The following is a 227762-nucleotide window of genomic DNA, read 5'->3' as shown; positions in this document are numbered from 1 at the left end:
CAGGCCGAGAGCTCCAGCGTCACCATTTATGGCTCGATTGACCAGTACCTGAACTACATGACCAGCAGTTCGGGCGCGAAGGTCAAGGCCTTGGAAGACGGCGCCTTGCTGCGCAGCCGCCTGGGCTTTCGTGGCACGGAGGATTTGGGGGGCGGCCTGGCCGCCAAATTTCAGTTGGAGATGGGTTTGAGCGCCGACACCGGCACGCAGGCCGACACCACCCGCTCTTTTGACCGCCAGGCCTGGGTGGGTTTGGCCGACAGCTGGGGCGAGGTGCGCCTGGGCCGCCAGAACGGGCCAATCTTTGCCCGCGGCGGCTATATCGACCACAACGCCCGCACCCTGGGCTCTATGGTCAATGTGTTCGGCACGCCTTCGCGCTATGACAACGACCTCTCCTACATCTCGCCGCGTGTGGGCGACTTCCAGTTTGAGGGCCATGTGTCATTGCCAGAGGTAAGCGGCAGCAGCAGCTCGATCGTGTACCAAGCCGCCATCGACTACATCCACGGGGACTACCGCGCCGGCTATATGACGCTGCACGGTCGCCCGCTCGCGGGTGCGCCGGTCAACAAAGACGTGGTTTATGACAACCTCTATTTCAACTGGCTCTACGGCAAGGGCACCGTCTACCTGGCCTATGTGCGCAGCAATAACAACACCTCCAACGCCACCAGCAACAACGGCACCACCATTCTCGGCAACGTGGGTGGCCTCAATGCCGGTACCAATGCGGACCTGAACAACTTCTACGTGATCAAGCAGGTTTCGGCGGACTACCGGCTGAGTGACCAGTTGCGTGTCGGCGCGCTGTGGGGGCAGATTGAAGACCAGTCGGGCCGTGGGCGGGGCGCCAATGGTGGCTCCATTGCGGCGTATTACGACTTTTCCAAACGCACCACCGTGCATGCCATGGTGGAGACGATTCGCAACGACACGAATGGCGGCTGGCGCCCAGCAGGCTCAGCGGGTTTAAAGACCACCTTCACCAGCCCCGTGGACATCAACGGCCGGACCATCGACGGCTTCCACCTGGGCATCGTCCATCGTTTCTGAAGCCCTTCTCGCCAACCCCTGACGGACCCCTGCCATGACCCATTCCACTGAACGCGAAGCCTTTGGCGCACTGTCCAACCCGCTGGCCTTGCAAGGCATTGAGTTCATCGAATATGCCACCACCAAGCCGCAGACCTTGGGTCAGAGCCTGGAGAAACTAGGCTTTCGGCCCGTCGCCCGCCATCGCTCGCGTGAGGTGATGCTGTACCGGCAGGGTGATATGAACATCATCATCAACGCGCACCGCGAGCCCGACGACCCGCCGCTGGCGGCCAAGGCCGTCATCACTGCGGTGGCCTTTCGGGTGCGCGATGCCGCTAGTGCGTACCGCAGAGTGTTGGAGTTAGGTGCCTGGGCCGTGCCGAGCCGTGTGGAGGTCATGGAGCTGAACATTCCGGCCATTCACGGCGTTGGCGCAAGCCGCATCTATTTTGTCGATCGGCATGAGGTCTTCTCCATCTATGACGTGGACTTTGTGCCGATCCCCGGTGTCGATCCGCGCCCGCCGGCGCTGTGTGGCCTGCATCTATTCGGTCTGGTGCAGTACATCGGCCTGGACCGCATGGCGGACTGGGTGAGTTTTTACGGCGAACTGCTGGGCTTCTCCGAGCTGTCGGCCGAGCTGTCGTTTGGCGTGCTGTCCCGCGGCTGCATTCTTGCCAGCCCTTGCGGCACGATCTATTGGCAACTGATCGAACCGGAGCCGGACACCGCCGAGCTCGACGGCGCCGAGTACCTGCAGCGGATCGCCTTTGGCTCGGCCGATGTGCTCGCGGCCGTTGCGGCCTTGAAGTCGCGCGGGGTGGATTTTGTGGAGTCTGCCTCCGGCGTGCGCAGCGGCGCGCGCGGCGCCCTGACCTGCCCCAGCGATCAAGGCCCCAGCTTTGAGCTGGTGCGTGACCCCCGTTGACCCCGGAGATACGCATGCGCCCATTCAATAAAGTGCCGCAGTTTTCGTCCCATATCGGTGATTTCGGCATGGACACCATCACCTTGGCAGGCCCGCTGGAAGCCAAGCTGGCCGCAGTCAAACAGGCCGGGTTCAGCCAGATCATGCTGGCCGCACGCGATATCGTGGGCCACCCCCAAGGCGTGGATACCGCCGTGAACTTGGTGCGGGCCAGCGGGCTGCGCGTCACTGGCTTTCAGGTGCTGCGTGACTTTGAAGGCCTGGGAGGCCATCTGCACGACTACAAGGTGGACATCGCGAAGCAGATGATTACCCTGGCCAGCGCCTTGGGCGCCAAGGTCTTGCTGGCTTGCAGCAGCACCTCCCAGCACGCCAGCGGCGACGGCAACGCCATCGTGCGAGACCTGCGCAAACTGGCCATGCTGGCCTTGCCGCATGGCATCAAGGTGGCGTATGAGGGCTTGTCTTGGGGACGCCATATCAACGAGGTGCACGCCGCCTGGGAATTGGTCGAGCGGGCAGACTTTCCCAACCTCGGCCTGGGCGTTGATTCGTATCACATCTTCGCCACCAACACCGCACTCGATCGGCTGGACTTTATCGACCCGGACAAGATTTTTCTGGTGCAACTCGCCGACTTCATGTGGCAAGAAACCCGCACCCCTGAAGAGCGCCGCGACACGGCCCGACATTTCCGGGTCTTTCCCGGCGAAGGCGTGCACAGCGAGGCGCTCAGCACGCTGGTGAGAAAGCTCGATTCGCTGGGTTACCGCGGCGACTACAGCTTTGAGGTTTTCAATGACGACTACCAGCAGTTGCCGCTGCCCTTTGTGGCGCAACGCGCCCAGGCCAGCGCGCTCTGGCTGGCCGAAACGGTGCTGCACCGCACGGTGCCCTTGCCCGGCGCCATGCGCTTGCGCGCCATGAACTGAAATCCAGGCCCACAAGCCCATGAACTTTGATAGAACAACCACAGGAGACATTCCATGAGCATTACCCACACCCCGAAAATCGGGGCCAGTCGCCAAGCCAAGAAAGCCACCGCCAGTGGCTGGATCGGCTCGGTGCTGGAGTACTACGACTTTTTCATCTACGCGACCGCCGCATCGCTGGTTTTTCCTCAGCTGTTCTTTCCGTCCACCGACCCCAAGATCGCCATCGTCGCCTCACTGGCCACCTACGGCGTAGGCTATGTAGCGCGCCCCATAGGCGCGATGGTGCTGGGTCATTGGGGTGACACCCATGGCCGCAAGCAGGTGCTGATTCTTTGCATGTTCCTGATGGGCTTGTCGACCATGGCGGTCGGCATGTTGCCCACCTATGGCCAGGTCGGCGTGCTCGCCCCCATCTTGCTGGTGGTGCTGCGCTTGATCCAGGGCTTTGCGGTGGCGGGTGAAATCTCCGGTGCCAGCTCCATGATTCTGGAACATGCGCCCTTTGGCCGACGCGGCTTCTTCGCCAGCTTCACCCTGCAAGGTGTGCAGGCCGGGCAGATTCTGGCCGCTGCGGTGTTCTTGCCCTTGGCCGCCTGGCTGCCCAAAGAAGACTTCAACACCTGGGGTTGGCGCATTCCCTTTTTGCTCAGCTTTGTCGTGATCATTGCGGGCTATTACATCCGGCGCGAAGTGGATGAGACGCCCGCCTTCACCGAGGCCGACAACAAAGGCCAAGTGCCCAAAGCGCCGATGGTTCAGGCCATTAGCGAAAGCTGGCCCGATATGCTGCGCGTGATCTGCATGGCCTTGATGAATGTGATCCCCGTGGTCACCACCATCTTTGGCGCGGCGTTTGCGGTGCAGCCCGGCTATGGCATCGGCTTCGACAAGGCGGTTTATTTGTGGATCCCCGTACTGGGCAATTGCCTGGCCGTGCTGGTGATTCCTTTTGTCGGCAATCTCTCTGACAAGATTGGCCGCCGCCCCTTGATCATTGCGGGCGCCCTGGGTTCGGGCCTGCTGTCGTTTGCCTATTTGTACGCCATCAGCATCAAGAACGTGCCGCTGGCGATTGTGATGTCTCTGCTGATGTGGGGCCTGGTCTATCAGGGCTACAACGCCACCTTCCCGAGCTTCTATCCCGAGTTGTTTCCCACCCGCACCCGGGTCTCGGCGATGGCAATTTCGCAGAATCTCGGCACCATGATCACCGCCATGCTGCCGGCACTGTTTGCCAGCGTTGCCCCTCCCGGCGCCAACAACATCCCCGTGTTGATCGGCTCCATGACCCTGGCCATTACAGCGGTGGCGGCCTTGGCGGCCTGGAGTGCGCGAGAGACCTTCCGGGTGCGCATGAGCGAATTGGGCAAGCCCATGGCCGTACCTGTGTCTGAGCAAGAGTACCGGCGCCTGCGCACGCAGTCGGTGGTGTCCGCCAACGGCTCCAAGATGTTCACCTGAATTCACTTGGGGTGGGAAAAGGAGAAAGGACAATTTTGTGATCAACGGCAAGACTCAACTTATCACGCACCTGGGCTATCCCACCGAGGGATTCAAGGCGCCGATGATTTACAACCCCTGGTTCGAGCAGGAAGGCATCGACGCTGTCGTGGTGCCCATGGGCGTGAAGCCCGAGGACTATGCCGCCACCGTGCAGGTGCTGCGCCGCCTAAGCAATTGGCGTGGCGCCCTGGTGACCATGCCCCACAAGGTCAGCACCCTGAGTCTGGTGGACGAACTCACCCCCACGGCCCAGGTGGCCGGCGCGTGCAACGCCATCCTGCTGCGCCCTGATGGCAGCCTGTTGGGCGACCAGTTCGACGGCGCGGGCTTTGTGCGAGGCCTGCAGCGCAAGGGCTTTGCGCTGATCGGGCGGCGCGTGCTGGTGTCAGGCAATGGCGGCGTGGGCTCGGCGATTGCGGCGTCCTTGGCGGCGGCCGGTGTGGCGGAGTTGGCCTTGTTCGATCATCATCAGCCCTCTTCCGAAGCCTTGGCCCAACGCCTGAACTCGCACTACCCCCAACTGCGCACCCGCACCGGCTCCAACGACCCCGCAGGCTTTGATTTGATCGTCAACGCCACGCCGCTGGGCATGAAAGAGGGTGACCCCCTGCCCTTCGACATGGACCGGGTTTCGCCCGCCACCTTGGTGGGCGAGGTGGTGATGCGCCAAGCCATCACACCCATGCTGGCCCTGGCTCAGGCCAAAGGCTGCCCGATCCAGCAGGGCACCGACATGTTGTTCGAGATGATTCCCGCCTATCTTGAATTCTTCGGCTTCGGCACAGCCACACCGGAACAACTGCGCAACGTTTCGCAGATCCGCTACGCGGACGAGACAGCGCCATGAAGGTTTCGGCCAAGACCGTTTTGATGCTGCACGGCATCAACCACAATATGTTCGGCCAACGCGACCCGGCCCAATACGGCACCGTCACGCTGGCCGAGATTGACGCCCGTCTGCAAGCACTGGGCCGAGAGTTGGGTGCCGAGATCCAAAGCTTTCAAACCAATGCCGAAGGGGCCATGGTCGAGCGCATCCACCAAGGTTTTGTCGACCAGGTGGACGCAGTGTTGATCAACGCGGGCGCCTGGACGCACTACAGCTACGGCATCCGGGACGCCTTGGCAATGCTGACCTGCCCGGTGGTGGAACTGCACCTGTCCAACATCCATGCGCGCGAAGCCTTTCGCCACCACTCCGTTTTTGCCGACATCGTCAAAGGCCAAATTTGCGGCTTTGGCGCGGACAGCTATCTGCTCGCGCTGCGCGCGGCGCTGTCGGCGCCATAAGACAAGTTGGCAATATAAAAGCGGGCTGCTTTTCATGCAGCCCGCTTTTCATTTTTCAAGCGCCCTCAGTGCGCGCCACCCGCATCCACCGGCGCAGCCCCGGCGATGCGCGGCGGTCGTCGGGTCAGCCAGATGGCACCGATCAAGCCAATGAAAATCACGGCAGAGGCCAAAAAGATGTCGTCCGCACCCCGTGTGAAGGCTTGCTGGTCGATCAAGCGATTGATCTGAGCCCAGGCCTGCTGCGAGCTCAAGCCCAAGCTGGTCAAGTTCGAGATCGTTTCACCGGCCACCGGGTTGCCCAGGCTCAGTTGCTCCACCATGTGTTGATGGTGCAGGGCAGCGCGGTTCTCCCACAGCGTGGTTGCAATGGACGTGCCCATGGCGCCCGCTGTGATCCGCACAAAATTCGACAAACCTGCCGCCGCGGGCAACCGCTCAGGCGGAATGCCGCTGAGCGTGATCGTCGTCAAGGGGATGAAGAAAAACGCCAGCGCCGCGCCCTGCAGCAGGGTCGGAATCATGATGGTGCCGAAGTCTGTTTGCGTGGTGAAGTTGGCACGCATGCCCAGCACCAGCGTGAACATCACAAAGGCAAAGCTGGCCATCTTGCGAGGGTCGAAACGGGCCACGTTTTTGCCCGCCACCGGCGACAGCAAAATCGCCAGCAGGCCGACCGGTGCCAAGGCCATGCCGGCGTCTGTCGCGGTGTATCCCATGTACTGCTGCAGCCACAAGGGCAGCAACACCACATTGCCGAAGAACAGGCCATACGCGACCGACAAGGTGGCAGCACCGAACAAAAAGTTGCGGCCCGCAAACAAACGCAGGTCAACCACCGGATGTTCGTCGGTCAACTCCCAGGCGACAAACAGCGCGAAGCCCACCAGCGCAGTCACTGACAAAATCACAATTTCAGGGCTGGCGAACCAGTCCAGCTCTTTGCCCTTGTCCAGCATGATTTGCAGCGCACCGACCCAGATCACCAGCAGGGCCAGGCCCACACCATCGATGGGAAGCTTGCGAACCACGGTTTCTCGCTCGCGGTAAATGCTCCAGGTCAAAAACGCCGCAAACAAGCCCACCGGCACGTTGATATAAAAAATCCACGGCCACGAGACGTTGTCGGTGATCCAGCCGCCCAGCAGCGGCCCGACCACCGGCGCCACCAGCGTGGTCATGCCCCATAGCGCCAGCGCGGTACCCGCCTTGGCACGCGGATAGCTGGCCAACAGCAGCGTTTGCGAGAGCGGAATCATCGGCCCGGCCACCAAGCCTTGCAGCACTCGGCAGGCCACCAGCATCTCCAGCGAATGGGCGAATCCGCACAGCCACGACGCCAACACAAACAACAGCACACTGGTGGTGAACAGGCGCACCGCGCCAAAGCGCTGTGTCAGCCAGCCAGTCAACGGCACCGAGATGGCGTTGGCCACCCCGAAGCTCGTGATCACCCAGGTGCCTTGCACGGGGCTCACGCCCAAATCGCCTGAAATGGCCGGCAAGGACACATTGGCAATGGATGAATCCAGCACATTCATGAAGGTGGCGAGCGACAAGGCCACGGTGCCCAACACCAGGGCCGAGCCCTTCAGCGGCGGAGGAAACTCCGCAGTTGCAGGCGCGCTCATGGCTCAGCCCTGCGCCTTCTTGAGGGCGGCTTTGGCCATGGGCTTGGCCTGCCCCAGGTTCGCCTTGATGATGCGGGCCACGTCTGCGTCGGCAGCGGCATCCACCTTGTCGTAGATGGTGGTCTTGCTGGCGCCAGCGCTTTGCGCCGTGGCGCCGGTCAGGCTGGCGCCGCTTTGGTCTTGCACATCGATGCTCACGTTCATCGACAGGCCGACACGCAGGGGATGCGCCGCCAGTTGTGCCGGGTCCAACGCGATCCGCACGGGCACGCGCTGAACCACCTTGATCCAGTTGCCGGTGGCGTTTTGCGCGGGCAGCAGCGCGAAGGCCGCACCCGTGCCGGCGGACAAGCCCACCACTTTGCCCTGGAATTCAACTTTGCTGCCATAAACGTCGGCAACCAGCTTGGCCGGTTGGCCGATGCGCAGGCGGGCGACTTGCCCCTCCTTGAAGTTGGCATCCACCCAGGCTTGCTGCAAGCCCACCACCGCCATCAACGGCGAGCCGGCGGCCACGCGCTGGCCGAGCTGAACCGAGCGGCGTGCCACCCAGCCGTCCACGGGTGCCAGCAACTCGGTGCGCTGTTGGGCCAGATAGGCCTCGCGCAGCTTGCCCGCTGCACGTTGCACGTTGGGGTGGTCGGCCACTGGGAGGCCATCGGTCAGCACTTGGTTCGACGACAGCTGCTCCTGCGCCGCTTGCAGGGCCGATTGCGCAGCGGCCACGGCAGCCTTGCCGGTTGCCACTTGGGCGTTGGCGTGGTCCAGCTCTTCTTTGCCGATGGCGCCGGTGCTCAACAAGGGCTGGCGGCGTTGAACGTCAGCCTGCAGGCGCTGCAGCTCACTTTGCGCACGGGTCAGATCGGCCTCCCGGCTGCGAATCTGCGACTCCAGCGTGGCATTGTTTGCATACAGGGTGCGCACTTCTCTAACGGTTTGGGCCAGCTGACTCTCGGCTTGGTCCAGCGCTACGCGGGTGTCAGCCGGATCCAGGCTGACCAAGGACTGCCCGGCCTTGACGAAGTCGGTGTCGTCGACATTGACCGCGCGCACGGTACCGCCAACGAGGGGGGTAATTTGCACGACGTTGGCGTTGACGTAGGCGTTGTCGGTTTGCTCGACGCGGCTACCCACCATCCAATGGTAGACCCCGTAAGCACCCAGGCCCAGGATGACGGCGATGCTGATCGCGGTCAGTGCAGTCTTGCGGTTTGACTTGGCGGCGGCGTTGTTGATTTCAGATGCGCTCATGACGATGTGATGTTGAATTTGTGAGATGGGTGGGTCAGCGTGCGTGCACGGTCATTCGTGCCAATCGCCCCCGAGGGCGCGCACCAGGCTGACCTGGGACTCCAGCAACTGGCCTTGCAAGTCCAGCGCCATGCGTTGTTGCTGCAGAACTGCACCATGTGCGTTGAGCACCGCCAATTTGTTGCCCAAGCCAGCGTTGAAACGCTGTGTCTGCAACTCGGTGCTGGCCTGTGCGTTTTGCAGCAGATTGGCTTGCTCACGCTGTTGCTCCTGCAGCGATTGCACGGTGCGCAGTTGGTCGCTGGCGTCGCGCACCGCGTCCAGCACCGCGCCGTTGTAGGCGGCCACGGCGGCGTCCACTTCCGCGGCGGAGCCTTGCAACTGCGCACTCAGTCGGCCCGTGTCAAACAAAGGCAAGCGAATCGATGGGCCCAAGCCGTACTGCAAGCTGCCGGCCTGCAGCAATTTGTCCAGCCCGATGGCGCTGTAGCCTGCAAACGCGCTGAGGCTGACGTTGGGATAAAACTGGCTGCGGGCCAGCGCCACTTGATGGCCGGCGGCCTCCACACGCCAGCGCGCAGCGATCACGTCGGGGCGCCGCCCCAGCAGATCTAAGCCTGGACCTTGCGCCGCCATGGGCAAGGTTTGCGGCAGCTTGGGGGCCAGCTCGCGCAAGGCGCTGGCGTCTTGCACGCTCAGGCTTGCCAGCATTTGACGCAGGGCACCGGCTTGTTCATCCAGCACGAGGGCTTGACGCCGCAATTCAGGCAGGGGCGACTCGGCCGTGCGCTTGTCTTGCGCGTTATCCAGACCGGCTACAACGCGTTGGCGCACCAGGCTGAGCGCTTCTTCACGCTCGTTGATCTGCTGGGTCAACAGCGTTTTCTGAGCCAGCACGCGGCCCAGAGCCAGATAGCTACGCGCCACCTGAGCTGACAGCATCAACGCTGCCGCCGCTTGATCGGCCTCACCGGCCTTGGCCTGGCCCAAGGCCATATTCAGTTCCGCCGCATGACGGCCAAAAAAGTCCCAGTCGTAATGGACTTCACCCTGAACGGTGGACATGGTGCGCAGGCTGCCGCCATAAGGCGGCGGATACAGGCTGTGCTCAGGAAAGCGCTGATACGTGGCATCAAACCCGGCGCCGACGGTGACCCGGTCGGCCGCCTTGGCGCTTTCAATTTGCGCCTCGGCCCGATCAATGCGCGCCCGGGCGGCAGCCAAGCTGGGGGATTGCGCCAAGGTGCGCTGGATAATCGTATCCAACTGCGGGTCGCGCAGCGCCACCCACCACGCCGACGCGCGGGTCAGCTCCGAAGGCGCTGGGCTGGTTTGAGCGGGCAGGCCCAGTTGGCTGGCGTCAATCGCCTGGGCCGCAGGTTTGAGCTGCGGAATGGGCGCGCACGCCGCCAAGGCCAGCGCAGCACTCAGGGCCGCAGCGAGCGGAAGCAAGGTCCGACCTTGGGGGATGTTTGAGGTATTGGGATACAGCTTCGTCATGGCTTGAATAGGCTATTCGCCTTGGGGGGTTGCGGCAGGGCCTGCTCCACGCAGCGCCTCGCCGTTGTCAATCATTCGTTGCAAGAGGTTCAACAACAGGCGCCACTCCTGCTCGGAAAATCCTTTGAGGTGAGCGTTGTACACATCGGCCAGCACAGCAGGCAGTTCGGCGGTGATGCGCCGGCCTTCTTCGCTGAGAGACACGGTGACCACCCGGCGGTCGTCGTTGCAGCGCTCGCGTTTGACCAGGTTTTTGGCTTCCAGTCGATCGAGCAAACGGGTCAATGCCCCGGCGTCGGTGCCCAATTCACGGCCTAGTGCCACAGTGGACCTTGGCCCACACAGTCGCAAATTGATCAAGGGGGCCCACTGCGCGTGGGTGAGGCCCACGTGGTGCAGTTGCAAATCGGCTTGCTGAACGATGGACTGTTTGAGCTTGCGCAGCAGCCAACCCACACTTTCGTCACGGGTGTAGTTTTCAGCGTTATAGAACGATTGCTTGGCGTGCGGCATGGCGGATAAAGCTCAGGCAAATGAAAGGCATAAATTTAATTGCCTAGGCAATCATTGTCAATGCAATTAAAAGACCTTTCACCACGCCTTGGTATTCCCGCCACATGCTCCACATAGACTGGCACCACACCCGCAGCTCTGCCCCACACCACATGCCCCAATCATCGCAATCGATATTGCCCCAAGCCCCCCAAGCTGCCGATCCGGCAGACCTAGCAGCCGCCAAGGCTAACGCTGACGCCCAGCGGCGTGCCTTGAGTGGCTTGCTGCCCTTTTTGCACCCCTACCGCTGGCGCATTGCCGCCGCACTGGTCTTTTTGGTGATGGCGGCCTTGGCCACTCTGGCCTTTCCCCTGGCCCTTCGCGGCTTGGTGGATCAAGGCATGGTGAGTGCCCAACCCGGCGACCGCCTGATGGCGATGCGCGAGCACTTTCTCGCCTTGTTTGGCGTGGGCGCGGCCCTGGGTGTTTTTTCAGCCCTGCGCTTCTACACGGTGACCTGGCTGGGCGAGCGGGTCACGGCCGACCTGCGCAATGCGGTATACCGCCACGTGATTCGCCAAAGCCCTGAGTTTTTTGAAACCACACAAACCGGCGAAGTACTCAGCCGCATCACCACCGACACCACGGTGGTGCAAACCGTTGTGGGTTCGAGCTTTTCGATGGGCTTGCGCAGCACGGTGATGGGCATTGGCGCCATGGTCATGCTTGTGGCCACCAATCCGGTGGTGATGATGCAGGTGCTGGGCATTTTGCTGTTGGTGGTGATGCCGGCCATTTATTTTGGTCGCCGGGTGCGCAAGCTCAGCCGTGCCAGCCAAGACCGCGTGGCAGACACCAGCGCCATCGCCGCCGAGGTGCTCAACGCCGTGCCGGTGGTGCAAAGCTACACCCAGGAGAACGGGGAAGCGAATCGCTTTTCGCAAGCCAGCGAGCGCGCCTTCGAAACGGCCCGCAAACGCACCCGCATGCGCGCCGGCTTGGTGGCGTTCATCATCACCGCCACCTTCGCCGCCCTGCTTTGGGGTTTGTATGAAGGCACGCAGGCGGTGATGGCGGGGCGCATCTCGGCCGGCCATCTCGGGCAGACCGTGGTGTACGCGATTTTGATGATCAGCAGCGTGGCGGTACTGGCCGAGGTGTACGGCGAAGTGCTGCGCGCCGCAGGTGCCATGGAGCGGCTGATGGAGTTGCTCGCCAGCCGCTCACCCGTGCGTGAGCCCGCACAACCGCGTGCGCTGCCACTGGTGCAAGGCGGCACGGCCCTGAGCTTGCAAAATTTGCAGTTCAACTACCCGTCGCGCCCGCAAACAGCGACTTTGCAGGCCTTCAATCTCGACATTGCACCGGGAGAAACCGTCGCCTTGGTGGGCCCCAGCGGTGCGGGCAAAAGCACCGTGTTCCAACTGCTGCTGCGCTTCTATGACGCTCAGCAAGGGAGCATCCGCTTGAATGGCGTGGACACCCGTGAGCTCAACCTGCATGACTTGCGGGGCAGCATCGGCTTGGTGCCGCAAGACAGCGTGGTGTTTTCCAGCAGCGCCATGGAAAACATCCGTTATGGGCGGCCCGATGCCAGCGACGACGAAGTCATCGCCGCCGCCAAAGCCGCGTTTGCCGATGACTTCATCCGCAAGCTACCCGAGGGCTACCAAACCTTTTTGGGCGAACGCGGCGTGAGATTGTCTGGCGGGCAACGGCAGCGAATCAGCATCGCCCGTGCGATGTTGAAAAACCCGCCGCTCCTGCTGTTGGACGAAGCCACCAGCGCCCTGGACGCTGAAAGCGAACGCGTGGTGCAAGCCGCGCTGGAAGCCGCGATGCAAGACCGCACCACCCTGGTGATTGCCCACCGTCTGGCCACCGTGCAACGCGCCGACCGCATCATCGTGATGGAGCATGGGCAAATCGTCGAGCAAGGCACGCACACCGAGCTCACGGCCAAAGGCGGCCTCTACGCCCGCCTGGCCGCACTACAGTTCGACCTGAAACAGCCTTGAAACAAACTTGATGCGGGAAACAAAACAGCCCCGGAGGCAATCCGGGGCTGTCGGGGGTTCAAGTCAGCAATTCAGCCAGCACGTCGGCCGGCATTTCAAGCATCAATGTTGCGCTGCCGAGCCCGCCTGCGCAGCCGAGGCCGCAGCTGCTGCATCAGCCGCCTGCCCTTCAGGCGTTTGCACGATGACGCCCGGTGAAATCGAAATGTCGTTGGCAATCGCCACACCCGTCACGTAATTGCGGGTTTCACCAAAACAGCTGGTGGGCAAGCCCACCTTTTGTTCGTAGTGCAGGGTGACACGGCGCCCCATCACGGCGTTCAGCTCGGCCGCGACTTTGTCGTCCAACACGGTGAACACGAACTTCTCCACTGAAGATGTGCCGGGCAAAGACACCAAGGCGACCTCACCTTCCCAGGTTTTGCAGATCCAGCCTTTGTAGGAAAGCTTTTGAATCCAGCCGGCGCGCTCGCCCGAGGAGTAGCTCCAACGCGTGAAAAACCAGAAATACGCCGTGATCAGCAGGGCCAATACCAGCAGGCTGAGAAGGATTCGCTTGAGGGTCATGTTGATTCTTGATATCGAAAGCGTCAGAAAACCCGGGCATTGGACCTGAATTTTCCGGCTTTCAGCAAAATATTTCGGGCCCGGCACCGATTTTCTTCAATGCGGGCACTGAACACTTACTGACTGGCGCCGCCCGGTGCGGCCACCGGGAATTTGGCAAAAGCGGCGGCCACAGCGGCATCAATGCTTAGCCGGACTTGTTCGATGTCCTTCTCCGTCACGCTGTCCTTGACCACCGCCTCCCACACCATTTGCTTGTGTGCGGCGTCGATCACGTCGATATTGAGCGTGCCCTCTTTGTAGGTCGTGACCGTAGTTTCATCGCGGTACATCGGCCAGGGGCTGTACAAGCCCGCACGATAGCCGTAGTAACCCATGCCCATGGTGGGCGCTGGCATCGTGGAGACGCGCATTTTTTCGTTCAAGGCCGCATTGAAGTTGACCAGCAAGTCGGGCGACGTTGCGTCATAACGCAGGCCACGTGCTTCCATTTCATGCTGGGTGGCGGCCTTCAGGTACTGCGACACCATGCTTTGGTAGCCGCCACGGTCGGTGCCCAGGGGCGACGCAAAACCGAAGGTCTTGTAGGCCGTGAAGTTGGCCCCTTCGGCGACGCCCGTGCGCACCTCAGGGCCGCTGGCGCAACCGCCCAGCAACAAGGCGACCGCAAAGGTAGCGGCACCCATCACCCGGCGCAAGTTCAGATTTTGTTTCATGAGAACGCTCTCTTTCTGATGTGGTGGCCCGATGAGCGACCGCCCAGGGCTCGCCAGCTGTTTTGACCGAGGTTAGACGGGCCCGTTGATTTACTTGGATTTGGCGCGGCGCACCACGCTGACGGCGGCCGCTTCAACGAACACAGCACGCACCTCTTGCCCGACCTTGATCTTGGCCAGATCGACATTGTCGGGCGCTGTCACTTCCAGTGTGCGTTTGACGCCGCGCAGGGTCACCACCCGAGCCTTGCGATCAACGCCCTCCACCACGGCCAACAACTCGATCTTGCGGCCAGCGCTGGTGCTGGGCAAACCGCCTGCTGAACCGCTGCCTTGGGTGTCGGTCACCACGCGCTCACGAATGCCCGTGGTTTGCGCCGTGGGCTCCAAGGCGACGGCCACCGCCGCTGCATAACGGATCAACAACTCGTCACCAACATGCACTTGATCGAAATTCTCGACCGAGGCGGGCACATCAACATGCACCAACTTGCCCTTGCTGTTGCGCAGCACCACCGTGCGCTGAGCGATGTCGAGCTCAACCACCTTGGCGCGCAGGTCCACCTCGCCGCCCTTGATGCGCACATTGCCCTTGGAGGCCGACACCGCAGTGACCGTGGGCTCCTGTGCCGAGGCCAGGCCGGTGATCGCGACCAAGCTGGCCAGCAAGGCCAAGGCAAGGCTACCGCGCTTGACTGTGTTGAATTGATTTGTGTTCATCGCATACTCCCGTTCTGTTGTTCAATGAAATGAGTCGAATTGAATTGAATTGAAAGCGCTGGGCATCGTCAACGCAGAAAAACCGCGACAAAGCGCCCCAGCACCTGGTCCCCTGCAAGCAAGGTCAGCTGCTGCCCCTGCACGCGGAAGCGGGTGGTAGCGCCCAAGAGGGCCAGCACCTTGTTTTCGATTGCCATGGCCGCGGGCGTGCAAGCCATGCGCGTACCTGCCAGGCCGGCAAACACCAGGCTATCGTCCTTCAAGGTGTACTGCCCCATCAACCGGTTGCAGCCAGAGAAACCACTGACCCGATGGTCTTGTGTGTGCAGGGTGATCTGGATGTCACGCATTGCATGCAGGCCCGTGGGCTGGGACTCACCATCCATCGCGATCAATTTCCAGTAGGTATTGACGAGGCTGACATCGCTCCCGCTGGGGGTGCTTTGCTCGACAGCGGGCATCTTCATGACGGCTTTGACGCCACAGCGTTGCCCTGCCTGTACTTCGATGAAACGATCAACGCGAAGGTGCTCACGGGCGGCGCCGTCAGGGTCGGCCGCGCCTGCGACCTTCGACAGGCTGCCTTCAAATCGCACCATCAGCGCGGCACCGGGTGCCGATCGCTGCTGCACATAACTTTTCTCCAACGCGGCATAGTCGCCCGTCATCAGCAAAGGCCAGCGTAAACCCGTCTGACAGTCGGTGAACACGGCGGCATCGGCCTGATAGACCACCTCACCGCGCCAGATCAAAGGCTCAACAATGGCGTCCACCTGCGCAGTGGACTTGAGCACGTAGTTCAGCTTTGACGCAATGGCTTGCCCATGAATGTCCAATTGCCGCAATTCGATTTCAGGACCCGACCCGGCGCGGCTTGCGCGATCAATTGCCAGAAATTGCTGCCCCGCTTCATGGTGCAACACAAGGGTTCGCCCGTTGCGCCCGTTGCTTTCGGTCGACCAACGTCCCTGCTGCGAAAACGGTGCCGAAGGCTTGCCCAGATAGACACTGCGCATCCGGTACAGGCCGTCTGGCCGAAGCGTCAGGGTTTGAGAAATGCCCGGGCAATCTGCACAAGGATACACGCCGGTGAAGCTCGCCGGCAATTGCACGCCAGGGAGGCTGAGGCTCGCCACAACGTCGGCGGTAACCGCGGCGGGTTTTGAACGGTGTGTCGTTTTTTTGTAGGGCGGATACACCTCATGCAACTGCATACGGGGTTGATTGTCATGCTCCCGAGTCAACACCCCGTAGTGGTCCATGGTGGTGTAGAGAAGTTTCCCGTCCAGATCAATGGTGGCACGAACAGCGTAGCGATGCTGGGCGTTGACAGCAGCTTTTGGGATTTTGAAGTTGAAGGGCAATGGCACCTGCGCCCCGTTCAAGGGTCGGTCAATCTGAGCCAGCACCTTGGCCGGCGCGTCGGCCAGGGACACATCCAAGACGCTCACATGCAGCACGGCAGCGGGCGGCAGCGCAATACGCTCGCGGTAGCTTGCCGTCCCTTCAATCACAAACATATCGGCCACCTCACTTGTCACAGTTGCAGCTTGCGGCTTGTCTTCAGGTGCCGCTTGAACGCTGGACAACAGAACTGAAAACCCGCAAGCGGCCAGCAAGGCCAAGCTGCGCCGCCGCATCCGAACGCCGCTGTTTTTCAACGGCAGGAGCAAGAAAGACAAGGCAGCAAGGGGGTGACTTGAACGGTTTTGGCGAGTCGGGCAAATTTGGCGATTCAGCATCGAACCAGCACTCCAGGGTCAAGCAAAGTGGAATCAGCCAGGGTTATAGCCGAACTGGGTGGCCTCCCGGATGCAAACCCAGAGCCCGGCGAACTAACCCCCTAGTTTCACGGTGCTCATCGCATTCAGGTGCCACAGCGGCTGCCTGGCCTTGAATGCGCAGACCCGTCAGTTGTCCAGATCCGGCCCGATCAACTTCCAAGGCGCGCCGGCCTTGACTTCGCAGAATCGATAAACGCCTTGGTCCATGCGCTTGCCCCATTCGTTACGAATCAGCACTTTGCGGCAATGCCGACCCTTGTCCTCGTAGCGTTCCAGCGCAGTCACCGCACCCGATGCGCGAGTCTTGTCATTTTTCCAGGTGAATGGGGGTGCGTCGTCCTTGGCGTCCGACAACAAAGCACTGTTGATGGTGTTCAACATGAGCGTTTGATCCTCGGCATTGAAGCGAGTGATCACCGTATTTTTCAAAATGCGGACTTCACCCGCTGCCTGGGCTGTGAGTACTGAACCACACAGGCTGGCGCACAACAAGGCGTGGCGGACAATGGACGGGCGAAGGGTTACGGCTTTGATGATGGCACCTGTGATCGGCAGTGGTTCTGAATGGCGAAGCATAGGCTTGAAGAATAGCCTCAAAGCCCCACGCCCGGCTTCACAGGACGCAGAAACTGTGGCGCAGGCCCTAGAATTCCGGTCTCTGCAGCCTGCAATTTATCCATGAAACAGTACCTCCAGCTTGTGCAGGACATCCTCGACAACGGGGACTGGCAAGACAACCGAACTGGTGTCCGCACGCTCAGCATGCCGGGCGCGATGATGCGCTTCGATCTGCAGCAGGGCTTTCCGGCCGTGACCACTAAAAAGCTGGCCTTCAAATCGGCCGTGGGTGAATTGGTGGGTTTTCTGCGGGCGACGCGCAGTGCCGCAGATTTTAGAAATCTTGGCTGCAAGGTCTGGGACCAGAACGCCAATGACAACCCGCAGTGGTTGGCCAGCCCCTACCGCGAAGGCCCCGATGACCTGGGCCCCGTTTATGGTGTGCAATGGCGCGAATGGCCCGCGTACAAGATGATTCCGGTCACGCATGAGGTCCAAATCAAAGACGCTGAGAGTCGGGGTTATCGCCTGATCACCGTGTTTGAAGAAGCCGGGCAGCGGCAAGCCCTGCTGTACAAAGCAGTGGACCAGTTGCGTTACTGCCTGGACACCATCATGAAGAACCCGGGCGACCGGCGCATCCTGTTCCATGGCTGGAATTGGGCGCAGCTCGAAGAAATGGCGCTGCCGCCCTGCCATTTGCTCTACCAATTTTTGGTCAACGCGAGCAAAAAGGAAATTTCGCTGTGCCTATACATCCGCAGCAATGACGTGGGCTTGGGAACGCCCTTCAATTTGGTGGGCGGCGCGGCGCTGACCCATTTGGTGGGGCGTTTGACTGGCTACACCCCCAAGTGGTTCACCTACTTCATCGGTGACGCCCACATTTACGAAAACCACCAAGACATGCTCAACGAGCAACTCCGCCGCACGCCCTTGGCGGTGCCGCAGCTGCGTTTGTCGGATCGCGTTCCGGATTTCGCCAAAACCGGCATCTACCAGCCGGAATGGCTGGAGCGAGTCGAACCCAGCGACTTCGTGCTGGAAGGCTACGAGCACCATCCCCCGCTGACCGCACCCATGGCGGTTTGACGGCCATGGCGCGGGGCGGGGCGGGACTCACCTGCGCCTCAAGCTGGCGTACGTCGGGGCGAGAGCCAGCCGCGCAGCCAGTCGATACAGCGGTGTATCCATGAGCGGCGCACGCCGGCATCGGCTTGCGCCGCGAGCTCGGGCGTCGGCTCGGCATCAGTGGCGACTGCACGTGGCGCGATGGCCTGCTCAAAACGCTCAAAAAATTCGCCAATAATTTTCTGCGCTGCAGCGTCCACCACGCGCGAGCCGATCTGCGCCAACTTGCCGCCAATCTGCACGTCTGCGGTGTAGGCCAGCAGGCAACGGCCTTCATCCAGTGCGTTCAGCGCCACCTGGGCGCGCCCTTTACCGAAGCCTGCAACACCGCCCTGCCCTTCAAACTGCACGGTATAGCTGGCAGGTGGGCAGATGTCTTGCATCTGCAGCTGAGCCTTGAAGCGCGCCCGCACCGGGCCCACAGCAGCCATGACCTGCAGTTGCAATTGGTCTGCAGCGCTGCGACTGAGCGATTCACAACCTGGGATGCAGGCCTGCAAAACCGCATCGTCATTCAAGGCCGCCCAAGCAGCGGCCTGGGAGCAAGGGAGTTCACGTTGGTTTTCAATTTTCATGGCGTGACTCAGCTTTGGGCCGCATCGTTCAACGGCGCGACAGGCACCGCTGCGTGTGGATGCTTCTGGGCGATCACGCCGTGCCAACTGCGCCAGTCACGGCCTGGATGTTGCTCGCCGCAATGCGTGCACACGCGCTCCGCATCCGGGCTGTTGTAGAAGCTCTGGTACAGCGGCGGCAGGTCGCCCACGATGCTTTGCAGCTGCACTTCGTGGCGTTGAATCAACCCGCCGCAGTGCGCGCAATACCACTGAAACACGTCTTTGGCCCCTTCGGCACGCTGGCGCTCAATCACCGTGCACAGGCTGCCCGGCTCGGGGCGCTGCGGCGAATGCTGAACGTGAGCGGGCAAGAGAAAGATGTCGCCCTCGCGCAGGTCCACCCGCTCGAACTGCCCGCGGTCCCACAAAATCAGGTGCGCATTGCCCTTGAGTTGATGGAAGAACTCTTCATGCGGGTCGTCATGAAAGTCCGTGCGTTGGTTCGGCCCGCCGACGACGGTGCAAATGAAGTCGGCGTTTTGCCAGATCTGTTGGTTGCCCACCGGCGGCTTGAGTTCCGCGGCGTGATCGGCAATCCAGTTGGAAAAATTCAGGGGGCGTCCGTATTTCAGCATGATGGGGTCTTTCTCAGTGAGGGGAATTGTTGCCTGCCAACAGGCCCGCGTCTGCAATGGCAGAGCGCGCTGCTGCAAGTACTTTGAAAATTGAGGGTCACAACAAAATTGTGAAATTGCCGTGCAGCGCTGTGGTTATCATTCGCCCGCCTATGCCCACCACACCTCACGACACCTCGCTCACACTTGCACTGACCAGCCGCCCAAGCGCCCGGCCGGCCAACGTGTCTTTGAAGCAATTGCGAGGTTTTGCCGCCGTGGCACGTGAAGGCAGCTTTACGCGGGCTGCTGCGGCCTTGTTTTTGAGCCAGTCGGCGCTTTCGGCCTTGATTCGGGGCCTGGAGAGCGAGTTGGGCCTGCGCCTGTTCGACCGCACCACCCGCCGGCTGGAGATGACCGATGCGGCGCGCGAACTGATGCCGGCGGTGCAGCGCCTGCTGGCTGATCTGGACCGCGTGGCTGGTGATCTGCGGGATGTTGCGCAACGCCGGCGTGGCCGCGTGCGGTTGGGTACTACGCCCTTGCTTGCCGCAAGCCTGATGCCCCAGTTGTTGCGCAGCTTTCAGCAGCACTACCCCGACATCGAGCTGAGTCTGCTCGATGCCAGTGCCGACGTACTGCTGGGCAAATTGCGCCTGGGCGAGTTGGATCTGGCGCTGGCCACCTTTGATGCGCGCGAACCCGATATCGAATCCGAAGCCCTGACCCGTGACGCCATGGTCGCGGTCTGCAGCCAAGACCATTTCTTGGCGGGTCGAGCCCACATCAGTTGGGCTGAGCTGCTCGATCAGCCCTTGTTGTTGCTGCGTGAAGGCAGCGGTCTGCGCGCCTTGGTGGAGCGTTGCTTTGCGCCGCTGGGCGGCTGCCCCAAACCGGCCCAGGAGGTGACCCACATTGCCACCGCCATGGCCATGGCAGCTGCGGACATGGGCGTGGCCATTCTGCCCGCCTATGCCTTGCATGTGTCGGTGCTGCACGCGGCCACCCAGGGCGGGCTGGTGGGCGTGCCTTTGCGCCAACCGGCGGTATCGCGGGAGGTGTCGCTGGCGCATCTGCAGCAACGCTCGCTCTCCCCCGCCGCACAAGCCATGGCGGAGCATTTGCGCCAGCACCTGGCGCAGGCCACGCAGCCCCAGCAAGGCGCGGGCGCGACGGCGAACAACACGGGGGATGCACGGCAGGCAGTTCATCGCAAAAAGGCCCAAAGCAAACACCGCGCCGCTTGACTTACACGCTGACCGTTGCGCGGCGCGACAGAATGCTGCGCAAGACGCTGTAGGGCGTGACCATCGAGGTCTTGGGATTGTCAGGAGACGCGGTGTTGTTGAGTTGCAGGCGCATTTCACCGGCATCCCCCACGGCTTCCACCTCATGCACATTGCCTTGAATACAAGGGTCGGCAATCAGTTCCACCCGGGTGTCGTCCATGCCCAGGGTGCACAGCGCCAACGTGGCGGCAACGTTGGCATTTTTGGGATAGTCGCGCGCGGCCTCGCGAGCACTGCCACAAAAGAACACCGTAGGCACGGTGATCGCAGCCAGATCCAACAGACCTTCTGCCGGGGTGCCCCGCCAGGCCAGCGGCGGCTTGCGGGAACGCAGGCAAACGCGGCTTAGACCAGCCAGACGGGCGGCCTGCAGATAATCCAGCCCAGCCAGGGCACCCGAGGGCAACATCAATTGGCGCCCGGCGCTTGTTGCAGCTTCGGTCAACTCAGCATGCAGCGCAGCGTCTGAGAGCACGCCCACCGACACCAGCAGCAGATCAACGCCGCTGCGCAGCACCGCAGCGCCATATGCTTTCACGGCACCGTGGCCTGCGGCCTCCACCACCAGGTCAGGCTTCAGGGCCAACAACGGCGCCAAGGCGGTGACCACGGGAATATTCAAACTCGCCCCCTCGTCGGCATGCTGGCACAGCGCGCCGACGAGGGTTACCCCATCCGCCTCGCGAGCCAGCAGTTCTTGGGCAATCACACGCCCGATGGCGCCAAGGCCGATCAAGGCCACGCGCAGGGGGGCAGGCGCCGCAGCGCCATGCTGGTTCAGGTTTAAAGTCATGGGGGTCATCAAAAGATCTCAATCGCTTTGGAAACGGCTCGCCGTGCCACCACGGCGGCCAGATGGGCGCGGTAGTGGGCATCGCCGTGCACGTCGCTGGACATCAGGTCCGCATCGACCGACAAGCCTTTCAAGGCGTCGGGGCTGAAGTCACGGCTCAAGGCCTGTTCGAACGCCGGTAGCCGCACGGCACCTTGTGCGGTGCCGGTCAAAGCCACGCGCACCGTGGTGCCCGTCAAGTCGGGTTGATCGAATTGGGAGATGGCGACACCCACCAACGCAAACCGCGAGGCAGCCTGCTCATGCTTCAGATAAGCAAAGCGGCGGGGCCGCCGCAAGCGAAGGCCGCACAAAACCTCATCGGGCTCCAACGCCGTGCTGAACAAGCCGCAGAAGTAATCATCCACCTCAACGGTGCGTCGGTCGGTCACGAGGCTCGCACCCACCGCCAACATGGCGGCGGGCCAACATGCCGAGGGGTCCGCATTGGCCAGCGAGCCCCCAATGGTGCCCATGCTGCGCACCTGTTCGTCCGCAATGTGGCCGGCCAGATCGGCCAAGCCAGGCGCCCAGGCCTGAAGCGCCGCATTGCGGGCCAAGGACGCGTGGGTCTGCATGGCGCCCAGCGTCAAGTGATCGCGGGTAACGCGGCAGCCCCCTTGAAGCTCCGGCACACCGGCCAGATCGACGATGCGCTCCGGCGCCATCAAGCCGAGCTTCATGGCACCCAGCAGGCTTTGCCCACCGGCCAGCAGCTTGCTGTCCGCCCCATCGCGCAACAAAGCCAGCACATCGGCCAAACTGCTCGGGCGGCAGTATTCGAAGTCACGCATAGGATGCAACTCCCCGTTCGGCGGCCAACCACTCACAAATGGCGGCGACGATGCCTTCATACCCGGTGCAGCGGCACAGATTGCCGGCCAAGGCCTTGCGCACCGCACTGTCTTCTGCGGGCACGCCCTCTGCCAGCATGGCCTTTGCGCGCATCAGCATGCCGGGCGTGCAGTAGCCGCACTGCAAGGCATGATGGCGAGAAAACGCACGCTGAAGCGCATGCAACTGCCCCGCTTCATTCAAGCTTGCCAGGCTTTCCACCGTTTCAACGGTGCTGCCCTGCGCTTGCGCGGCCAACACATTGCAAGCCTTGACGGCCCGGCCTTCCATCACGACGGTGCACGCGCCGCACTGCGCGGTGTCGCAGCCGATGTGTGTGCCGGTAAGGCCCAGATCGTCACGCAGCACTTCGACGAGCAGTGCCGCATTGCGCGGCCGGCGCTCGCAAGGACGGCCATTCAGGGTCAGCTTGAGGTTGAAATGAGTCACGCCAAGGTTCTCGGTGGGGTCACGGGGAGGTAAGCGGTGGATGGGTGCAAGCTCAGGCTAGCTTCAAGCCGCTCTTGGCGAATTGCTCGCGAATGAGCGCTTTTTCCACCTCGCTCAGCTGCAGCAGCGGGCGCCGCACGGCCCCCCCTGCTTGCCCCAGCAATTCCAGCCAATACTTGCTATGGGCCTGTGGCTTGCCCTTGGGCTTGCTGGCCTTGAAGGCTTGGCGGGCAGGCTCCAGGCTGTCGCGGACCACACGGGCCTCGGCAAAACGGCCTTCGAAAGCAAGGCGCGTGTACTCGTTGATGCGCTGATCCACGGCGGTCTGCAGAAGCAGCGGCGGGGTTGAGCACAGGTACAGGCGCCAGCCAAGCTCTTCAATGTTGTCCAGCCACTCTTCTTCAGACGCCGTGCTGACCTGAATCTTGTCGCCGACCAAACGGCTCAACTCGACGTACATCTCACGCGGCACGCTGTACTTGATGGCCACGATATTGGGCAGCTCCGCAATACGCGCACACAACTCAGGGCTCATGAGGTAGCCGCAATCGGGGTGGTTCCACATGGCGATGCCGATGTCGAGTTGCTCACTGATATAGCGGTAGTACTCGTAAATCGTCTCGTCAGTGTCTGCGCCGAAATGCAGCACGGGGCTGTGCACCACGATCCAGTCGGCACCGCAGTCTTGCGCGTGGCGGCCCAGTTCCAGCACGGTGTCAAGGTTGGTGTCCGAGCACGACATCACCGTGCGCGAGCCATGTTGCCGCGCCACTTCGGCAGCCAGGGTGAAGCTGCGCTTGCGCTCCGCCATCGACATCGAGAAAAACTCGCCCTGCTTGCCGGCAACGAACAAACCGCCCAGTTTGAGGGCACCCGTCCAATGCGCCACATTGGCGCGAAATGCGGCTTCGTCCATCGATCCGTCGGGCTTGAAGGGGGTCAGCATCGCCGCCCAGACGCCGGTGAAATGGGCCTTGGCATATGCCTTGGCGTCTTGCTTGGTGTAGTCCATCAGGAAGTGCTCCAGGTTCAAATTCGAAAAACAAAATCGCTTGTCAAACGGTGGCAAATTCAGGCCGGCGCTTGCATGGCGTGCCACAGCTGCGGCGCAGTCAACGGGAACGCCAGCGAGGCGGCAGATTCACGCGGCGGTTGGCCTGGCGGTGTCAGTTGAGCCAGCGCGTCATGCGCGGCGTTCAGCAGGGCTGCAGGCAGACCGATGCAGCCTGCCTCGCCCACCCCTTTGGCCCCCAGGGCGTTGGCGGCGCTGCGGGTGGCCAGGCTCTCCAGCGTCAGTTGGGGCATGTCCTCCGCCCGAGGCAGGGCGTAGTCCATCAGCGAGCCGGTGATGAGTTGTCCGTTGTCGTCGTAGACGATGCGTTCCATCAAAGCCTGCCCCAACCCCTGCGCCAGTCCGCCCACCAGTTGGCCGTGCACCAGATCAGGGTGCACCAGCACGCCGGCGTCGTCCACCCACACCAGTTCAGTGATACGGGGCTGGCCTGTGTCGCGGTCTATCAGCATCTCGACCATCAAGCAACCTGAAGCCCAAGCCTCATGGCTCACGTGATGGAACAGCTCGACGCTGCAGGGCAAGGCAGCCCCACCCGCCAATTGCGCATGAAGTTGCTCAGCCGCGGCAAGAATGGCGGAGCCCCCGATGGCCGTGCTGCGGCTCGCCAGCGCGCCCACGCCCGGTGGGCAATGCGCTGTGTCGCCGTGCACCACCGTGACATCGACTGGCAGGCAACCCAGGGCTTGCGCAGCGATCAAGGCATAGGCGGTTTCACGGCCCTGCCCTTGCGCGCTGGAGCCGGTGGCCAGCAGAAAGCGGCCGTCTGGCAAGGCAGTCAGGCGAGCGCTCTCGCCGCCCTGCCCGCAAGGTTCCACGTACAGGGCCATGCCCAGGCCGCGCAAGGGCGCGGGAGAAGCATGGGGCTCAGTCTGTTGCTGGCGCTCTTGCGCCTGCTGCTGGCGGCGCTCTCGATAGTTAAACAAGACGGCGGCCCGTTCCAGCAAGGCGGGTAAGTCGCAGCGGTCCAGCCACTCGCCACTGGGCAAGGCGCGGGGCAGGTCCTGGGCCCGCCAGGCATTGAGAAGGCGCAGGTCCAAGGGGTCCAACCCTTGCGCCCGGGCGGCGGCGTCCACCAGACGCTCCATCAAGATGCAGGCCTCCGGACGACCGGCACCCCGGTAGATGCCCACCGCAGCCGCATGGCTCAGATGCGCCTGGGCATGCACTTGCAAGGCCTCCACCGCGTAGGGACCGGGCAAGATGCGCGAGGCATTGCGGATCGGCGCGGCAGCGCTGAAAGGCAGCCAATGCCCCAGTGCAAACTGCAGGTGTGCGTCCAAGCCTGTGAAGCGGCCTTGCGTGTCCAACCACAGGCGGCCCTGCAGCCTTGACGCCCGGCCATGCGTGCCCGCCAAAAGATCTTCACCACGGGTGGCCAACCAACGCACGGGGCGGCCATTCAGTTCAGCGCGACAGGCGGCCGCGGCCAGCATCAGATCCTCCGCAAACACCGAGGCCTTGGCGCCAAAGGCCCCCCCCACATCAGTCGCGATGACGCGCACCTGCGCCGGTTGCAACGCGAGCGCGGCGGCCAAATCTTCCCGGGCTCGGCTGGGCGTCTGCGTCGACAGACAAGCCTGCAGGGTTTGCGTCTCGCCATGCCATTGCATCAAAGCCGCACGCGGCTCCAGCGGTGAAGCGGCCACCCGAGGCAGCTCCACGCTGGCTTGCGCGCTAGGGGCGCCGGCCGGCACCTGGCCCACCTGCACCCGCGCGTCAATGGCAAGATTGCTGGGCATCGAAGCGTACAACGCAGTTGCGGTCGCATCAAAATCAGTAGCGTGGGGCAGGTCTTGATAGTCCACCCACACTAAATCTGCTGCCGTCTGCGCCTGCTGCAAGGTTTCAGCCACCACCAGCACCACCGGTGCGCCGACGGCCAGCACGCGGTCTTGCGGCAGCAAGTCAGCGCTTGGCGATTGCATGCCCGGCAGCAAGGGATTGACAGGGGGTTGACGCAGCCCGGCAAAGTCAACGGGGGTCAAGACTGTCAATACACCCGGGCTGCAACGCGCGTCGTCGGCCTGGATCTCGGTGATGCGGGCATGTGCGTGGGGGCTGCGCACAAAGACGGCATGCACCGTGCCCGGCGCAACCCGATTGGCCACAAAGCCCCCCTCGCCGCGCAGCAGCCGTGCGTCTTCGGTACGCAACAAACCTTCGTCCATCCAGGCCACGGAGTGGGCCTCGTTCACAAAGGCGGGAAACGGCGCGCTGCTCGTCGGTTTGTCGGTGAAGGAATCTTGTGCCATGGCCGCCATTGAACCGTCAACCAGCCATTTGCACAAACGCAAAATTTTCGCTGATTAAGTCAAAAACTAGCACAATCAGGAGAGCTGTATTCAATCGCCAAGCCGCACCTCAAAGTGGCATCTTGTTGTTCTTATAAATACATGTTAAGTTTCATGTATACACAAATACTTGATGAAAGCTTGCATGCGAACCCATTCTCTCAATCCGACCTTGCCCGCCGCGTTGACCCTGTGCGCCCTGGCCATGGGCTTGGCTACGAGTTCTGGCCAAGCGCTGGCTCAAATCTCACCCGACTCGAGCACCGCATCCATCTACGGATTTTTGAAAGCAAACGTCGAACAGGTCTCCACCGGCGCCACCGCCACTGTGCCGGGACAAAGCTTGAATCGCCTGTCCAACGACTTGTCGCTGCTGGGGTTTCGGGTCACAGAAGACTTGGGCGATGGCTTCACGGCCTGGGGCCAGATCGAAACCAACGTCAAAGTCGACACTGGCGATGCACCCTGGGGCGGCCGCAACACTGCGGTAGGCCTGCGCGGCCGCTGGGGCGAAATTTTGATGGGCCAATGGGAAACGCCGCTGCGCTTCGTCTCGGTGTACGCCATTGACCCTTTCACAGCCAGCCTGTTTGCCTCCAACAGCATCATGGGCAATGGCTTCGTGACAGCCGCAAACGGTGTATCGCCGAACTCATTCGACCGTCGCGCACCCAATCTGCTGCAGTACAGCAGCCCTGACCTCCAAGGTTGGCAAGGCCGCCTTGCCTACGCAGTGAGCGAAGAGAAAACCGCCACCACCGCACCCGACCTGCTCTCGAGCCTGATTACCTACAGCGCCGGACCTCTCTACCTCGCCTGGGGGCATGAAATTCACCGCGACTACTTCGTCGCAGGCAGCCATGACAGCGCCGACCGATTGGGCGCGGCCTACAGTTGGGGAAGCACTCGCCTGCGCGCCAGCTGGGAGCGACTGCACTATGAACCCAAACCGGGCACCCACCTGGACCGCAACGCTTGGCAAGTGGCTGCCACCCATGACATGGGCCCATGGCAGTGGCGCGTGAGCCATGTTCACGCAGACGCTTCAACAGGCAATTTTGCCGGCTCCATTGGCAGTATCGGCGCGCCTGGAAGCGACTCGGGCGCGAGCCAATGGGCCCTGGGCGGCGGCTACAACCTCTCACGCCGCACCGAAATTTGGGCCGGCTGGACGTTCCTCAAGAACGGCAGTACAGCCGCCTACAAACTGTCAGCCAACCCCTTCCCCGGGCAGGCGACAGGTCAGGATGCCAAGGGCTGGGGCCTGGGCATGACTCACAAATTCTGACCGAGCGAAATTCAGCCCCAATCAACGCGACAAAATCACTGCTGTCCACGCTGGAATTGGTCAGCAGTGATTGCTCGTTATGACTCTAAAGTCGATGCGGCTGATTCAGGCAACCCAAAGACACGATCAAAGGCCCAAGTGAAGACCACGGCGTAAACAAAAAAGAATGCCAAAACACCCAAGTCTGCAATAAACGCATTGAGCAGCGACGTATTCAGCCACCACGCCATGATGGGGACGAGCACCACGACGAGTCCGCCCTCAAAGCCGGCACCATGCGCCAAGCGCCGCAAGAGCGACCGCCCCTTGATGGGTTGCTTTGCTTCCCAGCGCTCAAACCAAGCATTGAAAATGTAATTCCAGGCCAAAGCCACCGTGGACATGAGAAAAGCAAGTCCCATCGTGGAGACCACGGATTCATCAAAAATGGTTGCCAAGGCAGGCCCCACCACGACAACGGCAAAAACTTCGTAAAGGACGGCCTGGACTACACGCCGGGTTGTTGGTTTCATATCAATCCGAATGTAAAGAACAGCGGCTCAGGCCCAGGCAAGCTCTGCGAAAATCAGCATGGCCGGTGATTAGGGCGGTTTGGGTGGCTGCCCGCAAAAATGGAGACCACCCAGTTGGCAAGCATGACGTGTACTGCCGGCCTTGCCATCACCTGCCCTTCACCGCCCGGCTTACCTTCACCGGCGCCAGCACTTTGGCAGAATTGTTGGCCTTGCTGATCTTGTCAACCTTGCCAATTTGAGTCGCCGCAGCGGGTGTGGTGCGCTTGCGCGGCACCGTTTTTTTTGCGGTGCTTTTTTCGCTTGCCGTCACGGTGGACCGAGATGCCTGCGCGGCGGATTGCGGCGTGCTGTCCGCAGAGCCCGCTTCGCCACCATTTTGCTGCTGACGCAATAAATCAAGCACATTGATGCTCAGGCGCGCTGTGTGATTGCGCATGGCCTCATAGGCCGCTTCCGCGTCGCCAGACTGGATTGCGGCGAGGATGGCTTGGTGCTCGTCATGCGACACCGCAAGCCGGCGCTCCACCTTGGTTTGCGCGGCGCGGAACGGGGCCAGGCGTTCGCGCAGTTTGCTCAACATCTCCGTCAAGGTGTGGTTCTGCGCGCCCGCACTGATCAGTTGATGGAACTGGTGATTCAGGCCCAGATAGCCCACCTCATCCCCCCGGGCGACGCACTCTTCGCTCTGCGCTTGCACCATGGCGAGTTGTTTCTTCTGGACCGCGCTCATGCGTTCCGCACTGATGCGGCAGCACAAGGCGTCCAACTCGACCATCGCTTCCAGCATGTCAGACAGATCTTGCAAGCCAATGCTGCGCACGATGCCACCTTTGCGCGGCTCCAAGGCGATAAGCCCTCGGGCATGCAACTCCCGCAGAGCCTCCCGAATGGGTGTGCGGGAGACTTGAAAGCGCTCGGCGAGCACCAACTCCTCCAGCTTCTGGCCCGGAGGCAGACGCCCGCTGACGATGTCTTCGGTGAGGCTGCGGCAGATGCCGGCTGAAGCATTTCCCATGGCAAGGCCCTTGTCTGCGATTGCTGATGAACAGATGGTGCAGATTCTATCCGCCTGACGTCCAATTGCATGGCGCAAACCACTATTTGAATACATAATCATTTTGATGTATACATGCAGTTGCGAAATCTGCCCTATCGCATGACCCACTCACGGTCTCGGCGTGAAACCCGCAGTTCAAACTGCTGCCCTCATATCACACCCTCGATCAATCTGCTTTCAACACACTTCTTTCAGGAGAACTTCATGGCTGGCAAACTGAGACACATCGCAATTTCCGTCCCCGACCCCTGGGCAGTGGCGCCCTTTTACGAAAAGGCCTTCGGCATGAAGAAGGTCGGAGAAACCGATTCCTCACTGGCGCGGGGGGTCTACCTTAGCGACGGCGTCATGTGCGTGGCGCTACTGAACTACAAGACAGACCAAGCCGCTGGCGAGCGCGGGCGTGACTATGTAGGGCTGCACCACATCGGATTCTGGGTCGACGAAATCGGGCAAGCTCGACAAGACTGCGAGGCCGCCGGCGGCAATTACTACATGGGTGAAGTTCCCATCAAGGGCAACATCTTCTACGAGGTCAAGTACAAAGATCCGAATGGCGTCATCATTGACCTCACCGACAGGGGATGGGGAGGCGCCGCCAAAAACGTGGTGGGTGCCGACGAGGCCCCTGCACTGCGCCATCCCGACTTGAAGGCAGACCGCCAGGGACTTTGAACCAACATAGCTGGCATACCGCCGATCAAGTGCCTGCACCAGGCACTTGATTTGGCGGGATCCCCCCTGCGATGCAGGCCGCCATATTGGATTCAAAGGCGCGCAACTGCGCCTCTTGCGCCTCGGGGGAGCGGCCGGAGATATGGGGTGTCAACAGTACTTGCTCCATGCCCAACAAGGCCTGCGGCACGTCGGGCTCATCCTCCAGCACGTCAAGCGCAGCACCGGCAATTTCGCCAGCTTTCAGTGCCGCGATCAAATCTTCGGTGTTCACCACCGACCCACGGGCGACGTTGATAAGAAAGCCCTCGGGCCCAAGGGCCCGCAAGACTTGGCGGTTGACGAGGTGTCGCGTGGCGGGGCCACCTGGGCATGCCAACATCAGAAAATCGACCGACTGAGCCAACTGCAGCAAAGAAGGCACATAACGGTATGGCATATCAACCCGCGCCTGTCGGCTGTGGTAGCTGATGTACATGTCAAATCCCTGCGCACGGCGGGCAATTTGCTGACCGATGTTGCCCATGCCAACCAACCCGATGCTGCGCCCATTCACACTGGGCCGCGCGGCCCTGTGATGCAACCACGCACCGGCCTTGACGGCACGGTCCAACGGCGCAATGCCGCGCGCCGCACCGAGCATTAAAGCTAACGCATGGTCAGCCACGGTGGCGTTGTTGACTCCGGGGGCATGGCTCACTTCAATGCCTAGAGCGCACGCAGCTTTCACGTCTATGCCTTCGTATCCAGCGCCAAAAGCATGAATCAAGCGCAACCTCGGCCATCTTTCCATTTGCGCCGCGCTTGCCCCGGTGCTGCCGTTACTGAGTAGGACACTGACTGAGGCCCTTTGGCCCGGCGTTACCGTCAGCAGCACTGGATCAGCGTAACCCTTTGGCGCGTAAATCACGTCGCAACGTTGCTGCAAGGCTTGCAGAACTACTGGCTGCAGTGGAATGACGATCAACAAGCCGATTCTTGTGGACATGGACTACTCCGGGTTGCGGGTCAGATGGGCCGCCCTGTTTGCAATGCCTCCGGCATTTTCCCTGGGACATACCCTGAACCCCTTGTTATGTATACATGGCGGTGATATTGTATTCAAAACACCGAATGAATCCACAGATTCCACCCGACTCAACGCAAAGGAATTCCCTTGAACTGGTACGCCATCGCTTCTTACGATCAGGGCCAAGGCCCACAAGCCGCCCTTGTGTTGGGCGACGCGTTGTATGACGCCGCCGCCGTGGCCAAAGCCTGTGACATGAGTGAGCATCCCTTGCAATCCGGCACCCAAGCTGCAGTCGAGCAGTGGTCGTGCAGCGCACCCAAAATTGCCGCTATGGCGCACGCCCTGCAAATGCTGGTAGCGCGTGGCGCCATCAAGCCTTTGAGCTTGGGGAGCTACAAATTGTGCGCACCCTACCGGCCGCGGCGCATTTTTGGCGCGGCGTCAAACTACTATGAACACGCCAAAGAAATGGGCACCAAGCTGGCGGCCCGCAGCGAGAGTGCGCCCTATGTCTTCATGAAGGCCGACACCAGTGTGATTGCATCCGAGGAAGATGTGGTCAAACCCGACAACACAGTCAAGCTCGATTGGGAGATTGAGCTCGGCGTGGTCATCGGACGCGAATGCCGCAACGTCAGCATCGAGCACGCTTTGGACGTGGTCGCAGGTTATACGGTGTTCAACGACATCAGTGCCCGTGACCTGAATCGCCGCAGCGACTACCCCTTTACCCACGACTGGTTTCGCGGAAAGAGTTTCGACACCTTCGGGCCCATGGGTCCGTGGCTTGTGCCACGCGACTGCATTGAGAACCCACAGGCACTCCGGATGCGCCTCTCAGTGAACGAACAGATGATGCAAGACGACAGCACCTCGGGCATGGTGTTCAACATTGCCGAGCAAATTGCCTACCTCTCGTCCATGCTGACCTTGCGCCCCGGTGACTTGATCGCCACCGGCACGCCCACTGGCGTGGGCATGGCACGAGGCGTCTTCTTGCAGCCCGGGGATGTGATGATTGCCAGCATCGACGGCATCGGTAGCATTCGCAACCGGGTGGTTGCAGCGTCAACTGCTGCAGCAAGCGCAGAGCTGGCCATTGGCTGACGCCGCTGTCACCCCAGTCAGCGCTTCAGTCTCCACTGACACCAACCGGGCACTTGCCATGAACTTCCAAACTGGACAGCCCCGACCGTCCAGCCGCAGCCGCGCAGTCGCCTTTGTGGCCCTGACCATACTCATGAGTATGAGCGTTATGCCCGCACAGGCTCTGGACAAAGTCCGTTTCAACCTCGCATGGTTGCCACAGGGCAGCACCGGCGGGGTGATGGTGGCCGTGGCCAAAGGTTTCTACGCCGAGGCGGGCCTTGAAGTGCTGACCCAACGAGGCTACGGCGGGCAGCGCACAGTCAATGAAATCGATCAGGGCCTTTTTGAGTTTGGCTATGGCGACCCGATCAGCGTGATGCTCAACCGCGCCAACGGCGGCAAGACGGTGATGGTAGGTGCCGTCAACACCGTGTGGCCTGCCGCGCTGTGCTACCTGGAATCGCCCAAGCGCAAGATCAGCAAAATGGCCGACCTGAAGGGGTTGAGCCTGGGGGGCGGAGCAGCCTCGCCCCTGCAGAACATCGTGCCCGCCTGGTTGCTGGCCAACAGCCTGCCCGCCACTCACGTCAAATTGCTCCGCCTGGACCCCTCCGTCATCAACCCCAGCTTTCTGGATGGGCGCATTGACCTGGCCGAGTGCTGGGAAGGCGCAAACAAGCCCTTGTTGGACGCGCTGGCCGCACGCGAAGGAAAAACCGTGGGCATGCTGCGATACCGGGATTTCAACTTGAACATTTATGGCAATGGCATCGTTACCAATGAAAAGCTGATCGCCAGCAACCCGGAGTTGGTCAAGCGTTTTGTTGCCGCGACGTTTCGAGGTTATGACTACATGCGCAAGAACCCCGACGAAGCCGCCGACCTAATCGCCGCCAGCGCCAAACTGTCCACCAAAAGCATCTTGCTGCAACAGATCAAAGAGACCGCATTGCTCATGGTCGACGAAGGCGCCGACAACAAAAAGCTAGGCTACATCCGCGCCGACCGCATGCACGGCACCATCGAATTCGCGAAGAAGGCCTTTCAAGTCACCGCGGCGGTGCGCGGGGCCGAGGTCTATACCAACCGATTCATTGTGGACTGACATTTTCGTCAGCCATCGACATCACGAGCACCACCCATGGAAACTAGCCTGACCCCCATTCGCCCACGCAAACTCGGGCACCTTGTATTGATGGTGAGAGACATCCAGAAGTCGGTGAAGTTCTACACCGAAGTGATGGGCATGCAAGTCTCCGACTGGATCAGCGACCAGATGGTGTTTCTCCGCGCCGGCGCTGACCACCACGACCTGGCCCTGTCGCAACTACCCGCTCCTGCGCCGGGCTCGAATACCGAAGCCGACTTCAACGACCTGCCGCGCTACAGCCGTCCGGGGCTTGAGCATTTTTCCTACCTGGTTGACAACATGGCAGAGATGGAGCGCGCCGTCAAAGTGCTGCAATCCCATCAGGTGGAAATTGTGCGCGGCATCGGCAAACACGGCCCGGGAGAAAACCTGTTTTTGGTGTTCAAAGACCCGGACGGCAACAACGTTGAGTTGTATTGCGAGATGACCCAGATCCCCGAGGGCAGCGCGCATCGCGCCCAGGTGTGGGAACGCAATATCGACTCCTTCGACCAATATCGGTTTGCCCGCTTTGTGGTGCCGCCGCCGCAGGCCGTGGTTGACGCCAAGAGTGGCAAGAAGTCCTGATCCTGACGCTGACAAGGTGATCACGCATGAAACGATGGCTAGAAACACTGATTTTTTGGGGCCTGTTGGCCGCATTTTGGGAGTTTGGCGTCAGCGGCTTGGGTGTGCGCCGTTACTTGCTTCCGCCTTTGAGCGCGGTGCTGGCTGCGGGCTGGGAGGCGCGGGCGATGCTGGTGTCTGAAACCTGGGTGACCTTGCTCGAAGTGCTGGCGGGCTTTGGTCTGGCGGTCGTGGTGGGCGTGCTTTTCGGCGTCCTGATTCAACTCAGCCCTTTGGCGCGCCGCACGCTTTACCCCCTGATCACAGCCCTGCAAAGCATGCCAAAAATCGCGCTAGCGCCGCTGATGATTGTGTGGTTTGGCTACGGGTTCGCCTCCAAGCTGGCGGCAACTTTTCTGTTCGCATTTTTTCCGGTGGTGGTGGCCACACTCGGCGGCATGCAAAACGTCGCCGTCAATCTGGATGAGCATTTCAGCGCACTGGGTGCGAGCGCATGGGACCGCTTTTGGCGCCTGCAGGTGCCGGCTGCACTGCCCGCTTTTGTCGACGGCATCAAGATTGCCATGCCGCTCGCCGTGATCGGCGCCATCGTAGGTGAGTTCATTGGCGCCGAGGAGGGTCTGGGGCATCTGATGACGTTGGCCACCGCCAATGCGCAAACCGACTTGATGTTCGCCGCCATTCTGGTGATCACCGCACTGGCCATGCTGCTGTATTGGGGCGTGGAACGTCTGGCGCGCGCGGTCTGGTGGCGTGGTATTTCTTTCTGATGTGTTTGATCTTGGATTGTTAGCCCTCATGTACAAACCACACAAGGACAGCATGCCCATGCCGGCTTCGTCACCCGCAGCCTCGTTGCGAGCTTGCGCCTCTGCCCCCGAATCTGAACCGGCAACGGCGCCCGCCATCGCTGTGCGCCAGGTCCTGAAGACCTTTGCTGGTAAACACGAGGTCAAGGCACTGGAGGCGGTGGACCTCACCGTTGCGCCGCATGAATTTGTGTCCATCCTGGGCCCAAGTGGCTGTGGCAAGAGCACGCTGTTGCGCATCGTCGCGGGGCTAACACCTTATCAGGGCGGTGAAGTTCAGGTCAATCAACGCCCCGTCAAAGGCCCAAGCCCGGAAATCGGTGTCGTGTTCCAGAGCAGCAATATGCTGCCCTGGTTGACGGTGGCTGACAATATGGCCCTGGGTGCCAAGCTGCGAGGGCTGGACATGCAGGTCTTACACCCCAAGCTCGAGCAACTGACCGAGACATTGGGGTTGAAAGGCTTCGAGAAGCACCATCCGCATCAACTCTCCGGCGGCATGCGTCAACGTGCCGCGATTGGCCAGATCCTCGCCCTGGACCCGCAAATCCTGCTAATGGATGAACCCTTTGGCGCGCTGGATGCGCTCACTCGAGACCGCCTGAATGTCGAGTTGCTGCGCATCTGGCAAACCTTGCGGCAGACGGTTTTGTTGGTGACGCACAGTATTGCCGAGGCCGTTTTTCTGTCGGACCGGGTGATCGTGATGTCCGGCCGGCCTGGTCGGGTGGTGCAGGAGATTCAAATCGACCTGCCGCGGCCCCGTCAACCCGAGGAGATCAAGTCTGATCCGCGTTACGGTGAATACATCGCTGAGTTGTCTGCGTTGATGGGCGTGTTCAATGACCGGCATTGAAGCCCCCGACGTCGGCAGCCTCGCCACGCCCAGCGCAGCGATCCAACAACTCCTTGCTGACATCGGCCCGCGCTGGGCGGCCGACATCAACCATCACCGGGATCAAATGGTGCGGGCCTATACCCCCCTGCTGGCCGCTCATTCCTTGCCAGGGCTGCGGGTGACGCGGGATCTGCCCTACGGGACGCACACGCGGCAACGCCTGGACCTCTATCAAGGCCAAGATCAAGGGCAAGGTCCGGAAACCGGCAGCGCGGCGGCGCAGCGACCCATCATGATGTTTGTGCACGGCGGTGCTTTTGTGCGCGGCCAAAAAGACAGCAACGATCAGGTCTACGGCAATGTGGCTCGCCTGTTCGCCCGCCACGGGTGGCTGGGCGTGAATGTGGAATATCGCTTGGCACCCGAGGCTCCCTTTCCAGCGGGTGCGTTGGATGTGGGTCTGGCGGTGGACTGGGTGCGTGCCCATGCCGCTGAATTTTCGGGTGACGCTAGCCGTATCGTATTGATGGGTCACTCCGCCGGCGGCGCACACGTCGCAAGTTACCTGTGCGATCCCCGGTGCCGCCCGAACCGTCCAAAAATCGCCGGCGCGATCTTGGTCAGTGCTCGACTGCGGGCGGACGTTCGACCCGACAACCCCAATGCTCAAGGGGTTATCGCCTATTTTGGGGCGGACGAAATGCGCTACGCCGCGGACTCTGCTGTCAGTCATGCCCAGCATCTGAATGTACCGACCTTGCTTGCGGTGGCTGAGTACGAAAACCCCTGGTTGGACGTCTACGCCGCAGAGTTTTGCCACCAAGCAGGCCTTGCACAGGGTCGTATTCCGCGCCTGATCTGCGTACCGCGGCACAACCACACCTCTATCGTCGCCCACCTTGACAGCGCCTGTGGCGACGACACCTTTGGCGAGGCCTTGCTCGACTTCGCCCGGCACCTACCGCCCTGCCCTTCATAGGCCGGGCACGCTGGCGGTAATCACAGCCCTGTATCAAGCCCGCCAGCGTCTCTGAACCTTTAACCTCAATCATCCCTGGAGTTGATATGCACAGTCACGCCTCGACATCGGCGTTGACAGGCGCGTTTGCGCCTGTCGTCACACCATTTACCGCCAACGGCAGCCCCGACGTGGCGCGATTCATTGCCCATTGCCGCTGGTTGATCTCCGAAGGCGCCGGGCTTGCGCCGTTCGGTACCAATAGCGAGGCCAACTCCCTGTCTGGCCGCGAACGCATGGGCCTGCTGGAGCAGTTGATCGAGGCCGAACTGCCCCCAGCGCGACTGTTGCCGGGCACCGGTGCCAGCTCAGTGACCGAGACCGCTGAGTTGAGCCGTCATGCCGTTCAACTGGGATGCGCGGGCGTGCTGATGTTGCCGCCATTTTTCTACAAAGGCATCACAGACGACGGCTTGTATGCCTACTACGCTGACGTGATCCATCGCATCGGTGACGCCCGCCTCAAGCTGTACCTTTACCACATCCCTGCACTCAGCGGCGTGCCGATTACGCATGCGGTGATTGAACGATTGCTGAAGGATTTTCCAGGCGTCGTTGTGGGCATCAAAGATAGCTCCGGTGACTGGGATAACTTGCAAACCATGCTGACTCGGTTTCCGGACCTTGCCATTTTCCCGGCATCAGAAAGTTTCATCTCCCGCACCCGGCCGTTGGGCGCGCGCGGCTGCATCTCTGCCACCGTGAACATCAACCCCGGCGCCATCAGCCGACTCGTCAATGAGTGGAATCAAAACACCGGTCCCGCGCTGCAAGCCGAGGTGGACCAAGTTCGCCAAGTGATGCAGGCCCTGCCCATGATTGCTGCGCTCAAGGATGTGCTGGCGACCCAGCTGAACGACCCTGAGTGGCTGCGCGTACGCCCGCCGCTCGTACCCTTGACCACCCAGCAACGCTGCGGCATGCACCAGTCCCTGGCCGACATCGGCTTCAAACTCCAATGAGCGATGACCGCATCAAACCCTTAGGCGCCTACCCCAATTTGCGCCGCTGCGGAAACTGGCTGTTTGTGTCCGGCATGAGCGCGCGGCAAGCCGACGGCGGTTGCGCCGGCGTGTCACAAAGCGACGACGGTGAACTCCTGATCGACGTCGCCCTGCAAACCCGGGTGGTGATCGAAAAAATTCGCCAAGCCCTGACGACCGAAGGCGCAACCCTGAGCCACTGCGTCAGCCTGACGTGTTACCTGACCGACATGCGCGATTTTGCCGAATACAACAAGGCCTACGCCGAGCACTTCGACGCGGTGACCGGCCCCGCACGCACCACCGTCGCCGTACACCAACTGCCCCACCCGCACATGCGGGTAGAGATCACGGCGACAGCGGTGTTGCCCTGAGCACGTCCAGCAATTCGGCCAACAGCGTCTCGCTGGTGCACAACTCAAACGCACCCAACACGGCCGCATGCAGAAGTTGGCGCGGTGGGCCCGCCGAGAATACACCTGACACGAGTAAATTCGTGATATCACGCAGGCAGCGATGCAAGCGTCAAGCGGCCGAGGTCACCTCAACGCATCCAACTCGACCGCGCGCCGGCCGGTTCACCCACCTACCCCGGAATCGGCATTCCCTCCAGCCCTTTGACTTCTTGCAAGGAGAAACTGGTGCGCACCATCTTCACGCCAGGGAGGCGGCGGAGTTTTTGTTGCATCAGAGTGGAGTAGGCGTCCAGGTCTTGTGCGACCACGATCAACACGAAGTCTTCGGGGCCGGAGACGCCGTGGCACAGCACGACTTCGGGGATGTCGCGAACTGCGCGCTCGAAATCAAGTGACAGGGTCTCGTCTTGGCTGTCGATGCTGATGGTGACAAATGCCATCACGCCGTAACCCAGGGCTCGGCGGTCCAGACGGGCGTGATAACCCGCAATCAAACCGGCGTCTTCCAAGCGTTTGACGCGTCGCCAGCACGGCGATTGCGACATGCCGGTCATGGCCGCGAGTTCACCCGTGGTCAGCCGAGCGTTGTCTTGTAGTGCTTTTAGCAACTGTCCGTCGGTCGCGTCGATTTCAATTTGCATAAAAAATTCGCAATCAAGAGTGTTTCGGAATCAATTAACCCCAAAACAAGGAAGGTAGGGTTAGCAGGGTCATTAAATCTTAACGGCAAACATAGACTGACCCCGTTGTATACATAAACGACTGCATCAATACCTTGCAGCAAACCCATGAACATAGTCTCGCAGTCCCTTTCGTCCTCCGCAGCTCCGATCTCACGCGCACATTGTCTTGCGATGGATGCGGCCGACACGCTGGCATCGCGCCGCGACCTCTTCGCGCTACCGCAAGATGTGATCTATCTGGACGGCAACTCACTTGGCGCAATGCCAAAGGCAGTGCCGTCACGCATGACGCAGGCCATTGAACAAGAATGGGCGGTTGGCCTGATCCGCAGCTGGAATGACGCGGACTGGTACCCCGCACCACAACGTGTAGGTGGGCGCATCGCTTCACTGATTGGCGCAAAGCCCAATGAAGTGATCGTGGCGGACTCCACCTCCGTCAATCTGTTCAAGCTGCTGGTGTCCGCACTGCGCATGCGGGCCGGCCGCAACGTCATTTTGGGTGAGAACGGCAACTTCCCTACCGACGCCTACGTGGCTTCGGGCGTGGCTGAATTGACTGGTGCGCAACATCGCGCAGTTGCGCCGGCTGACGTGATGGCGGCGTTGACCGAAGACGTGGCCGTACTGACCCTCACCCACGTGAACTACAAGAGCGGGCAGGCCTATGACATGGCCGCGGTGACCCGCCGCGCGCACGAAGTGGGCGCTTTGGTAATTTGGGATCTTGCGCACACCGCCGGCGCCATGCCTTGTGATTTGAATGGTTGCGAAGCCGATTTCGCCGTGGGCTGCGGCTACAAATACCTTAACGGTGGCCCGGGCGCGCCATCGTTTGTCTTTGTGGCGGAGCGTCATCATGAATCCGTTCGCCAGCCCATCACCGGTTGGCACGGCCACGCCAAGCCTTTTGAATTCACGCAGACCTATGTGCCCGCGCCCGGCATTGATCGCATGCTGGTGGGCACGGCACCGCAGATGGGCCTGTTTGCGCTGGAAGCCGCATTGACGGCGTTCGACGGCGTGGACATGCAGGCTCTGCGGGCCAAGAGCCTAGCGCTGACCGAGCTTTTCATCCGCCTAGTGGATCAGGAGTTGAGCGAGCACGGCTTCGGCCTGGCTACGCCGCGTGAAGCGGGTCTGCGGGGCAGCCAAGTCTCTCTGACCCATGCCGAAGGCTACGCCATCGTGCAAGCCTTGATCGCTCGCGGTGTGATCGGCGACTTTCGCGCGCCAGACATCTTGCGCTTCGGCTTCGCAGCGCTCTACCTCAGCCATGCCGACGTGTGGGACGCCATCGCCACATTGAAGGACGTGATGGTCAGCGGCATCTGGCGCAGTGCCGAATTCATGGCGCGCAAAGCCGTGACCTGACCGGCTGGCCCACGGCTCGCCCTCAAAAGTTCGTTTCTCTTTCCGTTTGATATTCACCGCTCCCCCCGGTCCCAACCACCCCGCACTACCAGGAGTTTTCCGTGAGAGATAACCAGTCCTACCGCACCCCCCTCGCTTTGGCGGCAACCCTGCTGATGGCCGGCGCTCCGGCCATGGCGCAAGTCACCATCTCAGGTTATGTGGATGCCGCGCTTGAGCACATCAGTTCAGGCGGCAAAACGTTGAACCGGCTCAGCTCCGGTGGCCTGACCACTTCGCGCCTGGAGTTCACGGCCAAAGAAGACCTGGGCAACGGCCTGTCAGCCAAGATCCGCCACGAGATGATCTTGAACGCCGACACCGGCGTGATGGGCACCAACTCGCGTGAAACCTATGTGCAACTGGCCCACAAGGACTGGGGCGACATCAACCTGGGCCGCCTGAATTTGTCGTCCTACAACCTGTATGGCTATGCCGACCCGACGTATGGCTCTTCGTACAGCCCGGTGAACAACATGATGGTGTTTTATGCACCGTGGCGTGAGTCAAATGCGGTGTCATTCAACTCGGCAAACTTCAGCGGATTCCAGTTCCGGGCCACTGTAACTGCCGGCCAGGAAGATTCACTCAACACGAAAAACGGCCGCGTGGTCAGCGTGGGTGCTTCGTACATGAATGGCCCGCTGTACCTGAGCTTGGCCACAGACACGCAGGACAAGACCAATATCTTCGACAAGACCAAGACGAAGAATGAAAGCTCGCACGACACCTATCTGTCTGCCGTCTACCGCATTGGGGACGTGGAGCTGACCGGCATCCTGCACGACTACCGCGGCTACTACGCCTACGCGCCCTACGTGGCGTTTGACACCCACGGCACCAGTGTTCAGCTGGGTACGCGCATCAAACTGAACCAGAGTTGGCGCTTGTTTGCCAGCGTGGTGCGCCGTGACGACGCGACAGGCGCGCTGGCCGACTCGACCGGCGTGGCCCTCGGCACCACCTACAACTTCTCGCCCCGCACCACGGTGTACGCCACCTACGGCACGGTGCGCAACGGTGCCACCGGCAGTGCTGGCGCGCAGTACCCCATCGACTGGGGCCTGTCACCCAAGGCAGGCGAAAACCCCGAAGGCTATATGTTTGGCTTGCGCCACGCCTTCTGAGCCCACGCACTTCTTTCATTGAACACGGAGATCCCATGACACTGCGATCCACTTTGAGCCTGGCGGGCCTTTTGGCTGCCGCCTTGATCGGCGGCTCAGTTCAAGCCCAAGCCGCCAAAAGCGGCGCCAACCTGAATGCGCCTGACGCCCCTGCAGGCAAGCCCGTCAACACCCATCTGCTGCCCGGCGAGCCCGCGCATCCGAATCCTGCCAGCTACGGCTACGACGCCAAGACCGGCGCCTTCAAGATGCCCGAGATCACGCCAGATGCCTATGGCGCGCATCCGGTCGAAGGCAGCCTGCCCTATCTTGACCAAAACACTTACGCCAAGAACTTCAAGCAAGAGGCGTTCTACCCCTATGTGGCCGGTGCCGGGCACAGTTGGCAAGCCAGTTTCGACTGGAAGGGGCGGCGCTACTTGTACGACTACGAGACCTGGCATTACAACGTGTTCGACATCACCGACCCACGGGATGCCAAGCTGGTCGGCAAGAAGCAATTCGACGTCAAGGGCGGTGAGCATCAGTTCGGCCCGTTCAACGTCAAGTTCAACAAAAAGCTCGGCAAGATGATTGCGGTGCAGTGCTACGAAACACCGCGTTATGGCGTGGTCTGGAACAAGTACACCAACCCCGAGCAGGTCAAGGCGTTGCGTGATCGCAAGATGCTGCGCGGCTTCCGCATGTTTGAAGTGACCGGCCCCTTGTGGACCGACTGGAAACTGCTGAGCGAAACCTCACTGGACCCCTACCATTCGGCCAAAAACGAAGTACAGCAAGGCTCAGGCTGCCAGGATGTACCCGTGTATGACGGCGACAAGTATTTGTTTGTGGCGGGCGCCCCAGATGACACCTTTGCCAACACCGAGTACAAAACCTACCTGTTCGCGGGTGGCCAATTGGCCTTTGATGTGTCCGACCCGAGCGCTCCCAAACGCCTGTCCACGTGGTGGGCGCCGGGCTCTCGCCTGGGTGAAGAGGAGGAATACCGCAAGAACCCACGCGCCGGCAACAAAACCTCGTGGATGGGCGCGCGCATGCCGCTGTTCATTCCGAAGCCGGTCGAGCAAGGCGGCAAGTACGGCTACGCGGCCATGGGTGGATTCGGCTTTTACGTGATCGACATCAGCGACCCGGCCAATATGAAGCAGGTCGCCCACATCGACATGCCGATGAGCGTGACCGGCACGGAGGGTGACAACATCGACGTCAGCAAGGTCGAAACCACCGGCATGATCTATTACAGCGGCTACCCGATGAGCGAGGACTGCTATGAGCCCTTCAAAGACATCTACGCTATCGATGTTCGCGACCCGCTGAACCCGAAGATCGCCACCACCCTGCCCCGGCCCAAGCCCGATGCCAAGGCGCCGTTCACCGATTTCTGCCAGCGTCGCGGCAGCTTCGGCCCCAAGCGCAGCGGCTACGCGCAGATCCAGCCCGGTACGCCCAGCCAACGCTATATGCCCTACAGCTACTACAACGCCGGCATGCAGATGTTTGACCTGAAAGATCCTGCCAAACCGGTGATCGCTGGCTACTTCACGCCCAAGATGATTGGTGAAGTGCCGGTGGTGGACGGCCAGACCAAGAGCATCCGCGCCCTGCCCAACCCGGTGCACAGCATCTTCGTGGAATGGGACCGCAATCTGGTGTGGGTGTTCTCCAACCACGGCATTTACATGCTGTCGTCCGAGCTTCTGGGCAAGCCTGTGATGGGCATGCCGCAATGAATGTGCCGCGGATGCTAACTCCATAACTGAACTGACTGCTTTCCAACCCGCCGCAGCGTGAAAGCTGCGGCCCTCTCAAAAAGGACTGACTCTGATGAACTTCAAGAAAAACTTCTCCTTTTCACTGCTGGGCGCCGGCGCCCTGCTGGCCGCTGGCGCCGCCTCTGCGCAAGAGGTCGTGGTGAAGATTGGCCACGTGGGCCCCACCAGCGGCGCCATCGCTCACTTGGGCAAGGACAATGAATTGGGCGCCCGCATGGCCGTGGACGAACTGAACGCCAAGGGCGTGCTCATCGGCGGCAAAAAGGTTCGACTGGAATTGCTGTCTGAAGACGACGCGGGCGATCCCAAGCAAGGCACCGCAGCGGCCCAAAAGCTGGTCGACGCCAAGGTCAACGGCGTGGTTGGTCACCTGAACTCGGGCACCACCATTCCCGCATCAAAGATCTATGCCGATGCCGGTGTTCCGCAGATTTCACCCTCTGCCACCAACCCCAAGTACACCCGCAATGGCTACAAAACCGCCTTCCGCGTGGTGGCTGACGACGTGCATCTGGGCGGCACGCTGGGCCGCTACGCTGCCAAAGACCTGCACGGCAAATCGATCGCTGTCATTGACGACCGCACGGCCTACGGCCAGGGCGTGGCGGATGAGTTCGAAAAAGGCGTGAAGTCGGCCGGCGGCAAGATTGCCGGGCGAGAATTCACCAACGACAAAGCCACCGATTTCAGCGCCATCCTGACCACCTTGAAGGCCAAGAAGCCCGATGTGATCTTTTTCGGCGGCATGGACGCCGTAGCAGGCCCCATCCTTCGCCAGATGAAACAGCTGGGCATGACCGCCAAGCTGATCGGCGGCGACGGCATCTGCACCGCTGAATTGCCCAAGCTGGCTGCCGGCACCATGGCCGACAACCAGGTCTACTGCGCGGAAGCGGGCGGCGTTGACGCCAGCCAGAAACAGGCGATGGAAGATTTCCGCGCCCGTTTCAAAGCCACCACCAAGCTGGAAGTTCAAGTCTACGCCCCCTACTCCTATGACGCCGTCGGCGTGATGGTCGCAGCCATGGTCAAGGCCGGCTCGGCCGACCCGGCCAAATACCTGCCCGTGCTGGCCAAGACAGAAGGCTACAAGGGCGTGACCGGCAATATCAGCTTCGACGCCAAGGGTGACATCAAAAACGGCGCGCTGACCCTCTACACCTACAAGAGCGGCAATCGCGAGGCCCTGTCGGTGGTGCGTTAAAGCACAAAAGTACTACGGCGCGAAGGCGTTCAACCATTCAAGTATTGAAGAATTGAGCGGGCCTGCGCTCCAAACGGGTTCACGGGCCCGAACTGGGTGTCCATGGGGAGAGCGTGTCCACCCGGATCGGTGCCCGTGAACCTTTGCGAGCTGACTCCGGCCCCTTTTTAGGCATCCGCCCTGGTTGAGAAACCTGGGCGGTTTTTTTTGCCCAACGCTCGGGTCGCTATCATTGCCAGAGCGCAAAACCCCTCAAGCTCACTGACCATGCCTACTGCTGACACAACGCCCCCGGCCAAGCGGCCGCAAATCAGCCTGGTGGCAGGCATTGCCCGTGGCGCTGCGCTGGGGCGCGACAACCAACTGCTGTGGCATCTGCCCGAAGACATGGCCCGCTTCAAGGCCTTGACCCTGGGCGCGCCGGTCGTCATGGGCCGCAAGACCTGGGACTCCCTGCCGCCCAAGTTCAGGCCCCTGCCCGGGCGCCGCAATCTCGTACTCAGCCGCACGCCGGGCCTGCAACTCAGTGGTGCCGAAGTGTTTGTCGATCTCGCCACGGCGCTAGCCGCTTGCAAAGATGAGGCGCGGGTCTCGGTGATCGGCGGTGCGCAAATCTATGCCGAAGCCCTGCCCGTGGCGGATCGCCTGGAGCTGACCGAAATCGACGCGGACTTCGATGCCGATTGCTTTTTTCCGCCCTGGGACCGCGAGCAGTTTGTCGAATCTGCCCGTGAAGTTCACCAAAGCACGCAGGGCTGGCGATTCGACTTTGTTACCTATCAGCGACGCTGAGTCAGCTTGCTCAACGTCATTCAAAATTTCAACGCCCCAGCTCCGCGCCGGGCGAACGCAACATTCATTCAACTCAAAGAGGAAATTCACCATGTCCGAAGACGGCTTCCACGTGCACGGCCCCCATGACCATGAGCTGGAACACGCCGGGCAACATGACCCCAAAGGCTTGGCGGGCCAGTTGGCCGTGATCACGGCCATTTTGGCCACTGTGGGCGCGATGTTCTCCTACATGGGCGGTGCGACCCAGGCCAACGCCGGCCTGTTCAAGAACGACGCGGCCATCAAAAAGACGGAAGCGGCCAACCAGTGGGCGCTGTACCAGTCCAAGAGCAACAAGCAAAACTTGGCCGAATTGGCCGCTGCCTTGGTAACCAGTGATGCACAGAAGGCCAAATACACCGCCGAAGTAGAGCGTTACAAGGTCGAAAAGGGCGAGATCAAGCACGAAGCCGAAAAGCTCGAAGAAGCCTCCAAAGCCTTCGATGAAAAGAGCGAAGCGCAGATGCATGAGCACCACCGCTGGGCGCAAGCCACCACTGCGCTACAGGTGTCCATCGCCCTGGCCGCCATCGCCTTGCTGACCAAAAAACGCTGGATGGAGAGTGCCACCTTGGTGATGGGCGGTCTGGGCATCGCACTCGGCGCCATGGCCTGGTTTCACTTTTAACGCGCCGCGCTACCCCAGCAAAAGCCGGTGCTGGGTCAGCGCCTCCCGAACAATCGGCAGCAGCGTCGGCGCCTGGGTGGCTTCAAGATGGGCCAGCAATTCCCGGCGCATGGTTGGGGTCCAGAACTTGCGCAGATGTTCGGCAATGCCTTGCGTCGCCTCCGCCGCATCCGGCATGGCCTGGAAAAACTGGCCGATGCGATTGGCCATGTCGATGAGATTGTCGATATGCATGTGGATGGGGTAATGCGGTGATGCCGTTATGCGGTGACGGGCGTTTGGAGCATGCTCACACGCCATCGGCGTGCAGTCCCAAGCGTTCAGGATGGGAGTAGGCCACGAGGTCGTCGCCCCGTACAAAGCCCGCCAGCGCAAGCCCGCAACTCAGGGCGCATTGCACGGCCAGAGCGGTGGGTGCTGACACGGCGGCCAGCACGCCAACGCCCGCCATGGCGGCCTTTTGCACCATCTCGAAACTTGCTCGGCTGGTGATGCAGACAAAACCCTCGCGGCTTGAAATTCCTTGGCGGGACATGGCGCCGATCAGCTTGTCCAGCGCGTTATGGCGGCCAATGTCTTCACGCACCAGCAGCACCTCGCCCTCTGGCGAACACCAAGCTGCCGCGTGGGTGGCACCGGTCAGTTGCTGGATGATTTGATGGGCTCTCAGCCCCTGTTGTGCCTTTGTCAGCGCGCCGGGCTGCAAGCGGGTCGGCGGCACGCTGGCCAGCGCCTGCCGCACCTGGGCCAGGCTGTCGGCACCGCACAAGCCGCAGCCGGTTCGCCCGGCTAGGCTGCGGCGGCGTTCTTTCAAGCGCCATTCACAGGCGGCCGCAACTTCGAGCTGCAGTTCGATGCCGTCGGCAAGCGGGGCCACCTCCACCCCGTACAACTCAGCAGGCTCTTTGAGCAGGCCTTCGCTCAAGCCAAAGCCCAGCGCAAAATCTTGCAGATCTGCCGGGCTGGCCAGCATGACGGCATGGGTGATGCCATTGAAAACCAGCGCAATCGGCACCTCCTCTGCCAGACAGTCGGGTTGAGCCTGGACCTCCCCCTTGCGCCAAGTGGTGACCTGCGTCGCCCGCACGCCGGGCGGCCATTGGGGCACGTCCATGATGCTCATGAAGGGTGCGTCGCGGGGGCTTGACGCGGGATCGGGTCAGCTTCAGCGGGCGGCGTGTGAGCCTGCGCAGCAAAGGCCAATTGCTGGTGGTTGAACTGCGCGTACTGCTGCTGCCACGCCGACTTCTCGGACACCTTGCTCACCTGCACCGCAGTCACCTTGTACTCCGGGCAATTGGTGGCCCAGTCGGAGGAGTCGGTGGTGATCACGTTCGCACCCGACTCCGGAAAGTGGAAGGTGGTGTACACGACGCCCGGCTGCATGCGCTCGCTGATCTCGGCACGCAACACGGTTTGCCCCGCCCGGCTGGCAATGCCGACCCAATCGCCTTGCTGAATGCCGCGTTCTTCAGCGTCATGGGGGTGAATGTCCAGCTTGTCTTCGTGATGCCACTGGTTGTTGGCGGTGCGGCGAGTTTGGGCGCCCACGTTGTACTGACTGAGAATACGCCCGGTGGTCAGCAGCAGCGGGAATTTGCGGGTCACCTTCTCAGAGGTGGGCACATATTGTGTGTTGAAGAAACGGCCTTTGCCGCGCACAAACCGGTCGATGTGCATCAGCGCAGTGCCGGCTTCCAGCGTGCTCTCGTTGCAAGGCCATTGCACGCTACCCAGGCGCTCAATCTTGTCGTAGCTGACACCGCTGAAACTTGGCGTCAGCGCCGCAATCTCCCGCATGATCTGCTCGGGGTGCGTGTAGCTCATGGGGTAGCCCAGGGCGATAGCAAGCCGCTGCGTCGCCTCCCAGTCACCCAGGCCGGACAGGGGCGGCATCAGCTGGCGCACGCGTGAAATCCGCCGCTCCGCATTGGTGAAGGTACCGTCTTTCTCCATGAAGGAGCTGCCCGGCAACAAAACATGCGCGTACTTGGCGGTCTCATTGATGAAGATGTCTTGCACCACCACGCATTCCATCGCCTCCAAGGCGGCGGCCACGTGCTGCGTGTTCGGGTCCGACTGCACGATGTCTTCCCCCACGCAATACAGGCCCTTGAATGTGCCCGCCAAAGCAGCCTCGAACATGTTCGGGATGCGCAAGCCCGGCTCGGCCTGAAGCGGCACGCCCCAAGCCGCCTCGAAGCTGCCACGCACCGCCGCGTCTGAGACATGCCGATAGCCCGGCAATTCATGCGGGAAGCTGCCCATATCGCAACTACCCTGCACATTATTCTGGCCCCGCAGCGGGCTCACGCCCACGCCTTCACGGCTGAACATGCCACAGGCCATGGCGAGGTTGCAGATGCCGATCACCGTGGTCGAACCCTGGGCGTGCTCAGTAACACCCAGGCCGTAGTAGATGGCTGAATTGGGGCCGCTGGCGTACAGGCGAGCGGCCGCGCGCACATCTGCGGCGGGCACACCCGTGGCCGCCTCAAAGGCTTCGGGTGAATTCTCCGGTCGGGCGACAAATTCACGCCAGTCATGAAAGCTCTTGGTGTCGCAACGCTCAGCCACATAGGCTTCATTCACCCGCCCCTCAGTGACAACCACATGTGCGAGCGCGGTGATCATTGCAACATTGCTGCCGGGTCGCAAAGCCAGGTGATGCTGGGCACGCACATGCGGGCCGTCGACCAGATCGATGCAGCGCGGGTCGATCACGATCAAGCGGGCGCCCTGCCTCAGTCGCATTTTTAGGCGCGAGGCGAATACCGGGTGGGCGTCGGTCGGGTTGGCGCCCATGACCAGGATCACATCGGCCTCTTCCACCGACTTGAAGGTTTGTGTACCGGCGGATGTGCCCAGCGTGACCCCCATGCCATAGCCGGTGGGTGAATGGCACACCCGCGCACAGGTGTCGACATTGTTGTTGCCAAAACCAGCGCGAACCAGCTTTTGAACCAGGTACACCTCTTCATTGGTACAGCGGCTAGAGGTGATGCCGCCCACCGCATCGGTGCCGTGTTGGGCTTGAATGCGCTTGAATTCGCCAGCAGCAAAGGCAATGGCTTCGTCCCAACTCACCTCGCGCCAAGGGTCGCTGATCTTGGCGCGCACCATGGGGCGGGTGACGCGGTCTTTATGGGTGGCGTAGCTCCAGGCGAAACGGCCCTTGATGCAGGAATGCCCCTCGTTGGCCTTGCCGTCTTTCCACGGCGTCATCCGAACGACGGTATTGCCCTTCATCTCCGCCTTGAAGCCACAACCCACGCCGCAGTAGGCACAGGTGGTGATGAGGCTGTGTTCGGGTTGGCCCAGTTCGATCACCGTTTTTTCTTGCAGCGAGGCGGTCGGGCAGGCCTGCACGCAGGCGCCGCAAGACACGCAGTCGCTGTCCATGAAGGGTTGGTCTTGCCCGGCGCTCACCCGGCTGTCAAACCCGCGCCCGCTGATCGTTAGCGCGAAGGTACCTTGCACCTCTTCACACGCTCGCACGCAACGATTGCAGACGATACATTTGGATGCGTCAAAGCTGAAGTAAGGGTTAGAGGCATCAACTTTGGCATCGCAATGGTGGGCGCCAGCCACTCCGTCAACCGTTTGGCCGCCCACGCCATAACGTACGTTGCGCAGGCCCACAACGCCGGCCTGTGTTTGCAACTCGCAGTCGCCGTTGGCGCTGCAGGTGAGGCAGTCCAGTGGGTGGTCGCTGATGTAGAGCTCCATCACGCCTTTGCGCAGTTTTTGCAACTGCGGCGTCTGGGTGTGCACCACCATGCCGGCTGCGGCGGGTGTCGTGCATGAGGCCGGAAAGCCGCGGCGGCCTTCGATTTCAACCAAGCACAGGCGGCAGGAGCCAAAGGGCTCCAGGCTGTCGGTGGCGCAGAGCTTGGGAATCTGAATGCCCGCGTCCACAGCGGCGCGCATCAGCGAGGTGCCTTGTGGAACGCTGACAGCGTAGCCGTCGATGCTCAGCGTCACGTGTTCGTCGCTGGCTCGGGCCGGTGTTCCAAAATCAATCTCGGGTGGGGCAAGGTTTCGCATGGAAACTCCTTCAGATGTCCGGGCCGGTGGCTGGCGTGTCGGGCGCAGCGGTGCTGAGGCCAAAGTCAGCCGGGAAATGATTCAGTGCCGACAGCACCGGGTGCGGTGTCATGCTGCCCATGGCGCACAGGCTGCCCTGCGTCATGGTCTCGCACAGGTCGCGCAACAACTCGATCTGCTGTCCACGCTGCCCCCCCTGCGCGACACGGTCTAACACCTCAACCCCACGGGTCGAGCCAATGCGGCAAGGCGTGCACTTGCCGCAACTCTCAAGGGCGCAGAAGGCCATGGCATAGCGCGCCATCTTGGCCATATCGGTCTGATCGTCATGCACCACGATGCCGCCATGGCCCAGCACGGCGCCGACCGAGGCATAAGCTTCGTAATCCAGCGGCAGATCCCATTGCGACTCAGGCAGATACGCGCCCAAAGGCCCGCCCACCTGGGCTGCCTTGATGGGGCGGCCGCTGCGGCTGCCGCCGCCGAAGTCGAACATCAACTCGCGCAAGCTCACACCAAAGGCCACCTCGATCAACCCACCCTGTTTGATATTGCCGGCCAGCTGAAACGGCAGCGTCCCGCGCGAGTGCCCAACGCCGCATTCACGGTAAAAGGCCGCGCCTCGCGCCAAAATCAGCGGGACACTGGCCAGGCTGATCACGTTGTTGATGACGGTCGGCTGGCCGAACAAGCCCTGCAGCGCCGGCACCGGGGGCTTGGCCCGCACCACGCCGCGCTTGCCTTCGATGCTTTCGAGCATCGCAGTCTCTTCGCCGCACACATAGGCGCCCGCAGCCTTGCGCACTTCCAGGTGAAAAGCACGCCCAGAGCCTGCCGCGTCATCCCCCAACCAACCCGCAGCACCGGCGCGGCGAATGGCTTCATTCATGGTAGCCACCGCGTGGGGGTATTCAGCGCGGATGTACACATAACCTCGAGTCGCACCGACCGCAAGCCCGGCGATCGCCATGCCCTCGATCAGCATATAGGGGTCGCCCTCCATCGTCATGCGATCAGAGAAAGTACCCGAGTCGCCTTCATCCGCATTGCACACCACATACTTTTGCGCGGCCGCAGGCCCTGTCATGGCGGCCGCGGTCGCCGCCATGACAGTTTTCCATTTGATGCCCGTGGGAAAGGCCGCGCCGCCCCGACCGCGCAGGCCCGAGTCCATGACCTCCTGAACGATGGCCGCGCCTGCCATGCTGGCCGCACGGCGCAGCCCGGCCCAGCCCTCATGAGCCTCATAGTCGGCCAGGGACAACGGGTCGGTCACGCCCATGCGGGCAAAGGTGAGCCGATGCTGTCGCGCCAGAAAGGGAATCTGGGCCGTCAAACCGTGGCACAGCACATGAGGCGCGCCCTGCAGCAACCCAGCGTCGAGCAAGCTGGGCACATCGGCAGAGGTGACCGGGCCGTAGGCCACGCGGCCGGCGGCGGTTTCCACTTCCACCAGAGGCTCGATCCAGAACAGGCCCCGGGAGCCGTTGCGCACCACCTGCACCGGCCACCCCCGTTGCCGGCAGCCGTCGATCAAGGCTGCAGCCACTGCATCGGCCCCAACGGCCAAGGCGGCAGAGTCACATGGGACATAGAGTTTGACCGCAGCAGTGGCGCTCATGGTGTCAACTCCAGTGAGGCCAGCACCTGCGCAAGCCGCACCCCATCCACGCGGCCCAGCAACTGCCCGTCGATTTGCATGGCGGGCGAAGAGGCGCACAAGCCCAGGCAATACACCGGCTCCAGCGTGACAGCGCCATCAGCCCGCGTCTCATGCAGCTTGCACGCCAGAAGTTGCTCTGCCTCGGCCAGCAGCGCATCGCCCCCGCAAGCCTGACATGCCTCGGCGCGGCAAATCTGCACCACATGACGCCCCGGCGGCATGCTGCGAAAGAAATGGTAGTACGACAGCACCCCATGCACCTCAGCACGAGAAAGATTCAGGGCTTTGGCGATCGCCGGCACGGCTTCGGCAGGCACATAACCCAGTGCATCCTGGACGGCGTGCAGCAGGGGCAGCAAAGCGCCGGCCTGATCCTGGTGCTGCGCTATGAGTTGCGGAAGTTGGTCCTGCAGGTTCATCGAGGGGCCTTTTGTCTCGTAATAATGTGCGTATGGCGCTCTGTTAACACTGTAGATGACAACGGTCAGGGTCGCTGCGCAGCTTGAACACTAGATAGGCGACACAATGACCGCCAAGCCCGGCGGACGCCCATTTCACGGCCTCAGCACAACCGACGATATAAAAGGAAATTCAATCTTATGCGGCTCGCCACTTGGAACGTGAACTCTCTCGCTGTCCGCCTCCCTCAAGTGCTGGACTGGTTGGCGAGCAACCCGGTCGATGCCCTGGTACTGCAGGAAACCAAACTGACGGACGATAAGTTTCCGACGCTTGAAATCGGCGCCGCCGGCTATCAGGTGCAATGGTTTGGTCAGAAGACCTACAACGGCGTCGCCTTGCTGAGCCGTGAGCCTGCCGTGGGGGTGGTAAAAAACATCCCCGGCTTGGCCGACGAGCAAGCCCGTGTGATTGCTGGCACGGTGGCTGGCGTGCGCTGCATCGGTGCCTATTTCCCAAACGGGCAGGCGCCAGACAGTGACAAATTCGTCTACAAAATGGGCTGGCTGGACGCACTGCGGGCCTGGGTGGCCGATGAGCTAAAAACCCACGACAAGCTCGTGCTGATGGGTGATTTCAATATCGCGCCGGAGGACCGCGACGTTTACGACCCGGTGGCTTGGGCCGGGCAGATTCATTGCACGCCGCAGGAACGTGCGCATTTTCAGGGCCTGCTGGATCTGGGCCTGGTGGACGCCTTTCGCCTGTTCGAGCAGGCGCCAAAAAGCTGGAGTTGGTGGGACTACCGCAATCTGGCCTTCCGCAAGAACCAGGGCCTGCGCATCGATCACATCTTGGTGAACGCGGCGTTGAAGAGCAGCGTCAAAACCTGCGTCATTGACAAGCTGCCACGCAAGAATGAGCGCCCCAGCGACCACGCGCCGGTGATCGTGGAGCTCGGTTGAATAGCGCCTTACTTGCTTGCAGCCGAAGCCGCTGAGGCCCCGCCGCTGGCCTGCGCCACATAACGCGCCAAGGCCTGCATCTCCTGCTCAGTCAGCCCCAGGAATGAGGGCATAGCCCCCACGCCGCCGCTGCGCAAGGCCCGTTTGACACGCTCAGCATCGGGCTTGATTTCATCCAGGATCGGGCCAATGGCGCCTTCGGCGTCAGCGTCCTTCAAGGTATGGCACAAGGCGCAGGCCGCGGGCTTGGCCGTCTCGGTGAAGAGTCGTTTCCCTAAGGCCAATTCGGCCTGTGCGCCAGCCAGAGCGGGTGCTGAAGTTTGCGCCTGCGCAAGCGTGGGGGCGATTCCCAGGCCGCACAGGCCCGCAAGCAAGTAGGCCACCGCTGCGCCGCGAGCCCAATGCAAGACCCTCACGACAAAGTGACCGTCACAGCGTGATCGGCCCAGCTGTTGTTGTTGTAGCCATGCACATTCTCCAGACGCTGCTCAGGCTGCACATGGCCAGCCGTATCTGTAGCGCGTGACACCAGCTGGTGGGTGCCGGGCGGCAAAATCACCGCCAGCGCAAATTGGCGCCACGCGTACTTACCCAATTCGGGGCCGATGAAGCGTGCGTCGCGCCAGTGTTTGCCGCCGTCAACCGACACCTCCACCCGCTTGATGGCGTGCGCCCCCGCAAAGGCAAGACCTTGAATTTGCACCGGACCCGCCGTGCCAGGCCGCTCGGGCAGAGGGCTATTGATCCATGACTTGACCGACATTTCCTGCACCGAGGGCTGGGTCGGGTCAGACGGGGTGCCGGGCGGCGAAATGCGGTAGCCGTGCGACATGATCTTGGCATCCGACTCTTGGGCGGTGAAGGCTAGGCGCTTGATGTACTTGATCTGATTGACACCTTGATAGCCCGGCACAATCAGGCGCAAGGGGCCGCCATGCGCCAGCGGAATCGGCTGGCCGTTCAGCTCCCAAGCCAGCAGCGCCTCGCCCATGGCCTGGGCCGACACCGAGCGCTCGACCATCACGCTCTTGGGGTCGATGCCTGCTGGCAAAACCTCGCCGCCCGTGCTGGTCATGAAAGGCATGCCGGGCAACGCCCCGCCAAGCAGTTCAACCACCTGGCGCACCGGCACGCCGGTCCAGACCACGCAGCCCGCAGCACCCACCGTCCAGGGCGTTCCGCTGGGTTTACTAGGAAAAAAGCCGCGCCCGTTGCCGGAGCACTGCAGCACCATGGGCAGCGATTCAAGGCCCACGGTCTTGAGTTCGCGCAGGCTCAGGCTGCGTGGGTTTTTAACGCCCTCGATGCTGATTGCCCAGGCCTCTCGATCATCCAAAATACTGGCTGCGGGTGCAGGCAGGTTGTTGCGCACGTACAAGTGCTCTGCGGGGGTGATCAGGCCCATGCCCTGCGATGCGCGTTTGGTCTCGATGGTCGTGCTGCTGTGCAAGATCATCGCGTTGGTATCTTTCCAGCTCACATAGGGCGGAAAGGGCTTGGGCACGGGCGGCAAGTTAGCGGCCGGCGCCGAGGCCATCTGGGCCTGCGCCGACCGCGTGAACGAGGCCAGGCCTGCTGCGGCAAGTGCCGAGGCACTGCCGGCCAACAACTGGCGCCGAGCCCGTTGCGTGGGAAGATTTTGTTCGCTCATGGGAGTCCTCAGACAGTCCGAAAATGAGCGAAATGGTACAGGGCAATGCATGACACATCCCCCTTGGCGAACCCTGATTCACTTGGCGAAAGTGTGAGTGGGTGTACGTGCTCCGCCCGGCCCGCAAACACTACAACTGCGACACAACGCGCAAAGTCACCCCAAGCGCGTACGCCGTGTCAATCACCCGAAGCGGCTTCTGCGGGCGATTCCAGCTTGGCTGCCGCTTCGCGCAGCTTGTCTTTCTTGCTCTTGCGGTGGCCCTTCACGCCGCCCACGCTGGCTGCAGCTGAAGCGACGGCCGAGGCTTCAAAGCCCTCGATCTGCTCACGCGGCACGCGTTGCCCCTGGCGTTTTTCGATCAGGCGGAAATGGGCCTCGCCATTGCTGAGCATCCCACTGATAAAGCTCACGGCCAAACCCGCTTCGCCCGCACGGCCAGTGCGGCCGATGCGGTGGGTGTAGTCGGTCGCCGAGCGAGGCAAGTCGTAGTTCAGCACCACCGGCAATTCCGGAATGTCCAGGCCGCGTGCAGCCACATCGGTGGCCACCAGCACCTGAATTTCGCCCGATTTCAACGCATTCAACACCCGCTGGCGCCCGCCCTGGCTCAACTCGCCATGCAGGGCTGCGGCCTTGACACCGGTTTTCCAGAGTTTTTCGGACACGTGCTCGGTGGCATATTTGGTGGCGACAAACACCAACACCCGCGTCCACCCTTCTTGCGTCAGCAGTTGCCGCAGCAGAGGCGTGCGCCGGGCCTCGTCCACCACAATGGCGCGTTGATGAATGGCCGCGATCCGCTGCGGCTCCGGCGTGATTTCAATGCGCACCGGCGCCTGCAACAAGGCCTGCGCCAAGGCTTCCACTGGCTTGGCAAAGGTGGCCGAGAAAAACAGGTTCTGGCGGTGCTCAGGCAACGCCTCCAGCACGCGTTGCATTTCTTCGCTGAAACCCAGATCGAGCAAGCGGTCGGCCTCGTCCAGCACCAGGCAACCCACATCGGCCAAGCTCAGCCCCCGATGCGCCAGCAGGTCCAACAATCGCCCCGGCGTAGCAACAACGATGTCACTGCCACCGCGCAAGGCCATCAGCTGCGGATTGATGGAAACACCGCCAAACGCCAACGTCACCTTCAAGGACATGGGGGCATCCCCCGTTTCGCGCAAAATCTGCACCAGCCCCTCAAAGGTTTCGCCCACCTGAACTGCCAATTCGCGAGTAGGCACCACCACCACGACGAGGGGCAGGCGTGGGCCCGCTTGGCCTTGCTCACGCGACTGCAGGCGATGGCGATACACGTGCTGCAAAAGCGGCAAGGCATAGGCCGCCGTTTTGCCGGAGCCAGTCTGCGCCAGGCCGAGCACATCGTGTCCGTCGAGAATGGCCGGTATGGCCTCGGTCTGAATGGCCGTGGGGGCGTGGTAGCCCTGCACCCGCACAGCGCGGAGCAAGGCGGGCGACAGGCCCAAGGTAGCGAAAGACATAGTGGGCCTAAAAGTGAGTCGCCGATTTTACGGCTTGCGCCCGCAGGGCGCGATGGATGCGCACGAAGCAGGCTCAGGCCTGGGGGTCGAACAAAGATTGCTGCTCGGCCACCGCTTGCCCGCTGGCCCGCGCCTCAATCATCAGCAAGAGGCGCTTGGTCGCCACCCCGCCATGGGCTGAAAAACCGCCCTGCCCGCCGTTGAAGCCGCCAGCCGCCGCTAACACACGATGGCAAGGCACGATGGGCGCAAAAGGATTGTGCCCTTCGGCACGTCCCACCGCCCGGGCTGCGCCGGGCTTTCCCAAGCGGGTGGCCACCTCGCCATAGCTGAGCGTTTGGCCCACAGGAATCTGGCGGGTCAAGGCAAGCACCTGCACGTCAAAGGGCGGTAAGGCACGCTCATCCAGTTGAACCGCCAGCAATTCTTGTGTGTCGGCGGTTTCACCCGCCAAAAGGCGCTGAATCGCCTGAATGGCAGCTTGCACGCTGGGCGGCACATCCTGCGCCGCGACTTCAAGCGCTTGGGCGAAACGTACCCGCATGCGGTCGCGCGTGGCGCCCGTGCTTTCTTCCGGCAGTTGTGAGCCGATGACACCGTGCTCGCCCCAAGCGATGCCGCAAGCACCCAGGGCAGTGTCGAAACAATGGAACCGCAAGCGCTCAGGCGAGTCGCTGCTGAAACTGTTCTTCATGCGCCTGCACCTGTGCGGCAACGCCAGTGCGGGCCTGCGTGGCCACCGCCGCAACTTCGGCCACCGGCATCGATTTGTATTGATGGTCCGACCAGATCTGCCGCCAGCGGCGCGAGCCCGCCTGACCGTTCCACAAGCCCAGGGCGTGGCGCATGCCCTGGCTCCACGAACGTCCGCTCGCCGCCACCTGCGCCTGCAAGTAGTCGAGCCATGCCGCCTCCACCTGCTCGCGACTCAATGCCGGCCCGGCTTCAGCGAAGAAAGTTTCGTCCCAGGCCGCCATCTGCCAAGGCTCGTGATAGGCCTGCCGGCCCACCATCACCCCGTCCACATGCTGCAATTGCTCGGCGATCTCGGCGTCGGCCTTGATGCCACCGTTCAGCACGATGGTGAGGTGCGGAAACTCGCGCTTGAGTTGATGCACGATCTCATAGCGCAAGGGCGGCAACTCCCGGTTCTCCTTGGGCGAGATGCCTTGCAACCAGGCATTGCGGGCATGGACGATGAAGACCTCGCAGCCGGCCTCGGCAATCTGGCCAACAAAATCGCGCACAAAGTCGTAGCTTTCAACGCGGTCAACGCCAATGCGGTGCTTGATGGTGACCGGGATGCTAACGGCATCTTTCATCGCCTTCATGCCCTGCGCAACCAAGGCCGGCTCGGCCATCAAACAAGCCCCGAAAGCACCTCGTTGCACCCGCTCACTGGGGCAACCGCAGTTCAGGTTGACCTCGTCATAACCCCACTTCTCGGCAAGCTTGGCACAGGCCGCCAAATCCGCAGGCTCAGAGCCCCCCAGTTGCAAGGCCACCGGGTGCTCGATCTCGTTGAAATCCAGATGGCGCGGCTGATCGCCATGCAGCAAAGCACCGGTCGTCACCATCTCAGTGTAAAGCCGCGTATGCCGGGTCAACAGGCGGTGGAACACCCGACAATGTCTATCGGTCCAGTCGAGCATGGGCGCAACCGAAAGGCGCCACGGGTTGTAAGGTGTTGATTTATCCAAGGAATTCGTCATTTTTCAGAGACGTTGCAAACTGAGTTTGCTCCGTTTTGCCCAGGAAAGCACCCAGCGAGTGCGGCGCGAGTACCTGGGGCTTTTCAAGGGCCGACTTGGGTGGCACCTGCAAGGAAAACAAAGTGGCATGTGGGTGTCGATTATCTCAGGAGACGGCCAAGAGCGTGCCACAAGGGGGCATCGAGCCCACCTGACCGGAGCCGCCGCGCTTCAACCCGCCCACAGCAAATCCAGCAACGTGCGCGCCACCACTTGGGTGGCGCGGCGCAGGTCCTCAAGGCTCAGATGCTCGTCGGCCCGTTTGGCGTTGGACTCACGCACGGTGCGCGGCCCGGCGCCATAGATCACGCCGGGAATGCCGTGCTCGGCATACAGCCTAACGTCGGTGTAAAGCGGTGTACCCATGGCCGGAATGGGTTCACCGAACAGCTCTTGACCATGCCGCTGAATGGCGTCGACCAGTGGCTTGTTGCCGGCTTGCGGCGGCATGGCGCGCGCCAGCAACAGGCGGCGCACCGCCACCTGAAGATCATGGCCGCCGCGTGGCGGCTTGAAGCTGGTGGCTGCCTCGGCAATGGTGCGACGCAGGCTGGCTTCAACCTCCATGGGGTCTTCTTCAGGGATCATCCGGCGGTCCAATTTCAACACCACCTTGCCGGGCACCACGTTCGTATGGGTACCACCCTGGATGATCCCCACATTGAGATAAGGGTGGCTGATGCCGGGCACCTTGGAGCTGAGTTGCAGGTAGTCGCCGTTCAATGCGTAGAGTGCGTTCAGGATGTGTACAGTGCCTTGCAGTGCGTCGGTGCCGCTGTCCGGAATGGCGGCATGGGCCATATCACCCTGCACCGTCACCTCCAACTGCAGACAACCGTTGTGCGCCACAACCACCTGGTAGCTGAAGCCCGCTGCGATCATCATGTCGGGGCGTGTCAAACCCTGCTTGAGCAGCCAACCGGGGCCCAGTTCGCCGCCGTATTCTTCGTCATAGGTGAAGTGCAACTCGACACTGCCCTGGAGCAACACGCCCAGAGACTCCAGTGCACGCACCGCGAAGGCGAAGCTCGCCATGTCGCCCTTGCTGACTGCTGTTGCGCGGCCGTAGATTTTGCCGTCGACGATTTCGCCACCATAGGGCGTATGCATCCAGCCGTCACCGGGCGGCACCACGTCGCCATGCGCATTCAGGGCGATAGTGGGCCCCTGCGCGTAACAGCGCCGCACGATGAGGTTGGTGATGCTCTCCATCCCCGCTGCGCGTACCTCCGCCGGTGGCACTGCATGGTGCTCGGCGGGCAAGCCAATCGCAGCAAGTAACTCGGCGGTGCGCTCCGCGTGGGGCGCATTGTTGCCGGGCGGCGTGTCAGTGGGTACCTGAACGAGTTGCTGCAAAAAGCGCAACTCCTCGTCGAAATGCGCGTCGACCCAGGCATCAAGCCGTTCATATAAATCGTTATGTGGTGTGCTGGCAGTCATGGCAATTTAGAGCCCACGGCATCAATCAGGTGTTGAAAGGCACGGATGCTGAGCTCCGCGTCGTCGCTGGTGATGGACTCCAGCGGGTTGTGGCTGATGCCGGCATTCAGGCCGCGCACGAACAACATGGCCTGCGGCATCACCTCATGTAGCTTCATTGCGTCGTGCCCCGCGCCACTGGGCATGTGATGTAGCGGCAGGCCCAAGGCCGCGACGGCCTGGTCCCAGCACGCTTGCAAGGCGGGTGCACAAGGCGCCGCTGCAGCGCGCATGGCTTCTTCCAGGCTAAAGCGCAAATCGCGGCGTTCGCAGATGCGGCGCAGTTCCTGTTGAATGTCGTAGGCACAGGCATCGCGCACCGCATCGGTGGTGGCGCGGATGTCGAGGCTGAACTGGCAGCGCCCGGGCACCACGTTGATGGAGCCTTCAGGCACCTGCAACATGCCCACCGTGGCCACCAACCCGGGCACGGCCGAGGCACGTTGTTCAACAAACAGCAGCAGTTCGGCAACGGCCACTGCGGCGTCACGCCGGTGCCCCATGGGGGTTGTACCGGCGTGGCTGGCCATGCCGATCAACTCACCCATGAAGCGCACGCTGCCGTTGATCGAGGTGACCACACCCAGCGGCAGGTCCAGCGCATTCAGCACCGGCCCTTGTTCAATGTGTACCTCAACGAAGCCGAGGTAGCGGCTGGGTTCGCGGCGCAGCGCGGGGATGTCTTCCTCTCGCAAGCCGGCCGATTTCATGGCTTGGCGAAGGGAGATTCCCTGCGCATCTTGTTGATCCAACCATGCCGTATCAAATTGCCCAGTCAGCGCACTGGAGCCCAGGAAGGTGGCCTTGTAGCGCTGCCCCTCCTCTTCAGAAAACGCCACCACCTCGATGCTGAACGGCAGTCGCCTCCCCTGCCGGTGTAGTTCTCGCACACAGGCCATCGGCACCAGAATGCCGAGGCGCCCATCGTACTTGCCACCGTTGCGTACCGTGTCGTAGTGGGAGCCCGTCAACAGCCGTGGCGCCACCTCCGGTGCCGATGCAGCCGCGTGATAGCGACCCACGACATTGCCCACGGCATCGATCTCGACATGGTCAAACCCGCAATCGACACGCATCCACACGGCCAGCGTTTGAGCGCAAGCCTGGTGGGCCGGCGTCAGATAGGTGACGGTCAACTCGCCGCGCTCCGCAAAACCTGGGTCGCTGTAGGCGGCCAACTCTTCGGCCCGGTCCCACACCCAATGGCCCAGAACCGGATCAAACCCAAACTTGTCATTCAAGCGGATCTCGGCAATGCGGTGCACCTGGCGCAAGCCCTCAGCGAACTCGAAATCCGCGGGATTGTTCAAGCGTCGAGCCAAGGTTTCAATGATCTCCCCCCTCGACAGCCCCAGCCCCCGAGGGCCCCGCACCGCCAGGATGAAAGGAAAGCCGAAGCGGGCCGTGTAGTCAGCATTGAGTTGCTGAATCCGGGCGAATTCGGTCGGGCTGCACTGCGTCAAACCTGCACTGCCCTGCTCGTTCGCAGACTCAGTGGTCAGGGCCTGCGCCACCATGGCTTTGCCCGCCAACTCCGGGTGGGCGCGCAGCAGCGCCATTTGCGCGTCCACGCCAGCGGTACGAACGGAGGCGACCAACGCGTACTTCAGTTGCGCCAAGGTCTTGAAAGGCCGCCGTTGCCAAGCATGCTCAGCAACCCACGGCGAGTGTTCGTAAACGCCCGCCAATCGCGCCACAAAGTCAGCGCAGATCAAACCATTGAGTTCATCCAGTTTCAACATCATCGTGAAAGTCCGCTCAGCCCCATTGGAAGGCATGGTCAGGGTCGAAAGGGTGGGTGGCCTTCCAGTGCCGTGCAATATCGATGCGGCGGGTCACCCACACGCGGTCGTGGCGCTCGATGTGATCCAGAAAACGCTGCAGCGCGCGCATGCGCCCCGGGCGCCCCAGCAAGCGGCAATGCATGCCAATACTCATCATCGCGGGCTGTTCCGCCCCTTCGGCGTAATGCACGTCAAACGCATCACGCAGGTACTGGAAAAACTCGTCGCCGTGCGAATAGCCCTGCGGCAAGGCGAAGCGCATGTCGTTGCAATCCAGGGTGTAAGGCACGATCAGTTGCGGTGCGCAGCTCCCATCGGTTTTTCTAACCTTCAACCAGAACGGCAAATCGTCGCCGTAGTAGTCGCTGTCGTATTCGAAACCACCGTGATCCGCCACCAAGCGGCGCGTATTGGGGCTGTCGCGCCCGGTGTACCAACCCAAGGCGTGATCGCGCCCGCTCTTGCCGCTTATTTTCGTTGATCCACCGGTCAGTGCCTCGATGGTTTGCACGCACTGAGCCAGATGGTCGCGCTCCGTGGCTTCGTCAACGTGTTGATACGAAATCCAACGCCAACCGTGGCACGCAATCTCGTACCCCAGTTCGGCAAAGGCTGCGGTCACCTCGGGATTTCGGGCGAGTGCCATGCCGACGCCAAACACCGTCAAGGGCAACTTGCGCCGCTCGAACTCACGCAGCAGGCGCCACACGCCCACCCGTGAGCCGTATTCGTAAATACTCTCCATGCTGAGATGGCGCTCTGCAAAAGCCGGCGGGTTGAACATTTCAGACAAAAACTGCTCGCTGCCCGCATCACCGTGCAGAACCGAGTTCTCGCCGCCCTCCTCAAAATTCAACACAAACTGCACCGCCACCCGGGCCTGCTGCGGCCATGCGGCATGCGGCGGATTGCGCCCATAGCCCGACAAATCACGCGGATAGCCCGGCGGCAACGTCGTATGGCCAAGAGTACTCATGCGCGCACGCCTTTCCCGTCAAAAGTCTGAGGTTTCAAAATGGCAGCCCGATTTCACCTGAGAGCGATTCTGCTGCAGATTCTGTACCACCGGTGCCGTCGCTGATCGCGCTGGGGCTGTCGGACACACGACACGCACAACAGCGGTGCCCCTTGCACGACTCAAGCGCAACAGGCCTCAATTCAAGGCGAAACCTGGGCTGCAAACACGCCCCGGGCCGGCACAACTGTTGCTATGAAGTTGACACCGCGTGGCATCTCGGGAAAACCAGAGGTCATACTTGGAGAGCACGCCGTTTACAGTTTTTCAACAGCCACGGCGCGACCTCAGCGACGAATCACAGGCCTGAATAGCCCGTAGCCGCTCGCCGTTATTTTTGGAGCTTGATGGACACCTCTTATCTGCTTGACTGGGCAAATCTGCTGTTGCGATGGACGCATGTCATCACCGTCATTGCGTGGGCCGGATCGTCGTTCTACTTTGTTTTTCTCGACAACAGTCTGACCCCGCCCACCTCGCCTGAACTATTGGACAAAGGCGTGAGCGGTGAACTGTGGGCCGTGCACGGCGGCGGTTTCTACAACCCTCAAAAGTACCTGGTGGCACCAAAACAGCTGCCCAAGAATCTGCACTGGTTTTACTGGGAGAGTTACGCCACCTGGTTGTCGGGCATGGGCTTGTTCAGCGTGCTGTACCTGTTCAACGCAGGTACCTTCATGGTGGATCGGCGTGTACATGACTGGCCTGCGGCTGCTGCGGTTGGCACGGCCCTGGCCTTTTTGCTGGTGTTCTGGCTGGCCTACGACGCCATTTGCCGCAGCTTGGGACGCAAAAAAAATGGCGACTTGATTGTCGGTGCGTGCTTGCTCGTGCTGGTGCTGGGGGCGACTTGGCTGGCATGCCAGTTGTTTGCAGGGCGCGCCGCCTTTGTGCTGGTGGGCGCGATGTTGGCGACCAGCATGAGCGCCAACGTGCTGGTGTGGATCATTCCCGGGCAGCGCCGGGTGGTGGCCCAGCTCAAGGCGGGCCAAACGGTTGACCCTCTTCATGGTTGGCGTGCGAAGCAGCGCAGCGTGCATAACACTTATTTCACACTGCCTGTCTTGATCGCCATGCTATCCAACCACTACGGCTGGCTGTTTGAGGGCCCGCGCAACTGGGCCGTGCTGTCGGTGCTGATGGTGGCGGGCGCCTTGATTCGGCATTTTTTCGTGGCCCGGCACAAGGCTGCGGTGCAAGGTGTCAAGCCGCCGTATGCGACCGCGGCGGCCGGTGTGCTGATGGTGCTGGGCTTGATGGTCTGGTTGGCACCCGCGCCTTCTGCATCGCAAGCAAGGCCGGCAGATGCTGACGCGCCCGTTGCGTTTGCGGCGCTGAAAACCGTGATTGAGCAGCGCTGTGTCATGTGCCACAACGCGACGGTGCAGAACAAAGGCATTGCGCTCCATACCCCAGAGCTCATCCAGCAGCATGCGCAAGCCGTCTACCAACAGGCTGCGGTGCTCAAACAGATGCCGCTCAACAACGCCACACAGATCACCCAGGCCGAACGCTTGTTGATCAAACACTGGTTTGAGGCCGGCGCGCCTGCCCAATAACGCAATCAATCAACTGACTTCGACATTCCAGCAAGACCTTACCGATTCCCGATCCGCAAACAACTCTAGGAGCATTCATGAGTACGACAAAAAACACCTTCAAGGCCATCGCGCTGCCAACCCTGCTGCCAATCGCACTGGCTGCAGCGGCCCTGCCCGCGCAGGCGGCCGATTGGAGCGATACGTCCATCGGCATTCGAAGCGGCACCCAATTTGCCGAGCCCTTCAACCCCGATGACATCAAGAAGAACATCATCGACTTCAACCACGTCAGCGGCTACAAGTACGGAACCAACTTCTTCAACATCGATCTGCTGCTGTCTGACAACAAAGACCCAGCCGGCGCGGGCTCGTCCAATGGCGCCACCGAGGTTTACATCGTCTATCGCAACACCGTCAATTTTGAAAAGGTGAGCGGATCCGCCATCAAGTTTGGCCCGGTGCGTGGGGCGGGGTTGACCTTCGGCTTTGACGCCAACACCAAAACCGATGCGGGCTACAACTCCAAGAAGCGCATGCTGGTGGCCGGCCCGACGTTGATGTTCGATGTGCCAGGCTTTTTGGACGTTAGCGTGCTGGCCTTGTGGGAAAGCAATGCCCCGTACAGCACCTTCACCAAGGTTTCAACACCGCGTTACAGCTACGACGTGCACCCGATGTTGACTGCTGCGTGGGGCATTCCTATCGGCAGCAGCGGCTTTTCATTTGAAGGGTTTGCCAACCTGATTGCCTCCAAGGGAAAGGATGAGTTTGGCAATGACACGGCCACCGAGACCAATATCGACATGCAAATCATGTACGACCTGAGTGGCCTGATCAATGCGCAACCCAAGTCCTTCAAGCTGGGCTTTGAGTATCAGTACTGGAAAAACAAGTTTGGCAACAACAGTGACGGCCCTGCAGGCTCCGGCGCCTTCGCCAAGACGCCCATGATTCGCGCTGAGTACCACTTCTGAAGCAAGGCCCTCAATGGCAACTCTTGCCGAGTTGAAGGCCTCTCAGAAAGGCCCGGCGGGATTGGCCTGCAACCAGCGCGGCGGTGACGGCGCTTGAATGGCGCTCGGCACCGCTGAGTTTGCGCAACCAGCCTCGAAAAGGCAGCAGGTTCTCGCTGGCGCTGCGCAGGGCGCCGAAGGCAGCGTCCCCCGCCATCTCACCGCTCTTGGCCCAAGCGTCTTGCTGCTCCTTGCGTTGTGGTGAGTCAAGGTCAGGCCCCAAGGCCTTTTCCAAGGCTGCTGACTCATGCGCCAAGCCTGCGCAACTGGCATCGGGCGGCAATTTGTAGGGGGCCTCTTGCGCGGCCTGCAGCACATCGGGAATCTTGCTCTGCATCAGATTCAAGTCCTGCAAGGGCGCGGTAACGGCGTCACTCACGCGCTCATCGGCAGACGCCTTGTCGCCACTGCCCTCCACTTTGACGGGGCTGGTGCAGGCCAGCAGTGCTGGCAGCAATACCAGTGCCAAGCTTGCGGTGGACCACCGCAGCGTTTGTTCATTTTTTGCAGGATGCATCTCGATTCCTCTTTCACTTGGAACGTGTTGACGTTCTTCAATTGACGGCACGCGCCGCATGCCGCATGCCGCGTGGGGGCGCTGATTCCGTGCTGCCCATCGCTGTTGTACTTTATGCTTGCACGCACACCGTGCGTCCATTGTCTGCCCACCTCATGCGATTCTTGACGACCTTCACTCTCCTGTCGGTTTTGTGCGTTGCGCCCGTCGGGAGCGAGGCCGCGCCGACTTGGCAGGAGCGCATGCAAGCGCGGATGGCGCAAAGGCGTGCTGCGGCGCAGCCCGCGGACTGGTCGCCCGACCCAACGCAGATAAATTCGCACGCAAACCCGCAAGCAGGCCCATTGGGGCCGGGAGTCGTCAGCCTGTCTCTGTTGCACGACGGCCTTGTCCGCAAATACATCGTCCATGTGCCGCCCAGTTATGACGCCACCCGTGCTCAGGCCTTGGTACTAGCCCTGCACGGCGGTGGCGGGAGCGCAGACATCATGGCAGACAAGGATCGCTACGGCCTGGGCCGCAAGGCCGATGAAGCGGGCTTTATCCTCGTCTTTCCCAGTGGCTACAGCATTCTCCCGGGAGGGCGATTCGCGACCTGGAACGCGGGCGGCTGCTGCGGTGATGCGCGAGACCGTTCGATAGACGATGTGGGCTTTCTGCGTGCCGTAGTCGCAGCGGTGTCCGCCCGATTGAACATCGACCGAGAACAGGTTTTTGCCGTGGGCATGTCGAACGGCGGAATGATGGCGCATCGCTTGGCCTGCGACGCAGCAGACGTTTTCCGCGCGGTTGCATCTGTCGCGGGGACCGACGCCAGCACCCAATGCCAGCCCAGTTCACCGGTTTCGGTGCTGCACATTCACGCCAAGGACGACACCCACGTCTTGTTTGGAGGCGGCGCGGGGCCGGACGCCTTTCGGGACACCCGCAAGGTGATGGACTTTGTCTCGGTGCCTGATACCGTGGCGCGCTGGGTCCGCCGGGACCAGTGCCAAGCGACCCCGCACAAAACTCTGGATCGGGCGGGTGCCAATTGTGAAGCCTACAGCGGCTGCGCGGCCGGCGCCCGGGTGCAGTTGTGCGTCACAGCATCTGGCGGCCACTCCTGGCCGGGTGCCCAAGCGACACGCCTTGGCAAGGCCGTGCCCTCCATGGCCCTCGATGCAAACGAGGTGATCTGGAACTTCTTCCAATCCCGCTGAACCGATGCCGAAAGGCAAGGCCCAAGAAAAGGGACTCAGAACAGGCCGCTGATCCGGCCCGCTTCGTCCACGCCAATGTTCAGCGCCGCGGGACGCTTGGGCAAGCCGGGCATCGTCATGACGTCGCCGCAGATGGCCACCACAAACTCCGCCCCAGCGTTCAATCGCAATTCCCGCACGCGCAAGGTGTGGCCGCTGGCCGCGCCGCGCCAACTGGCGTCGCTGCTGAAGGAGTACGGCGTCTTGGCAATGCACACCGGGAAATGACCCCACCCGGCCGCTTGCCATTCTGCGAGTTGCTGCGCCGCCCGAGGCTCGAAGATCACCCCATCTGCGCGGTAGACCTTGGTGGCAACGGTGCGGATCTTCAACTCCAGCGTGTCTTCATCGGCATACAAGCGAGCGGCCGGCTTGCGCGGCAAGGCTTCGCACAAAGCCACCACTTGTCGGGCCAACTCCGCGGCGCCCACGCCGCCCTCCGCCCAGTGCGTGGCCAACACACAGACCACGCCCAAGGCTTTGCAGGCCGCTTCGATCTGTGCAATCTCCTCGGGGGTGTCGCTGTCAAAACGATTGATGGACACCACCACCGGCAACTCGTAATGCTGGCAAATGTTTTCCACATGCCGGCGCAAGTTGGCCAAGCCTTCGGTCAATGCTGCGATGTCATCGCCGCCACCGTGAAATTTAAGGGCACGCACCGTGGCCACCAGCACCGCACAGGCCGGTTGGAGCCCGGCTTTGCGGCACTTGATGTCGATGAATTTTTCAGCGCCCAGATCCGCACCAAAGCCGGCTTCGGTCACCACATAGTCGGCGAGCTTGAGCGCCGTTTGCGTCGCGATCACCGAGTTGCAGCCATGCGCGATATTGGCAAAGGGGCCGCCATGCACAAAGGCCAGCGTGCCCTCCAGAGTCTGAACCAGATTGGGCGCCAGCGCGTCCTTGAGCAAAGCGGTCATCGCGCCATCAGCCTGCAAATCACGCGCCGTCACAGCCTGCTTGTCCCGGGTGTAGCCCACCACGATATGCCCCAATCGGCGTTGCAGATCCGCAAGGGACGTGGCCAGGCAGAAAATCGCCATCACCTCGGAGGCGACCACGATGTCAAAACCATCTTGCCGCGGAAACCCGTTGCCCGGCCCCCCCAGGCCCACCGTGATGTCGCGCAAGGCACGGTCATTCATGTCCACCACACGGCGCCAGGTGATGCGCCGCACATCCAGGTCTAATGCATTGCCGTGGTGGATGTGGTTGTCGATCAGTGCGGCCAGCAGGTTATGCGCCAGGGCAATGGCGTGAAAGTCGCCGGTGAAATGCAGGTTGATGTCTTCCATCGGCAAGACTTGCGCGCGACCGCCGCCTGCGGCACCGCCCTTCATGCCGAAGCATGGCCCCAGCGAAGGCTCTCGCAAGCAGATGATGGCTTTTTTCCCAATTTGATTCAGGCCATCCCCCAGGCCGACGGTGGTGGTGGTCTTGCCTTCGCCAGGCGGGGTGGGCGAAATGGCGGTGACAAGAATCAGATGCCCGTCCGGCTCATCGGCGAGGCTTTGTACCTGCCCCAAACTCAATTTGGCTTTGTAATGCCCGTAGGGGCTGAGTGAATCTTCGGGCAGGCCGAGTTTGCGGTGCGCCAGGGGCAGGATCTTTTGCAGCGTGGCGGCTTGGGCGATTTCGATGTCGGTGGGCATCTTCGGTCAGGCTTTCTTGAACAGGATTTGGTCAAAAAATGGGGCAGCATCCGGTGGGATGCCGCCCTGATTGTCAGCGGTAGCGAAAACGGTGCAACGCTGCGGCGTACGGGGGTGAGGTACCGGCTGCCGCCGAGGTGCTCAGTCCAAATGGCGCAAGGGGTGCTGCGCGGGAGACCATGGTGATTCAAAAAACGCTTGGACTTCCGCCGCGGACACGGCCTCAATGTGCGCCGGGTTCCAACGCGGATGATGATCTTTGTCGACTGCCAATGCCCTGATGCCCTCAACCGTTTCGCTGTCCGAAACCTGCCTAAGGTGAAAGCAATGGTGAACCATATCGCGCTCCATGCGCAGGTCATCGGCGAGCGACAGGCTGCGCGCACGCTTGAGTTGCTCAACTGTCACGGCCATCATCAGCGGCGAGCGCTTGTTCAGCGTAGCCAATGTTTGAACGGCCCATTCATCGTCGCTGGCACCCAGAGCGGCCATGATGGCGCCAACGTCGGCGGGTTCAAAAAACTTGTCGATACGCGCGCGCAACTGTTGCTGGGTACCCGCCGGTGCCAGATCAACCCGTTCCATCACCGTGGCGACCACATGCTCGGCATTGCGCTGAGAACCGTTCATAAAGGCCTCGACGATACCGGGCAAGGCACTACTTTGAACAAAGACATCCCCCAAGCCAAACTCAATCGCGTCACCTGCGCTCAAGGTTTGTCCCGTTAGAGCCAACCAGCGTCCGGTTTGACCGGGACACTGGCTGAGAAAGTAGCCCCCGCCCACATCGGGGAACAGGCCAATGTGCGTTTCGGGCATCGCCAATTTGCTGTGCTCGGTCAGCACACGTAACTTGCAACCTTGGCTGATACCCATGCCGCCCCCCATGACAATGCCGTCCATCAGGGCAATGCTGGGTTTTGGGAACCGGTGGATCAGGTGATTGAGTTCGTACTCTTCGGTGAAAAAGTCTTCCAGCGAAGTATCGCCCGCCAACGCTGCGCGGTGGAAATAGCGGATGTCACCACCCGCGCAAAATGCCGGGGGCTTGCCCGGACGACCTGCCGCCATCAAGACCACGGCTTCAATCTCCGGGGCATTTGTCCAGGCTTTGAACAGCGCGGACAGATCGCGGACCATGCCCAGAGACAAAGCATTTAAGGCTTCAGGCCGATTCAGGGTGATGACACCCAGGCAGCCGTTGACGGTGGCCAGGATCTGGCCCTCAGACTGCAACGCGGGAATCAGGGCGGAACTCAAAGCGGCGTCCATGCCTCTCTCCGGAATATGGGTTGATTGATCAAAACCGAGGCTCGGAGCGCCAAGCCAGCAATTCATTGACGATGAGAGCCGAGAGCACCATGGCCCCGCCCCACAAAGCAGCCGTGGATGGTACTTCAGCGGCCCACACCCACGCCCACAGCACGCCAAAAACCACTTCCAACTGCCCCAGCAAGGCGATCTCGGGCCCGGCCAGCACACGACTGAGACGCACCACCAGCAGGCAAGGCAAAGCCAGTTGAAATACGCCGAGACCCGCCAACAACACCAAGTCGTGCGTGGTGGTCCGCAGGGGCCAGGCCAAGGGCAGCACCGCCATGGCGGAGATCAGCGCACCGATGAAGATGGCGGGCAGCATATCGTGCGCCTGCGCAGTGCCGGCCCCATCACCATGACCCACATGCTGCAGCACCGACCAATTCACTGCCGCGGCAACCGGCACGCCCAGCGCAACGCCAATGCCCAGCCCACCAGAAAGGGGGGCACCCTGCCCCAGCACCTCGTGAGCAAACATCCAGGCGATACCCAAACTGGCCACAGCAATCGCCCCCCAGGTACGGCGCGGCAGGTGATGGTGGAGAAATACGCGCGACAACAAGGCTGTCAAAAGCGGCCCCAAAGCCATGGTAACTAGCACATTGGCTACCGTGGTGAGGCTTAAAGCCAACATAAAGGCCGTGAACATGACGGCCCAGCACACGCCGGACAAGTACACCAGGCGCGGCGCGCGCAAAAGCTGACGCCACAACCCCGGCCCCCGCATCCAGCGCAAGGCCAACATCAAGGCCAGCGCATTGAAGCTGCTGCGCCAAAACGTCAGCTCAAACCCCCGTGCTGCCTCCAAATGACGCGTAACCACCCCCGCCGAACTCCACAGCAGGGTAATCAGAATCATCATCAAGACCGCACGCCGATGGGTCATCAAATAAAGAGCGACCCCAAAGGGGCCGCAAGCAATGAATCAAGAGCGCCCCCGCTCCAAGGGAGGCTGGCGGGAGCAAAGCATCTTGCGCGCTAGCGCAAGTCGCAAGGCTTTAGCCGCGCGAATTGCGCTTGCGTTCGTTTTCCGTCAGGAAACGCTTGCGCAGACGGATGCTCTTGGGCGTGATTTCGACCAGTTCGTCGTCCTCAATGAACTCCACACCGTATTCCAGTGTGCAATCGATTGGGGGTGTGATCTTGGTCGCATCTTCCTTGCCACTGACGCGGAAGTTGGTCAGCTGCTTCGTACGGGTGGCATTGACCACCAGATCGTTTTCACGGCTGTGGATGCCGACGATCATGCCTTCATAGACGGGATCGTTGGGCTTAACGAACATGCGGCCGCGGTCATCCAGCTTGCCCAGGGCGTAAGTGAAGATTTCACCCGCGTCCATGGAGATCAGCACGCCGTTCTTGCGGCCGGCAATCTCACCCTTGTGCGGCTCATAGCCGTCAAAGATATTGCTGATCAGGCCCGAGCCGCGGGTCAAGTTCAAGAACTCATTGGTGAAACCGATCAGGCCACGGGCCGGGATGCGGTATTCCAGGCGCACACGGCCACGGCCGTCCGGCTCCATATTCACCAGTTCGCCCTTGCGCTCACCCAGGGCTTGCATGACGCCACCCTGGTGGGTTTCTTCCACGTCGGCCGTGACGAGTTCGATGGGTTCATGCTTCTCGCCATTGATGGTCTGGAACACCACGCGCGGCTTGGAGACAGCCAGCTCATAGCCTTCACGGCGCATATTTTCCAGCAAGATGGTCAGGTGCAGTTCGCCCCGGCCCATCACTTCGAAGATACCGTCTTCGTCTGTCTCTTTGACGCGCAGGGCCACGTTGCTCTGCAATTCTTTTTGCAGGCGGTCCCAGATCTGACGGCTGGTGACGAACTTGCCTTCACGACCGGCCAGAGGGCTGGTGTTGACGCAGAAGTTCATGGTCAGCGTCGGCTCGTCGACCTTGAGCATGGGCAGCGGGGCCGGCGTGGCCACACTGGTGACGGTCACTCCGATACCGATCTCGTCGATACCGTTGATCAACACGATGTCGCCAGGGCCCGCTTCGGCAGATTGCACGCGGTCCAGGCCTTGGAAAGTCAGCACTTGGTTAATGCGGCCCTTGGTGCTCTTGCCGTCCGGGCCTTCCATCACCAGCACCTCCATGCTGGGCTTGATCGTGCCTTGGGTGATACGCCCCACGCCGATGCGGCCCACGAAGGTGGAGTAGTCCAACGCCGAGATCTGCAGCTGCAGCGGGGCTGCAGGATCACCCTTTTGCGAAGGCACGTGCTTCAGCACGGTATTGAACAGGGCCGACATGTCGGGGCCCCATTGCGCGCCGGGCTCGCCCTCTTCCAGCGAGGTCCAGCCGTTGATGCCCGACGCGTAAACGACGGGGAAGTCCAGTTGCTCGTCAGTCGCGCCCAGCTTGTCGAACAAGTCGAAAGCGGCATTGACGACGGCGTCAGGCTTGGCACCGGGCTTGTCTACCTTGTTGACGACAACGATGGGCTTCAAGCCCAAGGCCAAGGCCTTCTTGGTCACGAAGCGGGTCTGGGGCATCGGGCCTTCTTGCGCGTCGATCAGCAGCACCACGCCGTCCACCATGGACAGGGCGCGCTCGACTTCACCACCGAAGTCCGCGTGACCGGGGGTGTCCACGATATTGATGTGAGTACCTTCCCAAGCCACGGCGCAGTTCTTGGCCAAGATGGTGATGCCGCGCTCGCGTTCGATGGCATTGCTGTCCATCACGGTGTCGACCACTTTTTCGTGCTCGGCGAAGGTGCCGCTTTGGCGCAGCAATTGGTCAACCATGGTGGTTTTGCCATGGTCAACGTGGGCGATGATGGCGATGTTGCGAATCTGCTTACTCATACGACGCTTTCAAAAAATTCTGAAACTATTCTTGTCTTTTCAGACGCTCAAAAGGCTGCTCACCTCTTGAGGACTCAATAACCGGTCCGGGATCAACTCTCCGCCCTGGATGTGGGCACCGCCCAGAAAAGCTTGCGGTTCGGGCCCGTAGACCCGCACATGCGGCTGATCCGGGGCGTTCACGCGGCGGCGCAAACCGGTCAGAAAACGGGCGGCTTCGTCTTGCGCCAAGCGCACTTCGGGCCAGTCCGCCAGCAGGGAGTCCGGAGGACGCAGCATGGACTCGCGCTCCGTTTCGGTCAAGGCGGCCAGGGCGTCGAGGCTGATTGCGTCGTTCACGCTGACCGGCCCCGCGGCTGTGCGGCGCAAGGCACTCAGATGCGCACCACAACCCAGCAGGCGCCCCAGGTCTTCAGCCAGAGTGCGCACATAGGTACCCTTGCTGCAGCGCACCGACAAGGTCAATCGATCATCTTGCCAATCGATGATGTCGAGCGCGTGAATGGTCACGCGGCGCGACGGGCGTTCAATAACGATACCGGCACGAGCGTATTCGTACAACGGGCGGCCTTCATGCTTCAAGGCGGAGTACATGGGCGGCACTTGATCGATCTCGCCGCGCAGCTGTGCGCAGGCAGCTTCGATCTGCTCCCGTGTCACCTGGACCGGGCGCGTTTCAAGCACCTCGCCCTCCAAGTCGCCAGTCGTGGTGGTGGCACCGAGCTTCAAGGTCGCCAGGTAAGACTTGTCAGCATCCAGGCTGATCTGGCTGAACTTGGTGCCAGCGCCAAAACACAATGGCAACAGGCCCGTTGCCAAAGGGTCGAGCGTACCGGTGTGGCCCGCTTTTTCCGCGCGCAGCAACCACTTCACCTTCTGTAAGGCGTCGTTGCTGCTCCAGCCGATAGGCTTGTCGAGCAGCAGCACGCCGTGAACAGGACGGCGTACGGTTTTGATGCGCGGTGGGCGGGCGGACATGGTGTTTACTCGGCCGCCTTCTCAGCATCTGACGCGCCTGCGGCGTCTGCCGCACCTGCCGGGGCGGTGGGTTCGTCGTCCAGGGCACGTGTGGCGTTGGCCTTGCTGATGAGTGCGCTCATCTCGGCCGCACGCTCGATGGTGCGGTCGAAGTGAAAGTGCAGGCTCGGCACCGTGTGAATCTGCAGCCGCTTGAACAGGCCGTTACGCAAAAAGCCAGCCGCCTCGTTCAGCGCCTCTGCGGTTTCGGTGGGATCACCCACCAACACCGAGAAGAACACTTTTGCGTGGGCGTAGTCCGGCGTGACCTCAACGGCATTGACCGTGGCCATGCCGATACGGGGGTCTTTGAGCTCGCGGATCAACTCGGCCAGATCGCGTTGGATCTGATCGGCCACACGAAAGCTGCGGTTGGGGATGACTCGTTTGTGTCGCATATTCAACAATCTCCTCGTCTGTGCTCGGCTCAGCCCGGCGTAGGTTCCGGGCCACGGTGCCGGCCCTCAAGAAGAAACCCCGCCACTCTGGGAGGGCGGGGTCTGCTGGGTGAGGGCAACGCCGCTTTAGAGGGTTCGAGCCACTTCCTTGATTTCGAAGAACTCCAGTTGATCGCCCTCGGCGATGTCACTGTAATTTTTCAGCTTGATACCGCACTCGAAGCCTTCGCGGACTTCGCGCACATCGTCCTTCATGCGCTTCAAGGTGTCGATCTCGCCGGTGTAGATCACCACGTTTTCGCGCAGCAGGCGGAAACGTGCCGAGCGGTTCACAACACCCGAGGTGATCATGCAACCTGCAATGGTACCGATCTTGGTCGCCACAAACACGGTGCGGATCTCGGCCATACCGATGACTTCTTCACGCTGCTCGGGTGCCAGCATGCCGGTCATGGCTGCCTTCACGTCATCCACGGCGTCGTAAATGATGTTGTAGTAGCGCAGATCCACCGAGTTGCCTTCGGCCAGCTTGCGCGCACCGGCATCGGCACGCACGTTGAAGCCGATGATGACCGCCTTGGAGGCGATCGCCAGGTTGACGTCCGACTCGCTGATACCACCCACCGCAGCGTGCACGATCTGCACCTTGACCTCGGGAGTCGACAGCTTGAGCAGCGAAGAAGCCAGCGCTTCTTGCGAACCCTGCACATCGCTCTTGATGATGATGGACAGCGTCTGCACGTCGCCAGCGCCCATGTTCTCGAACATGTTCTCCAGCTTGGCGGCCTGTTGGCGCGACAGCTTCACGTCACGGTACTTGCCGGAACGGAAGGTGGCGATTTCACGGGCACGACGCTCGTCGGACAGCACCATGAATTCATCACCCGCCTGCGGCACTTCGGTAAGACCCTGGATTTCGACCGGGATCGAAGGACCGGCTTCGGCGGTGGCCTTGCCATCTTCATCCAGCATGGCACGCACGCGGCCATAGGTGGAACCCGCCAACACGACATCGCCGCGCTTCAAGGTACCCGACTGCACCAGCACGGTGGCCACAGGGCCGCGGCCCTTGTCCAGCTTGGCTTCGATCACCAGGCCCTTGGCCAGCGAAGCGACAGGCGCCTTCAACTCCAGCACTTCGGCCTGCAGCAAGACTTGCTCCAGCAGGCTGTCCATGCCTTCGCCGGTCTTGGCGGAGACAGGCACAAAAGGCGTTTCACCACCGAAGTCTTCCGGCACGACGCCTTCTGCCACCAACTCACCCTTCAGGCGTTCGATATTGGCACCGGGCTTGTCGATCTTGTTCATCGCCACGACCATGGGCACGCCCGCAGCCTTGGCGTGGTGGATCGCTTCCTTCGTTTGGGGCATTACGCCATCGTCCGCCGCCACCACCAGGATGACGATGTCAGTGGCTGTGGCACCGCGAGCACGCATGGCCGTAAAGGCCGCGTGACCCGGGGTGTCCAGGAAGGTGATCACACCGCGTGGTGTCTCGACGTGATAAGCGCCGATGTGCTGCGTAATGCCGCCAGCTTCGCCTGCGGCCACACGGGCACGGCGAACATAGTCCAGCAGCGAGGTCTTGCCGTGGTCGACGTGACCCATGACGGTGACCACCGGCGCACGGGGCAGTGCTTCATGCTGCTCCGCGCCTGCGCCCTCTTCTTCGAGGAACGCATCAGGATCATCCAGCTTGGCCGGGAAGGCTTTGTGGCCCATTTCTTCGACCAGAATCATGGCCGTTTCTTGGTCCAACTGCTGGTTGATGGTGACCATCTGGCCGAGCTTCATCAATTGCTTGATGACCTCAGAGGCCTTGACGGACATCTTGTGGGCCAAATCCGCCACCGAGATGGTCTCGGGGACATGAACTTCCTGCACCACTTGCTCGACAGGTGCCACGAAGTTGGACGAGGAATTGCCACGGTCGTTGCGGTCGTTGCCACGACGGCCACCTGCTCCGCCACGGCTGGGCGCACGCCAGCCACCGGCTGCAGGACGCGCCCCGCCGGGTGCCGCTGTCGCGCCCGGCTTGACGCCGCGCTTCTTGTCATCGGCCCAACTGGAGGACAGTTTCTCGGACTTGACCGATTTTTTGTCTCCGGGCTTGGCTGCCGTGGTGGCGCCAGGTGCAGTCGGCGCCCCAGGAGCCCCGACCTTCTTGTGGATCGTACCCTTGATGCCCTCTTTGCTGGCTTCAACCGGCTTGGGCTCTTCCTTCTTCGCGACCATCACCTTCTTGGGTGCATTCATCATCGCGCGGATGGCAGCAGCCTCGGCCTCGGCGGCCTTGCGGCGGCGCTCCAGGTCGACTTGCTTCTGCTTTTCTTCAACACCGACGTCCACAGCTTTCACGACACGCAGTGCGGGCTTGGCAGTTTCAGTTGCTGCCACAGCATTGGCTGCGGGCGCTGCGGTTGCTGTCGCTGCAGGTGTGGCTGCAGGTGTGGCGGCTTGCGCAGCCGCTTCAGCCGCAGGTGCCGCGCTGGCCACCACAGGCTCAACCACGGGTGCCATAACGGGTGCGGTCGCGGGCGCAGCCACCGGGGCAGCAACAGGCGCCGGTGCAGGGGCACGGGCGGCTGCAGCAGCCTTATTGATGGCAGCAGCTTCGCGTGCAGCAGCTTCGGCCGTTTGACGCGGCTTCTTCGCAGCCTTGGCGGCAGCGGCCTGCTCGGCGGCCAGATTGGCAGCCTCCTGGGCCGCAACAGCTTCGGCGGCCAGCTTTTCTTGGCGACGCAGTTCTTCGGCAGCCTTCGCAGCGCGTTCGGCTTCTTCACGTTCACGCACGCGCTCGGCCAATTCGGCTTCTTGGCGACGCAGGGCGTCAGCCTGAGCTTGGGCTTCGACTTCACGACGCTGCAGATCGGCTTCCTCAGCGGCAGCGGCGGCTGCAACAGACGCATCGTCCGTCGCGCCGGTGTCGTCCATCTTGACGAAGGTGCGCTTCTTGCGCACTTCCACCTGGATGGTGCGGGCCTTGCCGCTGGCATCGGCTTGCTTGATTTCGCTGGTCGACTTGCGGGTCAGCGTGATCTTCTTGCGGTCGGCGCCGGCGGTGCCGTGCGCGGTGCGCAGATAGCCCAGCAGACGTTCCTTGTCGGCTTCGTTGAGAGCGTCTTCGACAGACGCCTTGTTGACGCCCGCAGCTTGAAGCTGTTCAAGCAGCGTGCTCGCAGGCCTTTGAAGCTCTGCGGCAAACTGGGCGACGGTGGTCACAGCCATTGTTGGATCCTTAACTTATGCGTACTTTGCTGGGCGATATTCGGTTCGGGCTCATTGCTGAAAATCAGCGTCAAGCGGTGAACCAATGTTCGCGAGCCTTCATGATCATGGTGCGGGCCGTGGCCTCGTCCATGCCAGATAGTTCAACGAGTTCGTCGACGGCCAAATCGGCCAAATCGTCGCGGCTATGGATATCGCCTTCGGAGAGTTTGGCGACCAGTTCAGGCGTCATGCCTTCGAGGTCACGCAGATCTTGGGACACTTCCTCGACCTTTTCTTCCCGTGCGATTTCCAGGGTCAACAGCGCATCCTTGGCTCGGGTGCGCAATTCATTGACCGTGTCTTCGTCGAAGGCCTCAACTTCCAGCATTTCCTGCATCGGCACGTAGGCCACTTCTTCCAAGCTGGTGAACCCTTCAGCGATCAGGATGTCGGCGACTTCCGCATCCACATCGAGTTTCTCGATGAAGAGCTTGCGCACCGTTTCCGATTCCTGCTCATGTTTCACGGCCGATTCCTCAGCCGACATGATGTTAATGCGCCAACCGGTCAGCTCGGAAGCGAGCCGCACGTTCTGGCCGCCACGGCCGATGGCGATAGCGAGGTTTTCCTCGTCCACCACCACGTCCATAGCATGACGTTCTTCGTCCACAACGATGGACTGCACATTGGCAGGTGCCAAAGCGCCGATGACAAATTGAGCCGGATCTTCAGACCACAGCACGATGTCCACGCGCTCGCCCGCCAACTCGTTGGTGACGCCGTTGACACGCGAACCCCGCACGCCGACGCAGGTGCCGATCGGGTCGACACGTTTATCATGCGAGAGCACGGCCAGCTTGGCACGTGAACCAGCATCGCGGGCGCAGCTCTTGATTTCCAGCAAACCTTGCTCGATCTCGGGCACTTCTTGAGCGAACAGTTCAGTCATGAACTGAGGCGCGCTGCGCGACAACATGATCTGCGGGCCACGCTGGGTCGGGTCGACACCCAGGATGACGGCACGAACGCGGTCGCCAGTGCGCAAGTTTTCCTTGGGGATCATTTCCGAGCGCTTCAGGCGGCCTTCAATACGACCCGACTCGGCGATGATGTCGCCCTTGTCCAACCGTTTTACGGTGCCGACGAAGATCTGCTCGCCACGGGCCATGAAGTCGTTGAGCAACTGCTCACGCTCGGCGTCACGAATTTTTTGCAGAATGACCTGCTTGGCAGCTTGCGCGCCGATCCGGCCGATAGGCACCGACTCGATGGGCTCTTCGATGTGGTCTTCCACCTCGATGTCCGGGATTTGCTCCTGGGCTTCGAACAGCAGAATTTCAGCATCCGGGTTTTGCAAGCCGGCCTCGTTGGGCACCACGTGCCAACGGCGGAAAGTTTCGTAGGCACCGGAATCCCGATCTACGGACACGCGAATATCAGCCTCGCCACCACACAGCTTCTTGGTGGCCGAAGCCAAGGCCGCCTCAACGGCGCCAAACACCACATCGAGCTCCACGCTCTTTTCGCGCGAAATCGCGTCCACCAGCATCAACAGTTCGCGGTTCATTGATCAGGACCTCCGTCAACCTTATCGTCTGTTTTCGCAGCTTTGGCCCCACCCGACTTTTTGCCGGCTGCGGGCTTCACGCCACGACCCTTGAAATTGACCACGGGCACCAAGCGTGCTTCGCGGACCTCTTCAAGAGAAAAATCCAGGGCCTGGTCGGCCTTGCCATCATTGAATACCACACGCCATTCGGCGGCCAACGGCGTCTCGGCGGACTCAGCCACCGGCGCAGGCACTGGCGTTGCAGCCTCTGTACCCGCATCTGCAAGCACCAAAGATGACAACACACCGCGGTATTTCTTGCGCCCCTGAAATGGCATGCGCAAGGTAATTTCAATTTCTTCGCCAACAAAACGCGCGTAATCGGCCGTCTTCTTCAAAGGACGATCCAGTCCCGGCGAAGACACCTCCAGGCGCTCGTAGGCACAGCCTTCGACTTCCAGCAAGTACTGCAACTGGCGCGTCACGCGCTCGCAATCTTCAACATTGATCAACTCGCCCGCCAAAGCCTGCTCAGGCAGCTTATCGATGTACACGCGCAGCAAACCTGCAGGGCTGCGTTCGCAGTCCACGAGGTCGTAACCCAATCCGGTCACAGTTTTTTCAACAGCTTCTTGCCAATTCATGCGTCGTGCAGTTTCAAGCAGTTAATTCTTCGAAAGCCCAAGAGAAAATGAAAACCAAGGCGGCAAATTTTATGCAAAGAGCGATCGAGCAAAAAAAATGGGCTGGATGAATCCGCCCAACTTTCAAACCCGAGCAAACCCAGGCTTCAAACAGGCCAAAAACTTGAAAACCTGACCGTCTGATCAGGCTCCACCAAGCCTTTGACCCGTGAAATTGTTCGCCTCAACTCTTCAGCGAAGCCGGGATTGTACTATGCAAGCACCGTGCCGACAAGCAAGGCGCTCATTTATGGCTCAAGCCATGCGAAAATCAACGATCGATTCAATACAAAGGAGCCAATATGGGATTTCTCGCAGGCAAGCGATTGCTGATCACGGGCGTCTTGTCCAACCGTTCCATCGCCTATGGCATTGCAAAGGCTTGCCATCGCGAAGGCGCCGAGTTGGCTTTCAGCTACCAGGGTGAGCGCTTCAAAGATCGGATCACTGAGTTTGCCGCCGAGTTTGACTCCAAGCTGGTGTTTGATTGCGACGTGTCCGACGATGCGCAGATGGAAGCCCTGTTCAACCAACTGGGCGAAGTGTGGCCGGAGTTTGACGGTTTTGTGCACTCTATCGGCTTTGCACCCCGCGAGGCCATTGCTGGCGACTTTCTGGATGGCCTCACGCGCGAGAACTTCCGCATCGCTCACGACATTTCCGCCTACAGCTTCCCGGCCATGGCCAAATTAGCAGCCCCCCGCCTGCGGGCCGGCAGTGCGCTGTTGACACTTTCTTACCTGGGGGCGGCACGTTATGTGCCGAACTACAACACCATGGGTTTGGCCAAAGCCTCGCTGGAAGCCAGCGTGCGCTACCTCGCCCAATCGATGGGCGCGCGCGGCGTGCGGGTGAATGGCATCTCCGCCGGTCCGATCAAGACGCTGGCAGCCTCCGGCATCAAGGATTTCGGCAAACTGCTGACTCAATTCGCTGCAGCCACCCCGATTCGCCGCAACGTGACCATTGAAGACGTGGGCAATGTGGCCGCATTCTTGCTGTCTGACCTTTCCGCTGGCATCAGCGCCGAAATCACCTATGTAGATGGCGGTTTCAGCCATATGGCTCTGGCCAACGAAGGCTGAGCCACTCCAATCAACCCCAGGCGCAGCCCCAGTTGCGGCGCCCCCAGCAAAAAGGCCTGCAACACAATGCAGGCCTTTTTTCGCTTCATCGCCTTACGGCGCGCAGTCATCCTGCAATCACTCAACCTTCACGCAATCGACGAAATAACGCGAGCGGCCGTCCTCACCCTTTTCTTCCACCAAGCCGTGCACATCAGTCGCAAAGCCCGGGAACATCGCATTGAAGTCGCGGGTGAACTTCAAATAGTCCACGATCTTCTTATTGAATCGCTCACCAGGGATCAGCAAAGGAATACCGGGTGGGTAAGGCGTTAGCAACACCGTGGTGACGCGGTCCAGCAGATCGTCGATCGGCACCCGTTCGGTGCGGCGATGCGCAATGTAGGCATAAGCGTCGCTGGGCTTCATGGCCGGCTGCAGGTCAGACAAATACACATCGGTCGTCAAACGAGCAATATCGCCCTTGGCGTACATGCTGTGGATGCTCTGGCAGAGATCCTTCAAGCCCATACGCTCATAACGCGGATTCGCGGCGCAGAACTCCGGCAGGATGCGCCAAAGCGGCGCATTCTTGTCGTAGTCGTCCTTGAACTGCTGCAAGGCGGTCAACAGCGTGTTCCAGCGGCCCTTGGTGATGCCGATGGTGAACAAAATGAAGAAGGAATACAGCCCCGTCTTCTCCACCACCACGCCATGCTCGGCCAAGAATTTGGTGACGATGGAGGCCGGAATGCCGGTTTCGGCAAACTTGCCGCTCATGTCCAATCCCGGTGTGATGATGGTGGACTTGATCGGGTCCAGCATATTGAAGCCGGGCGCGATCTTGCCAAAGCCGTGCCACTTCTCATTGGCCTTGAGCATCCAGTCCGCCGGCTTGCCGAAGCCTTCTTCAGTCAGCTTGTCCGGGCCCCAGACCTTGAACCACCAGTCTTTGTCGTACTCAGCCTCCACCTTGCGCATGGCTCGGCGGAAGTCCAGCGCCTCGGAGATGCTCTCTTCCACCAGTGCGGTACCACCGGGAGGCTCCATCATGGCCGCCGCCACATCGCAGCTGGCGATGATGGAGTATTGCGGGCTGGTGGAGGTGTGCATCAGGTAGGCCTCGTTGAACAAATGCTTGTCCAGCTTGACCGTTTGAGAGTCTTGCACCAGCACTTGCGAGGCTTGACTTAAACCCGCCAGCAATTTGTGCGTGGACTGCGTGGCATAAACCATGGCCGTCTCAGGACGTGGCCGGTTCTTGCCCATGGCATGGTAGGAGCCATAGAAATTGTGGAAGGCCGCATGCGGAAGCCAAGCCTCGTCGAAATGCAGGGTGTCGATCCAGCCGTCCAACTTCTTTTTGATGGTCTCTGTGTTGTAGAGCACGCCGTCGTAGGTGCTCTGCGTCAGCGTCATGATGCGTGGCTTGACCGTTTTTGGATCCACGTCCTTCAGCAAGGGGTTGGCCGCGATCTTCTTGCGAATCGCCGCAGGCGAAAACTCGCTCTCCGGGATCGGGCCGATGATGCCGTAATGATTGCGCGTGGGCGTCATGAACACGGGCACCGCGCCCGTCATGATGATGCTGTGCAAAATACTCTTGTGGCAGTTGCGGTCCACCACCACCACGTCACCCGGCGCCACCGTGTGGTGCCACACCATCTTGTTGGACGTTGAGGTGCCATTGGTCACGAAAAAGCAGTGGTCGGCATTGAAGATGCGCGCAGCATTCTTCTCCGAAGCCGCCACCGGGCCCGTGTGGTCCAGCAACTGCCCCAGCTCTTCCACTGCATTGCAAACGTCTGCGCGCAGCATGTTTTCACCGAAGAACTGGTGAAACATCTGGCCCACTGGGCTCTTCAAAAAAGCCACCCCGCCCGAATGCCCCGGGCAGTGCCACGAATACGAGCCGTCTTGCGCATAGTCCATCAGCGCCTTGAAGAACGGCGGCGCCAGGCCGTCAAGATAGCTTTTGGCCTCGCGGATGATGTGGCGCGCCACAAACTCCGGCGTGTCCTCAAACATATGGATGAAGCCGTGCAGCTCACGCAAAATGTCGTTAGGCAGGTGCTGCGAGGTGCGCGTCTCACCGTAGATGTAAATCGGTATGTCAGCGTTCTTGAAGCGAATTTCTTCAATGAACTTGCGCAGACTCAACACGGCCGGGTCCAACTCCGGGCCGGGCGTGAACTCTTCGTCGTCAATCGACAAAATGAAGGCGCTGGCACGGCTCTGCTGCTGCGCGAACTGACTCAGGTCGCCATAACTCGTGGCCCCCAGCACTTCGAAGCCCTCTTTCTGAATCGCGTCAGCCAAGGCACGGATGCCCAAACCCGAGGTGTTCTCGGAGCGATAGTCTTCGTCGATGATGACGATCGGAAAGCGGAAACGAAGCATCTTTGAGCCTCCAGAGGCCAGGTCAGAAAAACAAGAGGCGCGAAGTGTAGGGCCAAGCTTCCCTTTGTGGTGTGTGCTTTGCAAAAACGGTACAACTTCGCCAACTTCTCTGCCGCAATCGGGGCTTACACTGCCCTTCGGACACAGTGTGCGGGGAGCGTATGACATGGAAATGAGTCTGGCGAGTCTGGCCACAGCTTGGTGGATCGCCGCCGGCATTTTGGTCGCCGTCGAATTGACCACCGGTACGTTTTACCTTCTGATGCTGGCCATCGGCTGCAGCGCGGGTGCGCTGAGCGCTCACCTCGGGCTGAGCCCCAGCCTGCAAATGTCCATGGCCGCCTTGATTGGCGGCGTTGCCGTCGTGCTGTGGCACCGGCGCCGCGACCGGTTGGGGTCGCCCCTGCCCGCCAACGCCAATCCCGACGTACAAATGGATGTTGGCCAAACCGTTCACGTGTCGCACTGGCGCGCCGACGGCACTGCGCAAGTCCGCTATCGCGGCGCAGAGTGGCAGGTGCGCTACCAAGGTGTCGGCAACCCCGAGTCGGGCCCCTACGTGATCCGAGCCATTGAAGGCAGCCGCCTGCTGCTGGATCACTGAAAACGTGTTGCCGCTTTCACGCCCGCCGCACGACCCCACCCTGAAACATAACGACGACAAACCACTGAGGGAAAGACCCATGGAAATTGCTTTTGTCCTGCTGATCATCGCCATCATCTTCATCGCCCAATCCATCAAGGTGGTGCCACAGCAAAACGCCTGGGTGGTTGAGCGCTTGGGCAAATACCACGCCACGCTCACGCCGGGCCTCAACTTCCTCATGCCCCTGATCGACCGCTTGGCCTACAAGCATTCGCTCAAAGAAATCCCGCTGGACGTCCCTAGCCAGATTTGCATCACCAAGGACAACACCCAACTCACCGTTGACGGCATCCTCTACTTTCAAGTCACCGACGCCATGCGCGCCAGCTATGGCGCCAGCAATTACATCGTTGCCATCACGCAATTGGCCCAAACCACGCTGCGCTCGGTGATCGGCCGCATGGAGTTGGACCGCACGTTCGAAGAACGCGCCGTGATCAACACCTCGGTGGTTGAAGCGCTGGACGAAGCCGCGCTCAATTGGGGCGTCAAGGTGCTGCGCTACGAAATCAAAGACCTCACGCCGCCGCCCGCCATCCTCCATTCCATGCAGGCCCAGATTACTGCCGAACGCGAAAAGCGCGCGCTCATCGCCGCCTCGGAAGGCCGCCGGCAAGAGCAAATCAATATCGCCACCGGTGAACGCGAAGCCGCCATCGCTCGCTCCGAAGGCGAAAAGCAGGCTGAAATTAACAAAGCCGCCGGCTCCGCTGCAGCTATCACCGCCGTGGCAGACGCCACCGCCGGCGCCATCGAAAAAATCGCCGCCGCCATTCAACTCCCCGGCGGCGACCAAGCCGTACAACTCAAGGTGGCCGAAAAGGCAGTGGACGCCTACGCCCAACTGGCCCAAAAGAACAACACCATGATCGTGCCCGGCAACATGAGCGAAGTCTCCGGCCTGATCGGCACCGCCATGGCTCTTATGCGCGGCAAAAGCGCCAAATAAGCAAGCGCGGCCATTGGCGAAGACGCTGCAATCCGCGAAATACCTTCAGTAATTTGTGAATCACCCAAAAAATCGGGTTATGATGGCAGGCTTCGGAGAGGTGGATGAGCGGTTTAAGTCGCACGCCTGGAAAGCGTGTGTGGGTTTATCCCCACCGCGGGTTCGAATCCCGCCCTCTCCGCCAAAATGAGTCTCAGAGCTTCTTGCAAGCTCTCAGAAGCCCCCTAAAAGCCCCGTTTCCCCCAGTGAAACGGGGCTTTTTTGTTTCTTGCGGTCTCGCAAAGGTTTTTGCCGCCAGTGCCCAGTTCTTGGTATCGCAATTGGCATTTTCTGTACCAACGGGGTTGTCAATGCCTTGACTGATACCGCGATCAAATCCAGTGGGCCGCAGACAACGCGGCCTACAAGCTGTCTGGTGGGCGCAGGTGCGGATTTCAGCGATCCCGGACAGTCATTTCGGCGTGATGGCGGACAGCATTTCAAACTGATCGCCGACAGTTTGGGTGCGAAAACGGCTGGCGGTTTTGCAGAACTTAAGCTTCCGTCTTGAACCAGTCCTCCGTAACTGAATGCTGCCACGCACTGACATGCGCATCGGCTTCGTCCTTGGCGATACCGTAGCGCTCTTGAATCTTGCCAACCAAGATTTCACGGCGCCCGGCCACGACATCAAAGTCGTCGTGACTCAGCTTGCCCCACTTCTCGAGGGCTCTGCCACCGAGTTGCTTCCAGTTCCCTTCAATGCGTTCCCAATTCATCACTCTCTCCCTTGTTACATGCGTGTGAAAGCCAGATTTCTGACTTCAAGGTCGGACGGCAATCTCGTTCTTGACTGCCTTCACACCGTTGATCTTCCAGGTCAGGCCCTGCGCCGTGTCTTTTTCCTTCTGACTCTTTGCGAAACCTGACAGCATCACTGTCCCCTTCATCGTCTCGACGCTGATGGCTGCGGCGTCGACGTCTGGGTTATCGATAAAGCGGGCTTTGACAGCCGCAGTGATGGCGCTGTCATCGATATAGGCACCCATAGGCTCCTGACCGCGAGTGACCGCGCAGCCGGTTGCGCTAAGCAGAACGACCGCAGTGAAAACAGCGGCCGAGATATGACGTGCGGTGAGTTGATTCATACAGTTGTGTCTCTGATAGGTTGATAAAAAGGGGCTGGCTCCGTGGATCTATTTCCCGCCTAGGCAGCCAGCCAATCCCTCAATTCCTCGGCATGTACTTGTTCATCGCTGAGGATGCTTTCGAGCAAGCGACGGGTGGTAGTGTCTTTGTCGCCAATCAGGGCAATCAGTTGCGTGTAGCACTCAATGGCGACTCGTTCCGCGATCAAGTTCGCTCGAATCATGTCCTTCAGTTCCAAGGATTGGTCGTACCCAGCATGGCTGCGTTCGGTCAGCGAAGCCGGCGAAAAGTCGGGATCCCCACCTAGCTGCACGATGCGCTGGGCTAGGCGGTCCGCGTGAACCGATTCTTCGTTCGCGTGCACCAGGAACTCCTCAGCAATCTTCGGCGAGGCAAGTCCTTGAGCAGTGAAATGGTGGCGCTTGTATCGCAGAACGCAAATCAATTCGGTCGCGAGTGAGTCATTCAAGAGCTTGATGATGTCTTTCGCCCAAGGCCCATAACTCGGAGTCACAGCGCCATTTTTGAGGCCGTGTTTCGCAGACTCTATTGCGGCTAGGTCCAGTGACATTGAAGGCCGATCTATGGCTGCGAATTGGGTACGGCTGACGGGTTCGTTGATGAGAGTCATGGTGCATTCCTGTTTGAAGCGTCTGTTCGGTTTGGATCGATATAGCCACTTTAGGGAGCGCCACATGATTGGGGCATCAGCAGGTTTCTCGTGTTTATGTAGGAAGAGACCCCGATTGGCTGTGGGCCGGCGCGCTTGCAGACATAGTCGGCAGCGCCAAGGGGATCAGGAAGCTGCTTTCATCGGGCAGTTCGGGCCAGCTCAAGCTTTGACCGGGCAACAGGAGTTGTGGCTGGCCAGCACCGCCCGCGTGGTGCTGCAGCGCTTCGGAAGGCGTACATCGCAGCATGACAAAACGCATCACCCGGCCCTGCCGTTTGAGCGTCAACTCCATACGCGGCCAAGTGCCGGGTAAGCAAGGCAGAAAAATCAGAGTTCCGGCCTCCATTCGCAGACCACATATGGACTCGATTGCGGCGCGATGTAACCAGCCGGCAGCCCCGGTATACCAACTCCAACCGCCGCGGCCAATATAGGGCGCTTGGCTGTAGACATCGGCCGCAAGAACATAGGGCTCGGTGCCATAGACCAGCCCGCGCTTCGGGTGATCGGACCGATGAGCCGAACTCAAGTAACTGAAATAGCGATACACCCCATCACCTGCAGACTCGACTTCGTCTGAATCCTCGGCGTCCAGCACCAGGGCCGCGCCCTGCTGTGAATTCGAGTTATATTGTGCCAATTCGGCCTTTGCCATCAAAGCCCAAATGCCGGCATGCGAGTATTGACCGCCGTTCTCCCGTACGCCTGGGGGATAGGCCTGGATATAGCCTGCGCATGGCACGGCATGCGCCAAAGGCGGGTCGAGCAGGCGCAATAAGCCAGCCTCGGCATCCACCAGATGGCTCTCGACGGCGGCCATGGCAATACGTTGCAAGGCAATTGGGGCAGCGCCCGACAACACACTCCAAGCTTGCGCGATCAAGTCGATTTTGGCCTCAGCGTTGGAATTGCTGCCGAGTGGCTCGCCGTTGTCGAAGAAGGCTCGCTTGAACCATTGACCGTCCCAGCCAGCCCCCGACAAGGACTTGCGCCAAGCTTGCGCCGCATGCTCCCAAGTCGCAGCCCTTTCCGTGTCGCCACGCGCTTTGGCCAAGGGCGAAAAGTCGGCGACGACTCGGCATAAAAGCCAGCCCAGCCACACCGATTCGCCTCGACCTTCTGCGCCGACCCGGTTCATGCCGTCATTCCAGTCACCGCTACCCATCAAGGGCAGCCCATGCTCACCCACCGCCAAGCTTCGGTCAATGGTTCTTGCGGCATGTTCATAGACCGAAGCGCTACTCAAGCTTTGCTTAGGTGTGTAGTAAGCGTCCTCGGCACCTGGGGGAATCGCGGCCCCATCCAGGAAGTGAACGCTTTGAGCAAGCAATTCAGCGTCGCCAGTGCAACGCACATAGTGGGCACAAGCAAGCGGCAACCAAAGCAGATCATCAGAAAAATGGGTGCGTACGCCAGCACCAGTCGGCGCATGCCACCAATGCTGAACATCACCCTCGACAAACTGCCGCGACGCACACAAGACGATTTGATCTCGCAGCATCTCAGGCGCAGCCCAGGTGAGCGCCATTGAATCCTGCAACTGATCTCGAAACCCGGTCGCCCCGCCGGCTTGATAAAAGGCGGACTTGGCCCAAAGCCTGCAGGCCACAGTTTGGTACAAAAGCCACCGGTTGACCATGGCGTCAAACAACGGGTCCGGGGTTGACAGCTGGGTGGCGCCCAGGAGCTGATCCCAGCCGGCTTTTGCCTCGGTCAAACGCTGAAGGGCCGCCACGGCGCCAGCTTGATCCGCCGCTTCGAGCGCCGCACTTGGCGAGCGTCCATAGCCAAGCAAAAACACCCGTTGATCGTTGGCTCCTGCGGCCAGTTGTACCGGGGTGGACAAGGCCGCACAGGGGTCCAGTCCAATCCCCTGCGCCTGCCCCAAATGATCGGGCAGAACCAGGCGGCCGCGAGCATCAAAGAACTCCCGACGATCACAGGTCCAGTCCACACTGGGGCCAAGGCCACGTTGATTCAGCGTCTGCGTTTGCAACTGCATTGGCGCGCTCAACGTAAAAAAGGCTGTACCGTCACCGAAACCCATTGCACGTTCGCGCTGTGTGGCCAACAAGACGGTCATGCGCTGATCGCCTGCGCGCGTGGGTCGAGCCGTCGTCAGTACCGTGCCACGATCCACCCGGCTCGCACCCATCAGCCACTCAACCATGCCCACCACACGCAGAGAGAGGCTGCGGCTGCCGTGGTTGACAAAGGCCAGTTGAATCTGCTTGACCGAGGTCTGAGCGTCCACGCACCAAGTGGCCGTCACCGCCAGATCGCCGCGGCGATGCTTGATGATGGTGTAGCCCTGACCATGAGTGACTTCGTAACTCGACTCCTTGCATGCGCTGGCACCAGGTGCCACGCTCCATACCGCAAGTGAGCCCCGCTCCTGCAGCAAGAACCACTCGCCCGGCGGATCAGCGACCGGGTCATTCGACCAGGGCGTCAGCTGATTCATACGGCTGTTCAAGGCCCAGCTATAGCCCCCTCCCGCCTCTGAGATATGGGCACCAAAGTCGCGATTGGCCAGTACATTGATCCACGGGCGCTGTGGCTTCAGCAGCGCATCAACCGTAAAGCTGAATTCACCTTTACGCGTCGCACTTTCGGCGCCGGATGTCGCGGCGAATTGGCCCTTGAATTGCGTGCCGGCGGCAAGGCTAGCCTTAGCTTGGGTACCTTCAACCGGGGTCGTCGCAACCTCCTGACGAGCATCCATCGCTTTCTCATGCTGCTCGCCCCAATCCTCGACATGGTGAAGCAAAGGTCGCCCGTCCGCATGTAAGCGCAAACAGGACAAGGTCTGCAGGGTACTGAGCTCAATTTGAGAAAGCTCATCTGCGCGCATAACGTGCAGGGTCGTGAAGTTCTGGCCGCCAGCGTCTTGCGCTAGGTTCTCAGAGACATGGCGCTCGCGAAGCGCCAGCAACTCTTGCTGCAATGGCATCTGATACGACGTCGGCTCCGCATTCACAATCACCAGATCGCAGGCAACCCCTGCCCAGGACCACATGCGCAGCGCTTTCGCCAAGATGCGAAGCAAGCCAAGACCTTGTATCGCGCCGGCCGACACCAAGATCAAAGGACGATCGCCCGAGACGCCGAAGCGCCACAATAGTTGCCGATCACAGCTCGCATCAACCCCGGCCTCACTCATCGAAGCGAAACTCTGTGGTTGCGAAAGTGTGAGGACCAAGGCCGTGGTCAAGGACTGCAAGGCGACCAAACTCTCGGTACTTAAGCCCAGGGTGCGCAGGCGAATGCCGGTCAGCGTGGCCGACATCAGCGCCGCCCGTTGCACATGGCTGGGCTGCCGGTATTTGTCGATGACGGCATCCAGCGTGGTCCGGCTGTCCGAGGCTGCGGTGGCGAAAGTCAGCGTCACCTTGGCGTGCGGTGCGATTCGAACTCGAGCGGCCAGCGCGGACATAGGATCAAGGCCAGTGTCCTGTTTGCCGTCCTTGGCGGGTTCCATAAGAGCCCGAGGCTGACTGGCTGGCTGATTTCTTCCGAGCCATCGTTGACGGTCGGTCTGACAACTCAGCCCCAACAGATGAGGTCCACTGTCGGCCAAAAAATGCGCGATCAATAGGCCCTGTTCCGTCGCCAAGCGCGCTTTGCGCTCAAACAGCAGTGCTTGATTCTCCGCCTGCCATTCAGCGCGCACAAACAAATTGGAAAAGGCCGGATGAGATTCGTCGGCGCGCGAATCCGCCATGGTCACTTCAAACGCGGAGATCAATTCGAACTCAAGCACCCGGTCACACAGGTTGCGCAGTTCGAGCTGGCGGAACTCGATATCGTCCTCAGGGCTGACCCAGACCTTGATCTGGGTCTGAATTTGAGGCCACTTACCCTCAAAGCAAACGGTGTCAGCATGAAAGGTACTGCGATACTGCGCCCGCGGATCGGGCGCAGGGTGCTGCGTAATGGAGACCGGATCCGAAATACCCAATTCAGGAAGGCCGCGGAGAAAGAAGAAACTACCCAGCCCATCCCGTAGAGCGTCATCACGCCAACGGCTGATACCGATGCCGCGCCAACGGCTCCAACCGGCGCCATTCGCACGCAGACTCACGGCATAGCGTCCATTGGAGAGTAGATGGGTCGGCGCGACCGCAGCAACGCCCGGCTGCACCACCCTCAGCAGGCCTGGGCTACGAAGTTCCCGGCTTTGCTGCGCACCGCCATCGGGAACTTCAAAGAGGGCCGAAACCTCACGTGGAGCCCGTTCATGCAAAACCGAGGCCACCGCTTCGATCGCCTCAGGTGCCATACCCCAGCGCTGCGCCGGGCCTCCCAGCAGCACATTTGCCAAGGCCACGATACTCATACCCTGGTGGTGTGCCATCAAAGCAATGACGGGCGTGAAGAGGGTGTTGCCGACTTGGCGAGCGGGTGAAAAGTCCAGCGCCTCGATAAATCCATATCGACCTCGCACCACGCCCGCATCGCCAAGAGCTTCCAATGCACGGAGGTTTCTGCATGCGGCTTGCGGCGCAATTTGCGCAGCCAGTGCGCTTGCATATGGCGCGATCACCAATTCGTCGCTCGGCGTTCGGCGCAAGGCCAAGCGAGCCACCCCCTGAGGGGCATATTGATAGGCCAGGGTGTGGTCACGCCCAGCGTAGGCTGATTCCGATATGCCCCAAGGCATCTTGCTTAGCTGAGCCAAGTCCATCTGCTCTCGCAAGGCCGCAAGACAAGCTTCTCGCAAGACACTTCCATGGGGCTCATTGAGTACCAGGCTCGGCATCAGGTACTCAAACATGGAACCTGACCATGACCGCAAACCAGCACTCGACCCCACGGCAAAGAACGGCCGCCCCAGGGCGCCCCAGTGACGCACGGGTACATCACCCTTGGCGATGGCTAACAAGCTGGTGAGGCGCGACTCCGAAGCCAGTAAGTCGTAGAAACCAGAGTCCAACTGGTGCTCCGCCACACGGTAGCCGATGTGGAATAGATGCCGCTTGGGGTGGTAGAGGAAATTGAAGTCCGTATCCTCCACCAATTTCTCAAAGGCCGCGGCCAGGGTCAGCAGACGTTGGCAGCTGTCCCCGTCGCCTGCGTGGTCTCGGTCCAGCGCGGCCGTGCGACGCGTCGCGCGCAGGTCGGCTAGGCACCAACGCAACTGATCGCGCGACGCGGCTGTACCACCCATTCTTTGGGCCAGCAAAGGCTGGAATCGATCTTGTGCGGCCTTGAGCGCTTGCGGCACCGCGCCATCCAGGCCTGTGGAGTTCGCAAAGCTACGGCAGGCCTGAGCGACGGCCAGCAAATGCCCGCACAGATTGCCACTGTCAACTGTAGAAACATAACGGGGTAGCAAAGCCTCCCCCCGTTCTGTGTCGTACCAGTTCAGAAAGTGACCGCGATGACGTTCCAGCTGCAAAATGCTGGCCAGGGTCGCCTCAAACCGGCGCAGCAGATCCTGCGTTCCAATCCAACCGAACTCACGGGCGCAGGCCGAGGCTAGTAGATAAAGACCGATATTCGTCGGCGAGGTGCGGTGCGCCAACATATCGTAAGGATCCAGTTGCAGATTGTCCGGCGGCAGGTGCCGGTCTCCCGGCCCAACGCAGCGCTCAAAGTATCGCCAAGTATCTCGAGCCAGGCCACCAAGATAGGCATGCTCGCTCGTCGACAACTGCGCTTGCTCGCATGCGGGCGTGGGCAGACTGACCCACCAACTGGCCAAAGGCGCAGCGATCCAAGCAAGGCACAGCCCAAGAGCCAGCCATGACAAGTGCCCGCTGAGCCAGAAGCTGATCAGCAAAAATACAGCCACGACTGGGGCCCGCCAGTGCTGGCGCAACATTGTCTTAAGACTCGTTTTGGCGCTCGCCTGGGACGTGGCTGCGGTCGTCCATTGCAACAAATTCCGGTGGCTGAACAGCATGCGGTACAGCGCCCGGCCCACCGCATCCAAATTCATCAGCGCTTGCTGAAGGAGTTGATCCATCAACCAAAGTCCGCTGACCAGGGCCCGCACAAGATCAGCCCCCGCTCTGGCATAGAAATGGCGCAATGCGAGATCGTCCCGGCTTGGCGCAAACCCTGCCAGAGCACCCAGCAAAGGACCGGCGGTGACCGCCGCCCAGACCAATGCCAGGGCAACCCAGGGCGAAATGACGGGGCTGACAAGGGCCAGGACTAGCAAGAGCAGCGACATCGGTGCCACCAAAGAGCGGCGCAGATTGTCAAACATCTTCCAGCGGCTCAAAGCCGAGAAGGGGTAGCTCGAAGGTTTGAAGAGCATGGGCAGCAACTGCCAATCGCCTCGAATCCAGCGGTGCAGTCGGGAGGCGGCCACATCAGCATGGAAAGGCGAGTCCTCGATCAAGGTAATGCTGCTGACCGCTGCGCAACGAACCATGGCCCCTTCGAGCAGATCATGGCTAAGGATTTGATTCTCAGGCAAGCGCCCCTTCAGCACTGTATGAAAGGCCTGCACATGGAGCAGGCCTTTGCCGCTGAAACTACCTTCTTGAAAAAGATCCTGATAGACCTCGGAGCTCGCGGCGCTGTAGGGATCGATGCCGCATTGCCCAGCAAAAAACCAATGGTATAGGGTGAACTCTTTGGGCGCAGGCAGAGGCGTGGCCACTCGGGGTTGCAAAATGCCATAACCCTCAGCCACAAAGCGCCCGCTGGGATCCAGACGGGGCCTGTTGCAGGGATGGGCAGCGACGGCAACCAACTCGCGCAAGCTGGCCGGCGGCAGTTGGGTGTCACTGTCCAGGGTGACGATGTAGCGAACTGCGCTCATGGGCCTAGAGAGCTCGCCTAGGTCGATAAAAGGTAATTCAGCGCTTGGCTCGGCCAGACAATTCACCAATTGCTCTAACTTGCCGCGCTTACGCTCCCAGCCGATCCAGACTTGTTCTGAGGCGTTGAAGCTGCGACGCCGGTGCAGCAAAAGAAATCGCGGCGCGATCTCCTCGGAGTCAAGTGCCGCAGCTGGCGGATGACGACGATTGAGGTCTGCTACACCTAGGCGCGCAGTCTCCAGCAAGGCCGCGTCAGTGGGCTGCTCGGCTGTTTCAGCGTCCAACCAATCCGTCAACAGCGCAAACTGCGCCTGAACTTCCGGATTCGCAAGATAGTGCAAGTGCAGGCGGTGGACCAAGTCTGTCACAACAGAGGGGCTGCTTAGCATGGCCGGCATCGCCACCATCACCCGATGTTCAGGCGGGATGCCCAAAGCAAAGGCCAGGCGTGGCAGTTGACTGGGGCGCGCCGACTCGCTGATCAATCGGTTGATGACCGTCACCACCGTCTCGGAAGCTGGGAACAGCATCAAGATCGCGCCCAGGCCGGTCAACGCCCAAGCTGCTGACGAAGGCTGCGGCATCAACCAGGCGATGAGAGCCAGACTGCCGAAGACCACAGCCGCCAAGTAGGCCGGCAGCACCAAGGGTTTGCTGCCACTACATAAGAGGCCGGACACGCGCTCAAGCAAGGCGGCCGGCTTAGGCAAGTCCAGTCGGGCCACCAACGCAGGTCGGCCCAAGCCACCAAGCCAATAGCTGGGCTCAGCGTTGCCGCACTCGCGCATCAGCGCAAGCAAAGCCTGGGCAACGGCAACCTCACTGCGACCGCTGCGATAGGCCAAACGCTCGATGGCGGAGAGGCTCTGATCTTGCGTCAGGATGTGCTCAGCAGCAAATACCGAGGAGCCCATCATGTGGCGCATCAAATTGCTGCTACGGGCAACGATTTCAGGCCAGTCGGCATCGCCAATGATGCGCAAGCTCGTCAGGGCATTGCTAACGCTGAGGTTATCGGCAGTTTGATCTGCCGTCTGGCGCGCCTGAGCTGACGCCACATTGGGCAAAGCCTCGTTCAGCCAGCGGGCATGAGGGGAACCGTTGAAACGATCCCCCGTCAGGCGTCCATCCTCGACGCGCTGTGCCATCTGGGTCAGAAAGACGTGTGCAACACCACGCTTGTCAAGCAATTCCAACAACCGATCTCTGGCGCCGATGCTGAAACTATCCAACCGGTCGAAGCAAAGATTGGCCACCTCACGGGCGGCCTTGTTGGCGGCGATGCGCTCGGCCAAACGGCGCAAGTTCTCCACCTGTACCACCCGCAGAGTGGTTGGCAACGCCCAGATTTCGCTGAGGCGGAGTTCACGGGTTTCCTGGTAGGACGCCAAGAATTGCAGGAGCAGGTCTTCCTCAAAGGCGCCATCGGTGTGAGCAACAAAGGCCCAGGCTACGCCGTAGATTCGTGGTAAGCCAGCCAGCGGCTCATCCAGCAACACTGGCAAGGCGCGAAAGTAGCTGCGCGGCAGGCCCTCGTGGATCTCCTTCATCTGAGCTTCGATCAAATGAAAGTTGTCTAGCAACCACTCGGCTGCCGGACTGATGTCGTAACCGGTCTGCGCCAGCTCTCCGATGTAGCGGTGCGATTTGCGTAACGCTTTAATGTTGCTGCGCAGGCGCGGAAAGAAACTGCGCGCAAAAGCGCTGGAGCGCTCCGCGCGATGGGTAAGCCCCAAGCTGCGCCCATGCTGCGCAAAGCGTTGCAAGCCAAAGATCTCCGCCCGTATCGGTGCTTGCAAGCCACCGCCACGGGCGTCGAGAACGTCACACAAGATCGGTGATGCCTCAGGCAGCAACCGGCGTAACTCTCGCAAGGCCATCACGCCTGAGCCCTCAACCGAGCAAGGCGCTGCCCGCCATCAAGCACAACAAGGCCAGCAAGAGGCTGGTGAAAAAACGTGGGGCGACGAAACCATGCACAGTTTCGGCCGCACAGCGAAGGCGAAAGAGTCCGCCGTGAGAGGCCCGGCAAAGGCCCAGGTGTTCACCCAAGGCGCTCAGTTCCAGACTCGATGTATCGGCTGTTTCGCCAAATGAAGAGGTGCTCCAGGCTCTTCCCGGGCTGATGTTGTTTTGCCTCATGAGAGTCCCCTGCTTTCAACGGCGTGGGCGCACGGGCTGGTCGTCGTCAGAGATATAGATCTCGACCCGTCGATTCAACGCCCGATTGCTTGCACTGGTGTTGTCGGCCACTGGGAAATGCTCGCCGTGCCCAACCGTCGAAATCCGCGCAGGGGAAAGGCCAATGCTGGTGTTCACCAGCGCAGCCTTTACAGCCTCCGCTCGTCGAGCGGACAAAGCATCGTTGAGTGCGCTGCCGCCGCTGCTGTCGGTATGGCCTTCAATCAGAACCTGCCGATTCGGATACTTCTGCAAGAACTCGCCCAGTTTGCGTAGGGATTGCTGTCCATGCGGCTTGATGTCGGCTCGGTTGAGTTCGAACAGGATGTCACCCAGAGTCACCAACATGCCGCGCTCGGTCTTCTGCGCCTGCAGTGCCGCCAGTTCACTTTGCTGGGCCTCTAACTGGGATTGCTTGGCCTGTAACTCGGATTGCACATCGGCAGTCTGCCTTTGCGCCACACCTGTTTGCTGCCGCGACTGTGCCAACTCCCGCGTACGCTGTTCGGCCCGATCGTGCTCACGGGTGGCTTGGGCACCGGCCATTTCCGTTTCATCACCCTTGGCCGAGGCGACAGCCACCGCAGCTCGAGCCTGTTGAAGGGCGACATAGGCCGTGCTATTGAGTTCAGGTCCTGTGTCACCCTTGGCCATCAGGGCCTCGGCACGACTCAATGTGTCCACCGCTTTCTTTAATTCAAGCGGCGCATGGTTGCGAACGCCGGCATTCATCTCGGCGGCATGCACAGCGTCGCGAGCCTGCTGCAAATTTTCGGGCGTCGACGGCGGAGTGCTCGCACACGCGCCCAGGAGCAAGGCGGCGAGCGAGGCCACGGCGGTTTTGGTGACGCGAAGTTTGCTATTCATGGTGAAGGTCTCCTTAGGTTTTGAATGCGTGCGACGAACTTCGCTCATTTACGCGACAACTCGTCACGCAACTGGCGCGCGGCTTCTCGCACTTCCGCTAACGCGCGGGCAGAGCGGGCAGAACGCCCTTTGCTTTCCGCCAACACGGCGTCAGCTTCGGCTTGCTCGGCCAATTGACGGGCTAACACATAGTCTTTGCTGACCAGGGCCACATTGGCTTGCACCATTTTTTGGCGAGCGGCAGCCATCTCGACTGGCGCATCGGCGACAGCAGCGATGTCTGCGCGCTCCACCGCTGCCTTGCCTACAGCCATTTGCGCGGTCGGAGCCGGCGTGCCCGCACAGGCCACCAGAAAAAGAAGGCAAGCGGCCAGCGGATAAGCCTGGCAAAAGTTCATTGAGAAAGTTTTGTTCATGGCATCTCCATTGGGGTTGGCCGTTCCCTTGCTAGAAGGAAAGCGTGGTCAAACGGCGCTTTCAGGTGCTGTGCGTATGATGCGGAACGTCCAGTCCGAACACCATCGGCCGAGCCCTCAAGTCCTTGTCGGACAGGGCCTACATATGGCTGACGGCCGCGTGCAGACGGGCCGGGAGCCGCAGACCCCACACTGACGCCACTGCTCTGCCGTGATTGGCAAGCGTTGGGGTATTGCCCCCAAGATTCACCAGATTTCGCACCAAGTACCCCGTAGGCACCTAGACTGGAGGAATCTATCGTTCAAGACATCTCCCCGCCGCGCCATCCCTTGTTCGCCCACCTCCGCCGCCTTGGAGTTTCTTGATGAACACCCGCCCCCCACCTGGCAAAAACCTCTTACTAAACACCTTGTCTGAAGAGGAGTGGCAGCGCCTATCGCCTCATCTTGAATGCGTGGACATGCCGCTAGGCATGGTGCTCTGCGAATCACGCAGTCCCTTGACTCATGTCTACTTCCCCACAACTGCCATCGTGTCTTTGCTCTACGTGATGCAAAACGGTTCCATGGCCGAAATCGCCGTGGTTGGCTTTGAGGGCCTCGTTGGTATCTCGCTTTTTATGGGTGGTGAGTCAACACCCAGCCGAGCCGTGGTTCAAAGTGCCGGCATCGGCCTGCAATTGAAGGCGCAGGCCATCAAAGACGAATTCAGCCGATCAGGCCCGGTCATGCATTTGCTGCTGCGTTACACGCAAGCCCTGATCACGCAGATGTCTCAAACCGCTGTCTGCAACCGCCACCATTCGCTGGATCAGCAACTGTGCCGCTGGTTGCTCCTCAGTCTGGATCGATTACGAAGCAACGAATTGGTGATGACACATGAATTGATCGCCAGCATGCTTGGCGTGCGCCGCGAGGGCGTGACTGAGAACGCACTCAAACTGCAACACGCCGGGCTGATCCGCTATGCGCGCGGCCGAATCAAAGTGCTGGATCGCCCAGGACTGGAGCGCCGCAGCTGCGAATGCTATGCCGTGGTTAAACAAGAGTACGAACGCTTACTCCCGCAAACCCTTGATTTCTGAGCCTGTAGAAAAGGGGTTATGTAGGAGAGAGTTGACAGCAAGATCCGGCCCTTGCTGATGGTCAGCCAGACGGACCCGCGGCAAAGATGGGGACTCCAAGAACTCTTCGGAGCCTGCCGTGAAAAAATGCCCCCATCAGAGTTGCACACCACAACAAAACCATCTCCTCGCAAGCCTTCCCGATGAAGATCTGGCCCCTTGGGTTGAGGCCTTGGACTCGGTCGAATTGACTCAAGGGGATGTCTTGTGTGAGTCCGGCAGCACTGCGGACTACGCCTACTTTCCCACCACGGCAATCGTTTCCCTGCTTTACCTAACGCAGGACGGCGAGTCGACTGAAACCGCAGTGATTGGTTGGGAAGGCGTGGTGGGTCTTGCACTGTTTATGGGGGGTAACGCTTCGCCCAGCCGCTCGGTGGTGCAAAGTGCAGGCCTAGCCCTGCGACTGCCGGCGAAGCTGGTCAAGCAGGAGATGAGTCACCCGGGTCGCATTCAAGCCATGCTGCTGCGTTACACCCAAACCTTGATGGACCAAGTGGCTCAAACCGCAGCTTTCAATCGCTACTACTCGATCGACCAATTGCTGTGCCGTCGGCTTTTGCTGGGTCTGGATCGACTACCCTCCGACGCGATGATGATGACGCAGGAATTGCTGGCCAATCTCTTGGGCGTCCGCAGGGAAGGCGTCACCGCAGCCGCGCTGAAATTGAGTCAAGCCGGCTTGATCAGCTATAGCCGCGGTCGAATCGCGGTCTTGGATCGCGTCAGGCTAGAACAACGCAGCGAGAGTCCAGCCTAAGGAAGACAGCGTGCTAAGGCCTTGCCACGCAGGGCCACTTGCATTCGGGAGGCACAGCCGCGGCGCTGACACGCGCTCGTTCTGTCAAGGCTTTCAAGCAATGCTCTTGAGCACGCCCCCCTGACATCAATCTACAAGCCCTCGCCTCGTCGACCTGAGTGGCCTCGATCGCACGACGCAGACGACCTTGTTCGAGTTCACTCTGGACGACATCGCGCAATGAGAGCAGCAGCGCAAAACATAGGATAGCGGCCAGGGCAAGCCACGCTGAGCCAGGATGCATAGCAGTCGTTGGAACCTTCATGACGAAGCAGGTGGTGCACCAAGGGCCTGTCTCTCCGCATGCCAGCCCACAACTTGCAAATCAGGGTAGGCGCATTCAAAGCCGATGGGGCCAAAGTCGCCACAATCAAACTTAACAGTTGGCCCTGTCAGCACGCCCGGCTCTGCTGCAGAAGCATTCGGAGCGTCTATCGATTGACTCACGGCAGTCCTTTCTCTTTGCCCGCTAGCGACGGGAGTTCAATGCGGTGACGCTCGAATGCGTCGGGAGGCGGGGCTCATCACGCAGCGGCGCTTCATCGAGCCAGAGTCGATCACCCGATTCGAGACAACGAATCAAGACTTGCTTTGGACTACCAACTGGTTGTCGACTACGACGACACCGGGCGCTGCCAAGGCAATCTGGCGCGCACGCTCAATTGAGCCGAGATCGACGACCGTGCCCCGCAACACCAAGCGACCGCGCGTGGAGTCAACGTTGATGTGGGCGTCCGTCAACATCGTCTCGGCAGCCAAGCGCGCTTTGACCGTGGTCACAATTCCGGCATCGGAGAGATCGTTTCCGACTCTCTCACGCATCTCCAGCGCTGCTTGCTTTACTTCCAAGGCGGCATCGCTGGCTGCTCGCTCGGTGGCAGCGGCACCTCGTTTCACGTCGGCCAACACAGCGTCAGACTGTTTTTCTACCCTGGCGATGCCATCATCCAAGGCTTTGCCGGGCCTGCGCGCGTCCTCGCCTTCCTTGCTACATGCGGCCGTGCTCAGGGCAATGATGGCAAGAGCCAGAACTCGCATGGACTGCGGCGATTGGGTTCTCATGAGCTTTCCTCGTTTGAATGTCATCTGCTCAGCGTAGCTCTTAGGCCCGAAAACGCCTGTGGGCAAGCGCCGCACTTTCATGTCAGACAGTGCCGGTAAATTGCCTCTTATGTGCGCTGGCGCACAGACCCTGATTCGTCTCGCCTTTATGGTGAGGTCTGTACTTCAAACAGCATGCATCAGTGCATTTGAAACGTTGACCGAAGGCAACATGACAAGTCCAGAAAGTGAACGAACCGTGGCTTTTCTCGTTGAGCAACTGGACGCCAGTGCCAGTTCGGCGCAGATTGCGGGCTTGTTCATCCAGGTATGCCAGGAAATTGAAGCAGCCTTGGTTCCCATCGTGGGCCAGCGTGGCGTGACCGCGCTATTCGCCCGCAGTCTGCAACTCAGCGCCAAGAGCCATGCATGGCTAAATCCCCGTGCAGAGGGAATTCCCGTACTGTTTGATCCAAGGGCATTGCGCGAGGCAATTTCACTTCAATCCGGCCCGGAAGCCGCCGCCGGTACCTGTTTTTTACTGCAGAACTTTTGTGATTTACTGGCCAAGCTGGTGGGCCGGTCGCTCACAGAACGACTGCTACGCGCGCCGTGGTTGATCTTTTTAAGCAACTCAGGCCCCCTGGGATTCAACAACAAACAACCTAGTGGCTAGCCGCGGCTGGCCTTGTGGCCATGGACTTGGCTGGCTGCTTTCAGTGGCCGCACCGAACCCGTCAGCCGACGGCGCAAGGCGACCACAAAAGACCTTTCTTTCCTCTCAGTCGCGCAGGACATTTCGCTATGACAAACAAAGTGACCATCCAACGTCTACCCACCGGGGTGCCTGGACTGGACCAAGTGCTTGGAGGAGGACTGCCGGAGTTTTCGTTCAATTTGATCGCCGGGCAACCGGGCTGTGGCAAGACCACCTTGGCGCACCAGATCATGTTCTCTCTCGCTACCCCACAGCGGCCGGCTCTTTACTTCACCGTGCTCGGCGAGCCACCCATGAAGATGTTGCGATACCAGCAGCAGTTCGACTTTTTTGACAACAACTGCGTCAACGACTCGGTGCGCTTTATCAATCTCTCCGAAGACGCCGCCACCGGTGATCTGGACCGAGTGCTGGCGCGTATGGTTGACTCCGTGGCAAGCTTTGAACCCAGACTGGTGTTTGTGGACTCGTTCCGGTCGGTGATGATTGCCAGCGAATCCACAGGCAACCCACAAACCCGGCTGCAACAGTTCGTCCAACAACTTGGCATGATGATGACCAGTTGGCAAGCCACCACCTTTTTGATCGGCGAGTATTTTGTTGAGACGGATGCCAACCCAGTCTTTACCGTGGCAGACGGCTTGATCTGGATGCGACAAAGCGTGCAGCGCAATTCCATGGTCAGGAAGATCGAGATCCTGAAAATGCGCGGCCAACCGACACTACCTGGCCTGCATACGTTTCGAATCGACACTGCTGGCATCAAAATTTTCGCCCCGGTCAACTTGGCCAGTCCAACACCACACTTGCCAACAAAAGATGCTGGTGTGCGCCCCGTGGGGGCCGTCGAAAGCCGGCTGCAGTTGGGCATTGCCTTACTCGATGAGATGCTGGGCGGGGGACTACCCAAGGGCTATTCCCTGTTGGTGGCGGGACCTTCAGGTTCAGGAAAAAGTATTCTCGCTGCGGCGTTCTTGGCTGAAGGCGCCCGTTGCGGAGAGACCGGCGTATTGGCTGCCTTTGAGCAAAGGCCAAGTCGCTCACAAAACGCAATCGTTGCAGCGCTTATGGCCAGCGGAAAGGTGGGTTTGATCGACAGCAGAGCCCCAGACCTCTCCATCGATGAGGTGATTGGCCTCTTGTTGAGCGAGATCGCTCGGCTGGGTGCGACTCGGGTCGTGATCGATTCCTTGTCCGGCTTTGAGTTGGCGATTGCGCCCACTTTCCGCGAAGACTTTCGAGAGTCTTTGTCTCGCCTAGTATTCGCTTTAGGCAACGCGGGGGTGACCGTCTTGATGACCTCTGAACTCGAAGACCGCTACACCGATTTGCGTTTCAGCCCCTACGGCACGGCATTCTTGACCGACGCCATCATCGTGCAACGCTACATAGAAATCGACAGCCGGCTGCGTCGCATGCTCGCGGTCGTGAAGGTCAGAGCGAGCGCCCATTCCGATGAACTGCGCGAGTTCCGCATCAACGATAAAGGCATTCAGATCGGCGATCGGCTGGACGATCGGGAGGGCTTGCTGGGAGGCCGCCCCCGACACAAGGATCTCACCGTCTGAGGCAGGCACCGTGAACCAGGCCATACCGTCTGCGCCGTCTGTCTCAGGACAAGAGTCGGAACTGGAGTTGCGCAAGCTCAGCCAGCGTGTTGACGCCGTGCGCGCAGTGCTGGATGGCTTGCTGCAAGACGTGGTGCGAGCCGAAAGCTTCCTGGATCACAACCAGAGCTTGCAATTGCTAGAGGCAAATGAGCAACTACTGCTCTCCTCCCTCGTCGCCCAAGCGGACAATCAGTCAGCGCTTCAGGCTTTGGACGAGGCGGCCCGTACGGTCGGTTTGGATCCGCTAACGAAATTGGCCAACCGAACTTTGGCCTTAGATCGGATAAAACAAGCCATCACGCACGCAGAGCGTCAGGGCACCTGGCTGGCCGTGCTATTCGTGGACCTGGACAAATTCAAGCAAATCAATGACTCCTTTGGCCATGCGGTGGGCGACCAAGTACTGCGCCGTGTGGCCCAGTGTTTGTTGGCGACGGTTCGGCAGTCAGACACGGTCAGCCGCCATGGAGGCGATGAGTTTCTGATCTTGCTGGACAATCTGGCGAAGATCGAAGATGCCCTGGTGATCGCCGAGAAAATCGAGGAGGCATTGCTGGTGAGTGGGGGCGAAGAGAACAGCTTTGAAGATCTAAGCGCCAGCATAGGAATCAGCATCTTTCCCCGTGACGCTGAAACGGCAAGCGACTTGATTGCCTGCGCGGACCAAGCCATGTATATGGCCAAACGACAGGGGCCCGGCGGTATTTCGTTCTTTGTTGATGACACCGACCCCCTTGAACTGTCCCCGCGCCAAGTGTTGGATGCGACGCCCAAGCAGGCTCTGCAAGAGCGCTCTAAAGCAATGGCTCAACAGCTAAAGCGGCAATCGAAAGAACTGGAACTTTTGCGAGAGGCCCACCAGCAGCTGCTTCTATCCCTGGAGAGCACTTGGGGGCCACAGACTACGGTGCAATCTCAATCAACACGCCAGGCGGAACTACTGGTAAATATTTCGGCCGAGTTGAATGACCCACACTCTGCGATCCGCATGGCGATGGTGGCACTGGATCGGGCCCAAGACGAAGGACCTTTAACGCCCCGCGCACGTGCCATGCTGCTGCAGCAGACACTCGACTTGCGCGAGCTCATCAACGTCTTGCTTCACCCGATTCGGAACCAAGCATAGGAAAGCGCAGTACAAATCGGCCCGATCCCATCCTGGGATACGCCCATTCGGCTGATCTGCGTTTTTGTACTTCTCGCCAAGGGCCTAGGCTACTGGTAGCCAACGCCCATCACGTAATTGCGCAATAGCGCCTGTTCGTGAGTGCCTGCATTGAGCAGAGCGCGCAGACCGTCACGCACGTTCACGACTCCGACGGCCTTGTTGCTGGCATCAGCCATGACGACATGAATCCACCCCTGCAAATGCATGGTCGACAGCACCTTGACCAGCGAGTCGGTGGGCGCGCAGACCGCAACATTCGGCGTCATTACGGCGGCAGCCCTGGTTTCGAAGAAGTCGGCTTGCCCCAAGCCTAATTGCCTGACCAACATGGTTTCGGTAATGGTTCCTAACACCTGTCCCTCGGCATTGCAGACCACCACCACGCTGATCTGCGCGTTGGAGAGTAATGCCGCGACCTCCATCAAATGGGCACTCGGGCTCACCGTCAACAGCCGCGACCTGGCCACCCCCTGGATCTCACTCACCGCTGCAGCCGGTCCTGCACCGCCCCCGGCAGAAAAATCGGGATCGAGCTTGGTATTCACATCAAACATGGCATTCCTTTCAAGCGGCGTGGCATCGGCAGCGAATCTGATTCTTCGCTCCAATCCATGCTGGCGGGCGGAGTTTGAGCTGTCTGTTGGTCAGCGCACAGACCTTACACATGGGCCCCAGCCGAATCTTGATACTGGACCCATCTCCTTCTCGGTATTCGAAAAGACCTTCAATGCGTGCTTGCTTGGTCATAAGGTCTCCACAGCCGGGGATTCAGGGCTGATCGATAAGAGCTTCAACCCATGCATCCTCAGAGATACCCAGAGCAGCGTCCATGCGTTGGCGCACATGCCCGAAGCGGGATCAGGCAATGTTGGCGAACGCACAGAGCAAAGGCGAGCTTTCCTCTACCTTGGCGGAACGGCGCTGTTTCCTCATTCCAACGCCAGAGTCGAATCACCAATGAGAAACAGACCTGGAGCCTCAAATGAACTACGAAGAACGCGATCCCTACGGCATCTACCGATCAAGCGACAAGACTGTCGGGCAATTCACCGCGAATTCCCATCAAGGCCCAGGCCCTCGCCTGATGGGGGCCAACACCTTGATTGGCAATGACGTCTACAACGTGGCCGGCGAAGAGTTGGGGGATATCAAGGAAATCATGTTGGACGTCACCAGCGGCCGCATTAGCTATGCAGTTCTGTCCTTCGGCGGCTTTCTCAAGCTTGGCGAAAGGCTGTTCGCGGTGCCATGGAGCGCGCTCAAGCTGGACACTGTGAACAAACGCTTCACTCTAAACATTGATAAGAGCCGGCTCGAAGACGCACCGGGCTTCAACAAGGATCAATGGCCCGATATGGCCAATGCCAATTGGGCAGAGGGCATCCACGCCTACTACGGCAACAAAGTCCATGGCGACATCTTGATGGGCTGATCTCGGCGCCGAGGCGCTAGTCCTTTGGGCGCGTCGGCTTCTCGTTCAAACACCGCCATCTCAACCCTGCCACGGCACCAAGCCTGGCCCCTCCAGTCAAGGAGAACCCACATGAGCTTAGGCACCCTACTTTTGATTCTGTTAGTTTTGATGTTGATCGGTGCATTTCCGCGCTGGCCTCACAGCCGCAATTGGGGCTATGGGCCCAGCGGTGGTCTGGGCTTGGTGGTCATGATTGTGGTGATTTTGCTGCTGCTTGGGCGCATCTAGGCTACCGTCATGCCCATGGCAAGCATGCGAGGAACCTGGCCCGATCCAGGTCTGAGCCCAGGTGCGAAAGCGCTTGTGAGCGCGGCTGCCCTTTTGCTCCTGGGGGCGTGCGGCGAGTTCGCCACCCAGCCCCTGGCGGCAGGGACCGGGATCAAACCCACGCTACCTCCACCGGTCAACAGCTGGTTCCCCACCATCAACATCGCCGAGGCCATAGGGTGGCCGTCAGGACGTACTCCGCTAGCTGCACCAGGCCTGCAGGTCCATGCTTTTGCAAGCGAACTCGAACACCCGAGAAATTTGCTTGTCCTACCCAACGGTGATGTGCTGGTGGCGGAGAGCAATGCCCCGCCCAAGCCCGAAGGCGGCCAAGGCCTGAAAGCTTGGTTCATGGGTTTGGTGATGAAACGTGCCAGCGCTGGCGTAGCCAGTGCCAACCGAATCACACTCTTGCGCGATAGCGATGGCGACGGCGTCGCCAACTTGCGCACCGTGCTGCTTAAAGATCTGAATTCACCCTATGGCATGGCCTGGATTGACGGCCAGCTGTACGTGGCTAACTCGGATGCTGTGCTGCGCTTTGCCTACGTGCCAGGTCAAACCCGTATCAGTGAAGTTGGAGTCAAGGTGCTGGATCTGCCCGCAGGGCCAATCAACCACCATTGGACCAAAAACCTGCTGGCCAGCAATGACGGCCAGCGCCTTTACATCACGGTGGGTTCCAACAGCAATGTAGGCGAGCGGGGACTCGGCGCCGAAGTTGGGCGTGCCGCCATCTGGGAGCTCACACTCAAGTCGGGTCGCAGCAGAGCTTTCGCGACCGGTATGCGCAATCCCAATGGCATGAGTTGGGTGACCGCTACCGGAGAGGCCGACACCTTGTGGGCCGTGGTCAACGAGCGCGATGAGCTCGGCAGCGATTTGGTGCCCGACTATCTGAGCTCAGTACATGAGGGCGATTTCTACGGCTGGCCTTTCAGCTACTACGGCGCCCATGTCGACATCCGCGTGCAGCCATCGGCCCCCGATCAGGTCGCCCGTGCGCGAGTGCCGGACTTCGCCTTGGGGGCTCACACAGCGCCACTGGGTTTGGCATCCGCGAAGGGGAATCGCCTCTCCGCCAATTTCGCCAACGGCATGTTCATTGGCATGCATGGATCATGGAATCGCCGACCGCAAAGCGGCTACAAAGTGATTTTCGTGCCCTTCGCCAAGGGCCGTCCCATAGACGGGCCAGTGCAGGATGTTTTAACCGGCTTTCTCAACGCCGAGGGTCAAGCCTACGGGCGCCCGGTCGGAGTAGCCCTTGACTCCAGCGGAGCCCTGCTGGTGGCTGACGACGTTGGCAATGTGGTTTGGCGCGTCAGCCGCCTCAAGCCGGAATGATCGAAATCAGCAAGCTCCGACGAAGACGGCGCGCCATTGCCAGCCAAGCAACTCAGCCCATCGATTTTCTAAACCCAAAGGTTCGCGATGAAACGCAAACACACAAGACCAGCACCCAAGTCTGCCCTTGACGCCGCCACTAAGGCGCTGGGTTTACCTCAACAAAAAACAGACTTCACAGCGGAAGGGGCGCCGCCACCAGGGCGGGCTTCGGGTACGGCAACTGCCAACGAAGCGCCGCCGCCCGAACACTGCAAAGCGTCGCCGCAAGGCCCGCTCTGCTAAACCGAGGTCCCATCCCAACAACTCGGCACAAGCTTGCGCATGGCCTGCCAAGACAGCAGGTTCGTTGGAAAGCAAAAGAGCCAGTTCTTGTATGCGCTGAATCAGCCTCGGCTGCGGCTCATCATGCGGATCAAGGCCATCAGCACTGCGCCAGAAGCCGCGGCCATCAGCACGGACTTGATTGGCTCGTCACGAATGTAGTGAGTGGTACTCACACTCAACCGCGCGGCTTGTTCGCGAATACGCCTGGACTGATCCCGCACGGAATCCATGGTTTGTTTCGCCATGCTGGAGATCTGAGCGCCAGCCTCTTGTTGCAACTCTTGTGCGCCTTCAGCCAAGTCGTTGAACGCCTCTTGCGTCAGTTCTTTGGTGGCTTGGAAAGCCTGTTCGCCGGACTGGCTCGAATGATCCAATTTGCTGGCGGCCGAGGTGGGTTTATGGGTTTCAAACATGATTTTTCCTTTGTACGTGGGGGATGAATAAAAGCGCCCGGAATTAGGGCCTGCGGCTCCAGCCAAGCAAGAAGCTGGCGATGGCCATGACAGCAAAGACAAGGAAAAGGATCTTTGCAATACCTACCGCACCCGCGGCAATGCCACCGAAGCCGAAAACGGCAGCAACCAATGCAATCACAAAAAATACGGCGGCGTAATACAGCATGGCGATCTCCTTATGAGCCGACGATGCGGCTGAACGATAGGGGTCAAAGGCCTGCGGGCTGAGAAGCCACAGGATGGCTTGAGTCTCTATCGTGCCGCCGCCACAAGCGATAGGCGGTACCGCCGACTCCGGGTCAGACGAACCAGCGCGAGGCTGTAGGACGGTGGCTCAGCCTTTGTCAGCGCCTGTGAGGATCAACCGGCAGCAGCATTTGAATCAAGCTGCCCTTGCCCAACTCGGACTGCACCGTCAAGCGACCTCCTTCAGCCTCGATGCGCAATCTCATGCCTAACAAGCCATAGGCAGATCGAGGTGTGACTTCGCTGTCAAATCCCACACCATCATCCCGCACAGACACCTTAATCCAGCCTTCGTCTCGCCCCATCTGAACCCAAATTTGCTTGGCTTGCGCGTACTTGGAGATGTTCGTGATCGCCTCTTGAATGACCCGAAACACAACAATTTCGGTGCTACTGGCAAGTTCAACCGGATGCAGATCGCAGTGCGCCTCCAAGCCTTTGGCCTCAGCGAACTCCCGCACCAATATCTCCAACGTGGCCACCAAGCCCAGATTGCTCAATGTAGAGGGCCGTAAATCTTCAATGATGTTGCGCCCCAGGGCGATGCTGGCGTTAAGGGTGTTAACCAAATGGGACAGCCGTTCAGAGGCTTCGGGTGCTGCGCCACCCAAACGCGACTTGATACGGGCCGCATCCAGCTTGGCTGAAGTCAGCAGCGCACCCAGCTCGTCATGGAGATTGCGGGCCAACCGGCCACGCTCGTCCTCACGCGCGGTCAGGAGATGCTGAGTCAACTCAGTCAGCATGAGTGTGCTGATGGCTGCTTCATCCTTGAGTTGGTCCCGGTCGTCTTGCAGCGTGCGCCGAGAGTCCTGCATTTGATGCGTGAGCTTCAAGGTGCGATGAAGGTACAGGAGCAAGGCCAGTAGACTGAATGCGCAAAGGCCAATCAAACCCACACGGCCGATTGCCAAGATCTTGCCGATTTGCCTGCGCTGCTCGCCAATTCGCCACGCCTCTAGGCGTAGCATTTCGGCCAGGCTTGCCCACAGATTGTTCAAGGGTGCGCCATCAGCCAGCTGCCTCAACCGCATGACGGCTTCGCCACGGCAGGGTTTGCCAGCACATTGTTCAATTTGAGCCAATGCTTGCTGGCGGGCAGCCAATAAGGAATCCATCGGCCGCAGCACAGAAAGAACCTGCGGGTCTTGCTCAAACTTGAGTTCCAACAAGCGTACGGTTGACTCACTCAAAGCCAAGCCTTGCCCAAAGGCTTCCAAATGGCGGCTTTCTTGCGTCAGCAGGAATTCGACTTGACCGGCGTGGGCATACGCCAAATTCTTCAACAACTCCGCCGTCCGGACGGATAATTCCTCATTAGCCGCCATTTTTTCAAGTGCCGTGCTGGCCCGCCAATACGATTGCTCGCTGTGGATCATGAATACCACCGCGGCCACACAGGCCAGCGCCACCACCAGAGTGCCGCGTCTTCCGGAAATCAGCAATTTCATACGCGGGCCCGGCCGAGATTCATGGGATCATCGAAGCAGGGAGCGTCACCGCACATATGATTCGAATCGCGATAGTTGATGACCATGCCATAGTTCGAGTTGGCCTGCGCCAGTTTTTTGCTGAGCAAGCAGATCTTGAAGTCGTGGCCGAGGCCGCCACCGGCCGGGAGGCCATGGAGATAGTTCGTCAAGGCGATGTCGATGTGATCCTATTGGATATCTCGATGCCAGATCAAAGCGGCGTGGATGCGCTGGCGGCCATCAAAGCTCGAGCACCCGACTTGCCGGTGTTGATTCTGAGCGGTTTTCCCGAAGCCCATTACGCCACCACCTTGCTGCGCCAAGGCGCCAGCGGCTATTTGAACAAGGACTGCGACCCTGAGGACATCGTCCTCGCGATACGCACCGTGGCCCGAGGACGCAAATACATCACGGCCGCGTTGGCCGAGCAACTGGCCGACGGGCTCAGCGGCGGCGGCGATCGTCCCCTGCATGAGGCCTTGTCGGAACGCGAGTTGCAAGTCTTTCTCCGCTTGGCCAAGGGCGAAACAATTGGCCATATGGCCGACAGCATGTCGCTCAGCGTCAAAACGGTCAGCACCTATCGAACGCGGGTGATGGAAAAAATGAATTTGGCATCCAATAGTGATTTGACCTATTACGCGCTCAAGAACGGCTTGATTCAATAGAAGAACAAGTTCAAGTTAGCTCGCCTTGGCCGGTTTCGCCCGCCGCCAATCGGCAGCAATAGGCAAGCAAGTCATCTATTTCATTGGACTTATCGAAGACCCGCGCCGCCCCCAGTTCGAGACATTTGCGCCGTATCTCGGCGGTTGCGTAGTTGCTAGACACCACAGCAATGTGGTTTCTAGGCAAGGCGGAAAGCGCCTTCAATACGCCAATCCCCGAGCCGTGCTTCAGGAAAACATCGACGATCGCCAGGTCAAATCGATGCGCATTCACACTCATCCACTGCACCGCCGAAGCTTCATCTTCAGCCGTTCCCACCACTTCAATAGGCCCCAACTCTTCCAAAGTCGCGATCAGGTTTTCGCGAATGACTGGGCTGTCCTCGACGATGTAGGTTTTGAGCTTGGGCATGGAGCACGTGGTTTCAGGTGAGCCTCAAGCAGTGCCAGCTGCAGACAAAAAGGCTCGGTCAAAAGGTCCGCGCCTCAAAAGCCCACTTGATGACCTGCTCTGTTTTTATGACACCTAGTGTGACAGCAAAAGTGTGAACAAGGCAGCACGTATTGGCCCGGTCACCTGTAGGAAAAGACCTACAAAAAACGAACAGTCTGCCCAGACCGCCATTGATGCGAACGTCTGCGTCCTTTGGCTGTACGAGTACCTTTGAGCAGACCAGTAGGACAGGGCCTACCTCTGAAAGCGGTGTCGTCTGCTTCACCGCCCCATGCACGCCCCAGACACTGCGGACTCATTCCCGTCTCACGAGATCCCCATGAATTCCATTCTCCTTTCGCTGGCAGCGATAGCGCTGGTTACTTCATGCGGATTGGCCGCTTTGAGTTGGTTCGCCGCTGACTGTTTTTCGGCTGAGATGGGTCATTACGCATTCGGCACCGGCCATGGTTTTGGCGAATGAACGGCATACGCGCCGGATGCACCCTTCTCTTCCACCACTCCCGAGGAACGATATGAAGAACCAAATCAAATTCAAAGCAAGCTGCTTGGTAGCCGCCCTGCTCTTCATCCCGGTAGCCCAGGCCGCCGTAAGTTCTAAGAGCGAATATGCTGCCGTCAAGGCACGTATGGCCGCTGACTACAAAGTAGACCGCGCCGCCTGTGATGCAAGCAGCGGCAATGCCAAGGATATCTGCGTCGAAAAGGCAAAGGCACGCGAGAAGGTTGGCTTGGCCGAAGCCGAATTCGCCCACACCGGCAGCACCGAGGACGGCAATAAATTGCAAATCGCCAAGGCGGAGTCGGCCTACGCCGTCGCCAAGGAAATATGCGATGAGAAGTCTGGCAACGACAAAGACATTTGTGTCAAAGAAGCCAAGGCTGCCGAAGCCAAGATCCAGGGTGATGTCAAGATGGGCAAGAAGATCGACTCTGCCATGCAAGAGGATCTGAAAACTCAGCGTGACGCCAACTACAAGGTCGGCTTGGAAAAATGCGATGCCCTGAGCGGTGACGCCAAGACCGGCTGTGTCACCAAGCTCAAAACGACCTACGGCAAGTAATTGAGCGCGGGTGGGTCTCGCTTTGCTCAGCGTCCATGCACATGGCTTGGCCCGCCCCAACTCTACATTGCAGCTATGTAATAGAGGAACAGGCAACTAGCCAACTCGTCCCCAGGTACGCACAGCGCTCCATGGCCTGGCCGTAGGAATTCAAGCAGCCACCAACGGGCGCATGCGGCTCCGAGCGCAGTCCGCAACAGAGATGCGCATGGGGCTTCTCTCCATTGAACACTGTCAGGTGGCCTACAGCGCCGACTTCGCAGCCTGCGGACTCAGCATCCTGGCATTAGCCGTAAGCTTCCCCTGAAAAAAGACAGTTCATAACTGGAAAATGTGGGCCTCGAAGTTCCCCCGCGACGCCGCGCTTTCACCTCGCCCAGCCTCACAAGCATGTGAACTCCTGAGCCTGCAGAATGGCTGGGGCATGAACAATCGTCATACCCTCCTGTTCTTGACCGCACCCGAACCTGAAATCAACACCCAGGACAACCCATGCCCCGCTTCGCCGCCAATCTTTCGATGCTCTACAACGAGCATGATTTTCTCGATCGCTTTGCCGCTGCTGCGCGCGACGGCTTCAAGGCCGTCGAGTATCTGTTCCCCTATGCCTTCGAGGCGCACACGCTGGCGCAGCGCCTGAGCGATTACGGTCTTGAGCAGGTTCTCTTCAACGCGCCGCCGGGCAACTGGGATGGCGGCGAGCGCGGCCTGGCCTGCCTGCCTGGCCGGGAAGAGGAATTTCGCGAAGGCTTGCTGCGCGCGCTGGACTATGCCGGTGTGCTCGGCTGCCCGCGTGTGCACGTGATGGCTGGCTTGATCCCGGCGGGCGCCGAGCGCAGCGCATTGCGCGCCACCTACCTCGCCAACCTGGCCTGGGCCGCCGAGCAAGCCGCACCGCGCAGTGTGAACGTGTTGATCGAGCCGATCAACACGCGCGACATTCCGGGCTTTTTCCTGAACCGCCAAGCCGAGGCACATGCGATCGTGGCCGAAGTTGGCGCGCCCAATCTGCTGGTGCAGATGGACTTGTACCACCTGCAGATCGTCGAAGGCGACGTCACGATGGCGTTGCGCAAATACCTGCCCACCGGCAAGGTGGGCCATCTGCAAATTGCCGGCGTGCCGATGCGCCACGAACCTGACCTCGGGGAACTCAATCACGACTACCTGTTCAGCGTGATTGATGAGCTTGGCTTCAAGGGCTGGATTGGTTGCGAGTACCGTCCCAAAGGCGGCACATCAGAAGGCCTGGGTTGGCTCAGGCAGAATGCAAAACCAACGGCTTGACCAGCATCCATGCCGCCGTACAAAGAATCATCCATGCAAAAGCGGCACGCATGCGCTTTTCCGGGAGACGGTGGGCCACCGCAACGCCAGCCGATACGGTGAACAAGCCGCCCAAGGCCATCGGCAGGCCCAGGGCCCAGTCCACCCGGTGAGCGCCGCTGTACGTCATCAAGGCGATGATGGAACTGGGCGCCACCAAGGCCAGCGAGAGGCTTTGCGCCACGGTTTGCCGTTGGCCAAACCAGCCACTGAAAATGGGCGTGGCCACCAAGCCGCCGCCCACACCCAGCAAACCCATGCTGCTGCCGCCGACGATGCCAACCAGCGGCATGAACCGCAAGTCGCGTGCTTTGCGGTCGGGCAGATGCGTGCTTGCAGGTGCCTGCTGGAGCTGCTTAAGAATACGCAGCGACACCGCCAGCAAAAAGACGCTGAAGACCTTTCGCATGAGATCAGGAGGCAGCCGGGTGGCGAAGTGTGCGACAAGCCAGGTGGTCAGGCAGGCCAAAGCGCCAATCTGCAACGCAGTCTTCAAGGCCACGGGATGCCGCTGGCTGTAGCGAAACCACGCTATCAGCAGGTTGGGCACCATCATGACAAGAGCAGTACCTTGGGCCACGGCCTGATCCAAGCCGAAACCCAAAGCCAGCAGCGGGATGGCGATGATGCCGCCACCAATGCCAAACAGCCCGCCAAAAAAGCCGAGCGCGGCCCCTAAAACCAGCATCATCAAAAGTCCTGGCAAATCAAAAGCTGGCATCGCGGCAACAAGATATGGGCAGGCCGCCATGCTATTGGCTCCTTCCCAAATCATCAATGGCGTATACAACAATTCATCTGCAAATCATTTGTGGCGAAGGGTATGGCATCACCTATTCCGCGACACATACCTGATTTCTTCCACCGTGCTTGGCGGCATAGACGGCCGCATCGGCCCGAGCCATCAGCCGCCGAACACATTCGCTCGGATGGCGAATGCCCACGCCGATAGAAACCGTGATGTGCAGGGCGGGTTCATCGATCAAAGGGGCTGCCGCCACGGTTTGGCAAAGCCGTTCGGCCACTTCCAATGCGCGGACATTGGATGCCCCCGGGAGTACCACCACAAACTCTTCGCCACCGTATCGTGCACAAACATCACTGCCGCGCAACTGCCCCCGGATGCATGCTGCGAAGCCCCGAAGCAAGGCATCGCCCACCGCGTGGCCGTGGTGGTCATTGACGGCCTTGAAATGGTCAATGTCCAACATCAACACCGCGAACCCACGTTGATCTCTTGCGTATCCGTCCAAAAGGTCATCAAAGGCGCGCCGGTTCATCAGCAAAGTCAGCGCATCGGTGGCAGCCTCTTGCTCTTTGACGTGGAGTGAGTTGCGCAACTTTTCTGCCAACTCTGCGTTTCGCAGTTGCAAGCGGATGCCATCCACCACGCGGTCACTGATGTTGCGCATATAACCGACTATCAAGAGCAGGAACAGCGTCAAGCCCAGCATGACATCCATGGCTAACGGTTGATTCCAGTGCACAAGCGTACCCAGCAGCGCAATCACCCAAAGCGCCAGTACCTGGGCCCGGTAGGCCGCGAAAAAGGTCAGATAGGTGGGCGCATTGATGGCAGCCGCGCCGCAGATGACCGCGCCAAGCCAGCCATCCAGCATGGGCGATGCCCCCATCAACACCCCCACGACAGCGCCCCAGCAGGCGCCGTCGAGCATGGCGATGCCCATGACAGGATGGAGGTGCTGCGCGCGTTTCGCGCCCACTCGGGCTATCCACTGCAGCCGCAAAAATCCGATGACCCAAACGGCTGCAAAACTGCCAATCCAAAGTTCAAGCAAGTGCGCGGGAATGCGGTCATGGCCGACCCAGGCAATCAGCAGCCACCCCAAAGGTGTGGTCGACAAGGTTCGCCGCATGGCCTGCACACACTGCGCAAAGGCAAGCTCTTGCGTGGCGGCTTCAAGTGATGCGTCTGATGAGGGGCTGAGTTGTTGCACGCAAACACGCGTTTGTCAGCGCGTCTTGGTTTCACTAACTTCAAGTATCAACTGACAAAGCCCCGTCGTTCCTTGGTGATACCGCTAGTTCCCGGTTCGCCGCGATCAGCAGTTCGCGACTTTGTTAACGCTTCATGAGGTGAGTTTTCACATACCGCGGCGCAACGCTCCACCAGGGCCGCGCTGCGCCGCAAAGACTCAACCCATGCGCACGGGGACGAAGATCCGGTCCGCGCCGCGCTGCACCAGCAAGGCGATTGATTTGTCGGCTCCCGCCACAACGGCACGCACCTGCTCAACCGAATTGACCGGCGTGCCGTTGACAGCCAACAGCACATCGCCCGCGCGCACCCCGGCCTTGGCCGCAGCGCCGCCCGCGTTTTCGATCACCAAGCCCTCGCGGATGCCGGATTGCCGTTTTTCCTGTGGCGCCAAGGGACGCAGGGCCAAGCCCAGTTTGCCTTGCGGCGTGCTGGCTTCATCGTTGTCGTCGACTTGTGCGGACTTGCTACTGGCGTCAGCCAGTTTGGCGCTCAGATTTTCAGACTTGCCCTGCCGCCAAACCTCCAACTGGACCTTGTCACCCGCCTGCGCAGCGCCCACCAAAGCCGGCAAGTCGCTGCTACTGACAATCGGCTGTCCGTTGAATTTGAGAATCACGTCGCCTGAGCGCAAACCGGCCTGGGCGGCGGGGCTGCCGTCTTCCACACTGGCCACCAGTGCGCCTTCAGGCTTGGCCAGCTTGAACGAGTCGGCAAAAGCCTGGTTCACGTCCTGGATGTTCACGCCCAATCTGGCGTGCTGGGCGTGGCCCGTTTTTTCGATCTGCTGGCGCACTTTGTTGGCCAACTCGATCGGAATGGCAAAGGACAAGCCCTGATACCCACCGGTCTGGCTGTAGATTTGTGAGTTGATGCCCACCACCTCGCCGCGCGCGTTGAACAAGGGCCCGCCCGAGTTGCCGGGATTCACGGCAACGTCGGTCTGCAAGAAGGGAACAAAGTTCTCGTCCGGCAACGCGCGCCCCTTGGCGCTGACCACACCGGCGCTCACGCTGTTTTCAAAACCATAGGGCGAGCCGATCGCCAACACCCATTCCCCCACCCGCGTGGTGGCGCTGCTGCCCAACGCCACCACTGGCAAGCCATGGGCTTCGATCTTGATGACGGCCACGTCGGTCTTGGCGTCACTGCCCAACACCTTGGCATGAAACTCGCGGCGGTCCGTCAATTTGACGGTGACTTCTTGGGCGCCCTTGACCACATGCGCGTTGGTCAAAATCACACCGTCGCTGCTGACGATGAAGCCGGAGCCCTGCCCGCGCGTGGGCACCTCTCTGCCCTCAGGGCCACCCTGCGCGCCCGGCATGCCGGGAATCTGGAAACGCCGGAAAAACTGGAACATCGGATCATCCGGGTCCATCTGCGGCGTCACACCGCGCCCCGCGGCCTTGCTGCTGCCGACCACGCTGATATTGACCACGGCCGCCCCTTGCTGCGCGGCAATCTGCGCAAAGTCGGGCAAGGCGACCACCGCACCTGCTGGCGCGTTACCTGCGCTGACAGGCCCTTGGGCATTGGGCTGGGCGAGCGCCTGCGCAGAATTTCCTGCGACACCCGCATTGGCTTCGGCCTGCGCGGCGCTCATGTGCAAGACCCCGACCGTACCTGCTGTGGCGATTGCCCCGGCCGCCGCCATGGCCCACACCAGGCGACGCACGGGGACCATGACTTCAGCGTGATTTGACTTTTCCATCGATCGACCTCAGTGCAAAGAGTTGCGATGGACACACTGTGAGCGACCTCACTTAAGTGAAGCTTAAGAAGGTGTTGGCGGAATCGAAGGCAGGGTCACGCGCACACCCAGCCCGCCCAACTGGGCCGAAGACAGCAACTGAATCTGCCCGCCGTGGGCTTGCACAATCGACTTGACAATGGCCAGCCCCAGGCCGCTTCCCGCCGTGTTCGACAGGCCCTCACCACGGTAAAACGGATCGAACACGCGCGCGCGCTCATCCGCCGCAATGCCCGGCCCGCTGTCGTCAATGGCCAGGCAATAGCTGCCGTCGGGCTGGCGCGTCAGGCTCACATCCACCCGCCCGCCGGGCGGGGTGTACTTGATTGCGTTGTCGAGCAGGTTGCGCACGAGCACCTGCAAGGCGTCCGCCTGACCCATGACCTCAGCGGCATCGCATTCACTGACCCCCAGATCAATGGAGCGCCGCTGGGCGGCGTCGCTGGCCTCCACTACGGCCTCCCGGCACAGGGCGCCCAGTTGCACACGAGTTGGCGCAAGCGCCTTTGCCGCCGGGCTGTCCTGGCGTGCAAGTTGCAGCATTTGCTCGGCCAACCGGCTCGCCCGGTCAATGCCCTGCCCCAGGCGCTGAATGGCCAGGGCGCGGGCGTCAGCGTCGTCCGCGCGGTGCAGGGCCTGCCACTGCAACTTCAGCGCCGCCAAGGGAGAGCGCAATTCATGTGCGGCGTCGGCCACAAACCGTTGCTGGGCTGAAAACGCCTGGCTCACCCGCACGAGCAGCGCGTTGAACGAGGCCAGCAGCGGCTGCAATTCGTCCGGCAGGTCATCGGCGGGAATGGGAGCCAAATCGTCAGCGCCACGTTGCGCGAGCTGCGCGCTGACGCGGCTGACAGGCGTCAACGCATGGCTCACCACCCACCACACTAACAAGGCCAATATGGGCCACATCCACGCGATGGGCAGCACCGTGCGCCACGCGAGCTGACCTGCCATGCGGTGCCTGACGGCCAGGTCCTGCGCCACCTGAACCACTTCAAATGGGGTTTGCAAGGAAAAGATTCGGTAGCGTTTGTCACCCTGAGAAACCTCAGAGAACCCCAGCAAGGCGCGCTGCGGCAACAAAAATTCGCCCGGTGAGCGGAACACTGAAGCACCGTCGATGCTCCAGACCTGCACCAAAAAATCAAAGCTTTGGTTCTGTGCCAAGGGAACAGTCACCGTCCCTCGCCCCACGCCACCCCGCAGCGAAAAGGCCATCTGCAGCATTTGATAATCAAAGATCTGATCGGTCTCATTCAACGCCGTGCGGTATGCACTCACGCCCTGAATCAAGGCGCTAACGCCCAAGGCGACCAGCAACAGAACGATCAAGCGATAACGCAAAGACCGCGGCAGGCCTGACTTAAACCAGCCCGCCCCGCTCATTCCCGCGGCACCCGGTAGCCCACGCCGCGCACGTTCTCGATCAGGGCTGCGCCCAATTTTTTGCGCAAGCCATGGATGTACACCTCGACGGCGTTGCTGGAGATTTCGTCCGTCCAGCCGTACAGCTTTTCCTCCAATTGCTGACGCGACAACACCATGCCAGGACGCGCCAACAGGGGTTCAAGCACCGCCCATTCGCGTGCCGACAACTGCACCGGCTGGCCTTGAACAAACGCCTCCCGCGTGGCGGGATGGATGCTGACCCCCTTGTGCTCATACATGGGCTCTGCCCGCCCCTGCGCTCGCCTGAGCAAGGCTCGCACACGGGCCAGCAATTCGTCCAGCTCGAAGGGTTTGAGCACGTAATCGTCCGCGCCGGCGTCCAAACCAGCGATGCGCTGATCCACGGCGTCACGGGCCGTGGTGATCAGCACCGGCATCTGCTGCTTGCGCGCCCGCAAGCCGCGCAGCACCTGCATGCCGTCGCGGCGCGGCAGGCCCAGATCGAGTATCACCAGGTCATAGTTTTGCCCGAGCAAGGCGGTATCAGCCAACTCGCCGTCGCGCACCCAGTCCACCGCGTAATGCTCGGCCCGCAGCAGGTCCGACAACTGCTCGCCGATCATCAAATCATCTTCCACCAGCAAAAGTCGCATCCCATTCACCTTGAATCTGGCGTGATTCTGCCCGGCCGACAGCGTCGCCGGGCGACACCGCACACAAATCGCACGACGGCTGACAAAACCGCCGCTACAATCCGGCTCCGTCAGGAGAGAGCTTTCTAGCGAAAGCCGCCGAAGGCGCAGTGGCAACGGTGATCCCAAGCTGCGAACGCTCAGGCAAAAGGACTGACAAAACGCTCAAAACCGAGCGTTCCTCACTGGAGAGAGGCGGGAGGGGTTTAAACACCCGAGCCCGTCCACCGAAGGGGCAAGCTGCGGGCCATATGCCTGCGGCCAATCTCTCAGGTAAAGCGGACAGCGAGGGCATAACCCCCACCTTCTATGGGTGGGCCTTTTATAGCCCTCGAAAGCCTTCCGCCATGACCGCCGCCCTCCTCAAGACCCCCCTGCACGCATTGCACATCGAACTCGGCGCCAAGATGGTGCCCTTCGGTGGCTACGACATGCCTGTGCAATATCCCGCTGGCGTGATGGCCGAGCACAAGCACACCCGCGCAGCCGCCGGTTTGTTTGACGTGTCGCACATGGGCCAAGTGCTGTTGAAAGGCGCCCAGGCCGCAGCCGCGCTTGAAACCATCGTCCCGGTCGACGTGATTGACTTGGGCTTGTTCAAGCAACGCTATGCCTTGTTCACCAACGACGCCGGCGGCATCCTGGACGACTTGATGATTGCCCGCCGCCCTGACGACTTATTCGTGGTGGTGAACGCCGGCTGCAAGGTGCAAGACATCGCCCACCTGCAAGCCAAGATCGGCGACCAGTGCGAAGTGCTGCCGCTGCCCGATCAAGCCCTGCTCGCCCTGCAAGGCCCGCAAGCCGTGGTCGCGCTGTCGCGCCTGAACCCCGAAGTGGCCAAGCTCACCTTCATGACCGGTGGCTTCTTCAATCTGGACGGCATCGACACCTTCCTGACCCGTTCGGGCTATACCGGTGAAGACGGGTTCGAGATCTCTGTGCACGGCGACCACGCGGTGGCGCTGGCGCGCAAATTGTTGGCCCAGCCAGAAGTCAAGCCCATCGGCCTGGGCGCGCGCGACTCGCTGCGCCTTGAAGCCGGGCTGTGCCTGTATGGCCACGACATCAACACCGAGACAACACCTGTTGAAGCCTCGCTGACCTGGGCCATCCAGAAGGTGCGCCGCGCCGGTGGCGCTCGGGCTGGCGGTTATCCGGGTGCTGCGGTGATCGACGCGCAACTGGCCAACGGCGCTGCCCGCAAACGCGTAGGCCTGGTCAGCAGCGAACGCATGCCCGTGCGTGAGGGCGCAAAGCTCGTTACCGCGGATGGCACCGATATCGGCGTCGTCACCAGCGGCACCCTGGGCCCCACGGTGGGCAAGCCGGTGGCGCTGGCCTATGTCGGCCGCGAGCATGCCGCCTTGGGCACTGAAATCTTTGCCATCGTACGAGACAAGCGCACGCCCATGACCGTCAGCAGCACGCCCTTCACGCCCAACGGCTACTACCGCGGCTGATCTGGCGCAGGCCTCGTCCCTTCTGAAAGGCGCGGCCCCTGTCTTTGTTTGTATATTGGTTTTTCCACCATTTCTTTCGCCCCATTTTTCACGGAGCACAGCATGAGCAACATCAAATACACGCCTGACCACGAGTGGGTCCAAATCGAAGCTGACGGCATCGTCACCGTGGGCATTACCGTTCACGCCCAAGACGCGCTGGGCGATGTGGTCTTTGTGGACCTGCCTGCCGTTGGCACAAGCTTCGCATCCAAGGATGTGGCCGGCGTGGTCGAGTCCGTCAAGGCGGCTGCCGATGTGTACATGCCCGTCGGCGGCGAAATCGTTGAAGTCAACGAAGCCCTGCGCGACGACCCCTCACTGGCCAACACCGACCCCTTGAAGGCCGGCTGGTTCTTCAAGGTCAAGCTGAACAACGCCGCTGAACTGGACGGCCTGATGGACGGCACCGCCTACGACGAGCTGGTCAAGAACAGCTGATGAAGTAGAGCCCCGGCGCCGCTGGGGCTTATGAACGCATTTAAAGAATTTGGTCGTCCCGTCATGAGCGGGACAACCGCCAAGGATTTGCCATGTTGATGTCTGCCCTGCCCACGCTCGCCTCGCTGGAAAACAGCACCGAATTCCACGCCCGCCACATCGGCCCCGATGCCGCTGATGAAGCCGGCATGTTGTCGGTGATTGGTGCGGCCTCGCGCCGCGCCCTGATTGAGGCCATCGTGCCGGCCAGCATCAAGCGCGCCGCCGGCATGCAACTGCCTGCCGCCTTGAGTGAAGCCCAGGCCCTGGCCGAGCTGAAAGCCGTTGCCAGCCAGAACAAGGTGCTCAAGAGCTATATCGGCCAAGGCTACTACGACACCCTGACTCCTGGCGTCATCCTGCGCAACATCCTCGAAAACCCCGCCTGGTACACCGCCTACACGCCCTATCAGGCCGAAATTTCACAAGGTCGTATGGAAGCGCTGGTGAACTTCCAGACCATGATCACCGACCTGACCGGCATGGCCATCGCCAATGCATCCATGCTGGACGAAGCCACTGCTGCCGCTGAAGCCATGACCCTGGCCGCCCGCGTTGGCAAGAGCAAGAGCCAGGTGCTGTTCGTCGCCGACGATGTGCTGCCGCAGACGCTGGAAGTGATTCGCACACGTGCCACGCCCATTGGCTTCACCGTGCAAGTGGGCCCAGCGGCACAAGCCGGCCAGACGGAGTGTTTTGCCGCTCTGCTGCAATACCCCGGCGTGAACGGCGATGTGCGTGACCTGCAAACCGCCGCTGACGCCCTGCATGCCCAAGGCGCCCTCTTGATCGCCGCGGCCGACCTGCTGGCGCTGACGCTCATCAAATCCCCGGCTGAAATGGGCGCCGACATCGCCATCGGCACCACCCAACGCTTCGGCATGCCGCTGTGCAACGGTGGCCCGCACGCCGCCTACATGGCCTGCAAGGACGAGTACAAGCGCAATCTGCCCGGCCGTCTGGTGGGTGTCAGCGTGGACGTGCATGGCAACCCGGCCTACCGCCTGGCCCTGCAAACGCGCGAACAGCACATCCGCCGCGAAAAAGCCACGTCAAACATCTGCACCGCGCAAGTGCTGCCCGCAGTGGTGGCCAGCATGTACGCGGTCTACCACGGGCCCGTGGGCTTGAAGCGCATCGCCCTGCGCGTGGCGAGTTTCACCGCCATCCTGGCCCAAGCCTTGAAGGCCCAAGGCCTGGTGATCGAGAACGCCAGCGCCTTCGACACGCTGCACATCCAGACCGGCGCGAAGACGGCTGAAATTCTGGCCGCTGCCCTCGCCGCGGGCATCAATCTGCGCCGCTCATCCAACACATCGGTTGGCGTCTCGTTGGACGAAACCACCACGCGTGCCGATCTGCAAACGCTGCTGAACATCTTCTCCGGCGGCAAGGGCACGATCAGCTTCGAGGCGCTTGAAAAAGGCATCGCCACGCTCATCCCCGCAGCGCTGCTGCGCACATCGGACTACCTGACCCACCCGGTGTTCAACCGCTACCACTCTGAGACGGAAATGCTGCGTTACCTGCGCGCATTGGCCGACAAAGACCTGGCCCTGGACCGCAGCATGATCCCGCTGGGTTCGTGCACCATGAAGTTGAACGCCACCAGCGAGATGGTCCCCATCACCTGGCCTGAGTTTGCCGCCATTCACCCCTTCGCGCCGCGCGATCAGTTGAAGGGTTATGAACTACTGAACGAGCAACTCACCGCCTGGCTGTGCCAAGCCACGGGCTATGCCGGCATCAGCCTACAACCCAATGCCGGCTCGCAGGGTGAGTACGCCGGCCTGCTGGCCATCAAGGCCTGGCACGAGTCGCGCGGCGAGGCGCACCGCAAGATTTGCTTGATTCCTGAATCGGCGCACGGCACCAACCCGGCGTCAGCCCATATGGTGGGCATGAGCGTGGTCGTGACCAAGTGCGACAAAGAGGGCAATATCGACTTGATCGACCTGAAGGCCAAGTGCGAACAGCACGCCGCCAATCTGGCCGCCATCATGATCACCTACCCGTCGACCTACGGCGTGTTCGACACCCATGTGAAGGAAATCTGTGCCCTGGTCAAGAGCCATGGCGGCCGCGTCTATGTAGACGGCGCCAATATGAACGCGCTGGTCGGTGTGGCTGCCCCCGGTGAATTCGGCGGCGACGTGAGCCACTTGAACCTGCACAAGACCTTCTGCATCCCCCACGGCGGTGGCGGCCCGGGTGTTGGCCCGGTTTGCGTTGTGGCCGATCTGGTGCCCTATCTGCCAGCCCACCGCTCGGGCGGCTACGCCAGCGAAACCGCCATTGGCGCCGTATCAGCAGCCCCGCTGGGCAATGCCGCCGTGCTACCCATCAGTTGGATGTATGTGCGCATGATGGGTGCCGAAGGGCTCACCGCCGCGACCGAAACCGCCATCCTCGCTGCCAACTATGTGGCAGCCCGACTGGCTGATGCCTACGACATCCATTTCAGCGGCAACATTGCCGGCGTGAAGGGTGGCGGCGTGGCGCACGAGTGCATCCTGGACATTCGCCCCCTGAAAGACGCCACCGGCGTCGGTGCAGAAGACGTGGCCAAGCGGCTGATTGACTACGGCTTCCATGCGCCCACCCTGTCCTTCCCCGTCGCGGGTACCCTGATGGTCGAGCCCACCGAGAGTGAATCCAAATTCGAGCTGGATCGCTTCTGCGACGCCATGCTGGCGATCCGTGCCGAAATTGCCCAAGTGGCCAACGGCACCTGGACCGCCACGGACAACCCCCTGGTGAACGCCCCCCACACCGCTGAAAGCCTGATGAAGGCAGAGTGGGGCCATGCCTACAGCCGTGATGTGGCCGCCTACCCTGTGGCCTCCCTGCGCCGCCAGAAATATTGGGTGCCAGTGGGCCGCGTAGACAACGTCTGGGGCGATCGCAACCTGAATTGCTCATGCCCCCCGATGAGCGACTACGCTTGATCCAATATCTGCCCTGACAACCTCAGGCACACCCGGCCGGCCGCGCATCTACCCCTGCGCCGCCGGCTTTTTTTGAACCTCACACCCCCGAGATTCACAGGAGACATCCCATGGCAGTTTCTGTTTTCGACCTGTTCAAGGTCGGCATCGGCCCCTCCAGTTCGCACACCGTGGGGCCCATGCGTGCCGCACGCTTGTTTGCGCTGCGCCTGCGCAGTGACGGCCAATTGCAGCAAACCACGCGCGTGGTGTCCCAGTTGTACGGCTCCCTGGGCGCCACGGGCAAGGGCCACGGCAGCGACAAAGCGGTATTGCTCGGGCTCGCCGGGCATGAACCCGACACGATCGATGTCGAGCAGGTACCGGCTTATCTCGACGCCATTCGCGCCAGCGCCAAACTCAATCTGCTTGGCGAGCAGGAACTGACTTTCAACGAAGCCAAAGACCTGGTGTTTTTCCGTCGCCAGAGCCTGCCTTTTCATGCCAACGGCATGCGGTTCATTGCCTTCGACGCGCTGGATCAGCAAATCGCCGAGCGCACCTACTACTCGGTGGGTGGCGGTTTTGTCGTGAGCGACGAGATTGCCGCCGATGGCAGCAAGCAAAAGGTCATCGCACCCGACGCCGCCGTTCTGCCCTACCCATTCAAGTCGGGTGACGAGTTACTTCAACTGACCCAGACGCACGGCATCAGCATCGCCGAGATCATGCGCCGTAACGAGCGGCATTGGCGCAGCGACGAAGAAACACGCAGCGGCCTGCTCAAAATTTGGCAAGTCATGCAAGCCTGCGTGGCGCGGGGCTGCAAGACCGAGGGCGTGCTGCCCGGTGGCTTCAAAGTGAAGCGGCGAGCGTCCCAGTTGCACCGCGATCTCACCGCCAATCCGGAGGCAGCACTGCGCGATCCCTTGCAAGTGATGGACTGGGTGAACCTCTACGCCCTGGCGGTGAATGAAGAAAATGCAGCAGGCGGCCGGGTAGTCACCGCCCCGACCAACGGCGCTGCAGGCATTGTGCCCGCCGTGCTTCACTATTACACCCGCTTCGTCTACGGGGCGCATGAAGAAGGGGTGGTTGACTTCTTGCTCACCGCAGCAGCCATCGGCATTTTGTACAAGGAAAACGCCTCCATCTCAGGCGCCGAAGTGGGCTGCCAGGGTGAAGTTGGCGTGGCCTGTTCCATGGCCGCGGGCGCCTTGTGCCAAGTGATGGGCGGCACGCCGGCGCAGGTTGAGAATGCCGCAGAAATCGGCATGGAGCACCACTTGGGCCTCACTTGCGACCCGGTCGGCGGACTCGTCCAAATCCCCTGCATCGAGCGCAATGCCATCGCCTCGGTCAAAGCCATCAACGCAGCACGCATGGCCCTGCGAGGCGACGGCACGCACTTTGTCAGCCTCGACAAAGTCATCAAAACCATGCGCGACACCGGTGCCGACATGATGACCAAATACAAGGAAACCGCGCGGGGCGGTTTGGCGGTCAACATTGTGGAATGCTGAATTGATTCATATCCAGCACAGGTGAACACAAACCCAACCGCTTGAATTCGCCATGAAAAACCGTCTAATTTCACGGATAGCTCCCTAGACGAAAACTGAGTTTCTGCGGTCTACTGGATAGGATCGCCTCACTTGACTGAAGACGCCAGTATCGACTGGACAGGCATTGGGCGCGGTGAGGTACTCGCTGGTCCACGTCTGGGGTTGTTCATCATGCCAATTGATCCGTCGATCCTTCCGGCGAACGAGGCCGAGCGCATCGCCGCGCTGCGTCGCTACGATATTCTGGACACGCCACCCGATGGTGCCTTCGACAATGTCACCCGGTTGGCGGCCCGATTGTTTGGCGTACCCATTGCAATCATCAGCCTGGTGGACACCGACCGCATCTGGTTCAAGTCCCACCAAGGCGTGGACGCCCAGCAAATTGACCGAGTCCCAGGGCTGTGCGCCTCAGGGATTCTGCAGTGCAGCCCCTATGTCCTGACCGACGCCAAAACAGATCCTCGCTCTCTCACCAACCCCCTTGTTGCCGGTGACGCCGGCCTGCGCTTTTACGCCGGGGTGCCTTTGCAAACCTACGACAACTTCAACCTGGGCATGCTGTGCTGTCTGGACACGACGCCACGCCAAGTCACGCAGGAAGAGTTGGATGACCTGAAATGCCTGGCCCAGTTGGTGATGGACCAAATGGAAGTACGGCGCGGCGCACGGCGCATTGTTGAATTGAGCGACGCGGTGAAGCAGGAGCAGTTGCGCACCGAGTTGGCCGTGCAGGCCGGGCATGTGGGCATCTGGGGCATGGACCTTGTGCAGGGCAGCTTCGAGTGGGACTCACAAATGCATGTGCTGTACGGCCGGTCCGCAGATGCGGTGGGCGCCCTCACACCCGAAGCCTGGCTGTCTTTTCTTCACGAAGAAGACCGCCCACGGGTGCAAGCCTCCTGGCAGAGCGCGCTCAACGGCGACGCTGATTTCGAAAGCGAATTCAGGGTCCCCATGACCGATGGAGAAACCCGTTACCTGCGCGGTATCGCGCATCTGTATGTCGACGAGCAGGGCAAGCCCCAGCGGCTCTTGGGCACCAATTGGGATGTCACGGCCGAACGGCTGACGCTGCAAGCCTTGAAAGAAGCCAAAGAGGCCGCCGAAGCGGCCGAACGCGCCAAAGGCAGCTTTCTGGCCAATATGAGTCATGAACTGCGCACGCCCTTGAATGCCATCATCGGCTTCTCCGACCTGATGCACGCAGATGAGAGCTTGTCCGAGGACTATCGGCATTTTCTCGAACTCATCAATCAAAGTGGCAATCACCTGATGACCCTGATCAACGAGGTGTTGGACATGGCGAAGGTGGAGTCCGGCCGCATGGACTTGTCAGAGCACGATTTCGACCTCCCCCGTTTCCTGCACGTGGTGACCGATCTGATCAAGCTCCGGGCTGAGCAAAAGGGCTTGCGTCTGGTCTGCGAGTTGTCGCCGCAACTGCCCCGCAGCGTGTTTGCCGACGAAATGAAACTGCGGCAAGTTTTGTTAAACCTCTTGAGCAACGCAGTCAAATTCACCCAGCAGGGTGAAATACGTTTGACAGCGCGCTTTGATACAGAGGACGCCGCTGCGGGAGGTGTCCTGCACTGCGAAGTTCACGACACCGGGCCCGGCATGAGCCAGGAGGAAGTGAGCGGCCTGTTCACCCCCTTTCAACAAGGCAGTGCTGGGCGGCAGTCCAAAGAAGGCACGGGCTTGGGGCTGGTGCTGAGCAAAAAATTCATCGAACTGATGGGTGGCCAGATTGCCGTCAGCTCGCAGCTAAACGTGGGCAGCACGTTTGCGTTCACCATTCGCCTGAAGGACAGCGGCAATCAACCTGACATTGCCTGAGGCCGCCGGAATCTTCAGGTAGCGCTCGGCCATGAGCGCGGCGCATACCCGAAGTGCGCCGAATGAATTGGACGCTGCGCAGGCTTCTTCTGACAATGCGCCCTGATCTATTGGCCTGCTAGTGCGCTCGAACGCCGTTCGACAGCGCCCTCAACAGGCCTTCTTCAGGGAATTGGAAGCCACATGCGACGATGGAATGGATGGGGTGACGACACCATTGCAATGACTTTGACCGAGGGCGCAAAAGCCATGTTGGCCTCGCAGTTGGGTGCCGGCCATCGGGCCCCCGACGCCTTGCGCGACGACTTGTTGAGCCAAGTGCCGGCTTCTCGCCTGCAGGGCGCCCATCCCTTGATTCAGACGGATGCGTCCACCCGCTTTTCCATGGCATTTGGGGAAAGCTATGGGGATTGGATCCGCAAACGCTTTGGCGCACTAACGCCCGTTCCAGACGGCGTGGCTTTTGTGGAATCCGGCGAGCACGTGCGCACGCTGCTGGATCTGGCGCAGCAGCACGACTGGGTGGTGATTCCCTTCGCAGGGGGAACCAGCGTATCCGGGCACCTGGATTGCCCGCTCAGCGAGCGTCCGGTCTTGTCCATCAACCTGACTCGACTGTGCCAGTTGCTGCATCTGGACACAAAGAGCCAACTCGCGACCTTGGGTGCCGGTACCCCGGGCCCGCAGATCGAAGCCCTGCTGCGCGCGCAGGGCTACACGTTGGGGCACTTTCCGCAGTCGTTTGAATATTCCACCGTGGGTGGCTGGGTGGTCACCCGCTCCAGCGGCCAACAGTCGCTGCGCTATGGTCGCATCGAGCAGCTGTTTGCCGGCGGGCGCATGGAAACCCCGGCGGGCCGGCTGGACATCCCCACCCTGCCGGCGGCGAGTGCGGGACCGGATCTGCGCGAGCTGGTCCTGGGGTCTGAAGGTCGTTTCGGCATCTTGACAGAGGCTTGTGTGCGTGTCTCGCCTTTGCCGGCGCATGAGAGCTTTCATGCCCTGTTCCTGCCCGATTGGGATGCCGCCGAAGCAGCGGTTCGGGAGTTGGTACAGCGCCGCCTGCCCTTGTCCATGATGCGCTTGTCCAACCCCGTCGAAACCCGGACCCAGCTGGCCATGGCCGGCCACGCGAACATGATTGGATGGCTGGAACGCTATTTGGCCTTGCGCGGCTGCCGGGACGAAAAATGTCTATTGATGCTTGGCGTTAGCTCCGATGCGCCAACCGCGCGCCACGCGTTGAAACAAGCCCGCCTTACCCTCAAAGCCCACGGCGCTGCGTATATCGGCACCGCCATGGGCAGCAAATGGGCGGCCCATCGCTTCAAGGGCCCCTACCTGCGCAACACCTTGTGGGAGCAAGGCTATAGCGTGGACACCATCGAGACCGCGGTGGACTGGCCCCGCGTGAAGCCCCTGATGCTGGCCATGGAGCAAACGGCGAGGGATGTATTTGCACCCTATGGCGAGCGGGTACATGCCTTCAGCCACCTCTCTCACGTCTACCCGCAAGGCAGCAGCATTTACGCGCAGTTTGTCTGGGCCAATGTGCCGGGCGGATTTCCGGCGCACGTGGAGCGTTGGCAAAAACTCAAAGCCGCGGTGGCGAAAACCATCGCGGACCACGGCGGCACAGTCAGTCATCAACACGGCGTGGGGCGAGACCATGCTGCGCAATTGCACCGCGAGAAAGGCCCGCTGGGCATGGCCACCCTGGCAGAGCTGTGTCGTCATTTCGACCCAAAGAAAATCATGAATCCCGGCAAATTGCTTCAAGACGGCGACCCATGGGCGCCATGAATCCCAAGGCCCAAGGCCGTGCAACCCAAGAATCACTGAGTGCCACGCTGTGGGACTTGGTGGTGATTGGCGGCGGCATCACCGGCGCGGGCGTGGCGCAACAAGCTGCCCGGCAAGGGTGGAAGGTCTTGCTGATCGAGCAGCAAGACTTCGCCTGGGGCAGCTCCAGCCGGTCCTCCAAATTGGTCCACGGGGGCTTACGCTATCTCAAGGAGGGTGACTTCAAGACCACCTGGCACTCGGTGCGCGAGCGTGAACGATTGATGCGCCAAGCTCCCGAACTGATCGAAGCGCAGAGTTTTCTGTTTGCCGATTGCGTCGGGCGAAAGCCCGGCCGCTGGATGTTTCAGCTGGGACTGATGATCTACGAAGCCATGTCCGGGCAAGGCGGGGAGCGAAGGCAACGCGGGCATTTCTACGCCGACGCGGCCCTGGCGCAAACCCTGGCACCGGGCTTGAATCCCTCCGGCCTGCGCGGCGCTATGGTCTACCAGGATGCCAAGACCGACGACGCGCGGCTGGTCTACCGCGTGTTGATGGAAGCACAGCAAGACGGCGCGGTCAGTCTCAACTACACCGCCGCGCAATCCCTGCAATTGACGGCAGGCCGCATCTCGGGCGTGACCCTGCGCGACACGCTCACGGGCCACACCTGCGTCGTCAACACACGGGCCGTCATCAATGCCACAGGCGCATGGGCCGACCGCCTTCGCTCGGACGTGGGCGGCCGCGCCATGCTGCGCCCCTTGCGCGGCAGCCACCTGATCGTGCCCTTCTGGCGCTTGCCGGTGGCTCAAAGCGTCAGCCTGATGCACCCGCAGGATGGCCGTCCCGTCTTCCTCTACCCCTGGGAGGGCAGCACTTTGATCGGCACCACCGATCTCGATCACCCCGAGTCGCTGGATGTCGAAGCCAGTATCACCCCGGCAGAGGTGAGCTACCTGATCGCCGCGGTGAACGACCAATTTCCCGGCGCCGGACTCACCCAGGCCGATGTCACGGCCTGTTATGCCGGCGTGCGCCCGGTGGTGGCCGATGACAAGGCGGAGGCCTCAAAAGCCACACGCGATCACGTGGTGTTGGATGAATCGGGCTTGATCACGCTGGCGGGCGGCAAGCTCACCACCTTCCGCCTGATGGCCCAAGACGCCCTGGCGCTCGCCGCCCAGCATGTGGGCAAGCAATTCGCGCCTGACGACACCGCCATTTTTTCGCCCACGCCGGCCTTGCCCACGCACTGGAGTGCAGCGGTTCGGGCACGGCTCGCAGCACGCTATGGCGCCTGGGCCGAGGTATTGAGTCGCAAGGCGCTGGCACCTGAGCTTGAATTCATCCCCGGCACGCAAACTCTTTGGCTGGAGTTGCCCATTGCCGCCCAGCACGAAGCCGTGGTGCATCTGGATGATCTGCTGCTGCGGCGAACCCGCCTGGGCCTCTTGCTGGCCGGCGGTGGGCTGGCACACCTGCAGCGCATTCAAGCCCTGTGCGAGCCCCATCTGCGCTGGGGACAAACCCGATGGGACGCTGAACTGGCGCGTTACCTTAGCATCATCACGGCACACTACCAGCCTCCGCCCTCACCTCCACTAGCAAGGCCCGTCCACCGCACATGAGCAAGCCCTACATTCTGGCCATCGACAACGGCACGCAGAGCGTGCGCGCCCTGCTGTTCGACCTGCAAGGCAATCTGGTCGACAAGGCGCAGGTGGCGCTGGACAGCTACCAATCCCCCCAAGCCGGCTGGGTGGAGAACGAGCCCGAAGCGTTTTGGAAAGCCATGTGCCGCGCCTGCCAGCACCTGTGGGCCAATACCGCTGTGCCCAAGAGTTTGGTGGCGGGCGTGGTGATCACCACCCAGCGTGGCACGGTGGTGGCGCTGGACGCGCAAGGCCAACCCCTGCGGCCCGCCATGATCTGGCTGGACCAACGCCGCACCGAGCACTACCCACCCCTTGCATGGTGGTGGCGGAGCGCCTTTTCAGCCATCGGCATGGGCGACACGGTGCGCTATTTCCAGAAAGAAGCCGAGGCCAACTGGATCGCGCACCACCAGCCCGAACTGTGGGCGAAGACCGACAAGTTTCTGCTGCTGTCCGGTTATTTGAACTACCGCTTCACCGGCCGCTTTGTAGATTCGGTCGCCTCGCAAGTCGGCTACCTGCCCTTCGATTACAAAAAGGGCCGCTGGGCCGCCCCCGGCGACTGGAAATGGCAGGCCCTGGCCGTCAAACGGTCCATGTTGCCCGAGTTGGTGCCTGCTGGCACGCGCATTGGCGAAGTCAACGCCGAGGCCGCCCTCGCCACCGGCATCCCGCAAGGTTTGCCGCTCATCGCCGGTGCGGCAGACAAGGCCTGCGAGGTCATCGGCGCGGGTTGCATGACGCCCGACATCGCCTGCCTCTCCTACGGCACCACGGCCACTGTCAACACCACCACGCGGCGCTACCTTGAATCCACGCGCTTCATCCCGCCCTACCAGGCCGCCGTGCCGGGGCACTACAACACTGAAATCCAGATCACTCGGGGCTTCTGGATGGTGAGTTGGTTCAAGGAGCAGTTCGGCCTGCATGAAAAACAAATAGCCCATGCGCGCGGCGTGGCGCCGGAAACCTTGTTCGACGAATTGGTGAACACGGTGCCACCCGGTGCCCACGGACTGATGCTGCAGCCGTTTTGGAACCCCGGCATCAAGATCCCCGGCCCGGAGGCCAAGGGCGCAATCATCGGTTTTGGCGACGTGCATGAGCGCGCACATTTGTACCGTGCCATTCTCGAAGGCTTGGCCTACGGCCTGCGCGAAGCCATGGAGCGCATTGAAAAGCGCAGCAAACAGGCCATCACGCGGGTACGGGTGTCAGGGGGTGGCTCACAAAGCGATGCAGCCATGCAGATCACCGCCAATATCTTCAACCTGCCGTGCGAGCGGCCGCATCTGTATGAAACCAGTGGCTTGGGCGCAGCCATCCTGGCGGCAGTCAGCTTGAAACTCAAACCCGATTTCGCCACCGCCGTCGCCGAGATGACCCGGGTCGGCCAGGTGTTCATGCCGGAGCCCGCGCATGCGCAGACCTACGAGCAATTGTTCCGCCGTGTGTACTGCCGCATGTACAAACGTCTGCAGCCTTTGTACGTGGCCATCCGCGACATCACGGGCTACCCCAACGAGCATTGACCGGCGGCATAACAGGTTACGGTGACGGTGATAACGACGGTGATAACGACGGTCAGCGCGATGCCCCCGCGCTGACCGCGATCATGGTGCGAGCTTGGTTTGAGAAGCGCAAATCCTGAGCGCGAAGCAATTCAATGAAGGTGGCCGCTGCGGCAGACAAAGGCCGGGCTGACAACCAAGCCGCGGCAAAGCTTGCATGCACACCCAGCTTGATCTGTGGCAAGGCGCGCAATTGGCCGCTGGCCAGTTCGCGGTCCACCATGAAGGGGTACATCGCGCTGAGGGCATCGGTCGACATGACCAACTCTTTGATCAACGCCGCGCTGTCGCATTGCGTTACCGCCTGGTCGCTGGCCTGAACAATAGCCTCGCTCGCAGCCGGGTCGCGCTCGCACAGGCGGGCCAGAACATCCGGCGACAGCAGGGGACCGACCGAAGGGTATTGCAGCAAATCCTGGGTCGAGCACGACGGCAGTTGGAGCAGCGGATGCGCGGGCCGGCAAATGAGCACGGCCGGATGCTCGGACATGGCCGTGTGCTCGAAATCGCCTGACTCTTGGATTTGGCTGCGCTCGACCACAATCACGTCGGTCTCACGCGCTCGCGCGCTGATAGGCAGCACGCTCCAAGGGGCCACGTGGATGCGCACTTTGAGCGCAGGCTGAAGCTGGTTCAACTGAGCCACCACCGGTGTGATCAAAGACAAGCCACCGTACAGCCCCACGCCAATGGTCAATTCGCCCACCTCCAAGCCTTGTGCCAGGCGCAACTCCCGCTCAAGCTCGCGCGAGGTGCTGTCCAGATTCAATGCATATCGCAGCACCAACTTGCCCAGTTCGGTGGGCTCGATGCCCTCGCGATGGCGGTCAAACAGCTTGGCGTCCAGCGAGGTCTCAAGCGCCTGGATGCTGCGGGTGAGCGCAGATTGCGTGATGTGGCAAGCATTGGCCGCACGGGCGAAGCTGCGGTGCTCGGCCAGCGCCAAAGCGTGCCTGAGGTGTCGAAGGTCGATCATGGCGACATTGTCGGTCGTCATCACTCAACTATTCACGTCACGCCGGACACAAACTGATACGCTGAAAACGCAATGACCCAGCCCCATAAGCCCTGTACGCACCGCCATGACCGACTCCACCCCGTCACCCGCTGATGCCCTGGAAGAAATCGCCCGAGACGGCGGACTGAACCTGTCGGTGGGCTTGAGCCACATGATGGGCGATCGGGCACTCTATGTCGGTTTGTTGCAACGCCTGGGCCGTTCACAAGAAGCGGTGTTCGACAAATTTCTCGCCGCGCTCAACGCAGAAAATTGGTCCCTCGCGGAGTGCCAGATCCACTCCTTCAAATCGGTGGCCGCAAACATCGGTGCGGAAGCCTTGCAGCAACAAGCACACACCTTGGAGGCCCTGGTGCATCGCCGAAGCGAGCGTACCGAATATGACCGCCCTCTGCTGGCTGCGCAAAGCCTGTTGGCGCAGTTGCAAAAAACCTTGCACGCACATTTCAGCCGACCCAAGGATGCGGCAGCAGTAGCCATGACAGGGCCTGCCGCCCCCCCAAGCCAGCGGGCCTCAGCCGCCCAACTGCGCAGCGACATGCTTGATTTGCTGGCGCGTGACGACGCCTTTGCCGGCGACCTGCTGTACGCGCACGAGGCAGTATTCAAGAGCCTGCTCGGGACCCATTACGTCGAATTTCGCGACGCGGTGGCCAGTTTCGAGCTGGCACAGGCCGCGCAGCTGCTGTCGGATGCCGCCACGCCGCCCGGCCCTTTAAACGCTTGACGCCGGGGCTTCCAGGCCTTTACCTGCCAACTCCAGCCCTGCAGCGCAAGCCAAGCCGGCCTGCGCTGATCCCTGCCCATGCCCATAGACATGCCCCTGCGCATTCGCCACGCCAGACGCCTTGCGCTCACGCACCAGGTAGGAGTACAGCACCGGCACCACCACCAGCGTCAAGAGCGTAGAGGTGATCACACCGCCGATGATGGCGCGCCCCATCGGGGCTTGAATCTCCCCGCCGTCGTTCAAGGCTATTGCCATGGGCAACATACCGAACACCATGGCCGCCGTCGTCATGATGATGGGCCGCATGCGGATCAGGCCCGCCTCCAGCAAGGCCGCTGGAATGGTGGCGCCGGCTTTGCGCGCATGGTTGGCAAAGTCGACCAGCAAAATGGCATTCTTGGTGACCAAGCCCATCAACATCACCAGGCCAATCATCGAAAACACATTGAGCGTGCTGCGCCAAAGCAGCAAGGCCAGCATCACGCCGATCAAGGACAAGGGCAAGGACGCCATGATGGCGATAGGTTGTACAAAACTGCCAAATTGGCTGGCCAGCACGATGTAGATGAAGATCACCGCCAGGCCCATGGCCGCCATCAAACCCTTGAACGCATCGGCCTGCTGCTTGCCCGCACCGTCTACATTGAAGCGGATGCCGGGCGGCAACTCAGTCGCCTTGATCAGTTTTTGAACGTCGGCATTGACGTCGCCTGAGGGGCGGCCTTCAACCCCCGCAAACACGGCCTCACGCCGCTGCAGGTTTTGACGCCGGATCACCTCAGGGTTGAACACCGGCTCGACCGTGGCCACCTGGTCCAGGGTGATGGGCGAGCCGTCCTTGGCGAAGGCCACGGGCAGCTTGCTCATTTGGTCGATGCGCTCGCGTTGCTCACGCGGCAGGCGCAAGAGTACTTCCACCTGATTGCCGTCGGGCGTGGTCCAGTAGGTGGCCACCTCGCCATTGACGTAGGCGCGCAGCGACGCAGCGATTTGTGGCGCAGTCAGCCCCAATTCACGAACCGCAGAATCCTTTAGGCGCACCGCATACGCAGGCAAGCCGGGCTTGACCGTGCTGTCGACATCCACCGCGCCGCGAACGGTCTTCAGCTTGGCCGCGAACTCTTGCGTGACGCGCGTCAGCACCTCGGGGTCGGTTCCGAGGATGGTGATCCAGATCGGACGATTGAAACCCACGCTGGTTTCGATGCCCGGAATTTTGGCGATGTCCGCCCGGATCGCATCTTCAACCTGCTTTTGGCTGCGTTTGCGGTCTTTGCGGTCAACCAAAGCGATGTTCAGCGCCGCCTGATTTCTGCCTGTGGACATGCCCTCACCGGTGCTGCCCACCACGGTGGAAAGCATCCGGATCTCCGGGTAGGCCGAGAGAATATCTTCCACCTGCGCCACCTTGGCATTGGAGCGCTCGAGGCTGGACGCCACGGGCATGCGCAAGTTCACCTGAGTGAAGCCTTGGTCGGTCTCAGGCGCAAACTCGCTGCCAACAAAAGGCACAAGCACCAAGGCCAGCACCAGACTCAGCACACCGGCCCACAACACCAGGCCGCGCGGGGTGAGTGTGGCCAGGCGCAGGCGCCGTGGCTGGCTTTTGTCGCGCTGCCCGGCCGCGTCGAAGGGGTGGCCCCACACGGGGATCGGCGGCACAAACACGCGGTAGCGGCGACCCGAAAAGGCCCAGCGCAACAGCCGCTCATAGGCACGGTGCAGCACCTCCATGCCCCGATCGGTCCCGCGGATCAGCGCGCCCATCACCGGCAGCTTCTGCAGGTAGGTGCTGGGCGGGTCGCGCCAGATCGACGACAACATCGGGTCCAGCGTGAAGCTAACGAATAGGCTCACCAGCACGGCCACCGCCACCGTGATGCCGAAGGGATAGAAAAACTTGCCGATGATGCCGCCCATGAAGGCGACCGGTACAAACACCGCGCAGATGGCAAAGGTGGTGGCCATGACGGCCAGGCCAATTTCATTCGTACCGTCGAACGCAGCCTGCCGATGGCTCTTTCCCAGGCTGACGTGGCGCACGATGTTCTCCCGCACCACGATGGCATCGTCGATCAACAAGCCGATGCACAGGCTCAAGGCCATCATCGTCATGAAGTTCAAGGTGAATCCGAAAGCATGTACCGCAATGAAGCTGGAGATCACCGAAATCGGCAGCGTCAAACCCGTGATGATGGTTGAGCGCCAGCTGTGCAGGAACAAGAAAACAATGGCCACTGTGAGCAAGGCGCCCTCAATCAGGGTGTGCTGCAAGCCGTCAAGCGAGCTCTTGACGAAGTCAGAGTTGGCATACATCAGGCTCAAGTCCACGTCTTGCGGCAAGGTGGTACGCAACTCGGCCAGAGCCTCTTTCACGGCCTCACCGGTTTTCACGACATTGGCGTCTTGTTGCTTGAAGACGTTGAAGGTGACCGCCTGCGACCCATTGATGCGGGCGATGCTGTCGGGCTCGCGCTCACGTTCCACCAAACTGCCCATATCGCCCAGCGTGAGCACCAGATTGCCCCGGCGCGCCACCACAATTTGCGTGAACTGTTTGGGGTCGCGCACCCGGCCTTCAACGCGCAAGAGGGCGTCGGCGCTGCGGTCGGAAAGCAAGCCCACCGGCTGATCTGCGTTGGCGTCTTTCAGCGCCGCAGAAATTTCGGCGGGCGTCACGCCATACGCACGCAGTCGCAGCGGGTCGAGATCGATACGCACCTCGCGGCTGACCATGCCGCCCACGTCCACACGAGCCACGCCTTCAACACGACTCAGGCGTTTGGCGACGATCAGCTCGCTCATCATCGAGAGTTCGCGGGCCGGCCGAGTCTTGCTCATCAGGGCCAGCACCACGACGGGCTGCGCGTTGTCCATTTGCTCACGCGACACCGACGCCGCCTTGACGTCCTTCGGGAACACGGCTTGAACCGCCGCCACGCGATCGCGCACCTCCTGCATGGCGCGATTCATGTCGGCGTTCAGCGTGAACTCGACCTGGGCTTGCACACGGCCTTCATAACTGCGAGACGAGACGCGCTCTACGCCCGCCACGGTGTTGAGCGCCTCCTCCAGCGGCTTGGCGACTTCACGCTCAACCGCTTCGGGCGATGCGCCGGGATAGCGCACATCGACCGTGGCCACCGGGATGGAGATGTCGGGCATGTTCTCTACGCCCAGCTTGGCATAACTGAACAAGCCCAGGACACACAGGGCCACCATCACCATGGTCGCAAAGACCGGGTTTTGAATCGAGATTCGGGTCATCCACATGATGCTCAGGCCCTCAATTGCCGGTGCTGACGCTGGCGCTGGCGGCTGATGCCGTTGCGCTGGCCAGTTTGGGATCTTTGCGCTTGGCGGCCACCACGCTGATCTTGGCGCCCTCGCGCAGATTGTCGAATCGTGAAGCCAGCACCTGGGAGTTGAGCGTCAGGCCTTGAAGAATTTCAACGCGGCCCTCGCGGTTGTCGTGACGGCCGGTGGTGACGATGCGACGCACCAGGCTGTCGCCCTCGATGAGCCAAACCTGCTCCTGCCCGCCGCTGCTGCTGATGGCGGTGTCCGGCACGGACAAGCGCTGGGCATCGTCGGGCAAGGCCACCTTGGCCACCGCATATTGACCCGCACGAAATTGCTCTTGGGGATTGTCCAGCACCAAGGTCACCACGATGGAGCGGGTGCCCGGCTCGGCTGCCGGGGCGATGCGGCTGATGTGCGCCTCCACGGGCTGCTCGGTTCCTTCCACCCTGACTTGCACGGGCATGCCAGGCTGCAGGCGGCTGACCTCGTGCGTGCCAACCAGACCGGCCAGCTCCAAACGGCTCAAATCAACGATGCTCAAAACCTGCTGCTCCGGCGCCAGCTTCTCTCCCGGCAGGGCAAACCGCTTGGAGACAATGCCATTGATGGGCGCTACCAAAGCCGCCTGGCGCAAGGTGACTTGCGAGGTATCCAGTTGCGCCTGGGCGCTCAGCAGTTTGGCGCGCGCGGCCTCCATGGCGGCACGCGAGGTATCCAGCGCGGTGGAGGCAATGAAGTTCTGCGCCGCCAAGCCCTGGCTGGCCGTGTAGTGGCGGTCCGCCTGCTCCAGCTGCGCCTTGGCGGAGGCAACTTCTGCATGGCGTTCAGCCACCCGGTAGCGCAGCTCTTCCAGATCCAGTTGACCCAGCACTTGGCCCTGCTTGACCCGGCTGCCCTCCCCCACATTCAAGCTCAGGAGACTGCCCGTCGCCTTAGCCCGCACAATGACCGTGCCGGGCGCCACCAGCGGCCCGGAGAATTCAATCTGGCCTGGCATGCTGACGCGGCTGGGCTGGGTCACTTCAGTGGGCAAAAACTCAAGCACCACGGCTGCTGTCTTGTCGTCAGCCGGCTTCTTGGCGTCGCCGCCCTTGCTGGCGAAAACGGTGACGGCCGCACCGGCTGCCACCAAGGTTGCCAGCACCGCACCCATCCACCAAACTTTGCGCCGTGCGCTCAAGCGAATCTGCGTCATGTCGTCCCCCAACTCAAAATCTTGAAATTGGCCGCAGTGTAAGGACGGTGCCTGGCGTTTCCAGAGCCAATGCGACGAACTGCCGTAAGGCTGTGCTGGTCTGCAAAAAAAGCAAAGTTACGGCATAACTCGAGCAAGGTCCGGGCTGAGCTTGAAGCTGCGCCAACAGCACAGCGCCCCCATCATCGCGGCTGCACTGGCCGCCCAAAACACCGATGGATAGCCCTGGCTAGCAGCCAACCAAGCCCCGCCAACACCCCCCAGAACGCCTGAACACCCATAACCCAACACGGAGTAAAGCGCCTGCCCCCGGCCGCGCAGCTGCCCTGGAAAGTAGCGCGTGATCAAGGCAATGCAAGCCGTGTGCTGCGCGGCAAAGGTGATGGCATGCGTGCACTGCGCCAGCATCAAGATCGTCAAGTTACCGCCAAAAGCAGCAATCAACGCAAACCGAATCGCACTCAGCACGGCCGCCGCTGCCAGCCAGTGGTGCAAGGTGCCGCGCTCCAGCAAACGCCCCTGCAGGGCGAACCAACTGATTTCGATCACCACGGAAATCGCCCACAACAGGCCAACCGTCGGCTTTCCATAACCCAAAGAGTCCAGGTACAGGCTGAAGAAGGAGTACAGCGCCGAATGCGCCAGCACAGTCAGGAATACACCCCAAAAAAACCAGCGCACATGCGGCTGGCGCAGCACCTCGGCAATGGGCGGGCCGGGCAAATCCACATGCGCATGTGTGACTACCGACTGCTTGGGCACCTGCCAGGCCATGAGTACGACCAAGCCCAGCATGAGCAGAATGGTGCCCGCAAACGCCTTCATGCCGAAGTGGTCAAACCACCAGCCGGCCACCAACACGGTGGCCAAAAAACCGATGGAGCCCCACATGCGCACCCGACCATAACGCCGAGCATCCATGCCACCTTGGCCATCGTTCAGCTGCCCCGCCACGATCACCTCGGACAAAGGCACGATGGCGGCATTGAAGGTGAACATCAAAAACGTGGCCAATACCAGCGTCGCAAAATGCGGCGGCAGCAAAAAACCCAAAGCGGCCACAAAGCTGGCCAGGGCCGACCAGCGGATGATCGCCACCCGTTGACCCGTGCGGTCAGCCAATGCGCCCCAGATGTAGGGCGCGAACAAGCGCGTCCAGCTCTGCAAGGACATCAGCACGCCAATGGCGAACACAGGCAGCCCCAAATCCTTGTACCAAAGCGGTGCGTAGGGATTGAATCCGCCAATGGCCGCGAAATAGGCAAACGACAGTGCCGCGCAGGCGGCCAAGGTGCGGGATGAACTGGAGGGGCTGGCGAGTTGGGCCGAAGCCCCCTCGCTCGACGACACAGTCAACGCCCAGGCGCCATGGCGGCAATGGCCTCAATCGGCAATTGAACATCGCCGCACTGCGCCCGGTGCCGCAGCACATGGTCCATCAAGACCAAGGCCAACATAGCCTCAGCGATGGGCGTGGCGCGAATGCCGACGCAGGGGTCATGGCGGCCAAAGGTTTCCACCACGGCGGGTTCACCCGCACGGTTGATGGAGCCTTTGGGCGTGCGAATTGAGCTTGTGGGCTTGATGGCGATGGAGGCCACGACGTCTTGCCCGGTGGAAATGCCCCCCAGCACACCGCCTGAGTTGTTGCTGGCAAAACCCAGGGGCGTGAGTTCGTCGCCATGCGCGCTGCCGCGCTGTGCGACCACACCGAAACCTTCACCAATCTCCACGCCTTTGACGGCGTTGATGCCCATCAAGGCGTAGGCGATATCCGCGTCGAGCTTGTCGAACAAGGGCTCGCCTAGGCCAACCGGCACGCCGGTGGCTTCCACTCGGATGCGCGCACCCACGGAGTCACCGCTCTTGCGCAGCGCATCCATGTAGCTTTCCAACTCGGCGATCTTGCTGACATTGGCGGCAAAAAACGGGTTGTTGGGCACGTGCTCCCAACCCTCAAAAGGAATCTCGATCTCACCCAACTGCGTCATGCAGCCGCGAAAGCCCACCCCATGGGTCGCCTGGAGCCATTTGCGAGCCACCGCGCCAGCGCCCACCATGGGGGCCGTCAGGCGGGCAGAACTACGGCCACCGCCGCGCGGGTCGCGCAGACCGTATTTGCGCCAGTAGGTGTAGTCGGCATGCCCCGGGCGGAAGGTATCCAGGATATTGCCGTAGTCCTTGCTACGCTGGTCAGTGTTTTTGATCAGCAGGCAGATCGGCGTGCCCGTGGTTTGGCCCTCATAGACGCCGGAGAGGATTTCCACGGTGTCGGGCTCATTGCGCTGGGTGACGTGGCGCGAGGTACCGGGGCGGCGGCGATCCAACTCAGGCTGGATGTCGGCCTCGGTCAGCGGCAAGCCGGGTGGGCAGCCATCAATCACGCAGCCAATGGCCGGGCCATGGCTTTCGCCAAAATTGGTGACACGAAACAACTCGCCGAAAGTGCTGCCTGACATGAGGAAACCTGGATTGATGGGGCAGCCCCGATTCTATCGGGTGGCAACCCCACCGCCCCAGGAGCCCAGAAAAACGACAGCCCGTACTACCCGTCGTAACAGGTCGTTAGCCCTAACCCAATATCTCAGAACTTGGACTCGCCCGCTGCTTCGGGGTTTTCTTCAACCGGCCAGTCACGGATATAGGCTTTGAGCATGCGGTTCTCGAAGTCTTGCCCGTCAACCACTGCCTTGGCCACGTCGTAGAACGAAATCACGCCCATCAAGGTACGACCGTTCAGAACCGGCATATAGCGCGCATGGCGGCCCAGCATCATGCGCCGGATTTCGTCGATTTCAGTCTCCGGCGTGCAGGTCAGCGGATGGTCGTCCATCACGCTGCGCACTTGTGAAGTACCCACGGACCCGCCATTGCGGGAGATGGCCCCGATCACTTCACGAAAGGTCAACATGCCGACCAGATCGCCGTGCTCCATGACCACCAGTGAACCGATGTCGCGTTCGGCCATGGCGGTCAGGGCCTGTGCCAGCGATTCATCAGGCGTGACGGTGAACAAGGTGCCGCCCTTGACGCGCAAGATGTCGACGACTTTCATGGCTATCTCCTCTAAAACCGGGCCAGTGCCCCGTAACTCTCGAACGAGTGGAAACATAGCACACAATCTGCGCAGCAAACACCTCGGAGACACCATGTCTGGCTATGCCGATCCCGCTTTCGACACACTGGCACTTCATGCCGGCGCTGCCCCCGATCCCAGCACGGGCGCACGGGCCACGCCGCTGCACTTGAGCACCTCTTTCGTCTTCGAAAATACCGAACATGCCGCAGCCTTGTTCAATCTGGAACGACCCGGGCATGTGTACTCACGCATCTCCAACCCCACCACCGCGGTGTTCGAGGAGCGCATGGCGGCCCTGGAGGGCGGCATTGGCGCCGTGGCCACCAGCAGCGGCCAGGCGGCGCTGCACCTCGCCATTGCCACGCTTGCAGGCGCCGGCTCGCACGTCGTTGCCAGCAGCGCGCTCTATGGAGGTTCGCACAATCTGCTGCATTACACCCTGCGCCGCTTTGGCATTGAAACCACCTTCGTCCGCCCCAATGACATTGACGGCTGGCGGGCTGCCATCCAGCCCAACACCAAATTGCTTTTTGGCGAAACCCTGGGCAACCCCGGCCTGGACGTGCTGGACATTCCGCGCGTCGCCGAAATCGCCCATGACTTGGGCCGTCCACTGCTGGTTGACGCCACCTTGACCACGCCGTGGTTGCTGCGCCCGTTCGAGCACGGGGCGGACCTGATTTGCCACTCAGCCACCAAATTCCTGAGCGGCCATGGCACCGTGGTGGGCGGGGTGCTGGTTGACGGCGGCACCTTCGACTGGGACGCTGGGCACGCCAGGCACGGCTTATTTGCAGAACTGTGCGAGCCCTATCCGGGCTTCCACGACATGGTGTTCACAGAAGAAAGCACCGTCGGCGCTTTCTTGCTGCGGGCGCGCCGCGAGGGCCTGCGCGATTTCGGCGCCTGCATGAGTCCCCACACGGCATGGCTGATCCTCCAAGGTATCGAGACGCTGTCACTGCGGATGCAGCGGCATGTGCAAAACGCCCAGAAAGTTGCCGAATTCCTGAGTGGCCACGCCATGATTGGCCGAGTGGCCTACCCCGGCCTCACCACCCACCCTGACCATGCCCTGGCGCAACAACTGATGCCTCGTGGCTGCGGGTCGGTGTTCAGCTTTGACTTAAAAGGCACACGCGAGCATGGGCGCCGCTTGATCGAGTCGCTGCAAATCTTCTCCCACCTGGCCAATGTGGGGGATTGCCGCTCTCTGGTGATCCATCCGGCGTCAACCACCCACTTCCGCATGGACGACCAGGCTCTGGCCCAAGCCGGCATCACGCCGGGCACCATCCGCCTGTCCATCGGCTTGGAAGACGCCGACGACTTGATCGACGACCTCAAGCGTGCGCTCAAGCTTGCCGCGAAATAACGCTGGAAAAGATGAAGAAGAGGACGAAGGGGCAACCATGAAACTCACTGTTAAAGACCACGAAATCTACGCCTACACGGGCGGCAAGCCCTTTGCCCCCAGCCTGCCTTGCATCGTCTTCATTCATGGCGCATTGCATGATCACAGCGTCTGGAACCTGCTGGCACGCTGGTTTGCCCACCACGGCTATGGCGTGCTGGCCTTGGACTTGCCTGGCCACGGGCGCAGCGCTGCAGCGCCGGTGCAGGACTCGGTGGAAGCCTTGGGGCGCTGGGTGCTGGCGGCACTGGATGCGGCGGGCGTCCAGCAGGCCCACCTTGTTGGACACAGCATGGGCTCGTTGATTGCGCTGGAAGCCGCGGCCCAGGCGCCGCAGCGAGCCTTGCGCCTGGCGATGGTGGGCACGGCGTACCCCATGAAGGTGTCGCCGGCCTTGCTGGACACCGCCCGCGAGCATCCGCAAGATGCCATCGCGATGGTGAACAAATTCAGCCACTCAAGCTGGGCCGCCAAACCCTCATTCCCCGGCCCCGGCGCCTGGTTGCACGGTGGCAACAGGGCTTTGATGCAGCGGGTTCAAAAGCAGCAGCTTGCGCTCAACTTGTTCGAGCACGATTTTCGGGTGTGCGATGCCTACGCCGCCGGGCTGGAGGCCGCCGCCCGCGTCACCGCCCCGTGCATCTTGCTGTTGGGCGAACGTGACCAGATGACGCCGCCCAAGCAAAGTTTCGCCTTGGGACAAGCCCTGCGCGCGCGCACAGTCTTGCTGCCCTGCGGCCATGCCCTGATGCAAGAGGCGCCGGAAGCCTTGCTTGCCGCCCTGCGCCAGACGCTGGCCTAGCGCTCAAAACTAACGATCGAATCTAACGATCGAATTGCTCGGATCAACGCAGCAAAATGGCTCGAAAGTCGTTCACATTGGTGCGGGTTGGGCCGGTGACCACCAAGTCGCCCAAGGCGCTGAAATAGCTGTAGGCGTCATTGCGGTCAAGAAAATCGCGGGCCGAAAGGCCCAAGGCCTTGGCCCGAGCCAAGCTGCCAGGGTCCAGTAAAGCACCGGCATTGTCTTCCATGCCGTCGATGCCATCGGTGTCGCAGGCCAGGGCGTAGAGCCGTGGCACATCTGCCGCGGCATGTGCCAGAGCCAGCAGAAACTCGGCGTTACGGCCACCGCGCCCGGTACCCCGCACCGTCACCGTGGTTTCGCCTCCGCTCAAGATCACGCAAGGGGCCACAAGCGGCTGCCCGAAGGCACGGATCTGGCGCGCAATTCCGGCATGAACGGCAGCAACATCGCGCGATTCCCCCTCCAGACTGCCACCCAGCACCAAAGGCTGCAAGCCGTGTTGACGCGCCAATTGAGCGGCGGCCTCCATGCTGTGCTGAGCAGTGGCAATAACGACCACCTTACGCGGGCCCTGGGCCAGCGGCTCGGCGGGCACGCATTGATGCTCCAACAGGTAACGCACCGATTCAGGCAGGGCAACGCGGTAGCGCTGCAAAATCTCCAGTGCCATCGCAGGTGTGCTGGTGTCCGGCAAGGTTGGCCCCGACGCAACGATGGCGGGATCATCGCCGGGCACATCTGAAATCACCAAAGTCACCAGCTTCGCGTCCCGGCAGGCTTGGGCCAGCTTGCCCCCTTTGACAGCAGACAATTGGCAGCGCACGTGATTGATGTCCGCGATCGGCGCCCCGCATTGCAAAAGCTGCGCGATGACCCGGCGCTTGTCCACCGCGCTGATGCCCTCGGCAGGCAGGCTCATCAAGGCTGACCCGCCGCCCGAAATCAGGCACAGCACCAAATCCTGCGGCCGCGCACTTTGGGCCAAGGCCACCATTTGCAAAGTGGCATCGGCGCTGGCCGCATCGCTCAAAGGATGGCCGGCTTCAAGCACTTTGATGCACTGGGTCGGCTCGCCATGCCCGTAGCGAGTGACAACCAAGCCTTGCACCGGAGCCAGCCCATCCCCAGCGCGAGCACTCTCGCCATCCAGCCCCCAGGCCCGCTCAACCGCAAGCGCCATGCGCGCCGCCGCCTTGCCCGCACCCAGCACGATCACGCGGCCCTGACGCGGCCGCTCGGGCAATGCCGGGGGCACACAAACCAGAGGATCAACAGCATGCACGGCGGCATCAAACAACTGACGCAGCAATTGCCGTTCGGCGGAATGGGTGTTGAGGTCTGTCATACCGAAAAGGTGAGATTCTCTGGACAGGCCTGACTATGCCATTCCCGCTGCGAACTGGGGCCAAGCCTGGGATCAAGCCTTGGCCAAAGCTGTGCCCAACTCCTTCAGCATGTCAGACACGATGGCAGGCAGGTCGTAGCGCAAGCGCCAGCCCCAATCCTGCCGGGCTTCGCGGTCGTCAATGCGCTGAGGCCAACTGGCCGCAATAGCTTGCCGGAAGTCGGGGGCATAACGCATTTCAAAAGCGGGCAGATGCTGGCGTATTGTTTCGGCAATTTCAGCCGGCGTGAAACTCACACCCGCCAGGTTGTACGAGCCGCGCTGCTTGATCTGCTCGGCCGGTGCTTCCATCAATTCAATCGTGGCTCTCAGGGCATCAGGCATGTACATCATGGGCAGCCCCTGCCCGGCCTCCAGAAAGCAGTTGTAGCTGCCCGTCTTGAGCGCATGGTGAAAGATGTCGACCGCGTAGTCGGTGGTGCCGCCGCCAGGCGGGGTCTTGTAACTGATCAAGCCTGGGTAGCGAAGGCTGCGCACATCGACACCATGGTTGGCGTGATACCAGGCGCACCAACGCTCACCGGCCAACTTCGAGATGCCGTAGATCGTGGTGGGATCCATCACGGTGCTTTGGGGCGTGTCAAGGCTGGGGGTCGAAGGGCCGAAGGCGGCGATGGAGCTGGGCCAGAACACCCGCGCCAGCTTCTGCACCCGTGCCAACTCCAGCACATTGAGCAGGCCTTTCATGTTCAGGTCCCAGGCCCACATCGGGTGCTTTTCGCCGGTAGCGGAGAGTGCCGCGGCAAGGTGATAGATCTGCGTAATGCCGTGGCGTTTGACCACAGCGGCCAAGGCAGCGGCATCCGTCACATCCAGCATCTCATGGTGCAACTGGGGGACGCGGCCTTGCGGCGCGAGATCGCTGGTAATGATGTTGGCGTTGCCGTGGCGCAAGGCCAATTCGACGGCAAGTTCCGAGCCAATTTGGCCGTTGGCGCCGATGATGAGAATTTTTGTCATAGCTCTGCGATACCGCTTGTAAACGGAGTTATGCCTTGATCAGGCCCAGCTCGCGACCTGCCTGGGTGAAGGCGGCCACGGCTTTTTCAAGATGCTCGCGCTCGTGCGCGGCCGACACCTGCACGCGGATACGCGCCTGTCCCTTGGGTACGACTGGAAAGAAAAATCCCACGGCGTAAATCCCGAGTTCCAGAATGCGGGCGCTGAGTTTTTGCGCCATTACCGCGTCGTACACCATGATGGGAACAATCGGATGTGTGCCGGGCTTGATCTCAAAGCCTGCCGCCTGAATGGCCTTGCGGAAGTAGGCTGTGTTGGTCTCCAACTTGTCGCGCAGCGCGGTGGAGCCCTCCAGCAAATCCAGTACCGCGATAGACGCGCCGACGATGCTGGGCGCCACCGTATTGCTGAACAAATAGGGCCGCGAGCGCTGCCGCAACAGTTCAATCACCTCTTTGCGTCCGCTGGTAAAACCACCGGACGCGCCACCCAGCGCCTTGCCCAAGGTGCCGGTGATGATGTCGACCTTGCCAAAGACCTTGCGGTACTCGTGCGTGCCGCGCCCCGTCGGGCCCATGAAACCGCTGGCATGGCATTCATCAATGCCCAGCAAAGCGCCGTAACGGTCAGTGATGTCGCGGATTTTGTCGAGCTGCGCGATCGTACCGTCCATCGAGAAAACGCCATCGGTGAACACCAGGGTGTGGCGCGCGCCGGCCACCTTGGCTTCTTTGAGGCAACGCTCCAGATCGGCCATATCGTTGTGCTTGTAGCGATAGCGCATAGCCTTGCACAGTCGGATGCCGTCGATGATGGAGGCGTGATTAAGTTCGTCGCTGATGATCGCATCCTGCTCCCCGAGCAAGGGCTCGAACAAGCCGCCATTCGCGTCGAAGGCGGCCGCGTACAAGATGGTGTCTTCCGTACCCAAAAAGCGGGCCAGGCGTTGTTCCAGCGTCTTGTGCAGATCTTGCGTACCGCAGATGAAGCGCACCGATGACAGGCCATAGCCGTGGGTGCGCAAGGCCTCGTGGGCCGCTTCAATCACCTGGGGGTGCGAGGACAACCCCAGGTAGTTGTTGGCACACAGATTGATGACTTCACGACCGTCATGGGTGTGCACCACGGGCCCTTGCGCACCGGTTATGACACGCTCGCTCTTGTACAAGCCCGCCTCGCGAATGCCTTGCAATTCATTTTGCAGATGAACATAAAAGTCTTGAGTGGTGGCCATGTGGTCTCTCCTGGGGCACAATTCACTAAATTGAACTTAGTTCGATATATCGAAAGTTTGTTCAGTATCTAGGATTTGTGCATTAAGGTCAAGCATGTCGATCGCGAACCCAGACAATCAGCAACCCCCCAATGTGGGCCTGACCTTGCAAGCCCTCAGGCAGGCCCAAGGCCTCTCGCTGGACGAGCTCTCGCGCCGTGCAGGTGTGTCCAAGTCGATGTTGTCGCAGATTGAACGCAATCAGGCAAACCCGACCGTTGCCGTGGTCTGGCGTTTGGCCAATGCCCTGCGCGTTGAGTTGGCGGAGCTATTGGGCGGCGAGCGGAGCAGCCCGCCCGCCATCGAGATCGTGCCGGCGCATAGCACGCCGGCCATGAGCAGCCCAGATGGCCTGTGCCAGCTGCGCATCCTGGGCCCCATCGACCTGGCCGGGCAATTTGAATGGTATGAATTGACGGTGCAACCCGGCGGTGCGCTCGCATCAGCCGCGCACGAGCCCGGCTCGCGCGAACACCTGAGCGTTCTCAAAGGCAGCTTGCAGGTGAGCGCGGGCGGACTGACGCAATCGCTGTCAAACGGTGAAACTGCACGGTATGCGGTCGACGGCCCCCACGCCATCCGCAATGTCACTGACCAAAGCGCAATAGCGCTGCTGGTGGTGCTGCACTCCTGAAGATACCCTCAGCCGTGGCCGCCTGAAGGGCGGCAAGCGGGTGCTAAACGGGATCTGCGTCCGAGCCTATCCCGAGCAAATGAGCGAGGCTCAAATGATCCCAATCGCTGTATCGCCATAACGGCCCGAGCGCCGGAGAGCGTTCAGCCAGCAGCGCCCGGATCAAGGTCGCGGCGGGAACCTGTGAAGGGGCGCACAACAGTGTCAGGCGCTGGGCACCGCCCTCTTCCAGGCGGCCTACCCAATCCAACGCCACCAGGCTGTCCACCGCACCTTCAAGCTGCAGGGGGTCCAGACGCAGGCGCCTCGCCAAGGCCGAACTGGCCAAACCGCCCAGCCCCTCCTGCTGAGCGAGCCACAAGGCCCGCAGCACATCTAGCGCCAACTCCAAACCCATGCCAGGGGCCTCACGGCGCCGCTGCATGCCGCCCGCCAGGCTGGGCGCGTTGGCGGCCAGTACTGCGCCGATCAGCATGATGACCCAGCTGAGGTAGAGCCAAATCAGAAAAATGGGCACGATGGCAAACGCGCCATAAAGGGTCGAATAGGTCGGCACCGCCTTCAGGTACAGCGCCAAACCCCACTTGGCCACCGAAAAGGCGACGGCCACGAACAACCCGCCCAAAAAGGCATGGCGCCAACGCACATGGGTGTTGGGCACGTAGTGGAACAAGCCCGCGACGCCGCCCGCCATCACGAGCAATTGCAAACCGTTGAGCGCCTTGTGCCACTTGCTGGGCAAATCACCCAACAAGTCTTGCCCAGTGGTGATGGCGTAGCTGGTGAACGCAATACTGGCGCCGAGAATCAGCGGCCCCAAGGTCAGCGCTGCCCAATACACAAGCACCCGCTGCGCGATCGGACGCGGCCGCTTGACGCGCCATATTTGGTTCAAGGTCTGGTCGATGGTGAGCATCAAGGCCAGCGCCGTGAAGCCCAAAAACACCAAACCCATGGATCCAAGACCCTTGGCCTTGGCCGCGAATTGCGACAAGCCCACCATCACGGGATGCGCGATATTGGCGGGAATGAGGTTCTGCAAAAAGTACTTTTCCAGCGCCGACTGAAAAGACGAAAAAATCGGGAACGCGGTGAACAAGGCCAACATCACCGTCAGCAAAGGTACCAGAGAAATCAGGGTAGTGAAGGTCAGGCTGCCAGCCGTCAAACCCAGATGCTCTTCCTGAAAACGGGTGCGCAGGTCGGTCACCAAACGCCACAAACGGGTCAGCACCGCGCTATTCAGAAGTGAGGACTTCTCCGCAGTTTCAACAGGTGCAGCGCCTCTGCTGGGCGGAAATTCTGCGCTTGTTGCGCGTGAGTCCATGGGTGCATAGGGATGCGTGAAGGCTTGTTGTTCAGCCACGCGCAGATCTGTGGCCGCGCTATTACCAGCCTCGCCAGCCGCGCCGGCGGGGTCTTGATCGAGAGAAAAATTGCTCATGCTGGCTATGATGCCAGCATGTCACCCACATCCTCTCCTTCGCACCCTGCCGATCATCCGCCCCAGCATGCGCGCGGGCCTGAAATTTCATCGCCTAACGCCCCATCAGCCCGCACCCAAGCCTTGCCGCGGGAAGCCCAAACACGGGCTTTGGCCCTGGCCAGCGTGATTGCCTTGTTCGTGCTTTGCCTGGTTTGGGAGCTCTGGCTGGCCCCCACCGGGCGAGGCACCCTGGCCATCAAGGCTTTGCCATTGCTGATCCCCATGCTGGGCCTGTGGCGCTACCGCATTTACACCTTTCGCTGGCTGAGCCTGATGATCTGGCTGTACTTTGCGGAGGGCGCAGTGCGCGCCACCAGCGAGCAGGGCCCCGCCGTGTGGCTGGCCACCGCAGAAGTGCTTCTGAGCGTACTCATCTTTATCGCCTGCGCGCTCCATGTGCGCCTGCGGCTGGCCGCTGCCAAGGCCGCATGAACATGAACCCCCAATTGCTGAGCGCCCTGCGTGAGTTGCTGGGCGAAGCAGGCTTGTTGCTGAACGGTGACTGGTCGCGCTATCAACAAGACTGGCGCGGCCGCTACCAGGGGCGAGCCCTGGCGATTGCCCGGCCGGCGTCGACCGCCCAGGTTGCCGGCGTGGTGCAGTTGTGCGCGCGATATGGCGTTAGCCTCGTTCCCCAAGGCGGCAACACTGGCTTGGTCGGTGGTGGCGTGCCCTCCAGTGATGGATCGCAATTGCTGTTGAGCCTGGAGCGGCTGAACCAGGTGCGTGAACTGGATATTCCCAATCTCACCCTAACGGTTGAAGCAGGCTGTACGCTGCAAAGTGCCCAATTGGCAGCCGAGGCCCAAGGCTTGCTGTTCCCTTTAAGCTTGGCCTCTGAGGGCAGTTGCACTATCGGCGGCAACCTCGCGACCAATGCCGGTGGTACGCAAGTACTGCGTTACGGCAACGCACGCGCAATGTGTCTTGGGCTTGAAGTGGTAACCGCTGCGGGCGATGTCTGGTCCGGCCTTTCGGGCCTGCGCAAAGACAATACCGGTTATGACCTGCGCGATTTATTCATCGGCAGCGAAGGCACCTTGGGCGTTATCACAGCAGCGACGCTGGCCCTGGTCCCTCAGCCCAGGTCGCAAATGACGGCACTGGTCACCTGCAAGTCCCTTGATGCAGCATTGGCGCTGCTGAGCCTGGCCCGCGGGCGGGCGGGGCCCGCCCTGACGGCGTTTGAGGTGATGAACGCGTTTTCGCTGCAACTCGTGCGCCAGCACCTACCGCAGCTCCGCCAAGACTTGCCGAGCAGTCCGTGGACGGTTTTGCTAGAGCTTTCCAGCAGCGACGACCCGGCCCACACGCGCACGCAATTCGAGTCTTTGCTGAATCTCGCGCTGGAAGATGGATCGATTCAAGACGCGCTCATCGCCGAGAGCTTGGCGCAGTCACGCAACTTTTGGCAGTTGCGCGAATCCATCTCGATGGCGCAGAGCAAAGAGGGGCTCAACATTAAGCACGATATTGCAGTGCCGGTTTCCAGGATTCCTGAATTTGTAGCAGCCACCGATGCCCGCCTGGCCGCGCACCTCCCCGGCTTGCGCATGGTGAATTTCGGCCATATGGGCGATGGCAATCTGCACTACAACGTGCAGTCCCCACCGGACATGGCGCCGGCCGAATTTTTAGCCCACTTTGAAAGCCCGATCAACCAGCTTGTCTACGACGCAGTTGGCGAATTTGGCGGTTCCATCTCGGCGGAACATGGCATTGGCCAACTCAAACGCGACGAGTTGGCCCAAAGAAAAGACCCCGTGGCGCTGGGCCTGATGCGCACTATCAAGGCCGCCCTGGACCCGCAGAATCTGCTCAACCCAGGGCGTTTTCTTTAGGTTTTCTTGAAAGGTCAGGCCGCTGAGGGTTGGCGCACTTGGCGCAGGCGGCCCAGCAAATGAAGCGCCAGGCGCCACAGCAGGCGAATCATCAACAAGGCCAGCAGCGCTTCAATCAAGGTCAGCGCAAAGGCCGGGAAGCTGCCCCAGCGCAGCTGACGCCGATTGAATTTGGCGATTGCGCGGTCGCGTGCCTGCTCGATGCTGTCGTAGAAGCTGGGCACCACCAGCAAGGTCAGCAGCGTGGACGTGATGGTGCCGCCGATGATGGCCACGGCCATGGGCCGATAGAACTCCGCGCCCTCGCCCACCCCGATGGCCACGGGCAACATGCCGGCGATCAAGGCAAAGGTGGTCATCAAAATGGGTCGCAAGCGCTTGCGACCCGCCTGCATCAAGGCCTCCTCGCGATCCATGCCTTCGTGCTCAAGTTGGCGGGCGGCATCGAGCAGCAGGATGGCATTCTTCGCCACCAGGCCCATCAACATGATGACGCCGATGAAGCTCATCAGGTTCAACGTGCCCTTGGTCAGCAACAGCGCCAACACCACGCCGATGAGAGACAGGGGCAAGGACAGCATCACCGCGAGCGGCGCGGTAAAGGAGCCAAACTGCATCACGAGAATCAAGTACATCAAGCCGATGCCACTCACCAAGGCCAAAGCCATGGCACCGAATACCTCTTGCTGGTCGCGTGAGGAGCCTTCAAGGTCAATGCCATACCCGGGAGGAAAGCTCATGGCCTTGGCAATTTTCATCGCGTCGGCCGTCACCTCACCGTCAGACCGCCCCTGCGCATTGGCCGCCACCGTGATGGTGCGCTTGCCGTCAGCGTGCTGAATCTTGGAGGGTCCACGGCCCATGGTGAGCGTGGCAATTTGCTCCAGGGGCACCATCTGGTTGCTGCCCGTCACGGTGATGGGCAGGCGCTCGATATTGCTCAGGTCAACACGGTCATCAGGGTGCAGGCGTACCGCGACGTCCCGCGTCTCGCCGGTCGGATCGACCCAGTCACCCACCTCAACGCCGGCAAAGGCAACGCGCAACGCCTGCGCCGCATCACCCACCGAGATGCCCAGCGAATTGGCCAAGCCGCGGTTCAACTCGATCTGCAACTCGTTCTGCGGATCTTGCTCTGACAAGCCCACATCCACGGCGCCTTTGACCTCTCGCAGTTTGGCCATGAATTCGTTGGTGATCGCCAGCAGCTTGCGGGAGTCGGGGCCTGAAAAGCGGATTTGCACCGGCTTTTGCGCCCCGTTGTTGAAGTCGTCCAGCACCACGTATTCAGCGCCCACCAGACGCGCTACCAGTGTGCGCAGTTCAACACCAACCTCCACCGCAGAGCGTTTGCGCTGCGTGCTTTTGCCGATGTCCACATAGATACGGCCGCCACCCGGATTCACATAACTGTTTGTCGCGACGGTTTCAGGCAAGGTACGCGCCAACACAGATGCCGCTTCCAGCTTGCGGCGCGAGTACTCGAGATTGCTGCTGGCGGGGCTGCGCACCTCGATCGCCAGCATGCCGTTGTCCGTTGACGGCATGAAGCTGGAGCCACCCCACTTGGCTTGCAAGCCAAGCGCACCGAGCAAACTCAAAACTGCAAACACCGCCATCCAGCGGCGGTGGTGCAAGGCCCAGGCGATCACCTGGCCATAACGATCACTCTGATGGTCAAACCAGGTGTTGAAACGGCCCAGCACCTTGCTGATACCGGTCTTGGGCAGAAGATGATGCCCCGGCGGATCGCCCCAATACGCCGACAACATGGGGTCGAGGGTGAAGGAGATGAACAGGCTCACCAAGACTGAGGCCACCACGGTTGCGGCGAAGGGGCGAAACCATTCCCCCGAGATGCCGGGCATGACCGCCACGGGCACGAACACGGCCACGATGGAGAACGTGGTGGCCGCAACGGCCAGGCCAATTTCTGCCGTGCCGTTGAGTGCCGCGCTGCGCCGGTCGGCGCCACGCTCCATGTGGCGCACGATGTTTTCACGCACCACGATGGCGTCGTCGATCAGCACGCCAATGGCCAGTGACAAACCCAGCAGGCTCATGAAGTTGAGCGTGAAACCGCATAACCACACGGCAATGAAGGCGGCTATCACCGAGGTCGGCAAACTCAAGGCCGTGATCAAGGTAGAGCGCCAGGAGTTCAGGAACACATACACCACAAAAATCGTCAAACCGGCTCCGAAGACCAGCGCGTGAATGACGTTGTTGAGGTTGTCCTCCGCCTCCTTGCCGCCATCCCGGGTGATCTCCATATGGGTGCCCGCGGGCAACGTGGCGTTGATCTCGTCAACCAACTTGCGCACCTTGTCGGCCACGGTCACGGTGGACGCATCGCGCGCCCGGTTGACAGACAACCCCACATTGGGGTGCCCGTTGCGCACGCTGAAGCCAGTCAGCTCGGCGAAGCTGTCGGCAATGGTGGCCACCTGCCCCAAGCGAAGCAGCTCGCCTCCGTTGCGTTTGACCACGATCTGCTCGAACTCCGCGGGGCTTTCAATGCGGCCCGCCAAGCGAATGCTTTGATCCTCTAGCGCACCCCGCACCTTGCCAACTGGCGCGGTCACGTTCTGGTTGCGCAAGGCGTTCACCACCTCGGTGACCGAAACTTTGTATTCACGCAATTTCTCGGCGCGCAGCAGCACCGTCAATTCACGCTTGAGCGACCCGTCCACATTGACGATGGAGACACCGGGGATGCCGCGGAATTTGTCCGCCAGCTTGTCTTCCGCCAGACGCGAGATTTCAGCGTGGCTTTGCGAGGTACTCGACAGCGCCACCTGCATGATGGGCTCAGCCGAAGGGTCGATGCGCTGGATCACCGGCTCGCGGATTTCGGTCGGCAATTTGTAGCGCACCGTGGAGATGGCATTGCGCACCTCCTCAGCGGCTTCGATCATGTTCTTCTTGAACTCGAAGATCAGGAAGAAACTTGCATAACCCTCACCCGCCGTGGAGCGCACCCGATCGATGCCCGAAATGCTCTGCATCGACTTTTCAATGCGATTGACGACCTCCCGCTCAACCGTTTCCGGCGACGCCCCGGGGTAGTTGATATTCACCACCAGAAAAGGTTGCTGCACGTCAGGAATCTGATTGACGCGCAGATTCTTCAAAGCCAGCAGGCCCAATGCCATCAGGGAAATGATGATGACAATGGCCGCTATCGGCTTCTTGATACTGAAGTCTGAGAGGAACATGTCTTATTTTCCGCTCAAGGCAAGAGAGGCCATCGAACTGCTTGGGCCGGCCGGGCTGGCCACCCTTTTTACCGCCTGACCATCCTTGAGGTTGGAGCCGGGGTTGCGAAGCACCTCATCACCTACCACCAAGCCGGCACGCACAGCGACCGCGCCCTGGCGTGCATCGCGCTCGCCCAACTCAACCTTGACCTTGTTCAACACACCGTCCTTGATGCGCCAGGCATAAGCAGCGTCACCCGCGCGAACGACAGACGCTTCGGGCAACATCAAGCTTTTCACCTCGGTGGATTGGACGCGCCCTTCCGCGTAAAGCCCGGCTACATCGGGGCCTTGACCGGGCTCGAAATCAACCAACACCTCGACCTGCCGCGTGGTCGCATTGGCCGCCACGTCGACACGCCGGATCGTGCCCGTGAAGTCGGTCTTGGCATACCCGTTGACGCGGAAATTGACCGACTGGCCGACCTTCAACTCCTGCATGCGATCGGCTGAAACCAGACCTTCAAACCGCATGCTGTGAGGGTCGATGACCTTGACCAATTCCTTGCCCACCTGTGCAGTGTCACCAATGGACACCTTGCGCTCGCTGACCACCCCGTCAAACGGCGCACGCACTTCCGTGCGGGTCAGCAATTGCTGAGCAGACACGACGCGGGCCTTGGCCGCCACCAGATCGCTCTGCGCGCCGTTGCGGCGCAGTTCAGCGTCTTCAAGGGCTTGCAGAGAACTCATGCCTTGCGCGTGCAAGGTCTTCAAGCGCTGGAACTGGCGCTCGGCCTGCTCAAACGTCTGCGTGGCCGCTCGCGCTGCTTCATTGGCCGAAGTCAAACCGTCGCGAATGGCGGTGTCGTCCAGGCGCACCAGCAACTCACCGCGATGAACGTGCTGGCCGTTTTCTTTCAGCACCTGCTGAACAACTGCGGACACCTCCGCCCGAAGATCGGCCTTGCGCTCGGGCTGAACAGACCCCGTGATCACGGGCCCCTGCGCATAGGCACCCAAGGTCATGCTGCGCAGATCTTCCGGCGCGATCAGCAGTGCTTCCGGCGCGCTTGCAGCGGCTGCTGCACCTGCCTTGGCCTCAGCCCCGCCCTTGCCGCAAGCGCTCAAATTGCACAGCGCACTCAAGGCGAAAAGGCTGATCAGGACAGGGCGGGAAGTGGCAGCAAGAACGAAAGAAACGGCACGCGTCATCGGAAAAACTCCGGGCAAGATAGACAAGAAAGCAACGCGCGAGCTTATCCTGAATCAATGGCCGTGACAGAGGTCATGCTGGGTCAAATCACCCAAATCCAGTCAGCGTGGCTGATGAATTAGGGGGGCAACTGTGCCAAAGAGGTTTGCTCTTCTGTTGACATCAAAACGCCCCTGGACAACCCGCCTCACTGCAGCTTGTTTTTGGCCCCAGGTGCCAAGGGCAAGGCAATCACCTCGATGCCCTCGTCAGACAACGCAAGCGTTTCATCAAGGGTCGCTTGGCCCCGGATTCCGCGCGCCTGCGCTTCGCCGTAATGAATGCGGCGTGCCTCTTCGGCAAATTGCTGGCCCACATCTTCCGTCGTGGCGATGGCTTCTGCGACCCACTTCTCGACGACCGACTGCAGGGCTTGAAGCACCTCTGCGGAATCAGGGGTCGAGCTTGCCTGGGTCGTCGGGGGGGATGTTGAGCGAGTTGCAACCGCGGTCCCATCCGGCGCCATGGACGATTGACCGGGAACGGCGGAACCCGCAGATGCAAACTTGGCGCTGCGCAAATGGGAGACGTTCAGATGAGGTGCACTGGGCATGCGCCGGATCTGATCGACACCGCACATTGGGCAGGTGAGCAACCCGCGTTCGGTTTGGGATTCAAAGTCCGCAGCGGAGCCAAACCAGCCCTCGAAACGATGCGCTTGGCTGCAGGCCAGATTGAGTACAAGCATAGCGACGTATGGAAACAGAGTGCCGGCGCAGCGTGCAGGTTCAGCCCACCGCCCGCCAATTCAAGGGCCATGCGCCCTGCTGCCAACGCTGCAGCCACAGTAGGCCGATGAGGGTTTTGGCGTCGGTCAAGGTGCCGTCGGCCGCACAACGATCCAACTCAGCGGCACTATGGGTGACCAGTTCTAGAAATTCACCGTCATCCAGATTTTGCTCACCCGCCTCAAGGCCGCGCGCGAAGAAGATCTCAATGCCTTCGTCCGAATAGGCAATGGCGTTGTGAAGCACCCCAGCGTAGGCCCACTCGCGGGCGCGGTAGCCGGTTTCTTCCAGCAACTCCCGCTGAGCGCACAACAAGGGCGCTTCGCCGGACTCCAGCTTGCCTGCGGGAAACTCCAGCATGACGCGCCCCATGGGGTAGCGAAACTGCCTCTCCAGGAGCAAGCGACCATCGTCCATCAGCGGGATGATCATCACGGCACCGGGGTGGCGGATGAACTCGCGCGTGGCGGTTTTGCCGTCAGGCAGACGAACCACGTCGCGCTGGACCTTCAGAAAATTGCCGTCGAAGACTTGTGCGCTCTGCACAGGGTGTTCGCGCAGACTCAGGTCCGAGCGCTCGTCAATCGGCATGACGTCCCCGACGGAGGTAACACCAGACAAAGCCGGGAAACCCCAGGGTCACAAACAGGCAAAGACCCGCGGCGTAGAACTCCCAGCCCTGCGGCTGGCGCTGGCCCAAGCGGGCCTCCAGTGCAAAGCCAAGCCCCACGGTAAGCCCGGCCAACACCAGCAACTCAAGCAAGCGCCAAATGAACGCCTTGCGGCGCTGCAAAGGACCAAAAAAGAAGATGCGCTCGGTGAGATATGGCACGTTGGCCGCCAACAAGGCAGTCAACAAGACCAGCCAAACGGCTGACGTCTGATCCATCAAATGATTCCGATTGTCAGCAGACGCGCGCCTCAGGTGGCCAGCGTCTTCACGATGGCTTGGGCGCACCATGCCATCAAACCACCGGGCAGCAGGCCGAACGCGATCACGGCCAAGCCATTCAGCGACAAGACCAAACGAGCATCGCTAGGCGCATTCAGCGGGCTGTTGTCGGTGGGCTCATCAAAGAACATCACCTTGATGACGCGCAGATAGTAGAAGGCACCGATCAGCGACAGCACCACTGCGCCGATGGCCAGGTACAGATAGAGCGCCACATTGGTCGCCACCAGGGCCTGCAAAACCGACAACTTGGCGTAAAAACCAGCCGTCAGCGGAATACCCGCCAGCGACAGCATGAACACCGTCATCACCAGGGCGTACCAGGGGCTGCGCTTGGCCAAGCCGGCCAAGTCGCGAATCTCGTCAGCTTCATGGCCTTGGCGAGACAACAACAAGATCACACCGAAGCTGCCCAAGGTGGTCATCACATAGGTGATGACGTAGAACATGGCGGAGCTGTAGGCATTGGCCGCTGACAAGGTGTTGTCGTTGACCACACCCGAGGCGAGGCCCAGCAACATGAAGCCCATTTGCGCAATGGTCGAATAGGCCAACATGCGCTTCAGGTTGGTCTGCGCAATGGCAGCGAGGTTGCCCACCAGCAGCGACATCACTGCCAGCACCACCAGCATTTGCTGCCAGTCGAGCGCCAGGCCCATCATGCCTTCCACCAAGAGGCGGATGGTGATGGCAAAGGCCGCCAGCTTGGGCGCGGCACCCAACAACAGGGTCACCGCGGTGGGCGAGCCGTGATACACGTCTGGCACCCACATGTGGAAAGGCGCAGCACCCAATTTGAAAGCCAGGCCCGCCACCACGAACACCACGCCAAAGACCAGCACCGACTTGTTGGCCGCACTGGTGCTGATGACCTTGAAGACCTCAGGGATCGACAACGAACCCGTAGCGCCATACATCATCGACAAGCCGTAGAGCAAGAAGCCGCTGGCCAGCGCCCCCAACACGAAGTACTTCATGGCGGCTTCGGTCGACACCGCATGGTCACGGCGCAAGGCGACCAAGGCGTACAGCGACAAGCTCATCAACTCCAAGCCCAGGTAAATGACCAGGAAGTTGTTGGCCGACACCATCACGAAGATGCCCAGCAAGGAGAACAGCGTCAGTGTAAAGAGCTCTCCTTTGAGCAGCTCCCGCGAGGCAGCGTAGGGTCGCGCATACACCAGGGTCGCCATGGTGGCAACACTGGCAAAGAAGGCCAGCAGATGCCCCATCGGGTCAGACACCACCAGGCCTTGCATCGCGTAGACCGTCTGGCCGTCGTTGAAGTAGCACAGGTGCATCGCCCCAACGACCGCCACGGTCAGCTGAGTCAGCCAGTAAGTGGGGCGCCGTGCAGGGTCGGTGACGAACAGATCGACGATGGCGATCACGCCCAGCATGCACAGGAGAATGATTTCGGGATAGACCGCGAGCCAGTTCATATTGTTCATTTCTTCAACGCCCTAGTCATTGTGCGTTCAGCACGGGCAGCTTGGACGTGCCCACATGCTGGAGCAGCTGGCTTACCGACTTGTCCATCACGTCAGTGAAGGGTTTGGGGTAGATACCCATTACCAGCACGGCGATTGCCAGCAAGGCCATCATCAGGAATTCACGCGCGTTGATGTCAGTCAAATCCTTGACATGATCGTTAGCCACCGGGCCGAAGTACACCCGCTTGTACATCCACAGCGAATAGGCAGCACCGAAGATCAAAGCAGTTGACGCAATCGCGCCGAGCCAGAAGCTGTATTTGACCGTGCCCAGAATCACCATCCATTCGCCGACGAAACCGGCGGTGGCGGGCAGGCCGCAATTGGCCATCGTGAAGAACAAGGCGAAGGCGGCGAACTTGGGCATGGTGTTGACCACGCCACCATAAGCGGCGATCTCACGCGAGTGAACGCGGTCGTACAGCACGCCGATGGACAAGAACATCGCACCCGACACGAAGCCGTGCGAGATCATCTGCACCAGGCCGCCTGAAACGCCCAACTCATTGAAGATGAAGAAACCCAGGGTGACAAAACCCATGTGCGCGATGGACGAATAGGCCACCAGCTTCTTCATGTCACGCTGCACCATCGCCACCAGGCCGATATAAACCACCGCCGTCAGCGACATGCCAATGATCAGCCACGACCAATGGTGCGCGGCGTCCGGTGCGATCGGCAGCGAGAAGCGCAGGAAGCCATAGGCACCGAGCTTCAGCATGATGGCCGCCAGCACGACGGACCCCCCCGTAGGTGCCTCCACGTGGGCATCAGGCAGCCAGGTGTGCACCGGCCACATGGGCACCTTGACCGAGAAGGCCGCCAGGAAGGCGAAGAACAACAGCGTCTGCGTGTGCATCGGCAGCGGCAGCTTGTGCCAAGTACTGATGTCGAAACTGCCGCCCGACTGCAAGTACAGGTACAGCAAGGCGATCAGCATCAGCAGCGAGCCGGCCAGCGTGTACAAGAAGAACTTGAACGCCGCATACACCCGGTTCGGGCCGCCCCAGACGCCGATGATGATGTACATCGGGATCAAGGTTGCTTCGAAGAAGACATAGAACAGCATCGCGTCCAGCGATGAGAACACGCCGATCATCAAACCGGACAGGATCAAGAAGGCGCCCATGTACTGGTTGACGCGCTTCTCGATGACTTCCCAGGCGGCGAGCACCACGATCACCGTGATGAACGCCGTCAAGGGCACGAACCACATTGAGATGCCGTCAACACCGAGGTGGTAGCGGATGTTGAATCGATCGATCCAGGGTTGATTCTCGACAAACTGCATGGCAGCCGTCGACACATCAAAACCGCACACCAAAGGCAAGGTGGCCGCAAAGCTGAACAGGGCCGCGATCAGGGCCAGCCAACGCACTGCCTTGGCCTGGTCGTCACGCCCGAAGGCCAGCAGAATCAAGCCGCTGACGATGGGCAGAAAAATTGCAAGACTAAGCAACATATTTTTGTTCTCCGCCCCAGATCACAGGCCAAAACCCAGAAGGGTCTTCATTTGGGAGCCTATAAAGGGCCACAGCTGCCAGGTCATCAGGCCAATCACGCCCAACATCATCACCAAGGCATACCAGTACAGGTGGCCGGTTTGAATGCGGCGCACCAAACCTGCCACACCACCCACCGCATGGGCCGAGCCGTTGATCACCAGGCCATCGATCAGGGCAACGTCGCCGCCCTTCCAGAAGGCCAGGCCCAGGCCACGCGCCAACTTGGCCAGCACGTTTTCGTTGAACCAGTCCATGTAGTACTTGTTCTCCAACACCGTGACCAAGGGCGAGAACACTCGGGCCAGCGTTGCCGGAATGCTCGGCGCCACCATGTAGAACACGTAGGCCATCACCACCCCCCCCAGGGCCAGCCAGAACGGCAGGCTGCTCAGGCCATGCAAAGCCATGGCGGCAGCACCGTGGAAGTTCTCGGCCAGCTCTTCCATCGCGCCATGGGCGTGGTGGTTGACGAAGATCGAATCCTTGAAGAATTCGCCGAACAGCATGGGCTGAATGGTCAGATAACCAATCACCACAGAGGGGATCGCCAGCAAGACCAGCGGCGCGGTCACCACCCAAGGGGACTCGTGCGGCACATGCGGCTCGTGATGACCGTGGTCGTCATGGTGGTCATGCTCGCCCGGGAAGGGCTTGTGGCGGAAGTTTTCCTTGCCATGGAAGACCAGGAAATACATGCGGAACGAATAGAACGCCGTGATGAAAACACCGGCAGTCACTGCAAAGATCGCGAAAGACGCGCCCGGCAGGTGGCTGGCGTGCACCGCCTCAATGATGCTGTCCTTGGAGTAGAAACCGGCGAACAGCGGCGTACCGATCAAGGCCAGTGAACCCAGCAACGAGGTGATCCAGGTGATGGGCATGTACTTGCGCAGGCCACCCATATTGCGGATATCTTGGTCGTGGTGCATGCCGATGATCACCGAGCCCGCCCCGAGGAACAGCAAGGCCTTGAAAAAGGCGTGCGTCATCAGGTGGAACACGGCCACCGAGTACGCCGAGGCGCCCAGCGCCACCGTCATATAACCGAGTTGTGACAGCGTCGAGTAGGCCACCACGCGCTTGATGTCGTTCTGGATGATGCCCATGAAGCCCATGAACAACGCGGTGATGGAGCCAATCACCAGTACAAAGTTCAGCGCCGTGTCCGACAACTCGAACAAGGGGCTCATGCGCGAGACCATGAAGATGCCTGCCGTCACCATGGTGGCGGCGTGGATCAGCGCGGAGATGGGGGTCGGGCCTTCCATCGAGTCAGGCAGCCAGACGTGCAGGGGGAACTGCGCGCTCTTGCCCATCGCACCGATGAACAAGCAGATGCAGGCCACCGTCAGCATCATCCAGTCGCTGCCCCAAAGAGGAGCGTTGAAGGCGATCTGTGCCAATTCGTCCTTCTTGGCGAACACTTCGGCGTAGTTCAGCGAGCCAGTATGGGCCACCAACAGGCCGATACCCAGGATGAAGCCGAAGTCACCCACACGGTTGACCAAGAAGGCCTTCATATTGGCGAAGATCGCCGTCGGCTTGGTGTACCAGAAACCGATCAGCAAGTAACTGACCAAGCCCACAGCTTCCCAACCAAAGAACAACTGCAGCATGTTGTTGCTCATCACCAGCATCAGCATGCTGAAGGTGAACAACGAGATGTAGCTGAAGAAGCGCTGGTAGCCCGGGTCTTCTTCCATGTAGCCGATGGTGTAGACGTGCACCATCAGGGACACAAAAGTCACCACGCACATCATCATGGCGGTCAAACCGTCGACCAGAAAGCCGACCTCCATCTTCAAGCCACCTACCACCATCCACTCGTAGACGGTCTGGTTGAAACGGGCGCCGTCATTGACAACCGAATTCAATGTCATGGCCGACAGGATGAAGGCCACCAGGACGCCTAGGATGGTCACGGTGTGCGCGCCGCGGCGGCCCACCTGCTTGCCGAAGAATCCGGCCACCACGGCGCCAGCCAAGGGCGCCAGCGGCACGGCCAGCAGCATGTTTTGAGAAAGTTGTGCAGACATCTTACTTCAGCCCTTCAGCGCGTCGAGTTCATCGACATTGATGGTGGCGCGGTTGCGGAACAGCACGACCAGAATGGCCAAGCCGATCGCCGACTCGGCTGCCGCCACGGTCAGGATGAAGAACACAAAGACCTGGCCGGCCATATCGCCCAGATAGTGCGAGAAGGCCACGAAATTGAGGTTCACCGCCAGCAACATCAACTCGATCGCCATCAGCAGCACGATCAGGTTCTTGCGGTTCATGAAGATGCCCACCACCGACAGGGCGAACAACATCGCGCCCAGGGTCAGGAAGTGGCCCAGTGTGATTACGGCACCCATCATGCGGCTCCCTTGTTGTTCTCGGCGACGGCTTCAGCTGCGGGCGCGGCCGCAAGCTCAATCGTCGGCGCCATCTTCACGATGCGCAGGCGGTCGGCCTTCTTGACCTTGACTTGCTCGGAAGGATTCTGCCCACGTGCGTCCTTGCGCTTACGCAGCGTCAGGGCGATGGCGGAAATGATGGCCAACACCAGCAGCACAGCGGCGATTTCAAGCGCATACAGGTACTGCGTGTAGATCGCAATGCCCAGCATCTTGGTATTGCCCAGTTGCAGCGCAGCGGCGCTGGGTTCTGGGGCTGCATTTAGGCGGAAGCCGCCCATCAATACCGCAGCCATTTCGAGCGCGGCAAACGCACCCACCAGCCCGCCCAGCGGCAGGTGCTTCCAGAAGCCTTCGCGGACCTGATCGCCATTGATGTCCAGCATCATCACAACGAAGAGGAAGAGCACCATCACGGCGCCGATATAGACCAGCACCAGGGTGATGGCCAGGAATTCAGCTTTCAGCAGCATCCAGATGCAGGCGGCGTTGAAGAACGCCAAGATCAGGAAGAGTGCCGAATGCACGGTGCTCGGCGCCGTGATCACACGGAAAGCAGAGCCCAGCAGAACGGCTGAAAACAGGTAAAACAAGACAGTGGTGATATCCATGCGATTCCTGCAAGCAAGCGCAACAGGCAAGACCTGACCCAGGCGACAACGCCGGGTCGGGCCCCGCTTCAGCGGTACTTGGCGTCGGCCTCCTTTTGGGCTGCGATTTGCGGTTCGAACTTATCTCCAACAGCCAAGAGCATGTCTTTGGTGAAGTAGAGGTCGCCGCGCTTTTCGCCGTGGTACTCGAAGATATTGGTTTCAACGATCGAGTCGACCGGGCAGCTCTCTTCGCAGAAACCACAGAAGATGCACTTGGTCAAATCGATGTCGTAGCGCGTGGTGCGGCGCGAGCCGTCCGCCCGTACGTCGGACTCGATGGTGATGGCCATGGCCGGGCACACCGCTTCGCACAGTTTGCAGGCGATGCAACGCTCTTCGCCATTTTCATAACGGCGCAGCGCGTGCAGGCCACGGAAGCGCGGAGACAGCGGCGTCTTCTCTTCCGGGAACTGCACCGTGATGTTGCGTGCGAAGAAATGACGACCCGTCAGGGCCAGGCCCTTGACCAGTTCCAAGAGCAGGAAGCTCTTGAAGAAATTGAAGGTGGAACTCACTGCTGACATAGAGGCCTCAGCTCACTTCCAAATGTTCAGGGGCGACTGAATCCACAGGCCAATCACGACCAGCCAGACCAAAGTCACAGGAATGAAAATCTTCCAGCCCAGACGCATGATCTGGTCATAACGGTAGCGCGGAAAGGAGGCGCGCACCCACAGGAAGACGGTAACGACACAGAAAGTCTTCAGGCCCAGCCAGATCCAACCCGGGATGAAGTCCAGCGCCGCAATCGGTGACAACCAGCCGCCGAGGAACAAGGTCACGGTCAAGATGGAGACCAAGATCATGTTGGCGTATTCAGCCAAGAAGAACATGGCGAAAGACATGCCCGAATACTCGATCATGTGGCCGGCCACAATTTCCGATTCACCTTCCACCACGTCGAAGGGGTGGCGGTTGGTTTCAGCCAGGCCAGAGATGAAGAAGACGATGAAGATCGGGAACAGCGGCAACCAATTCCAGGACAAGAAGGACAAGCCCATGCCCGCAAACAGGCCCTTGCCCTGCCCCACCACGATGGCGCTCATATTCATGGTGCCGCTGACCATCAGCACCACCACCAGGCAGAAACCCATGGCGATTTCATAACTGACCATCTGTGCGGAAGCACGCAGCGCGCCCAGAAAGGCGTACTTGGAGTTGGACGCCCAACCGGCAATGATCACGCCATACACCTCGATGGAGGTGATGGCCATCATCAGCAGCAAACCCGCGTTGACATTGGCCAGCGCCACATCAGGGCCAAACGGAATCACGGCCCAGGCGGCCAGGGCCGGCATGATGGTCATGATGGGGCCCAGGAAGAACAAGCCCTTGTTGGCTGCCGTGGGCAGGATCACTTCCTTGAAGATCAGCTTGACCGCATCGGCGATGGGGGTCAGCAGGCCGTAGGGGCCAACGCGATTCGGTCCCGGGCGGATCTGTGTCCAGCCAATGGCCTTGCGCTCCCACAAGGTCAGGTAGGCCACGGCCACCATCAGCGGTGCGACCACGGCGATGATCTTGATCAGGGTCCAGACAACGGGCCAGGCGCCGCCGAGCAGCCCGGCGCCGGATTGGTAGAGGTTATCAATCATGGTGATTCTCGCTGTCCCTGTTTCAAACCTTGGTGACAGTCAGGCTGCCGAAGGAAGCGCCCAGAGCTGCCGTTTCAGGCAAACCCGCAGGAACGCGCACCACATTCGCAGGCAATTTCACATCCAGACGCGCCGCCAGTTGAGCCGTGCCTGCGCCCTCTTGGCCGATGCGCACGCTGTCGCCGGCCACCAAACCCAGTTGGGTCCACAAGGCTTGCGGCAAGCCGGCTTGCGCAGCGTTACGAGCGTCGGTGGTGAGTTGCAGTGAACTGGCGTTGCGGACCAAGGCATCTACGGCGTAGATCGGCAGATCTGCCAAACGCTCGATACCACCCTGCGCTGCTGCCAACTCGACCGAAGCCGTGCTCGCGTTGTTCAACTTGGCGGACAAATCCATGTCCACACCCAGTGCCTCGGTGCGAACCTGCTCTGAACTCTCCTGCTGGAAGCCATTCAGGGCCAGCAAATTGCCCAAGACGCGCAAAATCTTCCAACCAGGGCGTGTTTCGCCCAGTGCCTTGGCCACACCCACAAAACTTTGGGCGCGACCTGCGGCATTGACGAAGGTGCCCGAGGTCTCGGTGAACGGCGCCGTCGGTAGCAGCACGTCGGCGTAGTCCAACCCGGTCTTGAAGGGGCTCATCACCACGACCATGTCGATGGCGGCAAGCGCCTTGGCGGCAGCGGCCGGATTGGCACTGTCCAGCACCGGATCGGTGTTCAACAGAATCAAGCCCTTCAGCGCGGCCGAACCCGCTGCAGCGCCCAGCATTTGGGCGGCGTTCAAACCACCTTGTTTGGGCAGAGCGCCTACCAACTGTGCACCCACGGTATTGGCCGCAGCCGTCAGGTACCCCACGCTGGCGCCGGTCTGAGCAGCGATCCAGTTGGCCAGGCTCAGCAGGCTCGTGGCTTGAGGATGTTCCGCAGCCGCATTGCCGAGCAGAATCGCCTTGCGCTGGCCCGACAACAAGGAGGCCGCAATGGCTTGTGCCTCTGCCGTCACCTGGCCTGCCACGGGCGCTTGCACGCCGTTGGCGCCGGCAATCGCAGCAGCCACATCAGCCAAGGCCTGTACCCAAGCACTGGGCGCCACGGTGATACGGGCGGCCACAGGCACCAGCCAATCGTCTTCACTGGCGTGAATGCTGCTGATCTGCGCACCGCGGCGGGCCGCTTGGCGCAGGCGTTGTGCAAACAAAGGATGATCTTTGCGCAGGAAGGAGCCAACGACCAGCGCACGGTCCAGCGTCGACAGCGAAGCGATGGAGGTACCCAACCATTGGGCCTGCCCTTCCGGTGCCACATTGCCAAAATCGGCATGGCGCAAGCGGGTGTCGATGTTGTCGCTGCCCAGGCCACGCACCAGGGCGGCAAGCAGATGCAGCTCTTCAACCGTGCTGTGCGCAGAGCCCAGCGCGCCGATTCCGGCGGCGCCGTGCTCGGCCTTGATGACCTTCAGCCCGTTGGCGATGTACTCAAGCGCAGCGGTCCAGTCGACGGTCTTCCAGGCCCCACCCTGCTTGATCATGGGCTGGGTCAGGCGTGCGTCGCTATTCAGCGCCTCATAAGAGAAGCGGTCGCGGTCTGCGATCCAGCATTCATTGACATCGTCGTTCTCTAGCGGTACCACACGCAAGACTTGATTGTTCTTGACCTGCACCACCAGATTGGCACCAGTGCTGTCGTGCGGGCTAACACTCTTGCGGCGCGACAACTCCCAGGTGCGAGCCTGGTAGCGGAAAGGCTTGCTGGTCAAGGCGCCGACCGGGCAGATGTCGATCATGTTGCCGGAGAGCTCAGAGTCCACCGAGCGGCCAACGAAGGTCTGGATCTCGGAGTGCTCGCCGCGATGGGCCATTCCGAGTTCCATCACGCCGCCGATCTCTTGGCCAAAGCGCACGCAGCGGGTGCAATGGATGCAGCGGCTCATTTCCTGCATGGAAATCAGCGGGCCGACATTCTTGTGGAAGACCACGCGCTTTTCTTCGGTATAGCGCGACTTGCCGGCGCCATAGCCCACCGCCAGATCCTGCAACTGACACTCACCGCCCTGGTCGCAGATGGGGCAGTCCAGCGGGTGGTTGATGAGCAAAAACTCCATCACGCCTTGCTGGGCCTTGAGGGCCTTGTCGCTCTTGGTGCGCACAATCATGCCTTGCGTGACCGGTGTGGCGCAGGCAGGCATGGGCTTGGGCGCCTTCTCAACGTCCACCAAGCACATGCGGCAATTGGCGGCGATGGAGAGCTTTTTGTGATAGCAGAAATGCGGGATGTAGGTGCCGGCCTTTTCAGCTGCATGCATGACCATGCTGCCTTCCAGAACCTCTACCTTCTGACCGTCGAGTTCGATTTCAATCATTGCTTGTCCTGTCCTGCTGCTTCAGACCGCGGCCGGCACGAGAGGCTTCTTGTGTTCGATCAAATGAACGAACTCATGTTTAAAGTGCTTGATCATGGCGCGCACCGGCATGGCCGCCGCATCACCCAAGGCGCAAATAGTGCGGCCTTGGATGTTGTCGGCCACCGAATTGAGCAGATCAATGTCTTCCGGCTTGCCGTGGCCCGTGGCGATGCGCTCCACCACCCGGTGCATCCAACCCGTGCCTTCGCGGCAAGGGGTGCATTGGCCGCAGCTTTCGTGGGCGTAGAAGTAGCTCAGGCGCAGCAGGCTCTTCACCATGCAACGGCTGTCGTCCATCACGATGACCGCGCCAGAGCCCAGCATGGAGCCGGCCTTGGCGATCGAGTCATAGTCCATGGTGCAGGCCATCATCACTTCGGCCGGCAGCACGGGCGACGACGATCCACCAGGGATCACCGCCTTCAGTTGACGGCCCTTGCGAACCCCGCCAGCAAGCTCCAGGAGCTTGGAGAACGGCGTGCCCAGCGGAATTTCGTAATTGCCCGGACGCTCCACATCGCCCGAGATCGAGAAGATCTTGGTGCCACCGTTGTTAGGTTTACCGATTTCCAGATAAGGCTGACCACCGTTGCGGATGATCCAGGGCACCGCAGCAAACGTCTCGGTGTTGTTGATCGTCGTCGGACGACCATACAGGCCGAAGCTGGCGGGGAACGGCGGCTTGAAGCGCGGTTGGCCCTTTTTGCCTTCCAGCGACTCCAGCAGGGCCGTTTCTTCACCGCAGATGTAGGCACCAAACCCGTGGTGGCCATGCAGCTGGAAGCTGAAGCCCGAGCCCAGGATGTTGTCACCCAACAGACCGGCGGCACGCGCTTCTTCCAGCGCGGCTTCGAAGCGTTCATACACCTCGAAAATTTCGCCGTGGATGTAGTTGTAGCCCACCTTGATGCCCATCGCGAAGGCGGCAATGGCCATGCCTTCGATGACGATGTGTGGGTTGAACATCAAGATGTCGCGGTCTTTGCAGGTCCCCGGCTCACCTTCGTCGGAATTGCACACCAGGTACTTGTCACCCGGGAATTGGCGCGGCATGAAGCTCCACTTCAAGCCCGTGGGAAAGCCCGCGCCACCGCGCCCGCGCAGGCCCGAGGCCTTCACTTCGGCAATAACTTGATCCTGCGTCAGGGGCGTGCCTTCAGGTGCGCCCTCGCCTTTCAGGATCTTGCGCAAAGCGGCATAACCGCCACGCGCGATGTAGTCTTGCAGGCCCCAGTTCTTGCCATTCAGACCGTCGTAAATCTGGGCACCGATATGGCGATCATGGAAACAGGTTTCCTGGCCGGTGGACTGAAATTTGGAGAGATCCAGCATAGTTCCTTCCATCCCTCAGTTCGTGGCGGCCGTGGCGGCGATTGGATGGGCGGCAGCGTGTGCCTTGAGCGCATCGACCAGCTCGTCCAAACGCTGGGGGCTCATGAAGCTGCACATCTGACGATCGTTCACCAGCATCACCGGCGAGTCGGCGCAAGCGCCCAGGCACTCGCTCTTCTGTACCGTGAACAGGCCATCGACCGTGGTGCCGCCCTCTTCCACACCCAGCTTTTCGCACAAATGGTTCAGCGCCTTCTGACCGTCACGCAACTGGCAAGGCAGATTCGTGCAAACGTTCAGCTTGAACTGACCCAGCTTGCGCTGGTTGTACATGTTGTAGAAAGTGGTGACCTCGTACACCGCGATGGCGGGCATGCCGAGGTAGGCCGCAATGGCGTCCTCGCTAGCGCGCGACACGTGGCCAAGCTCTTGTTGCACGATGGCCAGGCAGGCCATCACGGCCGACTGCTTTTGATCGGCAGGATATTTGGCAACTTCGCGGGCAAACCGCGCGGCAGTCGCCTCGCTCAATTGATAGGTCTCAGGGGTGCTCATCGCTGTTCCCGGTCTTTCTCAGCGATCAATCTCGCCGAACACAATGTCCATGGTGCCGATGATGGCCACCGCATCCGCAATCATGTGGCCGCGAGACATCTCATCGAGTGCGGCCAAATGCGCAAAGCCCGGTGCGCGGATCTTCAGTCGATACGGCTTGTTGGCGCCATCGCTCACCATATAGATGCCGAACTCGCCCTTCGGGTGCTCCACAGCCGCATAGGCCTCGCCTTCGGGCACATGGAAGCCCTCGGTGAAGAGCTTGAAGTGGTGGATCAACTCTTCCATGTTCGACTTCATGTCGACACGCGCCGGTGGCGCCACCTTGTGGTTGTCGGTAATCACCGGGCCAGGATTGGCACGCAGCCAAGCCACGCACTGCTGAATGATGCGATTGCTCTGACGCATTTCCTCGACACGCACCACATAGCGGTCATAGGTGTCACCGTTGGTACCCACCGGAACATCAAAGTCCAGCGCCGCATAGGCGTCGTAAGGCTGCGTCTTACGCAAGTCCCAGGCCACGCCGGAACCCCGCAGCATCGGGCCGGTGAAGCCCATATTCAACGCCCGCTCAGGCGACACGACGCCGATACCCACGGTACGCTGCTTCCAGATGCGGTTATCAGTCAGCAGTGTTTCGTAGTCATCAACGTTCTTCGGAAAACGCTTGCAGAAGTCTTCGATGAAGTCCAGCAAGCTGCCCGACCGGTTTTCATTCAAACGAGCAATCGCCTTGGCGTTCTTGATCTTCGACACCGTGTACTGCGACATGGAGTCCGGCAGATCGCGGTACACACCGCCCGGACGGAAATACGCCGCATGCATGCGCGCGCCAGAGACGGCCTCATACATATCGAACAGGTCTTCACGCTCCCGGAACGCGTAAATCAGCACGTTCATGGCGCCACAGTCCAGGCCGTGAGCGCCAATCCACATCAGGTGATTCAGCAAGCGTGTGATTTCAGCAAACATCACGCGGATGTACTGCGCACGCAGGGGCACCTCAATGCCCAGCATCTTTTCGATGGCCATGCAGTACGCCTGCTCGTTGGACATCATGGACACATAGTCCAATCGATCCATGTACGGCAGCGACTGGATGTAGGTCTTGCTCTCGGCCAGTTTTTCGGTGGCGCGGTGCAGCAGACCAATGTGCGGATCAGCGCGCTGGATGACTTCGCCGTCCAACTCCAGGACCAGGCGCAACACGCCGTGGGCGGCCGGGTGCTGAGGCCCGAAGTTGAGGGTGTAATTCTTGATGTCAGCCATGTTCAGAGTCCGCCGTAATTGTCTTCGCGGATGATGCGCGGCGTGATGTCACGCGGCTCGATCGTCACGGGTTGATAGATCACGCGTTTGGCTTCAGCGTCGTAGCGCATTTCGACATGCCCGGAGGTCGGGAAGTCCTTGCGCATCGGGTGGCCGATGAAACCGTAGTCGGTCAGGATGCGACGCAGGTCTTCGTGGCCATCGAAAATGATGCCAAAGAGGTCGAAAGCTTCGCGCTCGAACCAGTTGGCCGAATTCCAGACCGGGGTCAACGCAGCGACGCAGGGAAAAGCGTCGTCCGGGCAGAAGACCTTCAAACGCAAGCGCCAATTCTTATTGACCGACAGCAAGTGGCTGACCACGGCATAGCGCGCACCTTCATGGGCGCCATCGCAGTAGGTGCTGTAGTCCAGGCCGCACAGGTCGATCAACTGCTCGAAGCGCAACTCCGAGTGATCACGCAAAATCTTGGCAACGGCCAGATAGTCGGCAGCGGCAACTTGCAGGGTGACTTCACCCAAGGCCGTCTTGATGTTTTGAATCTTCCCGCCAAGCGCCGTTTCCAGGGCCAGCTTCAGGGTGTCGAGTTTGCTCATCGTGTTGGAACCCCTGCGTCTCAGCGTGCGATGGTGTTTTCGCGGCGGATCTTGGCTTGCAACTGCAAGATGCCGTACAACAAGGCCTCCGCCGTGGGCGGGCAGCCAGGCACATACACATCGACCGGCACGATGCGGTCACAGCCGCGCACGACGGAGTAGCTGTAGTGGTAGTAACCGCCACCGTTCGCGCACGAGCCCATGGACAAGACCCAGCGCGGTTCGGCCATTTGGTCATACACCTTGCGCAGGGCCGGTGCCATCTTGTTACACAAGGTGCCGGCCACGATCATCAGGTCACTCTGACGCGGACTGGGGCGGAACAACATGCCAAAACGGTCGATGTCATAACGCGCCGCACCTGCGTGCATCATCTCCACCGCGCAGCAGGCCAGACCAAAGGTCATGGGCCACAGAGAACCGGTCTTGGACCAGTTGATGAGCTTGTCAACCGAGGTGGTGACAAAGCCTTCCTTCAAAACGCCTTCGATACCCATATCGAGCTTCCATTCTGACTAGCCCTTGCGGGCCGAGCGCCGAGCCGCTCCCAAGCCGGCCCGTCATGCCAGCCTTCAGGCTGGCGCCCCTCAGTGAGGGGCCGCCCAAGAAAGCCCTTGGGCGAGAGGCCAACAATTACTCCCAGTCCAGGGCGCCCTTTTTCCACTCGTAGACAAAACCTACGACCAGAATGCCCAGGAAAATCATCATCGCCCAGAAGCCTGTCGAACCAATTTCCTTCAGCGTGACCGCCCAGGGAAAGAGAAACGCAATTTCCAGATCAAACAAAATAAACAAAATGGCAACGAGGTAATAACGCACGTCGAATTTCATTCGTGCATCTTCAAAGGCCTCAAAGCCGCATTCATAAGGGGAGTTTTTGGCCTGATCCGGCCGATGGGGACCCAAGAGGGCGCCGAGCAGTTGCGGCGCCACGCCGACGCCGGCGCCGACCAGGATGAAGAGGATGACGGGTAGGTACTGATCCAAGTTCATGGGTGACGCTCTCTCAAAACTGCAAAGGGTCTCCTGACCCTGCGTAGTGATATCCACAAAAGAAACGGGCGCCCCGCCAGCAAATTCTTCATTCGCTTACGGACTGCGCCCGCCTGGTCCCCTGCGGCATTTATGAAATTCATTCACAAATCCGCAACGAGGCGCTCCTGGCCAATATTCTGCGGGCTCCAACCCTTGAATACTAACCGATGATCTGGTGCCGTCGGCGAGACTCGAACTCGCACAGCTTTCGCCACTACCCCCTCAAGATAGCGTGTCTACCAATTTCACCACGACGGCTTGATACTTCTTCGACTAGGTTTGCGTGAGGAATTGCTCTCTAGTCAGCCTTGGATTCTATACCGAAAAAAATGCACTTTCGGTAAGTTCAGAACAATTTCTTGAAATCCGGCCTTGATTTCTTGACGCCACCACAACAACTGCGGCAGCGGCCCCAAGTGCCCCGCCCCTGCACACCCAGCTGTGCAGTCGGTTTCAGCACGACGCCCAGGGTGCACTCAAAAATAGTTACTTCGAAACCGCAGAGGCCGCAGCAGGTGCCACAGTGATGGCTGCAGGTGCGGCACCCGGGATTGCAGCGGCGCCAGAGGCAGCCACTGCAGCGGGAGCCGCCTTATCAAGAATCGAATCGCTCGCGACACCAGCAGACCGGCCGTTTGACAAATAAGCCAGCGTCAGCGTGCAGATGAAGAACAAGGTGGCGCAAATCGCCGTGCTGCGCGACAAAAAGTTGGCACTGCCCGTGGCACCGAACAGGCTACCCGAGGCACCGCTACCAAACGAGGCCCCCATATCGGCACCCTTGCCGTGCTGAACCAACACCAAGCCAATCATGACCAGCGCGCTCAGCAGTTGCAGCACCAACACCAAATTCATCCAGAATTGCATCTCAAAAGCTCCAAAAATCTCAAAAAATTCGTCGTTTCAATCAGCCGTCTTAATTCGCCGCGCGACAAATGGCGCCGAAGTCCGCCGCCTTCAAAGCCGCGCCGCCAATGAGCCCGCCGTCAATATCCGGCATGCCAAACAACTGCACAGCGTTGTCAGGCTTGACGCTGCCGCCATACAGAATGCGCATCGAATCCGCCTTTTGCGTGGCCGCCTGCAACTGCTTGCGCAGCACCGCGTGCACAGCCTGCGCCTGCTCGGGGCTGGCAGTCAGGCCCGTACCAATCGCCCACACAGGCTCATAGGCCAGTACGATTTCACCAATGCAATGGGTCAAGGTGTGAATCACCGCAGCGAGTTGACGCTTGACCACGCTTTCAGTCTGGCCTGCATCACGCTCAGCCAGAGTCTCACCCACACAAACAATCGGCGTCACACCGTGAGCCAAGGCCGCCTTGGCTTTGTCCGCCACGAGTTGATCGTTTTCCGCATGGTAGGCGCGTCGCTCCGAATGGCCGACGATCACATAACGGCAGCCCAGATCGGCCAACATCGCCGATGACACTTCACCGGTATAGGCCCCCTGCTCATGCGCGGAACAGTCCTGCGCGCCAAACAAAACAGCTTGGCCCGTCAAGGCCAAAGCCGTTTCAGCAATGTAAGGAAACGGCACGCAAACAGCCACATCGGCGCTCCAGGGGCCCGCCTCTCGCAGCCCTGCAAGCAGGGCCGCATTGCTGGCACGATTGCCATGCATCTTCCAATTGCCGACGACCAGCTTCTTACGCATATTCATCACCTTATCTTGCCAATCACCAGCTCAGAACAATCTTGCCGACATGTTCGCCGGCTTCCATCAAGGCGTGCGCCTCCGCCGCTTGATCGCCTTTCATGCTGCGATAAATCACCGGCTGAATCTTGCGCGCCTCCAGCAAAGGCCAGACCCGATCCCGCAACGCACGGGCAATGCCCGCCTTGAACGCCAGCGACCTCGGGCGCAATGTCGACCCACTGATCGTCAACCGCCGACGCAGTACCGCACCCGCATCAAACTTAGCGTCAACGCCGCCCTGAACTGCAATGATGACCATGCGGCCATCCTCCGCCAAGCACTGGACATTGCGCTCGACATAACTGCCTGCCACCATGTCCAGGATCACATCAACACCCCGGCCGTCGGTCGCAGACTTGACCGCCTCAACAAAGTCCTGCGACTTGTAGTTGACGGCAAGCTCAGCCCCCAAGGCCAAACAAGCGGCGGCTTTGTCAGCACTGCCGACCGTCACGATGACCCGCGAGCCCAGGGCTTTGGCCATCTGAATCGCCGCCACCCCGATGCCGCTGCTGCCACCGTGCACCAGCAAGGACTCACCGGCCGTCAAGCCCGCCCGCTCAAACACATTTGACCAAACGGTGAAAAAAGTTTCCGGCAAGCTGGCCGCCTCGGCCATGGACCAGCCCGCAGGGACCGGCAGGCATTGCCCCACCGGCGTCACGCAAAGCTCAGCATAACCGCCGCCAGGCACCAGGGCGCAAACGGCATCGCCCAGCTTGAATCCAGCTTCAGCCAAGGCCGCAGCGTCACCCGCTTTGATACGGCCGGCCACTTCCAGACCAGGCAAATCGCTGGCACCGGGCGGTGGTGGGTACGCCCCCTTGCGCTGCAAAACGTCTGGGCGGTTGATGCCATAGGCTTCCACCGCGATCAAGCACTCCCCTGCCCCTGGCTGGGGATCGGGGCGCTCGATCAGTTGCAACACGTCAGGGCCGCCGGGGCGGTTGATGGCGATGGCTTTCATGCAGGGTTCCGCTGAACGGCGCGGCGATTACTGCTGTGCTTCTTCAGCGGCCGGTGTTGCGGGTGCAGCAGGCGCGGCAGCGGGCGCAGCGTCACGGTCGATCAGGGCCTTCATCGACAGCTTGATGCGACCCTTTTCGTCGGTCTCCATGACCTTGACCTTGACGATCTGGCCTTCCTTGAGGAAGTCAGTCACCTTCTCGACGCGCTGGTGGGCGATCTGACTGATGTGCAGCAGACCGTCCTTACCTGGCAGCAGATTGACCAGGGCACCGAAGTCCAGGATCTTGGTGATCGGGCCTTCGTAGATCTTGCCGATTTCGACTTCGGCCGTGATCTCCTGGATGCGCTTCTTGGCGTGCTCGGCTTTGTCGGCATCGGTGGAGGCGATGGTGATAGTGCCGTCTTCGCCGATATCGATGGTGGTGCCGGTTTCTTCGGTCAGCGCACGGATGGTCGCGCCACCCTTGCCGATCACGTCACGGATCTTCTCGGGGTTGATCTTCATGGTGTACAGACGCGGCGCGAACTGGCTTACTTCCGTATTGGCCGTGCCCATGGCTTCCACCATCTTGCCCAGGATGTGCAGACGGGCTTCCTTGGCTTGCGCCAGCGCGACCTGCATGATCTCCTTGGTGATGCCCTGGATCTTGATGTCCATCTGCAAGGCGGTGATGCCGCCCGTGGTGCCGGCCACCTTGAAGTCCATATCGCCCAGATGATCTTCGTCACCCAGGATGTCGGTCAGCACGGCGAAGCGGTTACCGTCCTTGATCAAGCCCATGGCGATACCCGCCACGTGCGCCTTCATCGGCACGCCGGCGTCCATCAAAGCCAGGCAGCCGCCGCAGACCGAGGCCATGGACGAGGAACCGTTGGACTCGGTGATTTCCGACACCACGCGCATGGTGTAGGGGAAGTCTTCTTTGTTCGGCAAAGCGGCAATCAGTGCACGCTTGGCCAGACGGCCGTGGCCGATTTCGCGGCGCTTGGGGCTGCCCACGCGACCCGTTTCGCCCGTAGCGAAGGGAGGCATGTTGTAGTGCAGCATGAAGCGGTCTTCAAACTCGCCAGCCAGCGCGTCGATGCGCTGGGCGTCGCGATCGGTACCCAGCGTGGCAACCACCAGGGCCTGGGTCTCGCCACGCGTGAACAGGGCCGAGCCGTGAGTGCGGGGCAGGATGGAGTTACGGATCTCGATGGGGCGCACGGTGCGGGTGTCGCGGCCGTCGATGCGGGGCTCACCGGCTAGGATCTGGCCGCGCACGATGCGGGCTTCGATCTCGAACAGCAGGCTTTCCACTTCCACCTTGTCAAACTCAACGCCATCCGCCTTCAGTGCAGCGAAGACGTTAGCAGTCACGGCGCGGCAAGCTTGCGTGCGGGCTTGCTTGTTGCGGATTTGGTAGGCAGCGGCCAGGGCCTCGTCGGCCAGGGCGCCAACCTTGGCGATCAGCGGCTCGTTCTTGGCCGGAGCTTGCCAATCCCAAACCGGCTTGCCGGCTTCACGCACCAACTCGTTGATGGCGGCGATGGCGACATTGCCTTGCTCATGACCGAACACCACAGCGCCCAGCATGACTTCTTCGCTCAAGGCGTCGGCTTCCGATTCCACCATCAGCACGGCAGCTTGCGTACCGGCGACAACCAGGTCCATCTTGCTGTTCACCAGCTCGGTCTTGCCGGGGTTGAGGATGTACTCGCCATTGACATAGCCCACGCGCGCAGCGCCGATTGGGCCATTGAACGGAATGCCGGACACAGCCAACGCGGCGCTGGAAGCGATAAGGGCGGCGATGTCGGCCTGCACCTCAGGGTTCAGCGACAGCACGTGAACAACCACCTGAACTTCGTTGTAGAAACCTTCAGGGAACAGCGGACGAATCGGGCGGTCGATCAGGCGGCTGGTCAACGTTTCCAGCTCGCTGGGGCGGCCTTCACGTTTGAAGAAGCTGCCGGGGATCTTGCCGGCGGCGTAGGTCTTTTCCAGATAGTCCACGGTCAACGGGAAGAAATCTTGCCCGGCCTTGGCCTCAGTCTTGGCGACCACGGTGGCCAGCACCACGGTGCCTTCAATGTCCACAACCACGGCGCCGCTGGATTGGCGGGCAATCTCGCCCGTTTCCATCGTCACGGCATGGTTACCCCATTGGAAGGTCTTGGTGACTTTATTGAACAAACCCATCGTGTCTCTCCTCTTGGCCTGGGGCCTGCATTGCGCGGCGCCCTAGGCTGTTACGGGGCGGCTTGGCGGCCCGCCCCATGACCGGGAGTGAGTCTGGGTTTGGCGGGATGCCATTCCAGTGCGTCTGATCAGCCCGATGACTGCAGAAGCTTTGGAATGACACAGCAGCGCCACGTCAGCTCAACTCCGAAACAAACTTCGTACTTACGACAGATCAACAACAACGTCGATCTTTGCGCCACTCACGCGAGTCGCTCAAAAAACAAAGAGCCTGTGCAGGCGAAATACCCAGACAGGCTCTCTTGTTTCACACGGAAATTACTTGCGCAGACCCAGCTTCTGGATCAGTTCGGTATAACGTGTGGCGTCTTTGGACTTCAGGTAGGACAACAAGCTCTTACGCGTGTTGACCATCTTCAGCAAACCACGACGGCTGTGGTGGTCCTTCATATTGGCCTTGAAGTGAGGCATCAGACCGTTGATGCGAGCGGTCAGCAGAGCCACTTGGACTTCCGGCGAGCCGGTGTCGTTGGCGCTGCGAGCGTTTGCCTTGACGATTTCTGCCTTGTTCAGATCGGCGACTGACATGTTTGCGTTCCTTGAATGTCGGAAGCCGCCGGGCCGCAACAAAATCGCGACACACAAACGGTTTCCATTGGTTTGACTTGCGGACACGGGTGAAACCAACCCGAGCCGTGCTCTCTTCTTCGATCTTTCGATCTTTCGATCTTTCGATCTTGATCTGCTGCCCGGCTACCGCACCCCAAAAACGAAGGGCACAGGAAAGCCTAACAACAAAACCTGTCGATTATAGACCAGAACGCAAACACCCCCAAGCTTTGGGCCATGAGCGCCCCTTCACATTTGAGCAGCCCGCCCATGTCGGGACAAGTCCAGCGCTTCCAAGCTAGGGTTTGAGAATATTTTTATCACCCTTGATTCGGTTTTTGGCAGGCCCATGTAGTCCAGCAAGGGGATGCCAACCAGCGCCTTTACGGCGGAATCCATGCCGCACCCCTGCAACCTCAGTCATCACAGGAGTCCAGCATGTTTGTTTTTCCAGTCACCAGCCGCCCCACCCTGCGCCATCGTCAAGCCAGCGAGCTCTCGGCACAAATTGAACGCATGTTCAATGGCCAGGACGAAGGCGCCGTCGCGCTGCGCAGCCCGGCGCTGGATGCAGCCGAAACCGATCTCGCTTATATCCTGCAACTCGACATGCCCGGCGTCACCAAGGAGGCGGTGAAAATCGCCATCGACGGCCGCCACGTCAGCATCGACGGCGAACAAAGTAAGCCTGAGCCTGCTGCAGAAAACGCGCCCCGCGCCCTTCACCGGGAGCGTGCCGTTACCCGCTTTTCCCGCAAAGTGACCTTGCCACAAGAGTTGAATCAGACGGGCTCTACCGCACGCCTGGAAAACGGTGTATTGACCTTGACCCTGCTCAAGCGCGAAGCCAGCGGCCCCAGCCATCTGACGGTCAGCTGAACCTCGGAGAACGCAGCCGGCGTCGCCCCCCCTCTCCCGGCAAGCGGCTATGCGACTCGCATATCCAAAGGCCACCGGGGGCGCACTTCAAACCCACCTGCACCGGCTTGGCCGGGCTGCAGCGTCGCGACGCCCCGCTGCAGCCGCATGGCCGCAGCCATGGCAATCATGGCTCCGTTGTCGGTGCACAGACTCAGCTCAGGGTAATGCACGCGCACGCCGCGTTTGGCGCAAGCTGCATTGAGTTGTTCACGCAACAGGCTGTTGGCACCCACGCCACCGGCAACCACCAGGCGTTTGAGGCCTGTTTGCTTCAGCGCGAGCATTGATTTTTTTACCAGCACCTCGACGATTGCGGCCTGCGTGGCAGCAGCGAGGTCGGCCTTTTGCTGATCGCTCGGGCTGTCACCCAAGCGCTTGACCTGGGTCAACACCGCGGTTTTCAAGCCGGCAAAACTGAAATCAGGTTTGCCGCTGTGCAACAAGGGACGCGGCAACGTGAATGCCAGCGCATCGCCACTCAAGGCCAGCTTGGCGAGGTGGGGGCCACCGGGATAGGGCAAGCCCAGCAGTTTGGCGCTCTTGTCGAATGCCTCGCCTGCGGCGTCATCAATGGTTTCGCCCAAAATTTCGTAATGCCCCACCTCCGTGACACGCATCAGTTGGGTATGGCCGCCTGAAACCAGCAAGGCGACAAAGGGAAACTCCGGCGCGTCAGCCGACAAGAAGGGCGACAGCAAATGCCCTTCCAGGTGATGGATGCCCAGCGTCGGCTTCTCCAATGCCGCAGCCAAGGCCACCGCCACACCCGCCCCCACCAACAAGGCACCGGCCAGACCAGGGCCTTGCGTGTAGGCGATCACGTCGACATCCTGCAGGCTCACCTGGGCTTGCGACAAGACCTCACGGGTCAAAGGCAAGACGCGGCGGATATGGTCGCGCGAGGCCAATTCCGGCACCACACCACCATAAGCCTGATGCATGCTGATCTGGCTGTGCAGCGCCTGCGCCAGCAATTGCGGCGCGCCCTGCTCTGGCACCTTGACCAGTGCAACCCCTGTTTCGTCGCAGGAAGACTCAAACCCCAGAACCAGCATGATGGTGGCCGCCTGTTCGCTCAGTGATTTTCTTTGGCGTGATTGATCGAGTACTTGGGGATCTCGATGGTCACGTCCGCCAGGCCCAGAATGGCCTGGCAACTGAGGCGCGAATCGGGCTCCAGGCCCCAAGCGCGGTCCAGCATGTCTTCTTCACCCTCTTCCATTTCCGAGAGCGAACGCTGCCCGACACGCACAACCACGTGACAGGTGGTGCAGGCGCACACCATGTCGCAAGCATGCTCGATGGCGATGTGGTTGTCCAACAGCGCCTCGCAGATGGAGGTTCCGGCCGGTGCGCTGACCGACGTGCCTTCAGGGCAATACTCAGGGTGCGGCAAAATTTTAATGATGGGCATGGCGAGCCGTCCTTGATCTGATCGGGCTAGATTTGTTCGATGCTTCGGCCGGTCAGGGCCTTGTGAATTCCGCGATTCATGCGGGCGGCGGCAAAGCCTTCGGTGCCATCGGCCAGCGCCTTGACCGCCACGTCGATGGCGTTGGCATCCTCCGTTAGCGCTGCGTCGGCCAAGCCTTGCTGCAATGTGGCAAGCACCGCCAGTTCAGCGGCGTTCAGCAGGTCACCGTCTGCAGCCAAGGCCGACTGGGTGGCCAGCAACATGCGCTCAGCCTCAACCCGGGCCTCTCGCAACTTGCGTGCGGCCATATCGGTTTCGGCACTAGAGAAACCGTCTTTCAGCATGCTGGCAATTTGTTCGTCAGACAAACCGTAACTGGGCTTGACCTGCACCGCCGCCTCAACGCCGGACACCATCTCCTTGGCGGAGACGCTCAGCAAGCCGTCGGCATCGACCTGAAAGGTGACGCGAATGCGCGCAGCGCCGGCCACCATGGGCGGAATGCCGCGCAGCTCAAAGCGTGCAAGCGAGCGGCATTCGCTCACCAATTCCCGCTCGCCTTGCAACACGTGCACCGCCAAGGCCGTTTGACCGTCTTTGAAGGTGGTGAAGTCCTGCGCCTTGGCCACGGGAATGGTGGCATTGCGCTCGATGATGCGCTCAACCAGCCCCCCCATGGTCTCTAAGCCAAGAGACAGCGGAATCACGTCCAGCAACAAGATGTCGCCGTCCGCGGCATTCCCAGCCAATTGATTCGCCTGAATCGCCGCGCCTTGGGCAACCACTTCGTCCGGATTCAGATTGACCAGCACCTCGCGCCCAAACAGCGCACTGACCGCCGTACGCACACACGGCATGCGGGTTGATCCGCCCACCATCACGGTGCCCTGCACTTCGTCCGCCTTCACCTTGGCGTCGCGCAAAACGCGGCGCACTGCCGTCAGGGTTTTGGTCAGCAGCGGCTCGGCCAGTGCCTCGAATTGCGCGCGGCTGATGGTCACATTCAAAGACCCCACATCGAGCACGGCTTGCAACTGAACCGCATCCTGGCTCGACAGTTGCTCTTTGGCCACGCGTGCCGCCACCAGCACCGCCCGTTTGTCGTGAGCCGTCTCCGGCGTTAGCCCGGCCTGCGCCAACGCCCACTGCGCCAGCACACTGTCAAAGTCATCTCCACCCAAGGCCGCGTCGCCACCGGTGGCAACCACTTCGAACACACCACGGCTCAAGCGCAGCAATGAAATATCGAAGGTGCCGCCCCCCAAGTCGTAGACCGCATACAAACCTTCGCTGGCATTGTCCAGCCCGTAGGCGATGGCCGCCGCGGTGGGCTCGTTGATCAGGCGCAGCACGTTCAAACCCGCCATTTGAGCGGCATCTTTGGTCGCCTGGCGCTGTGCGTCGTCAAAGTAGGCCGGCACCGTGATCACCGCGCCAAACACGTCGTCGGCAAAGGTGTCTTCAGCGCGGAAACGCAAGGTTGCCAATATCTCGGCTGAAATTTCAACCGGAGATTTCAGGCCATGCCGCGTGTGCAAGGACAACATGCCCGGGGTGTCTTCAAACCGGTACGGCAACTGCCGCGACTCCCCGATGTCTTGCAGGCGACGACCCATGAAACGCTTGACCGAGACCACCGTGTTTTCGGGGTCCTCGGCCTGCGCGGCCAGTGCCTCCGCGCCAATTTGCCGGCGGCCCTCGTCCAGATAGCGAACCGCCGACGGCAAAATCACCCGCCCGTGTTCGTCCACCAGGCACTCCGACACACCGTGGCGCACCGCGGCCACCAAAGAATGGGTGGTGCCCAAGTCAATGCCGACAGCGACCCGCCGCTCGTGGGGATTGGGCGATTGACCCGGTTCTGAAATTTGCAGGAGTGCCATGTTCTTTTTAATCAGGGCGCCCAAACGCCCGTCGAAATTTATTGCCCGAGGGCGTCCAGACGCCGATCGATATCGGCACGGAAACGGTGAATGAACATCAAGGCGCGCACTTGTTCGGCGGCCGCCACTGCGTCATTCTCCTCATCGAGCAATTGCTGCACACGCGCCAGCAGCGCCTGCTCGCGCGCGGCCACCTCATCGTCTATCGCCTGAACCTCAGCAGCGCCGCGCGCCTCATCCAGACCCTCTCGCCAAGCCATCTGCTCCATCAAGAAAGCCGCAGGCATGCGCGTATTGCTCTCAGCCTGCAGTGCCGCGCCGCGCAACTCGCACAAATAGGCGGCGCGCTTGAGTGGATCCCTCAAACGCTGCTGCGCTTCATTCACCCGCATGGCCCATTGCATGGCCAGGCGTTGCGCCGCAGCGCCTTCGGCAACGAATCGATCCGGATGCACCTTGGCCTGCAAGGCCTTCCAGCGCGCGTCAATTTCGGCCCGATCCTGAGCCTGCCGATGGGGGAGCCCAAACAGACTGAAATCGTCGTCACTGAGGTTCATGGTGATTGACTGCCAAGGTTTCTATAGATATTGGAGGCCAGAAAAAAGCGCGGCACTGCGCCGCGCTGTGTGCACCGACCGTCCAACCGCGGGCGCAATACTTTACACGCGGAAGGACTCACCACAACCGCAGCGATCCTTCTCGCGGGGGTTGCGGAACTTGAAACCTTCATTCAAGCCCTCGCGAACAAAGTCCAACTCCGTCCCATCCAGATAAGGCAGGCTTTTAGGATCGATCAGGATTTTCACGCCATGGCCTTCGAACACCACGTCTTCAGCGGCCACTTCGTCGGCATATTCCAGCTTGTAGGCCAAGCCTGAACAGCCGGTGGTCTTCACACCCAAACGCACGCCGACGCCACGCCCACGCTTGGCGATATAGCGCGTCACGTGGCGTGCAGCCGCCTCAGTCAAGGTCACTGACATGCGCAATCCTTCTCTTTTTCCAAATATGTCAATTTACTGGGCGACAGTGCCATGCTTGGCACGGTAGTCGTCCACTGCGGCCTTGATGGCATCTTCAGCCAGGATGGAGCAGTGGATCTTCACGGGCGGCAACGCCAGCTCTTCGGCAATCTCGGTGTTCTTGATGTCCAGCGCCTGATCCAAGGATTTGCCCTTGACCCACTCCGTCACCAAGGAGCTCGACGCAATGGCCGAGCCGCAGCCATAGGTTTTGAACTTGGCGTCCTCAATCAAACCCGTGACCGGATTGACCTTGATCTGCAACTTCATCACATCGCCGCAGGCGGGCGCGCCCACCATGCCGGTACCCACGGAGTCATCGCCCTTTTCGAAGGCGCCCACATTACGTGGGTTTTCATAGTGGTCTACGACCTTTTCGCTGTAAGCCATGATGTTCTCCAATCTTGCAGTCTTTACACATCCACAAGGCCCGCCCCAAAGGGGCCGGGCCTGTGGAAACGGCTGCGACACAACGCAGCCCCAAATTCGTCGTCAGTGGGCGGCCCACTGGATCGCGCTGATGTCGATGCCGTCTTTGTACATATCCCACAAAGGCGATAGCTCACGCAGCTTGGCCACACGGTCTTTCAACGTGGCGATGGCGTAGTCGATTTCTTCTTCGGTGGTGAAGCGGCCAATCGTCATGCGCAGGCTGGAGTGCGCCAACTCGTCGCTGCGGCCCAGTGCGCGCAGTACATAGCTGGGCTCCAGACTCGCGGAGGTACACGCCGAGCCCGACGACACGGCCAAGCCCTTCACGCCCATGATCAGCGACTCGCCCTCCACATAGTTGAAGGAGATGTTCAGGTTGTGCGGCACACGGCGCTCGAGATCGCCGTTGACAAACACCTGCTCGATGTCTTGCAAGCCAGCCAACAGGCGCTTGTGCAAGGCGCCGATACGTGCGTTGTCCTCGGCCATTTCTTCACGCGCAATGCGGAAAGCCTCACCCATGCCCACGATCTGGTGGGTGGCCAGGGTGCCCGAGCGCATGCCACGCTCATGACCGCCACCGTGCATTTGTGCTTCCAAGCGCACACGCGGCTTGCGGCGCACGAACAAGGCGCCGATGCCCTTGGGGCCGTAGGTCTTGTGCGAAGCCAGGCTCATCAGGTCAACCGGCAACTCGGCCACATTGATCTCGACCTTGCCGGTGGCTTGCGCCGCGTCAACGTGAAAAATGATGCCACGCTCGCGGCACAGGTTGCCAATCGCAACGATGTCTTGAATGACCCCAATTTCATTGTTAACGAACAGCACCGAAACCAGAATGGTGTCGGGCCGGATCGCCGCCTTGAATTTATCAAGATCAAGCAGCCCGTTTTCTTCAACGTCGAGATAGCTCACCTCGAAACCCTGACGCTCCAACTCGCGGCAGGTGTCCAACACCGCCTTGTGTTCCGTCTTCAGGGTGATGATGTGCTTGCCACGGCTCTTGTAAAAGTTCGCCGCGCCCTTGATGGCGAGGTTGATCGACTCGGTTGCGCCCGATGTCCAGACAATTTCACGCGGATCAGCCCCGATCAAGGCTGCCACCTGCTCGCGAGACTTTTCAACAATCGCCTCAGCCTCCCAGCCCCAGGCATGGCTGCGCGAGGAAGGGTTGCCAAAATGCTCGCCGAGCCAAGGCACCATGGCGCTCACAACACGGGGGTCGACCGGCGTGGTCGCGCCGTAGTCCATATAGATGGGGAAATGCGGTGTCATTTTGATGAGTGGCAGAAAAATTGAATAAGGCGCGGCCTGGCTTACTTGTTGAAAGCGTTGCCCAGGGCGAACACGGAATTGGGGGCGGTCACCCGAATCGGTTTGACCACGGGTTGGCTGGAAATGGCACGTTTGATCGAGGCTTCCTCAATCGTTACGCCCTTGGCCACTTGGTCTTCCACCAACTTGCGCAGAGAGACCGAGTCCAGGTATTCGATCATTTTCGCATTCAGGCTGGTCCACAGTTCGTGCGTGATGCACTTGCCTGTGTTCTCGCCCATGCAGTTTTCATGGCCACCGCACCCGGTGGCGTCGATGGGTTCATCCACCGCCACAATGATGTCGGCCACGGTGATTTCACTGGATTTGCGGCCCAACGAATAGCCGCCGCCCGGGCCCCGCGTGCTTTCCACGAGTTCATGGCGGCGCAGCTTGCCGAACAACTGCTCCAGGTAGGACAGCGAAATTTGCTGGCGTTGGCTGATTGCCGCAAGTGCCACCGGCCCGCTGTTTTCTCGCAGGGCCAGATCAATCATCGCGGTAACGGCAAAACGACCTTTGGTGGTGAGACGCATCAAACACTCCTTCGCGCAACAAAGCCGAGACACCTCGCAAACGCGCGAAATGCCGGGCAGGAACCTCAGCGAAATGGTCTTCGCGGGTATACCCTGGCCTATTTCCGACCATTTTACTCAATTACTGCAAACCTTGCAGCCGACTTCGTTGCACCACCCAATATCCAGGCCTTTTGGACGGATTAGGACGAGGCGTTGGGCTGAATGTGGTCATGCACCACGGCGCCAAAGGCCTGCTCGCGAAGCGCCGCCAATTGGTCACGGACCCGCGCCGCTTTTTCAAACTCCAGATTGCGTGCGTGCTCCAGCATTTGCTTCTCCAGCAAGGCCATGCGCTTGCTGAGGTCTTTCTCGGACAACTCTTCAACGGCAGCTGCCTGCAGCAGCTTTTGATCATCGCGCCCGGACTTTTCCGAATACACGCCGTCAATCATGTCCTTGATGCGCTTGACAATGGAGCGTGGCGTGATGCCATTGGCCTCGTTGAACGCCAGCTGCTTGGTCCGGCGACGCTCGGTTTCATCCATGGCGCGGCGCATTGAATCGGTGATGCGATCGGCATAAAGAATCGCCTTACCCCGCAGATTACGGGCCGACCGCCCAATGGTCTGAATCAAGCTGCGCTCGGATCGCAAGAAGCCCTCTTTGTCGGCATCCAAAATGGCGACGAGCGACACCTCTGGAATGTCGAGCCCCTCCCGCAGCAGGTTGATGCCCACCAGCACATCAAAGGCGCCAAGCCGCAGATCGCGCAGAATTTCCACCCGCTCCACGGTGTCGATGTCAGAGTGCAAATAACGCACCTTAACGCCGTTGTCGCTGAGGTAATCCGTCAGTTGCTCAGCCATGCGTTTGGTCAAGGTCGTGATCAACACACGCTCGCTGACGTCCACGCGTTCGCGAATCTCCTGCAGCACGTCGTCGACCTGGTGCGTGGCTGGGCGCACCTCCACCACCGGGTCCACCAGACCTGTGGGACGCACCACCTGCTCAACAATTTGGCCGGAATTGTCTTTTTCGTAGACCGCCGGTGTTGCTGTCACAAACACCGCCTGCCGCATCTTGCGCTCGAACTCATCGAATTTGAGCGGCCGATTGTCCAACGCCGAAGGCAGCCGAAAGCCATATTCCACGAGCGTCGTCTTGCGCGCCCGGTCGCCGTTGTACATACCGCCGAACTGGCCGATCAGCACGTGACTCTCGTCCAAAAACATCAAAGCGTCGGGCGGCAGATAGTCGATCAACGTAGGCGGTGCCTCACCAGGCTGCGCCCCCGACAGATGCCGGGTGTAGTTCTCAATCCCCTTGCAATGCCCCACTTCTTGCAGCATTTCCAGGTCGAACCGGGTGCGCTGCTCCAGCCGCTGCGCCTCCACCAACTTGCCATCACGCACGAACTCGCCAAGCCGTACCCGCAATTCCTCCTTGATGCCGTCCATCGCGGCCAGCACGCGTTCTCGCGGCGTCACGTAATGACTGCTGGGGTATACGGTGAAGCGCACAATCTTCTGCCTAACCTTGCCCGTGAGCGGGTCGAAGAGTTGCAGGGTTTCGATCTCATCGTCGAACAGCTCGATGCGCAAGGCCAACTCAGAATGCTCAGCAGGAAAGACATCAATGGTGTCGCCGCGCACCCGAAACGCGCCGCGGCTGAACTCCACCTCGTTGCGGGTGTATTGCATGCGAATCAGCTGCGCAATCACGTCGCGCTGCCCCATCTTGTCGCCGATGCGCAGTGTCATCACCATCTGGTGATAGTCCGCCGGATTGCCGATACCGTAGATGGCCGAGACCGAGGCCACGATCACCACGTCGCGCCTCTCCATCAGGCTCTTGGTGGCCGACAGCCGCAACTGCTCAATGTGTTCGTTGATGGCGCTGTCCTTCTCAATGAAGAGATCGCGCTGCGGCACATAGGCCTCGGGCTGGTAGTAGTCGTAGTAACTAACGAAGTACTCCACCGCATTGTTGGGAAAGAAATCGCGGAACTCGCTGTACAACTGCGCCGCCAGCGTCTTGTTGGGCGCAAAGATGATGGCCGGGCGCCCTAGACGGGCAATCACATTGGCCATGGTGAAGGTTTTGCCCGACCCGGTCACACCCAGCAGCGTCTGAAAACTCAGGCCGTCGTTGATGCCCTCGCACAGTTGCGCAATGGCCGTGGGCTGGTCACCCGCAGGCGGAAAAGGCTGAAACAGCTCAAACGGCGAGCCTTCGAAAGAGACGAACTCGCCCTTCGGCCGATCTGCCTGCTCGTTGGCTTCGTCAATGAGACTGACGGACGATGAATCTTGCATGCTGGGGTTCCTGAATCATGGCGGCAACCGGAAAACCGGCAAAAGCCGACGTGGCAGCCCCTAAAATCGGGACCGCTGCGCAACCTGACAGATTAGCGCAGTCGGCCCCGTTTCGTGCGGGAGCCGCGCGCAAGTCCTGTCAAGCTCCACTTTTCCCTTGATACCGCCAACGTCCCGTCAGGAATCCCCATGTCTTTGTTTGCCGCCGTCGAAATGGCCCCCCGCGACCCCATCCTGGGTCTCAATGAGCAATTCAACGCTGACACCAACCCCGCCAAGGTCAACTTGGGCGTGGGCGTCTACTTCGACGAAAACGGCAAATTGCCTCTGTTGAAGTGCGTCGCCCAAGCTGAAGCCGCCATGCAGGCCGACCCGAAGGCTCGCGGCTATCTGCCGATCGACGGCATTGCCGCCTATGACAAAGCCGTGCAGGGCCTCGTGTTTGGCGCCGACAGCGCCGTGGTTCAGGACCATCGCGTCGCCACCGTGCAGGCCATTGGGGGCACCGGCGGCCTGAAGATCGGCGCCGACTTTCTCAAGCGCCTGAACCCGGGCGCACAAGTGCTGATTTCCGACCCCAGCTGGGAAAACCACCGCGCGCTGTTCACCAACGCTGGGTTTCAAGTCGGCAGCTATCCGTACTACGACGCCGATCAACTGGGCATCAACTTCGACGGCATGCTAGCCGCCTTGAATGCCGCAGCCGAGGGCACCGTGGTCGTGCTGCACGCCTGCTGCCACAACCCGACCGGCTATGACCTCAGCCCCGCCCAATGGGCGCAAGTGGTGGCAGCCGTCAAAGCCCGCAACCTGGTGGCCTTTCTCGACATGGCCTACCAAGGCTTTGGCGAAGGCATCGCCGAAGACGGCGCCGTGATCCAGCAATTTCTGGCCGCCGGCCTGGACTTCTTTGTCTCCACCAGCTTCTCCAAGAGCTTCTCGCTGTACGGCGAGCGCGTTGGCGCCCTGAGCGTGGTTTGCGCTTCGGCCGAAGAATGCACCCGCGTCCTGAGTCAGCTGAAAATCGTGATTCGCACCAACTACTCCAACCCTCCCACGCATGGCGCGCAAGTTGTGGCTATGGTGCTGGGCACGCCGGCGCTTCGCGCGCTGTGGGAGGAGGAACTGGCTGGCATGCGTCTGCGCATCCGCGCGATGCGCTCAGCGCTCGTTGAGGCCCTGAATACCGCGGGTGTGACCACCGACCTGAGTTTCGTGACGCGCCAAAAGGGCATGTTCAGCTACTCAGGCCTGAATGCCGCGCAAATGCAGCGCCTGCGCAGTGAGTTTGGCATTTATGGTGTTGACTCTGGCCGCATTTGCGTGGCCGCGTTGAACACCAAAAACCTGCCCGCTGTGGCTCAGGCTATGGCAGCAGTCATGCAGGCCTAACTCGTCAAACTGCCGGCACCAACTCGCCCACTCACTGCGGGTCACCTTGCAAGAGGTGGCCCGCAGTGCTTTGCGGCCGCAAAAGTCGAATCCAAATGCGCATTACTCCCTCAGGCGAGAGCTTCAAACTCAGCCGGGTGCTTGGCGGTCGCCAAGGGGAGGCTCAAAATCTTGTGTAAGTTTCTTACAAGCCAGGCGACGTAAAAGCAGATCTGGCCTGTTTTCATTCTTTTGTTAAAATGCTGCAGCGCACAAATTCTGGCATGATGACCAGAATTCACCTTTCCGCCAACCCGAGTCCATCCCATGCTGTATCAACTCTTTGAAACTCAGCGCGCCTTGATGAGCCCCTTCTCGGAGTTCGCCAGCGCATCGGCCAAACTTTACAGCCACCCCCTGTCGCCGTTCTCGCATTCGCCATTGTCCCAGCGGGTGTCGGCAGGTCTGGATTTGATGCACCGGCTGGCCAAAGACTACGAAAAGCCTGAGTTTGGCATTCGGGGCGTGGAGGTAGACGGTGTCGAGGTGGCGGTGCAGGAGTTGATTCCTGTCACCAAACCCTTCTGCCGCCTGTTGCGTTTCAAGCGCTACACAGACGACCCGGCCGTGCTGCAGAAGATGAAAGACCAGCCCACCGTGTTGGTCGTGGCGCCGCTGTCGGGTCACCACAGTACCTTGCTGCGCGACACGGTTCGGCAGTTGTTGAAGGACCACAAGGTGTTCATCACCGACTGGACCGACGCCCGTATGGTGCCGCTAGAAGTGGGCGCCTTCCATCTGGACGACTACATCGCGTATGTCCAGGATTTCATCCGCCACGTCGGGCCCGACTGCCATGTGATTTCGGTGTGTCAGCCCACAGTGCCGGTGCTGGCCGCCATCTCCTTGATGGCGTCGGCAGGCGAGCAAACGCCCCGCAGTATGACCATGATGGGTGGCCCCATTGATGCCCGCCGCAGCCCGACTGCAGTCAACAATCTGGCCATGAACCGCAGCTACAGCTGGTTCGAGAACAATGTCATCTACCGCGTCCCGACCAATTTCCCGGGCGCTGGGCGAGCCGTCTATCCCGGCTTCTTGCAGCACACCGGCTTCGTGGCAATGAACCCCGACCGGCATGTCACCTCCCACTACGACTACTTCCTCGATCTGGTTCGAGGTGATGACGACAGCGCCGACTCGCATCGCCAGTTCTACGACGAATACAACGCCGTGCTGGACATGCCGGCCGAGTATTACCTCGACACCATCCGGGTCGTATTCCAGGATTTCTCCTTGGTCAACGGGACTTGGTTCGTCAATGGCCAGCAGGTTCGCCCGCAGGACATCACCGGCACCGCCTTGCTGACCATTGAAGGCGAGTTGGACGATATCTCCGGTGCAGGCCAAACGCGCGCGGCCCATGAGCTGTGTGCCAGCGTACCCAAAGAGCACCAGTTCCACTACGACGCCGTTGGCGCGGGCCATTACGGGATTTTCTCGGGCCGTCGCTGGCGCGAGAATGTTTATCCCGAAGTGAAGAGCTTCATCCTTTCCTACGACAAGCCTAACGCCGTGCAAGCGGCAGAGCCTGCCGTACGAGCCGCAGCGGAGACCCCTGTGGGACCCAAGGTGTCCGCGGTGCCAGCAACCAAAGCAGCCCAGGCACCCACACCCTCGCGAACCAGCCGCAGCAAGAAACCCGCTTGATCCCATCCTGCTCACTCAATACTGACAGCGCCACCGAAAGCCTGACAGCCCGCATCGACGCTGCCCTGCCCCAAACGCAGTGCACCCGGTGCGGCTACCCGGACTGCCACAGCTATGCGCAGGCCGTGGCTCAAGGCTTGGCGGGCATCAACCAATGCCCGCCAGGCGGTGATGAAGGGGTCGCTCGCCTGGCCGCCCTGATGGGGCAGCCGCGCCTGCCCCTCAGCGCGGAACACGGCGTTGAAGGCCCGCGCACCCTGGCGGTGATCGATGAAGCTTGGTGCATCGGCTGCACGCTGTGCATCAAAGCCTGCCCGGTCGACTGCATCGTGGGCGCGCCAAAGGCTATGCATTTGGTTGTGGCGGACCAATGCACAGGCTGTGAGTTGTGTGTGCCGGCCTGCCCAGTCGATTGCATTGCCCTGATCAATGTCACGGAAGACCGCAGCGCATGGGCCGCCTGGAGTCCCGAGCAAGCGGATCAAGCACGCGAGCGCTACGCCTTTCACAAACTGCGTGACACCCGCGCAAGGTCTGAAAACAATGCACGCCTGCAAGCCAAGGCCGAAGCCAAGCTGGCTGACTTGGCCGCTGCATCCAAGATCACTGAACCTACTGAACTGGACCGCAAACGCGCCATCATCGAAGCCGCATTGGCCCGCGCCCGCGCCCGCGCGCAAAGTAGTCCGCAGGGGCGGTAGGACCGGGCAGGCAATCCCTAAAGACGCGCGCTGATCAATTGGGACGATTTCCCCTGGCTGAGCCTGCAGTGAGCGGCCTACCAACGCAAATCACCACGACGCAGGCGGCTCCAATCAAGCCAGCGGCCAGTCCTCGCTCATGCCCAACTGCACACCCAGGCTGGCCAGCAGCTCGCCAGCCTCTTCGCCCATCCAGAATTGCCACTCACGCACCCGTGCAGCTCGAATCGGATCATGGCGGGTTTGCGTGGCACCGTTTTGGCCGGGGTGCGTCATCATCAAGCCACCATCTGGCAGTGACGCCAGCCAGCCAGCAGCCAGTTCACTGAAGGAGGCTGTCGCCTCAAAACCATAAACACCTGCAAAGTCACGGTTGGCACGCAAACCTGCCTTGCGCGCACCCCGTCGCAATGCCGCGGAGCCCAAGGCCGCAATCACAGCCGCCTTGCTGCCACGCCAAACCCGGGTTTGCGTCGACCGAACCGCACAACGCGGCCCATAACGCTGAGTCACCGCGCGCAATAATTCTTCTCTCAACTGTGGCAGTTGATGCACGTGCTGGTGGCCGTCAACGTAGTCGGGTGCACGCTTCATTTGTGCTTCAAAAGCATCCAGTTGCGTCGCGATCCAACTGCGCAGTTGCGATCGATCCAACTGTCTGAAATAGCCCTGGCGGATCCATGCGGACAAGCCTTGCCCCGGCGCATAGTCGGCAAACTCGTTGATATCGAGATGCAAGCCATAGTCTGCCGCACCGCTGCGCTCGCGCAGGGCGCCCGCCCAATCGGCCCAAACGGGTGACAGCACCATGCAACTGGTCGCGCTGATGCGCCCGGCATCGATGCAATCGAGAATGCCCCGGCTGACCGCATCGTCGAAGCCGTAGTCGTCGGCGCAAATCTGAATGCGTTTCACGGCAGCGACGACCGGGCTCGAAAGGCCCAGAACCGGCTCAACACAAACGTCATCACCGCAACCGCCACCAGCACCGCGAACAAGGCCAAACGATATTCCATTCCCCAACTCAGCAAGAGTGCGTAGAGCAACTCATTGCTGACAAAGCCAAGACTTGCCACCAAGGCAAACCGCGGCAAAGAGGTCCGCACAGTGGCCTGCTGCGCCGCGAAGCTCAAACGGTGATGCCCCACAAAGCTCACCCAGAACGCGAGCAAAAATCCAAGCACATTGGCCGCCAACGCTGCCACCTGCCATTGCGATACCAGCAACCAAACAACCATAAAGTGGACCGCCGCAGCGCTGGCGCCCACCAGGCCAAACCAAAGCAAGGAGTTCAAACTTCCTCCGGTGCGTCCAACGGGGGAGTCAATTCCTGCACGAGATACAGGGGGCGCTGTTTCACCTCGTCAAATACCCGGCCAAGGTATTCAGCAATGATGCCCAGACACAATAACTGCACACCTGCCAGGAAGGTGATCGACGCCGCCAAGGTGGCGAAACCAGAGATCGGATTGCCGAACAGCGCCTTCTCCAAAATGATCCAACAACCGAAAACGCCCGAGGCGATCGACACCACAAAGCCCAGCATCGACACCATGCGCAGCGGCACTTTGCTGAACGCCGTCAGCCCCACCACGGCCAGCGACATCAGGCGCATGAAGTCGAACGTGGTCTCGCCATGTGCCCGCGCGTCAGGCACAAATTCAATGGCCTTCGACTTGAAACCCACCCAAGCGAACAAGCCCTTCATGTAGCGGGCACGCTCGGGCAAACTGCGCAAGGCCAGCACGACGCGGCGGTCGAGCAGTCTGAAATCGCCGGCATCCGATGGCAATTCAAAGCGCGAATCGCGTTGCATCAGCCAATAGAAAAACTTGGTATACCCGCGCCGGGCCGCCGACTGCGACTCACGCCGCCCGGTTTGCACGCCGTACACCACGTCAAAGCCTTCTCGCCAGGCGGGCAGCATTTGCATCACCGTGGCGATAGGGTGTTGCCCGTCAGAGTCCATCGTCAACACGACGTCACCCTCTGCGGCATCCAACCCGGCCGTCAGCGCAGCTTCTTTGCCGAAGTTGCGGGACAGGCGCAAAAGCCGCACCGGCAGGCCTTGCTGAATCAAGCTGTGAACCAACAGCACGGTGTCATCTTTGCTGCCGTCGTCCACGACCAGCAGTTCGAGCTGCCTCGCCACACCGGCCAACTGCCGAGTCAGCTCAGGCAACAGCCAGGCCAGATTGGCGGCTTCATTGAAGGCCGGCAGCACGACTGACAACAAACCTGGCTGCGCGCGCTCCTCGGGCGAAAACGCAGGCATGGGTGGCAAGGCCATCGCATGAGAACGGGTGCTATGGAGTGGGGGCGTATAAGTCGAATGCATCGGCATCAGCGTGAGTTAGTCGCAGCGCTTTCGTCGCGCAGCAGACATTGTTCCTTGTTGCAAGCCAGCGCAGCAATGGGTGGCGAAGAATTTTTGGCAAAGGGCTGCACGACAAAGGCCGGCGCACCGGGCTGACCGGGCATGCCAGCATACAGACGCCCGGCGGTGTAGAAATACGCAGAGTACGGCGGCTTTCTGACATAGCTCAGGCGGCAATCTTGCGCAGGGCACGCCGCCTCGTAGGCCTGAATCAGTGGCAGATCGGAGTGCTGGCGCCCGATTTCAGGCAGCTTGATCAAGAAGGCCCACGCAAAAACCAAGCCCAGCACACCCGCGATGGCCCCGGCCTTGATGTGCTCAAACGTGCGCTCAGAAAATACTTGGACCGCCAGAATGGCCAAGCCCGGCAAGGCTGTCATGGCATAGGTAAAAATGAGATTGCGGGCAAAGCTGAACAAGAGCAAGGGCGCCAGCACGATGCACACCGCATAACTGGCCAACTCAGTGCCACCCGAGGCCACCAACTGCCGTTGCACCGCGCCTCGTCCCTGCCCCCAGCGCAAGCCTGCCAAACGCAGCAGCATGACCACCACCGCCGGCAAGGCCGCCACCACCGTAAACGCCCAAATAATGCCGCGCGGTTGGGCGTGCGCAAACCCGTAGCGGTCGCCCGTCCAGCCGGGCTGCAGGAAACGCATCACATGTTCGCCCAGCACGAAATACTGCAAAAACCCTGGCGTCTTGATTTCAGCCACCACATACCAAGGCAGAGACAAGCCCAGGCAAATCAACCAGACGGACGGGTCGCGCAATACGCTGAGCACCACCGGCCAGTGCCGCCGCCAACCCGCGTGCAGCAAGATCGGCAACAAGGCCAGCACGGCCGCCGCGGGTCCCTTGGTCAAGAGCGCCAAGGCCATGCCAAGTGCCAGAACACGGGCGTATTTGGTGCGCGCCGCCCCCTCGCTTTGCAAGACCCGCCACCACGCCGCCTGCACCAGCATCACACAGGCCCCCAAGGTGGCGTCGGTCATCACCGCACCGGCGCTGATGAAAAACAAGGGGCTCAACACCAAAGCCACCAAGGCCACAGACACCTGCAAGGCCGACAAACTCACGCGCAACATCCACGCCAAAGCCCACAGACTCAACAGACTCCACGCCACCGCAGGCAAACGAGCCGCCCACTCGCTGACGCCCAGGGCTGCCATGGCCGCAGCCTGCGTCCAGGTAGACAAGGGAGGTTTCGCCCAGAACACCTCATCGGGCGTGATGTGCGGACTGATCCAGTCGCCCTGCACCACCATCAGGCGTGCAATTTCAGCGTAACGCGCTTCTGTGTGGTCCGTCAGTGGCATGGCACCCAATGACAGCAGACGCAAAACCAGGAGCAGGCCCAGCAACCCAAGCCAGTGCTTTGCCGTCAGATGCGTCTTGTGGGGCGTATTCATAACTAATTACTTGATTGGGTCAGATGCTGGATTGGGTTGAACGCCGCGTTTGAGCCGTAGACAACAACAAAGCTGCTGGCTTTGGAAAAAGTCCCTGGCTGACCGACGTTGGCGATCTATTGGCCACCGTCGATCACAAAAATTGCACTCGCGTGAAGCCGCTGCGCAACGGGCGTCATCATGCCTGAGCTTTTGCCACGCCAAGGCAGTGGAGAATGCTGAACCATGAACAGCTTGCAGATCCAAAACTTTTTTGAAATCCTGCGCGCAGCCAATCCGAGCCCGCAGACAGAGTTGGAATATGCCAGCGTTTTCGAATTGTTGACGGCCGTGCTCTTGTCCGCGCAAGCCACCGACGTGGGCGTCAACAAGGCCACGCGGCGCTTGTTCCCCATCGCCAACACTCCTCAAAAAATTCTTGCGCTGGGCTTGGCGGGCTTGAGCGAGCAGATTCGCACCATCGGCCTCTACCACAGCAAGGCCAGGCATCTTTTGGCGACCTGCCAGATTTTGATCGACCAGCATCAAGGCCAGGTTCCACGCAGCAGAGCCGCGCTGGAGGCCTTGCCGGGGGTGGGCCGCAAGACCGCCAATGTGGTGCTCAACGTAGCATTCGGCGAGCCCACGATGGCGGTGGACACCCATCTGTTCAGAGTCAGCAACCGTACAGGTTTGGCCCCGGGCAAAACGCCTCTGGCGGTCGAGATGGGCTTGCTGAAGCGCATTCCGCCTGAATTCATGGTTGACGCCCACCATTGGCTGATTCTCCATGGCCGCTATGTCTGCAAGGCGAGGCAGCCCTTGTGCAGCGTCTGCAACGTGGCCAACGACTGCGACCACGGCCGCCGCCTACAATCGGCAATTGACTAGAAAGCTCCGGGACGCCATGCCAAGCCTGACCGATTTATTGGAACGCGTTGAGCGTTTGCTGCTGCGACACGATGAACTCAAACGCACCAATGCCCTGCTGCAAGAACAGGTGCAACAACTGGGGCAGGAGCGGGACAGCCTGCGTTCGCGCTTGAACGCGGCGCGCGCGCGCATTGACGCACTGCTGGAGCGCTTGCCCGTCGATAACGAATCCGGAAAGAATCCCTGAACATGAAGCAAATGGAAGTCACCATCATGGGACAAAGCTATTTGCTGGGCTGCCCAGAAGGCGGTGAAGCGGCGCTGGGCCAAGCGGTCAGCCAAGTGGACAAAGAAATGTGTGCCATCCGCGATGGCGGGCGCGTTAAAGCCCGTGAGCGCATTGCAGTGCTGGCTGCCCTGAACCTGGCTTATCAGTTGGCCGAGGGTTCGACCCTAGCTGCGGCAGTGCCAGCACCCGTCGCAAAGGCGAATGATGTGTTGGCCGCATCACAGACCGCCGATCTCCCCGATCTCGCAGGGCTCATGCAACGGCTTGATGAAGCCCTCGGACATGATGGGCATTTGCTCTGAATCTTCAAACAGTGGGCTCGGCAGGCCTTAGAATCTGCCCTGTCCACCGCATTTTGCGTGAGCTTATTATTTCCTTGAACCAATGCTCATTGAGCTCGGGCTTGGAACATAGCCTCTGCAGGTGTGATCATCTCGCGTCAGATGAACCCGAAGCTTGGCTGACCTCGCCCCCCTGAACCCCCGGTTCAGGAATGCGGTTCACGACCTCGCGGTGGACACCTCATTCCTTCAACGCCAACCTCGAACGCATTGAAACTCTGGTTGATGAAATCCGAGCCCAGTGAGTGCTCGATTGACGATTTGGCGCAAGCCCCAATGCAGACCGTGCCTTGGATTGGCGTGCGCAACTACCAGGCTCGAAATTTCATGCGCGACGCCATGCACCCAGGCGACGGCGTGCTTTTCTACCATTCGTCCTGTCCGCAACCTGGGATTGCAGGTCTGGCCGAGGTGGCCAGCGCCGCCTATGTCGATGCCACGCAATTCAACGCACAAAGCCCCTACTTCGACCCTAAATCCAGCCCCGAGAATCCGAGATGGCTGCATGTCGATGTGCGCTTCTTGCGCAAAACGCGTTTATTGAATTTGGCTGAAATGCGCACCGCACCTGCGCTAACTGGCATGCGGGTGCTCCAAGCCGGCAACCGGCTTTCAATCACGCCCGTGACCGAGGAAGAATGGGCTGCCGTGCTGGAGATTCTTCAGTTGCCGACTGCCGCGCCGGACACGCCCGGATAAAGTTCGGGTGCAGTTGCATCTGCACTTATAGCGGCAAGTCCCCGCTCAGACAACAAAAGGAATTGACGCGAGCACGACCTGATTACCACCGCGCCGCCGCGCCTCTAGCACTGCTGCGTCACTGGCCCGCTGAAGCTCCTCTTGGTTGGTGGCTGTGTGAGGAAAACTCGACACGCCCATCGAGAGAGACAGCCCCATGTCATAGCCGTTCATGACGATGATCTGCGTTGCGCATTGGCGCCGCAGTTGCTCCATGCGTGCGTGAGCCGTGGCCAGCCCCACGCCCGACAGCAGGACAGCGAACTGCGTTTCCCCGATACGACATGCGGCGTCCATCGCCCGGGTATTGGCACGCAACATGCGCCCCATCCCTTCCAACAGACGCTCGGTAGCTTGAGCCCCCAACTGCTGTGCACTGACCGGCAAGGGGTCCAGGGAAATATAAACCAGCGCAAATTCGCGGTGCTCTCGCGTCGACAAGTCAATTTCCCGCAGCAACTGGTCATCAAACTGTGCACGCAAATAAAGGCCCGACACCTCATCACGCCCGCTGCCCTGCTGCAACTCACGGCGCATTTGCTCAATGTTTTTTTGTTGCTGCTCAATTTGCTGCAAGGCGCGCTGCAAATGAGACTCACGATGTCGCTCTTCGGTCCGCTCGTGCCAAGCTGAGAGCAAAAAATCTTTACCCAACGCAGCGCGAACCACCGTGAATTCACGCCGGCGCCCGGCCAACTCCAAGCGATGCTCGCTGACTACAACAGCCTGCTGCGCCATGACAGATTGCTCGACACGGCGCAGCGCCACCACATCCTCGGCGCGCATCAAATCATTGTCGAGACAGCCCACCAAAGATGGCCTGGAAAATATCGCCCGCAGACCCGCACTGGCAAAAACATAACGCCCAGTTGCAAGTGACTTGATCGCCACAAAACTGTTCAAAGGCTCAATCAGGCTCATCCACTGAGTGGCAAGCGCAGGCACCTGATCAGCGTGCCCAAGCAACCAGTCCGGCAAGTCTCCAGGCTGAGGTATTTTTTCGTCGTGCGGAGTGACAGAAATGTCCATGAATCCTCATTAAAACCATGTCAAGCCTGAATCCCTGACGCAGCCTCTCAAGTCCTTCACCGAGTGGTCCCGCGGACAACTCAACCTTTGCAAGGCCGAACCACGGATCATTACAGGCCCACTTGCCAGAATCTCACTGCGCTGACGCGAATGTAGATGGCATCTCCTCGTCAAATCAAGAGGACAAGGACAGCTAAGCCTATTTTCCCCCTAGATTGGTATCAACATGATCGAACCGAGCCTCTCGTTTCCCCTGGGAATACAAAAACTTTCGAAGAGACTCGATTCCGGCAGCACCTGAACCACAATTCACCCCACGCAGCCATCCGCTGCCAAGCCAGCTAACGTGCAATCTGCACGGGTGTGTACCAATTCCTTCGACCCGTCCCGGTCCCGCGGGCAGTGCAAACCCAATTCCAAAGTACATCTCCTCCATGCAATTTGATTTGATCGTCGTCGGCGCCGGTGCGGCCGGCTTGTTGTGCGCAGGTATGGCCGGACAGCGCGGCCTTCGCGTTCTTGTCATCGACCATGCCGACAAAGTGGCGGAGAAAATCCGGATTTCCGGCGGGGGGCGCTGCAACTTCACCAACCGAGATGCAGGCCCCACCAACTTTCTGTCGGACAACCCCAATTTTTGCCGATCCGCATTGGCCCGTTACACGCCTCAGGACTTCATCGCCCTGGTGCAAAAGCACGGCATCAGCTTCCACGAAAAACACAAAGGCCAGTTGTTTTGCGACGACTCCGCCGAGCAGATCATCCGCATGCTGCTGGACGAATGCGCACAGGGCGGTGTGCAACACTGGCAGCCCTGTACCGTGACCGACATTCAACAACCCGAGCGGGATGGCGGCGGCTTTACTGTCGAGACCTCCCGCGGCCCGCTTCAATGCAGCCGCCTTGTGGTGGCCACGGGTGGCTTGTCAATTCCCAAGATCGGGGCCAGCGATTGGGGCCTTCGGCTTGCGCAGCGGTTTGGGCACAAGATCGTCACGCCCCGTGCCGCATTGGTTCCACTGACTTTTGATGCCCAGGACTGGGCACCTTTTGCTACGCTGTCGGGCTTGTCACTGCCGGTCATCGTCAGCACAGGCAAAGGCAAGACGCAAGGTCGATTTGTCGAAGATCTCTTGTTCACGCATCGCGGCCTGAGTGGCCCGGCCATTCTGCAGATTTCAAGCTACTGGCAAGACGGCCAGCCTTTGCAGATCAACCTCTCGCCAGACGCCGATCTGGCAACCATGCTTCAAGCCGCGAAGAGCGACTCCAAACGGCAATTGGGCAATGTGTTGGGCGGCTTGTTCCCGCAACGCCTGGCGCAGGCCTGGCTGGAACGATTGGGTTTGCCCAGCCAGCGCCCCATGCCGGAGTGCAAAGACAAGGACTTGCAGCAACTCGCCCAGCAGTTGCAGGCGTGGCAACTGACGCCCAATGGCAGCGAAGGTTGGCGCAAGGCCGAGGTCATGCGGGGCGGTGTGGACACCCGCGAACTCAACTCGCAAAACATGGAGAGCAAACGCATCCCTGGCCTGCATTTCATTGGCGAGGTGATGGACGTCACAGGCTGGCTGGGGGGCTACAACTTCCAGTGGGCATGGGCCAGCGCTGCCGCCTGCGCGCGGTCGATTGAAGCAAAGTTATGAATTGGTGAAAAATCGGGCTATAATCTTCGTCTTTGCTGGCAAACCCTGCGCGTCGATTCGCCACCGTTGACTGAGTGAATGAATTTCATTTCACCATCGGTGCTGAGGCGGATTTCCGGATAAGCCGTTTCAGACACTGCATCGAAACATAGTTCAATGTTTCGAAAAGTGACTGGCGAACACCGAGCGCAACTTGAAGGAACTACCTTTTCATGACCACGATTCGCGTCAAAGAGAACGAGCCGTTTGATGTGGCTCTGCGCCGTTTCAAGCGCACTATCGAAAAACTGGGTCTGCTGACCGACCTGCGCGCCCGCGAGTTTTACGAGAAGCCCACGGCTGAGCGTAAACGCAAGAAGGCTGCCGCCGTCAAGCGTCACTACAAGCGCGTGCGCAGCATGCAACTGCCCAAGAAGCTGTACTGATCTCAGCACAGCGCGCAAAGAAGGTTGCGAGACCCTCTTTGCCGACAGTGGGCTTTCAGTGAGCTCCGATCAAAAGCCCGCACAGGACGCTGTCGCGGGCTTTTGCTTTTTCATCCTTCCAATTCCATTCACCGAACTCTCCAGGACACGCCATGAGCTTGAAAGACCGCATCACCGAAGACATGAAAAACGCCATGCGCGCCAAAGAGGCCGACAAGTTGACCACCATCCGTGGCCTGCTGGCTGCGGTGAAGCAAAAGGAAGTGGACGAGCGCGTGGTTGTTGACGACGTGGCCCTGATTGCCATCGTCGACAAGCTGGTCAAGCAGCGCAAGGATTCGATCGCCCAATTCATTGCAGGCGCCCGTCAGGACCTGGCCGACAAGGAAGCGGCTGAGTTGATCATTCTGGAAGCCTATCTGCCCCAGCGCATGTCGGCCGACGAGATCAACGCCGCGGTGCGCGCCATCGTCACCGAACTGGGCGCCAAAGGCCCCGCCGACATGGGCCGCGTGATGGCCGCCGTCAAGGCGCAATTGGCGGGCAAGGCCGATATGGGCCTGGTCTCCGGCGCGGTCAAACTAGCTTTGGCGCAATAAGCGCCCCTCCCTCATCCATCGCCCATCCCTACCCCCCCGATGCGCCGCCCCGGCCGCATTGACAAGGAGCGCACCATGAGCCTGCCCTTCCAAGCCCTGACCCCAGACTTCAGCGTAGCGCCGCAGTTGCTGCCGGAAGACATACAACAAGCCCAAGCCGCGGGCTTCAAGAGCGTGATCAACAACCGCCCTGATTTCGAGGGCGGTGCTGATCAGCCGACCAGCGCCCTGATCGCCCACGCCGCTGAAACTGCAGGTTTGGTCTACCGCCACCTGCCGGTGCAAGGCGCCTACCAGTCGCCCGAAGAAATCCAGGCCTTCCGCGACTTGCTGGACAGCTTGCCCAAACCTATTTTGGCGTTTTGCCGCTCGGGTGCACGCGCTGCCCGGCTGTACGCCGCCGCGACTGCACTTTGAATTCATCAGGGCTTTCCCTGAAGCTTCGCTCTTTGTGGGTGCTGGCCTCTGTGGCCTCGTTACAGTGAGGCGCCGGGCGCCACGCGCCCGTATTCATTGACTGAACATTGACTGCATCTCAGAGACCCCTCATGAAAGCCCTTCTCGCCCTCGTTGCGGGGCTGGATCACCTCAGTGCCCGCTTTGGTCGCCTCGCCAACTGGGCCGTCTTGCTCTCCTGCCTGATCAGCGCGGCCAACGCAGTGGTGCGCTACGCCTTCGACTACAGCTCCAACGCTTTCACTGAAATCCAGTGGTATTTGTTCTCCGCCTGCGTGATGCTGGGCGCCGCCCAGGTGCTCAAGATGAACGAGCACGTGCGGGTCGACCTGCTCTACAGCCGTTTGAGCGGGCGCGGCAAGGTTTGGCTCGATCTGCTGGGTTTGTTGATTCTTCTGCTCCCGGCCATGGCGTATTTCACTTGGCTGTCAGCCGACCTTTTTTTGCTCAAGTTGAACACCGGCATGTCGCCAGGCGACAGCGTGGCCAGCCTCGGATTTTGGCCGTATGCGTGGAAATTACTGAGCAGCGGTGAAGTCTCTGCCAACGCCGGCGGCCTGATCCGGTGGCCAGCAGCGTTGATGCTGCCCTTGGGATTTGGCCTCGTCTTTCTGCAGGGCGTGGGCGAAGTGGTCAAACGAATCGCCTGGCTCAATCACGTCTTGGGCGCCATGAAATTGGATGTGGATTACGAAAGGCCGCTGCAATGATGGCGATGGAGAACTTCCCGCCGCTGATGTTTGCCGGCTTGATCCTCGTTTTATTGATCGGCTTCCCGGTTGCCTTCTCATTGGCCACCCTGGGGCTGGCGTGCGGATTTTTTGCCATTTCTCAAGGCTGGTTTCCGCCTGAGTTCATGAGTACTCTGCCGCAGAACGTCTTCGGCATCTTGTCGAATGACCTCTTGCTGGCCATCCCCTTCTTCACCTTGATGGGCGCGCTGCTGGAGCGCTGCGGCTTGGCCGAAGACATGCTGGACTCCATGGGTCAGTTGTTTGGCCCGGCGCGGGGCGGCTTGGGCTACTCCGTCATCATCGTGGGCTTCATTCTCGGCGCGATCACGGGCACCGTGGCCGGCCAGGTGATCGCCATGGCCATGATTTCGCTGCCGGTGATGATGCGCTACGGCTACGACATGCGCTATGCCACGGGGGTGCTCGCGGCCTCGGGCACCATCACGCAGCTAGTGCCTCCGTCGCTGGTGCTGGTGGTCCTGGCGGACCAACTCGGGCGCTCGGTGGGCGATATGTACAAGGCGGCCTGGGGGCCGTCGATTCTGCAGGTGCTGATCTTCGCGCTGTACACCTATGTGCTGACACGTCTCAAACCCGACGCCCTGCCCGGCGTGCCCAAAACGGCACGCAGCCTACAAGGCTGGGCGCTGTGGGCCAAATGCCTGCGTGGCATCATCCCATCCGCCGTGTTGATCTTTGCCGTGCTGGGCAGCATGGGCGGCTTACCGGGCATCGATACGGCGGTGTGCACCCCCACGGAAGCCGGTGCCATGGGCGCCGTGGGCGCCTTCATCCTGGCCGCGCTGCATGGCCGCCTGAATTGGCCCTTGGTAAAAGAAGCCATGGCGGGCACCATGCGCATCACGGCCATGGTTGTCTTTATTTTGATTGGCTCACGCACCTTCTCGTTGGTATTCCAGGGCGTTGAGGGCGGCACGTGGATCGAGCACCTGCTGAGCCATCTTCCGGGCGGTCAGATCGGCTTTCTCATCGTCGTCAACGTCTTCATTTTCTTCCTGGCCTTCTTTCTCGACTTCTTCGAGATTGCGTTCATCATCTTGCCCCTGCTCGGGCCAGTTGCCGAAAAAATGGGCATCGACCTGGTCTGGTTCGGCGTCATGCTTTGCGTGAACATGCAAACCAGCTTCATGCATCCGCCCTTCGGCTTTGCCCTGTTCTACCTGCGCGGCATTGCCGACACGCTGTTCAAGACGGGGGCCATTCCACGCAAGGTGGAGTCCTCAGACATCTATATGGGCGCCATTCCCTGGGTGCTGATGCAACTGATTCTGGTGGCTGTGGTGATTTTCTTTCCGCAATCCGTCACGATGTTCCTCGACAAAGAAAAGGCGGTTGACCTCAACCAAGCGACCGAGTTGCTGCAAGGCATGCATCACGGCGCTGACAGCAAGGACAACGGCCAACGCAATGCCGATGAAGCCATGCGGCAGATGGCATCACCGGCCTCCAACGCCGCATCCGCCGCTGCCGGTAAAAGCAGCGAAGCCCCCGCAGAGGATCCGATGGCCGCCATGCAGCGCGCACTGCAAGAAGACGCCGCCAAGGCCAAGCCCTGACCATTCCGCGATCTCCCCTAAAAAAACCAAGGCCCCGTCTGCATCGCAGCGGGGCCTTTTGTCTTGCTTAGCCGACTACAGTTTTTGGGATTGCATGAAGTCGTCAAAACCGGCTTCAGTGAAACGGAACCACAGGTTCTGGTCGCGGCGGAAGACCGCAAAATCTTCGTAAACCTTTTTCCAATGCGGGTTCTTGGCCGACAAGTCGCTGTAAACCGCCAGCGACTCTTTGAAGGCGATGTCCATCACATCCTTCGGGAATCGGAATAGTTTGGTGCCCGAGCCCACCAGTTGCTTCAAGGCCTGCGGATTTTTGGCGTCGTACTTGGCCTGCATGTCCACGTGCGCCACTGCTGAGGCACATTCGATGATGGCCTTGTATTCAGACGACAAACCGTCATACGCCTTGGTATTGATGAAGAAGTCGACCTGCGGACCGCCTTCCCACCAGGCCGGATAGGCATAAAACGGCGCCACCTTGTTGAAGCCCAGCTTCTGGTCGTCGTAGGGGCCCACCCATTCGGCCGCGTCCACGGTGCCCTTTTCAAGGGCCGAATAAATCTCGCCCCCCGGCAAATTCAAAGGGACAGAACCCATGCGCTCAATGATCCGCCCAGCAAAGCCGCCGATGCGCATCTTCAGCCCCTTCATGTCCGCCACCGACTTGATCTCTTTGCGGAACCAGCCGCCCATCTGCGCGCCCGTGTTGCCGCCGAGAAAGTTGATGATGTTGTACTGGCGGTAGAAATCGCGCATCAACTTCAGGCCATTGCCTTCCAGCATCCAAGCCGTCATTTGCCGGCTGTTAAGCCCAAAGGGGATGGCGCAGCCCAAGGCAAAGGTTTCATCTTTGCCGAAGAAGTAATACGGCGCCGTATGGGCGATTTCGACCGCGCCGCTCTGCACGCCATCAACCACCTGACCCGGCGGCATCAATTCGCCAGCCGCATGGGTCGAGATCTGGAATTTACCCCCACTCAGCTCGCTGACTTTCTTGGCGAACAACTCAGAGGCACCAAACAGCGTGTCCAGCGATTTCGGAAAGCTGGACGCCAGGCGCCAGCGAATCACCGACTGGGCATGCACCACCGCAGGCGCAGCACCTGCGGCAAGCACACCGGCCAAACCGGCTTGGCGAACAAAGGAACGACGTTCCATCTGGGTCATCTGGGTCTCCTGAAATGATCGGCAGCGGACCCATCAATGACGGATCAACACAACAATTCTAGGGACAGCCCACGGCCTGCCCGGCACGGGCAAACCCGCGCAAACCCCCACAAACCGCCTCAGCTGCCCGCCAGCTTCATGCGGCTGATCAGCACCGAACCAATGGTCTTGCCGCCCATGGTGTAGGTATCGCGGCCGATGCCGATGATGTTCAGGAACATCTCTGGCAAGTTGCCGGCAATGGTCACCTCATGCACCGGGTAAGCGATAACGCCGTTTTCCACCCAGTAGCCACTGGCACCACGCGAATAGTCTCCCGTCACGTAATTGACGCCCTGCCCCATCAGCTCGGTGACAAAGAAGCCCGTGCCCAGACGCCGCAACATGGTGGGCAAATCATCTCCGGGCGCCGTCAGGCGGCTGCTCATGCGCAGGTTGTGCGAACCGCCGGCGTTACCCGTCGTACGCATGCCCAATTTACGAGCGGTATAGGTGGACAGGAAATAACCTTGCAACACACCGGCATCCACCACTTTGCGCGCACGCGTCGTCACGCCTTCATCGTCGAAGGGCGAGCTGCCCTTGCCTTTGCGCTCATGCGGGTTCTCGTCGATGTCAATGTGCGAGGCGAGCACAGGCTTGCCCAGGCTTTCCAGCAAAAAGCTGGCACGACGGTACAACGCTCCACCGCTGGTGGCCTGCACCAAGGCGCCCAGCAAGCCGGCCGCGGCGGAGTTTTCAAACAACACCGGCACCTCGCCGGTCGGCACACGGCGCGACTTCAGGCGCGACAGCGCGCGCTCGGCGGCATAACGGCCCACTGCCTCGGGAGAGGCCAGATCGTTGGCGTCCCGCATCGAGCTGTACCAAGCGTCCCGCTGCATGGCCGCACCACGGCCAGCAATCGGTGCCACCGAAATGGAGTGGCGCGAGCTCGCATAGCCGCCCCGAAAGCCTCGGCTATTGCCCATGAAAAAGTGCGAGGTCTGCGCTGACACCGCTGCGCCCTCGCTGTTGGCAACGCGCTTGTCTGTGGCGAATGCGGCAGCTTCGCAGCGCAAGGCCAATTCGGCGGCCTCATGGGCGTCAATCCCCCAAGGATGGAACAAATCCAACTCAGGCCGGCTGGCCGGGTCCAAAGAGAGATCGTCAGCGTCCGGCAAACCCGCCACCGGGTCTTCTGCGGTGAAGCGGGCGATGTCGAAGGCCGCACGCACGGTGTCGCGCAGGGCCTTGGGCGAAAAGTCAGAGGTGCTGGCGTTGCCGCGACGCTGACCAACATACACCGAGATGCCCAGCGATTTGTCGCGGTTGCGCTCCACATTCTCCAACTCACCCATGCGGGTAGAGACCGACAGGCCACAGCCTTCCGACACCTCAGCACCAGCGTCGCTGGCGCCGATTCGTTTGGCTTCCGCCAGAACGTCCTCGATCAATTGCTGGAACTGCTCGCCCTGATAGGCAAAGCCGCTGCCCGATGCGGTGGCCATGGACGCGGGTGAAGATGAAGTTGTCACAACAGACTTGGGCATGAAAATGGGCTTTGGAATGAGGGCTGGCGCCAGCACTTGCAAGTCCCCGGGAGGGGCACGCGCAGCGGGCAAGGCGACAAAGGTCAGAACTGGGGGACAATCATAAGGTCGCGGAGCCATCACCGAGCATCCGCAGCCGCTTTTGTCAGAGCGAGCCCCAACCCGCAGCGCCGCCCATCATGAGAACACAAGAAGAATTCACCGACGAAGACGATTTTGATGATCGTCCCAGCAAAAGCCAACTCAAACGCGAGATGCACGACTTGCAGGCTTTGGGTTTGGATTTGATGACCTTGCCCGCCAGTCGCATCGCACCGCTGAATTTGCCCGAGATTTTGGCCGATGCCATCAAGGAAGCCAAAAAGATCACCGCCCACGAAGGGCGCCGGCGCCAGATCCAATACATCGGCAAGCTGATGCGCCGGGTCGATCCCGAGCCCCTGCGCCAAGCAGTGGCGGCCTACAAGCTCGGCCACGCGAAAGACAGCCTCGCCTTGCACCAAAGCGAAGCCTGGCGTGAACGCCTGCTCAAAGACGACGCCGCCCTGCAAGAGTTCATCCAAGACCATAACGGCATCGATGTGCAGCAACTGCGCAGCCTCCTGCGCGCCGCCCGCAAGGATGCAACCGCCGCGCCGGAGCAGCGCAGCGGCCGGGCCTACCGTGACTTGTTCCAGTTCATCAAGGCGGAGCAGCTGCGCGTCAACCCCACAGAAAATGCCGCGGAAACCGACGATGCTGATGAATGAGCTGGTTCGCATCGGCATCGTGTCGATCAGCGACCGTGCCTCGTCAGGCGTCTATGAAGACAAGGGCTTGCCCGCCCTACAGGACTGGCTGGGCCGCGCATTGCGCAACCCCATCCAATTCGAGGCCCGACTCATTCCGGATGAGCGGCCCTTGATCGCACAAACCCTGCGCGAGTTGGTCGACACGCTGAACTGCGACCTGGTGCTCACCACCGGCGGCACCGGCCCGGCGCTGCGAGATGTGACGCCCGAAGCCACCCTGGACGTGGCGGACAAAGAAATGCCAGGTTTCGGCGAACAGATGCGGCAGATCTCGCTTCGATTTGTTCCCACGGCGATTCTCTCGCGCCAGGTGGCGGTGATTCGGGCAAAGGCGCTGATCATCAACCTGCCGGGCCAGCCCAAGGCCATTGCAGAAACGCTGGAAGGCCTGAAAAGCTCGGACGGCGAAACGCTGGTGCCCGGCATCTTCGCTGCCGTACCCTACTGCGTGGACCTGATCGGCGGGCCCTACCTGGAAACCCGGGAAGAGATGGTCAAAGCCTTCCGCCCCAAGTCGGCACAACGCCCCCAGTCCAGCCCCTGAGCAGATGCGTCAGAGGGTGCTCTTGGCGCCCCTGGCGTTACTTGACCAACCGGTTCAATGACGCTGCGTCGAACTGTTCGTCTTGCTGCGCATCGGCCGGCACGCAATCGCCCATTTTTTCGCCCGAAGCGGCGGACAGCTTGCACACCGCCTGCCACAGCAGCGCAATTTGGTGGTCTTGCCCAGCAGCACTGTCGATGAGCCCACGCATGGCCTGCGCAATGGGGTCGTCGCCTTGCGACACACCATAGGCGGAGAAGCCCATGCGTGCGGCCACCTCTTCGCGCTTGGCATCGGCCTTGGCTTCGATGATGCGCGCCGGATTGCCCACCGCAGTGGCCCCTGGCGGCACCGGCTTGGTCACCACGGCGCCCGAGCCCACGCGGGCCCCGGCCCCCACCGTGAAGCCGCCCAACACGCAGGCATGCGCACCTACGATGACACCCGCCTCCAGCGTGGGGTGCCGTTTGGCGCCTTTCACCAGCGCCGTGCCGCCAAGCGTCACGCCTTGATAAATGGTGCAGCCTTCGCCAATTTCAGCCATCTCGCCGATCACCACGCCCATGCCATGGTCGATGAAGACGCGGCGGGCAATCTGTGCGCCCGGGTGAATTTCAATGCCGGTGAAGAAACGCCCCAGATGCGAGACAAATCGCCCCAGCCATTTCAAGCCATGGGTCCAGCACCAATGCGCCCGGCGATGGAAGATCAAAGCATGCAAGCCCGGATAACAGGTCAAGACCTCCCAGGCGGAACGCGCAGCAGGGTCACGTTCAAGAATGCAAGCGATGTCTTCGCGCAAGCGCCGGAATGGCTGAAACTGCAACATGAAGTGGGGGGGGTGGGAATTGGTACGACCACCAGTTTAGCGGCCCGCCTCAGTCGGCGCCCGGCTCGCCGTTTTTGACCTTCGCCAAGGCGGCGGTCTTCAACATGGCACGTGCAACACCACGCCAGATATGCACCTCTTCCACGGTGAGCTGCGCACGGTTGAACAACTGATTGAGGCGGGGAATCAACTTTTTAGGGGCAGCGGGGTCCAGATATTCCACCGCCTCAAGCGCCTCCTGCAAGTGCTTCAACAGGCCCGAAACCGCAGGCATGTCAGCCAGTTGCGGGTCAGCGGTGCGGGCCTCCACCGCGAAGCCTCCCAGGGCCTGACGCCAGTCGTAGGCCAGCAGTTGAACCGCCTGAGCCAGATTCAGCGAACCATAGTCGGGATGCGTCGGGATCGACAACACCGCGTGGCAGCGATAGACGTCCTCATTGCTCATGCCGTAGCGCTCGGAGCCGAACACCAAGGCGACCTTGTGCGCACCCATAGCACCACCTGCAGCCAACTCGGCAAACAGATCGCGCGGCGCACGCAACGGCGGGCCAAAGTCGCGCGGCGTCATGGCCGTGGCGCAGGCATAGGTGCAGCCGTCCAGCGCCTCGTCCAAGGTATCGACGATGCGGGCTCGGGCCAAAATATCAGCCGCGCCACTGGCCATGGCAACGGTTTCCTCCTGGCACAGCACGTCCGAAAAGCGCGGGCGCACCAGCACCAACTCCGAAAAACCCATCACCTTCATGGCCCGCGCCGTGGCCCCCACATTGCCGGGGTGGCTGGTTTGAATCAGTACAAATCGTGTCATATCTACGGGGCCGTTTCGGAAATCAACGCGCACTTTTCACTGAAGTCAGCTAAAATGGCGGATTATCCGCAGCTTTGCCACTGGCTTGACTGTTTCAGTGCCTGAGCTCGCCACGGATCCGTTCTTTATTTTCGCCAGTCTCCCTCCCGCAGACTCAAGACCGAGTCGCAGGTCCAATTTTGAGGTTTTTCCGAATGACGCAACAAGCCGCTCTTCATCCCATGCTCAATGTCGCCATCAAGGCGGCGCGCGCAGCCGGTGCCATCATCAACCGGGCCTCTATGGATCTCGACATCCTGCGCATCAACACCAAGTCGCCCAATGACTTCGTGACCGAGGTGGACCAAGCCGCTGAACAGATCATCATCGAAACCCTGCTGCAAGCCTATCCCGACCACGGCATCCTCGCCGAAGAGTCGGGCCGCGAGCATGGCAACAAAACCTCAGAATTCGTCTGGATCATCGATCCGCTCGATGGCACCACCAACTTCATCCACGGCCTGCCGATGTACTGCGTGTCCATCGCCCTGTCGCACCGTGGCGTGGTGCAACAAGCCGTCGTCTACGACCCCACCCGCAACGACCTGTTCTACGCCACCAAGGGCCGTGGCGCCTTCATGAACGACCGCCGCCTGCGTGTTTCCAAGCGCACCCGCATGAGCGACGCCTTGATCGGTACTGGCTTCCCCTTCCGCCGTGGCGACAACTTCAAGCGCTATTTGAAGATGTTCGAAACCGTGATGACTGAGTGCGCCGGCCTGCGCCGACCTGGCGCTGCCGCGCTGGACCTCTGCTACGTGGCTGCCGGCTACTACGACGCCTTTTTTGAGACCGGCCTGCATCCTTGGGACGTCGCTGCCGGCTCCTTGATCATCACCGAGGCGGGTGGCCTAGTGGGCAACTTCACCGGCGAGTCCGATTTCCTGATGCAGCGTGAAGTGGTGGCGGGCAGCCCCAAGATCTACGGTCAATTGGTGCAATTGCTGGCGCCCTATACCCGCGTGATCAAAGATGAAGACGTGGCCGCCGAGGCATCCGCCGAAGGCAAGGACGGCGCTGCCGTGGTGGCTGCAGCAGCAACTGCCCCTAAGAAGCGTGCCGCTGTGCGCATCAAGAAGTCCGACGGCGACGAGACCCACTAAACTCGACCCCAAGCTTCATTGCAAAACCAAAGCAAAGCCCTCCGATGAGGGCTTTGCTCATTTCCCGCAGCCCTATTTCAAGATGAGCCAAGCCCAGGACTTCTCCGCCCACACGCCCGTCATGCAGCAGTACTTGCGCATCAAGGCCGAGCATCCCGACGATTTGGTCTTTTTCCGGATGGGGGATTTTTACGAAGTCTTCTTTGATGACGCCCGCAAGGCCAACGCCCTGCTGGACGTCACCCTGACCTCGCGCGGCCAAAGCGCTGGCCAACCGGTGGTGATGGCCGGCGTGCCGGTCAGCGCACTGGAGTCCTACCTGGCCAAGCTGATCAAGCTGGGCGTGCCGGTGGCGATTGCCGAGCAGGTTGGCGATGTCGCCACGGCCAAGGGCCCGGTCGAGCGCAAAGTGGTGCGTGTGGTGACTCCCGGCACCGTGACTGACACAGAATTGCTGGCAGACAAGCAAGACGCCGTGCTGATGGCCGTTGTTGCGCACGGTAAAACCTATGGCCTGGCATGGCTGTCGCTCACGCAAGGCCGGCTTGGGTTGGCCGAATGCGCGGACAAAGAAGTGCCCTCATGGCTCGCCCGCCTGAACCCGGCCGAGGTGCTGGTGGACCGTGAACATCAGCCCAGCGCGGTGCTCGCGGCCCGCGCACCCATCACCAACCGGCCAAGCTGGCAGTTTGACACCACACTAGGCCAGCGCAAATTGTGCGAGCAATTAGGCGTTGCCAGCCTGGCTGGCTTCAATGCGCAAGAGCTCAAAACTGCACATGCAGCCGCCGCGGCCTTGCTCAGCTATGCCGAACACACCCAGGGCCGAGCCTTGGCGCACGTCAAAACCCTGACGGTGCAACGCAGCGGTGACTTGATCGACATGCCGCCGGCGACGCAACGCAACCTCGAACTTGTACTGACACTGCGCGGCGAAACCTCACCAACCCTGCTGTCGTTGCTGGACAGTTGCCGCACCGGCATGGGCAGCCGCGCATTGCGCCACTGGCTGCTGAATCCCAAGCGGGACCGCAGCGAAGCCTTGCTCCGGCACGACGCCATCGACGCCTTTCTCCGCCATGGCTTCGAGCCCCTGCGAGAGAGCTTGCGCCACGTCTCGGATGTCGAACGCATCGCCGCCCGTGTGGCGTTGCGCCAGGTGCGCCCGCGCGAGTTGGCGGGCCTGCGTGCCACGCTGAAGGCCCTGCCCGCGCTGCAAAGCACCTTGCCGGCCGGCAGCGAGTTGATCACAGCGCTGGCCGAGGGGCTGTGCGCATCACCGCAGATTGAAACCCTGCTGGTCAGCGCGATTGCCGACGAGCCCGCCGTGCTGGTGCGCGACGGTGGCGTGATTGCAACCGGCTTCGACGCCGAGTTGGATGAGCTGCGCGCCATCAGCCAGAACTGCGACGCTTTTTTACTGGATCTAGAAACGCGTGAACGCGCCCGCACCGGCATCCCCAATCTGCGGGTGCAGTTCAACCGGGTGCACGGTTTCTACATCGAGGTCACGCAAGGCCAGGTCGACAAAGTGCCGCTGGACTACCAGCGCCGCCAAACCCTCAAGAATGCGGAGCGCTATATCACGCCCGAATTGAAGGCCTTCGAAGACAAGGCTTTGTCGGCGCAAGAACGCTCGCTGGCACGCGAGAAGATGCTTTATGAAAACGTGCTCGACCAGTTGATTGACGCGCTGCAGCCGCTGACGCAATTGGGCCGCGCACTGGCCAGCTTGGACGCGCTGGCCGCATTGGCCGAGCGCGCGGCTTGCCTGAACTGGTGCCGCCCCGAATTTATCAACCTGCCGTGCATCGACATCAGCGCGGGGCGCCACCCCGTGGTGGAGGCTCGCTTGCGTGAAACCGGCGTGGGCGAATTCATGGCCAACGATTGCCGACTCGACGCTCGCACCCGTTTTGCAGTCATCACCGGCCCCAATATGGGCGGCAAAAGTACCTTCATGCGTCAAGTGGCCCTGATCAGCTTGTTGGCGGCAATGGGGGCATTCGTGCCCGCGGCGCGTTGCCGCCTGGGCCCCATGGACGCCATCCACACCCGCATTGGCGCCGCGGACGATCTGGCCAACGCGCAATCCACCTTCATGCTGGAGATGACCGAAGGGGCGGCCATTCTGCACAGCGCCACCGAGCATTCGCTGGTGTTGATGGACGAAATTGGCCGGGGCACCTCCACCTTCGATGGCCTGGCCCTGGCCGGCGCCATTGCCAGCCATCTGCACGACAAGACACGCGCCTTCACGCTGTTTGCCACTCACTATTTCGAACTCACTGAATTCCCGACTCAGCACCCGCAGGCAATCAATTGCCATGTTGGCGCGGTTGAGAGTGGGGACAACATCGTGTTTTTGCATGAGATCCAACCCGGGCCAGCCAGCCGCAGCTATGGCGTGCAAGTGGCGCGCCTGGCCGGCATGCCGGCCAGCCTGGTGCGTCAGGCTCGCGCCACACTGGAAGCACTAGAAGCCAAGGCCAGCACCCGTGAAGCCCAGATCGATTTGTTTGCTACGCCCCCTGAACCCGCGACATCCAGCGCTGAATTACACAGCCCTGTACTCGATGCATTGAATGATATCGATCCCGACGCCTTGAGCCCCCGCGAGGCGCTTGATCTCCTGTACAAGCTCAAAAAACTCAACCACGCATGACTGCTACACCGCTCCTCGCAAAGACACTGGTTTTCTCGCATGCCAACGGGTTTGGTGCGGGGTGCTACCGCGTCTTGTTCGACACCTGGCGCGCGGCGGGCTGGCAGGTCTACGCCCTGCCCCAGTTCGGCCACGACCCCAGGTTTCCGGTCAACAGCAACTGGCCGCATCTGCGTGACCAGTTGATCGATTTCATCGAGCACACTGTGCAAGTTGCCGAGCGGCAACGAACCGGGCAAACCGGCCCGGTGATGTTGCTTGGCCACTCCCTGGGCGGCATGCTGAGCCTGCTGGCGGCCTGCCGGCGGCCCGATCTGGCACAGGGGCTGCTGATGCTAGATTCGCCGGTGTTCACGGGCTGGCGTGCACACAGCGTTCAGATGATGAAAAAGGCGCGCTTGATGCACCGGTTTTCTCCGGGAAAAGTCTCCCGGCTGCGCCGCCACGAATGGCCCTCGCGGGCCGACGTCATGGCGCACTTCGCCTCCAAACACAAGTTTGCCCGTTGGGACCCGCGGGTGCTGCAAGACTATGTCGACACCGGCTTTGAAGAACGCGGTGGCAAAACGCACATGGTGTTCCACCGCGAGGTGGAGACCCGCATCTACAACACCCTGCCGCACCATCTGGGACCGCTGCTGAAACGCCACCCGCCGCAATGCCCAGTCGGATTTATTGCGGGCACCCAGTCGGAAGAACTGCGTCAGGCGGGTGCAGGCCCCTCCAAGGCCATTGCCCGGTCCAATTTTCATTGGATGGAAGGCAGCCACCTCTTCCCTTTCGAGCGGCCCGACGACACGGCAGCCCTGGTGCTGACAATGCTGGAAACCCTGCAGACGGGCGCCACGTGACGGCCCAATTCCAGTGACCCGCTTGACCTCGCTATAATCGCTTTTTACCACCACAGCGTTTTTCACGGACGCTGCAAGACATGACCAAATACGTCTACGTCACGGGCGGTGTGGTGTCCTCACTCGGCAAGGGCATCGCATCAGCTTCACTGGCTGCCATCCTCGAATCGCGCGGCCTCAAAGTCACCCTCATCAAGCTCGATCCCTACATCAACGTGGATCCGGGCACGATGTCGCCTTTCCAGCACGGTGAAGTCTTCGTGACCGAAGACGGTGCGGAGACCGATCTCGATCTGGGCCACTACGAGCGCTTCATCACCACGCGGATGAAGAAGGCCAACAACTTCACTACCGGCCAAATTTACATGTCGGTGCTGGAGAAAGAACGCCGCGGCGACTACCTGGGCAAAACCGTTCAGGTGATTCCGCACATCACCAATGAGATCCAAGACTTCGTGCGCCGCGGCGCCGGCGTCGGCACGGCCGATGCGGTCGATGTGGCCATCGTTGAGATTGGCGGCACGGTGGGCGATATTGAGTCCTTGCCCTTCCTGGAAGCTGCGCGTCAGATGAGCTTGAAGGCCGGGCCCAACAATGTGGCCTTCGTGCACCTGACCTACGTACCTTGGATCGCCGCTGCAGGTGAGTTGAAGACCAAGCCCACCCAGCACACGGTGCAAAAGCTGCGCGAAATCGGCATCCAGCCTGACGCGCTGCTGTGCCGTGCCGACCGCCGCATTCCGGACGATGAGCGCGAAAAGATTTCGCTGTTCACCAACGTGCCCGAGTACGGTGTGATCTCCATGTGGGACGTCAACACCATCTACAAAGTGCCACGCATGCTGCACGAGCAAGGCCTGGATCAGCTGATCTGTACCAAGCTGCAACTCAACACCCGCTCCGCTGATCTGAAGCGTTGGGACACCCTGGTGAGCGAGGTCGAAAACCCCGCCAAGGACGTCACCATTGCCATGTGCGGCAAGTACACCGACCTGTCGGACAGCTACAAATCGCTCAACGAAGCGCTGCGCCACGCCGGTATCCACAACCATTCGCGCGTCAACATCGAGTATGTGGACTCCGAATTGCTGACGGCCGATAACATCGACCAACTCAAGCAATACGACGCAGTGCTGGTGCCTGGCGGGTTCGGCAAACGCGGTGTGGAAGGCAAAATCTTGGCCGCCCAATACGCTCGTGAGCACAAGATGCCCTACTTGGGCATCTGCCTGGGCATGCAGGTGGCCACCATCGAGTACGCGCGCCATCTGGCGGGCCTGACGGGCGCCAATTCCACCGAGTTCGACCCCGAGACTCCGCACCCTGTGATCGCGCTGATCGACGAATGGCAAGACGCCGACGGCAGCATCCAGAAGCGCGACGAAAAGAGCGATCTGGGCGGCACCATGCGCCTGGGCGCGCAAAGCTCAGACGTGGCGCCCGGTACCTTGGCATATGACATCTATGGCTCGGTCGTGACCGAGCGCCACCGCCATCGCTACGAGGCCAACGAGAAGTACCTGGAGCGGCTGCAAAACGCCGGCCTGGTGATCTCCGCCATCACCCAACGTGAAAAGCTGACCGAAATGGTCGAGCTGCCGCGCACGGTTCATCCCTGGTACGTGGGTGTGCAATTCCATCCGGAATTCAAATCCACCCCCTGGGACGGCCACCCACTGTTCACTGCATTCATCAAGGCAGCGCTGGATCACAAGGCTGCGTAATGCGGACTGTGCTGCGCGGGCGGCGTTGTGCAGGCCGCCCGCTGCTGGCGGCATCACAACGGCGCCCCTCGCTTGTTCTGCGTTCGTAACGTAAAACTGGCACCATGCGCCCCGCTTCCCTAGACATTTTGACTTTTTGGAGACTGAAGAATGAGTGCCATTGTTGACATCGTCGGCCGCGAGATCCTGGACAGCCGCGGCAACCCCACCGTCGAATGCGATGTGTTGCTGGAATCCGGCGTAATGGGTCGCGCCGCCGTGCCCTCGGGCGCTTCGACCGGCTCGCGTGAAGCGATCGAGCTGCGCGACGGCGACAAGAGCCGCTATCTGGGCAAGGGCGTGTTGAAAGCCGTTGAGCACATCAACACCGAAATCTCCGAGGCCGTGCTGGGCCTGGACGCTTCCGAGCAAGCCTTTCTGGACCGCACCCTGATCGAGTTGGACGGCACAGAGAACAAGGGCCGCCTGGGCGCCAATGCCATGCTCGCCGTGTCCATGGCTGTGGCCCGCGCAGCAGCTGAAGAATCTGGCCTGCCCCTGTACCGTTACTTCGGCGGCATGGGCGGCATGCAATTGCCGGTGCCGATGATGAACGTCATCAACGGCGGCGCACACGCCAACAACAGCCTTGACCTGCAAGAGCTGATGATCATCCCCGTGGGCGCACCCTCCTTCCGTGAAGCCGTGCGCTATGGCGCCGAAGTGTTCCACGCGCTGAAGAAAATCATCCACGACAAGGGCATGAGCACCGCTGTTGGCGATGAAGGCGGTTTCGCACCCAGCGTAGCCAGCCATGAGGAAGCCATTCAGCTGATTTTGCAGGCCATCGACAAGGCCGGCTTCGTGGCCGGCGAGCAAATCGCTCTGGGCTTGGACTGCGCGGCCAGCGAGTTCCACAAAGACGGCAAATACGTGCTCGGCGCCGAAGGCCTGAGCCTGACCGCCGCCGAGTGGACCAGCATGCTGGCCACCTGGGTCGACAAGTACCCCATCATCTCCATCGAAGACGGCATGGCCGAAGGCGATTGGGACGGCTGGAAGCACCTGACCGAAGTGCTGGGCAAGAAGGTGCAATTGGTGGGTGACGACCTGTTCGTGACCAACACCAAGATCCTGCAAGAAGGCATCGACAAAGGCATTGCCAACTCGATCCTGATCAAGATCAACCAAATCGGCACTCTCACCGAAACTTTCGCCGCCATCGAGATGGCCAAGGTCGCCGGTTACACCGCGGTGATCTCGCATCGCTCGGGCGAAACAGAAGACTCAACCATCGCCGACATCGCCGTGGGCACCAACGCCGGCCAGATCAAGACTGGCAGCTTGAGCCGCTCCGACCGCATGGCCAAGTACAACCAGCTTCTGCGCATCGAGGAAGACCTGGGCGACGTTGCCGTGTACCCAGGCCGCAAGGCCTTCTACAACCTGCGCTGATTCTGCAGCAGGGTTCGGGTTGACCCTGCGCTGGCGTCAAGTCAGCACCGGTTCAACCCGTTTCAGCCTGGGGATCGCCGCAGGGGATGTCGTGCAAACGCCCTCTGCGGCGTTCTCGTACTTGGCGTTGTTGTTTACACTGCCCGCGTGAAATTCATCAGCATTCTTCTTGCCGTTTTCCTGCTCGTCATCCAGGCACAACTCTGGCTGGGCAAGGGGAGTTTGCCGCGCAGTGCGCAACTGCGCGAAGAACTGGCCAAAGCCCAAGCCGCCAATGAGCAGGCCCGTGTGCGCAATGCACAGATCGAGGCCGAACTGCGCGACCTGCGCGAAGGCCTTGAAATGGTGGAAGAAAAGGCGCGCAACGAGCTGGGCATGATCAAACCCGACGAAATCTACGTCCAGGTCCATCACTGAAACCCGCCCTTGCATGGACGCTCTGCTGCACCTGTTGCAACCGCTGCTTCAGCCTGCTTTCACCCTGCTGGGCAGCCCCATCACCTGGGCTGAAGTGCTGGCATTCCTGATGGCCATCTGGATGGTGATCTGCAATATGCGGGTCCACGTGCTAGGTTGGCCCCTGGCGCTGCTCAGCTCTTTGCTTTACTTTTTGTTGTTCTGGAATGGCAAGCTCTACGGTGAAGCCGCCCTGCAGCTGATGTTTGCCAGCCTGGCTTTGTGGGGCTGGTGGCAGTGGCGACGCGGCCAAGGCGTGGATGGCCCCCCCTTGCGAGTACGTCGACTGAGCCCCCGCGGCCTGGGCCTTGCCGTGTTGCTCACCGCTTTGGCCTGGCCTGCGCTGGGCTTGTTTTTGCGGCATCAAACTGACTCACCCGTTCCGTTCTGGGATGCGCTGCCTACCGTTGCCAGCCTGCTGGGCCAGTGGCTGTTGGGTCGCAAATACCAGGAGAACTGGACCGTCTGGGTGCTGGTCAACATCGTCAGCGTCAGCCTGTTCGCCTACAAAGGCTATTGGTTGACCGTCGTCTTGTACGCGGTATTCATTCCACTCTCCGTAGCGGGTTGGCGTGCCTGGCAACAGCAACTCACGCCCATGAACACAAAGCCAGCATGACGCAAGACTCCGAGCGCGGCAGCAACAGGGGCTTGCTGATCGCACTGATCGGTGCCGAAAGCACGGGTAAGTCTCAGTTGGCGCATTCTTTGAGCGAGGCGCTCGCCCAAGCCACCGGGCTGCGCAGCACGGTCGTGCCTGAAACCCTGCGCGACTGGTGCCAAGCCCAGGGACGAACACCGCGCCCAGAAGAGCAAGGCGCCATTGCCGAAGCCCAGGCACAAAAGATCGACACAGCAGCGCTGGCACACGATCTGGTGATCTGCGACACCACGCCGCTGATGACTGCCACCTACAGCCAGATTTTGTTTCAGGACAACAGCCTTTGGCCGATGGCTTTGGCCTTTCAACGCCGCTGTGCGCTCACCCTTTTGACGGCGCTTGATCTGCCCTGGGTGGCCGACGGCATCCAACGTGACGGCCCGCAGGTGCAAGCACCTGTCGACAACGCTATTCGGCAAGCCTTGATCAAATCGGGCCTGGGATGGTCCGTGGTGTCAGGCAGCGGCGCCGCACGACTGGACAGCGCGCTCAACGCCGTCACGCCGGTACTGACCAAGCAGCGACGCCAGCCCCCTGGGCACGGCCTGTTCACCCGTTTGAACGAACGCCAGACTCAGCTGCCCAACTGGACCTGGGCTTGTGAAAAATGCGACGACCCTGAGTGCGAGCACCGGAGTCTGCAAGCGCGCAGGCCTTAACCCGGCTAGCGGGCTGGCGCAGGCCACACCGCAGCGGGTTGACGGCGACCTAAAATCTCCCGATTGAGATCGCCCCGCGCAATCACTGCACTGTGCCGCTCTGGCCTGCTTGCTGCACGACATGGCCGGCAAACAAACTGCCCACATCGACGGCATCAAATTGGTACTGCAAACCGCAGAATTCGCAACCCACTTCAACATGGCCGAGTTCAGCCAGCACGCCGTCCACCTCGTCCCGGCCCAGGCCTTTGAGCATTTGGCCCACCCGCTCCCGCGAGCAATTGCAGGCAAATTTGGGCGTTAAAGGCTCAAAGCGGCGCACAGTTTCTTCCCAGAACAGGCGGCGCAGCACGGTGTCAGCATCCAAGGTCAGCAACTCTTCAGACGTCAAGGTCGACGCAAGCATGCTGATGCGATTGAACGCGTCAGACAAGCCGATGTCATCTTCATTGCTGGCGCCTTCCAGGTTGTTTTCACCCTGCACGGGAAGGCGTTGAATCAGCAAGCCTGCAGCCATCTCATCGTTGGCCGCCAACACCAGCCGCGTGTCCAGCTGTTCAGACTGAAGCATGTAGTGCTCCAACACCTCTGACAACTTTTGCAATGGCTCCCGCTGGTCGCCATACAAAGGCACCACGCCTTGATAGGGTTGCTGGCCTGGAAACTTGTCTTTGGGGTCCAGAGTGATGGCACAGCGCCCCTGCCCGTGCACGTTGAGCATGGCCTCCAGCTGGGCGCCTGCAGGCACGTCACCCACCAACTTGGCGGTGGCTCTGAAACTCAGGTCCGGCTGCACTTCCGTCACGGCCAACTTGACCGGGCCGTCGCCAAACACCTGAAGAATCAAGGCGCCGTTGAACTTGATATTGCTTTGCATCAGCACGCCAGCGGCGGCCATTTCGCCCAACAAAGCGCGCAGTTCGGGCGGATGGGCGCCCACGACTTCACGCCGCTTCAGCACCTCACGCCAACTCTCGGTCAAACGCACCAACATGCCGCGCACCGGCAAGCCTTCAAACAGAAATTTGTGGAGTTCGCTCATTTGATTTTCTTCAGGGAAGTCGCGTAGTCGCGGCCGTTTTCAACGTAATGCGCCGCGCTGAGCTTCAATCCCTCGATCTGCTCTGGCGTCAACGGGCGAATGACTCGCGCCGGGCTGCCCACGATCAACGAGCCATCAGGAAACTCCTTGCCCTCTGTAACCAAGGCGCCGGCACCCACCAGGCTGTGTTTGCCGATTTTGGCGCCGTTGAGCACGATGGCGCCAATGCCGATCAGCGAGTAGTCGCCCACCGTGCAACCGTGCAGCATGACCCGGTGCCCCACGGTCACCCCTTCGCCCAGCACCAAAGGAAAACCATGGTCGGCATGCAAGACTGAAGCATCTTGAATATTGCTTCGCGCGCCGATCGTGAGGCTCTCCGTATCGCCACGCAACACGGCATTGAACCAGACAGTGACATCCTCGCCCAGCGACACGCGCCCCATCACCTCGGCACTGTCGGCCACCCAGGCCGACTCGGCCACCACGGGTGCATCGTCTTTCAATTGGTAAAGGGCCATTGTTTTTTCCTCACACGGTCCGTCAGTTTGCGGCAGCCTCAAGAGGCAAAGCCTACTGGAAGCAAAGCCAGCAATTTTACCGGCCAGCCGTCTCCCATGCCGGTGACGGGATAATTGCGCCATGGAAATTCGCCGCCACGCCCTGCAAGTACTCCGCATCACCGAGCCCGCCGCCAAAGCCACGGCCGCCACTCAGCTGTACCAGGAGGCGCTGGCCTCACAAGGCCCTTTAGACCCAAGCGCCGTGCTGGAGCGCCCGCAAGGCCTGCCCGGCCGGCCTGAGCGCCCTCGCCTGCTGTCGGCTTTGCAGGTGCCGCATCGTTCCCCCTTCACTGTCGAAGGGCGGGCCGCACTGATTCACGCCATTGCGCACATTGAGTTCAATGCCATCAATCTCGGGCTTGACGCCGTTTGGCGTTTTCCCGGCATGCCTGAGCAGTTCTATTGGGACTGGCTGAAAGTTGCGGCCGAAGAATCGCACCATTTCACCTTGCTGCATGCACATCTGCAAACCCTTGGCCATGTCTATGGTGACTTTGATGCGCATGATGGCTTGTGGACCATGGCTGAACGCACGGCCGGCGATGTGCTGGCCCGCATGGCACTGGTGCCACGCACGCTTGAAGCGCGAGGACTGGACGCCACGCCCCCGCTACAAGCCAAATTGGGCAAGGCGGGGGACACCCGTGCGGTTGAAATTCTGGATGTCATCCTTCGCGACGAAATTGGCCACGTTCACATTGGCAACCATTGGTATCGCCATTTGTGCCATGAACGAGGGTTGGACCCGATCGCGCTCTACCCCGATCTGGTAGCCCGTTATGAGGCACCCAAATTGCGCCCGCCATTCAACCTGCCCGCCCGCGAGGCTGCAGGGTTCAGCGAAGAAGAGCTTGCCTACTTGCGAGGCTGACGCGCTTGTTTGAGGTGACGCGATTGACGATTGATGGCCGGCGCAGGTAGCTTCAAATTCCGAAAAAGCGATAATGGAAGGCTTTGCCGGCGAGTCGCCAGGCCGCACTCGACCCCGCCCCATGAACCGTATCCAAGCCAATCTTTTGCTCGTCGTCATCGCCTTAATCTGGGGCTCGGCCTTTGTGGCGCAAAGCCAGGCGATGGCGCATATCGGGCCCATGATGTTTACGGGGCTGCGCTTTCTGATTGGAGCCTTGGTGGTGCTGCCATTTGCCGCAGCGGAGTGGCGTCGGCAATCGGCAAAAGGTCATGCGCTAACCCGCAGGGACCTGGCGAAAATTGGCGGGCTCGGCGGCCTGCTGCTGCTGGGTGCCGCCATGCAGCAGATCGGCATCATCAACACCACGGTCACCAATGCGGGTTTTCTCACTGCGCTGTATGTGCCCTTGGTGCCCGTGCTGGGCTACCTGCTGCTGCGCCAGTTGCCGCATTGGTCGGTATGGCCGGGCGCCCTGGCCTGCTTGGTCGGGGCATTTTTGTTGTCAGGCGCGCGAACCCTGCAGATCGGGGTGGGTGACCTCTGGGTGATGACGTCAGCGCTGCCCTGGGCGATTCATGTCTTGCTGGTCGGGCGCTTTGCCGACCGCATGGCCGCCCCCTTCGCGGTGGCGCTGGGCCAATTTCTAGTGTGCGGCCTGGTGGCGCTGGCATGGGGGCTGATGTTTGAGCCCGCCAACAGGGAGGCAGTACGTGCCGCCGCTTGGCCCTTGGTCTACACCGGTGTGATGTCGGTAGGTGTCGCGTTCACCGCGCAAGTTGTGGCGCAGCGTTATGCCCACGCGGCGGATGCCGCCATCATTCTCTCGTCTGAAACCTTGTTTGCCGCCGGCTTTGGCTTTGTGTTGATGGGCGACCGCCTGAACTCATCCGGCCTGGCGGGTTGCGCGCTGATTTTTGTCAGCATGGTGGCCGTGCAGGTTTTGCCCTCCCTGAACACCATGCGCAGCAACTGGAACGCCCCGCGCGAACGCTGAGACAGGCCCTTCGCGCCCTTAATACAGGCCTCAGCGCCGCTTGAGCACGTGGATGAATTCGTCGTCTTGGCTGGATTGATCGACCAATTCATTGCCGGTTTGGCGCGCAAAGGCCTTGAAGTCCCGCATAGAGCCGGGGTCTGTGGCAATCACCTTCAACAACTGGCCGCTTTCCATCTCGGCCAGGGCTTTCTTGGCCTTCAAGATGGGCAAGGGGCAGTTCAAGCCGCGGGTATCAAGTTCTTTGTGTACGTCCATGGGCCACATTCTAGAGGCCATGCCAGCGCGACAAAGCCTAGGGAATCACACCAGCACCGGCAGGGCGCTTTGCGCTCACACTCAAACAGGCTCCAGCCATTTCGGCTCAATCCCCTTCAGGCGCAGCCAAGTGGCCAAGGCCTGCCCCGTACCCTGCGGCCAGCAGCGCACCATTTCAGGCGCAATGAGCTTGTACTCGGCCAACTCAGGTGATAACTGAATCTCTCCGCGGGCCTGGGCATGGTAGGCGATGATGATTTGATTCTTGCGCTGAAAGTCCCATACGCCCAACAAATTCAAGGCCTCCACCTGCAGGGCTGTTTCCTCGGCGATCTCCCGCTGAATGCCCGCCTCGGGTGTTTCAGCGGCCTCCATGAACCCCGTGATCAGCCCAAAAAAACGGCCAGGCCAGGCGGCGTTGCGGGCCAGCAAAACCTGCCCGTCGCGGTCCACGCACTCGATCACCGCAGCCAACACCGGCGTTGGGTTGTTCCAGTGCGTGAATTCACAGCGCTCACAGCGAAGCCGTGACTTGGGGCCGCCATCTTCTTCTCGGCTTAGCCAAGAAAGCGCTGCCGCGCACTGCGGACAAAAACGATAAACCGCCGCTTCATCCATGGCAGGCCTCAGGCGGGGAATACACCCGTCGACAAATATCGATCGCCCCGGTCGCAGACCACAAACACAATCGTGGCCCGCTCCACCGTGCGCGCCAATTGCAAGGCCACCCAGCACGCACCCGCCGCCGAAATGCCGGCAAACAGGCCCTCTTCGCGCGCCAATTGACGGGCCATGTCTTCCGCATCCGACTGGCTCACCAGCACCAACTCATCGACCGCCTGGGGCTGATAGATCTTCGGCTGGTAGGCCTCAGGCCATTTGCGAATGCCAGGAATGCGCGAGCCTTCCGAAGGCTGGGCGCCAACGATGCGCACGGCCGGGTTTTGCTCCTTCAAATAGCGCGAAGTTCCGGTGATCGTGCCTGTCGTACCCATGGCACTGACAAAGTGCGTGATCTCGCCACCCGTGTCGCGCCACAGCTCGGGGCCGGTGGTTTCATAGTGCGCGCGTGGGTTGTCTGCGTTGGCAAATTGGTCCAGCACCCGGCCCTTACCGTCCCGCTGCATTTGTTCGGCCAGATCCCGGGCGTATTCCATGCCACCGGACCGTGGGGTCAGAATCAATTCAGCCCCAAACGCCTTCATGGTCTGCGCCCGTTCAATGGACAGATCCTCAGGCATGATCAAAACCATACGGTAGCCACGGATGGCCGCAGCCATCGCCAGGGCGATCCCGGTATTGCCCGAGGTGGCTTCAATCAAGGTATCGCCAGGCTGGACGTCGCCACGCTCCTCGGCGCGCCGGATCATGCTGATCGCTGGACGATCTTTCACCGAACCAGCCGGATTGTTCCCTTCAAGTTTGGCCAACACCACATTGCCGCGCGCGGCGATTTCCGGTGCAATCATGCGTTGCAATCGAATAAGTGGCGTGTTGCCAATGACGTCTTCCAGGGTCTGATAGTGCCGTGGAGCGGCCTGTTGGGTGCTGTGCTTTCTCATGGGCAGCATTGTGGCAGTCAAATAGTTTCAAAAACCTTTGCAAGGACTCCGAAAAGCATGCCATAATAGATGGCTTCAGCAGCGACGCTCTGACCGATTTGCCCGGGTGGCGGAATTGGTAGACGCAGGGGACTCAAAATCCCCCGCCGCAAGGTGTGCCGGTTCGAGTCCGGCCTCGGGCACCACAGTCAAATTAATGACTTAGCGTGTCGGTTAGATGCCTGCTACTGAAGACGTTTCGCAAACAAAACCACCCCCTGAGGTGGTTTTTTTGTTTGCGCTTTCGCCTGAAACAGGTTGACGGGACACCCCGATGAATTCCCTGTGACGCATCTCACAATATCTGAATGAGCAAATCACAAGCGCCGGATTTGTCCCCCTGAATCTTGCGCTTACACTCACGCACATCCCAACGACGCCACCAGGGTCCTTCGACCTGCGGGCAGCAAGAGACCCGACTTCATGCCTCCGATTCCCTCGGTCACCAAAGCTTTCATGTTGGCCTGCGTCGGCCTCTATTGCGTGTTCTATCTGGTACCCGGGCTTCAGCCGTGGTTTGAATTGTGGCCCTTGATGTCAGGCAACTTCTTCCCCTGGCAATTGCTCAGCTATGCGTTCTTGCATGGCAGCCAATGGCATCTCTTTTTCAATATGCTGGGCCTGTGGATGTTCGGCTCAGAGTTGGAGCGTGTGTGGGGTCCCAAGCGCTACACGCACATTCTGCTGGCAAGCGCGTTAGCGGCAGCAGTGGTGCAACTGATCGTCACCTTTTTGCTGGGCAGCATGGCGCCAACCGTGGGGGCGTCAGGCGCCTTGTTCGGCCTGCTGCTGTCGTTTGGCATGCTATTTCCTGACCGCATCATCGTGCCCTTGTTCCCACCGATCCCGATGAAGGCCAAATACTTCGTCGCAATCTTCGGTGTGCTGGAATTGCTCATGGGCTTGAACAACAACAGCGGCGTTGCGCACTTCGCGCACCTAGGTGGAATGTTGGGCGCCTGGCTGTTGATTCGCTACTGGCGCACACCACGTCGCCGTTGAGCCGCCCCATGGTGGGCCGATCCCTTCAACCGGCCATCAGTCCATCCACCGGATGCGGGTAGCGTAGGCGCAGGCCTAACTCTTTTTTCAATCGGTGATTGATCAGGCGCCGGGACTCGCTCATGAAGCTCAGCTGTAGCGATGACATCAGGACCTGCGCCTGCTCGCGGCTGATGCGGGGCGGGCGACGCATGCCGCACAAATCAGCAGCCAGGTCGAAGTAGTCCCCCATCAACAATTCGCTGTCATCGCAGACATGCAGGATTCGCTGTGGCCGCCCGCGCATGAGTGCAAGCAAGCAGGCGCGCGCCAAATCATCCGCTTGGATGTGGTTGGTGAAAACATCGTCCTCCCGCACCAACACGGGCGTCTCTCGGGCCAAACGTTCACGAGGATGCCCGCCGAGCCGGTTCACCGCATAAATGCCAGGTACACGCAACAAGGTAACTTGCGTGCCAAACAGCCGCCCGAAGCGACGCACTTGCTGCTCCGCATCCACACGGCGCCGTGCCCGGTCGGTGCTTGCAGCCGTTGCGCGCGTCTCGTCGAACCGTTCGCCTTGGCAATCACCGTACACGCCGCTTGTGCTCATATAGACCAATCGACACGGCGCAGTTGCACGCGACAAAACCTGCAAGAGATGCCGCGTGCGGGGGTCTTGCTCGCCATACGTGGGCGGTGGTGCCAGGTGCAAAACCCGATCAGCCCAACCCGCCAATCGCCGTATGGAATCGGGAGCATCCAAGTCGCCAATGAATGGCGTCGCACCGGCTGCGCTCAAGCCAGTGAGCCTGTCTTGATCCGCGCTGCGGATCAAAGCCGTGACCTGCCACGACTTCGGCACCAGCCCCAGCACACGCATGCCGATATCACCGCAACCCACAATGAGCAATCGGGTGGCGCGGGCGCAAGAACGCCCGCGCGCGGAGGCTGCCCGGTCAGGTGACTGGGTCCAGGGGGAAGAATTGTGAAGACGGCAAAGTGACATCGCAGCACTCAGGCAAAATATCGCATCAGTTTACGGTCCGGCCTGCCTTGCAGATTCAGCCGGACCGATTTGTTTGCCTGCCTGCAGGTCACCGCTCCTCGATCCCACTCATGAATTTTCAAATCACTGTGCAGCCCAGCGGACGTGCCTTCGACGTCGAGCGCGATGAAACAATTCTGGGCGCAGCCATTCGTGGCGGCATTGGCCTGCCTTACGGCTGCCGTGACGGCGCTTGTGGTTCCTGCAAAAGCCGCTTGGTCGAGGGCCGTGTGATCCACGGCGCCCATCAAGCCAAGACGCTCACCGAGGCCGAAGAAGCGCAAGGCATGATCCTGACCTGCTGCGCCACCCCACAAACCGACTGCGTCATCGAAGCCCGCACGGTGCCGGGCGCCGGAGAATTCCCGGTGCTGAAATTGCCCAGCCGCGTCTTGAGCCTAGAAAAACCCAGCGTTGACGTCGCCGTCTTGAAACTTCAACTCCCCGCCACCCAGAACTTCCAGTTCCACGCGGGCCAGTATGTGGAATTCATTCTGCGCGACGGCGCACGCCGCAGCTACAGCATGGCCAATGCACCGCACAATTTGGGCAGCCCCGCGGCAATTGAACTGCACATTCGCCACATGCCTGGCGGCAAGTTCACCGACCATGTATTCAGTGCGCTGAAGGAGAAAGACATCCTGCGCATGGAAGGCCCGTTCGGTAGTTTCTTCCTGCGTGAGGACTCTGCCAAACCCATCATCCTGCTGGCCAGCGGTACCGGTTTTGCGCCGATCAAAGCCATCATTGAACGCATTCAGCATCTCGAACAAACCCGCCCGATCACGCTGTACTGGGGTTGCCGCAGCAAGGCCGATCTGTATCTGCACGAATGGGTTTCGAGCGCTGCAGAGTCCATGCCAAATCTGCGTTATGTGCCAGTGCTGTCAGATGCCAAACCTGAAGACGCATGGACGGGCCGCACCGGGTTTGTCCATCAGGCAGTGATGACAGACTTCCCCGATCTCTCTGGGCATCAGGTCTATGCCTGCGGCGCCCCGATCGTGGTGGAATCTGCCCAACGCGATTTCTCCGCTCAGTGCGGTCTGCCAGCGGACGAGTTCTACGCGGACTCCTTCACCTCCGAAGCCGACAAACACCCCGCCTGATCCCGCACCGCCCATGGCCAAGTCCCTGATGTTCAGCCCCCCCTACGCCAGCGCTGACGCCTGCGAAACACAGTTGAAGGCCGAGGGGCATACGGTGCTTGCACCGTCCAGCCTCCAAGCCCTATTGGGCTGCAACCCGCAAGAACTCGCACCTCTGCAGCCCTTTTGGCAAGACCTGCCGCCTGACGCCTACCTGCGCGATGGCGGCCGCTACCGCTTTCGCCGGCACGCCTGCTTCATCGCCCAAAACGGCCAATTGACGCAGGCACCCCACCGCGCCCACTGGCAGCCGCTGGACTACAACGCACTGCACGGCGGTATCGAGCGCTGGTTCGAGCCCCTGGACCCTGCGATGGTGAATCAACCCGCCTGGGGCACCCTGTTGCTGGGCTTGAGCCGCATCACCTCTGCGCTCAAGAGCAAGCCAGCAGACCACCCCTGGTACATCGAGGCGCACCAATTCCGCATCGACACCACGGACGGCATCGGCCGCCCCACCCCCGAAGGCGCGCACCGTGACGGCGTTGAGCTGGTGGCCGTGTTTCTGGTTGATCGTCAGGGCATCAAGGGCGGCGAGTCGCGTGTTTTTGAAGCCCAAGGGCCGCAGGGGCAACGCTTCACCATGACCGCACCCTGGACCCTGTTGCTCTTGGACGATGAGCAAGTGATCCACGAGTCCACGCCCATTCAACCCGTGGGCGATTACGGTTACCGGGACACCCTGGTCATCACGCTGCGTTCAAGCGGGTTCCAATCCAGCTGAGATTCAGCGCACCGTTCTGTGCGTCAAAACCGCCCTTACACTTGAGGCCCTGAAGCGCCAAAAGCGCCTCAGCCGCCGGGCAAACCGCCCATGTCCTTCGCATCACGGCACCACAAGTGCCCCGCTGAACCCATGAACGCTCACACCGATCTTGCCCGCGTCATCGCCGCGGCACCGGCCTCCTCCATCCCCTCTTCGCTGTTCGGCCTGCCGGGCCAGGAAGCGCACGAACGCGTGCTGCTCGCCACCGACGAACAAACCGGTTTGAAGGCCATTCTGGCCGTCCACAGCACCGCTCGTGGCCCCGCATTCGGCGGCTGCAGAGTTTGGGCTTACGACAACGAATTGGCGGCGCTGAACGACGCCCTTCGCTTGTCCCAAGGCATGAGCCTGAAAAACGCGCTGGCTGACCTGCCCTTTGGCGGTGGCAAGGCCGTCATCATCAAACCCGCAGGCACATTCGACCGCCCGGCTCTGTTCGCCGCGTTTGGCCGTGCCGTTGAATCCTTGCAAGGCGCCTACATCACCGCTGAAGATGTCGGCACAACCACCGCTGACATGCGCGGCATGCAAGCCCAAACGCGTTACGTCAGCGGCATCCCCCGCGAAGGTGCATTTGGCGGCGACCCCAGCCCCAAAACAGCCTGGGGCGTGTTTGTGAGCATTCAGGCAGGGGTACGCCTGCATCTGGGCCGCGAATCACTTCAAGGCGTTCGGGTGGCCCTGCAGGGCCTGGGGGCGGTGGGCTGGCATCTGGCTGAGTTCCTGCACAAGGCGGGTGCCCAACTCGTGGTGGCCGATGTGGATGCCGCCAAGGTTGCCCGTGCGCAGGCAGAACTGGGCGCGCAGGCACTGGGCGTGCTGGACATCCTCAGCGCCGATGTTGACGTCTTGGCGCCTTGCGCCCTGGGCGCTTCGCTGAACGCGCAGACCATTCCAACCCTGCGGGCCCAATTGGTCGCTGGCGCGGCAAACAACCAACTCGCAACCACCGAAGACGGCGATACCCTGCAACGGCGCGGCATCTGCTACCTGCCTGACTATCTCGTGAACGCAGGCGGCATCATCAGCGTCGCGCGTGAATATCGCAACGAAGGCGAAGAGTCTGCCGTGATGGCCGAAGTCAGCCGCATCGGCGACCGCGTGGCGGAGTTGCTGGACCGCGTCAAGCGAGAAGACAGCACGCCGGCTCGCGTGGCCGATGCCTGGGCACGCGCCAAGCTGGTCAAACCCGCTTAAGCTTAAACGGCGAGTCCGTTCAGGTCTCTCGTTAGAACAAAGGCAGCCAAGTGGCTGCCTTTTTGTTGCGTTGGAGGTGGAAGCTGGTGAAGCCACCCCGACCCGTCACTCCCCCAGATAAGCCGCCCTGACCTTGGGGTCGTTGAGCAGTGATTGGCCGTCGCCGGTCATGGTCACTTCGCCGGACTCCATCACGTAGCCGCGGTTGGCCAGGCTCA

Annotated in this window: 210 protein-coding genes, 3 tRNA genes, 1 pseudogene and 2 riboswitches (1 of these 216 running past the window's edge); of the genes and pseudogenes, 90 read left to right on the top strand and 124 right to left on the bottom strand. The window is 60.8% G+C overall.

Annotated elements, in window-relative coordinates:
- The 6 genes in view from PRZ01_RS08735 to aroQ are tightly spaced (at most 54 nt apart) and all read left to right on the top strand, a layout consistent with a single transcriptional unit that may run on beyond the window.
- A protein-coding gene (locus PRZ01_RS08735) for a porin (RefSeq protein WP_273596382.1) crosses the window boundary here: on the top strand, window positions 1-1056 show its 3' portion. The gene continues 60 nt to the left of window position 1, outside the view; the window shows 1056 of its 1116 coding nt (coding positions 61-1116); its start codon lies beyond the left edge, outside the window; it ends in the stop codon at window positions 1054-1056.
- A 34-nt stretch (window positions 1057-1090) separates the two neighbouring features.
- The gene (locus PRZ01_RS08730; protein WP_273596381.1) at window positions 1091-1966 is read left to right on the top strand and encodes a VOC family protein; all 876 of its coding nucleotides are present in this window, start codon (window positions 1091-1093) and stop codon (window positions 1964-1966) included.
- Between the two features lie 14 nt (window positions 1967-1980).
- Entirely contained in the window at window positions 1981-2898 is a 918-nt protein-coding gene (locus tag PRZ01_RS08725; protein WP_273596380.1) for a sugar phosphate isomerase/epimerase family protein, read from the top strand.
- Between the two features lie 54 nt (window positions 2899-2952).
- Window positions 2953-4362 (top strand): MFS transporter, encoded by a 1410-nt coding sequence (locus PRZ01_RS08720; protein ID WP_273596379.1) that lies wholly within the window; start codon window positions 2953-2955, stop codon window positions 4360-4362.
- A gap of 37 nt (window positions 4363-4399) precedes the next feature.
- Window positions 4400-5251 (top strand): shikimate dehydrogenase family protein, encoded by an 852-nt coding sequence (locus PRZ01_RS08715; protein WP_273596378.1) that lies wholly within the window; start codon window positions 4400-4402, stop codon window positions 5249-5251.
- On the top strand, window positions 5248-5694 hold the full coding sequence (gene aroQ / locus PRZ01_RS08710) for a type II 3-dehydroquinate dehydratase (RefSeq protein ID WP_273596377.1): 447 nt from the start codon (window positions 5248-5250) through the stop codon (window positions 5692-5694). Before PRZ01_RS08715 ends, aroQ begins: the two co-directional genes overlap by 4 nt.
- A 65-nt stretch (window positions 5695-5759) precedes the next feature.
- Here aroQ and PRZ01_RS08705 read toward each other — a convergent pair whose 3' ends face one another.
- From PRZ01_RS08705 to PRZ01_RS08690, 4 genes are read right to left on the bottom strand one after another with little or no spacing between them, the layout of a single operon-like run.
- A complete protein-coding gene (locus PRZ01_RS08705; protein WP_273596376.1) occupies window positions 5760-7325 on the bottom strand; it encodes a DHA2 family efflux MFS transporter permease subunit in 1566 nt (521 codons plus the stop codon).
- Between the two features lie 3 nt (window positions 7326-7328).
- Window positions 7329-8576 (bottom strand): HlyD family secretion protein, encoded by a 1248-nt coding sequence (locus PRZ01_RS08700; protein ID WP_273596375.1) that lies wholly within the window; start codon window positions 8574-8576, stop codon window positions 7329-7331.
- A 51-nt stretch (window positions 8577-8627) separates the two neighbouring features.
- Window positions 8628-10076 (bottom strand): efflux transporter outer membrane subunit, encoded by a 1449-nt coding sequence (locus tag PRZ01_RS08695; protein WP_273596374.1) that lies wholly within the window; start codon window positions 10074-10076, stop codon window positions 8628-8630.
- Window positions 10077-10088: 12 nt separating this feature from the next.
- On the bottom strand, window positions 10089-10589 hold the full coding sequence (locus tag PRZ01_RS08690; protein WP_273596373.1) for a MarR family winged helix-turn-helix transcriptional regulator: 501 nt from the start codon (window positions 10587-10589) through the stop codon (window positions 10089-10091).
- A 152-nt stretch (window positions 10590-10741) separates the two neighbouring features.
- On the opposite strand from PRZ01_RS08690, the gene PRZ01_RS08685 reads away from it, so the two are divergent.
- Window positions 10742-12589: an ABC transporter transmembrane domain-containing protein gene (locus tag PRZ01_RS08685; RefSeq protein ID WP_273596372.1), complete on the top strand. Its 1848-nt coding sequence runs from the start codon at window positions 10742-10744 to the stop codon at window positions 12587-12589.
- A 102-nt stretch (window positions 12590-12691) separates the two neighbouring features.
- Here the strand turns inward: PRZ01_RS08685 and PRZ01_RS08680 are convergent, their stop codons facing one another.
- The 5 genes from PRZ01_RS08680 to PRZ01_RS08660 all read right to left on the bottom strand — a co-directional run bounded on the left by PRZ01_RS08680 (window position 12692) and on the right by PRZ01_RS08660 (window position 16952).
- A complete protein-coding gene (locus PRZ01_RS08680) occupies window positions 12692-13156 on the bottom strand; it encodes a hypothetical protein (protein WP_273596371.1) in 465 nt (154 codons plus the stop codon).
- A gap of 116 nt (window positions 13157-13272) precedes the next feature.
- Entirely contained in the window at window positions 13273-13872 is a 600-nt protein-coding gene (locus tag PRZ01_RS08675; protein WP_273596370.1) for a DUF4136 domain-containing protein, read from the bottom strand.
- Between the two features lie 90 nt (window positions 13873-13962).
- Window positions 13963-14592 (bottom strand): hypothetical protein, encoded by a 630-nt coding sequence (locus PRZ01_RS08670; protein ID WP_273596369.1) that lies wholly within the window; start codon window positions 14590-14592, stop codon window positions 13963-13965.
- A 68-nt stretch (window positions 14593-14660) separates the two neighbouring features.
- Window positions 14661-16274 carry a YbaY family lipoprotein gene (locus PRZ01_RS08665; RefSeq protein ID WP_273596368.1) on the bottom strand — a complete coding sequence of 538 codons (1614 nt, stop codon included), beginning with the start codon at window positions 16272-16274 and terminating at the stop codon, window positions 14661-14663.
- 228 nt (window positions 16275-16502) lie between these two features.
- Window positions 16503-16952 carry an RT0821/Lpp0805 family surface protein gene (locus PRZ01_RS08660; protein ID WP_273596367.1) on the bottom strand — a complete coding sequence of 150 codons (450 nt, stop codon included), beginning with the start codon at window positions 16950-16952 and terminating at the stop codon, window positions 16503-16505.
- Window positions 16953-17054: 102 nt separating this feature from the next.
- Between PRZ01_RS08660 and PRZ01_RS08655 the strand changes: the two genes are divergently transcribed.
- On the top strand, window positions 17055-18026 hold the full coding sequence (locus PRZ01_RS08655; RefSeq protein WP_273596366.1) for a thymidylate synthase: 972 nt from the start codon (window positions 17055-17057) through the stop codon (window positions 18024-18026).
- A 38-nt stretch (window positions 18027-18064) separates the two neighbouring features.
- Here the strand turns inward: PRZ01_RS08655 and PRZ01_RS08650 are convergent, their stop codons facing one another.
- Together PRZ01_RS08650 and PRZ01_RS08645 are read right to left on the bottom strand one after the other, a co-directional pair.
- The gene (locus PRZ01_RS08650; RefSeq protein ID WP_273596365.1) at window positions 18065-18640 is read right to left on the bottom strand and encodes a CoxG family protein; all 576 of its coding nucleotides are present in this window, start codon (window positions 18638-18640) and stop codon (window positions 18065-18067) included.
- Between the two features lie 8 nt (window positions 18641-18648).
- A complete protein-coding gene (locus PRZ01_RS08645) occupies window positions 18649-19257 on the bottom strand; it encodes a 3-hydroxyanthranilate 3,4-dioxygenase (RefSeq protein WP_273596364.1) in 609 nt (202 codons plus the stop codon).
- A gap of 152 nt (window positions 19258-19409) precedes the next feature.
- Between PRZ01_RS08645 and PRZ01_RS08640 the strand changes: the two genes are divergently transcribed.
- Entirely contained in the window at window positions 19410-20483 is a 1074-nt protein-coding gene (locus PRZ01_RS08640) for a LysR family transcriptional regulator (RefSeq protein ID WP_273596363.1), read from the top strand.
- A 1-nt stretch (window position 20484) separates the two neighbouring features.
- Here the strand turns inward: PRZ01_RS08640 and PRZ01_RS08635 are convergent, their stop codons facing one another.
- From PRZ01_RS08635 to PRZ01_RS08615, 5 genes are read right to left on the bottom strand one after another with little or no spacing between them, the layout of a single operon-like run.
- Window positions 20485-21318 (bottom strand): aspartate dehydrogenase, encoded by an 834-nt coding sequence (locus PRZ01_RS08635; protein WP_273596362.1) that lies wholly within the window; start codon window positions 21316-21318, stop codon window positions 20485-20487.
- A gap of 8 nt (window positions 21319-21326) precedes the next feature.
- Complete coding sequence (locus PRZ01_RS08630) at window positions 21327-22151, bottom strand: FAD binding domain-containing protein (RefSeq protein WP_273596361.1); 825 nt, start codon at window positions 22149-22151, stop codon at window positions 21327-21329.
- Window positions 22144-22641, bottom strand: coding sequence for a (2Fe-2S)-binding protein (locus tag PRZ01_RS08625; protein ID WP_273596360.1), 498 nt, complete (start codon window positions 22639-22641; stop codon window positions 22144-22146). Before PRZ01_RS08625 ends, PRZ01_RS08630 begins: the two co-directional genes overlap by 8 nt.
- A gap of 52 nt (window positions 22642-22693) precedes the next feature.
- Window positions 22694-23653: a dihydrodipicolinate synthase family protein gene (locus PRZ01_RS08620; protein WP_273596359.1), complete on the bottom strand. Its 960-nt coding sequence runs from the start codon at window positions 23651-23653 to the stop codon at window positions 22694-22696.
- A 59-nt stretch (window positions 23654-23712) separates the two neighbouring features.
- A complete protein-coding gene (locus PRZ01_RS08615) occupies window positions 23713-25968 on the bottom strand; it encodes a xanthine dehydrogenase family protein molybdopterin-binding subunit (RefSeq protein ID WP_273596358.1) in 2256 nt (751 codons plus the stop codon).
- Window positions 25969-26152: 184 nt separating this feature from the next.
- Between PRZ01_RS08615 and PRZ01_RS08610 the strand changes: the two genes are divergently transcribed.
- Complete coding sequence (locus PRZ01_RS08610; protein ID WP_273596357.1) at window positions 26153-27295, top strand: porin; 1143 nt, start codon at window positions 26153-26155, stop codon at window positions 27293-27295.
- A gap of 77 nt (window positions 27296-27372) precedes the next feature.
- Here PRZ01_RS08610 and PRZ01_RS08605 read toward each other — a convergent pair whose 3' ends face one another.
- Both PRZ01_RS08605 and PRZ01_RS08600 read right to left on the bottom strand, forming a co-directional pair.
- On the bottom strand, window positions 27373-27807 hold the full coding sequence (locus tag PRZ01_RS08605; RefSeq protein ID WP_273596356.1) for a PACE efflux transporter: 435 nt from the start codon (window positions 27805-27807) through the stop codon (window positions 27373-27375).
- A 148-nt stretch (window positions 27808-27955) separates the two neighbouring features.
- A complete protein-coding gene (locus PRZ01_RS08600; RefSeq protein WP_273596355.1) occupies window positions 27956-28825 on the bottom strand; it encodes a GntR family transcriptional regulator in 870 nt (289 codons plus the stop codon).
- Window positions 28826-29071: 246 nt separating this feature from the next.
- Between PRZ01_RS08600 and PRZ01_RS08595 the strand changes: the two genes are divergently transcribed.
- Window positions 29072-29542 carry a VOC family protein gene (locus PRZ01_RS08595; protein ID WP_273596354.1) on the top strand — a complete coding sequence of 157 codons (471 nt, stop codon included), beginning with the start codon at window positions 29072-29074 and terminating at the stop codon, window positions 29540-29542.
- A gap of 25 nt (window positions 29543-29567) precedes the next feature.
- Here the strand turns inward: PRZ01_RS08595 and PRZ01_RS08590 are convergent, their stop codons facing one another.
- The gene (locus PRZ01_RS08590; protein ID WP_273596353.1) at window positions 29568-30530 is read right to left on the bottom strand and encodes a 2-hydroxyacid dehydrogenase; all 963 of its coding nucleotides are present in this window, start codon (window positions 30528-30530) and stop codon (window positions 29568-29570) included.
- A 168-nt stretch (window positions 30531-30698) separates the two neighbouring features.
- Here PRZ01_RS08590 and PRZ01_RS08585 point away from each other — a divergent pair, with 168 nt between their 5' ends.
- The 8 genes from PRZ01_RS08585 (at window position 30699) to PRZ01_RS08550 (ending at window position 37382) form a co-directional block, all read left to right on the top strand.
- A complete protein-coding gene (locus PRZ01_RS08585; RefSeq protein WP_273596352.1) occupies window positions 30699-31661 on the top strand; it encodes a fumarylacetoacetate hydrolase family protein in 963 nt (320 codons plus the stop codon).
- 133 nt (window positions 31662-31794) lie between these two features.
- A complete protein-coding gene (locus PRZ01_RS08580) occupies window positions 31795-32748 on the top strand; it encodes an ABC transporter substrate-binding protein (RefSeq protein WP_273596351.1) in 954 nt (317 codons plus the stop codon).
- A gap of 48 nt (window positions 32749-32796) precedes the next feature.
- On the top strand, window positions 32797-33360 hold the full coding sequence (locus PRZ01_RS08575; RefSeq protein WP_273596431.1) for a VOC family protein: 564 nt from the start codon (window positions 32797-32799) through the stop codon (window positions 33358-33360).
- 26 nt (window positions 33361-33386) lie between these two features.
- A complete protein-coding gene (locus PRZ01_RS08570; protein WP_273596350.1) occupies window positions 33387-34130 on the top strand; it encodes an ABC transporter permease in 744 nt (247 codons plus the stop codon).
- A gap of 28 nt (window positions 34131-34158) precedes the next feature.
- Window positions 34159-35025 (top strand): ABC transporter ATP-binding protein, encoded by an 867-nt coding sequence (locus tag PRZ01_RS08565; protein ID WP_273596349.1) that lies wholly within the window; start codon window positions 34159-34161, stop codon window positions 35023-35025.
- Window positions 35012-35986, top strand: coding sequence for an alpha/beta hydrolase (locus PRZ01_RS08560; RefSeq protein WP_273596348.1), 975 nt, complete (start codon window positions 35012-35014; stop codon window positions 35984-35986). The genes PRZ01_RS08565 and PRZ01_RS08560 overlap by 14 nt, the downstream gene beginning before the upstream one ends.
- 86 nt (window positions 35987-36072) lie before the next feature.
- On the top strand, window positions 36073-36987 hold the full coding sequence (locus tag PRZ01_RS08555; protein WP_273596347.1) for a dihydrodipicolinate synthase family protein: 915 nt from the start codon (window positions 36073-36075) through the stop codon (window positions 36985-36987).
- Window positions 36984-37382 carry a RidA family protein gene (locus PRZ01_RS08550; protein WP_273596346.1) on the top strand — a complete coding sequence of 133 codons (399 nt, stop codon included), beginning with the start codon at window positions 36984-36986 and terminating at the stop codon, window positions 37380-37382. Before PRZ01_RS08555 ends, PRZ01_RS08550 begins: the two co-directional genes overlap by 4 nt.
- Here the strand turns inward: PRZ01_RS08550 and PRZ01_RS08545 are convergent.
- Together PRZ01_RS08545 and PRZ01_RS08540 are read right to left on the bottom strand one after the other, a co-directional pair.
- A complete protein-coding gene (locus tag PRZ01_RS08545) occupies window positions 37357-37494 on the bottom strand; it encodes a hypothetical protein (protein WP_273596345.1) in 138 nt (45 codons plus the stop codon). The two genes, PRZ01_RS08550 and PRZ01_RS08545, sit on opposite strands and share 26 nt — an antisense overlap.
- A 100-nt stretch (window positions 37495-37594) precedes the next feature.
- Window positions 37595-38065: an Lrp/AsnC family transcriptional regulator gene (locus PRZ01_RS08540; RefSeq protein WP_273596344.1), complete on the bottom strand. Its 471-nt coding sequence runs from the start codon at window positions 38063-38065 to the stop codon at window positions 37595-37597.
- A 147-nt stretch (window positions 38066-38212) separates the two neighbouring features.
- On the opposite strand from PRZ01_RS08540, the gene kynU reads away from it, so the two are divergent.
- From kynU to PRZ01_RS08510, 6 genes are all read left to right on the top strand, one after another.
- A complete protein-coding gene (gene kynU / locus PRZ01_RS08535) occupies window positions 38213-39481 on the top strand; it encodes a kynureninase (protein ID WP_273596343.1) in 1269 nt (422 codons plus the stop codon).
- A 101-nt stretch (window positions 39482-39582) separates the two neighbouring features.
- The gene (locus PRZ01_RS08530) at window positions 39583-40647 is read left to right on the top strand and encodes a porin (RefSeq protein ID WP_273596342.1); all 1065 of its coding nucleotides are present in this window, start codon (window positions 39583-39585) and stop codon (window positions 40645-40647) included.
- A 35-nt stretch (window positions 40648-40682) separates the two neighbouring features.
- Entirely contained in the window at window positions 40683-42380 is a 1698-nt protein-coding gene (locus tag PRZ01_RS08525; protein WP_273596341.1) for an LVIVD repeat-containing protein, read from the top strand.
- Window positions 42381-42474: 94 nt separating this feature from the next.
- Window positions 42475-43626 carry a branched-chain amino acid ABC transporter substrate-binding protein gene (locus PRZ01_RS08520; protein ID WP_273596340.1) on the top strand — a complete coding sequence of 384 codons (1152 nt, stop codon included), beginning with the start codon at window positions 42475-42477 and terminating at the stop codon, window positions 43624-43626.
- A 267-nt stretch (window positions 43627-43893) separates the two neighbouring features.
- Window positions 43894-44418: a dihydrofolate reductase gene (locus PRZ01_RS08515; protein WP_273596339.1), complete on the top strand. Its 525-nt coding sequence runs from the start codon at window positions 43894-43896 to the stop codon at window positions 44416-44418.
- 91 nt (window positions 44419-44509) lie between these two features.
- Window positions 44510-45088 carry a DUF4337 domain-containing protein gene (locus PRZ01_RS08510; protein ID WP_273596338.1) on the top strand — a complete coding sequence of 193 codons (579 nt, stop codon included), beginning with the start codon at window positions 44510-44512 and terminating at the stop codon, window positions 45086-45088.
- 9 nt (window positions 45089-45097) lie between these two features.
- Here the strand turns inward: PRZ01_RS08510 and PRZ01_RS08505 are convergent, their stop codons facing one another.
- Genes PRZ01_RS08505 through PRZ01_RS08485 form a run of 5 tightly spaced genes read right to left on the bottom strand, consistent with a single transcriptional unit; the run spans window position 45098 to window position 51217 of the window.
- Window positions 45098-45322 carry a formate dehydrogenase subunit delta gene (locus PRZ01_RS08505; RefSeq protein ID WP_273596337.1) on the bottom strand — a complete coding sequence of 75 codons (225 nt, stop codon included), beginning with the start codon at window positions 45320-45322 and terminating at the stop codon, window positions 45098-45100.
- A 55-nt stretch (window positions 45323-45377) separates the two neighbouring features.
- A complete protein-coding gene (gene fdhD, locus PRZ01_RS08500; protein ID WP_273596336.1) occupies window positions 45378-46211 on the bottom strand; it encodes a formate dehydrogenase accessory sulfurtransferase FdhD in 834 nt (277 codons plus the stop codon).
- Window positions 46208-49135 carry a formate dehydrogenase subunit alpha gene (fdhF, locus tag PRZ01_RS08495; protein WP_273596335.1) on the bottom strand — a complete coding sequence of 976 codons (2928 nt, stop codon included), beginning with the start codon at window positions 49133-49135 and terminating at the stop codon, window positions 46208-46210. Before fdhF ends, fdhD begins: the two co-directional genes overlap by 4 nt.
- A gap of 10 nt (window positions 49136-49145) precedes the next feature.
- The gene (locus PRZ01_RS08490) at window positions 49146-50756 is read right to left on the bottom strand and encodes a formate dehydrogenase beta subunit (protein ID WP_273596334.1); all 1611 of its coding nucleotides are present in this window, start codon (window positions 50754-50756) and stop codon (window positions 49146-49148) included.
- Window positions 50753-51217: a formate dehydrogenase subunit gamma gene (locus PRZ01_RS08485; RefSeq protein ID WP_273596333.1), complete on the bottom strand. Its 465-nt coding sequence runs from the start codon at window positions 51215-51217 to the stop codon at window positions 50753-50755. Before PRZ01_RS08485 ends, PRZ01_RS08490 begins: the two co-directional genes overlap by 4 nt.
- Before the next feature lie 180 nt (window positions 51218-51397).
- Here PRZ01_RS08485 and xth point away from each other — a divergent pair, with 180 nt between their 5' ends.
- Entirely contained in the window at window positions 51398-52162 is a 765-nt protein-coding gene (xth, locus tag PRZ01_RS08480) for an exodeoxyribonuclease III (protein WP_273596332.1), read from the top strand.
- A gap of 8 nt (window positions 52163-52170) precedes the next feature.
- On the opposite strand, the gene sorU is transcribed toward xth, so the two are convergent.
- The 8 genes from sorU to puuE all read right to left on the bottom strand — a co-directional run bounded on the left by sorU (window position 52171) and on the right by puuE (window position 61290).
- Window positions 52171-52509, bottom strand: coding sequence for a SorU family sulfite dehydrogenase c-type cytochrome subunit (sorU, locus tag PRZ01_RS08475; RefSeq protein ID WP_273596430.1), 339 nt, complete (start codon window positions 52507-52509; stop codon window positions 52171-52173).
- 65 nt (window positions 52510-52574) lie between these two features.
- Complete coding sequence (gene sorT / locus PRZ01_RS08470; RefSeq protein WP_273596331.1) at window positions 52575-53813, bottom strand: SorT family sulfite dehydrogenase catalytic subunit; 1239 nt, start codon at window positions 53811-53813, stop codon at window positions 52575-52577.
- A gap of 179 nt (window positions 53814-53992) precedes the next feature.
- Window positions 53993-55300, bottom strand: a complete 1308-nt coding sequence (locus tag PRZ01_RS08465) for a DEAD/DEAH box helicase (RefSeq protein ID WP_273596330.1) — start codon at window positions 55298-55300, stop codon at window positions 53993-53995.
- A gap of 73 nt (window positions 55301-55373) precedes the next feature.
- On the bottom strand, window positions 55374-55994 hold the full coding sequence (locus tag PRZ01_RS08460) for a methylated-DNA--[protein]-cysteine S-methyltransferase (protein WP_273596329.1): 621 nt from the start codon (window positions 55992-55994) through the stop codon (window positions 55374-55376).
- On the bottom strand, window positions 55963-57012 hold the full coding sequence (dusA, locus tag PRZ01_RS08455) for a tRNA dihydrouridine(20/20a) synthase DusA (RefSeq protein ID WP_273596328.1): 1050 nt from the start codon (window positions 57010-57012) through the stop codon (window positions 55963-55965). Before dusA ends, PRZ01_RS08460 begins: the two co-directional genes overlap by 32 nt.
- A 210-nt stretch (window positions 57013-57222) precedes the next feature.
- Complete coding sequence (locus PRZ01_RS08450; protein ID WP_273596327.1) at window positions 57223-58491, bottom strand: M20/M25/M40 family metallo-hydrolase; 1269 nt, start codon at window positions 58489-58491, stop codon at window positions 57223-57225.
- The gene (uraD, locus tag PRZ01_RS08445; protein WP_273596326.1) at window positions 58488-60275 is read right to left on the bottom strand and encodes a 2-oxo-4-hydroxy-4-carboxy-5-ureidoimidazoline decarboxylase; all 1788 of its coding nucleotides are present in this window, start codon (window positions 60273-60275) and stop codon (window positions 58488-58490) included. The genes PRZ01_RS08450 and uraD overlap by 4 nt, the downstream gene beginning before the upstream one ends.
- Window positions 60276-60288: 13 nt before the next feature.
- Window positions 60289-61290, bottom strand: a complete 1002-nt coding sequence (puuE, locus tag PRZ01_RS08440; RefSeq protein ID WP_273596325.1) for an allantoinase PuuE — start codon at window positions 61288-61290, stop codon at window positions 60289-60291.
- A 386-nt stretch (window positions 61291-61676) separates the two neighbouring features.
- On the opposite strand from puuE, the gene PRZ01_RS08435 reads away from it, so the two are divergent.
- Window positions 61677-62888, top strand: a complete 1212-nt coding sequence (locus PRZ01_RS08435; RefSeq protein ID WP_273596324.1) for a urate hydroxylase PuuD — start codon at window positions 61677-61679, stop codon at window positions 62886-62888.
- Window positions 62889-62965: 77 nt separating this feature from the next.
- Window positions 62966-63844, top strand: a complete 879-nt coding sequence (locus tag PRZ01_RS08430) for an outer envelope protein (RefSeq protein ID WP_273596323.1) — start codon at window positions 62966-62968, stop codon at window positions 63842-63844.
- A 10-nt stretch (window positions 63845-63854) separates the two neighbouring features.
- Here PRZ01_RS08430 and PRZ01_RS08425 read toward each other — a convergent pair whose 3' ends face one another.
- On the bottom strand, window positions 63855-64400 hold the full coding sequence (locus PRZ01_RS08425; protein WP_273596322.1) for a hypothetical protein: 546 nt from the start codon (window positions 64398-64400) through the stop codon (window positions 63855-63857).
- A gap of 155 nt (window positions 64401-64555) precedes the next feature.
- Between PRZ01_RS08425 and PRZ01_RS08420 the strand changes: the two genes are divergently transcribed.
- Window positions 64556-65602 carry an extracellular catalytic domain type 1 short-chain-length polyhydroxyalkanoate depolymerase gene (locus PRZ01_RS08420; RefSeq protein ID WP_273596321.1) on the top strand — a complete coding sequence of 349 codons (1047 nt, stop codon included), beginning with the start codon at window positions 64556-64558 and terminating at the stop codon, window positions 65600-65602.
- A gap of 35 nt (window positions 65603-65637) precedes the next feature.
- Here the strand turns inward: PRZ01_RS08420 and PRZ01_RS08415 are convergent, their stop codons facing one another.
- The 9 genes from PRZ01_RS08415 to rimP all read right to left on the bottom strand — a co-directional run bounded on the left by PRZ01_RS08415 (window position 65638) and on the right by rimP (window position 78253).
- Complete coding sequence (locus PRZ01_RS08415) at window positions 65638-67296, bottom strand: formate--tetrahydrofolate ligase (protein ID WP_273596320.1); 1659 nt, start codon at window positions 67294-67296, stop codon at window positions 65638-65640.
- Between the two features lie 141 nt (window positions 67297-67437).
- Window positions 67438-68568 (bottom strand): enoyl-CoA hydratase/isomerase family protein, encoded by a 1131-nt coding sequence (locus tag PRZ01_RS08410; protein WP_273596319.1) that lies wholly within the window; start codon window positions 68566-68568, stop codon window positions 67438-67440.
- A gap of 28 nt (window positions 68569-68596) precedes the next feature.
- Window positions 68597-69475: a DMT family transporter gene (locus tag PRZ01_RS08405; RefSeq protein WP_273596318.1), complete on the bottom strand. Its 879-nt coding sequence runs from the start codon at window positions 69473-69475 to the stop codon at window positions 68597-68599.
- Between the two features lie 136 nt (window positions 69476-69611).
- On the bottom strand, window positions 69612-71435 hold the full coding sequence (gene typA / locus PRZ01_RS08400; protein ID WP_273596317.1) for a translational GTPase TypA: 1824 nt from the start codon (window positions 71433-71435) through the stop codon (window positions 69612-69614).
- Window positions 71436-71474: 39 nt separating this feature from the next.
- Window positions 71475-72413: a tRNA pseudouridine(55) synthase TruB gene (gene truB / locus PRZ01_RS08395; protein WP_273596316.1), complete on the bottom strand. Its 939-nt coding sequence runs from the start codon at window positions 72411-72413 to the stop codon at window positions 71475-71477.
- Window positions 72414-72418: 5 nt separating this feature from the next.
- A complete protein-coding gene (gene rbfA / locus PRZ01_RS08390) occupies window positions 72419-72850 on the bottom strand; it encodes a 30S ribosome-binding factor RbfA (RefSeq protein WP_273596315.1) in 432 nt (143 codons plus the stop codon).
- A gap of 126 nt (window positions 72851-72976) precedes the next feature.
- Window positions 72977-76078 carry a translation initiation factor IF-2 gene (gene infB, locus PRZ01_RS08385; RefSeq protein WP_273596314.1) on the bottom strand — a complete coding sequence of 1034 codons (3102 nt, stop codon included), beginning with the start codon at window positions 76076-76078 and terminating at the stop codon, window positions 72977-72979.
- Between the two features lie 70 nt (window positions 76079-76148).
- Window positions 76149-77627 (bottom strand): transcription termination factor NusA, encoded by a 1479-nt coding sequence (nusA, locus tag PRZ01_RS08380; RefSeq protein ID WP_273596313.1) that lies wholly within the window; start codon window positions 77625-77627, stop codon window positions 76149-76151.
- Complete coding sequence (gene rimP, locus PRZ01_RS08375; RefSeq protein WP_273596312.1) at window positions 77624-78253, bottom strand: ribosome maturation factor RimP; 630 nt, start codon at window positions 78251-78253, stop codon at window positions 77624-77626. Before rimP ends, nusA begins: the two co-directional genes overlap by 4 nt.
- 341 nt (window positions 78254-78594) lie before the next feature.
- Between rimP and fabI the strand changes: the two genes are divergently transcribed.
- Window positions 78595-79377: an enoyl-ACP reductase FabI gene (gene fabI / locus PRZ01_RS08370; RefSeq protein WP_273596311.1), complete on the top strand. Its 783-nt coding sequence runs from the start codon at window positions 78595-78597 to the stop codon at window positions 79375-79377.
- A 117-nt stretch (window positions 79378-79494) separates the two neighbouring features.
- On the opposite strand, the gene PRZ01_RS08365 is transcribed toward fabI, so the two are convergent.
- Window positions 79495-81756, bottom strand: a complete 2262-nt coding sequence (locus PRZ01_RS08365; protein ID WP_273596310.1) for an arginine/lysine/ornithine decarboxylase — start codon at window positions 81754-81756, stop codon at window positions 79495-79497.
- Window positions 81757-81922: 166 nt separating this feature from the next.
- On the opposite strand from PRZ01_RS08365, the gene PRZ01_RS08360 reads away from it, so the two are divergent.
- The 3 genes from PRZ01_RS08360 (at window position 81923) to PRZ01_RS08350 (ending at window position 83535) form a co-directional block, all read left to right on the top strand.
- On the top strand, window positions 81923-82360 hold the full coding sequence (locus PRZ01_RS08360; RefSeq protein WP_273596309.1) for an NfeD family protein: 438 nt from the start codon (window positions 81923-81925) through the stop codon (window positions 82358-82360).
- Between the two features lie 79 nt (window positions 82361-82439).
- On the top strand, window positions 82440-83351 hold the full coding sequence (locus PRZ01_RS08355) for an SPFH domain-containing protein (RefSeq protein WP_273596308.1): 912 nt from the start codon (window positions 82440-82442) through the stop codon (window positions 83349-83351).
- A 94-nt stretch (window positions 83352-83445) separates the two neighbouring features.
- Window positions 83446-83535, top strand: a tRNA-Ser gene (locus PRZ01_RS08350).
- A gap of 349 nt (window positions 83536-83884) precedes the next feature.
- On the opposite strand, the gene PRZ01_RS08345 is transcribed toward PRZ01_RS08350, so the two are convergent.
- From PRZ01_RS08345 to PRZ01_RS08315, 7 genes are all read right to left on the bottom strand, one after another.
- Entirely contained in the window at window positions 83885-84109 is a 225-nt protein-coding gene (locus tag PRZ01_RS08345) for a CsbD family protein (RefSeq protein WP_273596307.1), read from the bottom strand.
- A gap of 45 nt (window positions 84110-84154) precedes the next feature.
- Window positions 84155-84478, bottom strand: a complete 324-nt coding sequence (locus tag PRZ01_RS08340) for a BON domain-containing protein (RefSeq protein WP_273596306.1) — start codon at window positions 84476-84478, stop codon at window positions 84155-84157.
- 59 nt (window positions 84479-84537) lie between these two features.
- A complete protein-coding gene (locus tag PRZ01_RS08335) occupies window positions 84538-85050 on the bottom strand; it encodes a ferritin-like domain-containing protein (RefSeq protein WP_273596429.1) in 513 nt (170 codons plus the stop codon).
- Between the two features lie 154 nt (window positions 85051-85204).
- Window positions 85205-93811 carry a GH36-type glycosyl hydrolase domain-containing protein gene (locus PRZ01_RS08330; RefSeq protein WP_273596428.1) on the bottom strand — a complete coding sequence of 2869 codons (8607 nt, stop codon included), beginning with the start codon at window positions 93809-93811 and terminating at the stop codon, window positions 85205-85207.
- 13 nt (window positions 93812-93824) lie between these two features.
- Window positions 93825-94073: a hypothetical protein gene (locus tag PRZ01_RS08325; protein ID WP_273596305.1), complete on the bottom strand. Its 249-nt coding sequence runs from the start codon at window positions 94071-94073 to the stop codon at window positions 93825-93827.
- A 15-nt stretch (window positions 94074-94088) separates the two neighbouring features.
- Complete coding sequence (locus PRZ01_RS08320) at window positions 94089-94979, bottom strand: OmpA family protein (RefSeq protein ID WP_273596304.1); 891 nt, start codon at window positions 94977-94979, stop codon at window positions 94089-94091.
- 44 nt (window positions 94980-95023) lie between these two features.
- Entirely contained in the window at window positions 95024-95395 is a 372-nt protein-coding gene (locus PRZ01_RS08315) for a DUF4398 domain-containing protein (RefSeq protein ID WP_273596303.1), read from the bottom strand.
- Between the two features lie 365 nt (window positions 95396-95760).
- Here PRZ01_RS08315 and PRZ01_RS08310 point away from each other — a divergent pair, with 365 nt between their 5' ends.
- Both PRZ01_RS08310 and PRZ01_RS08305 read left to right on the top strand, forming a co-directional pair.
- Window positions 95761-96480, top strand: a complete 720-nt coding sequence (locus PRZ01_RS08310) for a Crp/Fnr family transcriptional regulator (protein WP_273596302.1) — start codon at window positions 95761-95763, stop codon at window positions 96478-96480.
- 118 nt (window positions 96481-96598) lie between these two features.
- Complete coding sequence (locus PRZ01_RS08305; RefSeq protein ID WP_273596301.1) at window positions 96599-97279, top strand: Crp/Fnr family transcriptional regulator; 681 nt, start codon at window positions 96599-96601, stop codon at window positions 97277-97279.
- A 618-nt stretch (window positions 97280-97897) separates the two neighbouring features.
- Here the strand turns inward: PRZ01_RS08305 and PRZ01_RS08300 are convergent.
- Complete coding sequence (locus PRZ01_RS08300; RefSeq protein WP_273596300.1) at window positions 97898-98404, bottom strand: BON domain-containing protein; 507 nt, start codon at window positions 98402-98404, stop codon at window positions 97898-97900.
- A gap of 55 nt (window positions 98405-98459) precedes the next feature.
- On the opposite strand from PRZ01_RS08300, the gene PRZ01_RS08295 reads away from it, so the two are divergent.
- The 3 genes from PRZ01_RS08295 (at window position 98460) to PRZ01_RS08285 (ending at window position 101813) form a co-directional block, all read left to right on the top strand.
- Window positions 98460-99035, top strand: coding sequence for a hypothetical protein (locus PRZ01_RS08295; protein WP_273596299.1), 576 nt, complete (start codon window positions 98460-98462; stop codon window positions 99033-99035).
- A gap of 20 nt (window positions 99036-99055) precedes the next feature.
- Complete coding sequence (locus tag PRZ01_RS08290) at window positions 99056-100645, top strand: ATPase domain-containing protein (protein ID WP_273596298.1); 1590 nt, start codon at window positions 99056-99058, stop codon at window positions 100643-100645.
- A 118-nt stretch (window positions 100646-100763) separates the two neighbouring features.
- Window positions 100764-101813, top strand: a complete 1050-nt coding sequence (locus PRZ01_RS08285) for a GGDEF domain-containing protein (protein ID WP_273596297.1) — start codon at window positions 100764-100766, stop codon at window positions 101811-101813.
- An 89-nt stretch (window positions 101814-101902) separates the two neighbouring features.
- Here PRZ01_RS08285 and PRZ01_RS08280 read toward each other — a convergent pair whose 3' ends face one another.
- Window positions 101903-102409 carry a CBS domain-containing protein gene (locus PRZ01_RS08280; RefSeq protein WP_273596296.1) on the bottom strand — a complete coding sequence of 169 codons (507 nt, stop codon included), beginning with the start codon at window positions 102407-102409 and terminating at the stop codon, window positions 101903-101905.
- A gap of 428 nt (window positions 102410-102837) precedes the next feature.
- Here PRZ01_RS08280 and PRZ01_RS08275 point away from each other — a divergent pair, with 428 nt between their 5' ends.
- The 3 genes from PRZ01_RS08275 to PRZ01_RS08265 all read left to right on the top strand — a co-directional run bounded on the left by PRZ01_RS08275 (window position 102838) and on the right by PRZ01_RS08265 (window position 104943).
- Complete coding sequence (locus tag PRZ01_RS08275; RefSeq protein ID WP_273596295.1) at window positions 102838-103287, top strand: PRC-barrel domain-containing protein; 450 nt, start codon at window positions 102838-102840, stop codon at window positions 103285-103287.
- A gap of 111 nt (window positions 103288-103398) precedes the next feature.
- A complete protein-coding gene (locus PRZ01_RS08270; protein ID WP_273596294.1) occupies window positions 103399-103557 on the top strand; it encodes a DUF3309 domain-containing protein in 159 nt (52 codons plus the stop codon).
- 24 nt (window positions 103558-103581) lie between these two features.
- Complete coding sequence (locus tag PRZ01_RS08265; RefSeq protein WP_273596293.1) at window positions 103582-104943, top strand: PQQ-dependent sugar dehydrogenase; 1362 nt, start codon at window positions 103582-103584, stop codon at window positions 104941-104943.
- Window positions 104944-105329: 386 nt separating this feature from the next.
- On the opposite strand, the gene PRZ01_RS08260 is transcribed toward PRZ01_RS08265, so the two are convergent.
- From PRZ01_RS08260 to PRZ01_RS08245, 4 genes are all read right to left on the bottom strand, one after another.
- Window positions 105330-105683: a hypothetical protein gene (locus tag PRZ01_RS08260; protein ID WP_273596292.1), complete on the bottom strand. Its 354-nt coding sequence runs from the start codon at window positions 105681-105683 to the stop codon at window positions 105330-105332.
- Window positions 105684-105726: 43 nt separating this feature from the next.
- Window positions 105727-105891, bottom strand: coding sequence for a DUF1328 domain-containing protein (locus tag PRZ01_RS08255; RefSeq protein ID WP_273596291.1), 165 nt, complete (start codon window positions 105889-105891; stop codon window positions 105727-105729).
- Window positions 105892-106069: 178 nt separating this feature from the next.
- Complete coding sequence (locus PRZ01_RS08250) at window positions 106070-107422, bottom strand: sensor histidine kinase (RefSeq protein ID WP_273596290.1); 1353 nt, start codon at window positions 107420-107422, stop codon at window positions 106070-106072.
- Window positions 107419-107613: a hypothetical protein gene (locus PRZ01_RS08245; protein ID WP_273596435.1), complete on the bottom strand. Its 195-nt coding sequence runs from the start codon at window positions 107611-107613 to the stop codon at window positions 107419-107421. The genes PRZ01_RS08250 and PRZ01_RS08245 overlap by 4 nt, the downstream gene beginning before the upstream one ends.
- Here PRZ01_RS08245 and PRZ01_RS08240 point away from each other — a divergent pair.
- Window positions 107527-108111, top strand: coding sequence for a response regulator (locus PRZ01_RS08240; RefSeq protein ID WP_273596427.1), 585 nt, complete (start codon window positions 107527-107529; stop codon window positions 108109-108111). The genes PRZ01_RS08245 and PRZ01_RS08240 overlap by 87 nt on opposite strands.
- 10 nt (window positions 108112-108121) lie before the next feature.
- Here PRZ01_RS08240 and PRZ01_RS08235 read toward each other — a convergent pair whose 3' ends face one another.
- A complete protein-coding gene (locus PRZ01_RS08235; RefSeq protein WP_273596289.1) occupies window positions 108122-108523 on the bottom strand; it encodes a response regulator in 402 nt (133 codons plus the stop codon).
- A 361-nt stretch (window positions 108524-108884) separates the two neighbouring features.
- On the opposite strand from PRZ01_RS08235, the gene PRZ01_RS08230 reads away from it, so the two are divergent.
- From PRZ01_RS08230 to otnI, 3 genes are all read left to right on the top strand, one after another.
- The gene (locus PRZ01_RS08230) at window positions 108885-109028 is read left to right on the top strand and encodes a hypothetical protein (protein ID WP_273596288.1); all 144 of its coding nucleotides are present in this window, start codon (window positions 108885-108887) and stop codon (window positions 109026-109028) included.
- 52 nt (window positions 109029-109080) lie between these two features.
- On the top strand, window positions 109081-109629 hold the full coding sequence (locus tag PRZ01_RS08225; RefSeq protein ID WP_273596287.1) for a hypothetical protein: 549 nt from the start codon (window positions 109081-109083) through the stop codon (window positions 109627-109629).
- Window positions 109630-110121: 492 nt separating this feature from the next.
- The gene (gene otnI, locus PRZ01_RS08220; RefSeq protein ID WP_273596286.1) at window positions 110122-110916 is read left to right on the top strand and encodes a 2-oxo-tetronate isomerase; all 795 of its coding nucleotides are present in this window, start codon (window positions 110122-110124) and stop codon (window positions 110914-110916) included.
- Here otnI and PRZ01_RS08215 read toward each other — a convergent pair.
- The 5 genes from PRZ01_RS08215 to PRZ01_RS08195 all read right to left on the bottom strand — a co-directional run bounded on the left by PRZ01_RS08215 (window position 110888) and on the right by PRZ01_RS08195 (window position 116749).
- Window positions 110888-111646 carry a sulfite exporter TauE/SafE family protein gene (locus tag PRZ01_RS08215; RefSeq protein ID WP_273596285.1) on the bottom strand — a complete coding sequence of 253 codons (759 nt, stop codon included), beginning with the start codon at window positions 111644-111646 and terminating at the stop codon, window positions 110888-110890. The two genes, otnI and PRZ01_RS08215, sit on opposite strands and share 29 nt — an antisense overlap.
- A 142-nt stretch (window positions 111647-111788) precedes the next feature.
- Window positions 111789-112913: a GGDEF domain-containing protein gene (locus PRZ01_RS19235; RefSeq protein ID WP_273596284.1), complete on the bottom strand. Its 1125-nt coding sequence runs from the start codon at window positions 112911-112913 to the stop codon at window positions 111789-111791.
- A gap of 198 nt (window positions 112914-113111) precedes the next feature.
- Window positions 113112-114668 (bottom strand): Do family serine endopeptidase, encoded by a 1557-nt coding sequence (locus tag PRZ01_RS08205; protein WP_273596283.1) that lies wholly within the window; start codon window positions 114666-114668, stop codon window positions 113112-113114.
- Between the two features lie 63 nt (window positions 114669-114731).
- On the bottom strand, window positions 114732-116039 hold the full coding sequence (locus PRZ01_RS08200; protein ID WP_273596282.1) for an ATP-binding protein: 1308 nt from the start codon (window positions 116037-116039) through the stop codon (window positions 114732-114734).
- Between the two features lie 50 nt (window positions 116040-116089).
- Window positions 116090-116749 (bottom strand): response regulator, encoded by a 660-nt coding sequence (locus PRZ01_RS08195; protein ID WP_273596280.1) that lies wholly within the window; start codon window positions 116747-116749, stop codon window positions 116090-116092.
- A 101-nt stretch (window positions 116750-116850) separates the two neighbouring features.
- Window positions 116851-116954, top strand: a riboswitch (glycine riboswitch).
- 9 nt (window positions 116955-116963) lie between these two features.
- A riboswitch (glycine riboswitch) is annotated at window positions 116964-117084 on the top strand.
- Between the two features lie 51 nt (window positions 117085-117135).
- Here PRZ01_RS08195 and gcvT point away from each other — a divergent pair.
- From gcvT to PRZ01_RS08155, 8 genes are all read left to right on the top strand, one after another.
- Entirely contained in the window at window positions 117136-118251 is a 1116-nt protein-coding gene (gcvT, locus tag PRZ01_RS08190; protein ID WP_273596279.1) for a glycine cleavage system aminomethyltransferase GcvT, read from the top strand.
- Window positions 118252-118353: 102 nt separating this feature from the next.
- Entirely contained in the window at window positions 118354-118731 is a 378-nt protein-coding gene (gene gcvH, locus PRZ01_RS08185; protein WP_273596278.1) for a glycine cleavage system protein GcvH, read from the top strand.
- 92 nt (window positions 118732-118823) lie between these two features.
- On the top strand, window positions 118824-121718 hold the full coding sequence (gene gcvP / locus PRZ01_RS08180; protein WP_273596277.1) for an aminomethyl-transferring glycine dehydrogenase: 2895 nt from the start codon (window positions 118824-118826) through the stop codon (window positions 121716-121718).
- A 110-nt stretch (window positions 121719-121828) separates the two neighbouring features.
- Window positions 121829-123220 (top strand): L-serine ammonia-lyase, encoded by a 1392-nt coding sequence (locus tag PRZ01_RS08175; RefSeq protein ID WP_273596276.1) that lies wholly within the window; start codon window positions 121829-121831, stop codon window positions 123218-123220.
- Window positions 123221-123352: 132 nt separating this feature from the next.
- Window positions 123353-125101 carry a GAF domain-containing sensor histidine kinase gene (locus PRZ01_RS08170; protein WP_273596275.1) on the top strand — a complete coding sequence of 583 codons (1749 nt, stop codon included), beginning with the start codon at window positions 123353-123355 and terminating at the stop codon, window positions 125099-125101.
- Between the two features lie 183 nt (window positions 125102-125284).
- On the top strand, window positions 125285-126904 hold the full coding sequence (locus PRZ01_RS08165) for an FAD-binding oxidoreductase (RefSeq protein WP_273596274.1): 1620 nt from the start codon (window positions 125285-125287) through the stop codon (window positions 126902-126904).
- Window positions 126901-128517 carry a glycerol-3-phosphate dehydrogenase/oxidase gene (locus PRZ01_RS08160; protein WP_273596273.1) on the top strand — a complete coding sequence of 539 codons (1617 nt, stop codon included), beginning with the start codon at window positions 126901-126903 and terminating at the stop codon, window positions 128515-128517. Before PRZ01_RS08165 ends, PRZ01_RS08160 begins: the two co-directional genes overlap by 4 nt.
- Window positions 128514-130076 carry an FGGY-family carbohydrate kinase gene (locus PRZ01_RS08155; protein ID WP_273596272.1) on the top strand — a complete coding sequence of 521 codons (1563 nt, stop codon included), beginning with the start codon at window positions 128514-128516 and terminating at the stop codon, window positions 130074-130076. The genes PRZ01_RS08160 and PRZ01_RS08155 overlap by 4 nt, the downstream gene beginning before the upstream one ends.
- Before the next feature lie 52 nt (window positions 130077-130128).
- Here the strand turns inward: PRZ01_RS08155 and PRZ01_RS08150 are convergent, their stop codons facing one another.
- The gene (locus PRZ01_RS08150; protein WP_273596271.1) at window positions 130129-131112 is read right to left on the bottom strand and encodes a LysR family transcriptional regulator; all 984 of its coding nucleotides are present in this window, start codon (window positions 131110-131112) and stop codon (window positions 130129-130131) included.
- 85 nt (window positions 131113-131197) lie between these two features.
- Here PRZ01_RS08150 and PRZ01_RS08145 point away from each other — a divergent pair, with 85 nt between their 5' ends.
- A complete protein-coding gene (locus tag PRZ01_RS08145; RefSeq protein WP_273596270.1) occupies window positions 131198-131860 on the top strand; it encodes an Hpt domain-containing protein in 663 nt (220 codons plus the stop codon).
- On the opposite strand, the gene PRZ01_RS08140 is transcribed toward PRZ01_RS08145, so the two are convergent.
- The 5 genes from PRZ01_RS08140 to PRZ01_RS08120 all read right to left on the bottom strand — a co-directional run bounded on the left by PRZ01_RS08140 (window position 131849) and on the right by PRZ01_RS08120 (window position 139416).
- Window positions 131849-135136 (bottom strand): efflux RND transporter permease subunit, encoded by a 3288-nt coding sequence (locus PRZ01_RS08140; RefSeq protein WP_273596269.1) that lies wholly within the window; start codon window positions 135134-135136, stop codon window positions 131849-131851. The two genes, PRZ01_RS08145 and PRZ01_RS08140, sit on opposite strands and share 12 nt — an antisense overlap.
- 13 nt (window positions 135137-135149) lie before the next feature.
- Window positions 135150-136361 (bottom strand): efflux RND transporter periplasmic adaptor subunit, encoded by a 1212-nt coding sequence (locus PRZ01_RS08135; RefSeq protein ID WP_273596268.1) that lies wholly within the window; start codon window positions 136359-136361, stop codon window positions 135150-135152.
- A gap of 117 nt (window positions 136362-136478) precedes the next feature.
- Complete coding sequence (locus tag PRZ01_RS08130) at window positions 136479-137711, bottom strand: MFS transporter (RefSeq protein ID WP_273596426.1); 1233 nt, start codon at window positions 137709-137711, stop codon at window positions 136479-136481.
- A gap of 2 nt (window positions 137712-137713) precedes the next feature.
- Entirely contained in the window at window positions 137714-138820 is a 1107-nt protein-coding gene (gene aroC, locus PRZ01_RS08125) for a chorismate synthase (protein WP_273596267.1), read from the bottom strand.
- A gap of 125 nt (window positions 138821-138945) precedes the next feature.
- A complete protein-coding gene (locus PRZ01_RS08120; protein WP_273596266.1) occupies window positions 138946-139416 on the bottom strand; it encodes a CBS domain-containing protein in 471 nt (156 codons plus the stop codon).
- 94 nt (window positions 139417-139510) lie between these two features.
- On the opposite strand from PRZ01_RS08120, the gene PRZ01_RS08115 reads away from it, so the two are divergent.
- Window positions 139511-140815: an O-acetylhomoserine aminocarboxypropyltransferase gene (locus tag PRZ01_RS08115; RefSeq protein WP_273596265.1), complete on the top strand. Its 1305-nt coding sequence runs from the start codon at window positions 139511-139513 to the stop codon at window positions 140813-140815.
- A 37-nt stretch (window positions 140816-140852) separates the two neighbouring features.
- Window positions 140853-141656 (top strand): alpha/beta fold hydrolase, encoded by an 804-nt coding sequence (locus PRZ01_RS08110; RefSeq protein WP_273596264.1) that lies wholly within the window; start codon window positions 140853-140855, stop codon window positions 141654-141656.
- A 43-nt stretch (window positions 141657-141699) separates the two neighbouring features.
- Here the strand turns inward: PRZ01_RS08110 and PRZ01_RS08105 are convergent, their stop codons facing one another.
- From PRZ01_RS08105 to kbl, 3 genes are all read right to left on the bottom strand, one after another.
- Window positions 141700-143007, bottom strand: a complete 1308-nt coding sequence (locus PRZ01_RS08105) for a glycerate kinase type-2 family protein (RefSeq protein ID WP_273596263.1) — start codon at window positions 143005-143007, stop codon at window positions 141700-141702.
- Between the two features lie 72 nt (window positions 143008-143079).
- Complete coding sequence (locus PRZ01_RS08100) at window positions 143080-144027, bottom strand: NAD-dependent epimerase/dehydratase family protein (protein WP_273596262.1); 948 nt, start codon at window positions 144025-144027, stop codon at window positions 143080-143082.
- A 28-nt stretch (window positions 144028-144055) separates the two neighbouring features.
- A complete protein-coding gene (gene kbl / locus PRZ01_RS08095) occupies window positions 144056-145261 on the bottom strand; it encodes a glycine C-acetyltransferase (RefSeq protein ID WP_273596261.1) in 1206 nt (401 codons plus the stop codon).
- 94 nt (window positions 145262-145355) lie between these two features.
- Here kbl and PRZ01_RS08090 point away from each other — a divergent pair, with 94 nt between their 5' ends.
- Window positions 145356-145934: a helix-turn-helix domain-containing protein gene (locus PRZ01_RS08090; RefSeq protein WP_273596260.1), complete on the top strand. Its 579-nt coding sequence runs from the start codon at window positions 145356-145358 to the stop codon at window positions 145932-145934.
- 43 nt (window positions 145935-145977) lie between these two features.
- Here PRZ01_RS08090 and PRZ01_RS08085 read toward each other — a convergent pair whose 3' ends face one another.
- On the bottom strand, window positions 145978-147378 hold the full coding sequence (locus PRZ01_RS08085) for a YihY family inner membrane protein (protein ID WP_273596259.1): 1401 nt from the start codon (window positions 147376-147378) through the stop codon (window positions 145978-145980).
- 18 nt (window positions 147379-147396) lie between these two features.
- Here PRZ01_RS08085 and PRZ01_RS08080 point away from each other — a divergent pair, with 18 nt between their 5' ends.
- Together PRZ01_RS08080 and PRZ01_RS08075 are read left to right on the top strand one after the other, a co-directional pair.
- On the top strand, window positions 147397-147852 hold the full coding sequence (locus tag PRZ01_RS08080) for a DUF2069 domain-containing protein (protein ID WP_273596258.1): 456 nt from the start codon (window positions 147397-147399) through the stop codon (window positions 147850-147852).
- 2 nt (window positions 147853-147854) lie between these two features.
- Window positions 147855-149261, top strand: coding sequence for an FAD-binding oxidoreductase (locus PRZ01_RS08075; protein WP_273596425.1), 1407 nt, complete (start codon window positions 147855-147857; stop codon window positions 149259-149261).
- Between the two features lie 14 nt (window positions 149262-149275).
- On the opposite strand, the gene PRZ01_RS08070 is transcribed toward PRZ01_RS08075, so the two are convergent.
- The 25 genes from PRZ01_RS08070 to rpsO form a co-directional block, all read right to left on the bottom strand.
- Window positions 149276-152479 (bottom strand): efflux RND transporter permease subunit, encoded by a 3204-nt coding sequence (locus tag PRZ01_RS08070; protein WP_273596257.1) that lies wholly within the window; start codon window positions 152477-152479, stop codon window positions 149276-149278.
- Between the two features lie 3 nt (window positions 152480-152482).
- Window positions 152483-153676 carry an efflux RND transporter periplasmic adaptor subunit gene (locus PRZ01_RS08065; RefSeq protein ID WP_273596256.1) on the bottom strand — a complete coding sequence of 398 codons (1194 nt, stop codon included), beginning with the start codon at window positions 153674-153676 and terminating at the stop codon, window positions 152483-152485.
- 188 nt (window positions 153677-153864) lie between these two features.
- Window positions 153865-154404: a DUF1178 family protein gene (locus tag PRZ01_RS08060; protein ID WP_273596255.1), complete on the bottom strand. Its 540-nt coding sequence runs from the start codon at window positions 154402-154404 to the stop codon at window positions 153865-153867.
- 40 nt (window positions 154405-154444) lie between these two features.
- On the bottom strand, window positions 154445-155035 hold the full coding sequence (locus PRZ01_RS08055) for an NUDIX domain-containing protein (protein ID WP_273596254.1): 591 nt from the start codon (window positions 155033-155035) through the stop codon (window positions 154445-154447).
- Entirely contained in the window at window positions 155025-155333 is a 309-nt protein-coding gene (locus PRZ01_RS08050; RefSeq protein WP_273596253.1) for a DUF2818 family protein, read from the bottom strand. Before PRZ01_RS08050 ends, PRZ01_RS08055 begins: the two co-directional genes overlap by 11 nt.
- 32 nt (window positions 155334-155365) lie before the next feature.
- Window positions 155366-156847, bottom strand: a complete 1482-nt coding sequence (nuoN, locus tag PRZ01_RS08045) for an NADH-quinone oxidoreductase subunit NuoN (RefSeq protein WP_273596252.1) — start codon at window positions 156845-156847, stop codon at window positions 155366-155368.
- A gap of 16 nt (window positions 156848-156863) precedes the next feature.
- Window positions 156864-158351 carry an NADH-quinone oxidoreductase subunit M gene (locus PRZ01_RS08040; RefSeq protein ID WP_273596251.1) on the bottom strand — a complete coding sequence of 496 codons (1488 nt, stop codon included), beginning with the start codon at window positions 158349-158351 and terminating at the stop codon, window positions 156864-156866.
- Window positions 158352-158372: 21 nt separating this feature from the next.
- Window positions 158373-160430 (bottom strand): NADH-quinone oxidoreductase subunit L, encoded by a 2058-nt coding sequence (gene nuoL, locus PRZ01_RS08035; RefSeq protein ID WP_273596250.1) that lies wholly within the window; start codon window positions 160428-160430, stop codon window positions 158373-158375.
- A gap of 6 nt (window positions 160431-160436) precedes the next feature.
- The gene (gene nuoK, locus PRZ01_RS08030; RefSeq protein WP_273596424.1) at window positions 160437-160751 is read right to left on the bottom strand and encodes an NADH-quinone oxidoreductase subunit NuoK; all 315 of its coding nucleotides are present in this window, start codon (window positions 160749-160751) and stop codon (window positions 160437-160439) included.
- Window positions 160751-161404 carry an NADH-quinone oxidoreductase subunit J gene (locus tag PRZ01_RS08025; RefSeq protein WP_273596249.1) on the bottom strand — a complete coding sequence of 218 codons (654 nt, stop codon included), beginning with the start codon at window positions 161402-161404 and terminating at the stop codon, window positions 160751-160753. The genes nuoK and PRZ01_RS08025 overlap by 1 nt, the downstream gene beginning before the upstream one ends.
- Window positions 161405-161472: 68 nt before the next feature.
- Entirely contained in the window at window positions 161473-161970 is a 498-nt protein-coding gene (gene nuoI, locus PRZ01_RS08020) for an NADH-quinone oxidoreductase subunit NuoI (protein WP_273596248.1), read from the bottom strand.
- A gap of 12 nt (window positions 161971-161982) precedes the next feature.
- Window positions 161983-163041, bottom strand: a complete 1059-nt coding sequence (gene nuoH, locus PRZ01_RS08015) for an NADH-quinone oxidoreductase subunit NuoH (RefSeq protein ID WP_273596247.1) — start codon at window positions 163039-163041, stop codon at window positions 161983-161985.
- A 22-nt stretch (window positions 163042-163063) separates the two neighbouring features.
- Window positions 163064-165403 carry an NADH-quinone oxidoreductase subunit NuoG gene (gene nuoG, locus PRZ01_RS08010; protein ID WP_273596246.1) on the bottom strand — a complete coding sequence of 780 codons (2340 nt, stop codon included), beginning with the start codon at window positions 165401-165403 and terminating at the stop codon, window positions 163064-163066.
- Between the two features lie 21 nt (window positions 165404-165424).
- The gene (nuoF, locus tag PRZ01_RS08005; RefSeq protein WP_409993823.1) at window positions 165425-166777 is read right to left on the bottom strand and encodes an NADH-quinone oxidoreductase subunit NuoF; all 1353 of its coding nucleotides are present in this window, start codon (window positions 166775-166777) and stop codon (window positions 165425-165427) included.
- A 15-nt stretch (window positions 166778-166792) separates the two neighbouring features.
- The gene (locus PRZ01_RS08000) at window positions 166793-167332 is read right to left on the bottom strand and encodes an NADH-quinone oxidoreductase subunit NuoE family protein (RefSeq protein ID WP_273596244.1); all 540 of its coding nucleotides are present in this window, start codon (window positions 167330-167332) and stop codon (window positions 166793-166795) included.
- 18 nt (window positions 167333-167350) lie between these two features.
- Window positions 167351-168604 (bottom strand): NADH-quinone oxidoreductase subunit D, encoded by a 1254-nt coding sequence (locus PRZ01_RS07995; RefSeq protein ID WP_273596243.1) that lies wholly within the window; start codon window positions 168602-168604, stop codon window positions 167351-167353.
- 2 nt (window positions 168605-168606) lie between these two features.
- Window positions 168607-169200: an NADH-quinone oxidoreductase subunit C gene (locus PRZ01_RS07990; protein ID WP_273596242.1), complete on the bottom strand. Its 594-nt coding sequence runs from the start codon at window positions 169198-169200 to the stop codon at window positions 168607-168609.
- Between the two features lie 20 nt (window positions 169201-169220).
- Window positions 169221-169697, bottom strand: coding sequence for a NuoB/complex I 20 kDa subunit family protein (locus tag PRZ01_RS07985; protein ID WP_046113908.1), 477 nt, complete (start codon window positions 169695-169697; stop codon window positions 169221-169223).
- A gap of 136 nt (window positions 169698-169833) precedes the next feature.
- On the bottom strand, window positions 169834-170193 hold the full coding sequence (locus PRZ01_RS07980) for an NADH-quinone oxidoreductase subunit A (RefSeq protein WP_273596241.1): 360 nt from the start codon (window positions 170191-170193) through the stop codon (window positions 169834-169836).
- Between the two features lie 215 nt (window positions 170194-170408).
- Window positions 170409-170493 (bottom strand) — tRNA-Leu (locus PRZ01_RS07975).
- A gap of 228 nt (window positions 170494-170721) precedes the next feature.
- On the bottom strand, window positions 170722-171102 hold the full coding sequence (secG, locus tag PRZ01_RS07970; RefSeq protein ID WP_273596240.1) for a preprotein translocase subunit SecG: 381 nt from the start codon (window positions 171100-171102) through the stop codon (window positions 170722-170724).
- Between the two features lie 49 nt (window positions 171103-171151).
- Entirely contained in the window at window positions 171152-171892 is a 741-nt protein-coding gene (gene tpiA, locus PRZ01_RS07965) for a triose-phosphate isomerase (RefSeq protein WP_273596423.1), read from the bottom strand.
- Between the two features lie 22 nt (window positions 171893-171914).
- On the bottom strand, window positions 171915-172901 hold the full coding sequence (locus tag PRZ01_RS07960) for an NAD(P)H-quinone oxidoreductase (RefSeq protein ID WP_273596239.1): 987 nt from the start codon (window positions 172899-172901) through the stop codon (window positions 171915-171917).
- 27 nt (window positions 172902-172928) lie between these two features.
- Window positions 172929-175085 carry a polyribonucleotide nucleotidyltransferase gene (gene pnp / locus PRZ01_RS07955; RefSeq protein WP_273596238.1) on the bottom strand — a complete coding sequence of 719 codons (2157 nt, stop codon included), beginning with the start codon at window positions 175083-175085 and terminating at the stop codon, window positions 172929-172931.
- A gap of 318 nt (window positions 175086-175403) precedes the next feature.
- Entirely contained in the window at window positions 175404-175673 is a 270-nt protein-coding gene (rpsO, locus tag PRZ01_RS07950) for a 30S ribosomal protein S15 (RefSeq protein ID WP_273596237.1), read from the bottom strand.
- A 459-nt stretch (window positions 175674-176132) separates the two neighbouring features.
- On the opposite strand from rpsO, the gene PRZ01_RS07945 reads away from it, so the two are divergent.
- Complete coding sequence (locus PRZ01_RS07945) at window positions 176133-176573, top strand: Hsp20/alpha crystallin family protein (protein ID WP_273596236.1); 441 nt, start codon at window positions 176133-176135, stop codon at window positions 176571-176573.
- 47 nt (window positions 176574-176620) lie between these two features.
- On the opposite strand, the gene tsaD is transcribed toward PRZ01_RS07945, so the two are convergent.
- From tsaD to uvrB, 9 genes are all read right to left on the bottom strand, one after another.
- Window positions 176621-177670, bottom strand: coding sequence for a tRNA (adenosine(37)-N6)-threonylcarbamoyltransferase complex transferase subunit TsaD (gene tsaD, locus PRZ01_RS07940; protein WP_273596235.1), 1050 nt, complete (start codon window positions 177668-177670; stop codon window positions 176621-176623).
- A gap of 20 nt (window positions 177671-177690) precedes the next feature.
- Window positions 177691-178029, bottom strand: a complete 339-nt coding sequence (fdx, locus tag PRZ01_RS07935; protein WP_273596234.1) for an ISC system 2Fe-2S type ferredoxin — start codon at window positions 178027-178029, stop codon at window positions 177691-177693.
- 26 nt (window positions 178030-178055) lie between these two features.
- On the bottom strand, window positions 178056-179912 hold the full coding sequence (hscA, locus tag PRZ01_RS07930) for a Fe-S protein assembly chaperone HscA (RefSeq protein ID WP_273596233.1): 1857 nt from the start codon (window positions 179910-179912) through the stop codon (window positions 178056-178058).
- Window positions 179913-179950: 38 nt separating this feature from the next.
- Window positions 179951-180469 carry a Fe-S protein assembly co-chaperone HscB gene (hscB, locus tag PRZ01_RS07925; RefSeq protein ID WP_273596232.1) on the bottom strand — a complete coding sequence of 173 codons (519 nt, stop codon included), beginning with the start codon at window positions 180467-180469 and terminating at the stop codon, window positions 179951-179953.
- Between the two features lie 102 nt (window positions 180470-180571).
- Window positions 180572-180895, bottom strand: coding sequence for an iron-sulfur cluster assembly protein IscA (iscA, locus tag PRZ01_RS07920; protein WP_273596231.1), 324 nt, complete (start codon window positions 180893-180895; stop codon window positions 180572-180574).
- Between the two features lie 33 nt (window positions 180896-180928).
- Window positions 180929-181324 carry a Fe-S cluster assembly scaffold IscU gene (iscU, locus tag PRZ01_RS07915; protein WP_273596230.1) on the bottom strand — a complete coding sequence of 132 codons (396 nt, stop codon included), beginning with the start codon at window positions 181322-181324 and terminating at the stop codon, window positions 180929-180931.
- A 102-nt stretch (window positions 181325-181426) separates the two neighbouring features.
- Window positions 181427-182647: an IscS subfamily cysteine desulfurase gene (locus PRZ01_RS07910; protein ID WP_273596422.1), complete on the bottom strand. Its 1221-nt coding sequence runs from the start codon at window positions 182645-182647 to the stop codon at window positions 181427-181429.
- A gap of 35 nt (window positions 182648-182682) precedes the next feature.
- Entirely contained in the window at window positions 182683-183216 is a 534-nt protein-coding gene (locus PRZ01_RS07905; RefSeq protein WP_273596229.1) for a Fe-S cluster assembly transcription factor, read from the bottom strand.
- 182 nt (window positions 183217-183398) lie between these two features.
- The gene (gene uvrB, locus PRZ01_RS07900; RefSeq protein WP_273596228.1) at window positions 183399-185513 is read right to left on the bottom strand and encodes an excinuclease ABC subunit UvrB; all 2115 of its coding nucleotides are present in this window, start codon (window positions 185511-185513) and stop codon (window positions 183399-183401) included.
- Window positions 185514-185702: 189 nt separating this feature from the next.
- Between uvrB and PRZ01_RS07895 the strand changes: the two genes are divergently transcribed.
- From PRZ01_RS07895 to rsxB, 3 genes are all read left to right on the top strand, one after another.
- On the top strand, window positions 185703-186905 hold the full coding sequence (locus PRZ01_RS07895) for an amino acid aminotransferase (RefSeq protein WP_273596227.1): 1203 nt from the start codon (window positions 185703-185705) through the stop codon (window positions 186903-186905).
- 306 nt (window positions 186906-187211) lie between these two features.
- Window positions 187212-188594, top strand: coding sequence for a polyhydroxyalkanoate depolymerase (locus PRZ01_RS07890; protein ID WP_273596226.1), 1383 nt, complete (start codon window positions 187212-187214; stop codon window positions 188592-188594).
- Window positions 188591-189295 (top strand): electron transport complex subunit RsxB, encoded by a 705-nt coding sequence (gene rsxB, locus PRZ01_RS07885; protein WP_273596225.1) that lies wholly within the window; start codon window positions 188591-188593, stop codon window positions 189293-189295. Before PRZ01_RS07890 ends, rsxB begins: the two co-directional genes overlap by 4 nt.
- Before the next feature lie 114 nt (window positions 189296-189409).
- On the opposite strand, the gene PRZ01_RS07880 is transcribed toward rsxB, so the two are convergent.
- From PRZ01_RS07880 to PRZ01_RS07865, 4 genes are all read right to left on the bottom strand, one after another.
- Complete coding sequence (locus tag PRZ01_RS07880; RefSeq protein WP_273596224.1) at window positions 189410-190210, bottom strand: ChbG/HpnK family deacetylase; 801 nt, start codon at window positions 190208-190210, stop codon at window positions 189410-189412.
- A complete protein-coding gene (locus PRZ01_RS07875) occupies window positions 190207-190590 on the bottom strand; it encodes a GtrA family protein (protein WP_273596223.1) in 384 nt (127 codons plus the stop codon). The genes PRZ01_RS07880 and PRZ01_RS07875 overlap by 4 nt, the downstream gene beginning before the upstream one ends.
- Window positions 190587-191570, bottom strand: coding sequence for a glycosyltransferase family 2 protein (locus PRZ01_RS07870; protein ID WP_273596222.1), 984 nt, complete (start codon window positions 191568-191570; stop codon window positions 190587-190589). The genes PRZ01_RS07875 and PRZ01_RS07870 overlap by 4 nt, the downstream gene beginning before the upstream one ends.
- A 68-nt stretch (window positions 191571-191638) precedes the next feature.
- Window positions 191639-193084 carry an ArnT family glycosyltransferase gene (locus PRZ01_RS07865; RefSeq protein ID WP_273596221.1) on the bottom strand — a complete coding sequence of 482 codons (1446 nt, stop codon included), beginning with the start codon at window positions 193082-193084 and terminating at the stop codon, window positions 191639-191641.
- 225 nt (window positions 193085-193309) lie between these two features.
- Here PRZ01_RS07865 and nth point away from each other — a divergent pair, with 225 nt between their 5' ends.
- The 4 genes from nth (at window position 193310) to PRZ01_RS07845 (ending at window position 195265) form a co-directional block, all read left to right on the top strand.
- Window positions 193310-193954, top strand: a complete 645-nt coding sequence (gene nth / locus PRZ01_RS07860) for an endonuclease III (RefSeq protein ID WP_273596220.1) — start codon at window positions 193310-193312, stop codon at window positions 193952-193954.
- 16 nt (window positions 193955-193970) lie between these two features.
- Complete coding sequence (gene zapB, locus PRZ01_RS07855) at window positions 193971-194183, top strand: cell division protein ZapB (protein WP_273596219.1); 213 nt, start codon at window positions 193971-193973, stop codon at window positions 194181-194183.
- A 2-nt stretch (window positions 194184-194185) separates the two neighbouring features.
- Window positions 194186-194527, top strand: a complete 342-nt coding sequence (locus tag PRZ01_RS07850; RefSeq protein WP_273596218.1) for a cell division protein ZapA — start codon at window positions 194186-194188, stop codon at window positions 194525-194527.
- A gap of 264 nt (window positions 194528-194791) precedes the next feature.
- The gene (locus tag PRZ01_RS07845) at window positions 194792-195265 is read left to right on the top strand and encodes an EVE domain-containing protein (RefSeq protein WP_273596217.1); all 474 of its coding nucleotides are present in this window, start codon (window positions 194792-194794) and stop codon (window positions 195263-195265) included.
- A 45-nt stretch (window positions 195266-195310) separates the two neighbouring features.
- On the opposite strand, the gene PRZ01_RS07840 is transcribed toward PRZ01_RS07845, so the two are convergent.
- Complete coding sequence (locus PRZ01_RS07840) at window positions 195311-196333, bottom strand: GGDEF domain-containing protein (protein ID WP_273596216.1); 1023 nt, start codon at window positions 196331-196333, stop codon at window positions 195311-195313.
- Window positions 196334-196767: 434 nt separating this feature from the next.
- On the opposite strand from PRZ01_RS07840, the gene PRZ01_RS07835 reads away from it, so the two are divergent.
- The 6 genes from PRZ01_RS07835 to PRZ01_RS07810 all read left to right on the top strand — a co-directional run bounded on the left by PRZ01_RS07835 (window position 196768) and on the right by PRZ01_RS07810 (window position 201770).
- Window positions 196768-197979 (top strand): BaiN/RdsA family NAD(P)/FAD-dependent oxidoreductase, encoded by a 1212-nt coding sequence (locus tag PRZ01_RS07835; protein WP_273596215.1) that lies wholly within the window; start codon window positions 196768-196770, stop codon window positions 197977-197979.
- Between the two features lie 212 nt (window positions 197980-198191).
- Entirely contained in the window at window positions 198192-198404 is a 213-nt protein-coding gene (gene rpsU, locus PRZ01_RS07830) for a 30S ribosomal protein S21 (protein WP_007833691.1), read from the top strand.
- 152 nt (window positions 198405-198556) lie between these two features.
- Window positions 198557-199003 carry a GatB/YqeY domain-containing protein gene (locus PRZ01_RS07825; RefSeq protein ID WP_273596214.1) on the top strand — a complete coding sequence of 149 codons (447 nt, stop codon included), beginning with the start codon at window positions 198557-198559 and terminating at the stop codon, window positions 199001-199003.
- A gap of 75 nt (window positions 199004-199078) precedes the next feature.
- Complete coding sequence (locus PRZ01_RS07820; RefSeq protein ID WP_273596213.1) at window positions 199079-199420, top strand: protein tyrosine phosphatase family protein; 342 nt, start codon at window positions 199079-199081, stop codon at window positions 199418-199420.
- 131 nt (window positions 199421-199551) lie between these two features.
- On the top strand, window positions 199552-200169 hold the full coding sequence (locus tag PRZ01_RS07815) for a TRAP transporter small permease subunit (protein WP_273596212.1): 618 nt from the start codon (window positions 199552-199554) through the stop codon (window positions 200167-200169).
- Window positions 200169-201770: a TRAP transporter large permease gene (locus PRZ01_RS07810; RefSeq protein WP_273596421.1), complete on the top strand. Its 1602-nt coding sequence runs from the start codon at window positions 200169-200171 to the stop codon at window positions 201768-201770. The genes PRZ01_RS07815 and PRZ01_RS07810 overlap by 1 nt, the downstream gene beginning before the upstream one ends.
- A gap of 75 nt (window positions 201771-201845) precedes the next feature.
- On the opposite strand, the gene PRZ01_RS07805 is transcribed toward PRZ01_RS07810, so the two are convergent.
- The gene (locus PRZ01_RS07805) at window positions 201846-202928 is read right to left on the bottom strand and encodes a TRAP transporter substrate-binding protein (RefSeq protein ID WP_273596420.1); all 1083 of its coding nucleotides are present in this window, start codon (window positions 202926-202928) and stop codon (window positions 201846-201848) included.
- 128 nt (window positions 202929-203056) lie between these two features.
- Window positions 203057-204469 carry a metalloprotease PmbA gene (gene pmbA, locus PRZ01_RS07800; protein WP_409993822.1) on the bottom strand — a complete coding sequence of 471 codons (1413 nt, stop codon included), beginning with the start codon at window positions 204467-204469 and terminating at the stop codon, window positions 203057-203059.
- Window positions 204470-204648: 179 nt separating this feature from the next.
- Here pmbA and yjgA point away from each other — a divergent pair, with 179 nt between their 5' ends.
- Window positions 204649-205218, top strand: coding sequence for a ribosome biogenesis factor YjgA (gene yjgA, locus PRZ01_RS07795; protein ID WP_273596211.1), 570 nt, complete (start codon window positions 204649-204651; stop codon window positions 205216-205218).
- Window positions 205205-205804, top strand: coding sequence for a molybdopterin adenylyltransferase (mog, locus tag PRZ01_RS07790; RefSeq protein ID WP_409993821.1), 600 nt, complete (start codon window positions 205205-205207; stop codon window positions 205802-205804). Before yjgA ends, mog begins: the two co-directional genes overlap by 14 nt.
- Before the next feature lie 37 nt (window positions 205805-205841).
- Here mog and cysE read toward each other — a convergent pair whose 3' ends face one another.
- Both cysE and PRZ01_RS07780 read right to left on the bottom strand, forming a co-directional pair.
- Window positions 205842-206633 carry a serine O-acetyltransferase gene (gene cysE / locus PRZ01_RS07785; protein ID WP_273596210.1) on the bottom strand — a complete coding sequence of 264 codons (792 nt, stop codon included), beginning with the start codon at window positions 206631-206633 and terminating at the stop codon, window positions 205842-205844.
- A 49-nt stretch (window positions 206634-206682) separates the two neighbouring features.
- Complete coding sequence (locus tag PRZ01_RS07780) at window positions 206683-207441, bottom strand: RNA methyltransferase (RefSeq protein WP_273596209.1); 759 nt, start codon at window positions 207439-207441, stop codon at window positions 206683-206685.
- A gap of 194 nt (window positions 207442-207635) precedes the next feature.
- Here PRZ01_RS07780 and PRZ01_RS07775 point away from each other — a divergent pair, with 194 nt between their 5' ends.
- The 8 genes from PRZ01_RS07775 to PRZ01_RS07740 all read left to right on the top strand — a co-directional run bounded on the left by PRZ01_RS07775 (window position 207636) and on the right by PRZ01_RS07740 (window position 217033).
- On the top strand, window positions 207636-208583 hold the full coding sequence (locus PRZ01_RS07775) for an inositol monophosphatase family protein (protein ID WP_273596208.1): 948 nt from the start codon (window positions 207636-207638) through the stop codon (window positions 208581-208583).
- Between the two features lie 82 nt (window positions 208584-208665).
- Entirely contained in the window at window positions 208666-211248 is a 2583-nt protein-coding gene (gene mutS / locus PRZ01_RS07770; protein ID WP_273596207.1) for a DNA mismatch repair protein MutS, read from the top strand.
- A complete protein-coding gene (locus PRZ01_RS07765) occupies window positions 211245-212099 on the top strand; it encodes an alpha/beta fold hydrolase (protein WP_273596206.1) in 855 nt (284 codons plus the stop codon). The genes mutS and PRZ01_RS07765 overlap by 4 nt, the downstream gene beginning before the upstream one ends.
- Before the next feature lie 80 nt (window positions 212100-212179).
- Window positions 212180-213823, top strand: a complete 1644-nt coding sequence (locus tag PRZ01_RS07760) for a CTP synthase (RefSeq protein WP_273596205.1) — start codon at window positions 212180-212182, stop codon at window positions 213821-213823.
- Between the two features lie 150 nt (window positions 213824-213973).
- Window positions 213974-215257, top strand: a complete 1284-nt coding sequence (gene eno, locus PRZ01_RS07755) for a phosphopyruvate hydratase (RefSeq protein WP_273596204.1) — start codon at window positions 213974-213976, stop codon at window positions 215255-215257.
- Window positions 215258-215404: 147 nt separating this feature from the next.
- Window positions 215405-215674 (top strand): septum formation initiator family protein, encoded by a 270-nt coding sequence (locus tag PRZ01_RS07750; RefSeq protein ID WP_273596203.1) that lies wholly within the window; start codon window positions 215405-215407, stop codon window positions 215672-215674.
- Between the two features lie 13 nt (window positions 215675-215687).
- Window positions 215688-216332, top strand: a complete 645-nt coding sequence (pnuC, locus tag PRZ01_RS07745) for a nicotinamide riboside transporter PnuC (RefSeq protein WP_273596202.1) — start codon at window positions 215688-215690, stop codon at window positions 216330-216332.
- The gene (locus PRZ01_RS07740) at window positions 216329-217033 is read left to right on the top strand and encodes an ATP-binding protein (protein ID WP_273596201.1); all 705 of its coding nucleotides are present in this window, start codon (window positions 216329-216331) and stop codon (window positions 217031-217033) included. Before pnuC ends, PRZ01_RS07740 begins: the two co-directional genes overlap by 4 nt.
- Window positions 217034-217115: 82 nt before the next feature.
- Here the strand turns inward: PRZ01_RS07740 and hslO are convergent, their stop codons facing one another.
- Window positions 217116-218075, bottom strand: coding sequence for an Hsp33 family molecular chaperone HslO (hslO, locus tag PRZ01_RS07735; RefSeq protein ID WP_273596200.1), 960 nt, complete (start codon window positions 218073-218075; stop codon window positions 217116-217118).
- Window positions 218072-218596: a gamma carbonic anhydrase family protein gene (locus tag PRZ01_RS07730; RefSeq protein WP_273596199.1), complete on the bottom strand. Its 525-nt coding sequence runs from the start codon at window positions 218594-218596 to the stop codon at window positions 218072-218074. The genes hslO and PRZ01_RS07730 overlap by 4 nt, the downstream gene beginning before the upstream one ends.
- Before the next feature lie 121 nt (window positions 218597-218717).
- On the opposite strand from PRZ01_RS07730, the gene PRZ01_RS07725 reads away from it, so the two are divergent.
- Both PRZ01_RS07725 and PRZ01_RS07720 read left to right on the top strand, forming a co-directional pair.
- The gene (locus PRZ01_RS07725; protein ID WP_273596198.1) at window positions 218718-219509 is read left to right on the top strand and encodes a ferritin-like domain-containing protein; all 792 of its coding nucleotides are present in this window, start codon (window positions 218718-218720) and stop codon (window positions 219507-219509) included.
- A gap of 121 nt (window positions 219510-219630) precedes the next feature.
- Window positions 219631-220545, top strand: coding sequence for a DMT family transporter (locus PRZ01_RS07720; protein WP_273596197.1), 915 nt, complete (start codon window positions 219631-219633; stop codon window positions 220543-220545).
- A 30-nt stretch (window positions 220546-220575) separates the two neighbouring features.
- Here PRZ01_RS07720 and PRZ01_RS07715 read toward each other — a convergent pair whose 3' ends face one another.
- From PRZ01_RS07715 to cysM, 3 genes are all read right to left on the bottom strand, one after another.
- Window positions 220576-220803: a sulfurtransferase TusA family protein gene (locus PRZ01_RS07715; RefSeq protein ID WP_273596196.1), complete on the bottom strand. Its 228-nt coding sequence runs from the start codon at window positions 220801-220803 to the stop codon at window positions 220576-220578.
- Window positions 220804-220884: 81 nt separating this feature from the next.
- The gene (locus PRZ01_RS07710; protein ID WP_273596195.1) at window positions 220885-221421 is read right to left on the bottom strand and encodes an NUDIX hydrolase; all 537 of its coding nucleotides are present in this window, start codon (window positions 221419-221421) and stop codon (window positions 220885-220887) included.
- A gap of 8 nt (window positions 221422-221429) precedes the next feature.
- Window positions 221430-222365: a cysteine synthase CysM gene (gene cysM, locus PRZ01_RS07705; protein ID WP_273596194.1), complete on the bottom strand. Its 936-nt coding sequence runs from the start codon at window positions 222363-222365 to the stop codon at window positions 221430-221432.
- Window positions 222366-222465: 100 nt separating this feature from the next.
- Here cysM and PRZ01_RS07700 point away from each other — a divergent pair.
- Both PRZ01_RS07700 and PRZ01_RS07695 read left to right on the top strand, forming a co-directional pair.
- Window positions 222466-222550 (top strand) — tRNA-Leu (locus PRZ01_RS07700).
- Window positions 222551-222827: 277 nt separating this feature from the next.
- Window positions 222828-223406, top strand: coding sequence for a rhomboid family intramembrane serine protease (locus tag PRZ01_RS07695; protein ID WP_273596193.1), 579 nt, complete (start codon window positions 222828-222830; stop codon window positions 223404-223406).
- Window positions 223407-223431: 25 nt separating this feature from the next.
- Here PRZ01_RS07695 and PRZ01_RS07690 read toward each other — a convergent pair whose 3' ends face one another.
- Complete coding sequence (locus tag PRZ01_RS07690; RefSeq protein WP_409993820.1) at window positions 223432-224298, bottom strand: SDR family oxidoreductase; 867 nt, start codon at window positions 224296-224298, stop codon at window positions 223432-223434.
- Between the two features lie 206 nt (window positions 224299-224504).
- Between PRZ01_RS07690 and PRZ01_RS07685 the strand changes: the two genes are divergently transcribed.
- The 3 genes from PRZ01_RS07685 to PRZ01_RS07675 all read left to right on the top strand — a co-directional run bounded on the left by PRZ01_RS07685 (window position 224505) and on the right by PRZ01_RS07675 (window position 227544).
- Window positions 224505-225542 (top strand): CDP-6-deoxy-delta-3,4-glucoseen reductase, encoded by a 1038-nt coding sequence (locus PRZ01_RS07685; RefSeq protein ID WP_273596192.1) that lies wholly within the window; start codon window positions 224505-224507, stop codon window positions 225540-225542.
- Window positions 225543-225555: 13 nt separating this feature from the next.
- A complete protein-coding gene (locus PRZ01_RS07680) occupies window positions 225556-226305 on the top strand; it encodes a 2OG-Fe dioxygenase family protein (RefSeq protein ID WP_273596191.1) in 750 nt (249 codons plus the stop codon).
- A 132-nt stretch (window positions 226306-226437) separates the two neighbouring features.
- Window positions 226438-227544 carry a Leu/Phe/Val dehydrogenase gene (locus PRZ01_RS07675; protein WP_273596190.1) on the top strand — a complete coding sequence of 369 codons (1107 nt, stop codon included), beginning with the start codon at window positions 226438-226440 and terminating at the stop codon, window positions 227542-227544.
- 105 nt (window positions 227545-227649) lie between these two features.
- Here the strand turns inward: PRZ01_RS07675 and PRZ01_RS07670 are convergent.
- Window positions 227650-227762 (bottom strand): annotated as a pseudogene (locus PRZ01_RS07670) (ABC transporter ATP-binding protein); the annotation flags it as partial.

The sequence above is a fragment of the Roseateles koreensis genome (genome assembly GCF_028595305.1).
Classification (GTDB): Bacteria; Pseudomonadota; Gammaproteobacteria; order Burkholderiales; family Burkholderiaceae_C; genus Paucibacter_A; species Paucibacter_A koreensis.
This window is presented reverse-complemented; position numbering and strand designations above follow the sequence as displayed.

Excerpts from the sequence above, each read along its gene's own strand:
- PRZ01_RS08730 (WP_273596381.1), top strand. The coding sequence starts at position 1,091 with ATGACCCATTCCACTGAACGCGAAGCCTTTGGCGCACTGTCCAACCCG.
- PRZ01_RS08725 (WP_273596380.1), top strand. The coding sequence starts at position 1,981 with ATGCGCCCATTCAATAAAGTGCCGCAGTTTTCGTCCCATATCGGTGAT.
- PRZ01_RS08720 (WP_273596379.1), top strand. The coding sequence starts at position 2,953 with ATGAGCATTACCCACACCCCGAAAATCGGGGCCAGTCGCCAAGCCAAG.
- aroQ (WP_273596377.1), top strand. The coding sequence starts at position 5,248 with ATGAAGGTTTCGGCCAAGACCGTTTTGATGCTGCACGGCATCAACCAC.
- PRZ01_RS08705 (WP_273596376.1), bottom strand. The coding sequence starts at position 7,325 with ATGAGCGCGCCTGCAACTGCGGAGTTTCCTCCGCCGCTGAAGGGCTCG.
- PRZ01_RS08700 (WP_273596375.1), bottom strand. The coding sequence starts at position 8,576 with ATGAGCGCATCTGAAATCAACAACGCCGCCGCCAAGTCAAACCGCAAG.
- PRZ01_RS08695 (WP_273596374.1), bottom strand. The coding sequence starts at position 10,076 with ATGACGAAGCTGTATCCCAATACCTCAAACATCCCCCAAGGTCGGACC.
- PRZ01_RS08690 (WP_273596373.1), bottom strand. The coding sequence starts at position 10,589 with ATGCCGCACGCCAAGCAATCGTTCTATAACGCTGAAAACTACACCCGT.
- PRZ01_RS08685 (WP_273596372.1), top strand. The coding sequence starts at position 10,742 with ATGCCCCAATCATCGCAATCGATATTGCCCCAAGCCCCCCAAGCTGCC.
- PRZ01_RS08680 (WP_273596371.1), bottom strand. The coding sequence starts at position 13,156 with ATGACCCTCAAGCGAATCCTTCTCAGCCTGCTGGTATTGGCCCTGCTG.
- PRZ01_RS08675 (WP_273596370.1), bottom strand. The coding sequence starts at position 13,872 with ATGAAACAAAATCTGAACTTGCGCCGGGTGATGGGTGCCGCTACCTTT.
- PRZ01_RS08670 (WP_273596369.1), bottom strand. The coding sequence starts at position 14,592 with ATGAACACAAATCAATTCAACACAGTCAAGCGCGGTAGCCTTGCCTTG.
- PRZ01_RS08660 (WP_273596367.1), bottom strand. The coding sequence starts at position 16,952 with ATGCTTCGCCATTCAGAACCACTGCCGATCACAGGTGCCATCATCAAA.
- PRZ01_RS08655 (WP_273596366.1), top strand. The coding sequence starts at position 17,055 with ATGAAACAGTACCTCCAGCTTGTGCAGGACATCCTCGACAACGGGGAC.
- PRZ01_RS08650 (WP_273596365.1), bottom strand. The coding sequence starts at position 18,640 with ATGAAAATTGAAAACCAACGTGAACTCCCTTGCTCCCAGGCCGCTGCT.
- PRZ01_RS08645 (WP_273596364.1), bottom strand. The coding sequence starts at position 19,257 with ATGCTGAAATACGGACGCCCCCTGAATTTTTCCAACTGGATTGCCGAT.
- PRZ01_RS08640 (WP_273596363.1), top strand. The coding sequence starts at position 19,410 with ATGCCCACCACACCTCACGACACCTCGCTCACACTTGCACTGACCAGC.
- PRZ01_RS08635 (WP_273596362.1), bottom strand. The coding sequence starts at position 21,318 with ATGACTTTAAACCTGAACCAGCATGGCGCTGCGGCGCCTGCCCCCCTG.
- PRZ01_RS08630 (WP_273596361.1), bottom strand. The coding sequence starts at position 22,151 with ATGCGTGACTTCGAATACTGCCGCCCGAGCAGTTTGGCCGATGTGCTG.
- PRZ01_RS08620 (WP_273596359.1), bottom strand. The coding sequence starts at position 23,653 with ATGGACTACACCAAGCAAGACGCCAAGGCATATGCCAAGGCCCATTTC.
- PRZ01_RS08615 (WP_273596358.1), bottom strand. The coding sequence starts at position 25,968 with ATGGCACAAGATTCCTTCACCGACAAACCGACGAGCAGCGCGCCGTTT.
- PRZ01_RS08610 (WP_273596357.1), top strand. The coding sequence starts at position 26,153 with ATGCGAACCCATTCTCTCAATCCGACCTTGCCCGCCGCGTTGACCCTG.
- PRZ01_RS08605 (WP_273596356.1), bottom strand. The coding sequence starts at position 27,807 with ATGAAACCAACAACCCGGCGTGTAGTCCAGGCCGTCCTTTACGAAGTT.
- PRZ01_RS08600 (WP_273596355.1), bottom strand. The coding sequence starts at position 28,825 with ATGGGAAATGCTTCAGCCGGCATCTGCCGCAGCCTCACCGAAGACATC.
- PRZ01_RS08595 (WP_273596354.1), top strand. The coding sequence starts at position 29,072 with ATGGCTGGCAAACTGAGACACATCGCAATTTCCGTCCCCGACCCCTGG.
- PRZ01_RS08590 (WP_273596353.1), bottom strand. The coding sequence starts at position 30,530 with ATGTCCACAAGAATCGGCTTGTTGATCGTCATTCCACTGCAGCCAGTA.
- PRZ01_RS08580 (WP_273596351.1), top strand. The coding sequence starts at position 31,795 with ATGAGTATGAGCGTTATGCCCGCACAGGCTCTGGACAAAGTCCGTTTC.
- PRZ01_RS08570 (WP_273596350.1), top strand. The coding sequence starts at position 33,387 with ATGAAACGATGGCTAGAAACACTGATTTTTTGGGGCCTGTTGGCCGCA.
- PRZ01_RS08565 (WP_273596349.1), top strand. The coding sequence starts at position 34,159 with ATGTACAAACCACACAAGGACAGCATGCCCATGCCGGCTTCGTCACCC.
- PRZ01_RS08560 (WP_273596348.1), top strand. The coding sequence starts at position 35,012 with ATGACCGGCATTGAAGCCCCCGACGTCGGCAGCCTCGCCACGCCCAGC.
- PRZ01_RS08555 (WP_273596347.1), top strand. The coding sequence starts at position 36,073 with ATGCACAGTCACGCCTCGACATCGGCGTTGACAGGCGCGTTTGCGCCT.
- PRZ01_RS08550 (WP_273596346.1), top strand. The coding sequence starts at position 36,984 with ATGAGCGATGACCGCATCAAACCCTTAGGCGCCTACCCCAATTTGCGC.
- PRZ01_RS08540 (WP_273596344.1), bottom strand. The coding sequence starts at position 38,065 with ATGCAAATTGAAATCGACGCGACCGACGGACAGTTGCTAAAAGCACTA.
- kynU (WP_273596343.1), top strand. The coding sequence starts at position 38,213 with ATGAACATAGTCTCGCAGTCCCTTTCGTCCTCCGCAGCTCCGATCTCA.
- PRZ01_RS08525 (WP_273596341.1), top strand. The coding sequence starts at position 40,683 with ATGACACTGCGATCCACTTTGAGCCTGGCGGGCCTTTTGGCTGCCGCC.
- PRZ01_RS08520 (WP_273596340.1), top strand. The coding sequence starts at position 42,475 with ATGAACTTCAAGAAAAACTTCTCCTTTTCACTGCTGGGCGCCGGCGCC.
- PRZ01_RS08515 (WP_273596339.1), top strand. The coding sequence starts at position 43,894 with ATGCCTACTGCTGACACAACGCCCCCGGCCAAGCGGCCGCAAATCAGC.
- PRZ01_RS08510 (WP_273596338.1), top strand. The coding sequence starts at position 44,510 with ATGTCCGAAGACGGCTTCCACGTGCACGGCCCCCATGACCATGAGCTG.
- PRZ01_RS08505 (WP_273596337.1), bottom strand. The coding sequence starts at position 45,322 with ATGCATATCGACAATCTCATCGACATGGCCAATCGCATCGGCCAGTTT.
- fdhD (WP_273596336.1), bottom strand. The coding sequence starts at position 46,211 with ATGAGCATCATGGACGTGCCCCAATGGCCGCCCGGCGTGCGGGCGACG.
- fdhF (WP_273596335.1), bottom strand. The coding sequence starts at position 49,135 with ATGCGAAACCTTGCCCCACCCGAGATTGATTTTGGAACACCGGCCCGA.
- PRZ01_RS08490 (WP_273596334.1), bottom strand. The coding sequence starts at position 50,756 with ATGAGCGCCACTGCTGCGGTCAAACTCTATGTCCCATGTGACTCTGCC.
- PRZ01_RS08485 (WP_273596333.1), bottom strand. The coding sequence starts at position 51,217 with ATGAACCTGCAGGACCAACTTCCGCAACTCATAGCGCAGCACCAGGAT.
- xth (WP_273596332.1), top strand. The coding sequence starts at position 51,398 with ATGCGGCTCGCCACTTGGAACGTGAACTCTCTCGCTGTCCGCCTCCCT.
- sorT (WP_273596331.1), bottom strand. The coding sequence starts at position 53,813 with ATGAGCGAACAAAATCTTCCCACGCAACGGGCTCGGCGCCAGTTGTTG.
- PRZ01_RS08465 (WP_273596330.1), bottom strand. The coding sequence starts at position 55,300 with ATGTCTTTCGCTACCTTGGGCCTGTCGCCCGCCTTGCTCCGCGCTGTG.
- PRZ01_RS08460 (WP_273596329.1), bottom strand. The coding sequence starts at position 55,994 with ATGAAGAACAGTTTCAGCAGCGACTCGCCTGAGCGCTTGCGGTTCCAT.
- dusA (WP_273596328.1), bottom strand. The coding sequence starts at position 57,012 with ATGACGAATTCCTTGGATAAATCAACACCTTACAACCCGTGGCGCCTT.
- PRZ01_RS08450 (WP_273596327.1), bottom strand. The coding sequence starts at position 58,491 with ATGACTGCCAGCACACCACATAACGATTTATATGAACGGCTTGATGCC.
- uraD (WP_273596326.1), bottom strand. The coding sequence starts at position 60,275 with ATGATGTTGAAACTGGATGAACTCAATGGTTTGATCTGCGCTGACTTT.
- puuE (WP_273596325.1), bottom strand. The coding sequence starts at position 61,290 with ATGAGTACTCTTGGCCATACGACGTTGCCGCCGGGCTATCCGCGTGAT.
- PRZ01_RS08435 (WP_273596324.1), top strand. The coding sequence starts at position 61,677 with ATGGACACCTCTTATCTGCTTGACTGGGCAAATCTGCTGTTGCGATGG.
- PRZ01_RS08430 (WP_273596323.1), top strand. The coding sequence starts at position 62,966 with ATGAGTACGACAAAAAACACCTTCAAGGCCATCGCGCTGCCAACCCTG.
- PRZ01_RS08425 (WP_273596322.1), bottom strand. The coding sequence starts at position 64,400 with ATGCATCCTGCAAAAAATGAACAAACGCTGCGGTGGTCCACCGCAAGC.
- PRZ01_RS08420 (WP_273596321.1), top strand. The coding sequence starts at position 64,556 with ATGCGATTCTTGACGACCTTCACTCTCCTGTCGGTTTTGTGCGTTGCG.
- PRZ01_RS08415 (WP_273596320.1), bottom strand. The coding sequence starts at position 67,296 with ATGCCCACCGACATCGAAATCGCCCAAGCCGCCACGCTGCAAAAGATC.
- PRZ01_RS08410 (WP_273596319.1), bottom strand. The coding sequence starts at position 68,568 with ATGGACGCCGCTTTGAGTTCCGCCCTGATTCCCGCGTTGCAGTCTGAG.
- PRZ01_RS08405 (WP_273596318.1), bottom strand. The coding sequence starts at position 69,475 with ATGATGATTCTGATTACCCTGCTGTGGAGTTCGGCGGGGGTGGTTACG.
- typA (WP_273596317.1), bottom strand. The coding sequence starts at position 71,435 with ATGAGTAAGCAGATTCGCAACATCGCCATCATCGCCCACGTTGACCAT.
- truB (WP_273596316.1), bottom strand. The coding sequence starts at position 72,413 with ATGTCCGCCCGCCCACCGCGCATCAAAACCGTACGCCGTCCTGTTCAC.
- rbfA (WP_273596315.1), bottom strand. The coding sequence starts at position 72,850 with ATGCGACACAAACGAGTCATCCCCAACCGCAGCTTTCGTGTGGCCGAT.
- infB (WP_273596314.1), bottom strand. The coding sequence starts at position 76,078 with ATGGCTGTGACCACCGTCGCCCAGTTTGCCGCAGAGCTTCAAAGGCCT.
- nusA (WP_273596313.1), bottom strand. The coding sequence starts at position 77,627 with ATGAACCGCGAACTGTTGATGCTGGTGGACGCGATTTCGCGCGAAAAG.
- rimP (WP_273596312.1), bottom strand. The coding sequence starts at position 78,253 with ATGAATTGGCAAGAAGCTGTTGAAAAAACTGTGACCGGATTGGGTTAC.
- fabI (WP_273596311.1), top strand. The coding sequence starts at position 78,595 with ATGGGATTTCTCGCAGGCAAGCGATTGCTGATCACGGGCGTCTTGTCC.
- PRZ01_RS08365 (WP_273596310.1), bottom strand. The coding sequence starts at position 81,756 with ATGCTTCGTTTCCGCTTTCCGATCGTCATCATCGACGAAGACTATCGC.
- PRZ01_RS08360 (WP_273596309.1), top strand. The coding sequence starts at position 81,923 with ATGGAAATGAGTCTGGCGAGTCTGGCCACAGCTTGGTGGATCGCCGCC.
- PRZ01_RS08355 (WP_273596308.1), top strand. The coding sequence starts at position 82,440 with ATGGAAATTGCTTTTGTCCTGCTGATCATCGCCATCATCTTCATCGCC.
- PRZ01_RS08345 (WP_273596307.1), bottom strand. The coding sequence starts at position 84,109 with ATGAATTGGGAACGCATTGAAGGGAACTGGAAGCAACTCGGTGGCAGA.
- PRZ01_RS08340 (WP_273596306.1), bottom strand. The coding sequence starts at position 84,478 with ATGAATCAACTCACCGCACGTCATATCTCGGCCGCTGTTTTCACTGCG.
- PRZ01_RS08335 (WP_273596429.1), bottom strand. The coding sequence starts at position 85,050 with ATGTCACTGGACCTAGCCGCAATAGAGTCTGCGAAACACGGCCTCAAA.
- PRZ01_RS08330 (WP_273596428.1), bottom strand. The coding sequence starts at position 93,811 with ATGGCCTTGCGAGAGTTACGCCGGTTGCTGCCTGAGGCATCACCGATC.
- PRZ01_RS08325 (WP_273596305.1), bottom strand. The coding sequence starts at position 94,073 with ATGAGGCAAAACAACATCAGCCCGGGAAGAGCCTGGAGCACCTCTTCA.
- PRZ01_RS08320 (WP_273596304.1), bottom strand. The coding sequence starts at position 94,979 with ATGAATAGCAAACTTCGCGTCACCAAAACCGCCGTGGCCTCGCTCGCC.
- PRZ01_RS08315 (WP_273596303.1), bottom strand. The coding sequence starts at position 95,395 with ATGAACAAAACTTTCTCAATGAACTTTTGCCAGGCTTATCCGCTGGCC.
- PRZ01_RS08310 (WP_273596302.1), top strand. The coding sequence starts at position 95,761 with ATGAACACCCGCCCCCCACCTGGCAAAAACCTCTTACTAAACACCTTG.
- PRZ01_RS08300 (WP_273596300.1), bottom strand. The coding sequence starts at position 98,404 with ATGACATTCAAACGAGGAAAGCTCATGAGAACCCAATCGCCGCAGTCC.
- PRZ01_RS08295 (WP_273596299.1), top strand. The coding sequence starts at position 98,460 with ATGTCAGACAGTGCCGGTAAATTGCCTCTTATGTGCGCTGGCGCACAG.
- PRZ01_RS08290 (WP_273596298.1), top strand. The coding sequence starts at position 99,056 with ATGGACTTGGCTGGCTGCTTTCAGTGGCCGCACCGAACCCGTCAGCCG.
- PRZ01_RS08280 (WP_273596296.1), bottom strand. The coding sequence starts at position 102,409 with ATGTTTGATGTGAATACCAAGCTCGATCCCGATTTTTCTGCCGGGGGC.
- PRZ01_RS08275 (WP_273596295.1), top strand. The coding sequence starts at position 102,838 with ATGAACTACGAAGAACGCGATCCCTACGGCATCTACCGATCAAGCGAC.
- PRZ01_RS08270 (WP_273596294.1), top strand. The coding sequence starts at position 103,399 with ATGAGCTTAGGCACCCTACTTTTGATTCTGTTAGTTTTGATGTTGATC.
- PRZ01_RS08265 (WP_273596293.1), top strand. The coding sequence starts at position 103,582 with ATGCGAGGAACCTGGCCCGATCCAGGTCTGAGCCCAGGTGCGAAAGCG.
- PRZ01_RS08260 (WP_273596292.1), bottom strand. The coding sequence starts at position 105,683 with ATGTTTGAAACCCATAAACCCACCTCGGCCGCCAGCAAATTGGATCAT.
- PRZ01_RS08255 (WP_273596291.1), bottom strand. The coding sequence starts at position 105,891 with ATGCTGTATTACGCCGCCGTATTTTTTGTGATTGCATTGGTTGCTGCC.
- PRZ01_RS08250 (WP_273596290.1), bottom strand. The coding sequence starts at position 107,422 with ATGAAATTGCTGATTTCCGGAAGACGCGGCACTCTGGTGGTGGCGCTG.
- PRZ01_RS08235 (WP_273596289.1), bottom strand. The coding sequence starts at position 108,523 with ATGCCCAAGCTCAAAACCTACATCGTCGAGGACAGCCCAGTCATTCGC.
- PRZ01_RS08230 (WP_273596288.1), top strand. The coding sequence starts at position 108,885 with ATGAATTCCATTCTCCTTTCGCTGGCAGCGATAGCGCTGGTTACTTCA.
- PRZ01_RS08225 (WP_273596287.1), top strand. The coding sequence starts at position 109,081 with ATGAAGAACCAAATCAAATTCAAAGCAAGCTGCTTGGTAGCCGCCCTG.
- otnI (WP_273596286.1), top strand. The coding sequence starts at position 110,122 with ATGCCCCGCTTCGCCGCCAATCTTTCGATGCTCTACAACGAGCATGAT.
- PRZ01_RS08215 (WP_273596285.1), bottom strand. The coding sequence starts at position 111,646 with ATGATGCTGGTTTTAGGGGCCGCGCTCGGCTTTTTTGGCGGGCTGTTT.
- PRZ01_RS08205 (WP_273596283.1), bottom strand. The coding sequence starts at position 114,668 with ATGGAAAAGTCAAATCACGCTGAAGTCATGGTCCCCGTGCGTCGCCTG.
- PRZ01_RS08195 (WP_273596280.1), bottom strand. The coding sequence starts at position 116,749 with ATGCGACTTTTGCTGGTGGAAGATGATTTGATGATCGGCGAGCAGTTG.
- gcvT (WP_273596279.1), top strand. The coding sequence starts at position 117,136 with ATGACCGCCGCCCTCCTCAAGACCCCCCTGCACGCATTGCACATCGAA.
- gcvH (WP_273596278.1), top strand. The coding sequence starts at position 118,354 with ATGAGCAACATCAAATACACGCCTGACCACGAGTGGGTCCAAATCGAA.
- gcvP (WP_273596277.1), top strand. The coding sequence starts at position 118,824 with ATGTTGATGTCTGCCCTGCCCACGCTCGCCTCGCTGGAAAACAGCACC.
- PRZ01_RS08175 (WP_273596276.1), top strand. The coding sequence starts at position 121,829 with ATGGCAGTTTCTGTTTTCGACCTGTTCAAGGTCGGCATCGGCCCCTCC.
- PRZ01_RS08165 (WP_273596274.1), top strand. The coding sequence starts at position 125,285 with ATGCGACGATGGAATGGATGGGGTGACGACACCATTGCAATGACTTTG.
- PRZ01_RS08160 (WP_273596273.1), top strand. The coding sequence starts at position 126,901 with ATGAATCCCAAGGCCCAAGGCCGTGCAACCCAAGAATCACTGAGTGCC.
- PRZ01_RS08155 (WP_273596272.1), top strand. The coding sequence starts at position 128,514 with ATGAGCAAGCCCTACATTCTGGCCATCGACAACGGCACGCAGAGCGTG.
- PRZ01_RS08150 (WP_273596271.1), bottom strand. The coding sequence starts at position 131,112 with ATGACGACCGACAATGTCGCCATGATCGACCTTCGACACCTCAGGCAC.
- PRZ01_RS08145 (WP_273596270.1), top strand. The coding sequence starts at position 131,198 with ATGACCGACTCCACCCCGTCACCCGCTGATGCCCTGGAAGAAATCGCC.
- PRZ01_RS08140 (WP_273596269.1), bottom strand. The coding sequence starts at position 135,136 with ATGTGGATGACCCGAATCTCGATTCAAAACCCGGTCTTTGCGACCATG.
- PRZ01_RS08135 (WP_273596268.1), bottom strand. The coding sequence starts at position 136,361 with ATGACGCAGATTCGCTTGAGCGCACGGCGCAAAGTTTGGTGGATGGGT.
- aroC (WP_273596267.1), bottom strand. The coding sequence starts at position 138,820 with ATGTCAGGCAGCACTTTCGGCGAGTTGTTTCGTGTCACCAATTTTGGC.
- PRZ01_RS08120 (WP_273596266.1), bottom strand. The coding sequence starts at position 139,416 with ATGAAAGTCGTCGACATCTTGCGCGTCAAGGGCGGCACCTTGTTCACC.
- PRZ01_RS08115 (WP_273596265.1), top strand. The coding sequence starts at position 139,511 with ATGTCTGGCTATGCCGATCCCGCTTTCGACACACTGGCACTTCATGCC.
- PRZ01_RS08110 (WP_273596264.1), top strand. The coding sequence starts at position 140,853 with ATGAAACTCACTGTTAAAGACCACGAAATCTACGCCTACACGGGCGGC.
- PRZ01_RS08105 (WP_273596263.1), bottom strand. The coding sequence starts at position 143,007 with ATGACAGACCTCAACACCCATTCCGCCGAACGGCAATTGCTGCGTCAG.
- PRZ01_RS08100 (WP_273596262.1), bottom strand. The coding sequence starts at position 144,027 with ATGACAAAAATTCTCATCATCGGCGCCAACGGCCAAATTGGCTCGGAA.
- kbl (WP_273596261.1), bottom strand. The coding sequence starts at position 145,261 with ATGGCCACCACTCAAGACTTTTATGTTCATCTGCAAAATGAATTGCAA.
- PRZ01_RS08090 (WP_273596260.1), top strand. The coding sequence starts at position 145,356 with ATGTCGATCGCGAACCCAGACAATCAGCAACCCCCCAATGTGGGCCTG.
- PRZ01_RS08085 (WP_273596259.1), bottom strand. The coding sequence starts at position 147,378 with ATGAGCAATTTTTCTCTCGATCAAGACCCCGCCGGCGCGGCTGGCGAG.
- PRZ01_RS08080 (WP_273596258.1), top strand. The coding sequence starts at position 147,397 with ATGTCACCCACATCCTCTCCTTCGCACCCTGCCGATCATCCGCCCCAG.
- PRZ01_RS08075 (WP_273596425.1), top strand. The coding sequence starts at position 147,855 with ATGAACCCCCAATTGCTGAGCGCCCTGCGTGAGTTGCTGGGCGAAGCA.
- PRZ01_RS08070 (WP_273596257.1), bottom strand. The coding sequence starts at position 152,479 with ATGTTCCTCTCAGACTTCAGTATCAAGAAGCCGATAGCGGCCATTGTC.
- PRZ01_RS08065 (WP_273596256.1), bottom strand. The coding sequence starts at position 153,676 with ATGACGCGTGCCGTTTCTTTCGTTCTTGCTGCCACTTCCCGCCCTGTC.
- PRZ01_RS08060 (WP_273596255.1), bottom strand. The coding sequence starts at position 154,404 with ATGCTTGTACTCAATCTGGCCTGCAGCCAAGCGCATCGTTTCGAGGGC.
- PRZ01_RS08055 (WP_273596254.1), bottom strand. The coding sequence starts at position 155,035 with ATGCCGATTGACGAGCGCTCGGACCTGAGTCTGCGCGAACACCCTGTG.
- PRZ01_RS08050 (WP_273596253.1), bottom strand. The coding sequence starts at position 155,333 with ATGGATCAGACGTCAGCCGTTTGGCTGGTCTTGTTGACTGCCTTGTTG.
- nuoN (WP_273596252.1), bottom strand. The coding sequence starts at position 156,847 with ATGAACAATATGAACTGGCTCGCGGTCTATCCCGAAATCATTCTCCTG.
- PRZ01_RS08040 (WP_273596251.1), bottom strand. The coding sequence starts at position 158,351 with ATGTTGCTTAGTCTTGCAATTTTTCTGCCCATCGTCAGCGGCTTGATT.
- nuoL (WP_273596250.1), bottom strand. The coding sequence starts at position 160,430 with ATGTCTGCACAACTTTCTCAAAACATGCTGCTGGCCGTGCCGCTGGCG.
- nuoK (WP_273596424.1), bottom strand. The coding sequence starts at position 160,751 with ATGGGTGCCGTAATCACACTGGGCCACTTCCTGACCCTGGGCGCGATG.
- PRZ01_RS08025 (WP_273596249.1), bottom strand. The coding sequence starts at position 161,404 with ATGGATATCACCACTGTCTTGTTTTACCTGTTTTCAGCCGTTCTGCTG.
- nuoI (WP_273596248.1), bottom strand. The coding sequence starts at position 161,970 with ATGTCAGCAGTGAGTTCCACCTTCAATTTCTTCAAGAGCTTCCTGCTC.
- nuoH (WP_273596247.1), bottom strand. The coding sequence starts at position 163,041 with ATGATTGATAACCTCTACCAATCCGGCGCCGGGCTGCTCGGCGGCGCC.
- nuoG (WP_273596246.1), bottom strand. The coding sequence starts at position 165,403 with ATGATTGAAATCGAACTCGACGGTCAGAAGGTAGAGGTTCTGGAAGGC.
- nuoF (WP_409993823.1), bottom strand. The coding sequence starts at position 166,777 with ATGCTGGATCTCTCCAAATTTCAGTCCACCGGCCAGGAAACCTGTTTC.
- PRZ01_RS08000 (WP_273596244.1), bottom strand. The coding sequence starts at position 167,332 with ATGAGCACCCCTGAGACCTATCAATTGAGCGAGGCGACTGCCGCGCGG.
- PRZ01_RS07995 (WP_273596243.1), bottom strand. The coding sequence starts at position 168,604 with ATGGCTGACATCAAGAATTACACCCTCAACTTCGGGCCTCAGCACCCG.
- PRZ01_RS07990 (WP_273596242.1), bottom strand. The coding sequence starts at position 169,200 with ATGAGCAAACTCGACACCCTGAAGCTGGCCCTGGAAACGGCGCTTGGC.
- PRZ01_RS07985 (WP_046113908.1), bottom strand. The coding sequence starts at position 169,697 with ATGGGTATCGAAGGCGTTTTGAAGGAAGGCTTTGTCACCACCTCGGTT.
- PRZ01_RS07980 (WP_273596241.1), bottom strand. The coding sequence starts at position 170,193 with ATGAACTTGGATCAGTACCTACCCGTCATCCTCTTCATCCTGGTCGGC.
- secG (WP_273596240.1), bottom strand. The coding sequence starts at position 171,102 with ATGCAATTCTGGATGAATTTGGTGTTGGTGCTGCAACTGCTGAGCGCG.
- tpiA (WP_273596423.1), bottom strand. The coding sequence starts at position 171,892 with ATGCGTAAGAAGCTGGTCGTCGGCAATTGGAAGATGCATGGCAATCGT.
- PRZ01_RS07960 (WP_273596239.1), bottom strand. The coding sequence starts at position 172,901 with ATGAAAGCCATCGCCATCAACCGCCCCGGCGGCCCTGACGTGTTGCAA.
- pnp (WP_273596238.1), bottom strand. The coding sequence starts at position 175,085 with ATGGGTTTGTTCAATAAAGTCACCAAGACCTTCCAATGGGGTAACCAT.
- rpsO (WP_273596237.1), bottom strand. The coding sequence starts at position 175,673 with ATGTCAGTCGCCGATCTGAACAAGGCAGAAATCGTCAAGGCAAACGCT.
- PRZ01_RS07945 (WP_273596236.1), top strand. The coding sequence starts at position 176,133 with ATGTTTGTTTTTCCAGTCACCAGCCGCCCCACCCTGCGCCATCGTCAA.
- tsaD (WP_273596235.1), bottom strand. The coding sequence starts at position 177,670 with ATGCTGGTTCTGGGGTTTGAGTCTTCCTGCGACGAAACAGGGGTTGCA.
- fdx (WP_273596234.1), bottom strand. The coding sequence starts at position 178,029 with ATGCCCATCATTAAAATTTTGCCGCACCCTGAGTATTGCCCTGAAGGC.
- hscA (WP_273596233.1), bottom strand. The coding sequence starts at position 179,912 with ATGGCACTCCTGCAAATTTCAGAACCGGGTCAATCGCCCAATCCCCAC.
- hscB (WP_273596232.1), bottom strand. The coding sequence starts at position 180,469 with ATGAACCTCAGTGACGACGATTTCAGTCTGTTTGGGCTCCCCCATCGG.
- iscA (WP_273596231.1), bottom strand. The coding sequence starts at position 180,895 with ATGTCAGTGACCTTGACTGAGGCGGCTGCACGCCACGTGACGCGCTAT.
- iscU (WP_273596230.1), bottom strand. The coding sequence starts at position 181,324 with ATGGCTTACAGCGAAAAGGTCGTAGACCACTATGAAAACCCACGTAAT.
- PRZ01_RS07905 (WP_273596229.1), bottom strand. The coding sequence starts at position 183,216 with ATGCGTCTCACCACCAAAGGTCGTTTTGCCGTTACCGCGATGATTGAT.
- uvrB (WP_273596228.1), bottom strand. The coding sequence starts at position 185,513 with ATGCAAGATTCATCGTCCGTCAGTCTCATTGACGAAGCCAACGAGCAG.
- PRZ01_RS07895 (WP_273596227.1), top strand. The coding sequence starts at position 185,703 with ATGTCTTTGTTTGCCGCCGTCGAAATGGCCCCCCGCGACCCCATCCTG.
- PRZ01_RS07890 (WP_273596226.1), top strand. The coding sequence starts at position 187,212 with ATGCTGTATCAACTCTTTGAAACTCAGCGCGCCTTGATGAGCCCCTTC.
- PRZ01_RS07870 (WP_273596222.1), bottom strand. The coding sequence starts at position 191,570 with ATGCCTGCGTTTTCGCCCGAGGAGCGCGCGCAGCCAGGTTTGTTGTCA.
- PRZ01_RS07865 (WP_273596221.1), bottom strand. The coding sequence starts at position 193,084 with ATGAATACGCCCCACAAGACGCATCTGACGGCAAAGCACTGGCTTGGG.
- nth (WP_273596220.1), top strand. The coding sequence starts at position 193,310 with ATGAACAGCTTGCAGATCCAAAACTTTTTTGAAATCCTGCGCGCAGCC.
- zapB (WP_273596219.1), top strand. The coding sequence starts at position 193,971 with ATGCCAAGCCTGACCGATTTATTGGAACGCGTTGAGCGTTTGCTGCTG.
- PRZ01_RS07850 (WP_273596218.1), top strand. The coding sequence starts at position 194,186 with ATGAAGCAAATGGAAGTCACCATCATGGGACAAAGCTATTTGCTGGGC.
- PRZ01_RS07845 (WP_273596217.1), top strand. The coding sequence starts at position 194,792 with ATGAAATCCGAGCCCAGTGAGTGCTCGATTGACGATTTGGCGCAAGCC.
- PRZ01_RS07840 (WP_273596216.1), bottom strand. The coding sequence starts at position 196,333 with ATGGACATTTCTGTCACTCCGCACGACGAAAAAATACCTCAGCCTGGA.
- PRZ01_RS07835 (WP_273596215.1), top strand. The coding sequence starts at position 196,768 with ATGCAATTTGATTTGATCGTCGTCGGCGCCGGTGCGGCCGGCTTGTTG.
- rpsU (WP_007833691.1), top strand. The coding sequence starts at position 198,192 with ATGACCACGATTCGCGTCAAAGAGAACGAGCCGTTTGATGTGGCTCTG.
- PRZ01_RS07825 (WP_273596214.1), top strand. The coding sequence starts at position 198,557 with ATGAGCTTGAAAGACCGCATCACCGAAGACATGAAAAACGCCATGCGC.
- PRZ01_RS07820 (WP_273596213.1), top strand. The coding sequence starts at position 199,079 with ATGAGCCTGCCCTTCCAAGCCCTGACCCCAGACTTCAGCGTAGCGCCG.
- PRZ01_RS07815 (WP_273596212.1), top strand. The coding sequence starts at position 199,552 with ATGAAAGCCCTTCTCGCCCTCGTTGCGGGGCTGGATCACCTCAGTGCC.
- PRZ01_RS07810 (WP_273596421.1), top strand. The coding sequence starts at position 200,169 with ATGGCGATGGAGAACTTCCCGCCGCTGATGTTTGCCGGCTTGATCCTC.
- PRZ01_RS07805 (WP_273596420.1), bottom strand. The coding sequence starts at position 202,928 with ATGGAACGTCGTTCCTTTGTTCGCCAAGCCGGTTTGGCCGGTGTGCTT.
- pmbA (WP_409993822.1), bottom strand. The coding sequence starts at position 204,469 with ATGCCCAAGTCTGTTGTGACAACTTCATCTTCACCCGCGTCCATGGCC.
- yjgA (WP_273596211.1), top strand. The coding sequence starts at position 204,649 with ATGAGAACACAAGAAGAATTCACCGACGAAGACGATTTTGATGATCGT.
- mog (WP_409993821.1), top strand. The coding sequence starts at position 205,205 with ATGCTGATGAATGAGCTGGTTCGCATCGGCATCGTGTCGATCAGCGAC.
- cysE (WP_273596210.1), bottom strand. The coding sequence starts at position 206,633 with ATGTTGCAGTTTCAGCCATTCCGGCGCTTGCGCGAAGACATCGCTTGC.
- PRZ01_RS07780 (WP_273596209.1), bottom strand. The coding sequence starts at position 207,441 with ATGACACGATTTGTACTGATTCAAACCAGCCACCCCGGCAATGTGGGG.
- PRZ01_RS07775 (WP_273596208.1), top strand. The coding sequence starts at position 207,636 with ATGACGCAACAAGCCGCTCTTCATCCCATGCTCAATGTCGCCATCAAG.
- mutS (WP_273596207.1), top strand. The coding sequence starts at position 208,666 with ATGAGCCAAGCCCAGGACTTCTCCGCCCACACGCCCGTCATGCAGCAG.
- PRZ01_RS07765 (WP_273596206.1), top strand. The coding sequence starts at position 211,245 with ATGACTGCTACACCGCTCCTCGCAAAGACACTGGTTTTCTCGCATGCC.
- PRZ01_RS07760 (WP_273596205.1), top strand. The coding sequence starts at position 212,180 with ATGACCAAATACGTCTACGTCACGGGCGGTGTGGTGTCCTCACTCGGC.
- eno (WP_273596204.1), top strand. The coding sequence starts at position 213,974 with ATGAGTGCCATTGTTGACATCGTCGGCCGCGAGATCCTGGACAGCCGC.
- pnuC (WP_273596202.1), top strand. The coding sequence starts at position 215,688 with ATGGACGCTCTGCTGCACCTGTTGCAACCGCTGCTTCAGCCTGCTTTC.
- PRZ01_RS07740 (WP_273596201.1), top strand. The coding sequence starts at position 216,329 with ATGACGCAAGACTCCGAGCGCGGCAGCAACAGGGGCTTGCTGATCGCA.
- hslO (WP_273596200.1), bottom strand. The coding sequence starts at position 218,075 with ATGAGCGAACTCCACAAATTTCTGTTTGAAGGCTTGCCGGTGCGCGGC.
- PRZ01_RS07730 (WP_273596199.1), bottom strand. The coding sequence starts at position 218,596 with ATGGCCCTTTACCAATTGAAAGACGATGCACCCGTGGTGGCCGAGTCG.
- PRZ01_RS07725 (WP_273596198.1), top strand. The coding sequence starts at position 218,718 with ATGGAAATTCGCCGCCACGCCCTGCAAGTACTCCGCATCACCGAGCCC.
- PRZ01_RS07720 (WP_273596197.1), top strand. The coding sequence starts at position 219,631 with ATGAACCGTATCCAAGCCAATCTTTTGCTCGTCGTCATCGCCTTAATC.
- PRZ01_RS07715 (WP_273596196.1), bottom strand. The coding sequence starts at position 220,803 with ATGGACGTACACAAAGAACTTGATACCCGCGGCTTGAACTGCCCCTTG.
- PRZ01_RS07710 (WP_273596195.1), bottom strand. The coding sequence starts at position 221,421 with ATGGATGAAGCGGCGGTTTATCGTTTTTGTCCGCAGTGCGCGGCAGCG.
- cysM (WP_273596194.1), bottom strand. The coding sequence starts at position 222,365 with ATGAGAAAGCACAGCACCCAACAGGCCGCTCCACGGCACTATCAGACC.
- PRZ01_RS07695 (WP_273596193.1), top strand. The coding sequence starts at position 222,828 with ATGCCTCCGATTCCCTCGGTCACCAAAGCTTTCATGTTGGCCTGCGTC.
- PRZ01_RS07685 (WP_273596192.1), top strand. The coding sequence starts at position 224,505 with ATGAATTTTCAAATCACTGTGCAGCCCAGCGGACGTGCCTTCGACGTC.
- PRZ01_RS07680 (WP_273596191.1), top strand. The coding sequence starts at position 225,556 with ATGGCCAAGTCCCTGATGTTCAGCCCCCCCTACGCCAGCGCTGACGCC.
- PRZ01_RS07675 (WP_273596190.1), top strand. The coding sequence starts at position 226,438 with ATGAACGCTCACACCGATCTTGCCCGCGTCATCGCCGCGGCACCGGCC.